Annotated in this window: 235 protein-coding genes, 1 tRNA gene, 1 pseudogene and 1 riboswitch (1 of these 238 running past the window's edge); of the genes and pseudogenes, 206 read left to right on the top strand and 31 right to left on the bottom strand. The window is 52.6% G+C overall.

Going from position 1 to position 230,686, the window contains the following annotated elements:
* The first annotated feature begins 135 nt into the window (after positions 1-135).
* The 26 genes from ACFO9Q_RS11700 to spo0A all read left to right on the top strand — a co-directional run bounded on the left by ACFO9Q_RS11700 (position 136) and on the right by spo0A (position 22,114).
* Positions 136-402, top strand: coding sequence for a YqhV family protein (locus tag ACFO9Q_RS11700; protein WP_379182062.1), 267 nt, complete (start codon positions 136-138; stop codon positions 400-402).
* A 165-nt stretch (positions 403-567) separates the two neighbouring features.
* Complete coding sequence (spoIIIAA, locus tag ACFO9Q_RS11705) at positions 568-1,605, top strand: stage III sporulation protein AA (protein ID WP_379182064.1); 1,038 nt, start codon at positions 568-570, stop codon at positions 1,603-1,605.
* Positions 1,602-2,120: a stage III sporulation protein SpoIIIAB gene (gene spoIIIAB / locus ACFO9Q_RS11710; RefSeq protein ID WP_379182066.1), complete on the top strand. Its 519-nt coding sequence runs from the start codon at positions 1,602-1,604 to the stop codon at positions 2,118-2,120. Before spoIIIAA ends, spoIIIAB begins: the two co-directional genes overlap by 4 nt.
* A 15-nt stretch (positions 2,121-2,135) precedes the next feature.
* Positions 2,136-2,339 (top strand): stage III sporulation protein AC, encoded by a 204-nt coding sequence (spoIIIAC, locus tag ACFO9Q_RS11715; protein WP_379182068.1) that lies wholly within the window; start codon positions 2,136-2,138, stop codon positions 2,337-2,339.
* Between the two features lie 55 nt (positions 2,340-2,394).
* Positions 2,395-2,799: a stage III sporulation protein AD gene (spoIIIAD, locus tag ACFO9Q_RS11720; RefSeq protein WP_379182070.1), complete on the top strand. Its 405-nt coding sequence runs from the start codon at positions 2,395-2,397 to the stop codon at positions 2,797-2,799.
* Positions 2,796-4,040: a stage III sporulation protein AE gene (gene spoIIIAE, locus ACFO9Q_RS11725; RefSeq protein ID WP_379182072.1), complete on the top strand. Its 1,245-nt coding sequence runs from the start codon at positions 2,796-2,798 to the stop codon at positions 4,038-4,040. The genes spoIIIAD and spoIIIAE overlap by 4 nt, the downstream gene beginning before the upstream one ends.
* A gap of 17 nt (positions 4,041-4,057) precedes the next feature.
* The gene (spoIIIAF, locus tag ACFO9Q_RS11730; RefSeq protein WP_379182074.1) at positions 4,058-4,774 is read left to right on the top strand and encodes a stage III sporulation protein AF; all 717 of its coding nucleotides are present in this window, start codon (positions 4,058-4,060) and stop codon (positions 4,772-4,774) included.
* A 26-nt stretch (positions 4,775-4,800) separates the two neighbouring features.
* Positions 4,801-5,427, top strand: a complete 627-nt coding sequence (locus ACFO9Q_RS11735; protein ID WP_379182076.1) for a stage III sporulation protein AG — start codon at positions 4,801-4,803, stop codon at positions 5,425-5,427.
* Between the two features lie 45 nt (positions 5,428-5,472).
* The gene (locus tag ACFO9Q_RS11740) at positions 5,473-6,162 is read left to right on the top strand and encodes a SpoIIIAH-like family protein (protein ID WP_379182078.1); all 690 of its coding nucleotides are present in this window, start codon (positions 5,473-5,475) and stop codon (positions 6,160-6,162) included.
* A gap of 240 nt (positions 6,163-6,402) precedes the next feature.
* Positions 6,403-6,900 carry an acetyl-CoA carboxylase biotin carboxyl carrier protein gene (gene accB / locus ACFO9Q_RS11745; protein ID WP_379182081.1) on the top strand — a complete coding sequence of 166 codons (498 nt, stop codon included), beginning with the start codon at positions 6,403-6,405 and terminating at the stop codon, positions 6,898-6,900.
* Between the two features lie 49 nt (positions 6,901-6,949).
* On the top strand, positions 6,950-8,323 hold the full coding sequence (gene accC / locus ACFO9Q_RS11750) for an acetyl-CoA carboxylase biotin carboxylase subunit (protein WP_379182084.1): 1,374 nt from the start codon (positions 6,950-6,952) through the stop codon (positions 8,321-8,323).
* A 146-nt stretch (positions 8,324-8,469) separates the two neighbouring features.
* Positions 8,470-8,877 carry an Asp23/Gls24 family envelope stress response protein gene (locus ACFO9Q_RS11755; RefSeq protein ID WP_379182087.1) on the top strand — a complete coding sequence of 136 codons (408 nt, stop codon included), beginning with the start codon at positions 8,470-8,472 and terminating at the stop codon, positions 8,875-8,877.
* A 104-nt stretch (positions 8,878-8,981) separates the two neighbouring features.
* Complete coding sequence (gene amaP, locus ACFO9Q_RS11760) at positions 8,982-9,542, top strand: alkaline shock response membrane anchor protein AmaP (protein ID WP_379182089.1); 561 nt, start codon at positions 8,982-8,984, stop codon at positions 9,540-9,542.
* A gap of 14 nt (positions 9,543-9,556) precedes the next feature.
* On the top strand, positions 9,557-9,787 hold the full coding sequence (locus tag ACFO9Q_RS11765; RefSeq protein ID WP_379182091.1) for a DUF2273 domain-containing protein: 231 nt from the start codon (positions 9,557-9,559) through the stop codon (positions 9,785-9,787).
* Positions 9,788-9,894: 107 nt separating this feature from the next.
* Positions 9,895-10,344: a transcription antitermination factor NusB gene (gene nusB / locus ACFO9Q_RS11770; protein WP_379182093.1), complete on the top strand. Its 450-nt coding sequence runs from the start codon at positions 9,895-9,897 to the stop codon at positions 10,342-10,344.
* A gap of 20 nt (positions 10,345-10,364) precedes the next feature.
* A complete protein-coding gene (gene folD, locus ACFO9Q_RS11775) occupies positions 10,365-11,225 on the top strand; it encodes a bifunctional methylenetetrahydrofolate dehydrogenase/methenyltetrahydrofolate cyclohydrolase FolD (RefSeq protein ID WP_379182095.1) in 861 nt (286 codons plus the stop codon).
* A gap of 9 nt (positions 11,226-11,234) precedes the next feature.
* Positions 11,235-12,605: an exodeoxyribonuclease VII large subunit gene (gene xseA, locus ACFO9Q_RS11780; RefSeq protein ID WP_379182098.1), complete on the top strand. Its 1,371-nt coding sequence runs from the start codon at positions 11,235-11,237 to the stop codon at positions 12,603-12,605.
* Positions 12,589-12,846 carry an exodeoxyribonuclease VII small subunit gene (xseB, locus tag ACFO9Q_RS11785; RefSeq protein WP_379182100.1) on the top strand — a complete coding sequence of 86 codons (258 nt, stop codon included), beginning with the start codon at positions 12,589-12,591 and terminating at the stop codon, positions 12,844-12,846. The genes xseA and xseB overlap by 17 nt, the downstream gene beginning before the upstream one ends.
* Before the next feature lie 2 nt (positions 12,847-12,848).
* Positions 12,849-13,766: a polyprenyl synthetase family protein gene (locus ACFO9Q_RS11790; RefSeq protein ID WP_379182102.1), complete on the top strand. Its 918-nt coding sequence runs from the start codon at positions 12,849-12,851 to the stop codon at positions 13,764-13,766.
* Positions 13,767-13,892: 126 nt separating this feature from the next.
* A complete protein-coding gene (dxs, locus tag ACFO9Q_RS11795) occupies positions 13,893-15,791 on the top strand; it encodes a 1-deoxy-D-xylulose-5-phosphate synthase (RefSeq protein ID WP_379182105.1) in 1,899 nt (632 codons plus the stop codon).
* 15 nt (positions 15,792-15,806) lie between these two features.
* Positions 15,807-16,643, top strand: coding sequence for a TlyA family RNA methyltransferase (locus tag ACFO9Q_RS11800; protein ID WP_379182107.1), 837 nt, complete (start codon positions 15,807-15,809; stop codon positions 16,641-16,643).
* A 188-nt stretch (positions 16,644-16,831) separates the two neighbouring features.
* Positions 16,832-17,284: a hypothetical protein gene (locus ACFO9Q_RS11805; RefSeq protein ID WP_379182109.1), complete on the top strand. Its 453-nt coding sequence runs from the start codon at positions 16,832-16,834 to the stop codon at positions 17,282-17,284.
* A gap of 17 nt (positions 17,285-17,301) precedes the next feature.
* The gene (gene ahrC, locus ACFO9Q_RS11810; RefSeq protein WP_379182111.1) at positions 17,302-17,754 is read left to right on the top strand and encodes a transcriptional regulator AhrC/ArgR; all 453 of its coding nucleotides are present in this window, start codon (positions 17,302-17,304) and stop codon (positions 17,752-17,754) included.
* Between the two features lie 71 nt (positions 17,755-17,825).
* A complete protein-coding gene (gene recN, locus ACFO9Q_RS11815) occupies positions 17,826-19,553 on the top strand; it encodes a DNA repair protein RecN (RefSeq protein ID WP_379182113.1) in 1,728 nt (575 codons plus the stop codon).
* 121 nt (positions 19,554-19,674) lie between these two features.
* Entirely contained in the window at positions 19,675-21,012 is a 1,338-nt protein-coding gene (gene spoIVB / locus ACFO9Q_RS11820; RefSeq protein WP_379182115.1) for a SpoIVB peptidase, read from the top strand.
* Positions 21,013-21,301: 289 nt separating this feature from the next.
* The gene (gene spo0A / locus ACFO9Q_RS11825; protein ID WP_379182117.1) at positions 21,302-22,114 is read left to right on the top strand and encodes a sporulation transcription factor Spo0A; all 813 of its coding nucleotides are present in this window, start codon (positions 21,302-21,304) and stop codon (positions 22,112-22,114) included.
* Between the two features lie 103 nt (positions 22,115-22,217).
* Here spo0A and ACFO9Q_RS11830 read toward each other — a convergent pair whose 3' ends face one another.
* Entirely contained in the window at positions 22,218-22,523 is a 306-nt protein-coding gene (locus ACFO9Q_RS11830) for a DUF2627 domain-containing protein (RefSeq protein WP_379182119.1), read from the bottom strand.
* A gap of 183 nt (positions 22,524-22,706) precedes the next feature.
* Between ACFO9Q_RS11830 and lpdA the strand changes: the two genes are divergently transcribed.
* The 5 genes from lpdA (at position 22,707) to lipB (ending at position 28,324) form a co-directional block, all read left to right on the top strand.
* On the top strand, positions 22,707-24,140 hold the full coding sequence (gene lpdA, locus ACFO9Q_RS11835; RefSeq protein WP_379182121.1) for a dihydrolipoyl dehydrogenase: 1,434 nt from the start codon (positions 22,707-22,709) through the stop codon (positions 24,138-24,140).
* A gap of 73 nt (positions 24,141-24,213) precedes the next feature.
* Positions 24,214-25,248 carry a thiamine pyrophosphate-dependent dehydrogenase E1 component subunit alpha gene (locus ACFO9Q_RS11840; protein WP_379182123.1) on the top strand — a complete coding sequence of 345 codons (1,035 nt, stop codon included), beginning with the start codon at positions 24,214-24,216 and terminating at the stop codon, positions 25,246-25,248.
* The gene (locus ACFO9Q_RS11845; RefSeq protein WP_379182126.1) at positions 25,248-26,231 is read left to right on the top strand and encodes an alpha-ketoacid dehydrogenase subunit beta; all 984 of its coding nucleotides are present in this window, start codon (positions 25,248-25,250) and stop codon (positions 26,229-26,231) included. Before ACFO9Q_RS11840 ends, ACFO9Q_RS11845 begins: the two co-directional genes overlap by 1 nt.
* Positions 26,232-26,242: 11 nt before the next feature.
* Positions 26,243-27,607, top strand: a complete 1,365-nt coding sequence (locus tag ACFO9Q_RS11850; protein ID WP_379182128.1) for a dihydrolipoamide acetyltransferase family protein — start codon at positions 26,243-26,245, stop codon at positions 27,605-27,607.
* Between the two features lie 18 nt (positions 27,608-27,625).
* On the top strand, positions 27,626-28,324 hold the full coding sequence (gene lipB / locus ACFO9Q_RS11855; RefSeq protein WP_379182130.1) for a lipoyl(octanoyl) transferase LipB: 699 nt from the start codon (positions 27,626-27,628) through the stop codon (positions 28,322-28,324).
* On the opposite strand, the gene prli42 is transcribed toward lipB, so the two are convergent.
* Positions 28,321-28,419: a stressosome-associated protein Prli42 gene (gene prli42, locus ACFO9Q_RS11860; protein ID WP_379182132.1), complete on the bottom strand. Its 99-nt coding sequence runs from the start codon at positions 28,417-28,419 to the stop codon at positions 28,321-28,323. The two genes, lipB and prli42, sit on opposite strands and share 4 nt — an antisense overlap.
* Before the next feature lie 75 nt (positions 28,420-28,494).
* Between prli42 and ACFO9Q_RS11865 the strand changes: the two genes are divergently transcribed.
* Positions 28,495-29,628, top strand: a complete 1,134-nt coding sequence (locus ACFO9Q_RS11865) for a M20/M25/M40 family metallo-hydrolase (protein WP_379182135.1) — start codon at positions 28,495-28,497, stop codon at positions 29,626-29,628.
* 92 nt (positions 29,629-29,720) lie between these two features.
* On the opposite strand, the gene mciZ is transcribed toward ACFO9Q_RS11865, so the two are convergent.
* A complete protein-coding gene (gene mciZ, locus ACFO9Q_RS11870; protein ID WP_379182137.1) occupies positions 29,721-29,867 on the bottom strand; it encodes a Z-ring formation inhibitor MciZ in 147 nt (48 codons plus the stop codon).
* A gap of 104 nt (positions 29,868-29,971) precedes the next feature.
* Between mciZ and ACFO9Q_RS11875 the strand changes: the two genes are divergently transcribed.
* From ACFO9Q_RS11875 to ACFO9Q_RS11885, 3 genes are all read left to right on the top strand, one after another.
* The gene (locus ACFO9Q_RS11875; protein WP_379182139.1) at positions 29,972-30,535 is read left to right on the top strand and encodes an NUDIX hydrolase; all 564 of its coding nucleotides are present in this window, start codon (positions 29,972-29,974) and stop codon (positions 30,533-30,535) included.
* 79 nt (positions 30,536-30,614) lie between these two features.
* Complete coding sequence (gene spoIIM, locus ACFO9Q_RS11880; RefSeq protein ID WP_379182141.1) at positions 30,615-31,274, top strand: stage II sporulation protein M; 660 nt, start codon at positions 30,615-30,617, stop codon at positions 31,272-31,274.
* A gap of 79 nt (positions 31,275-31,353) precedes the next feature.
* Positions 31,354-31,815, top strand: a complete 462-nt coding sequence (locus ACFO9Q_RS11885; RefSeq protein WP_379182143.1) for a Fur family transcriptional regulator — start codon at positions 31,354-31,356, stop codon at positions 31,813-31,815.
* 135 nt (positions 31,816-31,950) lie between these two features.
* Here ACFO9Q_RS11885 and ACFO9Q_RS11890 read toward each other — a convergent pair whose 3' ends face one another.
* A complete protein-coding gene (locus tag ACFO9Q_RS11890) occupies positions 31,951-33,084 on the bottom strand; it encodes a S8 family peptidase (RefSeq protein ID WP_379182146.1) in 1,134 nt (377 codons plus the stop codon).
* 171 nt (positions 33,085-33,255) lie between these two features.
* Between ACFO9Q_RS11890 and ald the strand changes: the two genes are divergently transcribed.
* From ald to ACFO9Q_RS11925, 7 genes are all read left to right on the top strand, one after another.
* Entirely contained in the window at positions 33,256-34,377 is a 1,122-nt protein-coding gene (gene ald, locus ACFO9Q_RS11895; RefSeq protein ID WP_379182148.1) for an alanine dehydrogenase, read from the top strand.
* Between the two features lie 74 nt (positions 34,378-34,451).
* Positions 34,452-34,685 carry a DUF4227 family protein gene (locus ACFO9Q_RS11900; RefSeq protein ID WP_379182150.1) on the top strand — a complete coding sequence of 78 codons (234 nt, stop codon included), beginning with the start codon at positions 34,452-34,454 and terminating at the stop codon, positions 34,683-34,685.
* 47 nt (positions 34,686-34,732) lie between these two features.
* Positions 34,733-35,626, top strand: coding sequence for a site-specific tyrosine recombinase XerD (xerD, locus tag ACFO9Q_RS11905; RefSeq protein ID WP_379182152.1), 894 nt, complete (start codon positions 34,733-34,735; stop codon positions 35,624-35,626).
* 35 nt (positions 35,627-35,661) lie between these two features.
* Entirely contained in the window at positions 35,662-36,840 is a 1,179-nt protein-coding gene (gene deoB / locus ACFO9Q_RS11910) for a phosphopentomutase (protein ID WP_379182154.1), read from the top strand.
* 69 nt (positions 36,841-36,909) lie between these two features.
* Positions 36,910-37,734 (top strand): purine-nucleoside phosphorylase, encoded by an 825-nt coding sequence (locus ACFO9Q_RS11915; RefSeq protein ID WP_379182156.1) that lies wholly within the window; start codon positions 36,910-36,912, stop codon positions 37,732-37,734.
* 110 nt (positions 37,735-37,844) lie between these two features.
* Positions 37,845-38,063, top strand: coding sequence for an aspartyl-phosphate phosphatase Spo0E family protein (locus tag ACFO9Q_RS11920; protein ID WP_379182159.1), 219 nt, complete (start codon positions 37,845-37,847; stop codon positions 38,061-38,063).
* Positions 38,038-39,366, top strand: coding sequence for a pyrimidine-nucleoside phosphorylase (locus ACFO9Q_RS11925; RefSeq protein WP_379182161.1), 1,329 nt, complete (start codon positions 38,038-38,040; stop codon positions 39,364-39,366). The genes ACFO9Q_RS11920 and ACFO9Q_RS11925 overlap by 26 nt, the downstream gene beginning before the upstream one ends.
* Before the next feature lie 81 nt (positions 39,367-39,447).
* Here ACFO9Q_RS11925 and ACFO9Q_RS11930 read toward each other — a convergent pair whose 3' ends face one another.
* Positions 39,448-40,518: an S-layer homology domain-containing protein gene (locus ACFO9Q_RS11930; RefSeq protein WP_379182163.1), complete on the bottom strand. Its 1,071-nt coding sequence runs from the start codon at positions 40,516-40,518 to the stop codon at positions 39,448-39,450.
* A 244-nt stretch (positions 40,519-40,762) separates the two neighbouring features.
* Here ACFO9Q_RS11930 and ACFO9Q_RS11935 point away from each other — a divergent pair, with 244 nt between their 5' ends.
* From ACFO9Q_RS11935 to ACFO9Q_RS12060, 26 genes are all read left to right on the top strand, one after another.
* A complete protein-coding gene (locus ACFO9Q_RS11935) occupies positions 40,763-41,971 on the top strand; it encodes a D-alanyl-D-alanine carboxypeptidase family protein (protein ID WP_379182165.1) in 1,209 nt (402 codons plus the stop codon).
* Between the two features lie 164 nt (positions 41,972-42,135).
* Entirely contained in the window at positions 42,136-42,489 is a 354-nt protein-coding gene (spoIIAA, locus tag ACFO9Q_RS11940; RefSeq protein WP_379182167.1) for an anti-sigma F factor antagonist, read from the top strand.
* Positions 42,486-42,932, top strand: coding sequence for an anti-sigma F factor (gene spoIIAB / locus ACFO9Q_RS11945; protein WP_379182169.1), 447 nt, complete (start codon positions 42,486-42,488; stop codon positions 42,930-42,932). The genes spoIIAA and spoIIAB overlap by 4 nt, the downstream gene beginning before the upstream one ends.
* A gap of 21 nt (positions 42,933-42,953) precedes the next feature.
* On the top strand, positions 42,954-43,709 hold the full coding sequence (sigF, locus tag ACFO9Q_RS11950) for an RNA polymerase sporulation sigma factor SigF (RefSeq protein WP_379182171.1): 756 nt from the start codon (positions 42,954-42,956) through the stop codon (positions 43,707-43,709).
* A gap of 119 nt (positions 43,710-43,828) precedes the next feature.
* Positions 43,829-44,464 (top strand): stage V sporulation protein AA, encoded by a 636-nt coding sequence (locus tag ACFO9Q_RS11955; RefSeq protein WP_379182174.1) that lies wholly within the window; start codon positions 43,829-43,831, stop codon positions 44,462-44,464.
* A 3-nt stretch (positions 44,465-44,467) separates the two neighbouring features.
* The gene (locus tag ACFO9Q_RS11960; RefSeq protein ID WP_379182176.1) at positions 44,468-44,896 is read left to right on the top strand and encodes a stage V sporulation protein AB; all 429 of its coding nucleotides are present in this window, start codon (positions 44,468-44,470) and stop codon (positions 44,894-44,896) included.
* A 47-nt stretch (positions 44,897-44,943) separates the two neighbouring features.
* Positions 44,944-46,590, top strand: coding sequence for a spore germination protein (locus ACFO9Q_RS11965; RefSeq protein ID WP_379182178.1), 1,647 nt, complete (start codon positions 44,944-44,946; stop codon positions 46,588-46,590).
* A 124-nt stretch (positions 46,591-46,714) separates the two neighbouring features.
* Positions 46,715-48,046, top strand: a complete 1,332-nt coding sequence (lysA, locus tag ACFO9Q_RS11970) for a diaminopimelate decarboxylase (protein WP_379182180.1) — start codon at positions 46,715-46,717, stop codon at positions 48,044-48,046.
* 53 nt (positions 48,047-48,099) lie between these two features.
* Positions 48,100-48,531 carry a peptidylprolyl isomerase gene (locus ACFO9Q_RS11975; protein WP_379182182.1) on the top strand — a complete coding sequence of 144 codons (432 nt, stop codon included), beginning with the start codon at positions 48,100-48,102 and terminating at the stop codon, positions 48,529-48,531.
* Between the two features lie 33 nt (positions 48,532-48,564).
* Positions 48,565-48,775, top strand: a riboswitch (FMN riboswitch).
* Between the two features lie 254 nt (positions 48,776-49,029).
* Positions 49,030-50,139, top strand: coding sequence for a bifunctional diaminohydroxyphosphoribosylaminopyrimidine deaminase/5-amino-6-(5-phosphoribosylamino)uracil reductase RibD (gene ribD / locus ACFO9Q_RS11980; RefSeq protein ID WP_379182184.1), 1,110 nt, complete (start codon positions 49,030-49,032; stop codon positions 50,137-50,139).
* Positions 50,140-50,192: 53 nt separating this feature from the next.
* Positions 50,193-50,861, top strand: coding sequence for a riboflavin synthase (gene ribE, locus ACFO9Q_RS11985; protein WP_379182186.1), 669 nt, complete (start codon positions 50,193-50,195; stop codon positions 50,859-50,861).
* A 31-nt stretch (positions 50,862-50,892) separates the two neighbouring features.
* Positions 50,893-52,122: a bifunctional 3,4-dihydroxy-2-butanone-4-phosphate synthase/GTP cyclohydrolase II gene (locus ACFO9Q_RS11990; RefSeq protein ID WP_379182188.1), complete on the top strand. Its 1,230-nt coding sequence runs from the start codon at positions 50,893-50,895 to the stop codon at positions 52,120-52,122.
* A gap of 50 nt (positions 52,123-52,172) precedes the next feature.
* On the top strand, positions 52,173-52,643 hold the full coding sequence (ribE, locus tag ACFO9Q_RS11995; protein ID WP_379182190.1) for a 6,7-dimethyl-8-ribityllumazine synthase: 471 nt from the start codon (positions 52,173-52,175) through the stop codon (positions 52,641-52,643).
* 36 nt (positions 52,644-52,679) lie between these two features.
* Complete coding sequence (locus ACFO9Q_RS12000) at positions 52,680-53,468, top strand: segregation and condensation protein A (RefSeq protein ID WP_379182192.1); 789 nt, start codon at positions 52,680-52,682, stop codon at positions 53,466-53,468.
* Positions 53,437-54,063: an SMC-Scp complex subunit ScpB gene (gene scpB / locus ACFO9Q_RS12005; protein WP_379182194.1), complete on the top strand. Its 627-nt coding sequence runs from the start codon at positions 53,437-53,439 to the stop codon at positions 54,061-54,063. The genes ACFO9Q_RS12000 and scpB overlap by 32 nt, the downstream gene beginning before the upstream one ends.
* Before the next feature lie 58 nt (positions 54,064-54,121).
* Positions 54,122-54,820, top strand: a complete 699-nt coding sequence (locus tag ACFO9Q_RS12010; protein ID WP_379182196.1) for a DUF2953 domain-containing protein — start codon at positions 54,122-54,124, stop codon at positions 54,818-54,820.
* A gap of 93 nt (positions 54,821-54,913) precedes the next feature.
* A complete protein-coding gene (gene ytfJ / locus ACFO9Q_RS12015) occupies positions 54,914-55,384 on the top strand; it encodes a GerW family sporulation protein (protein ID WP_379182199.1) in 471 nt (156 codons plus the stop codon).
* A 164-nt stretch (positions 55,385-55,548) separates the two neighbouring features.
* Positions 55,549-56,721, top strand: a complete 1,173-nt coding sequence (locus ACFO9Q_RS12020; protein ID WP_379182747.1) for a D-alanyl-D-alanine carboxypeptidase family protein — start codon at positions 55,549-55,551, stop codon at positions 56,719-56,721.
* 21 nt (positions 56,722-56,742) lie between these two features.
* The gene (locus tag ACFO9Q_RS12025; RefSeq protein WP_379182201.1) at positions 56,743-57,384 is read left to right on the top strand and encodes a nucleoside recognition domain-containing protein; all 642 of its coding nucleotides are present in this window, start codon (positions 56,743-56,745) and stop codon (positions 57,382-57,384) included.
* Positions 57,377-57,910, top strand: a complete 534-nt coding sequence (locus ACFO9Q_RS12030; protein WP_379182202.1) for a spore maturation protein — start codon at positions 57,377-57,379, stop codon at positions 57,908-57,910. The genes ACFO9Q_RS12025 and ACFO9Q_RS12030 overlap by 8 nt, the downstream gene beginning before the upstream one ends.
* A 56-nt stretch (positions 57,911-57,966) precedes the next feature.
* On the top strand, positions 57,967-58,710 hold the full coding sequence (locus tag ACFO9Q_RS12035; RefSeq protein WP_379182203.1) for a pseudouridine synthase: 744 nt from the start codon (positions 57,967-57,969) through the stop codon (positions 58,708-58,710).
* Between the two features lie 140 nt (positions 58,711-58,850).
* Complete coding sequence (locus ACFO9Q_RS12040; RefSeq protein WP_379182205.1) at positions 58,851-59,381, top strand: redoxin domain-containing protein; 531 nt, start codon at positions 58,851-58,853, stop codon at positions 59,379-59,381.
* Between the two features lie 29 nt (positions 59,382-59,410).
* Positions 59,411-61,069: a cytochrome c biogenesis protein ResB gene (gene resB, locus ACFO9Q_RS12045; protein ID WP_379182207.1), complete on the top strand. Its 1,659-nt coding sequence runs from the start codon at positions 59,411-59,413 to the stop codon at positions 61,067-61,069.
* Positions 61,066-62,325, top strand: coding sequence for a cytochrome c biogenesis protein CcsA (ccsA, locus tag ACFO9Q_RS12050; RefSeq protein ID WP_379182209.1), 1,260 nt, complete (start codon positions 61,066-61,068; stop codon positions 62,323-62,325). The genes resB and ccsA overlap by 4 nt, the downstream gene beginning before the upstream one ends.
* Before the next feature lie 32 nt (positions 62,326-62,357).
* Positions 62,358-63,074 carry a response regulator transcription factor gene (locus tag ACFO9Q_RS12055; protein ID WP_379182212.1) on the top strand — a complete coding sequence of 239 codons (717 nt, stop codon included), beginning with the start codon at positions 62,358-62,360 and terminating at the stop codon, positions 63,072-63,074.
* Between the two features lies 1 nt (position 63,075).
* A complete protein-coding gene (locus tag ACFO9Q_RS12060; protein ID WP_379182214.1) occupies positions 63,076-64,566 on the top strand; it encodes a HAMP domain-containing sensor histidine kinase in 1,491 nt (496 codons plus the stop codon).
* A 119-nt stretch (positions 64,567-64,685) separates the two neighbouring features.
* Here the strand turns inward: ACFO9Q_RS12060 and serA are convergent, their stop codons facing one another.
* Complete coding sequence (gene serA, locus ACFO9Q_RS12065; protein ID WP_379182216.1) at positions 64,686-66,278, bottom strand: phosphoglycerate dehydrogenase; 1,593 nt, start codon at positions 66,276-66,278, stop codon at positions 64,686-64,688.
* Between the two features lie 229 nt (positions 66,279-66,507).
* On the opposite strand from serA, the gene ACFO9Q_RS12070 reads away from it, so the two are divergent.
* Positions 66,508-66,834 carry a rhodanese-like domain-containing protein gene (locus tag ACFO9Q_RS12070; RefSeq protein ID WP_379182218.1) on the top strand — a complete coding sequence of 109 codons (327 nt, stop codon included), beginning with the start codon at positions 66,508-66,510 and terminating at the stop codon, positions 66,832-66,834.
* Positions 66,835-66,859: 25 nt separating this feature from the next.
* Here ACFO9Q_RS12070 and ACFO9Q_RS12075 read toward each other — a convergent pair whose 3' ends face one another.
* Complete coding sequence (locus ACFO9Q_RS12075; protein ID WP_379182220.1) at positions 66,860-67,774, bottom strand: hypothetical protein; 915 nt, start codon at positions 67,772-67,774, stop codon at positions 66,860-66,862.
* A 110-nt stretch (positions 67,775-67,884) separates the two neighbouring features.
* On the opposite strand from ACFO9Q_RS12075, the gene ACFO9Q_RS12080 reads away from it, so the two are divergent.
* The gene (locus ACFO9Q_RS12080; RefSeq protein ID WP_379182222.1) at positions 67,885-68,478 is read left to right on the top strand and encodes a CPBP family intramembrane glutamic endopeptidase; all 594 of its coding nucleotides are present in this window, start codon (positions 67,885-67,887) and stop codon (positions 68,476-68,478) included.
* The gene (locus ACFO9Q_RS12085) at positions 68,475-68,723 is read left to right on the top strand and encodes a hypothetical protein (RefSeq protein WP_379182224.1); all 249 of its coding nucleotides are present in this window, start codon (positions 68,475-68,477) and stop codon (positions 68,721-68,723) included. The genes ACFO9Q_RS12080 and ACFO9Q_RS12085 overlap by 4 nt, the downstream gene beginning before the upstream one ends.
* 19 nt (positions 68,724-68,742) lie before the next feature.
* Here ACFO9Q_RS12085 and ACFO9Q_RS12090 read toward each other — a convergent pair whose 3' ends face one another.
* Positions 68,743-69,594, bottom strand: coding sequence for a polysaccharide deacetylase family protein (locus ACFO9Q_RS12090; protein ID WP_379182226.1), 852 nt, complete (start codon positions 69,592-69,594; stop codon positions 68,743-68,745).
* Between the two features lie 172 nt (positions 69,595-69,766).
* On the opposite strand from ACFO9Q_RS12090, the gene ACFO9Q_RS12095 reads away from it, so the two are divergent.
* The 59 genes from ACFO9Q_RS12095 to ACFO9Q_RS12385 all read left to right on the top strand — a co-directional run bounded on the left by ACFO9Q_RS12095 (position 69,767) and on the right by ACFO9Q_RS12385 (position 115,776).
* Entirely contained in the window at positions 69,767-70,096 is a 330-nt protein-coding gene (locus ACFO9Q_RS12095) for a hypothetical protein (protein WP_379182228.1), read from the top strand.
* 215 nt (positions 70,097-70,311) lie between these two features.
* Entirely contained in the window at positions 70,312-70,926 is a 615-nt protein-coding gene (locus ACFO9Q_RS12100; protein WP_379182230.1) for a genetic competence negative regulator, read from the top strand.
* A 105-nt stretch (positions 70,927-71,031) separates the two neighbouring features.
* Entirely contained in the window at positions 71,032-71,730 is a 699-nt protein-coding gene (gene prsW, locus ACFO9Q_RS12105) for a glutamic-type intramembrane protease PrsW (RefSeq protein WP_379182232.1), read from the top strand.
* A gap of 70 nt (positions 71,731-71,800) precedes the next feature.
* Positions 71,801-71,962: a hypothetical protein gene (locus ACFO9Q_RS12110; protein WP_379182234.1), complete on the top strand. Its 162-nt coding sequence runs from the start codon at positions 71,801-71,803 to the stop codon at positions 71,960-71,962.
* 103 nt (positions 71,963-72,065) lie between these two features.
* Complete coding sequence (gene ypeB / locus ACFO9Q_RS12115; protein ID WP_379182236.1) at positions 72,066-73,424, top strand: germination protein YpeB; 1,359 nt, start codon at positions 72,066-72,068, stop codon at positions 73,422-73,424.
* A 63-nt stretch (positions 73,425-73,487) separates the two neighbouring features.
* The gene (locus ACFO9Q_RS12120; RefSeq protein WP_379182238.1) at positions 73,488-74,141 is read left to right on the top strand and encodes a flagellar brake protein; all 654 of its coding nucleotides are present in this window, start codon (positions 73,488-73,490) and stop codon (positions 74,139-74,141) included.
* A gap of 59 nt (positions 74,142-74,200) precedes the next feature.
* Entirely contained in the window at positions 74,201-74,428 is a 228-nt protein-coding gene (locus ACFO9Q_RS12125; protein ID WP_379182240.1) for a hypothetical protein, read from the top strand.
* A 103-nt stretch (positions 74,429-74,531) separates the two neighbouring features.
* Positions 74,532-75,227: a (d)CMP kinase gene (cmk, locus tag ACFO9Q_RS12130; RefSeq protein ID WP_379182749.1), complete on the top strand. Its 696-nt coding sequence runs from the start codon at positions 74,532-74,534 to the stop codon at positions 75,225-75,227.
* A gap of 3 nt (positions 75,228-75,230) precedes the next feature.
* Positions 75,231-75,809, top strand: a complete 579-nt coding sequence (locus ACFO9Q_RS12135) for a lysophospholipid acyltransferase family protein (RefSeq protein WP_379182242.1) — start codon at positions 75,231-75,233, stop codon at positions 75,807-75,809.
* 95 nt (positions 75,810-75,904) lie between these two features.
* Positions 75,905-77,158, top strand: coding sequence for a 30S ribosomal protein S1 (rpsA, locus tag ACFO9Q_RS12140; RefSeq protein WP_379182244.1), 1,254 nt, complete (start codon positions 75,905-75,907; stop codon positions 77,156-77,158).
* A 120-nt stretch (positions 77,159-77,278) separates the two neighbouring features.
* Positions 77,279-77,923: a hypothetical protein gene (locus ACFO9Q_RS12145; protein ID WP_379182246.1), complete on the top strand. Its 645-nt coding sequence runs from the start codon at positions 77,279-77,281 to the stop codon at positions 77,921-77,923.
* Positions 77,920-78,843, top strand: coding sequence for a YIEGIA family protein (locus ACFO9Q_RS12150; RefSeq protein ID WP_379182249.1), 924 nt, complete (start codon positions 77,920-77,922; stop codon positions 78,841-78,843). The genes ACFO9Q_RS12145 and ACFO9Q_RS12150 overlap by 4 nt, the downstream gene beginning before the upstream one ends.
* Complete coding sequence (locus ACFO9Q_RS12155; RefSeq protein ID WP_379182251.1) at positions 78,836-79,018, top strand: capping complex subunit for YIEGIA; 183 nt, start codon at positions 78,836-78,838, stop codon at positions 79,016-79,018. Before ACFO9Q_RS12150 ends, ACFO9Q_RS12155 begins: the two co-directional genes overlap by 8 nt.
* 67 nt (positions 79,019-79,085) lie before the next feature.
* Positions 79,086-80,408: a ribosome biogenesis GTPase Der gene (der, locus tag ACFO9Q_RS12160; RefSeq protein ID WP_379182253.1), complete on the top strand. Its 1,323-nt coding sequence runs from the start codon at positions 79,086-79,088 to the stop codon at positions 80,406-80,408.
* Positions 80,409-80,420: 12 nt separating this feature from the next.
* Positions 80,421-81,023 carry a glycerol-3-phosphate 1-O-acyltransferase PlsY gene (plsY, locus tag ACFO9Q_RS12165; RefSeq protein ID WP_379182256.1) on the top strand — a complete coding sequence of 201 codons (603 nt, stop codon included), beginning with the start codon at positions 80,421-80,423 and terminating at the stop codon, positions 81,021-81,023.
* 6 nt (positions 81,024-81,029) lie between these two features.
* Positions 81,030-82,088 (top strand): NAD(P)H-dependent glycerol-3-phosphate dehydrogenase, encoded by a 1,059-nt coding sequence (locus tag ACFO9Q_RS12170; protein ID WP_379182258.1) that lies wholly within the window; start codon positions 81,030-81,032, stop codon positions 82,086-82,088.
* A 57-nt stretch (positions 82,089-82,145) separates the two neighbouring features.
* Entirely contained in the window at positions 82,146-82,424 is a 279-nt protein-coding gene (locus tag ACFO9Q_RS12175) for a stage VI sporulation protein F (RefSeq protein ID WP_379182260.1), read from the top strand.
* A 137-nt stretch (positions 82,425-82,561) separates the two neighbouring features.
* The gene (locus ACFO9Q_RS12180; RefSeq protein WP_379182262.1) at positions 82,562-82,741 is read left to right on the top strand and encodes a DUF2768 family protein; all 180 of its coding nucleotides are present in this window, start codon (positions 82,562-82,564) and stop codon (positions 82,739-82,741) included.
* A 70-nt stretch (positions 82,742-82,811) separates the two neighbouring features.
* Positions 82,812-83,108 (top strand): 2Fe-2S iron-sulfur cluster-binding protein, encoded by a 297-nt coding sequence (locus ACFO9Q_RS12185; RefSeq protein ID WP_379182264.1) that lies wholly within the window; start codon positions 82,812-82,814, stop codon positions 83,106-83,108.
* A 17-nt stretch (positions 83,109-83,125) separates the two neighbouring features.
* Entirely contained in the window at positions 83,126-83,725 is a 600-nt protein-coding gene (locus ACFO9Q_RS12190) for a hypothetical protein (protein WP_379182266.1), read from the top strand.
* The gene (locus tag ACFO9Q_RS12195; protein ID WP_379182268.1) at positions 83,722-84,072 is read left to right on the top strand and encodes a 2Fe-2S iron-sulfur cluster-binding protein; all 351 of its coding nucleotides are present in this window, start codon (positions 83,722-83,724) and stop codon (positions 84,070-84,072) included. Before ACFO9Q_RS12190 ends, ACFO9Q_RS12195 begins: the two co-directional genes overlap by 4 nt.
* A gap of 51 nt (positions 84,073-84,123) precedes the next feature.
* A complete protein-coding gene (locus ACFO9Q_RS12200; protein WP_379182270.1) occupies positions 84,124-84,873 on the top strand; it encodes a hypothetical protein in 750 nt (249 codons plus the stop codon).
* A gap of 292 nt (positions 84,874-85,165) precedes the next feature.
* The gene (spoIVA, locus tag ACFO9Q_RS12205; protein WP_379182272.1) at positions 85,166-86,644 is read left to right on the top strand and encodes a stage IV sporulation protein A; all 1,479 of its coding nucleotides are present in this window, start codon (positions 85,166-85,168) and stop codon (positions 86,642-86,644) included.
* Positions 86,645-86,896: 252 nt separating this feature from the next.
* Complete coding sequence (locus tag ACFO9Q_RS12210; protein ID WP_379182274.1) at positions 86,897-87,172, top strand: HU family DNA-binding protein; 276 nt, start codon at positions 86,897-86,899, stop codon at positions 87,170-87,172.
* Positions 87,173-87,340: 168 nt separating this feature from the next.
* Positions 87,341-87,417: transfer RNA gene (locus tag ACFO9Q_RS12215), tRNA-Pro, on the top strand.
* Positions 87,418-87,522: 105 nt separating this feature from the next.
* Entirely contained in the window at positions 87,523-87,747 is a 225-nt protein-coding gene (mtrB, locus tag ACFO9Q_RS12220) for a trp RNA-binding attenuation protein MtrB (protein ID WP_379182276.1), read from the top strand.
* Positions 87,748-87,859: 112 nt separating this feature from the next.
* Positions 87,860-88,459 carry a hypothetical protein gene (locus ACFO9Q_RS12225; RefSeq protein ID WP_379182278.1) on the top strand — a complete coding sequence of 200 codons (600 nt, stop codon included), beginning with the start codon at positions 87,860-87,862 and terminating at the stop codon, positions 88,457-88,459.
* Between the two features lie 128 nt (positions 88,460-88,587).
* Positions 88,588-89,442: a heptaprenyl diphosphate synthase component 1 gene (locus tag ACFO9Q_RS12230; RefSeq protein ID WP_379182280.1), complete on the top strand. Its 855-nt coding sequence runs from the start codon at positions 88,588-88,590 to the stop codon at positions 89,440-89,442.
* Positions 89,443-89,460: 18 nt separating this feature from the next.
* Complete coding sequence (locus ACFO9Q_RS12235; protein WP_379182282.1) at positions 89,461-90,180, top strand: demethylmenaquinone methyltransferase; 720 nt, start codon at positions 89,461-89,463, stop codon at positions 90,178-90,180.
* A complete protein-coding gene (locus tag ACFO9Q_RS12240) occupies positions 90,180-91,055 on the top strand; it encodes a UbiA-like polyprenyltransferase (protein ID WP_379182284.1) in 876 nt (291 codons plus the stop codon). The genes ACFO9Q_RS12235 and ACFO9Q_RS12240 overlap by 1 nt, the downstream gene beginning before the upstream one ends.
* Positions 91,049-91,711 carry a UbiX family flavin prenyltransferase gene (locus ACFO9Q_RS12245; RefSeq protein ID WP_379182287.1) on the top strand — a complete coding sequence of 221 codons (663 nt, stop codon included), beginning with the start codon at positions 91,049-91,051 and terminating at the stop codon, positions 91,709-91,711. The genes ACFO9Q_RS12240 and ACFO9Q_RS12245 overlap by 7 nt, the downstream gene beginning before the upstream one ends.
* A complete protein-coding gene (locus tag ACFO9Q_RS12250) occupies positions 91,701-92,561 on the top strand; it encodes a menaquinone biosynthesis protein (protein ID WP_379182289.1) in 861 nt (286 codons plus the stop codon). The genes ACFO9Q_RS12245 and ACFO9Q_RS12250 overlap by 11 nt, the downstream gene beginning before the upstream one ends.
* Complete coding sequence (locus tag ACFO9Q_RS12255; RefSeq protein WP_379182291.1) at positions 92,558-93,532, top strand: polyprenyl synthetase family protein; 975 nt, start codon at positions 92,558-92,560, stop codon at positions 93,530-93,532. The genes ACFO9Q_RS12250 and ACFO9Q_RS12255 overlap by 4 nt, the downstream gene beginning before the upstream one ends.
* 32 nt (positions 93,533-93,564) lie before the next feature.
* Positions 93,565-94,008 carry a nucleoside-diphosphate kinase gene (gene ndk, locus ACFO9Q_RS12260; RefSeq protein ID WP_379182293.1) on the top strand — a complete coding sequence of 148 codons (444 nt, stop codon included), beginning with the start codon at positions 93,565-93,567 and terminating at the stop codon, positions 94,006-94,008.
* Positions 94,009-94,053: 45 nt separating this feature from the next.
* Positions 94,054-94,836 (top strand): CheR family methyltransferase, encoded by a 783-nt coding sequence (locus ACFO9Q_RS12265; protein WP_379182295.1) that lies wholly within the window; start codon positions 94,054-94,056, stop codon positions 94,834-94,836.
* 76 nt (positions 94,837-94,912) lie between these two features.
* Positions 94,913-95,098 (top strand): hypothetical protein, encoded by a 186-nt coding sequence (locus ACFO9Q_RS12270; RefSeq protein ID WP_379182297.1) that lies wholly within the window; start codon positions 94,913-94,915, stop codon positions 95,096-95,098.
* Between the two features lie 207 nt (positions 95,099-95,305).
* Positions 95,306-96,475: a chorismate synthase gene (gene aroC, locus ACFO9Q_RS12275; protein ID WP_379182300.1), complete on the top strand. Its 1,170-nt coding sequence runs from the start codon at positions 95,306-95,308 to the stop codon at positions 96,473-96,475.
* 1 nt (position 96,476) lies between these two features.
* Positions 96,477-97,571, top strand: a complete 1,095-nt coding sequence (gene aroB / locus ACFO9Q_RS12280) for a 3-dehydroquinate synthase (RefSeq protein ID WP_379182302.1) — start codon at positions 96,477-96,479, stop codon at positions 97,569-97,571.
* A 5-nt stretch (positions 97,572-97,576) separates the two neighbouring features.
* Positions 97,577-97,945 (top strand): chorismate mutase, encoded by a 369-nt coding sequence (gene aroH, locus ACFO9Q_RS12285; protein ID WP_379182304.1) that lies wholly within the window; start codon positions 97,577-97,579, stop codon positions 97,943-97,945.
* A 339-nt stretch (positions 97,946-98,284) separates the two neighbouring features.
* Positions 98,285-99,856 (top strand): anthranilate synthase component I, encoded by a 1,572-nt coding sequence (gene trpE, locus ACFO9Q_RS12290; protein WP_379182306.1) that lies wholly within the window; start codon positions 98,285-98,287, stop codon positions 99,854-99,856.
* Between the two features lie 5 nt (positions 99,857-99,861).
* Positions 99,862-100,914 (top strand): anthranilate phosphoribosyltransferase, encoded by a 1,053-nt coding sequence (gene trpD / locus ACFO9Q_RS12295; protein ID WP_379182751.1) that lies wholly within the window; start codon positions 99,862-99,864, stop codon positions 100,912-100,914.
* Positions 100,904-101,707, top strand: a complete 804-nt coding sequence (gene trpC / locus ACFO9Q_RS12300; protein WP_379182308.1) for an indole-3-glycerol phosphate synthase TrpC — start codon at positions 100,904-100,906, stop codon at positions 101,705-101,707. The genes trpD and trpC overlap by 11 nt, the downstream gene beginning before the upstream one ends.
* Positions 101,704-102,363, top strand: coding sequence for a phosphoribosylanthranilate isomerase (locus ACFO9Q_RS12305; protein ID WP_379182310.1), 660 nt, complete (start codon positions 101,704-101,706; stop codon positions 102,361-102,363). The genes trpC and ACFO9Q_RS12305 overlap by 4 nt, the downstream gene beginning before the upstream one ends.
* Positions 102,360-103,568, top strand: a complete 1,209-nt coding sequence (gene trpB, locus ACFO9Q_RS12310; protein ID WP_379182312.1) for a tryptophan synthase subunit beta — start codon at positions 102,360-102,362, stop codon at positions 103,566-103,568. The genes ACFO9Q_RS12305 and trpB overlap by 4 nt, the downstream gene beginning before the upstream one ends.
* On the top strand, positions 103,555-104,364 hold the full coding sequence (gene trpA / locus ACFO9Q_RS12315; protein WP_379182315.1) for a tryptophan synthase subunit alpha: 810 nt from the start codon (positions 103,555-103,557) through the stop codon (positions 104,362-104,364). The genes trpB and trpA overlap by 14 nt, the downstream gene beginning before the upstream one ends.
* A gap of 143 nt (positions 104,365-104,507) precedes the next feature.
* Positions 104,508-105,605 carry a histidinol-phosphate transaminase gene (gene hisC, locus ACFO9Q_RS12320; RefSeq protein ID WP_379182317.1) on the top strand — a complete coding sequence of 366 codons (1,098 nt, stop codon included), beginning with the start codon at positions 104,508-104,510 and terminating at the stop codon, positions 105,603-105,605.
* A gap of 3 nt (positions 105,606-105,608) precedes the next feature.
* Positions 105,609-106,700 (top strand): prephenate dehydrogenase, encoded by a 1,092-nt coding sequence (locus tag ACFO9Q_RS12325; RefSeq protein ID WP_379182319.1) that lies wholly within the window; start codon positions 105,609-105,611, stop codon positions 106,698-106,700.
* Positions 106,701-107,068: 368 nt separating this feature from the next.
* A complete protein-coding gene (locus ACFO9Q_RS12330; protein ID WP_379182321.1) occupies positions 107,069-107,662 on the top strand; it encodes an RNA polymerase sigma factor in 594 nt (197 codons plus the stop codon).
* Positions 107,662-108,267, top strand: a complete 606-nt coding sequence (locus tag ACFO9Q_RS12335; protein ID WP_379182323.1) for an anti-sigma factor family protein — start codon at positions 107,662-107,664, stop codon at positions 108,265-108,267. The genes ACFO9Q_RS12330 and ACFO9Q_RS12335 overlap by 1 nt, the downstream gene beginning before the upstream one ends.
* A 28-nt stretch (positions 108,268-108,295) precedes the next feature.
* Positions 108,296-108,976, top strand: a complete 681-nt coding sequence (locus tag ACFO9Q_RS12340) for a histidine phosphatase family protein (RefSeq protein WP_379182325.1) — start codon at positions 108,296-108,298, stop codon at positions 108,974-108,976.
* 189 nt (positions 108,977-109,165) lie between these two features.
* Positions 109,166-110,353, top strand: coding sequence for a hypothetical protein (locus ACFO9Q_RS12345; RefSeq protein ID WP_379182327.1), 1,188 nt, complete (start codon positions 109,166-109,168; stop codon positions 110,351-110,353).
* Between the two features lie 70 nt (positions 110,354-110,423).
* On the top strand, positions 110,424-110,930 hold the full coding sequence (locus ACFO9Q_RS12350; RefSeq protein WP_379182329.1) for a gamma carbonic anhydrase family protein: 507 nt from the start codon (positions 110,424-110,426) through the stop codon (positions 110,928-110,930).
* A gap of 23 nt (positions 110,931-110,953) precedes the next feature.
* Entirely contained in the window at positions 110,954-111,163 is a 210-nt protein-coding gene (locus ACFO9Q_RS12355) for an IDEAL domain-containing protein (RefSeq protein WP_379182331.1), read from the top strand.
* 178 nt (positions 111,164-111,341) lie between these two features.
* Positions 111,342-111,758 (top strand): DUF2487 family protein, encoded by a 417-nt coding sequence (locus ACFO9Q_RS12360; RefSeq protein ID WP_379182333.1) that lies wholly within the window; start codon positions 111,342-111,344, stop codon positions 111,756-111,758.
* A gap of 239 nt (positions 111,759-111,997) precedes the next feature.
* The gene (locus ACFO9Q_RS12365) at positions 111,998-112,531 is read left to right on the top strand and encodes a ubiquinol-cytochrome c reductase iron-sulfur subunit (RefSeq protein ID WP_379182335.1); all 534 of its coding nucleotides are present in this window, start codon (positions 111,998-112,000) and stop codon (positions 112,529-112,531) included.
* Between the two features lie 16 nt (positions 112,532-112,547).
* Complete coding sequence (gene qcrB / locus ACFO9Q_RS12370; RefSeq protein WP_379182338.1) at positions 112,548-113,219, top strand: menaquinol-cytochrome c reductase cytochrome b subunit; 672 nt, start codon at positions 112,548-112,550, stop codon at positions 113,217-113,219.
* 18 nt (positions 113,220-113,237) lie between these two features.
* On the top strand, positions 113,238-114,113 hold the full coding sequence (locus ACFO9Q_RS12375; protein ID WP_379182340.1) for a c-type cytochrome: 876 nt from the start codon (positions 113,238-113,240) through the stop codon (positions 114,111-114,113).
* A gap of 89 nt (positions 114,114-114,202) precedes the next feature.
* The gene (locus tag ACFO9Q_RS12380) at positions 114,203-114,856 is read left to right on the top strand and encodes a DUF1405 domain-containing protein (RefSeq protein ID WP_379182753.1); all 654 of its coding nucleotides are present in this window, start codon (positions 114,203-114,205) and stop codon (positions 114,854-114,856) included.
* A gap of 41 nt (positions 114,857-114,897) precedes the next feature.
* On the top strand, positions 114,898-115,776 hold the full coding sequence (locus ACFO9Q_RS12385) for a sporulation protein YpjB (RefSeq protein WP_379182342.1): 879 nt from the start codon (positions 114,898-114,900) through the stop codon (positions 115,774-115,776).
* A gap of 16 nt (positions 115,777-115,792) precedes the next feature.
* On the opposite strand, the gene ACFO9Q_RS12390 is transcribed toward ACFO9Q_RS12385, so the two are convergent.
* The gene (locus tag ACFO9Q_RS12390; protein ID WP_379182344.1) at positions 115,793-116,659 is read right to left on the bottom strand and encodes a YitT family protein; all 867 of its coding nucleotides are present in this window, start codon (positions 116,657-116,659) and stop codon (positions 115,793-115,795) included.
* A gap of 155 nt (positions 116,660-116,814) precedes the next feature.
* On the opposite strand from ACFO9Q_RS12390, the gene ACFO9Q_RS12395 reads away from it, so the two are divergent.
* From ACFO9Q_RS12395 to ACFO9Q_RS12495, 21 genes are all read left to right on the top strand, one after another.
* Positions 116,815-117,168 carry a nucleotide pyrophosphohydrolase gene (locus ACFO9Q_RS12395; protein ID WP_379182346.1) on the top strand — a complete coding sequence of 118 codons (354 nt, stop codon included), beginning with the start codon at positions 116,815-116,817 and terminating at the stop codon, positions 117,166-117,168.
* Between the two features lie 54 nt (positions 117,169-117,222).
* The gene (locus ACFO9Q_RS12400; protein WP_379182348.1) at positions 117,223-117,768 is read left to right on the top strand and encodes a tetratricopeptide repeat protein; all 546 of its coding nucleotides are present in this window, start codon (positions 117,223-117,225) and stop codon (positions 117,766-117,768) included.
* Between the two features lie 5 nt (positions 117,769-117,773).
* Complete coding sequence (gene dapB / locus ACFO9Q_RS12405) at positions 117,774-118,577, top strand: 4-hydroxy-tetrahydrodipicolinate reductase (protein ID WP_379182350.1); 804 nt, start codon at positions 117,774-117,776, stop codon at positions 118,575-118,577.
* Positions 118,578-118,621: 44 nt separating this feature from the next.
* Positions 118,622-119,038, top strand: coding sequence for a methylglyoxal synthase (locus tag ACFO9Q_RS12410; protein ID WP_379182352.1), 417 nt, complete (start codon positions 118,622-118,624; stop codon positions 119,036-119,038).
* Between the two features lie 11 nt (positions 119,039-119,049).
* Positions 119,050-119,754 carry a bacillithiol biosynthesis deacetylase BshB1 gene (gene bshB1 / locus ACFO9Q_RS12415; protein WP_379182755.1) on the top strand — a complete coding sequence of 235 codons (705 nt, stop codon included), beginning with the start codon at positions 119,050-119,052 and terminating at the stop codon, positions 119,752-119,754.
* A gap of 63 nt (positions 119,755-119,817) precedes the next feature.
* Positions 119,818-120,981, top strand: coding sequence for an N-acetyl-alpha-D-glucosaminyl L-malate synthase BshA (bshA, locus tag ACFO9Q_RS12420; RefSeq protein ID WP_379182354.1), 1,164 nt, complete (start codon positions 119,818-119,820; stop codon positions 120,979-120,981).
* Positions 120,974-122,344 (top strand): CCA tRNA nucleotidyltransferase, encoded by a 1,371-nt coding sequence (locus ACFO9Q_RS12425; protein WP_379182356.1) that lies wholly within the window; start codon positions 120,974-120,976, stop codon positions 122,342-122,344. The genes bshA and ACFO9Q_RS12425 overlap by 8 nt, the downstream gene beginning before the upstream one ends.
* Positions 122,345-122,356: 12 nt before the next feature.
* Positions 122,357-123,340 carry a biotin--[acetyl-CoA-carboxylase] ligase gene (locus ACFO9Q_RS12430; RefSeq protein ID WP_379182358.1) on the top strand — a complete coding sequence of 328 codons (984 nt, stop codon included), beginning with the start codon at positions 122,357-122,359 and terminating at the stop codon, positions 123,338-123,340.
* 315 nt (positions 123,341-123,655) lie between these two features.
* Complete coding sequence (panB, locus tag ACFO9Q_RS12435; protein ID WP_379182360.1) at positions 123,656-124,576, top strand: 3-methyl-2-oxobutanoate hydroxymethyltransferase; 921 nt, start codon at positions 123,656-123,658, stop codon at positions 124,574-124,576.
* Complete coding sequence (gene panC / locus ACFO9Q_RS12440; protein ID WP_379182362.1) at positions 124,551-125,459, top strand: pantoate--beta-alanine ligase; 909 nt, start codon at positions 124,551-124,553, stop codon at positions 125,457-125,459. The genes panB and panC overlap by 26 nt, the downstream gene beginning before the upstream one ends.
* Positions 125,452-125,835, top strand: a complete 384-nt coding sequence (gene panD, locus ACFO9Q_RS12445; protein WP_379182365.1) for an aspartate 1-decarboxylase — start codon at positions 125,452-125,454, stop codon at positions 125,833-125,835. Before panC ends, panD begins: the two co-directional genes overlap by 8 nt.
* 122 nt (positions 125,836-125,957) lie before the next feature.
* Positions 125,958-126,701: a hypothetical protein gene (locus ACFO9Q_RS12450; protein WP_379182367.1), complete on the top strand. Its 744-nt coding sequence runs from the start codon at positions 125,958-125,960 to the stop codon at positions 126,699-126,701.
* A 15-nt stretch (positions 126,702-126,716) separates the two neighbouring features.
* Complete coding sequence (dinG, locus tag ACFO9Q_RS12455; protein WP_379182369.1) at positions 126,717-129,566, top strand: ATP-dependent DNA helicase DinG; 2,850 nt, start codon at positions 126,717-126,719, stop codon at positions 129,564-129,566.
* A 12-nt stretch (positions 129,567-129,578) separates the two neighbouring features.
* On the top strand, positions 129,579-130,241 hold the full coding sequence (locus ACFO9Q_RS12460; protein WP_379182371.1) for a redox-sensing transcriptional repressor Rex: 663 nt from the start codon (positions 129,579-129,581) through the stop codon (positions 130,239-130,241).
* Complete coding sequence (locus ACFO9Q_RS12465) at positions 130,222-131,529, top strand: amidohydrolase (RefSeq protein WP_379182373.1); 1,308 nt, start codon at positions 130,222-130,224, stop codon at positions 131,527-131,529. Before ACFO9Q_RS12460 ends, ACFO9Q_RS12465 begins: the two co-directional genes overlap by 20 nt.
* On the top strand, positions 131,529-132,059 hold the full coding sequence (locus ACFO9Q_RS12470) for a DUF5590 domain-containing protein (protein ID WP_379182375.1): 531 nt from the start codon (positions 131,529-131,531) through the stop codon (positions 132,057-132,059). Before ACFO9Q_RS12465 ends, ACFO9Q_RS12470 begins: the two co-directional genes overlap by 1 nt.
* A gap of 115 nt (positions 132,060-132,174) precedes the next feature.
* Positions 132,175-132,717: a hypothetical protein gene (locus ACFO9Q_RS12475; RefSeq protein ID WP_379182377.1), complete on the top strand. Its 543-nt coding sequence runs from the start codon at positions 132,175-132,177 to the stop codon at positions 132,715-132,717.
* Positions 132,710-134,215, top strand: coding sequence for an AAA family ATPase (locus tag ACFO9Q_RS12480; protein WP_379182380.1), 1,506 nt, complete (start codon positions 132,710-132,712; stop codon positions 134,213-134,215). The genes ACFO9Q_RS12475 and ACFO9Q_RS12480 overlap by 8 nt, the downstream gene beginning before the upstream one ends.
* A gap of 162 nt (positions 134,216-134,377) precedes the next feature.
* Entirely contained in the window at positions 134,378-135,250 is an 873-nt protein-coding gene (locus tag ACFO9Q_RS12485) for a 3-hydroxyacyl-CoA dehydrogenase family protein (RefSeq protein WP_379182382.1), read from the top strand.
* On the top strand, positions 135,250-136,470 hold the full coding sequence (locus tag ACFO9Q_RS12490; protein WP_379182384.1) for an acetate/propionate family kinase: 1,221 nt from the start codon (positions 135,250-135,252) through the stop codon (positions 136,468-136,470). The genes ACFO9Q_RS12485 and ACFO9Q_RS12490 overlap by 1 nt, the downstream gene beginning before the upstream one ends.
* Before the next feature lie 82 nt (positions 136,471-136,552).
* Entirely contained in the window at positions 136,553-137,245 is a 693-nt protein-coding gene (locus ACFO9Q_RS12495; RefSeq protein ID WP_379182386.1) for a DnaD domain protein, read from the top strand.
* A 54-nt stretch (positions 137,246-137,299) separates the two neighbouring features.
* Here ACFO9Q_RS12495 and mtnB read toward each other — a convergent pair whose 3' ends face one another.
* The 8 genes from mtnB to ACFO9Q_RS12535 all read right to left on the bottom strand — a co-directional run bounded on the left by mtnB (position 137,300) and on the right by ACFO9Q_RS12535 (position 145,269).
* Positions 137,300-137,959 (bottom strand): methylthioribulose 1-phosphate dehydratase, encoded by a 660-nt coding sequence (mtnB, locus tag ACFO9Q_RS12500; RefSeq protein ID WP_379182388.1) that lies wholly within the window; start codon positions 137,957-137,959, stop codon positions 137,300-137,302.
* On the bottom strand, positions 137,959-138,675 hold the full coding sequence (locus ACFO9Q_RS12505) for a 2-hydroxy-3-keto-5-methylthiopentenyl-1-phosphate phosphatase (RefSeq protein WP_379182390.1): 717 nt from the start codon (positions 138,673-138,675) through the stop codon (positions 137,959-137,961). The genes mtnB and ACFO9Q_RS12505 overlap by 1 nt, the downstream gene beginning before the upstream one ends.
* Positions 138,672-139,901, bottom strand: a complete 1,230-nt coding sequence (locus ACFO9Q_RS12510; RefSeq protein WP_379182392.1) for a 2,3-diketo-5-methylthiopentyl-1-phosphate enolase — start codon at positions 139,899-139,901, stop codon at positions 138,672-138,674. The genes ACFO9Q_RS12505 and ACFO9Q_RS12510 overlap by 4 nt, the downstream gene beginning before the upstream one ends.
* A complete protein-coding gene (gene proC / locus ACFO9Q_RS12515) occupies positions 139,898-140,782 on the bottom strand; it encodes a pyrroline-5-carboxylate reductase (protein ID WP_379182394.1) in 885 nt (294 codons plus the stop codon). Before proC ends, ACFO9Q_RS12510 begins: the two co-directional genes overlap by 4 nt.
* Positions 140,783-140,803: 21 nt before the next feature.
* Positions 140,804-142,081: a glutamate-5-semialdehyde dehydrogenase gene (locus tag ACFO9Q_RS12520; protein WP_379182396.1), complete on the bottom strand. Its 1,278-nt coding sequence runs from the start codon at positions 142,079-142,081 to the stop codon at positions 140,804-140,806.
* Between the two features lie 34 nt (positions 142,082-142,115).
* The gene (gene proB / locus ACFO9Q_RS12525) at positions 142,116-143,219 is read right to left on the bottom strand and encodes a glutamate 5-kinase (RefSeq protein WP_379182757.1); all 1,104 of its coding nucleotides are present in this window, start codon (positions 143,217-143,219) and stop codon (positions 142,116-142,118) included.
* A gap of 266 nt (positions 143,220-143,485) precedes the next feature.
* Positions 143,486-144,724 (bottom strand): pyridoxal phosphate-dependent aminotransferase, encoded by a 1,239-nt coding sequence (locus tag ACFO9Q_RS12530; protein ID WP_379182398.1) that lies wholly within the window; start codon positions 144,722-144,724, stop codon positions 143,486-143,488.
* An 89-nt stretch (positions 144,725-144,813) separates the two neighbouring features.
* On the bottom strand, positions 144,814-145,269 hold the full coding sequence (locus tag ACFO9Q_RS12535; RefSeq protein WP_379182400.1) for a hypothetical protein: 456 nt from the start codon (positions 145,267-145,269) through the stop codon (positions 144,814-144,816).
* Positions 145,270-145,408: 139 nt separating this feature from the next.
* Here ACFO9Q_RS12535 and ACFO9Q_RS12540 point away from each other — a divergent pair, with 139 nt between their 5' ends.
* Positions 145,409-146,203, top strand: coding sequence for a carbon-nitrogen family hydrolase (locus ACFO9Q_RS12540; RefSeq protein ID WP_379182402.1), 795 nt, complete (start codon positions 145,409-145,411; stop codon positions 146,201-146,203).
* Here ACFO9Q_RS12540 and ACFO9Q_RS12545 read toward each other — a convergent pair.
* A complete protein-coding gene (locus tag ACFO9Q_RS12545; RefSeq protein ID WP_379182404.1) occupies positions 146,200-147,105 on the bottom strand; it encodes a LysR family transcriptional regulator in 906 nt (301 codons plus the stop codon). The two genes, ACFO9Q_RS12540 and ACFO9Q_RS12545, sit on opposite strands and share 4 nt — an antisense overlap.
* Before the next feature lie 139 nt (positions 147,106-147,244).
* On the opposite strand from ACFO9Q_RS12545, the gene leuC reads away from it, so the two are divergent.
* The 16 genes from leuC to gyrA all read left to right on the top strand — a co-directional run bounded on the left by leuC (position 147,245) and on the right by gyrA (position 172,033).
* A complete protein-coding gene (leuC, locus tag ACFO9Q_RS12550; RefSeq protein WP_379182406.1) occupies positions 147,245-148,663 on the top strand; it encodes a 3-isopropylmalate dehydratase large subunit in 1,419 nt (472 codons plus the stop codon).
* A gap of 28 nt (positions 148,664-148,691) precedes the next feature.
* Positions 148,692-149,291 carry a 3-isopropylmalate dehydratase small subunit gene (gene leuD / locus ACFO9Q_RS12555; protein WP_379182408.1) on the top strand — a complete coding sequence of 200 codons (600 nt, stop codon included), beginning with the start codon at positions 148,692-148,694 and terminating at the stop codon, positions 149,289-149,291.
* 228 nt (positions 149,292-149,519) lie between these two features.
* Positions 149,520-151,136, top strand: a complete 1,617-nt coding sequence (locus ACFO9Q_RS12560) for an N-acetylmuramoyl-L-alanine amidase (RefSeq protein ID WP_379182410.1) — start codon at positions 149,520-149,522, stop codon at positions 151,134-151,136.
* A gap of 18 nt (positions 151,137-151,154) precedes the next feature.
* Positions 151,155-151,685, top strand: coding sequence for a GerMN domain-containing protein (locus ACFO9Q_RS12565; protein WP_379182412.1), 531 nt, complete (start codon positions 151,155-151,157; stop codon positions 151,683-151,685).
* A 17-nt stretch (positions 151,686-151,702) separates the two neighbouring features.
* On the top strand, positions 151,703-154,408 hold the full coding sequence (locus tag ACFO9Q_RS12570) for an S-layer homology domain-containing protein (protein ID WP_379182414.1): 2,706 nt from the start codon (positions 151,703-151,705) through the stop codon (positions 154,406-154,408).
* A 127-nt stretch (positions 154,409-154,535) separates the two neighbouring features.
* Complete coding sequence (gene nth / locus ACFO9Q_RS12575; RefSeq protein WP_379182416.1) at positions 154,536-155,240, top strand: endonuclease III; 705 nt, start codon at positions 154,536-154,538, stop codon at positions 155,238-155,240.
* A 5-nt stretch (positions 155,241-155,245) separates the two neighbouring features.
* The gene (locus ACFO9Q_RS12580) at positions 155,246-155,518 is read left to right on the top strand and encodes an NAD/NADP transhydrogenase alpha subunit (RefSeq protein ID WP_379182418.1); all 273 of its coding nucleotides are present in this window, start codon (positions 155,246-155,248) and stop codon (positions 155,516-155,518) included.
* Positions 155,519-155,549: 31 nt separating this feature from the next.
* Positions 155,550-159,248: a dynamin family protein gene (locus ACFO9Q_RS12585; protein ID WP_379182420.1), complete on the top strand. Its 3,699-nt coding sequence runs from the start codon at positions 155,550-155,552 to the stop codon at positions 159,246-159,248.
* Between the two features lie 276 nt (positions 159,249-159,524).
* Positions 159,525-161,318, top strand: a complete 1,794-nt coding sequence (locus tag ACFO9Q_RS12590; protein WP_379182422.1) for an ABC transporter ATP-binding protein — start codon at positions 159,525-159,527, stop codon at positions 161,316-161,318.
* Positions 161,318-163,153 carry an ABC transporter ATP-binding protein gene (locus ACFO9Q_RS12595; RefSeq protein WP_379182425.1) on the top strand — a complete coding sequence of 612 codons (1,836 nt, stop codon included), beginning with the start codon at positions 161,318-161,320 and terminating at the stop codon, positions 163,151-163,153. The genes ACFO9Q_RS12590 and ACFO9Q_RS12595 overlap by 1 nt, the downstream gene beginning before the upstream one ends.
* A gap of 52 nt (positions 163,154-163,205) precedes the next feature.
* The gene (gene purT / locus ACFO9Q_RS12600) at positions 163,206-164,426 is read left to right on the top strand and encodes a formate-dependent phosphoribosylglycinamide formyltransferase (RefSeq protein WP_379182427.1); all 1,221 of its coding nucleotides are present in this window, start codon (positions 163,206-163,208) and stop codon (positions 164,424-164,426) included.
* A 213-nt stretch (positions 164,427-164,639) separates the two neighbouring features.
* Positions 164,640-165,467: a GDSL-type esterase/lipase family protein gene (locus ACFO9Q_RS12605; RefSeq protein WP_379182429.1), complete on the top strand. Its 828-nt coding sequence runs from the start codon at positions 164,640-164,642 to the stop codon at positions 165,465-165,467.
* Between the two features lie 31 nt (positions 165,468-165,498).
* The gene (locus tag ACFO9Q_RS12610; RefSeq protein ID WP_379182431.1) at positions 165,499-166,473 is read left to right on the top strand and encodes an ABC transporter ATP-binding protein; all 975 of its coding nucleotides are present in this window, start codon (positions 165,499-165,501) and stop codon (positions 166,471-166,473) included.
* Positions 166,466-167,452 (top strand): ABC transporter permease, encoded by a 987-nt coding sequence (locus ACFO9Q_RS12615; protein WP_379182433.1) that lies wholly within the window; start codon positions 166,466-166,468, stop codon positions 167,450-167,452. Before ACFO9Q_RS12610 ends, ACFO9Q_RS12615 begins: the two co-directional genes overlap by 8 nt.
* Before the next feature lie 144 nt (positions 167,453-167,596).
* On the top strand, positions 167,597-169,567 hold the full coding sequence (gene parE / locus ACFO9Q_RS12620) for a DNA topoisomerase IV subunit B (RefSeq protein ID WP_379182435.1): 1,971 nt from the start codon (positions 167,597-167,599) through the stop codon (positions 169,565-169,567).
* Positions 169,568-169,579: 12 nt separating this feature from the next.
* Positions 169,580-172,033, top strand: coding sequence for a DNA gyrase subunit A (gyrA, locus tag ACFO9Q_RS12625; RefSeq protein ID WP_379182759.1), 2,454 nt, complete (start codon positions 169,580-169,582; stop codon positions 172,031-172,033).
* On the opposite strand, the gene ACFO9Q_RS12630 is transcribed toward gyrA, so the two are convergent.
* A complete protein-coding gene (locus ACFO9Q_RS12630) occupies positions 172,024-172,194 on the bottom strand; it encodes a hypothetical protein (protein WP_379182437.1) in 171 nt (56 codons plus the stop codon). The two genes, gyrA and ACFO9Q_RS12630, sit on opposite strands and share 10 nt — an antisense overlap.
* A gap of 195 nt (positions 172,195-172,389) precedes the next feature.
* On the opposite strand from ACFO9Q_RS12630, the gene ACFO9Q_RS12635 reads away from it, so the two are divergent.
* Positions 172,390-172,797 (top strand): MarR family winged helix-turn-helix transcriptional regulator, encoded by a 408-nt coding sequence (locus ACFO9Q_RS12635; RefSeq protein WP_379182439.1) that lies wholly within the window; start codon positions 172,390-172,392, stop codon positions 172,795-172,797.
* A 4-nt stretch (positions 172,798-172,801) separates the two neighbouring features.
* On the opposite strand, the gene ACFO9Q_RS12640 is transcribed toward ACFO9Q_RS12635, so the two are convergent.
* The 3 genes from ACFO9Q_RS12640 to ACFO9Q_RS12650 are packed head-to-tail and all read right to left on the bottom strand — an operon-like array spanning position 172,802 to position 175,754.
* Positions 172,802-174,136 (bottom strand): CapA family protein, encoded by a 1,335-nt coding sequence (locus tag ACFO9Q_RS12640; protein WP_379182441.1) that lies wholly within the window; start codon positions 174,134-174,136, stop codon positions 172,802-172,804.
* Positions 174,133-174,888, bottom strand: a complete 756-nt coding sequence (locus ACFO9Q_RS12645; RefSeq protein WP_379182443.1) for an RluA family pseudouridine synthase — start codon at positions 174,886-174,888, stop codon at positions 174,133-174,135. The genes ACFO9Q_RS12640 and ACFO9Q_RS12645 overlap by 4 nt, the downstream gene beginning before the upstream one ends.
* The gene (locus ACFO9Q_RS12650) at positions 174,885-175,754 is read right to left on the bottom strand and encodes a class I SAM-dependent methyltransferase (protein ID WP_379182445.1); all 870 of its coding nucleotides are present in this window, start codon (positions 175,752-175,754) and stop codon (positions 174,885-174,887) included. Before ACFO9Q_RS12650 ends, ACFO9Q_RS12645 begins: the two co-directional genes overlap by 4 nt.
* A 108-nt stretch (positions 175,755-175,862) precedes the next feature.
* Between ACFO9Q_RS12650 and ACFO9Q_RS12655 the strand changes: the two genes are divergently transcribed.
* Entirely contained in the window at positions 175,863-176,507 is a 645-nt protein-coding gene (locus tag ACFO9Q_RS12655) for a phosphatase PAP2 family protein (RefSeq protein ID WP_379182447.1), read from the top strand.
* On the opposite strand, the gene ACFO9Q_RS12660 is transcribed toward ACFO9Q_RS12655, so the two are convergent.
* On the bottom strand, positions 176,504-176,845 hold the full coding sequence (locus ACFO9Q_RS12660) for a helix-turn-helix domain-containing protein (RefSeq protein ID WP_379182449.1): 342 nt from the start codon (positions 176,843-176,845) through the stop codon (positions 176,504-176,506). The two genes, ACFO9Q_RS12655 and ACFO9Q_RS12660, sit on opposite strands and share 4 nt — an antisense overlap.
* Before the next feature lie 321 nt (positions 176,846-177,166).
* Between ACFO9Q_RS12660 and araA the strand changes: the two genes are divergently transcribed.
* The 4 genes from araA to ACFO9Q_RS12680 all read left to right on the top strand — a co-directional run bounded on the left by araA (position 177,167) and on the right by ACFO9Q_RS12680 (position 180,899).
* The gene (araA, locus tag ACFO9Q_RS12665; RefSeq protein ID WP_379182451.1) at positions 177,167-178,657 is read left to right on the top strand and encodes an L-arabinose isomerase; all 1,491 of its coding nucleotides are present in this window, start codon (positions 177,167-177,169) and stop codon (positions 178,655-178,657) included.
* A gap of 132 nt (positions 178,658-178,789) precedes the next feature.
* On the top strand, positions 178,790-179,212 hold the full coding sequence (locus tag ACFO9Q_RS12670) for a VOC family protein (protein WP_379182453.1): 423 nt from the start codon (positions 178,790-178,792) through the stop codon (positions 179,210-179,212).
* 212 nt (positions 179,213-179,424) lie between these two features.
* On the top strand, positions 179,425-180,318 hold the full coding sequence (locus tag ACFO9Q_RS12675) for an AraC family transcriptional regulator (RefSeq protein WP_379182455.1): 894 nt from the start codon (positions 179,425-179,427) through the stop codon (positions 180,316-180,318).
* Positions 180,319-180,386: 68 nt separating this feature from the next.
* The gene (locus ACFO9Q_RS12680; RefSeq protein ID WP_379182457.1) at positions 180,387-180,899 is read left to right on the top strand and encodes a VOC family protein; all 513 of its coding nucleotides are present in this window, start codon (positions 180,387-180,389) and stop codon (positions 180,897-180,899) included.
* A 76-nt stretch (positions 180,900-180,975) separates the two neighbouring features.
* Here ACFO9Q_RS12680 and ACFO9Q_RS12685 read toward each other — a convergent pair whose 3' ends face one another.
* Positions 180,976-182,892, bottom strand: coding sequence for a glycosyl hydrolase family 18 protein (locus tag ACFO9Q_RS12685; protein ID WP_379182459.1), 1,917 nt, complete (start codon positions 182,890-182,892; stop codon positions 180,976-180,978).
* 171 nt (positions 182,893-183,063) lie between these two features.
* On the opposite strand from ACFO9Q_RS12685, the gene ACFO9Q_RS12690 reads away from it, so the two are divergent.
* The 4 genes from ACFO9Q_RS12690 to fabF are packed head-to-tail and all read left to right on the top strand — an operon-like array spanning position 183,064 to position 186,669.
* A complete protein-coding gene (locus ACFO9Q_RS12690) occupies positions 183,064-183,774 on the top strand; it encodes a methyltransferase domain-containing protein (protein WP_379182461.1) in 711 nt (236 codons plus the stop codon).
* A complete protein-coding gene (locus ACFO9Q_RS12695) occupies positions 183,761-184,966 on the top strand; it encodes an NAD(P)/FAD-dependent oxidoreductase (protein WP_379182463.1) in 1,206 nt (401 codons plus the stop codon). The genes ACFO9Q_RS12690 and ACFO9Q_RS12695 overlap by 14 nt, the downstream gene beginning before the upstream one ends.
* 4 nt (positions 184,967-184,970) lie before the next feature.
* Positions 184,971-185,444, top strand: coding sequence for an SRPBCC family protein (locus ACFO9Q_RS12700; protein WP_379182465.1), 474 nt, complete (start codon positions 184,971-184,973; stop codon positions 185,442-185,444).
* Positions 185,437-186,669, top strand: a complete 1,233-nt coding sequence (fabF, locus tag ACFO9Q_RS12705; protein WP_379182467.1) for a beta-ketoacyl-ACP synthase II — start codon at positions 185,437-185,439, stop codon at positions 186,667-186,669. Before ACFO9Q_RS12700 ends, fabF begins: the two co-directional genes overlap by 8 nt.
* A 185-nt stretch (positions 186,670-186,854) precedes the next feature.
* Here the strand turns inward: fabF and ACFO9Q_RS12710 are convergent, their stop codons facing one another.
* Positions 186,855-188,003 carry a DHHW family protein gene (locus ACFO9Q_RS12710; protein ID WP_379182469.1) on the bottom strand — a complete coding sequence of 383 codons (1,149 nt, stop codon included), beginning with the start codon at positions 188,001-188,003 and terminating at the stop codon, positions 186,855-186,857.
* A 32-nt stretch (positions 188,004-188,035) separates the two neighbouring features.
* Positions 188,036-189,427, bottom strand: a complete 1,392-nt coding sequence (locus ACFO9Q_RS12715) for an MBOAT family O-acyltransferase (protein WP_379182471.1) — start codon at positions 189,425-189,427, stop codon at positions 188,036-188,038.
* A 343-nt stretch (positions 189,428-189,770) separates the two neighbouring features.
* Here ACFO9Q_RS12715 and ACFO9Q_RS12720 point away from each other — a divergent pair, with 343 nt between their 5' ends.
* The 6 genes from ACFO9Q_RS12720 to ACFO9Q_RS12745 all read left to right on the top strand — a co-directional run bounded on the left by ACFO9Q_RS12720 (position 189,771) and on the right by ACFO9Q_RS12745 (position 202,677).
* Positions 189,771-192,665, top strand: coding sequence for a DUF4962 domain-containing protein (locus ACFO9Q_RS12720; protein ID WP_379182473.1), 2,895 nt, complete (start codon positions 189,771-189,773; stop codon positions 192,663-192,665).
* Between the two features lie 114 nt (positions 192,666-192,779).
* Positions 192,780-194,591, top strand: a complete 1,812-nt coding sequence (locus ACFO9Q_RS12725) for a sensor histidine kinase (RefSeq protein ID WP_379182476.1) — start codon at positions 192,780-192,782, stop codon at positions 194,589-194,591.
* Positions 194,588-195,676, top strand: coding sequence for a response regulator transcription factor (locus tag ACFO9Q_RS12730; protein WP_379182478.1), 1,089 nt, complete (start codon positions 194,588-194,590; stop codon positions 195,674-195,676). Before ACFO9Q_RS12725 ends, ACFO9Q_RS12730 begins: the two co-directional genes overlap by 4 nt.
* A 203-nt stretch (positions 195,677-195,879) precedes the next feature.
* Complete coding sequence (locus ACFO9Q_RS12735; RefSeq protein ID WP_379182480.1) at positions 195,880-201,300, top strand: DUF7594 domain-containing protein; 5,421 nt, start codon at positions 195,880-195,882, stop codon at positions 201,298-201,300.
* A 154-nt stretch (positions 201,301-201,454) separates the two neighbouring features.
* The gene (locus ACFO9Q_RS12740; protein WP_379182482.1) at positions 201,455-202,336 is read left to right on the top strand and encodes an alpha/beta hydrolase; all 882 of its coding nucleotides are present in this window, start codon (positions 201,455-201,457) and stop codon (positions 202,334-202,336) included.
* A gap of 92 nt (positions 202,337-202,428) precedes the next feature.
* On the top strand, positions 202,429-202,677 hold the full coding sequence (locus ACFO9Q_RS12745; protein ID WP_379182484.1) for a hypothetical protein: 249 nt from the start codon (positions 202,429-202,431) through the stop codon (positions 202,675-202,677).
* A gap of 222 nt (positions 202,678-202,899) precedes the next feature.
* Here the strand turns inward: ACFO9Q_RS12745 and ACFO9Q_RS12750 are convergent, their stop codons facing one another.
* Together ACFO9Q_RS12750 and ACFO9Q_RS12755 are read right to left on the bottom strand one after the other, a co-directional pair.
* Positions 202,900-203,181 (bottom strand): YxcD family protein, encoded by a 282-nt coding sequence (locus ACFO9Q_RS12750; protein WP_379182486.1) that lies wholly within the window; start codon positions 203,179-203,181, stop codon positions 202,900-202,902.
* Between the two features lie 2 nt (positions 203,182-203,183).
* Complete coding sequence (locus ACFO9Q_RS12755) at positions 203,184-203,597, bottom strand: hypothetical protein (RefSeq protein WP_379182488.1); 414 nt, start codon at positions 203,595-203,597, stop codon at positions 203,184-203,186.
* A gap of 193 nt (positions 203,598-203,790) precedes the next feature.
* Between ACFO9Q_RS12755 and ACFO9Q_RS12760 the strand changes: the two are divergent.
* A pseudogene (locus ACFO9Q_RS12760) lies at positions 203,791-203,856 on the top strand (DUF309 domain-containing protein); the annotation flags it as partial.
* A gap of 3 nt (positions 203,857-203,859) precedes the next feature.
* Positions 203,860-204,237 (top strand): hypothetical protein, encoded by a 378-nt coding sequence (locus ACFO9Q_RS12765; protein WP_379182491.1) that lies wholly within the window; start codon positions 203,860-203,862, stop codon positions 204,235-204,237.
* Between the two features lie 63 nt (positions 204,238-204,300).
* On the opposite strand, the gene ACFO9Q_RS12770 is transcribed toward ACFO9Q_RS12765, so the two are convergent.
* On the bottom strand, positions 204,301-204,885 hold the full coding sequence (locus ACFO9Q_RS12770; RefSeq protein ID WP_379182493.1) for a beta-class carbonic anhydrase: 585 nt from the start codon (positions 204,883-204,885) through the stop codon (positions 204,301-204,303).
* A 34-nt stretch (positions 204,886-204,919) separates the two neighbouring features.
* On the bottom strand, positions 204,920-205,243 hold the full coding sequence (locus ACFO9Q_RS12775; protein WP_379182495.1) for an iron-sulfur cluster biosynthesis family protein: 324 nt from the start codon (positions 205,241-205,243) through the stop codon (positions 204,920-204,922).
* A gap of 144 nt (positions 205,244-205,387) precedes the next feature.
* On the opposite strand from ACFO9Q_RS12775, the gene ACFO9Q_RS12780 reads away from it, so the two are divergent.
* The 20 genes from ACFO9Q_RS12780 to glnA all read left to right on the top strand — a co-directional run bounded on the left by ACFO9Q_RS12780 (position 205,388) and on the right by glnA (position 230,005).
* Positions 205,388-206,905, top strand: coding sequence for a carboxypeptidase M32 (locus ACFO9Q_RS12780; protein ID WP_379182497.1), 1,518 nt, complete (start codon positions 205,388-205,390; stop codon positions 206,903-206,905).
* A 166-nt stretch (positions 206,906-207,071) separates the two neighbouring features.
* Positions 207,072-208,076 carry an ABC transporter substrate-binding protein gene (locus ACFO9Q_RS12785; RefSeq protein WP_379182499.1) on the top strand — a complete coding sequence of 335 codons (1,005 nt, stop codon included), beginning with the start codon at positions 207,072-207,074 and terminating at the stop codon, positions 208,074-208,076.
* A 47-nt stretch (positions 208,077-208,123) separates the two neighbouring features.
* The gene (locus tag ACFO9Q_RS12790; protein WP_379182761.1) at positions 208,124-208,915 is read left to right on the top strand and encodes an ABC transporter ATP-binding protein; all 792 of its coding nucleotides are present in this window, start codon (positions 208,124-208,126) and stop codon (positions 208,913-208,915) included.
* Complete coding sequence (locus ACFO9Q_RS12795) at positions 208,912-209,778, top strand: ABC transporter permease (RefSeq protein WP_379182502.1); 867 nt, start codon at positions 208,912-208,914, stop codon at positions 209,776-209,778. Before ACFO9Q_RS12790 ends, ACFO9Q_RS12795 begins: the two co-directional genes overlap by 4 nt.
* Positions 209,779-209,828: 50 nt before the next feature.
* Positions 209,829-210,854 carry an aromatic acid exporter family protein gene (locus ACFO9Q_RS12800; protein WP_379182504.1) on the top strand — a complete coding sequence of 342 codons (1,026 nt, stop codon included), beginning with the start codon at positions 209,829-209,831 and terminating at the stop codon, positions 210,852-210,854.
* Positions 210,855-210,908: 54 nt separating this feature from the next.
* Positions 210,909-211,472, top strand: a complete 564-nt coding sequence (locus ACFO9Q_RS12805; protein ID WP_379182506.1) for an outer spore coat protein CotE — start codon at positions 210,909-210,911, stop codon at positions 211,470-211,472.
* Between the two features lie 250 nt (positions 211,473-211,722).
* Entirely contained in the window at positions 211,723-213,291 is a 1,569-nt protein-coding gene (locus ACFO9Q_RS12810; protein ID WP_379182508.1) for a putative amidoligase domain-containing protein, read from the top strand.
* 148 nt (positions 213,292-213,439) lie between these two features.
* Positions 213,440-216,118 carry a DNA mismatch repair protein MutS gene (gene mutS, locus ACFO9Q_RS12815; protein WP_379182510.1) on the top strand — a complete coding sequence of 893 codons (2,679 nt, stop codon included), beginning with the start codon at positions 213,440-213,442 and terminating at the stop codon, positions 216,116-216,118.
* A gap of 49 nt (positions 216,119-216,167) precedes the next feature.
* A complete protein-coding gene (mutL, locus tag ACFO9Q_RS12820; protein ID WP_379182512.1) occupies positions 216,168-218,246 on the top strand; it encodes a DNA mismatch repair endonuclease MutL in 2,079 nt (692 codons plus the stop codon).
* Complete coding sequence (locus ACFO9Q_RS12825; RefSeq protein WP_379182514.1) at positions 218,243-219,028, top strand: class I SAM-dependent methyltransferase; 786 nt, start codon at positions 218,243-218,245, stop codon at positions 219,026-219,028. The genes mutL and ACFO9Q_RS12825 overlap by 4 nt, the downstream gene beginning before the upstream one ends.
* Positions 219,015-220,028, top strand: coding sequence for a tRNA (adenosine(37)-N6)-dimethylallyltransferase MiaA (gene miaA, locus ACFO9Q_RS12830; RefSeq protein WP_379182516.1), 1,014 nt, complete (start codon positions 219,015-219,017; stop codon positions 220,026-220,028). The genes ACFO9Q_RS12825 and miaA overlap by 14 nt, the downstream gene beginning before the upstream one ends.
* A complete protein-coding gene (gene hfq, locus ACFO9Q_RS12835; protein ID WP_379182519.1) occupies positions 220,025-220,267 on the top strand; it encodes an RNA chaperone Hfq in 243 nt (80 codons plus the stop codon). The genes miaA and hfq overlap by 4 nt, the downstream gene beginning before the upstream one ends.
* A 137-nt stretch (positions 220,268-220,404) precedes the next feature.
* Positions 220,405-222,894, top strand: a complete 2,490-nt coding sequence (locus tag ACFO9Q_RS12840) for a PBP1A family penicillin-binding protein (protein WP_379182522.1) — start codon at positions 220,405-220,407, stop codon at positions 222,892-222,894.
* A gap of 268 nt (positions 222,895-223,162) precedes the next feature.
* Positions 223,163-223,720 carry a DUF402 domain-containing protein gene (locus ACFO9Q_RS12845; RefSeq protein WP_379182524.1) on the top strand — a complete coding sequence of 186 codons (558 nt, stop codon included), beginning with the start codon at positions 223,163-223,165 and terminating at the stop codon, positions 223,718-223,720.
* Complete coding sequence (locus ACFO9Q_RS12850) at positions 223,717-224,391, top strand: YdcF family protein (protein ID WP_379182526.1); 675 nt, start codon at positions 223,717-223,719, stop codon at positions 224,389-224,391. The genes ACFO9Q_RS12845 and ACFO9Q_RS12850 overlap by 4 nt, the downstream gene beginning before the upstream one ends.
* Before the next feature lie 146 nt (positions 224,392-224,537).
* Positions 224,538-225,518: an AAA family ATPase gene (locus ACFO9Q_RS12855; RefSeq protein ID WP_379182763.1), complete on the top strand. Its 981-nt coding sequence runs from the start codon at positions 224,538-224,540 to the stop codon at positions 225,516-225,518.
* A 25-nt stretch (positions 225,519-225,543) separates the two neighbouring features.
* A complete protein-coding gene (gene hflX / locus ACFO9Q_RS12860; protein WP_379182765.1) occupies positions 225,544-226,827 on the top strand; it encodes a GTPase HflX in 1,284 nt (427 codons plus the stop codon).
* 26 nt (positions 226,828-226,853) lie between these two features.
* The gene (locus ACFO9Q_RS12865; protein ID WP_379182528.1) at positions 226,854-228,131 is read left to right on the top strand and encodes an aminotransferase class I/II-fold pyridoxal phosphate-dependent enzyme; all 1,278 of its coding nucleotides are present in this window, start codon (positions 226,854-226,856) and stop codon (positions 228,129-228,131) included.
* Between the two features lie 80 nt (positions 228,132-228,211).
* A complete protein-coding gene (locus tag ACFO9Q_RS12870; protein WP_379182530.1) occupies positions 228,212-228,625 on the top strand; it encodes a MerR family transcriptional regulator in 414 nt (137 codons plus the stop codon).
* A 51-nt stretch (positions 228,626-228,676) separates the two neighbouring features.
* A complete protein-coding gene (gene glnA, locus ACFO9Q_RS12875; RefSeq protein WP_379182532.1) occupies positions 228,677-230,005 on the top strand; it encodes a type I glutamate--ammonia ligase in 1,329 nt (442 codons plus the stop codon).
* Positions 230,006-230,127: 122 nt separating this feature from the next.
* Here glnA and lexA read toward each other — a convergent pair whose 3' ends face one another.
* Positions 230,128-230,686: the 3' portion of a transcriptional repressor LexA gene (lexA, locus tag ACFO9Q_RS12880; protein ID WP_379182534.1), read on the bottom strand. Its footprint extends 62 nt past the window's final position; the window shows 559 of its 621 coding nt (coding positions 63-621); its start codon lies off the right edge, out of view; its stop codon occupies positions 230,128-230,130.

Consider the following 230,686-nt stretch of genomic DNA (forward strand, 5'->3'; position numbering starts at 1 on the left):
TCGCTTATGGTGAAGTAGAGAATCCTGCAAGCAATATATGCAAGCGAGCATAGGCATGTGCCCGGCATGAATAGCCACCTGTCCAGCATAGGCTAGTACTATGGCAAGCCACTCTAATCTGGAGGTGATCATAGCATGATTAACAAGGTCGTCATGAGCATGGCGTCACTGAGACTGATGTCCGGCACGATAGAGATCTGCGCTGCGCTCCTCATGCTGCGGCTTAATCAGATTGACAAGGCGCTCGTCGTCAACTCTTCCCTAGCACTTGTAGGCCCTCTCATTCTCATTGCAACGACTACCATCGGCTTAGTAGGGTTGTCTGATAAGCTGTCGCTCGACAAGTTCCTGTGGGTAGCAGCAGGGATAACCTTCCTCATGATTGGCATTCTTAAGAAGTAGAGTAGATGGAATCTCCCACTCTAGCAATTAATCGAATAAGAGAGACATATCTTCACTTGCGAGGCATATATATAGGGCATAGACCTAGTTGAAGCGGATGTCGCCGTCCTCTGGCGGCATTAGGAAGCTTGCAATGAGGACATACACCCAGGAGTTGATGAGCCTATGCTGACACGCGTGGCGCACTTGCTGCCGCTGGAACTGAAGGCGGTGCTCGAGCGGATGCCCGGCTCGGCGCAAGAACAGCTGGAGGAGATAAGAATACGTGAAGATCGACCGCTGGAGATAGGCTACGCAGGAATGTCCCGATTCACCGCAGCGGACGGCAGCTTGCGGCTGACGCCGGAAGGGGCTTATCGGCCCACATCTGATGTGTGCCGCAAGCTGCTCGAGAGAATGACGAACTATTCTCTCTATGCGATGGAGGAAGAGCTTCGCAGAGGGTACATCACCGTATCTGGGGGCCATCGAATCGGACTAGCCGGCCGTACCGTGCTGGATGCGGGCAGCGTCCGCGGTATCCGCGATATTGGCGCCTTCAACATTCGCATCGCAAGAGAGGTGGTTGGAGCAGCAAGCGGGCTTCTGCCCAAGCTGCTTGATCTGAAGCGCAGGACGGTGCAATCAGCTCTGATCCTGGCCCCTCCGCAGCAAGGCAAGACAACGTTAATTCGGGATGTTGCCAGAGCGGTGTCGAGCGGTCAATGGATTCATCCCGCCGCTGCCGGCTGGCAGGGCCGGAAGGTTGGCATCGTGGACGAGCGTTCGGAGATCGCGGCCTCGGTAAGAGGCATACCGACGTTCGATGTCGGTCCTCGCACCGATGTCATGGATGCTTGTCCCAAGGCGGAGGGGATGATGATGATGCTTCGTTCAATGTCGCCCGAGGTTATCATTGCTGATGAGATTGGGCGGCCAGAGGACGGGGAGGCTCTTCGAGAAGCAAGCCATGCCGGAGTTAGCGTCATAGCGACTGCGCATGCGTATGATCTTGCGGACGCGAAGGGGCGGCCGGTGCTTCGAAGGCTGCTCGAGGACGGGACCTTCCAAGTCATAGTGGAGCTGAGACGGACAGCCGAGGGTATCATTCATCGTGTCGTTCCGATCTCCTTGCTCGCAAGGCCCGCTCCCGGCGCTGCACGTGAGCCGACGTCCCTGACGGAGCGTACGATGATTGGCAGCATCCGAGGCGAATCCTCATGATGAAGCTGCTGGGAGCTGTCCTTGTCCTCTTCGCCGGCACGATGATCGGCTTCTACCAGGCCGCACGCTACGCTGCTCGCCCCAGACATCTTCGCCAGCTCATTCATGCGCTTCAGCGGCTCGAGACGGAGATCGGCTATGGCCGCACGCCTCTTCCTGAAGCGCTCAATCGAACGGCAGGGGTGCTTACAGAGCCGCTGCGAAGCCTCTTCTCTCAGGCGGCCTCAGGCATACAGGGTGAGGACGAGCTCACGTTCCAGCAGAGCTGGGGCCAGGCGATGAAGAGCGGATGGCCGGCTACAGCGATGCGTGAGCCTGAGCTGGCCGTGCTGCTGAGACTGGGGAGCTCCCTCGGCATCAGTGACAAGGATGATCAGCTGAAGCATATCCATCTGGCCGTCTTGCAGCTCGGAGCCGAGGAGGATGCAGCGCGGGATGATCAAGCACGGTATGAGAAGATGTGGAGAAGCTTAGGCGTATTGGCTGCCGTGCTTTTCGTTATTCTGATGGTCTAGTGAGGTGCCGCATACATGAACATGGACGTCAGCGCCATATTCCAGATTGCTGGAATCGGAATCATCATAGCGATGATTCACACGGTTCTTAAGCAGATGGGCAAGGAGGATATGGCGCACTGGGTCACATTGATAGGCTTCGTCGTCGTTCTCTTCATGGTTATTCGATTGCTGAACGAGCTGTTCCAGGAGATTAAGACAATCTTCTTATTCCAGTAACTACAATCCAAGCTGGCTGCCGCAGGCAGACGGGGCAAGCAGGCAGGTGTTAGCAATGGAGATCATTCAGGTCGTCGGGCTCGGTCTAATCGCAACCGTCCTTATCCTAGTCGTACGAGAGCAGAAGCCGATGTTCGCCTTCCTGCTTGCTGCCTTCACCGGTCTGTTCATCTTCCTCTTCCTAATCGGCAAGATCGAGACGGTTATCGCCGTGCTGCAGGAGCTCGCTGACCGCTCAGGCATCCCATCCATCTACTTGCAGACCATTCTGAAAATCATCGGAATCGCCTACATCGCAGAATTCGGCGCTCAGATCGTAAGAGATGCGGGGCAAGAGAGCATTGCCTCCAAAATTGAGTTCGCCGGCAAGGTGCTCATCCTAGTGCTGGCTGTGCCGATTCTAAGCGTAATCGTAGAGACGGTTATCGGTCTGCTGCCGACGGGAAGCGGTAGCGGATGAGGAGTGCAGGAAGATTGTGGCTTGCAGCTCTAACGATCCTGCTGCTGATCTTGCTTATGCCAGCTCCAGCAGCAGCCGCGTCAATTGCCGTGCTGGCTGCACCGGACGAGCAGTCTCTGTCCACGGCTGGGAATGGACAGCCCCCCGCACCTGGGGAAGTGGCCGTATCGCAGCTCGAAGGGGCTCAGACTGATGCAGTCGAGTCCTATTGGAGCCAGCTTAAGGAGCAGTACGGAGGTTTTTTTCCAGGGTCGGATATGCCAAGCTTCTTGGAGATGATTACACCCGGCGGTGAAGGGCTGAAGCTGCAGACGGTGCTCACCGGCATCCTTCACTACTTCTTGAAGGAAGTGATGTACAACGGCAAGCTGATGGTATCGATTGTCATGCTCACGGTGTTCAGCATGGTGCTGGAGACGCTTCAGAATGCGTTCGAGAGGAATGCCGTCTCTAAGGTAGCCTATTCGATTGCTTACATGGTTCTAGTCATCATTGCTGTCAACTCCTTCCACGTAGCCATTGGCTACGCACAGGATGCGATTACCTCCATGATTCAGTTCATGATGGCAATGGTTCCGCTGCTCCTGACGCTTCTGGCATCGATGGGCAATGTCGTGACCGTATCGGTTCTTCATCCTTTGATTATTTTCATGATCCATGCGGTTGGCACCCTAATCTATACGGTTGTGTTCCCGCTCTTGTTCTTCTCCGCTGTCCTGCATATCGTCAGCTCGCTGACGGATAAGTTCAAGGTGACTCAGCTTGCGAACCTGCTTCGCAATATCGCGGTGGGCACGATGGGTGTCATGCTGACGGTATTCCTGGGGGTCATCTCGGTGCAGGGGGCAACCGGTTCGGTCACCGACGGAGTCACTCTCCGAACGGCGAAGTTCGTAACCGGCAACTTCGTGCCGGTCGTCGGCCGAATGTTCTCGGACGCAGCTGACACGGTCATCTCAGCCTCACTGCTCGCGAAGAATGCAATCGGGCTCGCCGGGGTCATTATCCTCTTGTTCCTATGCGCCTTCCCAGCGGTCAAGATCTTAACGCTTGCCCTCATCTATAACGTTGCAGGAGCGATTATGCAGCCGCTGGGCGATTCGCCGATTGTCGACTGTCTGCGCACGATCGGGAAGACCATGATCTATGTATTCGCTGCTCTGGCTGCCGTCGGGCTCATGTTCTTCCTGGCCGTTACCATCATCTTAACCGCCGGCAATGCAGCCGTCATGATTCGGTAAGGAAGGGAGGAGGATTCATGCTTGGCTGGCTGAGCGAATGGCTGAGAGACATCATTGCCGTCATTCTGCTGGCAGTATTCGTTGAGCTGCTGCTGCCGAACAAGGCGATGCAGCGTTACGCCAGACTTGTAGTCGGCCTGTTCATCCTCCTGACGATCATGTCTCCGATTCTGCGGCTGCTCCAAGGCGATCTCGATACGAAGCTGCAGGAAGGGATAGAGCTGTGGGACAAGAACGAGGTGACTCGGGATATCAGGATGCCGAGCCTCGATGACATACAGAAGAGTGCGGAAGAGTTGAAGGGAAGACAGAGCAGAGCCGCTGCAGAGCTGACCGAGCAGAAGGTCGAGGGGGCTATGCTGCAGGAGCTGAATTCAAGGGCAGCTGGGCGGGTCAGTACGGTAGAGGTTGAGCTAGGCTGGGAAGAGCAGCAGGGAGGAACAGCCGCCTATATAGCTGCGGTAGTCGTTACGCTTGACGCCGAATCCGCTGCAGCTGCAGACACCTCTTCACAGGATGAAGTGAACGTAGAGCCTGTGGAGCCTGTAGAGCCTGTGTCCATTGATGAAGCTGTCTCCATGGATCAGGATGAGGGTGAACAGACACCCGCTGCACAGCCGGCATGGGCACCCGCTCAGGAAGAGCAAGCTCTCGAGATTAAGAGAGTGCTGATGGAAGGTTGGAGCGTGTCGCCTGGACGGGTACAAGTCAGGCAAGCGGCAGCACCGAGCTGAGGATATAAGGAGAGGGGGAAGTGTTCATGGCCAAGTGGCTGAAGGGTCTGGAGTCACTCGTCGGAGGCGGACCTGGCGGGCCGAAGCGAGTGAACACCTTAAGGCTGCTGCTCATCGTCGGGTGCATTGGCGCTGCGCTCATGGTCTTGAACTCCTTCCTGAACGTGAAGGAAGTGCTGCCGACGGACCAGCAAGCGAATCCCACTCCGCAGGATGAAGCGGCATGGGGCGGAGAGCCGGAAGTGAGCGACTTCGAAGCACTAGAGCATCCTATTGAGAGCAGGCTGAAGGGGATCCTTGAGAAAATCGCGGGGGTCGGAACGGTTGATGTACTTGTGACGATTGATTCAACAGAAGAGATTGTTCTCCTGGAAGGGATCAAAGAGACCAATTCCATTACAGATGAAGTGGATAAAAACGGGGGGAAGAGGTACATCACCTCTAAAACAAGAGAAGGCAATTTTGTCATCTACGAAGTGGCCGGCAACAAGCAGCCCTACATCACGAAGAAGATCAATCCCCGAATCCGTGGAATCTTAATTGTAGCGAACGGCGCTGAGAATGGAACGGTAAGGAAAATTATGATGGACGCGGTAGAGAAGGGCGTCAACGTGGGAGCGAGCCGTATCTCCATCGTCCCGCGAAAGCAGTAGCATCATTCACTAAGGCAACTTGCCTATTATGAGGAGGAATAAGAGATGAATACGAAGAGACAAACGATCTGGCTGGTATCTATGTTGAGCTTAATGGTCATTCTATCTGCCTATTATCTGTTCACTGAGGATGTGAACGCTCCGGACGTATTGACAGACGGTACCCAGACCGAGCAATCCGTTAAGGATGCCACTGAAGCAGCTGCCGACAAGGGGGAGGGCGGTCAGATCGTGGTCGACCGAGTCGAGACAGGCACAGAAGCCGACAAGGCTGCAGATGCCAAGCCCGATAAGCAGGAAGCGGCAGGGGACAAGACGACCGCCAAGTCGGATGAGGAAGTGCTGAAGCAGTACGAGGAATCGGGTATACTGACGACGAATGTGTTCGACGAGCTGCAATACAAGCGGGATCAGGCGAACTCGGAGCTGCAAGACAAGCTGATGGCAAGCATCGCGGATACGGGCAAGACACTGGACGAGGAATCGAATCCGGTCGTGAAGCAGCTGGAGCAGCTCGAGGAGAAGACGACGAAGATCACGAGCATTGAAGAAGAGCTTATTAAGCAGTTCGGCACCGCAGTCGTACAGGAGCTGGACAATGAGAGCTTCAAGGTTGTCGTTGAGAGTGAGAAGCTCGAGCCGAAGCAGGCGGCAGTCATCATTGACCTGGTCATGGAGACCCTTGATGTCGATGCGGGTCAAGTATCCGTGCAATATATCGCTCCCCAGAGTTAGTCCCATAGAGCCCTCGGCGACAGCTTCCGCTGCCGGACGAGGGCTCTTCTGTATGCATTGCGAAGATATCCGGTGAAAAAAATAGCTTCTTGCCTAAAGTAGGTTTGTGATATAATGTTCTACGTTATGTGGAAGAATGGGTCTAAAGGACCTGAACTGCCACGAGAGAACGGCGGCAGCCGTTCCTGCTTGAATCGGACTACAACATGCTTCCCAAGATGCTAAGGAGTGAAATTATTCATGTTCAAATTGAGCGAGATAAAAGAGTTAATCAAATTGGTTGACCAAACCTCCGTTCATGAGCTGGAGATTGAAAATGAAGGGGCGCGCCTGATGATCAGAAAACCAGGCAAGACGGAAGTGGTTACCGTACAAGCTGCCCCGCTTACGCATACATATTCACCGGCACCAGCACCTGCACCAGCTGCTCAATATGTGCCTGCAGCAGCCGATTCCTCTGCAGCGCCTGCGCCTTCCCGCAGTGCAGCAACAGACAATCTCCATCAGATTCTATCTCCAATGGTAGGCACATTCTACAGTTCTCCATCACCAGAGGCAGCAGCCTTCGTTCAGGTTGGAGACCGTGTGCATGAGAAGAGCGTCGTCTGTATTCTTGAAGCGATGAAGCTGATGAACGAGCTTGAAGCGGAAGTGCGCGGAGAGATTGTAGAAGTTCTGGTTGAGAATGGACAACTTATCGAGTTCGGCCAGCCGCTGTTCCTCGTCAAGCCGGAATAATTAGGGTCCTCAACTCGAGGAACCCGCTTGCTGAGAAAGGGGTCACAACGTGAAATTCCACAAATTATTAATTGCGAACAGAGGCGAGATTGCTGTCCGTATTATTCGTGCTTGCCGAGAGCTTGGCATCTCTACGGTTGCCGTATACTCTGAAGCAGACCGAGAGTCGTTGCATGTCCGTCTTGCAGACGAAGCCTATTGCATTGGTCCCATTGCTTCTAAGGACAGCTATCTCAACCTGACGAATATTATGAGTGTCGCTACGCTTACAGGCTGCGATGCCATTCATCCTGGCTACGGCTTCCTAGCGGAGAATGCAGACTTCGCCGAGATCTGCGAATCGTGCAACATCACCTTCGTAGGTCCGTCTCCTGAAGCTATCTCGAAGATGGGCGACAAGGCTGTAGCGAAGCAGACGATGAAGGATGCAGATGTACCGGTTATACCTGGATCCGACGGGCTTGTAGAGGATCTGGATGATGCGATTCGAGTCGCTAGACAGATTGGCTATCCCGTAATTATTAAGGCAACTGCCGGCGGCGGGGGCAAGGGAATTCGTATTGCTGAGGATGAGGCTGCTCTTATTCAGCAGATTACGAACGCTCAGCAGGAAGCTCAGAAGGCGTTCGGCAACTCCGGCGTCTATCTGGAGAAGTTCCTTACTGGGATGAAGCACGTAGAGATTCAGATTATGGCCGACAAGCATGGCAACGCTGTGCATCTGTTCGAGCGTGACTGCTCGGTTCAGCGGAGACGACAGAAGCTCGTCGAAGAAGCCCCGTGTCCTGTACTGAATCCAGGTGTTAGAGCCCGTATGGGCCAAGCTGCGGTAAGAGCTGCACTGGCCGTTCAATATTCCGGCGCAGGCACGCTCGAATTCCTCCTCGGTCCCGACGACAACTTCTACTTCATGGAGATGAATACTCGGATCCAGGTGGAGCATCCCGTTACTGAGATGATTACGAATGTCGATCTGATCAAGGAGATGATCTCGGTTGCTGAAGGCAATCCGCTCTCCTTCAAGCAAGAGGATCTGAAGGTGAACGGCTGGTCCATGGAATGCCGCATTAATGCGGAAGATCCTGATCGCAACTTCATGCCATCAGCAGGACATATTCCATTCTACTTGCCGCCAGGCGGAGCAGGCGTCAGGGTAGACAGCGCAGTCTATCCGGGCTACACGATCTCACCTCATTACGATTCTATGATTGCCAAGCTCATCGTATGGGGAGCTACCCGTGAGGAAGCGATAGCGCGTATGAAGCGCGCACTGTCAGAATTCGCGATTGAAGGCATTCGGACTACCATTCCATTCCATCTGAAGCTTCTCAATCACCCGAAGTTCATTGATGGCAGCTTCGACATCAAGTTCCTCGAAGAGTACGATGTGAACGACCCGCTAGCTGGTCCAATAACAGAGTAGATACAAGCATGAAGCAGATGCTCATGAAGATGACATCCGTTTGTCATAATTGGCTTCGAATGCTATAGTATAGAAATAAGATGCGGATCAAGGCTCGGTCTCGGAGACCGAGAACAGCGCAACTATTAAGGAGGTGTACGAAGAACATGAGTATTGTAGCTGCTGATTATGAGAAGACCGACATCGGCACCATACAGATTGCACCGGAAGTCATTGAGGTCATTGCAGGACTTGCTGCTGTCGAAGTGGACGGGGTAGCTGGAATGAGCGGAGGCTTCGCAGGTGGAATTGCGGAGATGCTCGGGCGCAAGAATCTGTCTAAGGGCGTTAAGGTCGAGGTTGGCCAGCGTGAAGCGGCAGTGGATGTGTCCATCATTATTGAATACGGCAACCGCATTCCTGAGATTGCTGCTGAGATTCAGCGCAACGTGAAGCGTTCCATTGAGATGATGACGGGTTTGCTTGTCGTTGAAGTGAATGTACATATTCATGACGTGCATTTCAAGGCAGCAGAGAAGCCTGAAGAGGAAGATCAGCTTCACCGTGTGAAGTAGACAGCCAACCGAATTTCATCCTTTATTGAACCCCCTCGTGAATGGGCATGCCGCTCGGCGCTTGGGGGTTTTTATTCGGCTCCAAGAGGAAGGAGGCAATACCTGTGATCAGAGTGGTGGACAAGCTCCTGTTGTTTTTCTATAGTATTCTAATCGGCATTGCCTCAGTAGTTGCGGTATCCATTGGATTCGCCTGGATTCCCCGGGGAGTTGCGGGAGATGCCCTTAAGCGGATCTACCAGAATGAATCGTATCAATTGACAGCGATTGTGCTCGGCATTGTGCTCTTCATAGTCAGCCTTCGCTTCCTGTTCGTCTCCCTTACACGAGGGTCAGCAGCATCACCTTCCATCGATCAGCGGACTGATTACGGAGATATTCGAATCTCGATGGAGACGGTTGAGAATCTGGCGCTTAAGGCAGCCTCGCGCCAGCGGGGCGTGAAGGATCTGCGGGCTAGGATTCGCGCTTCTGAAGCGGGACTTGACATCGTCATTCGTGCTGTTGTGGACGGGGAGAGCCCTATTCCGGCATTAACTGAAGATATCCAGCGTACCGTTAAGGAGCATGTAGAGGAGATTACGGGCATTCCTGTTGCTAATGTGGCCGTATTCGTTGCGAACATTATTCAAGCTGGACCAACGTACAAGAGTCGCGTGGAATAGAGGTGAACTTACCGATGTGGAGGGAGTTCTGGGCAAGCTATGGGAAGCGGGCTGCCGGCGCAGCAGCCGGGCTGTTTCTCGGCTTTGTATACTTGTTTGCCGGCTTTTGGGATATGCTGTTCGTTGGATTGCTCGTCTGGGTCGGCTATTGGGTTGGCAAGCAGAAGGAATTAGGAAGCGGAGCTATCTTGCCCTGGCATAGGCTGTGGGACTGGTTGATGGAGAGATTCCGCCCGTTTAGATGACCCTGTGGTTTCCTGCCGGATGTTGCCTGCTTGCGGGCTGGGCGGAGGCCATAGGTTTTTTTGCAACTGTAGGGAAGTATAGTCATGAGAATTATTAAGGAGGGCCCATGAAGCGAAGATTAGCAAGAGAGATGGCCATACAGAGCTTGTACCATATGGAGATGAATGAAGTCACTTCCGGTGAAGCTGTCGATATGTTAATGGAAGAAGTTAGAGCAGAGAATGAGATGGGGGCAGATCCGCAAGAGGTAGGCGAGACAGATGACTTCGCGCGTGAGCTGGTTAATGGAGTGGTGGAAGGCAAGCAGGCAATCGATGATACGCTGCAGCAGTTCTTGACCGGCTGGCAGGTTGATCGGTTATCTCGTGTCGATCGGCAGATTCTTAGGCTGGCTTGCTATGAGATGGTATTCCGCACTGACGTGCCGCCTAAGGCAGCCCTTAATGAAGCAATTGAACTCGCTAAGCACTTCGGCACAGACGAATCGGGGAAGTTCGTCAATGGGGTGCTGGGCAAGCTGATGCAAGGATTGGACAAGCTTAAGCCGATTACTTAACCTACAGGAGAGTGTGGACCGTGAGCACGCATATAATCGAGGGTAAGAAGATATCTGATCAAATTCGTGAAGAAATCCGTGAAGAAGCTGCAAGACTGAAGGAGCAAGGTATCGTTCCTGGGCTCGCTGTTGTGTTAGTCGGCGAAGACCCTGCCTCCAAGGTATATGTAGGCAGCAAGGAGAAGGCTTGTACTCAACTGGGCATGTACTCCGAAGTTCATCGGCTTGAAGAGACCGCTTCGGAAGAAGAACTGCTTGAGCTAATTGATAAGCTGAATAAGCAGTCGACGATTAACGGGATTCTTGTGCAGCTTCCTCTGCCTAAGCACATCAATGAGAAGGCAGTCATTGATGCGATTAGCGTAGACAAGGACGTTGACGGGTTCCACCCTGTAAGCACAGGCAATCTCGTAATTGGGGATGACAGCTTGCTCCCATGTACGCCCGCGGGTGTCATCGAGCTGATCAAGCGCAGCGGGGTTGATATTGCCGGCAAGCACGCGGTTGTCATCGGTCGCAGCAACATTGTTGGCAAGCCGGTTGCGATGCTCCTACTTAGAGAGAATGCAACAGTAACGATCTGCCATTCCAGGACGGCGAATATGAAGGAACTAGCTAAGCAAGCGGATATATTGGTGGTCGCAATCGGCAAGGCCAAGGCGATAGATTCCTCTTATGTGAAGCCGGGAGCTGTCGTTATTGATGTCGGAATTAACCGGCTGCCGGACGGCAAGCTTGCGGGCGATGTGGATTATGAGGACTGTCTGGACACGGCTGGCTACCTGACGCCAGTGCCTGGCGGAGTAGGGCCTATGACGATTACGATGCTAATGGGTAATACCATTACAGCTGCGAAGAGAGCCAATAAGAGCAAGGGGTGATGGCGATTCATGGCGACACAGCCTCGTATCTATTCCATTAAGGAGCTTAATCGCTATATTAGGATGAAGCTGGAGTCGGACTCCGTCGTCAGCGACGTCTGGCTAAGAGGAGAGATCTCCAACTTCACCCATCACTCCAGCGGACATATGTACTTCACGCTGAAGGATTCAGATAGCCGGCTGAAGTGCATTATGTTCGCAACCCATAATCAGAGATTGCCCTTTATCCCGCGTGAAGGCACGAAGGTGCTTGCCCGCGGGAACATTTCTGTATACGAGCGCGATGGGAATTATCAATTCTACGTCAATACGATGCAGCCAGATGGAATCGGCAGTCTCTATCTCGCTTACGAGCAGTTGAAGGCTAAGCTTGAAGCGGAAGGTCTGTTCTCTGAAGCGCGGAAGCGCGTGATTCCGAAGTTCCCTAAGGCGGTAGGAGTCATCACTTCACCGACGGGTGCGGCGGTTCGAGATATTATCATTACATTAGAGCGCAGGTATCCGTCTATTCCTATATACATATTCCCTGTACTCGTACAGGGCAAGCAAGCGGCACCAAGTATAGTCAAGGCAATACAAGCGATGAACCGATTCGGCGAGGCAGACGTATTAATCGTAGGCCGAGGCGGAGGCTCACTTGAGGAGCTATGGGCGTTCAACGAAGAATCGGTTGCGCGCGCGATAGCCTCATCAAGCATTCCGGTTATTAGCGCTGTAGGTCATGAGACTGACTTCACGATCGCAGACTTCGTATCGGATCTGAGAGCTCCGACCCCTACCGCAGCAGCAGAACTGGCTGTTCCCCATATTGCCGACTTGCTTCTGCACGTAGAGCGGCAGCGCAAGCGGCTGGATCAGTCGCTTCAGCTGTTGATTAAGGAACGCAGAGAGCGATTACTACGGGCAAGGCGTTCTCCGTTCTTCCTTCAACCGCGGCGATACTTACTTGAGCAAGCACAGCGTCTCGATCTGCTGAAGGAGAGGCTCCAGGAGCGAACCCTCCGGAATGCAGAGCGGCGTATTCTAAGGTTGAAGCGCATGCACTCGTCTCTCATAGCTCACCATCCAGGGGAGCAGGCGGCATATGCTTCCAAGAGGCTGAGCAGTGCGGCGAAGAGCTTGGAACAAGCGATGCAGAAGGCAGTCAAGGAGAGACGTCTGCAGCTTGTTGGAACGATACGAAGCCTCGACGCGCTTAGTCCACTTAAGGTGATGTCGCGGGGCTACAGCCTAGTCTATGATGAGCATGAGAAGCGCCTATTGAAGTCTGTAGCCGAGGTGCAGCCAGGAGACCTAATCAAGGTTAAGCTGGCAGATGGACAATTAGATTGCCATGTATGGTCGATGAGAGGAGATGGAGCGGATGGAGACCGTGAATAGCTTGGATGAGCTCAGCTTCGAGGAAGCGATGGAGAAGCTGGAGACTATTGTCAGCCGACTCGAGAATGGAGACGTTCCGCTGGAGACAGCAATCGAGTTGTTCCAAGAGGGAATGAAGCTGTCTAATCTGTGCGGAGGCAAGCTCGAGCTGGTGGAGCGCAAGATTGAGATGCTGATTGAATCAGATCAGGGCTTCCACAAAAAACCGTTTGCTCCGGCAAACGAAGACAAAGGGGAATAAGCTTGAACGCAGGCGAATCATCCATTCATTCTTATCTTACTATAAGCAAAGAACGCATCGAGGCTGCTCTGGCCCATGCTATTCCCGCAGACTGGCAAGTTCCCGCTCAGCTCCGCGAATCCATGCGTTATTCACTGGATGCCGGCGGGAAGCGGCTGCGGCCAATCCTCGTCTTGACTGCTGCTGAAGCCGTTCAAGGAGAAGCGATGGCCGCAGCCAGCGCGATGCCAGTCGCTTGTGCCATTGAATGCATTCATACGTACTCTCTTATTCATGACGACCTTCCAGCAATGGACGACGATGATTATCGCCGGGGCAAGCTGACTAATCACAAGGTATATGGCGAAGCGATGGCCATCCTGGCCGGTGACGCACTGTTGACACATGCCTTCTCCCTCATTCCGAGAGCAGCGCGAGCAGGCGGAGTAAGTGCTGAGATTGCGATCTCGATTGTCGAAGACTTGGCTCTATATGCCGGGGCAGCAGGGATGGTCGGTGGTCAGGCAGCCGACATGGAAGGCGAGCAGGGGAAGACGAAGATAGAAGAGCTGGAGTACATTCATCTTCACAAGACCTCTGACCTCGTCGTCTTCTCCGTGACAGCAGGAGCGAGAATCGGCGGAGCTACGGAGGCACAGCTGGAGCAGCTGGCGAGATTTGCCCGCAAGATCGGGCTTGCATTCCAGATCCAGGACGACATTCTCGACCTCACAGGCGATGAGACTAAGCTGGGCAAGAAGACGAACAGCGACGTGGAACAGAGCAAGGTAACGTATCCGTATCTCATTGGCCTCGAAGAGAGTCGGCAGCTTGTAGCCAAGTTAACGGAAGAAGCGAAGGAAGCTCTTAAGCTTGCTGATCTGAAGAGTCCCGAGCGGCTCCAGCAGATTGCCGATTATCTGGTAGGCAGAGATCATTAACGACATCATTCCTGCGGGTTAGCTGGTCAATCATTGGGAAATAAATATGGGATATGCTATAATGGGTAAAACCTTATACGTTCATTGGACAGCATTGAAGCTGTCGCCGAAAGCGAGGAAAGCAAATTGCTGCTCGATACTATTGACGGACCTCATAAATTAAAAGGGCTGACGATCCCGCAGCTAGAAGAGCTGGCCGGAGAGATCAGACAATTCTTAATTGAAAAGCTGTCCGTGACAGGCGGTCATCTAGCACCGAATCTAGGAGTGGTAGAGCTGACCCTTGTGCTTCATTACTTATATGACAGCCCTAAGGACAAATTCATCTTCGATGTCGGCCATCAATCCTATGTTCATAAGATTCTGACTGGGCGTATGAATCAGTTCGATACCCTTCGCAAGTACAAGGGACTGTGCGGCTTCATCAAGCGCTCGGAGAGTGAACATGATGTCTGGGAAGCTGGACATAGCAGCACCTCCCTGTCTGCTGCGATGGGTATGGCGCTCGCTCGCGATCTTAAGGGGGAATCCAATAAGGTCGTTGCCGTAATCGGCGATGGTGCACTGACCGGAGGGATGGCGCTCGAGGCGCTGAACCATATTGGCCATGAGAAGAAGAACTTGATCGTTATATTGAACGACAATGAGATGTCGATTGCTCCTAACGTAGGTGCCCTTCATCATTATCTGGGGAAGATACGATCCGACCGCCATTATCAGAAGGCGAAGGACGATCTGCAATATCTGCTTAACAAAATTCCGGCAATCGGCGGGAAACTAGCCAAGACGGCTGAGCGGTTCAAGGACAGCTTGAAGTATCTGCTCGTAAGCGGAATTCTGTTCGAGCAGTTCGGATTCACGTACTTCGGTCCGGTTGACGGTCATGATATCACACAGCTGCGTGATATTCTGGAGCAAGCAGGCTCAGTGCCAGGCCCAGTCCTCGTGCACGTCATTACAGTCAAGGGCAAGGGCTACTCCCCTGCGGAGGCGGATTCCTTCAAGTGGCACGGAATTACGCCTTACAAGATCGAATCTGGTCAAGTCGTGAAGGCCGTTGGCCCGCCAATGTACACGGAAGTGTTCGGTGATACGCTAATTGAACTGGCGGAGCAGGACAGCCGAATTGTGGCGATTACGCCCGCTATGCCAGGAGGCTCCGGCTTGCTGAAGTTCGCGGATAAGTTCCCTGGACGTATGATTGATGTTGGCATCGCGGAACAGCATGCCGCAACGATGTCAGCAGCCCTTGCCATGGAAGGACTTAAGCCGGTCTATGCGGTGTACTCCACCTTCCTCCAGCGCGCTTACGACCAGGTCGTGCATGATATATGCCGGCAGAATGCGAATGTCGTGTTCGCTATTGACCGCGCTGGCTTCGTTGGCCCAGACGGAGAGACGCATCAAGGTGTCTACGATATCTCCTACCTGAGACATATCCCGAATCTTGTGCTCATGATGCCTAAGGATGAGAATGAGATGCGGCGGATGATGAAGACCGCCATTGATTACAATGACGGACCGATAGCGATTCGATATCCGCGTATCAATGGTCTTGGTGTAGAGATGGACGAAGTGCTGAAGCCTATTCCTATCGGAACTTGGGAGACGGTGAGAGATGGTGACTCTGCCGTCATTGTTGCTATCGGGCCAATGCTTCAAGTAGCTGAAGAGGCTGCGGAGCTGTTGAAGAGAGATGGACAACAGGTTCGAATTATTAACGCGCGCTTCATCAAGCCTCTAGACGAGCAATTGCTCCTCTCATTAGCTGAAGAGGGTATTCAGATGCTGGTTCTCGAAGAGCATGCAGAGCAAGGGGGACTTGGCAGTGCCATCCTGGAATTCTATTCTCGCCATAACATCTACTCCATGGCGGTTAGAATTGTAGGTATTCCTGATCAGTTCATCGAGCACGGCTCGATTAAGGAGCAGCGTCAGGAAGTAGGGTTAACTGCTGAGCATGTAGCCTCCGAGCTGACTAATATGCTACCGCGCAGGCGGATGCGAGTAACCGGGCAGCCTTAGAGTGAAGGATATGATATGACTACAATACCTAGAGAACGAATAGATGTGCTCCTCGTGGAGCTTGGATACTTCGAGAGCAGGGAGAAGGCCAAGGCTGCTCTAATGGCCGGACTTGTGCTAGTCAATGAAGAGCCGGTAGACAAGAGCGGTATGAAGGTTCCTCGTGATGCTAAGATCAAGGTTAGAGGTGCGCTTCACCCCTATGTCAGCCGCGGAGGGCTTAAGCTGGAGAAGGCTGTCCGGACGTTCGGAATTGCAATGGATGGCAAGGTGATGCTAGATATTGGAGCATCTACAGGAGGATTCACCGATTGCGCGCTTCAGAATGGAGCATCCTACGTATATGCGATTGACGTCGGGTATAACCAGCTGGATTGGTCGCTCAGACAGCATGAACAGGTCCATGTGATGGAGCGTACGAACTTCCGATATATGCAGCCTTCGGACTTAACCGGCCCTCAGCCTACGTTCGCTTCCATCGATGTCTCCTTCATCTCCTTGAAGCTGATTCTTCCTACCCTGTCTACCCTTATCGGGAAGGATGCAGGAATTGTGGCACTCATTAAGCCGCAATTCGAGGCAGGTCGTGACAAGGTTGGCAAGTCGGGCGTAGTAAGAGACTCGGCAGTCCACCTGGAGGTGCTGGAGCGGATTCTTCAATTCGCTGCTGAAGCAGGCTATGAGCTTCAAGATGTTACCTTCTCGCCAATTACTGGCGGTGAAGGGAATATTGAATTCCTTGCTTACTGGCTGTGGAAGGACACCCCGAACACGTCTTACCCTGACTCATCATCCCTGCTTGAGTTGGTTAAGCAGGCCAGAGGTACCTTCTCGGTAGAGAAGGGCAAATAACAGCAAGCCGCCATCGGGTTACCGAAGGCGGTTTTTTATTTTTCTTTACACTGAGCCTTATAATTTGATACACTGAAACTAACCAAACACCCGTTCGCTTTTTGCTGCTCATTCATTGAGGCAGAGAGGAATTATGCTTCTACATCACGAACCGTTATAGAACAAGGATTCGGGATGGAGGAGAATCAATGTACGGTGATTGGGTTGTTATGTTAATAACGGGTGCCATTCTGCTCATATGGGGATATCGAGCGTTCTATCGATGGCTGCACACTCCAGTTGCTGTTCATCGCCTTAAGCTAGGCGAGGGAGCAGAGCTGCTGGCCGATGATGAGCACATCTCCTTGCTGGAGAAGGAAGGCTACGAGGTATTATCCGCTAAGCACCGCATTCCTGTTGCCATCACGGTTGACGGTGAAGCGTTAGCCAGCCGATTGTATATTGATTATATGGCTGAGAAGAATGGCAAGCTATATATAGTGAAGACCGCGAGGGACCGGATGCCGATGGACTGGACGGGCAGCGGAGTTAGAGACCGTCTGCTCGTCTATGCTCTGTTGCTGCCGGAATGCAAGGGAATTCTATTCGTAGATGCGAAGGAACGGTTGATCCGCGTCATTACATTCCAGATAACAGATTAACGAGCGGGAGGATTAGAATGAAGAGCTTGAGGCAGATGCGAATTCGAGAGATCATCGCACAGCAAGCGATTGAGACACAAGACGACCTTGTAGAAGCGTTGAGTAATGCAGGTCTGCAGGTTACGCAGGCTACCGTCTCACGTGATATGAAGGAGCTCCAGCTTATCAAGGTGCCGAACGGCGAAGGGAATTATAAGTATTCCTTACCAATAGATCAGGGCCGCTATAATCCCGTCTACAAGCTGAAGAGGGCGCTGTTGGATCACTTCATACATATTGACTTCACGGATAATCTGGTCGTATTGAAGTCACTTCCGGGTACGGCTAATACGATCTGTGCGCTTATTGACAACATGGAGTGGACAGAAGTCATGGGAACGATCTGCGGTGACGATACGATATTAATTATATGCAGAACGAAGGAACAGAGCGGTGAATTCGTACAGCGAATAATGGATCTGATGAGTTAGCTCATTCATGTGATTGAAGCGAGAGTAAGGTTCTATACCAATTATTCCATTGACTGGGAGGTTGCTTAGTCATGCTTAGAGAATTGTCCATTCGGAACTTAGCAGTTATTGAAGAAGTGAATGTGGAGTTTCACAACGGATTTCATGTGCTAACAGGAGAGACAGGAGCAGGTAAGTCAATCTTGATTGATGCCTTAAGCTTAGTCGCTGGGGGACGCGGGTCATCCGACATGGTGCGATATGGTTCGGACAAGGCAGAGATAGAGGCTATGTTCGACATTAAGCCGGAGCATCCGGTATGGGCCGTCCTTGAGAGATTGGGCGTACAAGCTTCAGGAGATGAGATGCTGGTCGTCAGACGTGAGCTGACCTCGCAAGGCAAGAGCTCATCCCGGGTCAATGGACATCTCGTTACGATGACGATGCTTAGAGAGATTGGTGAATGTCTGGTTAATATTCATGGTCAGCATGAGCATCAATCCCTACTTAAGTCAGAGCAGCATCTCGAATGGCTTGATCTGTTCGCTGGAGACGAACTGCTCGGAATCAAGAGCCAATATCGACAATCGTATAAGGCAATGCTGGGTGCTCGAACCGCTCGAATAGAGCTCGAGGAATCATCCAGGCAGCATGAGCAGATGCTTGATCTGTATCGATTCCAGATCGAGGAGATTACTGCTGCAAGCCTTAAGCCGGGCGAGGATGAATGGCTTGCTGAAGAGAAGAGCAAGCTAATGCATGCAGGTAAGCGACTGGATAGTATCTCGGAAGCTTATAACTTAATCTACGGCAACAAGGGTATAGAGACGCTGAATAAGGCAATTATTCGACTTACGGACATTGTGAGCTATGATCAAGCTGGACTAGCACCTATATTGGAACAACTTCAGTCTGCTTATTATCAAGCAGAAGACGCAGCCTTCCAGCTTCGAGATTACAGGGAAGGAATAGAGTCCGATCCAGAGCAGCTAGCTATGTTGGATGATCGTCTTAACCTCATTCATGGCCTGAAGCGCAAGTATGGAGAGACGATACCGGACATCTTACAGTATCTTGATAAGATTACGCTGGAGAGAGATAAGATTGAGAACAGGGAGGAGAATCTAGAGAAGCTTCTCGCTGAAGAGCTGAAGCTGACTTCTAGAGCGGAGAAGCTGGCACTCAAGCTATCTTCCCTCCGAATATCGGCTGCTAAGCGGCTATCTCATGCGATAGAGCAAGAGCTGTGGCAGCTGCAGATGGGGAGTACAAGGTTCCTAGTGCAGATGGATTCAGCTGCCGGGGATAAGCCCTCACAGGAGGGAGCAGCTGTTAGTGGATTGAAGCTCATGCCTTGTGGAATAGACGAAGCTGTATTCATGCTTAGTACGAATCCGGGTGAGCCGCTCAAGCCGCTCAGCAAGGTAGCCTCAGGCGGTGAGATGTCGCGTATCATGCTTGCTCTCAAGAGCATATTCGCTTCCATCGATCAGATACCGGTACTTGTATTCGATGAGGTGGATACAGGTGTTAGCGGCCGAGCGGCTCAAGCTATTGCGGAGAAGATGTCGCAGCTGTCCGCTTCATGTCAAGTGTTCTCCATTACTCATCTTCCGCAAGTGGCTTGTATGGCTGACCATCATTATGAGATTCGCAAGGGTGTATATAATGAGAGAACGTCGACGTCAGTAACAGAGCTAGTCATGGACACGCGCATTGAAGAATTGGCGAGAATGCTTGGCGGAGTGGAAGTTACGGAAAAAACTCGTCATCATGCTCAAGAAATGCTTGATTTAGCGTATCGCCAGAAGGGGGCGTAATGGAAGGGTTTCAGGGAATGTTTTTGCGGTCATAAAACCATCCGAGCGGGGTAACTTAAAGGTACGCCAATGGCGATAACCTTTTTCGTCAAGCGATGGAATGACAGGGAGCGTGAAATCATTGAACTCCAATCACAGGAAACGATGGTTTGGCCTAGTTCTCGTTTTCTTCGTTTGCATGATCGGGAGTTCTACCCCGTTTCAACAATTTGCCGCATTCCCGAATGAACTTCGTTTGTTCTCCGGCCAACTGAAACGTCTTGAATATGGGGTACCCGTACATGCAGAAGTAACGGTAGATCCTCGAATGCTGGGGCTTAACGGTACAAGCCATGAATCGCTCTCCGTGAATCTGAGCGATCCGCTCTCCATTGAGCCTAAGCACAGCGGACAGACGAACATGAAAGTGAAATTATTCGGTACCATTCCCTTCAAGACCGTTAAAGTTAATGTTGTTCCTGATCTTCGTGTCATTCCTGGCGGGCAGACGATTGGAGTAAGAGTACAGTCTGCAGGCATTCTTGTCGTTGGACATCATCAAGTGACGACTGGCAAGGGAGTAAAGGTGTCGCCAGGTGAGAACGCTGGTCTAAGACTCGGTGATCTCATTCTCAGCATTAACGGCAATCCTATTCATGAGGTTCGTAAGGTAGCCGAGCTTGTAGATCGTGCAGGCAACCAGAACGTTCCTCTGGTGCTCACTGTCAAGCGAGGCGGCAAGCTGCATCAGACGAACTTGACTCCCGCATACGATGCAGATGACCACGCTTGGCGATTGGGACTATTCATTCGCGATTCAGCTGCCGGCGTCGGTACTCTAACCTTCTACGCTCCTGATCAAGGTGTCTACGGGGCATTAGGACACGTCATAACCGACATGGACACCCAGACGCCGATAGAGGTTGGTGACGGACAGATTCTTCAGTCCACGGTAACCTCAATTAACAAGAGCAAAAGCGGGGAACCTGGAGACAAGCGGGCAATATTCGTTAAGGATTCCAGAATATTAGGCAGCATAGAGCGTAACACCCCGTTTGGCATTTTCGGCAGGATGGGAGAGCAGCCCGAACACAGCTTCAGCATGAAGCCGGTTCCTGTCGCCTTCGCCGAAGATATTAAGGAAGGTCCAGCTCAGATCCTTACTGTCGTTAACGGTCAGAAGGTGGAACGATTCAACATACAGATTGCGCATGTATCGAAGCAGTCCGTTCCAGCTACGAAGGGAATGGTCATCAAGATAACCGATAAGCGGCTGCTTGAGAAGACTGGCGGCATCGTACAAGGGATGTCTGGAAGCCCTATCATTCAGAATGGGAAGCTTGTAGGAGCGGTCACACATGTATTCGTCAATGACCCGTCCTCGGGTTATGGATGCTTCATTGAATGGATGCTGCAGGATGCAGGTGTACTTCTCAGATCCCCCAACCATGCTCGTCTTCATCAAGACGAAGCAGCTTAGATCACAACAGAAATATCCGTTGGAGGGCAAGGAAGCTCCAACGGATATTTCTGTTGTGACAGCTCATTATGTTATGCGCATTTGTCGAATGGTAACGAACGAGTGCAGTACTTGTAGCAAAATGTTAATTATAACGAAACACATAAAAAAAATAAAGCAATATAATTTTCGACAGAAGGAATTCTGTTGACCGTGTCGAAACCTTAAGACAAGACAACTAGGGGAAGGGAATCAAGACAACGCACGCTTCCACATAAGCGTTGAAAACCACTAAAGGGAGGACCAGACCTTGCATAAGATTGAAGTTTTGTTAGCGGACGACAACCGAGAATTCACTAACCTGTTATCGGAGTATATATCAGAGCAGAGCGATATGGTTGTCAGCGGGGTAGCCTACAACGGTGAGGATGTACTCCGTCACCTGGAGGATACAAGAAAGATTCCTGATATTCTAATTCTAGATATTATTATGCCGCATCTTGACGGACCAGGTGTGCTGGAACGGTTAAGAGAAATGAACCTTCCTACTATGCCGAAGATCATTATGCTGACCGCGTTCGGGCAAGAGAATATTACCCAAAAGGCGGTTCAGCTAGGAGCCTCCTACTACATTCTGAAGCCGTTCGATATGGATATACTGGCTAATCGGATTCGCCAGCTGGTCGGAACTTCATCTTACTCCTCGACTGCCACTTATTCAATGGGTTCATCATCACTGAAGTCCAACGTCGTTCCCATTGCCAAGGGCAAAAATCTCGACGCTAATATTACATCCATCATTCATGAGATCGGTGTTCCGGCACATATCAAAGGTTATCAGTACTTACGCGAAGCCATTACTATGGTGTATAACAATATTGAGATTCTGGGTGCTATCACGAAAACGCTGTACCCTGCCATTGCTGAGAAGTTCAAGACAACGCCTTCAAGGGTAGAAAGAGCGATCCGCCATGCCATTGAGGTAGCATGGACTCGCGGCAACATCGACAGCATCTCGCACCTGTTCGGATACACCATTAATATTAGCAAGTCGAAGCCAACGAACAGTGAGTTCATCGCGATGGTAGCAGATAAACTGCGGATTGAGCACAAGGTTAGCTAATTACAACCCCTTCACTTCTGTAAGCAGCGTCAAGCATGCACAAAAGAACCGTAACCATCTGCGACAAGCAGGAAAGGTTACGGTTCTTCTGATTCCGGCCCCATTAAGCTTTTGGCTTCGGGGGTCTAGGCCGCTTCTGACGGAACCTAGGCGCGACATAATTCCGCTTCCGATCTCGGAAAAAGGTCCAGCCGCCAATAAATCCAGCGCCCGCTGCGAACATTATAAATCCGAGCAGAAACGACAGCCATTCAAAGTTAGGCGTTACCGCATCGTTCCCGAATGATGAAAAATAATGAAAGAGGGAGTCCTTCATACGGAGAAAACCAAAACATGCGAGCAAGCCGGGAATAACGAGCATCATAACAGCAATGAGTCTTGCGGTGACTAACTTCATATCCAGTGCCATTCCTTCCGTTCAGCGTGAACATACAAACACCATTCATCATACCTTGAAACACCCGCAAGTGTCTATTCTCTATCCACCCTCGGATTCGACGACTGAATAAAAAACAGGTACAATAGGTAAGGCTTCATGGTTATTAGCCACTCTTGCAAGGTAAGGTGTTCGTAATAATGGAGGCGAAATTCGATGACAATAGAAGTAGATGTAGCCATACTAGGCGGGGGACCCGGCGGATATACGGCCGCAATTCGAGCAGCTCAGCTTGGCAAGCGGGTAGCAATTGTTGAGATGGACAAGCTCGGAGGAACCTGTCTGCACCGAGGCTGTATTCCTAGCAAATCTTTGCTTCGCAGTGCTGAGGTATACGCCTCGCTGCTTGAAGCTCATACATATGGCATAACGATTGCCGAGAATGCGGTAACCTTGGACTTCGAACGTGTGCAGTCCCGCAAGGAGCAGACGGTTGAGCAGCTGTACAAGGGTGTTCAATATCTGATGAAGAAGAATGGGATACAGATTATTCAGGGCAAGGGAAGAATTGTAGGACCATCCATCTTCTCACCGCGCAGCGGATCGCTTGCCGTTGAACTGCCTGACGGTGAGATGGAATCGGTCATCTCGCAGAACCTTATCATTGCGACAGGTTCGAGACCACGCTCACTGCCTGGGTTGACTCCGGACGGAGTTCATATCCTGACGAGTGATGAGGTGTTGCTGCTTGACAAGCTGCCTGAATCCATCCTAATCGTGGGCGGCGGTGTAATTGGGGTCGAGTGGGCCTCTATGCTGCAGGACTTCGGTGTTCAAGTCACTCTCGTTGAGGCCGGTTCAAGATTGCTGCCTGGTGAGGATACGGAAATCTCAGCAGAGATGACGCGTATACTACGAAGACGCGGTGTCCGGGTGTTGACAGGGGTCGGGCTGAAGATTGATGAACTCCGTATGGAAGATGGGGAAGTGCAGGTCGCAGCAGATACTCAGGACGGCGTTGTTCATCTGTCCGCGGAGAAGCTGCTCCTGTCAGTAGGCCGGCAGGCGAATGTAGAAGGATTAGGCCTCGAGAACACCGATATTCGGACAGCGAATGGGTTCATCCAAGTGAATGAGCACGGACAGACAGGCGAGCGTCATATCTACGCTATCGGAGATGTGATTGGCGGTGTTCAGTTGGCACACGCTGCTGCACATGAAGGAATCGCTGCGGCTGAGCATCTAAGCGGAATAATGGACAGCCATGCGCAGACTGCGCCGCATCTAATACCTAGATGCATCTACTCCCGTCCGGAAGTTGCATCTGTGGGATTGACTGAGGATGGGGCGCGGGCACAAGGCCATGACGTCAAGACAGGCAAGGTACCATTCCAGGCGATCGGCAAGGCAATCGTGCTCGGTGATACCGAAGGCTTCGTTAAGGTCATCGCGGATCGCAGGACGAATGATATATTAGGGGTGCATATGATTGGCCCGCATGCTACAGATCTGATCTCAGAAGCGTCGCTGGCTGCAGTGCTTGATGCTACACCATGGGAGGTTGGACAGATGATTCATCCGCACCCGACCCTCTCGGAGGCGCTAGGTGAGGCGATGCTTGCGGTGGATGGAAGAGCTATCGCTTTTTAGTACCGGAAGCGTTATAATCATACTATCAAGTCTTAGTACCAGGTTATAATATCTAATTAGGAGGGACACCCTCATGAACCAAGCTGGTTCCATACAACATCAGTTCCGGCACCATCAGCTCGGCCTAAGCGACGAGCAAGCAACCGACATGTATGCCACCATGATGATGTCACGCGCATTCGACGAACGGGTGCTGCTGCTTCAGCGTGCAGGCAAGGTGAACTTCCATGTATCCGGAATTGGACAGGAAGTGACCCAGGTAGCGGCTGCCTTCGCTCTCAACAGGGAAGAGGATTACTTCCTTCCCTATTACCGGGATTACGGCTTCGTGCTCGCGGTCGGCATGACGCTGCGTGATCTGATGCTGTCCGTGTTCGCGAAGGCGGAGGACCCTAACAGCGGCGGAAGGCAGATGCCGGGTCACTTCGGCAGCAAGCGGCTGCGTATTGTAACGGGCTCCAGCCCGGTTACGACTCAAGTGCCGCATGCCGTTGGGTTTGCCCTGGCGGCGAAGATGAAGAAGAAGAGCTTCGTATCGTTCGTGACGTTCGGCGAAGGCTCCTCGAACCAAGGCGACTTCCACGAAGGCTGTAACTTCGCCGGCGTGCATAAGCTTCCGGTTATTTTCATGTGTGAGAATAATCAATATGCCATCTCTGTCCCGCTGCACAAGCAAGTGGCAGGCAAGATATCGGACCGGGCGCTTGGCTACGGCTTCCCTGGGTTGCAGGTGGACGGGAATGATGCGCTGGAAGTGTTCCGCGTCGTGAAGGAAGCCCGTGAACGTGCGGTTCGCGGCGAAGGTCCTACACTGATTGAATCCATTACTTATCGAATCTCTCCACATACCACGTCAGATAATGATCTTGCCTATCGGACGAAGGAAGAAGTAGATGCGAACCGTTCGAAGGACGGCATACCGAAGTATCGCCAATACTTAATCGACTGCGGTCTGTGGGACGATGAGAAGGAAGCGGAGCTGCTGAAGAAGCTGCGTGTGATGGTGGATGAGGCAACGGAATATGGCGATAAGGCGCCGTTCCCTGCTCCGGAATCTATTCTGCTCCATGTGTACGGGGATGATGCGAAGCAAGGAGGCGTGAACTAATGCCGGTCATGGAATATATTGACGCGATTAGACTCGCAATGAAGGAAGAGATGCAGCGGGACGAGGATGTATTCGTACTCGGCGAGGATGTCGGAGTGAAGGGCGGTGTGTTCACGACGACGAAGGGGCTCTTGGAGCAGTTCGGTGAGATGCGTGCGATGGACACTCCTCTGGCAGAGTCTGCAATAGCGGGCGTTGCCATCGGTGCAGCGATGTATGGCATGAAGCCGATTGCGGAGATGCAGTACTCCGACTTCATGTTCCCGGCAACGAATCAGATCATCAGCGAAGCAGCGAAGATTCGCTACCGGTCGAACAATGACTGGACATGTCCCATCGTCATACGAGCTCCTATCGGAGGGGGGATATTCGGCGGTCTATACCACTCGCAATGCCCGGAGTCTGTCTTCTTCGGCACTCCTGGTCTGAAGATCGTAGCGCCTTATACGGCTTACGATGCGAAGGGGCTGCTCAAGGCAGCAGTAAGAGATGAGGATCCGGTCTTATTCTTCGAGAACAAAAAATGCTACAAGCTCATAACAGGAGATGTGCCTGATGAAGACTACACCGTCCCCATCGGCAAGGCGAACGTGCTGCGTGAAGGCGACGACATCACCGTCATCTCCTACAGCCTGCCCCTTCACTTCGTGGAGCAAGCGGCTGCAGATCTTGCAGAAGAAGGAATCTCTACGCACATACTTGATCTTAGAACGCTCCAACCGCTTGATAAGGAAGCGATCCTGGAATCGGTCCGCAAGACGGGCAAGGTGCTCATTATCCACGAGGATAACAAGACAGGGGGCGTAGGTGCGGAAGTATCGGCTATCATCGCGGAAGAGCTGCTCTATGAGCTGGATGCCCCGATAGCGAGACTATGCGGGCCTGATGTGCCGGCCATGCCGATTAATCCCCCCGGGGAGAAGTTCTTCATGCTTAACAAAGACAAAGTGAAAGAGGCCATGCGTAACTTAGCGCTGTATTAGGCCGATTGGAGATGAGAACGATGAAATCAGTGACGGAAATTGTGATGCCTCAGCTGGCGGAATCGCTTGTATCAGCGACAATAGATAAATGGCTCAAGCAGCCCGGCGATCGTATTGGTATGTACGAGCCGATCTGTGAGATCATTACCGATAAAGTAAATGCCGAGCTTCCTTCCACCGTAACGGGCACGTTAATTAAAATACTAGCAGAGAACGGTCAGACGGTTCCTGTAGGGGAGACCATCTGCTTAGTGGAGATTGAGTCGGCGGAAGCGTCACCGGTCTCAACTGCACAAGGCATTGCTCCTTCCAACAGCCCGGCGCCGGAATCTATCTCTAGCTCTGCTCATCCGCATAGACCGAGCACTGCAGCCTCTAGTGTTGATGGCGGAAGCATGAGAGTGCGGTATTCGCCTGCCGTTCAGCAGCTTGCTGCGGAGCATGGCCTGCGTCTAGAGGAGATTGCGGGGACAGGCCTCGGCGGAAGAGTGACGCGCAAGGACGTCCTTCAGTTCGTAGCCGCTGGCGCTGCTAAAACGGCAGCATCGATCAGACCATCCGCTGCTGCCAGCGACCAGCAGGATCCAAGGGATAAGGTTCGCTCGTCAGGGCTTCATCTGTCAGAGACGCCGCGAATTCCTACCATTGAGGTTGAAGGAGCCGTATCGCAGCAAGACCGCGGTGAGCACTTCATCGATGTCACCCCGATTCGTAATACGATTGCAACCCGCATGCGTCAGAGTGTATCGGAGATTCCACATGCATGGACGATGATTGAGGTGGATGTCACGAATCTGGTTCAGCTTCGGAACAAGGTGAAGGATGAATTCAAGAAGCGGGAAGGCATCAACCTGAGCTATCTGGCATTCGTGCTGAAGGCTGTCGTCAATGCCATTAAGGACTATCCGATTATGAACTCCGTCTGGGCGGTAGATAAGATTATCGTGAAGCGCGATATTAATCTCTCCCTGGCGGTAGGAACAGAGGACTCCGTGCAAGTGCCTGTTATTAAGAACGCCGATCAGAAAAATATCGCTGGTCTCGCGAAGGAAGTCGAAGCGCTGGCCCGCAAAACGAGGGATGGCAAGCTGACCCTGTCCGATATGCAGGGCGGCACGTTCACGGTGAACAATACAGGCTCATTCGGTTCCATCCTGTCCTATCCTATCATTAACTACCCGCAGGCTGCGATGCTGACGTTCGAATCCATCGTGAAGCGGCCGGTCGTCATTAATGACATGATAGCTGTTCGATCGATGGCGAATCTGTGCTTGTCACTGGACCATCGCATACTGGACGGTGTTATCTGCGGCAGATTCCTGCAGCGGGTGAAGGACAATCTGGAGAGCTTCGACCTAGATACCAAATTGTATTAAGAAGAGAGGGATCCATTCATGGCTCATCCGAACAATATGGCCCCGCTGGATACCCGTTATATCCCGATGATGGACTACCATGAAGCTTGGGAGCTTCAGAAGGCTATCGTGAAGGAGATTGATCAGGAGGAGCGGCAGGAAGCGCTCCTCCTTCTTCAGCATCCGCCAACGTATACGATAGGCTCGGACAAGCATCCCGAGCATCTGCTCCTTAGCGAAGATGAGCTTCGCGACAAGGGAATAAGCCTCTATCAGATTGATAGAGGCGGGGATATTACGTATCACGGGCCTGGTCAGCTGGTAGGCTACCCACTCCTGTATCTGGACTCAGTCGGTCTGGATCTGCACGGGTACCTGCGGAGTCTGGAGCAGGTAATAATTAATTGGTTAGGCACGCATGGCATAGAAGCAGGCAGAAAGTCCGAATATACAGGAGTATGGGTAGGCGACGAGAAGATCGCAGCCATCGGTGTCAAGTTCAACAAAGCCCGGAAGCGAAGGGGCTTCATAACGAGCCACGGGTTCGCTCTCAACATTAAGTCAGGAATTGCCGCGGAAGGCTTCAGCGGCATTATTCCTTGCGGCATTCAGAGCTATGGCGTCACCTCATTCGAGGATCTTACAGCGTCCCGGCTTACCGTACAAGAGGCGGCGGAGCAATTGCTTCCGCACTTCTCCCACGTATTCGAGCGAGATATGAAGCTCTCGCTCTCTTAGTAGAACAGCCAGCCAAGTGAAGCAACAAGAGTAGACAGGACTAGGGCAGCAATAATGATGATAGCGACAATTCGAATCGTTCGCGGGTTGTACATGGCAGCAATCTCGCCCCCTCTCTATAAGGTTGTCTGCTCTCTATTGTAACCAAGTTCAGGATCGGAGGAAAGACAATGGTACAGAAGGAACGATTAATTCAAGAATTCATGGAGCTTGTCCGTGTGGACAGCGAGACGAAGCATGAGCAGGAGATTAGCAAGGTGCTTCGTGCCAAGTTCGAAGCGCTCGGTCTGGAGGTGACGGAGGATAACGCGGCGGAGACCACGGGGCACGGCGCAGGCAATCTATTCGCCTGGCTGCCCGCAAGCGGCGTACCGAATGCGCCGATCATCTTCTTCACTTCCCATATGGACACCGTTACGCCTGGCCGAGGAATTAAGCCGCAGCTAGACTCTGACGGCTACATCCGCAGTGACGGGACGACGATTCTCGGAGCAGATGACAAGGCGGGTCTGGCTGCCATGCTGGAGAGCATTCGTCTGTTGAAGGAGCTTAACCTTCCCCATGGCGGAGTTCAGTTCGTCATTACCGTCGGGGAGGAATCCGGCCTGCACGGAGCCCGTCATCTCGATGCATCCAAGCTGCGAGCGAAGTTCGGTTATGCCATTGATTCCAACGGCTCCGTCGGGGATATCGCGGTCGCAGCGCCAACTCAAGCGAAGGTGACGATTAAGATGTATGGCCGTTCTGCTCATGCCGGCGTGAATCCGGAGGACGGCATCTCTGCCATTCAAGTAGCAGCCAAGGCGATTGCCCGTATGCCGCTGGGACGCATTGACGAAGAGACGACCGCTAACATTGGCCGCTTCGAAGGCGGGGGAGCGACGAATATCGTATGTGATTATGTGCAGCTCCAAGCGGAGGCAAGAAGCATCGTTCAAGACAAGCTGGACCGTCAAGTTCAGGCGATGAGAGACGCGGTAGAGAGCGCAGCGAAGGAATATGGCGCTCGCGGCGAGGTAGAATGCGAGGTGATCTATCCGGCGTATCAATATTCCGACGGCGATCCTGTCGTTGAGCTGGCTAAGTCTGCGATTACAGCGATTGGCCGCACGCCGCGGACGTTCCACTCGGGCGGCGGGAGCGATGCGAATATTTTCAACGGATTAGGGCTGCCAACGGTTAATCTGGCGGTCGGCTATGAGCATATCCATACAACGAAGGAGCAGATCAAGGCTGATGATCTGGTGAAGACGACTGAGCTCGTCACCCAGCTCATTAAGCAGGCTGCCGGACTGAACGCGTAACCATATCTACACAGGCCAAATACACCCTTAGCTTCATCCCAGAGGCTCGCTATCACTGGGAGAGGCTAGGGGTGTTCATGTTCATCATATCCTTAACGACGTGCGGCCCGCGGCGGGTCTAACAGTTCAACCAGCTTGGCTGAAGGCGCAGTAGGCAGTGTCAGCTTGCGAAGCTGGTAACGGATCTCCCAAGCCTTGCCGACTAGACGAAGTTGCTTCTCATCGATATATTGTTTCATGAGCGCTTCACCCTTTCTCATTCTGATATAATGATCCTATGCAGCACTAAGACAAGTTATGCAAGTTGACCATACTTAGAAGGTTCAGAAGGAGAGTAACGACTATGAATGAGCATCAACCGATGGAATCATGGGTAGAGGAAACGGTTAGCACAGAGAAAATTTTCCATGGAAAAGTAATTACCCTTCAGGTGGATACCGTGAAACTGCCGAATGGAGGCACCTCAACGCGAGAGATCGTCAAGCACCCAGGCGCTGCGGCGGTCATGGCGCTGGTGGACGGCAAGCTGCTCGTCGTAGAGCAATATCGTAAAGCGCTTGAGAAGTTCCAGATCGAGATTCCTGCAGGCAAGCTGGACGGAGCAGAGGATCCTATCCTGGCAGCAGCGCGTGAGCTCGAGGAGGAGACAGGTTATAAGGCTGACAAGCTGAAGCTGGTGAGCGCCTTCTTCACATCGCCTGGCTTCGCTGATGAGAAGCTCTACCTGTACTTCGCAGATCAGCTGACTCTCGGAGAGAAGAATCCAGATGAGGATGAATTCTTGGATGTTCAAGCGATTACCTATGAACAAGCTGAGGCTTATATCGAGGAAGGCAGAATCAGCGATGCGAAGACGATATTGGCGGTCTATGCATGGCAGCTCTATCGGTTAACCGGCAGCATCTAACGCCGCCTTGCGAGTGGCATAGACGTCTCCCCCCGCTCATATAATGGAGCAATCGGACAAGAGGGGGGTGGGACTTGCTATGCGATCATCATTGTCGCCCGTAACGATGAAGGACCAGTTAACGCTGTATGTATTCGTAGCGGTATTATTCGTCGTTGGGGTCGTATTCGGCGTGCTGATGGTGGAAGCCCTGACGCTTGAGCAGCAGCAGAATCTGTCTCAGGACGTCAGACAATATGTGCAGCTGCTGCAGGCGGGCAGCCTGCCAGATGAGGCTCAGTCCTTCTGGGATCGGTTCCTGTTCCACAGCAAGTGGATGCTGCTCCTCTGGCTGCTAGGCATCACCGTCGTAGGCGTACCGTTCGTCCTCGCCCTGGATTTCCTCAAGGGGGCGCTAGTGGGGTTCGCCATAGGAACGTTAATTAGCCAGCATGCCTGGAAGGGTGTGCTGTTCTCCTTAGTGTCCATAGCTCCGCCTAATCTAATTGCTATTCCGGCGCTCATGATGACCAGTGTAGCTGCTCTCACCTTCTCTATGTATGTAATCAAGAATAGACTGCTGCAGCGCAAGGGTACGCTTGGTCCGCAAGTGCTCACGTATACGTCTACAGCGCTGCTGATGCTGCTTCTGCTTGCTGGAGCGGCGCTTGTGGAAGCTTATCTGTCACCGATTATGATGAGCTGGGTGACCCCGCTGCTGGACGCTCCAGACCCGCTTGGTCAGGGCGGAAAGGTTTGACTTTATTCGGCAGTAACCCCTATAATGAAAGCAAACGTTACCGGATAACAGGCGGGAGACATGTGGCAGGGGGGAAATCATGGAAGCCCGGATTGAGAAGATCAAACAACAGTTGCAGTCGCAGGGCTACAAATTAACCCCGCAGCGAGAAGCGACCGTCCGCGTCTTGCTTGAGAATGAAGAGGATCACCTAAGCGCGGAAGACGTGTTCATGCTAGTGAAGGACAAGGCACCTGAGATTGGACTCGCAACGGTCTACCGAACGCTAGAGCTGTTAAGCGAGATGCATGTCGTCGAGAAGCTGAACTTCGGAGACGGAGTAGCGAGATACGACCTTAGAACGGACAGCAACAAGCATCATCATCATCATCTGATCTGTGTACAGTGCGGTACGATGGATGAGATTAAGGAAGACTGGCTGCTTCCTCTTGAGGAGCGGTTGGAGGCGGAGTTCGGCTTCACAGTGATCGACCACCGACTTGATTTTCAAGGGGTATGCCGGCGCTGCAATGAGAAGAATGAACGTGCTAACCAAGCTTAAGCGGCTGCCATAGTCCTCAAGCGGCGAACACAAGCTGCGGGAATACGAGAATAGACGACTTCGCTGCCCAGTAATCTGGACGGCGAGGTCGTTTTTATCTTGAATGACAGTTACTAGATAGTCGAACTGTGAATGCTAGTGATGTCGCTGCGGAATGCGCTGCAGCTGCAGCAGGCCTGCGCCTTGCGTACGAGCAGGGTATAGAGGCAGCTTGCTGGCCCAGCGCTTAAGCCGGCAGGAGACGGCAGCAGGTCGCAGCTTAGGATAGGCAGCTAGCAGCAAGGCGGCTCCTCCTGTCACATGCGGAGCAGCCATGCTCGTGCCGGACAGGATACGGTACCCTCCGCCTAGCCAAGTCGAGCGTATTCTATCCCCTGGAGCTGACAAGTCAAGGCCGGCGCCTCTTGAGCTGAAGCTCGCTATACGGTCATTCCGATTCGAAGCGGCAACGGCGATCGTCTGAGGGAACGCGGCCGGCTCATCGAGCTTCGCATGGCTGGGACCGCTGTTGCCCGCGGATGCGATGATGACGATGCCCCGGGAAGATGCCTTACGTATGACGTGCTGCAGGGCGGCACTGCTCGGCCCGCCATACAAGCCTAAGCTCATATTAATGACGTGCATGCGGCGGGAGATGCACCAATCAATCGCTTCAATGATGTCAGATAGATAGCCGCTCCCGCTGCTATCTAGCGCCTTGACGGCGTACAGGCTGGCGCGTGGCGCCGCCCCCCTCTGGGCGCAAGCATGGCCTCTGGCGGCAATGATACCAGCGACATGAGTGCCATGGCCGTTATCATCACGATAGGAGCTTCCTCCCATCGTGTTCGTTCCGCCCGCTACCTTGAGATTGGGATGCTTCGCAATGCCGGTATCGATAACGCCGATGCGAATGCCGCGGCCCTCCGTCACCTTCCATGCTGCTGGAGCACCGATCCTGCTTATGTTCCAAGGCAAGCTGTCAGCCAAGGGGAGTCTGGATGCTAAGGGTGCAGACGATGGGTGCAGACGGACTCTGGCATCATGAACAACCTGCTTCACTGCTGGATGCTTCTGGACTGCGTCCCAGCTCTCACGAGTATCCATATGACAGACGAGCATGCAGCAGCGAGGGATGGCCTTCACCGGCCGAATTCCTAAGCGGTTCAGATGGGACAAGCACTGGTTGTAGCTTCTCCTTGACCCCAGGATAATCATCTTGCGAACGGTATGTCCTGTCCCCTTGCCTCTCACGCATGGCCGAAGCACTCTCTCTAATGAATGAGTCATCCTATCCATCACCTCATGTTCATTATACGGAGGTATAGAGGGGGAGCATGGGCCGAGGTCCATACCCGCGCACATAATTTGCGAATAACGTGGTTACCGTACCCCTAGGGACTAACACTTGCACGAGCCGGGGCATACAACATAGCAAGGGACCTTAAGGAGGGTATCAGGATGATAATCGGTGTGCCGAAGGAACTGAAGATAAGTGAATATCGAGTAGCCTTAACCCCAGCAGGTGTGACAACTCTTAAGCTTGCCGGCCACGAGGTTCTCGTCCAGACAGGGGCAGGAGTCGGCAGCGGCTTCGCGGATTCTGACTATGCCAGTGAGGGAGCCTCGATGGTTGAGGACCCTTCGGAACTATGGAGCCGTTCCGAGATGATCATGAAGGTGAAGGAGCCTCTCCCGCAGGAATTCGACTACTTCCGGCCAGGTCTGCTGCTCTTCACTTACTTGCATCTGGCTGCTGCCCCGGACTTGACCAGAGCGCTCCTAGCTTCGGAGGTTACGGCAATTGCTTATGAGACCATACAGCTTCCAAGCGGCAGCCTGCCGCTCCTCACTCCTATGAGCGAGGTCGCAGGGCGCATGTCCGTGCAGGTCGGGGCTCAGTTCCTGGAAGCCTTCAACGGGGGCATGGGCATTCTGCTTGGCGGTGTTCCTGGTGTTGCGCCGGCAGAGGTTGTCATCATTGGGGGAGGCATCGTCGGGACGAATGCAGCCAAGATGGCCATTGGCATGGGAGCGAGTGTTACGATACTGGAGAGAAGCGCCGATCGAATGCGCGAGCTCGACGACCTGTTCGCCGGACGGGTGCGAACAATTATGTCCTCCCCATATGAAGTAGCTGCTGCGGTCCGCCGCGCGGATCTGCTCATTGGAGCGGTGCTCATTCCTGGTGCCAGAGCACCTCATATCGTGACGGAAGAGATGGTCCAGACGATGCGCCCCGGCTCCGTCATTGTGGACGTTGCTGTTGATCAAGGGGGCTCCATTGCAACGGTAGATCGTGCGACTACGCACAAGGATCCAATCTATATGAAGCATGGAGTGGTCCATTACGCTGTAGCGAACATACCTGGAGCGGTGCCGCGCACCTCAACGCTGGCTCTTACGAATGTTACGCTGCCCTACGCGGTTCAACTTGCGAACAGCGGCCTCAAGGCCATTCGCACCAGCGCTGCGCTGCAGAAGGGCGTCAATACGCACGCCGGGCATGTGACACATGAAGGGGTTGCCGCTGCGGTAAGCCTTCCATATAAGCGAATCCGAAGCGAGAATGAGCAAGAATAATAAGAAGCGGCTTCTCATAAGGTGTACGAACGGACGGACAACCGCTCGTTATCGTTGTGAGGAGGGAATGCCAGATGATATGGTCCATACGCAAGTGGGCGAACCGAATGTTGTTTGTCGTTATTTTCACCCTGCTGCTCCTTATCGTTACGGGAAGCTATGGCTGGCTGGCGGATGTGTTGTCCCCTGTCCATCCGTATCGAACCCCGCAGGGCGATGCGCTGAAGGTGTTCCAGAGTGATCCGAGAACGTATGAGGGCGGCAGCGTGTCGGACCGGCTCCGCTGGTTCTATTGGTATGGAGAGTGAACACGTGTCGGAAGCCATGTATGTCAAGATAAGAGAGGTACCCTTAGATGAGAGATTATATGGATTCGTTCATCCATTATCTGGCGGAGGAGAGGCAGCTCTCGCGCAGCACGATAGAGTCGTATGAGCGGGATCTGTCTTCCTTCCAGCAGTATATACAGTCACTGGGCGAGGCGCAGGTGAAGGAGATTCAGAAGCATCATCTGTCCCGCTACCTGCTTCTCCTCAAGGAGAAGGGACGCAAGGCATCGACGCTGTCCCGGCATATCGTATCGCTGCGAGCCTTCTTCCACTACTTAACCGTGCATGGACTCATTACGTCGAATCCAGCCCTACATATGGAAGCCCCCCGTCAGGAGAAGCGGCTCCCGAACATCATATCTATAGAAGAGGCGAAGCGTCTGCTGGAGTCGCCTGCGGGCCATACTCCTGCTTCACTGCGTGACCGCGCGATGCTAGAGCTGCTATATGCTACCGGAATACGAGTGTCGGAGCTAATCATGATGGATCTAAGCCAGCTACACCTCGAGCTTGGGTATATGACTTGTATTAGCAGCAGCGGCTCGAAGGAGCGTATCATTCCGATTGGCCGAATCGCCAAGGGCGCCGTTCAGCAGTATCTGCAGGAGGGACGAGCTGTGCTGGCTGCGAATGGAGATGAGCAGTGCGCCTTGTTCCTGAACCAGCTGGGATCGCGAATGACGAGACAGGGCTTCTGGAAAATCATCAAAAAATACGCTCATTCCGCCGGAATCGAGAGCGAAATTACTCCCCATACCCTCAGGCATTCATTCGCCTCTCATCTGCTCGAAAATGGGGCGGATATAAGGGCGGTACAGGAGCTGCTCGGTCATGCAGATCTATCTACTACGGAGCTCTACATGAAGGCAACCAAGGTTCGAATGACGGAGGCTTACAACGGAGCCCACCCTCGAGCTTAACAGATAGAGCTTGAGAGAAGAAAGGAGCAGCTAGTATGACATTCGATCGAATATGCGTAATCGTGCTCGACAGCGTCGGAATCGGCGAGCTGCCGGATGCGGCGGCCTATGGGGATGAGGGGGCACACACGCTAGGGCATATTATTGAGAAAGTGAGCGGGTTCAACCTGCCGCATCTTCGCCGGTGGGGAATCGACCGGATTGCGAAGCTTCATGGATGGAATCCTTCCGAGGAGAAGCCGGCCGCGTACTATGGCAAGATGGCAGAGGCTTCCACTGGCAAGGATACGATGACCGGCCACTGGGAGCTCATGGGGCTGAAGCTGACGGTGCCGTTCCAGACGTTCCCGGAAGGATTCCCAGATGAGCTGATCTCCGTCTTCGAGGAGCGGACTGGAAGGAAGGTCATTGGCAACAAGCCGGCTAGCGGAACAGACATTCTGGATGAGCTGGGACAAGAGCAGATGGAGACGGGAGCTTGGATCGTCTACACTTCCGCGGACAGTGTCTTCCAGATTGCTGCACATGAGGCTGTCATTCCGCTGGAGGAGCTGTACCGGGCTTGCGAGATTGCCCGCGAGCTCACGATGGAGGAGCGGTTCACGGTAGGCCGAGTCATTGCACGACCATACTTGGGAGAGCCGGGCGCCTTCAAGCGAACACCGAATCGCCATGATTATGCGGTGAAGCCTCCGCAGCCTACCGTGTTGAATGCCTTGCAGGATCAGGGATTGTCGGTCATCGCTGTGGGGAAGATTCATGATATCTTCGACGGGGAAGGCATTACGGAATCGGCTCCAACCAAGAGCAATGCGGATGGCATAGCACGCACGATGGAATATCTGGGGGAGTCTTGGAAGGGTCTCCTGTTCACGAACCTAGTCGACTTCGACTCCTTGTACGGCCATCGCCGCGATCCTGCCGGCTATGCGGCTGCCTTAGAGGAGTTCGATCAGGCGCTGCCTGCGCTTCAAGAGAAGCTTGGCGAGCGTGACCTGTTGGTCGTGACAGCTGACCATGGCAATGATCCGGTTCATCATGGAACAGATCATACGAGAGAGTACGTGCCGCTGCTGCTGTTCAGCCCTTCGTTCAAGGAAGGACACGCTCTTGCGGATCGGGCGACATTCTCCGATCTGGGAGCAACGATAGCCGATAACTTCGGAGCGGCTAAGCCGCCTAACGGGACTAGCTTGCTGAGTGAGCTGGTGTAAGCAGGACAAGAATGAGAAGGCAAGGATATTAAGGGTAGAAGCCCAATCATATGGAGGAGGAAGCCAATAATGAATCTGTTAACGGGTTCACATATTGAAGAAGCAGCACAGTATATTCGCAGCAAGTCCAGCTTGCAGCCAGAGGTTGGCCTGATTATGGGTTCAGGGCTCGGCATATTGGGAGATCATCTGGAGGAGACAGTGATTATCCCTTATCATGACATTCCGCACTTCCCCGTCTCTACGGTAGAAGGACATGCTGGCGAGCTCCTGCTAGGCAAGCTTGCTGGACGTCCGGTTCTGCTCATGCGCGGGCGATTCCACATGTATGAAGGATATGGACCTGAGCTGACGGCCTTCCCTGTCCGGGTGATGAAGGCGCTGGGAGCGACGCTGCTGCTCGTAACGAATGCAGCCGGCGGAGTGAATACCGACTTCGAGCCTGGCGATCTGATGCTCATCTCCGATCACATTAACTTCACCGGACGCAACCCGCTCATTGGACCGAATGATGATGAGCTGGGTGTTCGCTTCCCGGATATGTCGGAAGCATACAGCAAGCGCCTTAGAGCCATTGCGCGTGAAGTCGCAGCAGGTCAAGGCATTACGCTGCGCGAAGGCGTCTACGCAGGTCTCCTTGGTCCTACGTATGAGACACCGGCTGAGATTCGGATGCTTCGTGTACTCGGCTCGGATGCGGTAGGCATGTCTACTGTAGCAGAAGTCATTACAGCTAGACATGGCGGGATTGAGGTATTAGGCATCTCGTGCATCAGCAATATGGCTGCGGGTATTTTGGACCAGCCATTATCTCATGCTGAAGTTATGGAGACGACAGAACGTGTCAAGTCTCGCTTCCTGGGACTCGTGACTGGGCTCATTCCACGCCTTTAAGCTGACTTTGTAACACAATTGTAATATTTGAGCCGACTAATTGTGACAGCCTTTTTTTTACTCATCGTCGTATAATGTCCGTGACTAACGATAGATGGAGTGGAATGGCTATGGACAAGCAGTTCTATATGCAGATGGAATCCTTACGCGACAGGATGATAGAGAAGGCGTTAGACAAGCAGACCTTCTTGAATCGTGAAGTGCTGCTGCTCAGCCAGTCCTTGGATCTGTACATCGTCCGGGCTCAGGAGGAGCAGCGTCTCTCACGGCAAGCAGAAGATGACAGCGATGAGGAGGAACAGCATGAGAGTGGTAGATCTCATTCATAAGAAGAGAGACGGAGGAGAACTTAACGCCTCCGAGCTGCAGTATATAATGAACGGTTATAGCGGGGGTGACATTCCTGATTATCAGATGTCGGCTTTTGCTATGGCTGTTTTTTTTCGCGGAATGTCCCGGGTTGAGACTGCGAATCTGACGATCGCGATGGCGGAGTCCGGTGATACGGTTGATCTTAGCGCCATTCACGGCATTAAGGTGGACAAGCATAGCACAGGCGGAGTTGGTGACAAGACGACGCTCATTATTGGACCGCTCGTTGCAGCTGCAGGGGTGCCTGTTGCGAAGATGTCGGGCAGAGGGCTCGGACACACCGGCGGCACGATTGACAAGCTTGAATCCATCGAAGGCTTCCAGACGGAGTTGTCCCGCGAGAGGTTCATTGCACAGGTGAATGATATCGGACTCGCGGTAATCGGCCAGAGCGGTGACTTAGCGCCAGCGGATAAGAAGATGTATGCGCTTCGGGATGTGACAGCGACGGTGGAATCCATTCCTCTAATTGCGAGCTCCGTCATGAGTAAGAAGCTTGCAGCCGGCGCGGATGCGATCGTCCTCGATGTGAAGACGGGCAGCGGAGCGTTCATGAAGACGCTGGGTGATTCGGAGAAGCTTGCAGCAGCGATGGTGGAGATTGGTACGGAAGTAGGCCGCAATACGGCTGCTGTCATTAGCGATATGGATCAGCCCCTCGGCTATGGTATCGGGAATGCATTGGAAGTTCATGAGGCAATCATGACGCTTCAAGGGCAAGGGCCGGAGGACCTCACCGAGCTGTGCTTGACTCTTGGTGCGCATATGGTTGTCCTCGGGGGCAAGGTTGGCTCTGTCGATGAGGCCAGAGAGCTGCTGCGCGGCAAGCTTCACAATGGGGAAGCGCTGGGCAAGTTCAGAGCCTTCATCGAAGCGCAGGGGGGCGATGTTGCAGCGGTGGATGATCCATCCCGTCTCCCTCAAGCGCCGGAGCTCATCGAAGTGAAGTCAGATGGAGAAGGCTACGTAGCCGCCATACAAGCGGAGCAGCTAGGTCTCGCTGCCATGCTGCTGGGAGCGGGGAGAGCGACGAAGGAAGCTATTATCGATCATGCCGTGGGCATCACCCTTCGCAAAAAAGTCGGAGAGCCCGTTCAAGCCGGCGAGACGCTCGCGGTACTCCATGTCCGTGAGCAATCAGAAGCAATCCGGGCTGTGGCCGAGCAGGTGCGGGAGGCTTACTCCATCTCTGCAAGCAAGCCTGCAGTTAGACCGCTGCTGCTGTCCGTCGTCACCGCTGATGGGGTAAAGCGTTACTGAGATTGCAGCATCCTAATAAAAAAGGGGCAGCACGTGAAGTCACTTCGTGACTTACACGCGCTGCCCCTATCTGCTGCTCCACTACCACTTCGATTCAGTAGTGGTGTTGTAGATCTTCCAGCTGTTGTCCGGCATCAGCTTCAAGAAGAGCTCGCCTTCGAGCGGAACGTCATCATTCATGATCTCTTCGCCTTCTTCATCCACGACCACTTGATGGGATACCCCGCCCTCTGTCTTCACGACTGCGAAGCGATTCGTCTTGCTAACGACAGTGAAGGTTGGCTCAGTCACGACAGAGAAGTCTATTCGGCCGCCGTCCTCAATCATATACTCCATGAATTCGAGGTTGAGCAGGTTCAGTGCCAGCATATAGCCTGTAGATTGCTTCTTGTAGAGCGCGTCCAGCTCGCCATACTTCTTCGCCTCTAGCAGATTCGCTTCAGACTTCGAAGCCTCCTCCACTACAGCAAGCAGAGCCGCATCCTCAGGCAGCGCCGAGTCTTGCTTCGCAAGGGCACGCTGCAGCATCGTTACGGCTTCAACCCGCTTAGCTGGGCTGTTAGGCTGGAACTGTGTGGCCGTCTTGCCCTTGATAATCTCGGCCTGGCTCGCCTGCGAGATATATCCCGCTGCAAAATATCCGGCCGGCACATCGGTAAAGGCAGGGGCTGCGCTAGCCTCTTCGAACTTAACCGTAGCTTGGAACGCACGAACGACAATCGCTGCAATCTCGCCGCGCGTTACAAGCAGATTCGGACCGAAGGTTGTCTCGGTCTTACCATTGACAATACCAAGCGAGCTGGCAATGCTGACCGGCTCATAGAACCAGTCGGTCTGCTTCACATCGGTGAAGCTCTTGGCCGAAGCCTCTGCCTTCGTCAGTCCTAGAGCTCTCACTAGAATCGCTACGAACTCTGCACGCTTGACCGGTGCTTCGGGACGGAGTGTAACCGTTCCTTCCTCATCTATGTAACCTTGCAGCAGATCTGCATTGACGAACTGGTCAAGTGCTTCGAATCCCCAGCTGTCTTCAATATCCTCCGGATAGTAGCGAAGCATATCGTCGAATGCATCAGCCGAAGCAACTCCTGCATTCGCGATCATCATGACGGCAATAAGTGCCAATCCCATTGATTTGAATAATGATTTCAATGATGTAACCTTCCTTCTAGTAGTTTTTAGACTCAGAGAGATAGAATACCAAATTGTCCAACGTTTTTCTACCCTTAATTCTCCGCCATTTTCTCCCACATCTATAGCACAAATATAATTCGGCTGATTTGGAATATTTTTCATGAATGGAGCCCACACTAGAGATGAGAATATACCCGAATTGCGCTTCCTGCGACCACTCACGTGGAGCAAGGCGCATTCATCTTAGGAGGGGACCCCGCTAGTGAGAATCTATTCTGTGAAGCTTCTGCTTCTGCTCATTGCCTTAACCGTAGCTCTGCCGACCGCCGTATGGGCCGAAGCTGAGGAGAAGACTCCCGGAGGAGCAGCAGCTAAGCCATCTGCGCCGCCAGCAGCTGCCGACCTCGCGCCATCCGCTCGTTCTGCTATTCTAATGGATGCCGATAGCGGCACAATTATTTACGAGAAGAACAGCCATGACAAGCTGCCTCCGGCCAGCATTACGAAGATCATGACGATGATTCTCATCATGGAGGCGCTCGATGACGGGCGCATTAAGCTGACAGACAAGGTTCCGACCAGCGAATATGCGGCATCCATGGGCGGCTCCCAGATCTTCCTCGAGATTGGAGAGGAGATGACGGTAGATGAGATGGTGAAGGGGATCGCTCTGGCTTCCGGCAACGATGCATCGGTTGCGATGGCAGAGAAGATTGCCGGCACTGAAGCGGAGTTCGTCAAGATGATGAACGACAAGGCTGCTCAGCTTGGCCTTAAGAACACACATTTTGCCAACTGCAACGGGCTTCCTGCCTCGGATCACTACACGTCTGCCCATGACATTGCGGTCATGTCGAAGGAATTGCTGAAGCACCCGGAGATTACGAAGTATACGGGACTGTATCAGGACTATCTGCGCAAGTCGTCGGAGAAGCCGTTCTGGCTCGTGAATACGAATAAGCTCGTGCGCTTCTACACCGGTGCGGACGGTCTGAAGACTGGCTTCACGAATGAAGCGAAGTTCTGCTTGTCGGCAACGGCGAAGCGGGATGGATTGCGCCTTGTGGCCGTCGTCATGGGCGAGCCGAACACGAAGACGAGGAATGCGGAAGTGTCCAAGATGCTCGATTATTCCTTCGCACAGTATATGAATCACTCCATCTTCAAGGAGGGCGATTCGATGGGGACGCTTCAAGTGGAGAAGGGGTCCGTAGCCTCCTTACCGCTTCAAGCGAAGCATTCCTACAGCGTGCTGCTGAAGAAGGGGACGCCTACGAATGATATCCGATACGAGCTTAAGCTGAATGACAACTTGAAGGCACCGATTAAGATCGGCGATCAGGTAGGCAGAATTATCGTCTATCAAGGCAGTCAGGTATTGACGGAATTCCCGGTAGATGCCCCTCAGACGATAGAGAAGGCGGGCTTGTGGCGATTAATGAAGCGCTCCATGGGCAGTTTATTCTCTTAACTTACAGCCATCTATCCAGTGAACGGCGATAACCGTTAACGCTCCAGCTCCGCACTTTTTGTCAGCTTGTAGCGCCCTGCTTCTAGTTTTGTCGGCAGGCAGGAGAAGCGCTCCGCAGCGGAGAATTGCATCTCTAAGCTACCTTGAAGGAGTTGAAGGGAAGTATGAGTCTGGGAGTGGAGTTGGAGCATCACCGCAATGTGCTTATCGTCCGGCTTCGAGGTGAGCTCGACCATCATACGGCAGATGCTGTCCGGTTCAAGATGGAAGAGGCGATTATGCGTGGGAACAGCGATCATATTATTCTTAGCCTGAAGGAGCTCGAGTTCATGGACAGCTCCGGTCTGGGAGTTATTCTTGGCCGGTACAAGCAGGTTAAGAGCAGAGGCGGGAAGATGGTTGTCTGCGACGTTAACCCTAACGTACACCGTTTGTTCGAATTATCTGGATTGTTCAAAATTTTGCAGAAGCATGAGAATGAACGAACGGCCATATCGAGTCTGGAGGTGGTGTCATGAAAGGGACTAACGAGATGACGCTTTCCTTTAGCGCACGCTCGGAGAACGAAGCGTTCGCTCGCATAGCAGTTGCTGCCTTCGTCTCGCAGCTGGACCCCACGATGGACGAACTGAATGATCTGAAGACGGCGGTGTCCGAGGCAGTTACCAATGCCATCATCCATGGGTACAACAGCGATGATTCCCAAGAGGTAACGATTAAGGCTTCTATTGAAGGCGACACCGTATCCATTATTATAAGCGACCAAGGCTCTGGCATCGAAGATGTAGACCTCGCTCGTCAACCGTTGTTCACCTCTAAGCCGGAGATGGAGCGCTCTGGCATGGGATTTACCATTATGGAAAATTTCATGGATCGCTTCGACGTGTCCAGTGAGCCGGGCAGCGGTACAAGCGTCGCGATGATGAAGCGGATCGAATCGAAAAAAGCGCTCTACAACTAAGCGCATAGGGGTTGGGCCTTCATGAAAGTCGATTTGAACAAAGCGGCACAGCCGTATCTGGACGATGTGGAAGTGAAACGATTAATAGCGCTTAGCCAGTCCGGTGATACGCTGTCCCGAGATACGCTCGTACAGTGTAACATTCGGCTCGTATGGTCCGTCGTTCAACGGTTCATGAATCGCGGGTATGAGCCTGAGGATCTGTTCCAGATCGGTTGTATTGGACTGCTCAAGTCGGTAGACAAATTTGACCTCTCCTATGATGTCAAGTTCTCCACCTATGCAGTTCCAATGATCATTGGAGAGATTCAGCGGTTCCTTCGCGACGATGGGACTCTGAAGGTAAGTCGCTCGCTCAAGGAGACGGCGAACAAGGTTCGGAAGATGAAGGATGAGCTGTCGAAGACGCTTGGCCGGCTGCCCACCATTAAGGAAGTCGCGGAACGGCTGGGCATTACGCCTGAGGATGTTGTATTCGCGCAGGAAGCCAATAAGCCGCCCACCTCCATCCATGAGACCGTGTTCGAGAACGACGGGGATCCCATTACGTTAATGGACCAGATAGCGGATGAGTCCGGAGAGCGGTGGTTCGACAAGCTGGCGCTTGCGGAGGCTATTGAAGGCCTATCCGAGCGGGAGCGGCTTATCGTCTACCTGAGGTACTATCGAGACAAGACCCAATCCGAGGTCGCCGCCAGGCTCGGCATCTCCCAAGTGCAAGTGTCCCGTCTGGAGAAGAAGATTTTACAGTCCATCAAGGACCAGATCGCCCTGTAAGAAGGCGGTCTGGTCTTTTTTTTTATGCGCTCACCATGACTATCCTACGCTTCCTCGTCTCATACTAAGGAGGGAATAACAGCCATGAGCTTCTTATTGAGGAATAGGAATGATGCTGCATGCCTTCAACCCAACATAATGCCGTCTACTTGAGGCTTAAGAAGAGAATCTATATCAAGCCCGGCGAGAGCGTCCGCCTGCATCAAGCTGCCAGGCTGCTTGCAGACCCGGAGCAGGAGGCGCCGCTTCGGCAGCTGCTGCTGTACGAGCATCGGAAGGCAGACGGCAACCGCGTCGTGCTGGATCTGCTGCAGATCGTGAAGCGGATTCGCGAGGCCGTGCCAGAGCTTACCATCGAAGCTTACGGAGACCCGCAGGTGCTAGTCATGATAGCGGATGAGCCGGCTAAGCCAAGGATGGCTGTTCTCATCGCAGCTTGGCTCCTGCTTTTTTTTGGAGCGGGACTGGCCATTATGAACTTCCACACGGATGTTAGTATGAAGGAGGTCCATATGCGCATTGCGGAGCTGGTAACCGGCAAGAAGACGAGTCACCCGCTGTGGTTCCAGATTCCCTACTCTCTAGGCATTGGACTCGGCATGATGATCTTCTTCAACCACCTGTTCCGCCGCAAGTTCAATGAGGAGCCGAATCCGCTCGAGGTGGAGCTGTATATGTACCAAGAGAATGTGAATGCCTATGTCATAGCTGATGAGATGCGCAAGAAGTCGGATAACGGGGATGTCGGGGGGTAGTGTATGCTCGAAGGGCTGTCCAATCTATTCGTTGCTATGTTGGGTCTGGCGGGGGGGCTGGCTGTAGGAAGCGGGCTGGTTGCTCTCTTGGTTATCCTTGATCTGATTCCTAGGCTGGCTCAGCTCGCTTCAGCTTACCGGCATTCCATCTGGTTCGAGACAGCGATCATTGCAGGCGCCGTATATTGGACATTCGCTGACTTCCTGGATTGGCATATGGGCTTGCCCAAGGTCATCAGTCTAGGTGGCATTGGACTCATAGATGGCGCGTTCGTTGGCATGCTCGCAGCGGCCTTGACGGAAGTGATGAATGTGCTGCCGATACTGGCGAAGCGGCTTAACCTCTCGAAGTATATGGTAGGGCTGCTGATGGCTATGGTGCTTGGCAAGACGCTGGGCTCGCTGTATGACTGGCTAGTATTCCAGTGGTAGGCGGTAGTCCTGTGGAGGCAGCTAATTATAATATTGGAGGAGAGAGCATGACTGATCATCGTAGCGAGCTGACCGGAACAGAAGAGTCGGAAGCCGCATATCCTTATCCGCAGGCCGGGCAGAGTCAGGAAGAGCCCTCCACGAAGGGGGAGGAGGAGGGGAATGGGGCGAACGCAAGCGGGAAGTCCTCCGCTTCCTCGAATTCGAGCAAGCTTGACGAGCCTTCCAAGGAGGAGCATGTCATTCCGGATAAGCTGGATGACGTGCTGCTTAAGCTGGAGACAGACGTCGGCTATCATACGAGCTTCGACATTGTAGTACGCGAGATGACATTCGGGGATCGTCGGACCGCCTTGTTCTTCATGAACGGACTAGTTAAGGACACCGTCCTGACGGAGATCTTGAAGCGTCTCACCTACCTCCAGCCGGACAATGTATCCTCGCATGCGGTTCACGCCTTCTTGAATCTGTATGTCACCGCCGCTCAAGTGGAGAAGCAGGAGGATTGGAGCAAGCTGCTAACTGCTGTGCTGTCTGGAAGCACGGCTATGTTCATCGATGGCGAGTCAACCGCGCTCATCATGGATGCGAAGAACTTCCCCCAGCGCGGTCCCGAAGAGCCGAGTCTGGAGAAGGTGGTGCGCGGGAGCAGGGATGGCTTCGTCGAGACGCTCATGACGAATGTGTCGCTCGTGAGGAGACGTCTTCGAGATCCTAAGCTTCGCTACGAGATTGTACAGATCGGCGAGCGGACTCGCACAGACGTATGCATCGCGTATATTGACGACCTGGTGGACAAGGAATTGTTGAAGTCGGTGAAGGACAAGATTGCGATGATTAAGATTGACGGTCTGCCTATGGCCGACAAGCAGCTGGAGGAAGCGACTGTGAAGCGAGGCTGGAATCCCTTCCCGCTCGTACGATATTCTGAACGTCCGGATGTCGTAGCCACTCATCTGCTCGAAGGGGCCATCACCCTCTTCGTGGATACGTCGCCCAGTGTCATGACGATACCGACGACTTACTTCGACCTCGTGCAGCATGCGGAGGAGAACCGACAGACACCGTTCCTTGGCACCTATCTGCGCTGGGTCCGGTTCCTTGGCATATTCGCTTCCTTGTTCCTGCTGCCGCTCTGGCTGCTGTTCGTCATGCATCCTGAGCTGAAGCCTGTGGCGCTGGAGTTCCTCGGTCCATCTAAGACAGGCAAGCTGCCGCTGCTTGTCCAGTTCCTCTTGGCTGAGGTCGGGGTCGATCTGCTGCGAATGGCATCGGTCCATACGCCAACCTCCCTGGCCACCGCGATGTCGCTCGTCGCGGCCATACTCATTGGAGATATTGCTGTCCAGACGGGCATCTTCGTGAATGAAGTCATCCTGTATATGGCGGTAGCAGCCATCGGGATGTTCGCCACACCGAGCTACGAGCTAGGGCTGGCGAATCGGATTGTGAGGTATATCCTCTTAATCTCCGTAGCGGCGTTCTCTGTCCCGGGCTTCGTCATAGCCTCGACCGTCATGCTGCTCGTGCTGTGCAAGGAGAGATCCTTCAACCGGCCCTATATGTGGCCATTCATCCCGTTCGATGCACGAGCTCTCCTGAGCATCCTTATTCGGGTGCCGGTGCTGCAGAATCGCAAGCGTCCTAACCTGCTCAGACCGCAGCAGACAGATAAGATGCCATCGGATAACTAGGCTCAAATAATGCAAATGAAGAGACAAATTATCCATTTCTCCTCAGGATAGATTGCGATATACTGATGCTATTGGTGCAAATCGAATCTATCGGTACTTCCGATGAGAAAGCTGAGGGGAAACTATGTTTCTACACGGAACTAGCTCTATTAATGAACAAGGACACCTAACAATCGGCGGTTGTGACGTAACGAATCTAGCTCAGGAGTTCGGCACTCCCTTATATATTGTGGATGAGGCGCTCGTTCGCCAGCGTGCTGGGGAATACGTGAAGGCATTCCAAGCTTCCGGACTGAAGTTCCAGGTTGCTTATGCAAGCAAGGCATTCAGCGTCATGGCCATGTGTGTTATTGCCGAGCAGGAAGGGCTGTCGCTTGATGTCGTGTCCGATGGAGAGCTGTATACAGCTCTCCAAGCAGGCTTCCCGGCTGAGCGAATTCACTTCCACGGCAACAACAAGACGCCGGATGAGATTAATATGGCGCTGGACGCCAACATTGGCTGCTTCGTCGTAGATAACTTCGTTGAGCTTGATCTGCTGAATGCTCTGGCTGCTGCACAAGGCAAGAAGGTGAACATTCTGCTTCGCATTACACCAGGCGTTGAAGCTCATACTCATGACTATATCTCTACAGGCCAGCAGGATTCCAAGTTCGGGTTCGATCTAGGCAATGGTGCTGCGAAGCAAGCTATCGCGAAGGCGCTGACCTTGTCCAATCTGGAAGTGCTCGGCGTTCATTCGCATATCGGTTCCCAGATCTTCGAGGTCGAAGGCTTCCGCATGGCCGTTGACAAGGTGGCCGGCTTCGCTGTCGACATCCGCAGCGAGCTGGGCTTAACGTTCAAGGTCATTAACCTTGGAGGCGGCTTCGGTATCCGCTACGTCGAAGGAGATACTCCGCTGCCGATCTCGGAGTATGTAGGCGCCATTACGAATGCGATCATTACGAACTTCAAGGCGGCGGACTTCCCGCTTCCTGAGATCTGGGTCGAGCCGGGCCGCAGTATGGTGGGCGATGCCGGAACGACGCTCTACACCGTTGGAACGAATAAGAACATTCCAGGCGTGCGCAAGTATATCGCTGTCGATGGCGGCATGACGGACAACCCTCGCCCAGCGCTCTATCAATCGAGATATGAAGCATTGCTCGCGAACCGCGCGAACGATCCGGCGGAGGAGACCGTGTCCGTCGCAGGGAAGTGCTGTGAGAGCGGCGACATGCTGATCTGGGATCTGGAGCTGCCTAAGGCGGAGAGCGGCGATCTGCTTGCTGTATTCTGCACAGGTGCTTATAACTACGCTATGGCAAGCAACTATAACCGGATTCGCCGGCCAGCTGTTGTCTTCGTCAAGGACGGCTCGGCCGACCTGGCGGTGAAGCGTGAATCGCTCCATAACATCGTAGAGAATGATGTCATTCCTGCAAGGCTTGCCAAATCGGCACTTGCGAAATAAGGACGTTATTGGTAACGTAGTACTATTCGCATATAGAAAGGTAGTTGATTCGAATGTCCAAGCAAGCAAAAATTACACTAGCAAATGGCGGCGAAGTCCTTATCGACTTGTTCGACCAAGATGCTCCTAATACGGTAGCAAACTTCGAGAAGCTGGCGAACGAAGGCTTCTACAATGGTCTAGTCTTCCACCGCGTGATCCCAGGCTTCGTCGCGCAAGGCGGATGCCCTACAGGAACCGGTACCGGTGGTCCTGGTTATCAGATCGACTGCGAGATTAACCCGAACAAGCATGAGCGCGGATCCCTTGCCATGGCGCATGCCGGCCGCAACACCGGCGGAAGCCAGTTCTACATTGCTTACGCTCCACAGCCTCATCTTGACGGCGGCCATACCGTTTTCGGCAAAGTTGTGAAGGGTATGGAGTTCGTCGACGCGTTCAAAGGACGCGACAAGATGGAAAAGGTTGAAGTTGTAGAAGTTTAATGATAATATACTAACTATAGTATAGTAAGTGCGGTTTTCCTTCGGGGTCGGGTGCAATTCCCAACCGGCGGTGATCGAGGGCGGGCAGCCGCTTCCGGATAACCGGATGTACTGCTCTCCCTCGTCAGTCCGTGACCCGGGCCAGCTCTGCGTTATACTCCATGAGGAGCTAACGTCGAGCGGGAACGGTGGACCTGGTGCAATTCCGGGACCGACAGTATAGTCTGGATGGGAGAAGGAGACGCTTTGACATGGGTCATTCATTTTGCTTGTTTGTTTGTGCTTTATTTCACAAGTGCAGATGAATATAGCTTATTTGGTATACCTATTCCGTTCAGACGACTCGGTTGACCGTACCTGACGAACAGCTGGCGCTTCTCTGCGCTCATTCGTTGGTACGCGTCTCCTTAGTCATCTGTATGGCAGTCGAGCGACTCATAACATCCATCATCCCCCCGAATGGCGAGCACGCCGATTTGGGGGGTGTTTTTGTTCGATATGGATATTATTAATGATGAGTACTATATGAGCCTTGCCCTGGATCTGGCCGCTAAGGCGAAGGGGCAGACGAATATTAACCCAATCGTCGGTTGTGTCGTTGTGAAGGACGGAAGACTGATTGGAGTGGGCACGCATCTGAAGAGAGGCACCGGGCATGCAGAGGTACATGCACTGCAGATGGCTGCAGACGAAGCGGCTGGAGCCACCGTCTATGTCACGCTGGAGCCGTGCAGCCACTTCGGCATTACACCTCCATGCTGTGACCGAATTATCGCAGCGAAGGCTGCACGCGTCGTAGTTGCTGCTGTCGACCCTAACCCTCAGGTGGCTGGCCGGGGAATTGCGAAGCTGCGCGAAGCAGGCATTCAAGTGGATGTCGGCGTACTCGAGCAGCAATCGACTGTTATGAATGAAGTGTTCAACAAGTACATTACAACTCGCCTTCCGTTCATCACGCTGAAGACAGCAAGCACGCTTGACGGCAAGATCGCTGCCCATACCGGTGACAGCAAGTGGATTACTGGTCCAGTTGCGAGAGAGCAGGTACACACGCTGCGCCATCAGCATCAAGCGATCATGGTAGGGATCTCGACTGTGCTGGCCGATGATCCTCAGCTTAATACGAGAGCGGCCGTACCGGCGATTGATCCTATTCGCATTATCGTAGATTCCAAGCTGAGAATTCCGTTAGATGCAAGAGTCGTGAAGGATGGAGGAGCGAGGACGATCGTACTTGCCTCTGCAGCCGCTGATCTGCGTAAGAAGGAACAGCTGGAGGCTGCCGGGGTGGAAGTTCATCTGTGCGGTAATGAGGATAAGGTTGATCTGAAGCAAGCCATGACGCTGCTGGGACAGCTCGACATTGGGTCGATCCTGCTGGAAGGCGGAGGACGGCTTAACGGGGCGATGCTGGAGGCTGAGCTTGTCGACAAGATTGTCCTCTATATCGCTCCGAAGATTATTGGCGGCCCGGAAGCTCCAGGCACCTTCACATTCCGAGGGTTCGACCGGATGGCAGATGCGCTCGAGCTAAGGGATCTGCAGGTCGAGATGGCGGGCAGTGACATCTGTGTCACGGGCTATCCGATGTATACGAGCAACAAGTAGCATCGGAGAGCTAGGAAGGCACGCAGAGAAGGAAGAAGAGAGGTGAATAGCTTATGTTCACTGGACTAATAGAAGAGATTGGCATACTCCGGCGCGCTGTTAAGCGAGGGGAAGCGATGGTGCTGACCATCGAAGCCAGCCGAATCATGGAAGGAATCGCACTCGGGGACAGCATCGCCGTTAACGGGGTATGCTTGACCGTTACCAACTATGACTCCAAGTGGTTCACGGCTGATGTCATGCCGGAGACGTATCGCAAGTCCGATCTTCATCGACTGGCTTCAGGGCAGCGGGTTAATCTGGAGCGGGCGATGATGGCAGGCGGCAGATTCGGCGGTCATATCGTGCAAGGCCATATTGATGGGACGGGCAGCATCCTCTCTCGCAAGACGGATGCGAACGCCGTTGTATTCACGGTTGAGGTTAAGGATGAGGAGATGCTCCGCTTCGTCATCCCGAAGGGTTCCATTACGATTGACGGCATCTCCCTGACGGTGGTCGACACGAAGGCGGAGCAGCTGTCCGTATCCATCATCCCGCATACGCTCGCTCAGACTGCGCTTCAATACAAGCAGCCGGGTGACACGGTCAACCTGGAATGTGACGTGATCGGCAAGTATGTGGACCATCTCCTTCACTATACGAGAGCCTCGGATTCGAAGCCGCAGGCGAAGAGCAGTCCGCTGTCTGCAGCCTTCCTAACGGAGCATGGCTTCTTATAAGCGAATTACCGACTAGAGGGAGGGACAGAGCATGGAGCTTGATCCGCAATTCGATTCTATTGAATCAGCCATCGAGGATCTCATCCTGGGCAAGCCAATTATTGTTGTAGATGATGAAGACCGTGAGAATGAAGGGGATCTGATCGTACTGGCGGAGAAGTGTACACCAGAGGTCATCAACTTCATGATTACACAAGCTAGAGGGCTAGTCTGCGTACCTATTACCCCGGAGAGGGCTGCAGAGCTTGAGCTGCCTCCGATGGTTACGCACAATACGGACTATCACGGAACCGCATTTACGGTATCCGTTGACCATATCTCCACAACGACGGGCATCTCTGCCATGGAGCGGTCGATGACGGTGAAGGCATTAATTGATCCTTCCGTGAAGGCGGGCGATTTCCGGAAGCCCGGGCATATTTTCCCGCTCATTGCGAAGCCGGGCGGGGTACTCAGGAGAGCCGGCCATACGGAGGCGGCGATTGATCTTGCGCGGATGTGCGGCTCGCTGCCTGCTGGCGCCATCTGCGAGATTATTAAGGAAGACGGGACGATGGCGAGGCTTCCGGACTTGGTTATTTTCAAGGAGAAGCATGATCTGAAGCTCATTACGATTCAAGACTTGATTAAGTACCGGAATGAGAAGGATAAGCTGGTCAACCGTGCCGTGGATGTGAAGATGCCGACCGACTATGGCGTGTTCCGGGCCATTGCTTATACGAATGAACTGGATGACAAGGAGCATGTGGCGCTGGTGAAGGGGGAGATTGATCCCGCGGGGCCGACTCTCGTACGTGTCCATTCGGAATGCTTGACAGGGGACGTGTTCCACTCCCATCGCTGTGACTGCGGCCCTCAACTGGATGCGGCGCTCAGACAGATTGATGAAGCGGGGAGCGGCGTGCTGCTGTACATGCGCCAAGAGGGGCGGGGCATTGGGCTCATTAACAAGCTGAAGGCCTATGCGCTGCAGGAGCAGGGATTGGACACGGTTGACGCGAATATTAAGCTGGGCTTCGCTGCAGACCTTCGGGATTATGGCATCGGTGCACAGATTCTGAGAGACCTCGGAGTCCGCAAGATGCGGCTGCTGACGAACAATCCCCGCAAGATCGCCGGCCTCGAGGGCTATGGGCTTGAAGTCGTCGAGCGGGTCCCTATTCAGATGGACAGCAATGAGGACAATGACGGCTATCTTCGGACGAAGAAGCTGAAGCTCGGGCATCTGCTGAAGATGGATGAACCGGAATACAACTTATAGTCGATATTCATAATGAACCAACAATTAACGATAGAGAGGAATTACCCACAATGGCTAAGGTATATGAAGGCAAGTTAGTATCCGAAGGGTTAAAATATGGCGTCGTCGTCGGCCGCTTCAACGAGTTCATCTCCGGCAAGCTGCTCTCCGGCGCATTAGATGCATTCAATCGTCACGGTGCAGCAGAATCAGATGTAGAGGTAGCATGGGTGCCGGGCGCATTCGAGATTCCACTCATTGCGCAGAAGATGGCTGAGAGCGGGAAGTATGACGCTGTCATCACGCTCGGAGCTGTCATTCGCGGATCCACTCCACACTTCGATTATGTGTGCAATGAAGCAGCCAAGGGTGTAGCGGCTATCGCTCTGAAGACCGGGGTGCCTACAATCTTCGGCGTACTGACGGTTGACTCCATTGAGCAAGCGATTGAGCGCGCTGGCACGAAGGCTGGCAACAAAGGGTACGAAGCAGCAGCCTCTGCCATTGAGATGGCGAATCTGACCAGAGCCTTGCAAGGATAAGACAGATCGCCTGACGGCGGCAGGAGTTGACGATGCGTGACGATGCTATACAAGCTGGAATCTTGGGAAGGGCCGCTGGATCTGCTGCTGCATCTCATAGACAAGGCTGAGATTGATATTCATGAAGTATCCATCAGCGAGATTACGGACCAATACATGGAGTATCTGAACTCGATGCAGGAGCTGGAGCTTGAGGTGACGAGCGAATTCCTCGTCATGGCAGCTACTCTGCTCTCCATCAAGAGCAAGCAGCTGCTCCCTAAGCCTCCGATTATCGAAGATGATGAGTACTATGAGGAATGGCCGGATGATGGACTTGATCCGCGGGATGAGCTCATTCAGAAGCTGATTGAATATCGGAAGTACAAGCAGATTGCCGTGCAGCTGCGGGAGAAGGAGCTGGTGAGAAGTCTCGTATTCTCACGAGAGCCTGATGATCTGACTCCTTATATGACGAACGAGGAGCCTAAGAATCCGGTGGAGGGCCTGCATCTGTCCGATCTCATCGCCGCCTTCCAGAAGGCGCTTCGCAGAGCCGCGAGACGGAACTTCGTAGCGACGGTGCAGCGGGATGAGATCTCGGTGAAGGATCGTATCGTAGACATTGTGGAGGTGCTGAAGCAGTACGAGACGGTGCGATTCTCTAAGCTGATTCGGACAGGGATGGGCCGGCATGAGATCGTGGTCACCTTCCTGGCGATATTGGAGCTCATGAAGATGAAGCACATTCGCTGTTATCAGCATCAGCTGTTCGATGACATAGTGATCCAGTGGAGAGGAGAAGCAGCGGATCGTGGATTATCAGAGATTGAAGTCGATTATTGAAGGCTTGCTGTTCATGGCTGGTGATGAAGGGCTGAATCGCAGGCAGCTGGCGGACATCCTTGAGATTGATTCGGAGCTGGCTTCAGAGCTCGTCTACGACCTGCATCGCGATCTGAACCGTGAAGGGCGCGGCGTGCAGATTGCAGAGGTGGCAGGCTCTTACCGGCTGACGACTCACCCCGACCACGCCCCTTACTTCGAGAGAATGGCTGTTACACCAACCCGTTCAAGTCTATCGGCAGCAGCGCTTGAGACGCTCTCCATTGTTGCGTATCGCCAGCCGATTACCCGAGTGGAGATCGAGGAGATCCGCGGGGTGAAGAGTGACCGCGCGCTCTATTCCTTGGTGAACAAGGATCTCATCGAGGAGGTCGGGCGTGCAGAAGCGATTGGACGACCTATCTTATACGGTACAACGAAATCATTTTTAGATTACTTCGGATTAGCTTCCTTGGAAGCACTGCCTGAGCCGACGGCGGTTCAGATGGATGAAGCGCTGGAGGCGCAGACACAGCTGCTGTTCGAGAAGCTGGACGGGCGTCAGATGACGATGGACGAGCTCCCAGCGGAAGTAGAAGAGCCTCTCGAGGAATGAGATTCAGCCGCAAGGTCATACTATATTCAACCAGACATAGGAAATGGAGGAAGGCGAGATGTTCAGCTACCCTCACGGTTGGATAGGGATGACGGCGGCTGGTCTCTTTTTTTTGCTCATCTTCGCTCTCATCGCTGGATCGAAGGTGAACATTCGGAGTCATATTAAGCGAGACGGAAGCAACGACGATATCGTCATTCACGTGAATGCACTGTATGGAGCGGTCAAGAGAACGATTCATATTCCGCTCGTTCGATTCACCGGCCGTGCGGTTGAACTGAAGCAAGAGGTGAAGAACGGACTAGGGTCCGGCGTGACCGAGAAAAATGATGAGATTGATGCGAACAAGGTGGCGAATGCGCTGGAGAAGATGAAGCAGGTCGTCATCCTGACCCAGAATCTCACAGGTATTGCAAGACGAACGTTAGCGAAGGTGAGTCTGACTGAGTGGGAATGGAAGACCGCCGTCGGCTCAGGAGATGCGATGTGGACGGCTATGGCGACAGGGGCGGTCTGGTCGATGAAAACAACGCTAATCGGGCTGCTCTCGCAGCTGCTCAAGCTGAAGACCGAGCCGGCTGTTCAGGTCCAGCCTGACTACAACAAGTCCGGCTTCTCCACAGAATGGAGCTGCACCGCTAGCATCAGACTGGGCAGCGCTATGCTGGCCGGGCTGCAGTTCGTAGCCCGGATGAAGAAGAGCAAGCAGGATCTAGCCGCGTGGCGGAATGTGATGCGTGCGCAGGCGGGCTCGTGACTCCATGCAAGAAGGACGACCTGTTATACATAAATGACCCCTTGAGGGGGATGATAATAACTGATTTCGTCACGATCTGAAGGAGGAACGAAGATGAGCAACCATCCGATACAAGGCCTAATGCAGACCGCTATGGAAAATATTAAGGAAATGGTCGATGTTAACACGATAGTAGGCGATCCTGTGCAGACCCCGGACGGCAGCATAATCATGCCGATCTCCAAGGTAGGCTTCGGATTCGTAGCAGGCGGAAGTGATATTAAGTTCGACCCAAGTCACAAGGGAGGGTCAACTGATGCGCACCAGGCATCTGTCGCACTGCCGTTCGGCGGCGGCAGCGGCGGGGGTGTCTCCATTACCCCGATTGCCTTCCTTGTTGTTGGGACAGGCGGCGTGAAGATTGTACCGCTTGATAACCAGACCCATCTGTGGGAGCGTATGATTGACTCCGCTCCAAGTGTGTTCGAGAAGATTCAGACGATGGTGAAGTCGCCAGCAGGCAACCATGTTGAAGAGTCAGGCGTCGTGACTGGAACGGTGAACGTCAACGACTTGCTGGTCTAACCGCTACAGCCAGACTGCCCGCAAGGGCAGTTTTTGCTGTGTAAGCGTGCTGAGAGAATGCCTGAGGTTATGTCTATCTTAAGAGCAGCAAGCATAGGATGTACAAGCAGCAAGTGCAGCTGCTTCAATCTAGAGCACTCGTACGGGAAGGAAGGAAGCAGGACATGGCATGGTTATGTAGATCGCTCTCGCTGCTGCTGTCAACGGCTGTCGCGGGAAGCTTGTTCCTGAGCGGCTTGCCCAAGGCGGCCTATGGGGCTGTCCCGGCAGTGGGTACGCACGCACAGGCTTCAGCACTCATTGATGTGGAATCGGGACGGCTACTTCATAGCAGTCAAGGGGACAAGCAGCTTCGTATTGCTAGTCTCACTAAGATTATGACAGCAATCGTAGCGATTGAAGACGGTCAATTAACGGATGTGGTGACGACGAGCAAGCGAGCATATGCACGGGAAGGCTCGTCCATCTACCTGCAATTAGGGGAGAAGATGACGCTGCTTAATCTGCTCTATGGGCTGATGCTCCGTTCGGGCAATGATGCTGCAACGGCCATCGCGGAGCATGTTGGAGGCTCCGAGGAAGGCTTCGTCCAGCTGATGAATAATAAGGCGGAGCTGATCGGCCTTCGCCATACTCAGTTCCGCAACCCGCATGGGTTGGATGCAGAGGGGCATTATTCGTCCGCGAATGATCTGGCTCGACTAACAGCCTATGCGCTGCGCAATCCCATCTTCTCAGACATTGTCCGCACGAAGGTGAAGACTGCACCTAATCCGAATGATGAATGGGATTATATGTGGCATAACAAAAATAAAATGCTGTCTATGTACGAAGGAGCGGATGGGGTCAAGACGGGTTATACGAAGCTAGCCTTCCGCTGCTTGGTCAGTTCCGCAACCCGGAACGGCCAGCGGCTAGCTGCCGTCACGATTAATGATGGAGATGACTGGGCCGATCATCGGAAGCTGCTGGACTGGGGATTCCAGCACTATCCCCTTGTCTCCATCGCTGATAAGGGGCAAGCGATTGCCGCATATACACTTGCTGCAGGCAATTCGTTCCGCTACCCGTTAGCTGAGAGCGAGAAGGGGGAGCTGAAGTCCACCCTTATATTGGAAGAGGCCATGACGACTCGATACAAGCTGGGATACCGGGGTTCATTGGAGTGGTCAATTGGCGAGACTAGAATTGGTACTGTTCCTGTCTATGATGCAGGAAGCGTTCGCCTGCAGCTGCCAGAGAGAAGGCCGCTCACGTTAGCAGCCTTGCATCATTCTGACTCGCCAAGATTTTTTGCTGACTCATTGATGGATGCTATGAGGGCTCTGTTTCGGTAACCGGGGGAGGGGAACCTAGGGATGGTCAATTGGATCTGGTTGTTTTTTATCGTAGCAAGTGTCGTTACAGCAGCTATTACCGGTCGGATGGACGAAGTGACACAAGCCGCCTTCGAAGGGGCGAAGAGCGGTGTCACGGTCTCCTTCGGGCTGATTAGCATCCTCGTGTTCTGGCTCGGAATGATGCGGATCGGGGAGGATGCCGGCTTGCTGGACAAGCTGGCACGGGCGCTTGGGCCAGCTGTGCGTCTGCTGTTCCCCGATGTGCCTCGCGATCATCCCGCTATGGGCTACATAATGAGCAATATGAGCGCCAACCTGTTCGGTCTGGGCAATGCGGCTACGCCTATGGGGATTAAGGCTATGCAGGAGCTGCAGAAGCTTAACCCGGACCCAGCAACCGCTACACCTGCCATGTGCACCTTGCTTGCACTCAATACTTCAAGTATTACGATCGTTCCGACAACATTGATTGCGATTCGAATGAACTATGGGTCGGCGAATCCTGCTGAGATCGTGGGGACGACGATAGCGGCTACGATAGTGGCTACGGCAGCTGCTATTGCAGCCGATCGATGGTATCGCAGGCGAGTACCGCCTGCCGCTCCACCGATATCGCCTAAGCCCGCAGATTCAGCAGTAGGAGGGAACTCCTATGTATAACTTCATGACCGCCTTCTCTGCTTGGCTTATTCCTGCCATTATCGTATTTATTCCTCTCTACGCTGCATACCGCAGAGTTCCCGTCTATGAGACCTTCGTCGAAGGGGCGAAGGAAGGCTTCGGTACGGCCGTCTCCATCATCCCTCATCTCGTTGGCATGATGGTAGCCATCAGCATGTTCCGGGCCTCTGGGGCGATGGATATGATTACGGGGGCGTTCCGTCCGTTATTCGATTGGATGGGCATCCCCAGTGAAGTTCTGCCGCTCGGCCTTCTGCGCCCGCTTACGGGGGCAGGGTCCCTCGCTTATACGGCAGACTTAATTCAGACCTACGGCCCTGATTCCATGATCGGCCGCATCGCGTCTACCATTCAGGGAAGCACGGATACGACGCTGTATGTGCTCACTGTCTACTTCGGTGCTATCGGAATTAGGAAGACCCGATATGCGCTGAAGGTTGGGTTGTTTTCCGATATCGTGGGCTTTTTTGCAGCCATATTTGTATGTCTCCTTCTGTTTGCATAAGCTCCGGCTTGTGCTTTTGCCTTCATATCGGTATGATGGAGGATGAGGTGAAGGCATTGGAACGTCTACAGAAGATATTAGCGCAAGCAGGGGTTGCATCCCGTCGAAAATGCGAAGAAATGATATTGGCTGGTCTTGTTGAGGTCAATGAGGAGAAAGTGACAACGCTTGGGGTCAAGGCAGACCCGGCAGTTGATGTCATTACGGTGAACGGCAGAAGAATTCGTAGCGAGAACAAGCTGTATCTCATGCTGAATAAACCAAAAGGTGTCATCACAAGCGCAAGTGATCCGCAAGGGCGCAAAGTGGTGGCTGATTTTTTGCCTGGAATTAAGGAGCGGGTCTATCCGGTAGGTCGTCTGGATTACGACACAGAAGGGCTGCTGCTGCTGACCAATGATGGGGAATTCGCCAATCTGCTCACCCATCCGAGCCATCACGTTCCGAAGACGTATCATGCGACGGTCAAGGGCACGGTCCATGGAACAGCGCTTGAGAAGCTGCAGAGCGGGATCAAGCTGGAGGACGGGATGACTTCTCCTGCAGAAGTCGAATATCACGACATTAATCTGGACAAGAATGAGACAACGATCTCCATTACGATCTATGAGGGGCGTAACCGTCAAGTCCGGAGGATGTTCGAGGCGGTAGGGCATAAGGTTATCAAGCTGAAGCGAATCAAGTTCGGAGATATCGGCTTGCAGCAGCTTGGTCGAGGCAAGTTCCGCCACCTGCATCCGACAGAGGTACAGGAGCTGCTCGGCTCCGCTCGCAAGACACATAAAGTTCATAAAAAGTAAACGGCGGCAAAAGCTTTTGCCGCCCGATTTTCGTTATAATGAAGCTATTCCATCCCAGGCGGTACTATCAGCAAAAATAGCTGGCACTGTTAGTTAGTATGGATGGGATGCAACTTAAGGTACGGATGGTGATCTAGGTAGTGAAGTCATCACGCAAGCCTGTCCAAGTAATTATACTCCTCGCGGTGCTGCTCATCGGCGGATACGCCATAGGCACAACCTTATTCGCATCGGATGACAAGGGAGTGCCGAAGCCGGGCGGCATGCCGCCACAGTTCGCGCTTGAAGATCTGGCTGGTGACACCCATACCCTGGAGCAGTATAAGGGCAAGGCGGTTGTAGTTAATTTCTGGGGAACCTTCTGTCCCCCATGTGTGAAGGAAATGCCGGAATTCGAGCGCCAATATGCGAAGTGGCAGGATGAGGGCTTAGAGATTCTGGCAATTAATCTGAGTGAAGATGACTTAACTGTTCGTAACTTTGTTCGCGGATTCGACTTGCACTATCCGATTCTTCGTGATGTGAACCGGAAGACGGAGCGCAGCTATGCGCTAAGATCTTATCCAACTACCTTCTTCATTAAGCCGGACGGCACGATTATGGAGATTAAGGTTGGAGGCATGACGGAGAAGGAGATTGACGACCGCATCGGGCAGCTTCTTCAGTACTAGCTTAGAAGGTGTTAGGAGGAAGTACCGCGTTGTTCCAGAATACGAAGTGTGAATGCGGGCATCAGAACGCAGTAGGGACGGTCCTGTGCGAATACTGCGGGAAGCCGCTCGATGATCAGGAGCAGAGTCAGGATCTGCCTCTAGAGATGCGTTACGACGGCGCTGCCCGGCGCTCTCAGAAGAGCAACAAGAATGTAATAGACCGGATATGGAGCTTCTTCTCCTCGGTCAAGATTGCCGTGTATATGATTATATTAACGACGCTCGGCGCCTCGCTGGGTACGATCTATCCGCAAGAGAATTCATTCCTTAATATCGATCCGAGTGTATACTACGAGGAGACTTATGGCCTCTCTGGCAAGCTCTATTACTTGCTAGGACTATCGAATACATATGAATCCTGGTGGTTCATCGGATTGCTAGTCATGATTGGAACATCGCTAGTCATCTGTAGTCTCGACCGAGTGCTGCCGCTGTACCGAGCTCTTAACAAGCAGCAGATTCGGAAGCATCTGAGCTTCATCACGAGGCAGAAGACCGTCTATGTCGGTAAGCTGGAAGGCTCCGCTGACGATCGTGTTCAAGAGCTGGCTAAGCTGCTTCGCCAGAAGCGGTACAAGGTACACGTAGATGGAACAGCTCTGCTAGCTGAGAAGAATCGATTCAGTCGTTGGGGTCCATATATTAATCATATTGGCCTTATCATCTTCCTGCTCTCGATTCTCGCGAGAGGCATTCCGGGCTTCCAGATGGATACGTATATTACGGTGCCTGATGGAGATACCGTAGCGATTGAAGGCACGAATTACTTCGTGAAGAATGAGAAGTTCACGGTCGAATTCTACAGCGACGACGAGCTCCCGGACAAGCTGAAGGGCCAGTTCCGCGCGAAGAAGTATGAGACGAAGGCTGTCCTGTATGAATGCACCAGCAACTGCAATTCTCCATCGAAGGAGCCCGTGCTTAAGGAAGTCAAGAAGCATGATATCGTAGTGAACAGCCCGCTTAATTATGAAGGGTTAAAGCTGTATCAGTTCGACTACGATGACACGCCGAGATTGAATGCTGTAAGTCCGATCCTGAAGGACAAGAAGACTGGGGCAACCTATGGGCCATTCCACCTTCCGATGAAGAATGCGTCGCTCAACTATGAGCTCGGGCCTTACAAGCTGAAGCTTGCTGCGAATTATATGGAATTCGCTCTCGATGAGGAAGGCAAGCCAGTCACGCTATCCAGAGACCCGAAGGCACCAGCCTTCGTATTCATCCTGACAGGCCCGGGACTTCCAGCGGACGGTGAGCCGTATATGTACTTCCCGCTGCAGAAGGATAAGGACAAGTTCAGTCAGGACAAGATTAACGGTTCGCTCGCTGATCGATTCGACATTCAAGTGGAAGGGATGGAGAACGTCGACTTCTCCTCCTACAGCACGTTCCTGAATGTCAGAGTGGACCGGGTCATGAATTATATATGGATTGGTGCAGCCATCTCTATGATTGGTCTGCTCATGGGTGCTTATTGGCATCACCGGAGAATCTGGCTTAGAGTAGATGGAGACGAGCTGTCACTAGGTGCCCATACGAATAAGAACTGGTTCGGCATGCGGTCAGATGTCGCTTGGGCTCTGGGCAAGATCGGAATTGAAGTCGAGCCTAAGTCGCTTGATAACGGAGGGAACAACGCGTGAGTTTAGTTGATTTTAGCAGCGATGCCTTTATCGTCGCCTTTTTTCTATATTGCTTCGCCTTCGTATTCTATGTCATTGCATTCGCAGGACGTAATTGGAGCAACCGTGATCCTAAGCAGCACGAGAAGAAGTGGGGAAGAATAGCATTCGCAGTGTCTACCCTAGGTCTTGCTGCTCATCTCACCTTCTTCTTCACGAGATGGGCGGGAAGCGGTCAGATTCCTACGAGCAATATGTATGAATTCATGACCTTCCTAGGAATGGCCATTATGATTGCGTACACGATTGTGTATGGCATCTATCGCAAGCCTCTGCTTGGCATGTTCGCAACTCCGCTGACTATTATTATCGTTGCTTATGCATCCGTGTTCCCGCAAGAGGTGCAGCCGCTCATTCCTGCACTAGACTCTATCTGGCTGAAGGTGCATGTGACAACAGCAGCCTTGGGTGAAGCCTTCTTCGCCGTCGGATTCGCAGCTGGCCTCATGTATCTCCTGCGGGTCATTGACTTCAAGGGGACCTCGAAGCAGGAGCGGAAGGCACAATTCTGGTTGGAGTTCACCCTGTACACGATTGTCATCATTATCGGCTTCATCATTGCGGTATTCGGATTCCGGGCAGCAGGGTTCGAAGCAGAGTTCACGCAGGAGAAGTCAAGTATTAATGAGCAAGGAGCCGAGCAATCAAGTATTGAGAAGGTAGAGTATACGATGCCGGCCATTGTTAGACCTTACAACAGTATCAAGGTTCACAGTGACAGCTTCCTTGGCATGGAAGATTCGATCTTCGAAGCACCTTCGTGGATGAACGGCGTTAACGCAGGCCGGAAGCTGAATACGGTCATCTGGTCCGTCATCACAGGTTCGCTTCTCTACGGCTTGCTTCGCCTCGTCCTGCGCAAGCGGATTGGCGCATTCATTCAGCCAGCTATGGAAGGCATCGACCCTGATGATCTGGACGAGATCAGCTACCGAGCCATCGCGATCGGATTCCCGATCTTCACCTTAGGAGCTCTTATCTTCGCAATGATATGGGCTAATATGGCTTGGGGCCGATTCTGGGGCTGGGATCCGAAGGAAGTGTGGGCGCTTATCACCTGGCTCTACTACAGTGCTTATCTTCACTTCCGTCTCTCCCGCGGGTGGCAAGGGCTGCGTTCCTCCTGGCTGGCCGTTATCGGCTTCGTCATCGTCTTGTTCACCTTAATTGGTGTTAATCTTATTATTGCCGGCTTGCATTCGTATGCCGGAGTATAACCTAGCAGCGTAATCGGAGAGGAGCCTGATCCATGTCTGACTATATGAACCGCATCCTAGTTGTGGACGATGAAGAACGGATTCGCCGCTTGCTTAAGATGTACTTGGAGAAAGAAGGATATTCCATCGATGAAGCGGAGGACGGCGAATCCGCCCTTCGTCTTGCTACAGCTACTGATTATGCCTTGATTCTGCTTGATGTGATGCTGCCCGGAATGGACGGCATCGAAGTATGCGGCCGGCTGCGTCAGGTGAAGGCGACTCCTGTTATTATGCTGACGGCCAAGGGAGAAGAGATGAACCGGGTCCAAGGATTCGAGGTAGGGGCCGACGACTATGTCGTCAAGCCATTCTCTCCGCGTGAAGTCATCTACCGCGTGAAGGCGATTCTTCGCCGTTCCTCTGCAACGGCTTATCTAACCAAGGATGCCAACACGAGCAACAATATTGTGTTCCCGCATCTTGTCATTGAGCATGATGCGCATCGCGTCTCCGCTGGCGGCCAAGAAGTGTCGCTTACTCCGAAGGAGTACGAGCTGCTGCATTATTTAGCAGTGTCTCCCGATAAGGTTTTCTCCCGAGAGGAGCTGCTGAAGGATGTATGGAACTATGAGTTCTTCGGCGATCTTCGCACGGTGGACACGCATGTGAAGCGGCTGAGAGAGAAGCTTAACAAGGTATCCCCTGATGCAGCAGCTATGATTACGACGGTATGGGGAGTAGGCTACAAGCTGGAGGTTCCGAAGTAGGATGAAGCTGTGGCAATTCCTCGTAGACAAGCTGTGGCGCAGTGTCGTTGGCAAGCTGTGGGCAACGATTATGCTGCTCGTAGCGGTAGTGCTGCTGCTGCTCGGCTTCTCCTTCCTGCAGTACATTGATGTTAACTTCGGCAAGAGTTCGCATGAGATCAAGGTGTTGTTCTTCATCATCGCGATTATCGGCTTCCTGCTGTCCACCTTATTCGCATTCTTCCTGTCACGCAAGATCCAACAGCCGCTCCTGCAGCTGAAGGAAGCCGCGGATTCTATTGCTCAGGGCGACTATCGCTCCAGAGTTAGAATTCGCTCCTCCGATGAGATTGGCGATCTGGCCAATACCTTCAATCATATGACGGAGCAGCTCGACAAGCTCATCCGAGATCTCAATGATGAGAAGGATCATCTCTCGTCTATCCTTCGGAGTATGGGGGATGCGGTCATTACCTTCAATGCAGAAGGTCGAGTTATACTGGCCAACCCGCAAGGTCAGCTCCTTATTAATCAATGGTCGGGCTTCGAGCTGGTATGGAATGATGAAGATGGCGCAGATGAACAGACACCGTATGGGAGCGTTCCCGGACCGCTCAGAGATTCGTTCCAGAAGGTGATGAACCACGGCAAGGATCTGGCGGATAAGGTGCACGTTCACAATCATGTATGGTCCGTTGTGCTCGCGCCGCTCAAGTCGGGCGGCAAGTTAAGGGGAGCGGTAGCCGTCATGCGGAATGTGACGGAGGAGTTCAAGCTGGAGAAGCTGAGACGCGACTTCGTAGCGAATGTCTCGCATGAGATTAGGACGCCTCTATCGATGCTTCAGGGCTATAGCGAAGCGCTGCTTGATGACATTGCCGCCTCACCCGAGGAGAGAGATGAGCTCGTCCAGGTCATCTATGATGAATCATTGCGGATGAGCCGGCTAGTGACCGACTTGCTTGATATGGCAAGGATGGAAGCTGGCCATGTCGAGATGCATTATCAGCCCGTCGATGTATCCCTTATCATTAAGCGTGTCCATCGCAAGTTCCAAGTATATGCGAAGGAACGGGATGTGAAGCTGGACTATCAATTGCCTCCAGGGGAGCTTACTATGCAGGCAGCGGATGAGGATCGGTTAGAGCAGATACTGACGAATCTACTGGACAATGCGATTAGGCATACGCCAGCAGGCAAGTCCATTACGGTGTCAGCACAAGCTGCCGTCATGGCGGATAAGCGATATGTTCAGCTTCAGGTGAAGGACGAAGGGCAAGGCATACCGAGTGAGGACCTGCCCTTTATATTCGAGAGATTCTACAAGGCAGATAAGGCTCGCAAGAGAGGCACTTCAGGCGGAACGGGGCTGGGTCTTGCTATCGTACGCAATCTGATTGAGCTTCATCATGGGCATATTGATGTTCAGAGCATGATTGATCAAGGAACGACCTTCACGATGCTGCTGCCTGTCGAAGCTGCGCACAACCTGTCTAAGCGCTCAGAGTCTTGAGCGCTTTTTTTGTTGAATGAAGGGGGGAAATCTTGTTGGTCGTGAAACATTTACGTAAACATTAAAAAAAACCAACCCCTTAAGCATAAAGGGTTGGTTGTAAATGTAAAATTATACGATTAATACAAAGTGATTTCCTTAGCTGTGTTCAAATCTGACAACTGAACGAGCTTCTCCAGGATGTCAGATGGCGCGCCCTTATCAACGGTAAGCACCATAATGGCAGAACCGCCTACTAGCTGGCGTCCTACTTGCATAGTTGCGATATTGACATCGTTATTGCCTAGGAGGGTACCGACTCGTCCGATAATGCCTGGCTTATCATTGTGAGAGATTAAGAGCAGAATGCCCTCAGGAGTTACATCGACCGGGAACTTGTCAATCTGCACAATCCGCGGGCCGTAACCGGTCAGCAGTGTACCTGCAACGATGCGCTCTTCCTTCTTCGTGCGCAGGGTGACCGTAACCAGGTTAGTGAAGTCCTTGGACGTATGTGACTTGTTCACGACGATGTTAAGGCCGCGAACCTTAGCCAGATGCATCGAGTTCACGACATTCACTTGCTCAGCACCCAGGTGGTGAGATAACACGCCGCGGACGATATAACGGGTGAGAGGCTGAGTATCTACTTCAGCAAGCTCTCCCGAGTAGCCGACAATAATCTCTTCAACAGCTCCGTCTGTAATCTGTGCGATGAAGTTGCCGAGCTTCTCGCCAAGCCCGAAGTAAGGCTGGAGCTTGCTCTGCAGGTTCGCTGGGATTGGAGGCATATTCACAGCATTGCTGAACGGCTCGTTGCGCAGAATATGCAGCACCTGCTCTGATACATCAATAGCCACGTTCTCTTGGGCTTCAACCGTTGAAGCGCCTAGATGCGGAGTTACAATAATCTTAGGATGACCGAGGAACGGGTGATCTGCTGCAGGAGGCTCAACCTCGAACACATCGAATGCAGCGCCTGCTACAATTCCTTGGTCGATGGCTTCGACAAGCGCATATTCATCAATAATTCCGCCGCGTGCACAGTTCACGATGCGCATGCCTGGCTTCATGACTTCGAATTGCTTCTTGCCAATCATGTGGCGAGTCTCAGGTGTTAGCGGAGTATGCACGGTCATGAAGTCGGCGTGACGAACAATATCATCTACGCTCGATAGCTTGACGCCTAGCTTCTCAGCACGCTCCTCGGTGAGGAACGGGTCATAGCCCATAATCTCCATGCCGAAGGCCTTCGCACGCTTGGCAACCTCGCTGCCGATACGGCCCATACCCATTACGCCGAGCACCTTGTTGCGAAGCTCTACGCCCAGGAAGGACTTGCGGTCCCATTGTCCATTGACGGTCTTCATATACGCTTGTGGGATATGGCGGGCAACAGCCATCATCATCGCGAACGTATGCTCACAGGTTGTAATCGTGTTGCCATCCGGTGCGTTGATGACGATAATACCTCTCTGGGTTGCGGCTTCCAGATCTATATTGTCTACACCTACGCCAGCTCTTCCGACTACCTTAAGCTGCTTGCCTGCTTCCATAATTCGAGGGGTTACACGGGTCTGGCTGCGAACCAGCAGAGCATCATACTCACCAATAATTGCGATAAGCTCGTCCTCGCTGAGACCAGGCTTCTTGTCAACAGCAACGTCTGCTGCATCAACAAGCTGCTGAATTCCCAGATCACTAATAGGGTCGGACACTAACACTTTCAACATGTGCGGAAAGCCTCCTAGGAATATAGATAGGAAGAAAAAGACTCTCGCAGGCGCTACCGTTACCCAGCAGCGGTACGAGAGTTTTTGCCTTCATTATACACGTTTTGACCTTTATTATTTTAATGCAAGTGGCTGTCTAAATGCAATGCTCAAACTTGCTCAATTGTGAAATTTTCGTTATGATTCAAGCATAATAGGCGTTTTTATTCGGATTTCAGGGGGTAACATCATGAGTGAATGGCGGAATATCGAGGCAAATGAGCTGTTGGCGATGCTAAAAGACGAACAATTAAAACCTGCTCAGATCATAGATGTAAGAGAACTCTTCGAGTGGGAGTACTATCATATAGAAGGCTCAACACATATTCCGATGAATGAGCTTCCGGCTCGGCTATCCGAGCTTACGGACGAGCAGCCCTTGTATATCATATGTGCTCATGGTGTCCGTAGTGCTGCTGTATGCCGCTATCTCGAAGAACAAGGCTGCAGCCGCCTCCACAATGTTGCAGGTGGGATGGCAGCGGCAGCCTTCATTCAAGGTTTCCAATATGATTAGCAGATGGCATCATAAGACTAATGTGCTAAGACTTCTCTGAGAAGAAGAAAGGAAGCTGTGGGAGCAAATCCTTAGAGTAAAGCGCCCCTTTGCTGCTGGTGAAGTCACCGCTACGAATGGCTTCTGTGCTTATCAATAGATCAATAATGGCCTGAATCGTCTTAAGCTTCATCTGGGATGCATGGCCCGAAGCGATGAAGAGATCGATTCGGCTCGTGAGATCATGCGGGTAATAGGAAGTAAGCTTTTTCCTGCTCAGCAATTGATCAGCCATCAGCTTGTTTTTGACGACGAGCGGCAGCGACTTCCACTTCGATACTTCAATGACAGAGGTAGACTTGTAGGCTGAAGGGATGTTTTGATCAACCGCAGAGCTCCACTTCAGCATCGCAGAGTAGTAAGCTTGTTGTGCAGCCAGCGATTTCTGAACGGCATTTTGAATAGAAGGGCTCGTCTTTAACCTCTTCATCATTTCAGCAGAATCCAGATTAGATGAGGTGTCTGCTAAGGCGTTAAGTTCTTTTTTGAATAGCTTCAGGCTTTGCAGGTAATCGACTTGAGATTGGCCTAGCAGCGGAGCTTGCTGATTGTGAGCAGCTGCTTCCTTATATTGCTTCGCTGCAAGTGAGGCCAGTTGTTTCAGAATGGATTCCGAGTCTGCCGATTCTCCTTGCTCCATTTTGCGAGCAGCAGAGAACCATTCATTCTGAAATTCACGATACGGTAGAAATACGGTATGATAGAAGGAGACAAGATCCTGCTGCTGATAAGTTTCGGATTTACCGGTGCTCGCCTTCAGCTCTTTCATTTCCAGATACTTGGTTTCCGTTTTGTCAGAGCCGATCTTGACTCCGTAGAAGAAGGCTCCGACCGCGCAGACTAACATGAATAGGAAGCCTAAGCTGAATAATAATTCCGAACGTGATATGCGTTTTTCCATCGTGATCTCCCTTTTTATGTAGATATATAATTGTGAATGATGCTTCAATCCAATAGTATAGGTTAATCTGGGCAATAAAGGAATATGAACCTCATGACAGGCGGGAAATTATGAAAAAATTCGACATTCGCAACATTCGTATTCGTAAAGTATCCGTTGATGACATTGATGACCGCATGCTGCTCATTAATTTATACGTTACGCAGGGACTTACCTTGTTTATCGGTCTTATATGGATATTATTTCAGGGCAGAAATCCAATTCATTTATTTTCTTTGCCGAGTTCCGCTGAGTTCGCATGGTGGGGGATTGGTCTTGCTGCTGCTGTCATCGTAGTAGACCTGATTATATCGAGATGGGTACCTGAGGAAGCTTCTGATGATGGAGGCATTAATGAACGAATTTTCCGTACGAGGGCGGTTTGGCATATTGTGGTTTTGTCGTTTATTGTCGCCGTATGCGAAGAGTTCCTGTTCCGCGGGGTCATCCAGCATGCCTTCGGTCCTTATTGGACCAGCATTCTATTCGCTTCCATCCATGTTCGTTATCTTAAGCATTGGATTCCAACCGGATTAGTCTTCTCCATCAGCTATGGTCTAGGTTGGATCTATATGCAGACCGACACATTATGGGCGCCTATCGCTGCTCACTTCATCATTGATGTAGTCATGGGATTAATTATTCGATTGCGGAGGGACACATGAGCAGGGTTGAGAAATTCGGAGGAGCAAGAGGCAGAGAAGTCAGACAGAGTACGATTCCAAAGGAAGCGTCCGAACCTGCAGCTCAGATGGAGCAGGATAACGGCGAGGAGACGCTTCCGCCCAGAAGAGTCAAGCATTCTACCCAATTGAATCGGCTAACCAAATGGTATTATAACTTCCTGTTCATTGCATTCGTAAGCTTAGTAGCAGCATTATTCTGGTATGGCAAGAAGCTAGCTTCTTAACATTCTGCTCGGACTTATATTATGGCTGCTTAAGATCAATAGTCGCAGGGTCGATGAAGCCATATCCCGCCTTCTCCAGCTTGGTTAATAGGGTATCAAGCGCATCGGCCGTCCAGGCTAACTCATGCATGAGAATATTAGCACCGGGATGCAGTTGTTCCATGACATTAGCGATGACGACATCCGGCTTGTTCTTGGCAGCTGCATCCCAGTCTAACGATCCGTTTGACCAGGTCATGTAGAGCATGCCTTCATCAGCTGCAGCTGTCTTAACGGTATCGCTTCCTGAACCGAATGGAGGTCTGAAGAACTTGGGCGTTAGTCCGGCAATGGACTTCACTTGTACCTGTACGTCTTCGAGCTGCTTGCGCACGCTTGCTTCGCTCTCCTTCTTCAGATCAACATGATCCCAGGAATGGTTGCCAATCGTCTGTGCTCTATCTGCAATAAGCTCTAGCAGCTCAGGCTTCTGCTTCACTCGGTACCCATTCACGAAAAATATGGCCTTCGCCTGATGCTGATCCAAAATATCAAGTATGCGAGTAAGCACCTCCGTATCCTTAGGCCCGTCGTCGAACGTAAGCAGCACCATCTGATCGGGTGCGTCAGCCGTTACAGGCTCGAAGCGGTAGGAGCTGTTCATCTTATACTTAACCTTCGCTTCCTCGGCTTGCGCCGAGGTTGGAGTGGAGTCAGGCTGTGCAATAGTGCTGGCTGGAGACGGGGTGGCGGTGGGCTTGGTGGTCGTATCCGTCACGGTCACTTGTTCAGGAGATGGCTCCTTCAGACTATTAGATTCCGATGTTGAACAAGCAGATGTGAGGATGACCAGTGAGATTAAGGTTGATGCGACTAATTGACGTTGTGGCATGTGAGACAGACGCTCCTCTCGTATGATACCTGCTGCGGTACCTTCATTCTGTGCTATCATTGTATCATATATGCCATATCATCCATCCCTTCCTATAATTACAATCGCATGACTTGAGCTGCTCCAGGTCAGACTATAGCGTGAAGGCAGCATATGAAGGAGGGAATCGTATATGAAGCTAAGCGGATTTCTGTTAGGCGGAATCGTAGGAGCGGCGGCAATCGTTGCGGTCTCGCGTAAGCGTCCGGGCATGGTAGCTTGGGCGGGGCAAGCAGCATCCGAGCTGTACTCTGGCATAGTGAATAAATCGGTGAGGAAAATGATGACGGTGAAGACCGCATCCCACGTCGGTGCCATGACCCCAAAGTCTACAGGCGGTTCCGACGCGAAGTCTGGCGCAGGCTGGGGACACATTGAAGCGATTATTAACAGCGATCCCAAGCTGAAGCAGGAAGTTGGACAGATTGTAGCGGAATCGTCATCTCCAGCAAGTGCTCATTAATTAAGGAAGCCGTGCTTCATTTATATTGAATGACTGGTTGAGAATCGTGAGTTGCAGAGCGAACAGCGATGCGAACGAACGATTCTTTTTTTATGGCTGCGCGTAGTGCAATCTCCGGACAGACATGGTAACATAGTTACATAGCATGAACCCGTCACACAATGCTTATAATTTCATACGCTGTTACAACAGATGCTGCAGAGGAGGATCCTGTCATGAAGATCGAGCGGCTTAGTCAGGACAAGATTAGAATCTTTCTGACATTCGACGACCTGCTGGAACGTGGGATCCAGAAGGATGACATGTGGCGAGAAATACCGAAGGTACACGAGCTGTTCAGTGAGATGATGGATCAAGCCTACAGCGAGCTTGGCTTCGATGCCAGCGGCCCTCTGGCCGTGGAGGTATTCGCATTGCCGGCCCAAGGGATGGTCGTCATCGTAACGAGAGGCAAGATGAACGCAGGATTAGATGAGCGTTCTGCAGAGGATGAAGATGCAGACGAAGAGATATACGAGATGGAAGTTACGCTCGAGCAGAGCGATATCGTGATGTACTCCTTCCGAGATATTGAAGACGTCATCTCCGTCAGCAAGCAGCTGCGCTCTTCAGAGCTTACGGAAGATGGACGATTGTACGCTTATAACGGCAAGTGGATTCTTATGCTGGAACCGGCCTTGATTGATTCGGCTCGCACGAATGCGGTCATCGCCTTGCTTGCCGAATATGGAGAGGCGACATCCGTAACTTACGCCATGCTGGAAGAGTACGGTAAGGTGATCATTGCATCGGATGCTGTTAGAGAGATTTGCAATCATTTTACTTTGTAATCCCCGCATGAAGGATATAGAGCATCTGCAGATCGTTTCGGTCTGCACGATGCTCTTCTTTGTTGTATAATGGGTAGGACATTATTCGGGAAGCGAGGGGACGGCATGCTGCTGTTTTCGGTGTTGACGGCTGCGGTAGCGCCCGGCATCTCATTATTGATCTACTTATACTTGAAGGATCGTTACGATACAGAACCTATTCATATGGTAATCCGGCTGTTCCTGCTAGGCGTTCTGATCGTGGTGCCTACAATGGTCATAGGCAGGGGGATGGAGCTATGGTGGGGCGAGAGCCACTTCGTGCTGGCCTTCATCCAATCTGCAGGGGTAGAAGAATTCTTGAAGTGGTTCGTGTTGTACCATGTTATCTATAACCATACTGAATTCGATGAACCTTATGATGGAATCGTGTATGCGGCATCCATCTCTCTTGGCTTCGCAACACTCGAGAATGTGCTGTATGCGATATTCTCACCGGCTACGTTCGGCACGCTTCTCGTACGAGCGCTGCTGCCGGTATCCGGCCATGCGCTATTCGGAGTCATTATGGGCTATTACTTGGGCAAGGCCAGATTCGCTCCTGCGTCGCGTGCGCGCAGCTATCTGCTATTGTCGTTGATCATTCCAATGGCCTTGCATGGTTCGTACGATTGGATTATGCTCACGGCGAAGGCTCATTGGATCTATGTCATCATCATCCCGTTCATGCTGCTGCTCTGGATCTGGGGATTGCGAATGCTGCAGCGGGCCAATGCCAGATCTCCATTCCGTCTGCTGGTCAGAGAGGATGAAGTGAAGCTATAAGCTATAAGATTAGAATTCCGTTAGTCCGTCCATACTTATTGCTAATGAACAAGTAGTCAAGGAGGATCTAATGGAAGAGTCAAGGGTGAAGGTAACGATACGTTGCAACGTATGCGGGGAGAAGTTTGTCCTCCGAGGGCGTAGAGAGAAGGGCTCCATTGATACGGGCTTCAAGCAATGCATATGCAGCAACAGTCATGATTTGGACATTGAAGAGCATCATTTTATATAAGACTCCCTCCATACTTTCGTACGCTTTTCGGGTGAACTGAATAAAGCTCCTTTCTGCAAACCAAACTAACACCAGGTTTTGCACAAGAAAGGAGCTTTTGTCTATGTACCAACGTCTTAGCGCGGTTCTATTCCCCATTATGTCGCTGTTGTTCATTGGGTCCATCTATTGGGGGTATCAGGAGCATCAAGAGAAGAACTCCATTCTCATTAAGGCAGAGAATCAATATCAGCGTGCCTTCCACGACTTGTCTTATCATGTGGATCAGCTGCACCAGCAATTAGGCAATACGCTTGCAGTCAATTCTACTTCACAGGCCTACCATCGGAAGGGTCTTGTGAACGTATGGCGGCTGACAAGCGAGGCGCAGAATGAGATTAATCAGCTTCCGCTGACGCTGCTGCCATTCAATGAGACGGAAGACTTCCTGTCGCATATCGCCAACTTCGCATATAAGACAGCAGTAAGAGACTTGACTAAGGAACCTCTATCTCCAGATGAATTCAAGATGATGAAGACGCTGTACGCGAAGTCCGAGGAGATCGCGAGTGACTTGCAGAAGATGCAGACCGATGTGCTGCAGAACAATATGCGCTGGATGGACGTTGAGGTAGCGATTGCATCAGAGAAGTCGAGCGGTGACAATTCAGTCGTTGACGGCCTCAAGACAGTAGATAACAAGGTAAGCCAATATCCAGAGATTAATTGGGGACCATCTGTCAGCAGTATGTATGAGAAGCGGTCGGTCAAGATGCTTGGCGGCCAGATGGTGACAGCGCAGGATGTGCAGAAGAGAGCAGCAGACTTCCTTAAGGTGAATAGCAACAATATTAGGGTAGTAGAGAATGGGAAGGGAACGGAGTATGCCTCCTATTCTGCCCTTGTGAATGAGTCCAGCTCCGGCCGCAACATTCAGATGGACTTCACCCAGCGGGGAGGAGAGATGATCTGGTTCATCAACCCTCGTAATCTTGGTCAAGCGAAGATCTCGTTCAAGCAAGCCCAGCTGAATGCGGACCGCTTCCTTAATGAACACGGTTATAAGGGGATGAGAGCGGTAAGCTATGACCCTAACGGCGATTCGGGAACGTTCACTTATGTAGGAACGCAGAACGGTGTGCTGATCTACCCGGATAAGCTGTCGGTCAAGATAGCCTTGGATAACGGAGAACCGATTGGCCTTCAAGCTTCGGATTATGTGTACGAGCATCACAAGCGCAAGCTGCCAGAGACCATGATGACCAGCGCCGAGGCACGCAAAGCGTTGAATCCGGATATGCGCATTACGAGTGAGCAGAAAGCATTAATTAAGAGTGATATGGGTGAGGAGGTTGTCACCTACGAGTATACCGGTAAGGTGAACGGAGGCCTATATCGGATCTATATAAATGCTCAGACAGGCCTAGAGGAAGCTATCGAGCAGATGACAACAGACGACAAAAAGGCAGCATCCGACAAATAATGATATGGCTCCCCCAATATCGACCGTGCTATAATCACGGTATAGATGGAAGGGGGAGCCAATTTGTTGCCTAGAGTGAATCAAGCATTATTTTACCAAATCGCTTCCTCTGATGAGGAAGAAGCAAAGGCTGTCTACAAATCCCGCATAGCAGACGAGCTGGAGGACGGCTTGCTCATTGAATTTCCACTGCAAGAGAAAAGCGGACGCATGAAGCGCCTATATTTGGGCGATGAGTTGTCTGCTTACTTTATGTCGGAGGATGGAGTAAAGCACTTCTTCAATTCCCATGTGCTTGGATTCAAGGATGAAGTCATTAAGCTGGTTAAGATACATAAGCCCAGTCCGGATCAGATTACGAAGATTCAGCGGAGACAATTCCTGAGAGTGAGCGCTGAGCTTGAGATTGCTGTTAAAATGTCAGACCATCTAAGATTCATCGCAACTACAGATGATGTAGGCGGCGGAGGCATATCCTTGATCTGTGATGGAAAATGGCCAGTCACACCCGAAGCCGCACTGGACTGCTGGCTAGTAGTCCCCTATAAGAACGGAGCCATTGAGCATGTGTCCTTCAAAGCCGAGATCATTCGTGTAGCTGAGCTTGCTACGGGAAGGAAGCAAGTCATGATTAAGTTCCTTAAGATTACGGACGGAGAGAGGCAGAAAATCATCAGATACTGCTTCGAGAGGCAGCTGGAGTTCCGTAATCGATGAATAAGCTCAGAGGACTCTTGGGAGAATATCCTTATTCCATATTGGAAGGATAGGGATCCATGGCTAAGAGCGTCGCTAGCAAAAAAGAAACGAGAAAATTAACCCAGCTGAAAGCGCGAGACAAGCAAAGCTTCCTCCTGCTAAGTGATGAGGTAAGTCGAATACTGCGCCGCATCATACTCACGTTGCTTGTTGTGGCAGCCATGTCTCAGATGGCGCTGCAGAATGAACAGATTAGGTACTGGGTGACCAGTGTGGACAGGCTGGAAGGGACGAAGCTTCAGTAGCTGGACAACACCCGGCGTTTTGCATCTCTGTTTATAGTGTGGTATAATTTTCACGTTCGCAGGCAAAGCCTGCTTTTTTCTTGAGGGGGTTACACCGTTGGCAATGCAGCAAGACGGGGACCAAGACCGTATTAACATCGCTATCGATGGCCCTGCAGGCGCAGGGAAGAGTACGGTTGCTCGCATGGTCGCCGAACAACTCGGATACGTCTATATTGATACGGGTGCCATGTACCGCGCCGTAACGCTTAGCGTTATTCGCGAAGGCATTGATCCAAGCAATGAACGGCAGGTTGGCGAACTCGTAGATACGCTTGCGATTGGACTGATGCCGGGCAAGAATGGACAGACAGTATATGTTGGCGGGAACGATGTTACTGACTCCATACGATCACGCGAAGTTACGCTGAATGTCTCCGTTATTGCAGCCAATGAGAAGGTTAGAATCTCTCTAGCTGCGATGCAGAGGAAGCTGGCGGACGGGAAGGGTGTCGTCATGGACGGCAGAGATATCGGCACGCATGTACTGCCAGGCGCCGAACTTAAGATTTACTTAACCGCGTCTGTTGGAGAACGGGCGCTTCGCCGATATAAGGAAGTTGCCGACACGCAGCGAATATCGCTCGAACAGCTTGAGCAAGAGATTGCCGAGCGGGACCGAATGGATCAGCAGCGAGCGCATTCTCCGTTAATCTGTGCTAGTGATGCTGTTGTTGTAGACTCCACTTCAATGCCTATTGAGGAAGTAGTTGCAACAATTGTTCATTTAAGCCGAACCAAATTAGCGGAGGCGAAGTAAACTATGTTATATCGGTTTTGCCGATTCCTGCTTCGAGTCATGTACAGCGTGCTGTTCCGCTTGGAAGCAAGAGGTCGGGAACATATTCCTGCTGAAGGACCTGTCATTCTCTGCTCCAACCATATCAGCCTGCTAGATCCGCCTACCGTTGGTATTAAGTTGTCCCGCAAGGTGCAATATATGGCCAAGGCAGAGCTATTCAACATTCCCGTATTCGGTTCATTGATTCGCGGGCTTGGAGCATTCCCTGTGAAGCGTGGCGGAGTGAGCAAGGATGCCATTCGATCAGCCATTACGCTTCTCAAGGAAGGCGGAGTGATGGGCATATTCCCAGAGGGGACGCGCAACAGCTCCTCCGATGCGGGTAAGAAGGGCGCAGCCATGATTGCCATCCGCAGCAATGCCGTCATTATCCCTGTTGCTATCATCGGTCGATATAGGCCATTCTCGAAGATGTATATTTTATATGGCAAGCCCATAGATGTTACCGCATTAATTGACGATTCTTCGACGGATGCGCTAGACCGAGTAACTGAAGCAATCATGAGCCGAATCAGAGAGATGGTTGCTGCAGGCGCTTAACCTTTTTTTATTATTGTTTTAAATGCTGCTAGCGCTGCTTCATAAGCGTCGCAGGTTTAAATAAAGTTGTGGTACGAACTGAGGAGGAATATCAAATGTCAGAAGAAACTAAAGTTCAGGAGCAGGCAGCTCCCGAATTAACTCAAGATGCTATGGACAATTTCGTCTCTCTTAAAAAGGGCGATTCGGTTAAAGGTACGATCGTCAAAATCGAGGATAACCAAGCTTATGTAAGCCTTGGATATAAATATGACGGAGTCATTCCGATTCGTGAGCTATCCTCTATCCATCTTGACAATGCTTCGGATGCAGTAGAAGTTGGTCAAGAAGTGGAGCTTAAGGTCGTAAGCATCGACGATGAGAAGGAAAAGCTGGTTCTCTCCAAGCGTCTGATCGACAGCGAGCGCGCATGGGAAGAGCTTCAGAGCCGCTATGACAGCGGTGAAGTATTCGAAGTATCGGTTGCAGACGTCGTCAAGGGCGGTCTTGTTGCTGACGTTGGCGTTCGTGGCTTCATTCCGGCTTCGATGGTAGAGCGTCACTTCGTAGAAGACTTCAAGGACTACAAGGGCCGTACGCTGCGCGTTAAAATCAAAGAAATCGACCGTGAAAACAACAAGGTCATTCTGTCTCAAAAAGAAGTGCTTGATGCAGAATTCGAGCAAAACAAGCAAACGCTTATCGCTGCTCTGCAGCCTGGCCAAGAGCTTGACGGTACGGTTCAACGTCTAACTCCATTCGGCGCATTCGTTGATATCGGCGGTATCGATGGCCTTGTTCATGTATCCGAGCTATCCTGGCAGCATGTTGCTCATCCGAAGGATGTTGTAGCAGAAGGCCAAGCAGTGAAAGTAAAAGTACTTAAAGTTGATCCTGCAGCTGGCAAAATCTCCCTAAGCTTGAAGGCTGCACAGCCTGGTCCTTGGGATTCTGCAGCTGGTCAGTTCAACGTTGGCGACATCGTAACGGGCACTGTTCGCCGTCTGGTTACCTTCGGCGCATTCGTTGAGATTGCTCCAGGCGTAGAAGGTCTTGTGCATATCTCCCAGATTGCACATCGCCATATTGCTACTCCGCAAGAGGTCTTGCAAGAAGGCCAAGAAGTGCAAGCGAAGGTGCTTGACTTCAATGCTGCTGAGAAGCGTGTAAGCCTCAGCATCAAGGAGACAGAAGAAGCTCCTGAGCATGTGCCAAGCCCAAGCTCGGATCGCCCAGCTCGCGAGCGTTCATCCCGCGACCGTGCTCCTCGCCAAGAGGATCTGAACAACCCGAATGTTAGCTTGAACAGCTCAGGTATGAGCTTCACGCTTGCTGAGCGCTTCGGCGATAAGCTGAACAAGCTGAAGTAATCCTGCTGCAATAGCTGAATAATGATTCATTATATGTGAGCAAGGGGCTATTCCACGTCTAACGGACGAGGAATAGCCCCTTTTATAATGCGCATAATAGGGGAACAAGAGGTGATTGCTATGAATACTGGATATCTCTCCCTATGGATTCTTATCATTGCGGTAATATTAATCGTAACGGGCTGGAGAGAGCAAGTGGTTGGACATAGTAAGCTCTGGCTAGTAGCAGCTGCCGCTGGATTCAGCTTAATGCTCCAGCATGAGGTGGTAACCATCCAGAGCGGCCTGCATGGGATAATCAACATTCATCTCAGCATCATTGGTGTGCTTATTGTAGTTGCTGCAGCGGCTAGAGGGACTCGGCAGGCAGCTTCCTTGCTCCTGTGCGTGGTGAGCTCATTGCTCGTAGGCATCATATGGGGAAGTGTGAGAATCATGTACAGCTATGACCCCGTCCTCTATGTATTCCATCCGACTTGGGACGGACCTCTCATTGGAGGATTACTGACAGCAGCCTTCACGACGAAGGTGCCGAATCAAGCCGCAATCATCGGAGCGGGCGCTCTAGCCGCCGATGCTCTTGCAATCATCTGGCTTCCAGACGGTAATCCTTATACAATAGGCCATCTGAGCTGGTGGGATACCTGCATATTGGCCTATGCGACTGCAAGAGCGGCTTCGGCAGGAGGGCGACTTGTATCGATTGCTGCTGTGCGGCTGCGTACAAGCTTAACGAACAATCGAGGGGGACAATCACCTTCATGAATCAGCTGCTGCTTGAGAATCGAACGCTGCTGGGTGTGCTGTTAGGCATCCTTCTAGGTACAATAGCCAGATTGCTCATGCTTCGTACCGACTATCGTCAATATCCGACTTATCCTCATGGCAAGATCATCCACATCTCCCTTGGAGTCATTGCCGCAGCTCTTGGAGCCGTAGCGGTTCCTGCCTTGTTCAACAAGGATTATACGGCTATAACCTTCCTTACTCTAGCTGCACAACAATTCCGCGACGTTCGTAAGATGGAGAGAGAGACACTCACCAAGATCGACAGCCTTGAGCTCGTCGGACGAGGTTCGACATATATTGAGGGAATAGCGATGGTGTTCGAAGGGAGGAATTATCTAGTCATCATGGTAGCGCTGCTCACCAGTCTGTTCGCGATCTCCTTCAATTGGATATGGGGAATAGCAGCAGGAGCAGTCTCTCTCCTCATAGTAAGGGCACTTCGTTCCGGCAAGTCGGTGTCGCATATCGCGGAAGCCGTACATGCCCCCGTTAGGGTCGAAGGACCCAATCTATATGTCGGTGATATCTATATAATGAATGTTGGGCTTAAGAGCAATCAGCAGATTATAGCGGAGCGCGGGCTCGGTCTCATCCTGCAGCCGTACAACGCTAACGGTAAGGCAACCTTAAGCAATCTAGGCCAGAGGCAAGCGATCTTGTTCGATCTGTCAACGATTCTCGGCGTATATCGGGATGAGGGCGAGCCCTCCCTGATTCCAATGGCTAAGCTGGATATGAAGGATGGCCGCCTTGCCGTCTTCTTCCTCCCACAGGAGATTGATGCTGCGAAGGCGAGGGAGATTATTCACCGGGTACCTATCCTTGAATCAGCCGTTCGCATGCCTCTGAAGGCGTCGATTAATCAAGAGCCTAAGGAAGGTGAGACCCATGGCTAACATTGTGGCCGTAGTATCGATGCAGTCGAATCATGTACACGGCGGTCCGCCTATCTTCATCGTTGATGATGAGCAGCAGCTGCAGAACACGGCGTTCCTGCTCGAGAAGATATTAGATGCAAGCGCCCATGATATTCACAACGGCACCATTATCCTTGTCAATCATCATATATGAAAAGTTAGCCAAGTCCGTTCTTTTTTGCTATGATGGGTATCGTGAGTATTTTTGGAGGAGTGAAACTATGGCTAGACCCATTATTGCTATTGTTGGACGTCCGAACGTGGGGAAATCTACGATCTTCAACCGCGTCATCGGAGACCGTCTTGCAATTGTTGAAGATAAACCAGGTGTAACCCGAGACCGCATATACGGAGTCGGCGAATGGAACGGTAAAGCCTTCAGCATTATTGATACAGGCGGTATTGAAATAGACGGCGAGGACGAAATTCTGAAGTCTGTGCGTATGCAGGCTGAGCTTGCTGTGGAAGAAGCGGACGTTATTATTTTCATGGTGGATGCAAAGACTGGCCTTACCCATGCGGATGAGGAAGTATCTCAGATGCTGTTCCGCTCCAGGAAGCCGATTGTCGTAGCCGTGAACAAGGTAGATAATCAGAATCGAATGGACGAGGTGTACGAGTTCTACGGACTTGGCTTCGGTCAGCCAATCGCCATCTCGGGATCGCACGGAATTGGAATAGGTGATCTGCTTGATGCGGCTGTTGAGCTGCTTCCTGAGATTGAAGATGACGGCTATGATGAGGATGTTATACGAGTGGCTCTTATCGGACGCCCGAATGTAGGCAAGTCCTCGCTTGTTAACGCTCTTCTCGGTGAAGAACGAGTCATCGTCAGCAACGTTGCTGGAACGACCCGGGATGCCATCGATACGCCATTCGAGCGAGACGGACAGCGCTATGTCCTCATTGATACAGCTGGAATGCGCAAGCGCGGCAAGGTGTATGAGTCAACGGAGAAGTATAGCGTAATGCGTGCCCTGAAGGCAATCGAACGCGCAGATGTGGTGCTGACGCTCATTAACGGAGAGGAAGGCATCATTGAGCAGGACAAGCATATTGCAGGATTCGCTCATGAAGCAGGCAAGGCGGCTGTATTCGTCGTGAATAAGTGGGACGTGGTAGAGAAGGACGAGAAGACGATGCAGGAGTTCACGCAGAATATTCGCGATCACTTCCTGTTCATGACGTATGCGCCAATCGTATTCTTGTCTGCGCTGACGAAGTCGCGTCTACATAAGCTGCTTCCTGTCGTCAACCATGTGTCGGAACAGCATGCGATGCGCATTCAGACTCATCTTCTTAATGATGTCGTCTCCGATGCTGTTGCGGTGAACCCTCCTCCGACGGACAAGGGCAGACGTCTGCGTATTAACTACGTGACTCAAGTTGCGACGAAGCCTCCTACGATTGTTATATTTGCGAATGATCCGGATATGATGCACTTCTCGTATCAGCGGTATTTGGAGAATAAAATTAGAGCTGCATTTGACTTTGAAGGCACCCCTGTCCGATTGTTCACTCGTCGGAAGTCCGATGAAGATTAGGAGAGAGAGCACTTGCTGTATGCTATTGCTGCGGTAATCTTAAGTTATCTGTTAGGTTCAGTATCGTTCAGTATTATGGCAGCTAAGCTGGTGAAGGGCATTGACATTCGTCAGCATGGCAGCGGTAATGCCGGGGCAACCAATACACTAAGGGTGCTCGGCAAGGGTCCGGGCATCATCGTCTTCTTACTTGATATTGGCAAGGGTATAGCAGCCGTACTGCTTGGTGCAGCATTAAGCGGTCAATCCGATTGGGTTCCCGTTCTGTGTGGACTAGCCGCGATCGTGGGGCATAACTGGCCGATCTGGTATCGCTTCAAGGGAGGGAAGGGTGTTGCGACGACGGTAGGTGTCATGGCGACTCTGGCCTTCATCCCTGCATTAATTGCAGGTATAATTACAATTCTAGTTATCGCAATCACCCGATATGTGTCACTTGGATCGCTTGTATTCGCTGTCTTAACACCTATTATCCTTGTCATCATGGAAGCCTCATTACCTATTCTACTTGTCAGCCTTATCCTTGGAATCTTCTCCTTCATCCGTCATCGTACGAACATCGTGAAGCTGTGGCAGGGGCAAGAGAATAAGCTCGGGGCGAAGAAAGGGCAGTGACCCATCATGAATAACGAGATGAGCAAGTCGCGTCGCCGCGCAGCAGTATTAGTTGCGGGGAGCTGGGGAACCGCCTTGTCGGTAGTCCTGGCGAACAATAATTATGAGGTCAGCCTATGGACGCGAAGCGAGCAGCAGGCTGCGGATATTAACGAGAACGGTACGAACAACAAGTTCCTTCCAGGTGCCAAGCTGCCACAGTCGATCCGAGCAACGACTAACATGGAGGAGGCGCTGCGGGATGCAGAGCTGGTCCTGTTCGTGGCTCCGTCTTCAGCGATGCGCGCTGTAGCCGAGCAGGCTGCTCCATACCTGAGCAAGGATGCCCTAGTGGTTCATGCGACGAAGGGGTTCGAATCCGAGACGTACAAGCGTATGACGACCGTATTGTCAGAGGAACTTAGCAGAGCGGAGGGAGACCTCGTTGTCCTGTCAGGGCCAAGTCATGCTGAAGAGGTTGTCCACGGGCAGCCAACGACGGTCGTGGTCGCCTCTGCTTCTCAGCAAGCGGCAGAAGCAGCGCAGGATGCCTTCATGAATGGCACATTCCGGGTGTACACGAATCCGGACGTAGTCGGTGTGGAAGTGGCTGGAGCAATTAAGAATATCATTGCCCTTGGTGCTGGACTGTCTGACGGTCTAGGATTCGGGGACAATGCGAAGGCTGCGCTGCTCACACGGGGCCTCGCTGAGATTGGGCGGCTCGGCGCTGCGATGGGTGCTAGTCCCTCTACATTCGCAGGACTAGCAGGTGTAGGAGATCTGGTTGTAACGTGCACAAGCCAGCACAGCCGGAATTGGCGGGCAGGATCTATGCTCGCTGACGGAACTCCGCTGGAGGATGTTCTCACCCGTATGGGAATGGTTGTCGAAGGTGTCCGTACAACGAGAGCTGCCAATACCCTGGCTAAGGAATATGGCGTTGAGATGCCGATTACCGAGCAATTATACGAAGTGCTGTTCGCCGGCAAGACGCCTAAGGCTGCCGTTGAGGAGCTGATGGGCCGCTTGCGGACCAATGAGATGGAGCAGGCCGGAGAAGCCTGGGGCCTACACCAATCCTAGCCTAGCCTCATATGATGGATATGTAACATCGTCCATGCAGGCTGGAGGTGAGGAAATATGGGCAACAAGGATATTTCCAAGGATGTATTAAGCTCAATCAACAAGAAGACCGGTAAGAAGATATCCGAGAATGAGGTTAAGAAGCTGGCCAGCGGCGTTACCGCAGAGACGATGCAGAGTGAAGCTGAGCTGCGCAAGCTGATTAAGCAAGTCTCAACGATGGCTAAGGTGCCTGTCGCGGAATCGACGGTTAACGATATCGTGAAGGCTGTCAAGGCAAGCGGGATGAACATGAACAGTATGGAAACGTTAATGAAGATGATGATGAAGAAGTAAGGAAGCGGACAAAAGCACAGGCGACATTCGAACCGGGCGGCTTTTTCGCCCGTCGGATGGAAGCTTTGTGCTTTTGTCCTTTTGCATAGGGGATGCTATAATTATTGTACTATTGACACTGGGAGAAGATTAGAACGATGGATGCAATGACGAAGATGTGGGTATCACTGATTGGGATTGGCCTCATGGCGCTGGCTGCTGTCATTATTACACTCGCCAGATTGAAGACGAAGGGATTCCTCAAGTTAGTATTATCAACCGCAGCCTTCCTGCTGCTTGTCGTCGGATTCCTATGCGGACTTATATCCATTATATAGAACACGCTATAACACAGGTGAGAGCGGTACATAGAGCATACATTGCAAGGAGAGGCAGGCTTGTTGACAGATGATTGAATTAACGGGAAGAACGATACAGGCGGCGGTACCTTCGGAGTCAGGATTATCACTGCTGGACCATGCGCTTAAGCATAAGGTGGATTGGGCATTCTCATGCTCAAGGGGAACCTGTGCCAGATGCCGTTGTCTAGTCACTCAAGGGGCAGAGGCGCTGGGTGAGATTACAGATGAGGAATGGGACCGGATGGAGCCGGAGGAGTTCGATGCAGGCTATCGGCTGGGCTGCCAAGCGATTGTCAAGCATACAGACATTACGATTACAGCTAAGAATGCACCTTATTTCTGAAGAAGGAAGTGCCTGCAATGGATGAGAGACGGAGGATCCAGCGTGCGCTCGCAATCATAGCGAATGCAGCGAAGGACAGCGGTATTAGCTGGGTCGTTGGAGGCAGTGCAGGACTTCTGCTAAGAGGAATTCCGCTGCCAGAGATGCCTCGCGACTTGGATCTCTACGCTGACATAGGGGATGCGGATCTCCTTCATGAGCGGCTGCTTCCTTATGCAACGGATCAGCAGGCTGTCAGCGAGACGCCGATCTATCTCTCTAAGCTTAGTCATTATAGGATTGCAGGAATAGCGATAGAGCTGGTTGGGGGCTTCGTCATTACGGCTCGTAACTGCCGGTATGAAGTAGAGGTAAGGAATTGCTTGCTGCCAAGAGCAGCAGCCTGTGGCATGATTGAAGCCGAGGCAAGCCTTGTCCCCCTTGCTCATGAGCTGTGGTTCAATGTACTCCGTGAGCGGTATGACCGTGTAGCTGTTATTGCAGAGGCCATCCGAAGAGAGCCGCAAGCTCATCTGGACGCGCTGCATGAGCTGGAGCAACGCAACGAGTTCACGTCTGAGCTGATTGCCCAAGTGCACCATAGTCTCGGAATTCAGAGGGCGGTGAATCGTGTATGAATGAATCCATTACCTTCTGGCCGTCGGGCCGCAAGGTGTCTGTTCGGCCGGGTACGACCGTCCTGGATGCAGCAAGGCGTGCCGGCGTCCCGATTAAGACTAGATGCGACGGGAAGGCTGCTTGCTTCATGTGCAAGGTAACGGTAAGACCCGGCAGCCAGCTGTCGCCCATCGCTGACAATGAGCGTAGGAAGCTCTCAGGCTTGCATGAATCAGGCATTCGGCTATCCTGCCAGGCCAGGATCATCGGAGCAGCTGAAGTTGAAGTGCCTGTAGATCCGCTTCGCTCGGTCGTTGAACGGCAGCTGGCCAGGCAGCGTGCGGAGCAGGATGACAGCCTCTGGTAGAGAGAGGCAAGTATTACGATGAATATTGGAAGAGCAAGGGGGTAATTACCGATGATACCGCGTTGGAATCACGGTTCAGCAGGACGTGTCGGCTATCTTATCGTATTATGTATCCTATTAGCTGTAATATCAGGCTGTATGTACCCGGAGAATCAGATGAAGCAGAGCGGCGGTGCTCCCAAGGAAGCGGTACGAACGGTTCAAGCAGCGATTGACCAGTACCAGGCGGAGACGTCCTTGCTTCCGATAGAGAACAGCGCTTCGGATACTCCCCTCTATGAGAAGTTCAAGATTGACTTCGGCAAGCTGCAGCGAGCAGGGTATCTATCATCCATTCCTGGAGCTGCCTTCGAGAATGGCGGGAATTATTACTTCCTGTTAATTGATGAAGAGACGAAGCCGAGAGTTAAGCTGTTAGACCTCGTCACATTCCAGCAGATGAATGATCTTGCTTCCTGGATTAAGGAGTATCAGGCAGCGAACAACGACGGGCTCCCGCTTGGCGAGCAGGCATATCCCGGCTTCTACCGAGTAGATTATGCTAAGCTGAACAAGCAAGAGCAGAAGATTCGAAGCATCTACTCCGGTCAGACGCTGACTGCAATGATCGATGAGCAAGGGAATGTATACACGGATTATGGGCTTGATATTATGCGTGCGGTTGACAAGCTCGAAGATAAGGAGCTGGATCCAGCGCTTGATCTAAGAACTCTTCTAGTGGACCAATCGGAGTTCGTGCCTGTTAAGGCCCCTGTCTATCATTGGGTGAATAACGAACCGACCGCTGTTATCGCTAAGTAATGATGGAGATCCTCTTCAACCCTTATGGGGCGGAAGAGGATTTTTTGCGTGAACTGCCTCCTATTCGTCATAGAGTACTCTAGCGGATCATATATTTGAATCTTGTGAAGGGAAGGAATTCGGCCCGGGTACGCGAGGGAAAAAAAGATTTTCGTAGAAACATCGTCATAATCGGGACAGCCGCACATAAGCTAATACTAGTCCAAAAGCATGTACGAGTTGCGTCGCTGGCCTGCCCTGGTTGTCCGGTGGATGGCGGCGAACCGGAAAATCGATTGGGAGGGGATATTCAGTGGAGAAAGTGGACATTTTCAAGGACATAGCCGAGAGAACCGGCGGGGATATTTACCTCGGGGTAGTCGGGGCGGTCCGTACGGGTAAATCAACCTTTATCAAACGGTTCATGGAGACAGTCGTCCTCCCCAACATTACGAGCGAGAGCGACCGCGTCAGAGCAATTGACGAGCTTCCTCAGAGCGCCGCGGGCAAGACAATCATGACAACAGAGCCTAAGTTCGTACCGAACCAAGCGGTACAGCTGCGAGTGGCAGAAGGTCTAGATGTGAATATCAGACTGGTAGACTGCGTCGGTTATGCGGTCGAAGGTGCCAAGGGATATGAGGATGAGAATGGTCCTCGTATGATTACAACGCCTTGGTTCGATGATCCGATACCGTTCCAAGAGGCGGCGGAGATTGGGACCAGGAAGGTTATCCAAGAGCACTCTACTCTTGGGGTCGTCGTAACAACCGACGGCACGATTGCTGAGATTCCTCGTCAATCCTATGTGGAGTCGGAAGAGCGTGTCATTGGCGAGCTGAAGGAAGTAGGCAAGCCGTTCGTCCTTATTATTAACTCGACGAGACCAAGAAGCGAAGAGGCTCTGCAGCTGAGGAGCGAGCTTCAAGCGAAGTACGACATCCCAGTCATGACGCTCAGCGTGGCTACAATGGGCGAGGAAGATGTCATGTCCGTCCTGCGTGAAGTGCTCTATGAATTCCCGGTTCATGAAGTGAATGTCAATCTTCCGAGCTGGGTCATGGTACTGAACGAGCAGCACTGGCTGCGCAGCAACTATGAGAACTCGGTCCGCGATACCGTGAAGGACATTCGCAGATTGCGAGACGTTGACCGGGTCGTTGCCCAGTTCATGGAATATGACTTCATTGCAAGAGCAGGCCTCAGCGGCATGAATATGGGGCAAGGAGTAGCCGAGATTGACCTGTACGCACCAGATGAACTGTACGATCGCATTCTGATGGAAGTCGTCGGCGTAGAGATCAGGGGCAAGGATCATCTACTCCAGCTCATGCAGGAATTCTCACATGCCAAGCGGGAGTACGACCGGTTCGCAGGCGCCCTTGAGATGGTCAAGACGACGGGCTATGGCATTGCGGCACCTACACTGGCTGAGATGGCACTTGATGAGCCGGAGCTCATCCGTCACGGCTCACGCTTCGGTGTTAGACTGAAGGCTACAGCACCATCGATTCACATGATTCGAGTGGATGTTGAGTCCGAATTCGCTCCGATTATCGGCACAGAGAAGCAGAGTGAGGAGCTGGTCAGATACCTCATGCAAGACTTCGAGGCCGATCCAATCAAGATCTGGGAATCCGATATATTCGGCCGATCGCTGCACTCCCTCGTACGTGAAGGCATTCAAGGCAAGATCGCGATGATGCCGGACAATGCGCGCTACAAGCTGCAAGAGACATTAGGCAGAATTATTAACGAGGGATCAGGCGGGTTGATTGCCATCATCTTATAACTCACAAGTCAACAGATAAGAGCTGTTCTGCTAAGGCGGAATGGCTCTTCCTTGTGCTGTTTTGAGGGCATAATGAATGAATTTGTGAGGAATCCTATCATTTCATAACCAAATACTTGAAATTGCCTATTAGCTGTATTACTATAAATTTGTTCGTCTTCAAGGTATATTTTTGAAGTGTTCGGTGAATAAGAGGGATAAGATGCGTTAACAGCGTTAACTCTACAAACCCTTTGGGGGAGGTGAAACAAAATGAACAAAACAGACTTGATCAACAAAGTAGCTGAACTTAGCGATCTGTCCAAGAAGGATGCAACCAAAGCGGTGGATGCCGTGTTCGATGCAATCTCAGATGCTCTTCAGAGCGGAGATAAAGTCCAATTGGTAGGCTTCGGCAACTTCGAGGTTCGGGAGCGCCAGGCTCGTAAAGGGCGTAATCCTCAAACTGGTGAAGAGATCGATATCGCAGCTAGTAAAATGCCAGCTTTCAAACCGGGTAAGTCACTCAAAGATCTTGTATCCAATTAGTATACATATGCTGCACAAGCGGCATAGACCAACGCCTGGACACCTTGTGTCCGGGCGTTTTTTGTACGCCTAGTCACAAGCGCTTGTTAACCTTGCTGGCATCTGCTAGAGGATTGACATTCCATAGAAATTTCGATAGACTGAGCTTTGCAGTTATCCCGGGTAGGACGGACATTAGCGCAGCTTGGTAGCGCGCAGCCTTGGGGTGGATGAGGTCGTGGGTTCAAATCCCGCATGTCCGACCAGCCCAGGCTGCAAGAGGATGACAAGGCTCCTCGCGGAAGACCGTGGACTACCGAGGTTGGTTACAGGTTGGATACATAACCCATAAGTGTCTGGAGGCTAACAGCATGGATGATAAGCACCATGGTGATTATATTGTTGTCAAGGCGAAGGATCAAGGCGTGCAGGTTATCGGACTGACACGAGGGACGGATACGAAGTTCCATCATACCGAGAAGCTGGATAAGAATGAAGTGCTGATTGCACAATTCACCGACCATACTTCTGCAATTAAGATTCGCGGCAAGGCTATCGTCATGACGAAGTACGGAACGGTTGAGACGGACCAATAGCAACTCCCTGAAGAAAGCAGGCATAGCTTGCTTTCTTTGTTTGTACAATGGGGTATAAGGATTGTCTGGATTACCCAGCCAGCTCCTACCCTGTGTATGGAAGAGGTGCCGTATGTCAATCGCTAGAGGAATGGCAACAGCTCTAATGACGACCATGGCTGCCGTCCTGTTAATCTCCTTGCTCCCGCACGGGGAGTGGAAGAGTCCCGCGCAGCGGGAGGAAATATCCGTCTTCCGCAACATGCCATATAAGCGAATAGGAAATGATAATCTCGTAGATGCGATGGTAAGTCTGCAATTGTCTGAGCGTCTGACGAAGGTGGAGTGGAAGAGCGCGGTATTGTCTGTCGATGTTAGAGTAGACAGCGGAGCCAGTCAGCCTGAACGCTGGTTCGCCGATGTAGAGAAGCTTATTCGACTATCCTTCCTCCATATGGAGAATGTGAATCGGCTGCTTGTCCGATTCGTTGAATACAAGCCCAACGCGGGTGCGGGCAGTATGAATTCGCACACTGCGATGCGGCTGTTATTCGCTGCTGACATCCGCAAGTCCGATCAATGGCTGGCTGACTCCCTGGACGGGATGAAGGAAGCCGATCCCATACATAGCGAGCTGTGGAGGAAGCGGCTGCGCCTCAGCTTCACCTCGGCGTGGAACGAGCGCTTCGGCAAGGTAACGCCTTATACGGCAACCCCTTCGGATAGCAAGTAGGAGACAAGCCGGGATCAACTTCGGGAATGAGTGGAAGCTCGAAGTACGAGCGATAGGCGCTTGGTTAAAGTTGTGTTATAATAGCCTGTAGATTATTAGACGGATTGCTTTGTTCGGAGGCTTACCCCATGAGACCATACCGTATATCAGAATTAGCCAAAAAGTATGTAGAATATGACATGATTCAAGCGCATACGGAGCTGCCGACCTTCCCAGATTCACGGATTCGGCTGCTCTATGCTTTTTTAAGTCACAATCCGCCGTCTGAGCGCCATAGCGAGCTCTATTCACTGGTTACCTCGCTCGTTCAGATGGGAATGGATACGCATGATACAATTGATACCGACTTAGACAAGAGGCCAGAGAATGAGATGCGCTCCAGACAGCTGAAGGTGCTTGCGGGAGACTACTTCAGCAGCCGCTTCTACCAGCTGCTGTCCCAAGCGGGCCAGATGGATATGATCAGCCGAATCAGCGAAGCGGTATGTGAAGTGAATAGGCTGAAGGTGAACCTCTACATGAAGATGCAGCAGGTTAAGCTGACAGCCGAGGATTACTTGAGCCAGTCTGTACAGGTTCGAAGTGAGCTGTTCCAAGTATTCACATCTGTGCTTGAGGGCAAGCTCTCTCGAATATGGCCGGAGCTGCTAAGCGGACTTAGCCGCTGTGAGGTCGTGCTAGAGGAGCTTCAGCGCAGCGATTCGCCGGAGTCATTCCATGGCAGCTGGGCATATTGGCATATCTGGCAAGTGGGTACTGAGGATGAACGGCGTCAGCTCGAGCTCAGCTCACAAGAGCCTGCCGTTGTACGAAGACTTCTAGAGAAATATGAGATTAAGGGACAGCTTGCAGCTAAGCTTCGAAGCAGCGTTGAAGGGATTCTGTCTATCGGAGCCAAGCTTGATTCAGACAAGCTTCTTCATGAGCTCCGCGGCACTTGCGATCTCTTCCAGCGCAAGCTGGCTTCTGTTCCTGCTCTCTAACGTGGACGGAGTGATAAGGTGATTACGGATTCGAATTCCAAGGAGCATGTTCACGATGTATTCGAGAATATCGCTCCCAAGTATGACTTAATGAATGATCTTCTGAGCTTCCGCATGCACAAGCTATGGCGCGGCTTCACGATGAAGAAGATGAATGTACAGCCTGGACAGTCTGCCCTGGATCTGTGCTGCGGCACCTGTGACTGGACCATTGCGCTGGCACAGGCTTCCGGTACAGGGCAGGTTGTTGGATTAGACTTCAGCCAGAATATGCTTGACCATGGAGCACTTAAGGTGAGCAAGCATGGCCTCGGCACACAGATTACACTCGTGCAAGGCAATGCAATGAGCCTGCCGTTCGAGGATCATTCCTTCGACTACGTTACGATCGGCTTCGGACTTCGGAATGTACCCGATATCGAGCAAGTACTCTCTGAGATGAAGCGGGTCGTTAAGCCCGGAGGACAAGTAGTCTGTCTGGAGTTGTCCAAGCCTACCTGGCAGCCGTTCAAGTCTATCTATTATTTGTACTTCGAGCGCATTCTGCCCATGGTGGGCAAGCTGGTAGCCAAGAGCTTCCAAGAATACAAGTGGCTTCCTGATTCCTTGAAGGTGTTCCCTGGCCGCCTAGAGCTAGCTGAGCTGTTCCGCCGAACGGGTCTCGCGCAAGTGAAGGCTTATCCATTAACCGGAGGAATAGCTGCTCTGCACATAGGAACGAAGGAGACACAGAAGTAATGATTCGCAAAATTCGTATTTTCCTAGAAATGATTAAGTTCGAGCATACAATCTTCGCTCTCCCGTTCGCCTTCATGGGTTCCTTGCTCGGGGCAGTTGTCATGGAGAACAGGCTTCCGGAGTGGAGCGAGATTGGATGGGTTCTGCTCGCGATGTTCGGAGCGAGAAGCGCAGCGATGGGGCTCAATCGTCTCATTGACTGGAGAATTGACAAGGATAATCCCAGAACCTCCATGCGCGCTATCCCGGCAGGACTGCTGAAGGCGGCAGAGGTCATTGTCTTCATCGTAATCTCATTCATCCTGCTATTCGCCGCAACGCTGAACCTGGAGCCGATTACCATCAAGCTGATGCCGATTGCCGTCCTACTCCTTGTCCTGTATTCTTATACCAAGCGATTCACTTGGCTGTGCCACGTCGTATTAGGACTTACCATAGGTCTGTCCCCGCTAGGCGGATGGGTAGCAGTGACGGGTGAGTTCAATCTGGCTGCATGGCTGCTCTATATTACGATTGCACTATGGATAGCCGGCTTCGACATTATCTATGCTACTCAGGATTGTGAATATGATCGCAAGGAAGGGCTTCACTCCATTCCATCCCGCTTCGGTATTAATCGGGCACTCTGGATTGCTAGGAGCTTCCATCTGTTGACGGCTGTCGGGTTCCTAGCCCTATTCTGGATCACTGAACTAAGCTGGATGTACCTCATCGGTATTATTGGGGCAATCATAATTCTGTTCTATCAGCATTATCTCGTCACACCAAGTGACCTCTCCCGCGTACCGGTAGCCTTCTTCGGTATGAACGGCACATTAAGCGTGGTCGTCTTCCTGTTCACGATTACAGATCTGGTGGTGCTGCACCGATGGTAGAGGCTACAGAACAATTCGACCGTGCAGTAGACCATAACAGAGTTCGACTACGCCGATTCGTCGTAGGCATAACAGGTGCCAGCGGCTCCATCTATGGCGTTCGGCTGGTAGAGGAGCTGCTTCATGCGCAGTTCCATGTTCACTTGATTATTACGGAGGCGGGCTGGAGAGTTCTGAAGGAAGAGCTGGGGTGGTCGGCATCCAGCCGCCAGGCTGCGCTTCAGGCTCGGTTCGGCGAAGCATTGGAGCAGAATCGACTAACCGTTCACCCGAATGCCGACATCGGGGCAAGCATCGCAAGCGGTTCCTATCAAGTGGAAGGTATGGCGGTCATCCCGTGCTCAATGGGCACACTTGCCTCTATCGCTCACGGCATATCGGATGACCTCATGACTCGGGCAGCGGACGTTATGCTCAAGGAAGGGCGCAAGTTGCTTCTTGTCCCAAGAGAGACCCCGCTGCACGCCATTCATCTTGAGAATATGCTCCAACTAGCTAGGCTTGGCGTACGTATGATTCCGGCTATGCCGGCCTTCTATTACGGGCCGCAATCAATGGACGACATGATTAACTTCCTGGTTGGCAAGGTCATGGACAATATTCCTGTTGACCATCAATTGTACAGAAGATGGGGAGATGAGCCAGATGAGCAATAGGGGCTCAATTACCATCGGACGCATTGATTATGCTAACGCTTGGCCGATCTTCCAGAACCATGAATCCTTCATTGAACAAGCCTCTTACCGCACTCTGAAGTCTGTTCCCTCGGACCTGAATGCGGCGCTGCGAAGCGGCGAGCTCGACGTATCTGCCGTATCGTCATTCGCTTATGGTGAGCATAGCGAGGATTATGTGCTGCTTCCAGACTTATCAGTCTCTTCGAAGGGCAAGGTGCATTCCATCCTGCTCTTCCTGAAGAAGCCACTAAGTGAGGTGTTAAGCGGAACCATCGCTCTGACGAGCGCGTCAGCGACCTCTATCACCTTGTTGAAGATCATCATCAGCATGTATTATGGCGGGAATCCGGTCTATAAGCGAGCGGCTCCAGTGCTGGATGAGATGCTGGAATCCGCAGACGCTGCCCTGCTTATCGGGGACCCTGCTATACGTGCTTACTGGCAGAACAAGGGCTATGAAGTCATTGATCTCGGAGAGCTATGGCATAAGTGGACAGGACTAGGGATGACTTATGCGGTGGTTGCGGTTCGCCGTGACGCTGCTCTAGCCGAGCCAGCAGCCATTGCGGATGTCCACCAGTCCCTCCTTGCGGCGAAGAGCTACAATCTTCAGCATCCGGAGCTGCTCGCAGCTAAGGCCTGTGCAGAGATTGGCGGCAGCCCAAGCTATTGGAACACTTATTTCAACGATTTGAAGTACAGCTTTGACACATCTCAACAGGAAGGGCTAGCCCTTTACTTCCGATATGCGAAGCAGCTTGGCTTATTAGAGCGGGATGTGCATATGACATTTCTAGAAGACCAATCTGCCCTACAGGTGAATGAATGAAACTACTGGACTTGTATGCCAAAATGAAAGGCGATCTAAACCAGATCGAGCAAGAGCTGGAGAAGAGCGTGACGACTGACCATGCGCTCTTATCGGCTACCTCACTGCATCTATTGAAGGCCGGCGGCAAAAGAATTCGTCCGGTATTCGTGCTGCTGTCAGGGAAGTTCGGGGAGTATCGCCTTGACGTCATGAAACAAATAGCTGTTCCGCTGGAGCTTATCCATATGGCCTCGCTCGTACACGATGACGTGATCGATGATGCTGAGACCAGACGTGGACAATTAACCGTGAAGTCGAAGTGGGACAATCGCATTGCCATGTATACAGGGGACTTCATCTATGGCAAGGCCTTGTCCATTGCTGCACAGCTTCACAATCCGCTCATTCACAAATATTTGTCCAAAGCCATGGTTCAAATGTGCATTGGTGAAATGGAGCAGATTCGAGACTTCTTCAACACGGAGCAATCCGTTCGGAATTACTTGCTTCGTATTCGGAGGAAGACCGCACTGCTCATCGCGATCTCCTGCCAGCTTGGCGCCTTGGCAGCAGAGACGGATGTCACGACAGCGAATCGGCTCTACCGGTTCGGCTACAACGTAGGCATGGCCTTCCAGATTCGGGATGATCTGCTCGATCTGCTTGGTACGGAGAAGCAGATTGGCAAGCCTCCAGGATCGGATATGCGGCAAGGCAATATTACGCTTCCTGTCATACTTGCGCTGCAGGAACCCGAGATCAAGCAGCCGCTCCTTCAGGAGATTACCCGGATTCATCATGCGGAGGGACTGGCGGATACGAGCCGGGCTATCTCGCTCATACGCGGCAGCGGAGGAATCGACAAGGCAGATGCTCTAGCGAATCAATATATAGCGAAGGCGCTTCATGCCCTCTCCGGGCTGCCGAACTTGCCAGCCAAGAAGAACCTGATGGACATTGCACATTTTGTGAACAAGAGAAGCTATTAATCCTGTTACATTGGTGAAAGGGTGGATGACGGATGGAGAGAACGTTCCTAATGATTAAGCCGGATGGGGTTCAGCGCGGATTGATAGGAGAGATTGTGGCCCGCTTCGAGAAGAAGGGACTGCAGCTGGCAGCGGCGAAGTTCATGATGGTTAGCCCTGAGCTGGCTAAGACCCACTATGGAGAGCATGAGGGCAAAGCATTCTACGAGCCGCTCCTTACCTTCATAACATCCGGACCCGTATTCGCCATGGTCTGGCAAGGGGACAACGTAATCGCCCTCACCCGAGCACTCATCGGCAAGACGAATGCGGTCGAGGCGGCGCCCGGCACCATTCGCTCGGATCTGGCTGTACATACGAACTTCAACTTGATTCACGGATCGGATTCCATAGAGAATGCCGAGAGAGAGATCGGTATCTTCTTCTCATCGGATGAGCTAATAGACTACGATCATACCATACAGAGATGGATCTAAAATCATTCATCTAGATCTGCAGCTCATACAAGCGAGGGGAATCACTTGTCAGAGGATCATGATTTTACCGCATTCATCCATCATATTAAGAGCAAGACGAACATTGACTTGTCCCAGTACAAGGAAGGGCAGATGAAGCGTCGGCTGACCACTCTCCGGCAGAAGCATGGCTATGACACGTTCCAGCTGTATTGGTCGGCTATGGACAAGGACCGGGCACTGTTCGAGGAATTCCTGGATCGTATGACGATTAACGTATCCGAATTCTGGCGCAATCCTAACCGCTGGGATGTGCTTCATACGAAGTTTCTGCCCGAGATGCTGCAGGGAGGCGGACGTCTTCGAATATGGAGCGCTGCATGCTCAACAGGTGAAGAGCCGTATACGCTCGCTATGATACTCTCTGAGCTGGGGGCGGTGGACCGCTGCTCGATTCAAGCTACCGATCTGGATGCGGCTGTGCTGAAGAAGGCCTCCGAAGGAGTGTATATGGATCGCTCGATTCGAGATGTTCCGGATTCCTACGTCGATCGTTATTTTGCGAAGCATGGGGATCACTACGTCGTGAAGGACAGCCTTAAGCGCTCGATCTCCTTCAAGCAGCAAAATATGCTGCATGATGAGTTCACAGGCGGACCATTCGACCTGATTGTCTGCCGTAACGTGATGATATACTTCACCGAGGATGCCAAGCATCTGCTGTATCATAAGTTCGCTGGGGCGCTGAAGCCTGGTGGACTGCTGTTCGTTGGCAGCACAGAGCAGATCTTCTCCCCGGCTCAATATGGCTTCGAATCGGCAGATACGTTCTTCTATCGAAGAGTGTAGCAATTGGCGAGGACGTATATCCTACTCTATGTTCTCCTATACTAGGAATAGTGAATCTTAGTCAGGAGGTCAGAGGATGGATAAGCGCCAAGTCATTACCGCCTACAGGCGAGGATTCGTCTCCCTGCACGAGTGTGCTCAGATACTCGGCGTTGATCTTAATCAATTGTCAAGGCTGATGGAAGAGCCGCAGTCAGCCAGGGAACACTCGCAGTCCGCTAAGGAACATCCGCACAAGGATAGGCAATCGGTTAACAGCTAGATGAACAGCTATCTCATGGTTCCGTTTCAGAACCAGGGACAGCTGTTTTTTTTATGGCCATCAGATGATGGAGATGACCAATTACGCTCGCGCTTCAACGCTTTAGTCCGATGTAATCTCATTCTTGTCAAACTACCATGGCTGTACTATAATGAGCAAAGATGTTTCGGCCAGTGCAGGCTGGACCGCATGAAGGAGGAGCTTGGTTTGAGTTTACGGTATTTGACAGCGGGCGAGACACACGGTCCACAATTAACAGCCATCATTGAGGGACTGCCAAGCAATCTGACGATTGACTTCGAGGAGCTGAACTTCCAGCTTCATCGCCGTCAGAAGGGACATGGCCGCGGCCGACGGATGCAGATCGAGAAGGATACGGCACAGGTCGTCGGCGGAGTTCGCCACGGACGTACAACAGGAGCTCCCGTAGCATTAATCGTTGCCAATAACGATTGGAAGCATTGGACTAGCGTCATGAATATCGAGCCGATTGAAGGCTCGGATGAAGATAAGCGCCGCGTACATAGACCACGTCCAGGACATGCAGACCTGAACGGCGGATTGAAGTATGACTTGAAGGATCTGCGCAACGTGCTTGAGCGATCCAGTGCGAGGGAGACGGCTGCACGGGTAGCTGTTGGCGGAATTGCTCGTCAGCTGCTTGCTGAGTTCGGCATTAAGGTTGCCGGACAGGTCATTCGAATCGGTGAAGTAGAGGCTCCAGCTAATCAGCTGTCCGTCGATGAGCTGATTCAGCAGACCGAAGAATCACCTGTACGTGTAGTTGACAAGGCAACAGAAGAGAAGATGATGGCCTACATTGATCAGATCAAGGCTGAGGGCGATTCCATCGGCGGAGTCGTTGAATGTATCGTTGAGGGCGTACCTATCGGACTAGGGAGCCATGTGCAATATGACAGGAAGCTTGATGCGAGAATTGCCGGCGCAGTTGTATCCATCAACGCGTTCAAGGGCTGTGAGATCGGCATCGGCTTCGAAGCAGGCCAGCTTCGCGGCTCACAAGTGCATGATGAGATTATGTACAGTGAGGAGCGCGGATACTATCGGGCTTCGAATCGACTGGGCGGCTTCGAAGGCGGAATGACGAATGGAGAGCAGATCGTCGTCCGCGGCGTCATGAAGCCCATCCCTACGTTGTACAAGCCGCTTCGCAGTGTAGACATTGACACGAAGGAGCCATTCACTGCCCAAGTCGAGCGTTCCGACAGCTGCGCGGTTCCAGCGGCGAGCGTCGTCATGGAGCATGTCGTAGCCTGGGAAGTGGCGAAGGCCTTCCTCGAGAAGTTCGGCGGAGATTCCATTGAGGAGATTCGTGCGAACCTGAACAGCTATCTGGAACAAGTAGGACGGTACTAGGATGCGGGAGCTTAAGGTCGACCTAGGTGATCGCTCTTATCCCATATATATTGGCGAAGGTCTCCTCGCGGAGGCCTCCCTCTACTTCGACAAGCATAGCATCAGCAAGAAGTCCCCAGTCTTAATCATTAGCGATGCGACGGTGGCTGGGACGTATCTGCTTCCGCTCCAGCAGCAGCTTGAATCAGCTGGCTACCGGGTCGCCACCGCTGTGGTGCCTGCAGGAGAGAGCTCCAAGTCGCTGCAGCAGCTCCAAGAGCTTGTGACCGTTGCCCTAGAGGCAGGGCTTGATCGCAAGTCAACGATTGTTGCCCTCGGCGGAGGAGTCGTTGGCGATCTGGCAGGCTTCGCTGCCGCTGCTTATATGCGCGGCATCCGCTTCGTCCAGATCCCGACGACGATACTCGCGCATGATAGCAGCGTCGGGGGCAAGGTTGCGGTCAATCACCCACTCGCGAAGAACATTATTGGAGCGTTCCATCAGCCCGAGTTGGTGCTCTACGATCTGAATACGCTTCAGACGCTGCCGCCTCGCGAAGTTCGTGCTGGGCTTGCGGAAGTGGTGAAGCACGGATTAATATGGGATGAGACTTTCGTACAGTGGTGCGTTGCACACGCAGAGAAGCTCTTATCCCTGGAGCCAGAGGCGTTAGGTTATGCACTCTACAATGGCTGCAGCGTCAAGGCTGAAGTAGTCTCCAGAGATGAGAAGGAGAATGATCTGCGAGCCATCCTGAATCTTGGACATACGATTGGCCATGCCATTGAGGCGGTAGCCGGGTACAACGAGATTCTCCACGGAGAAGCGATTGCAATCGGCATGATTGGTTCTGCAAGGCTTGGTGTTCAATTAGGAGCACCACAGGAAGTGTACACGGTCACGAAGCAAGTACTGGAGGCCTGTGGCCTTCCGACAAGGCTGCCAGCCCATTATGATGTTGATGCGATCATGGAAGCGATGATGCACGACAAGAAGTTCCAGGAAGGCTCGATGGTATTCGTCGTTCCAACGGCCATTGGCACCGTTCAGATTCGCAGCGATGTGCAAGCATCGATGGTGAGAGATATAGTAGAGCAGCTGAAGAGGGAGGACTAGACTTCATGAGCGTTAGAGGAGTTCGCGGAGCGATAACAGTAGATGTCAATGAAGAACAGCCGATTCTAAGCGCAACGATAGATCTGTTGAATGAGATTGTTACCGATAATGGCATCACGCCAGAGGATATCTGCAGCGTGTTCATCACGGTAACCGGAGACTTGGATTCTACCTTCCCTGCCAGAGCGATCAGGAAGATGGGCGGCTGGGAGCTTGTGCCCTTAATGTGCTCCGTTGAGATTCCAGTGAAGGGCAGTCTGGAGAAGTGCATTCGTCTCATGGTGCATGTGAATACCGATAAGAGCCAGGCAGAGATTAAGCACGTCTATCTAGGCGGGGCGCAGGCTCTTCGGCCCGATCTAAGCAAAGCATAAGTTGACGGTCAGCAGCTGGATGTTGTATATTGGAACGTAAGTGATGAGATGAGATGAGCAGGTTAGACAGAGTTTAGATGAGCTGAGTAGAGCTGAGTGGAGCAGACCGTAGCAGGTGAAGCGGAGAATGAGTCGAGCAGAGAATAGAAGGAAGCAGCATCAGGTGAACCTTATTTTAGGGGTAACACTTTATATGCCTATTTTCTTGTATGTGCTCTTACAATCTTCGTTAACTCGTTTCAACGGGTTCTCCAACCCTTACTTTCGTCATCATCTATAACGATGCTCCTGCCCTCGGCAGGAGCTTTTTTGATTAGAATAAGATGGGGGAATAAGCAGATGACGAATGAATTGCAGATGATTAAGCGGCTGGCTGGCACTTATAACTTAATTCCAATTGTACGGAGAATGATGGCGGATACCGAGACGCCGATCCGGTTGTTTCAGCATTTTGCGAAGGAGAAGCATGCGTTCCTGCTCGAGAGTGTCGAGGGCGGCGTGAAGTGGGCTCGTTACTCATTCATCGGAACGGATCCATTCATGATGCTATACGGCAAGAACGGAGAGATGGTGCTCGAGCGCGGCGGGGAGAAGCAGATTCTGCGTGAGGAGCCGATTGAGCTGCTGAAGGCGCATCTTCGCTCCTTCCGAAGTCCGTCTGTACCAGACCTCCCGCCGTTCACCGGCGGAGCGATCGGATTCTTCGGCTATGATCTGCTGCAGTATTATGAGAAGCTTCCACCGCACCGGATTGATGATCTGCAGATGAATGACTTGCAATTCATGTTCTGCGACCAAGTAATCGTATTCGACCACTTCAAGCAGGAGCTTCAGATTATTGGCAACGTCCATCTGCCGGAGCTTGCGACGGAACAGAGTATAGAGCAAGCTTACGATCAAGCGGTGAGCAAGATCGAAGCAACGATACAGCGGCTGCAGCAGCCCGTTACCATACCAGTGAATGCTGGCGGCATGCTGCCCGAGGAGACGGAGCTTGGTGAGGTCGAATCGAATCTGACGAAGGAACAGTTCATCTCGAACGTGGAGCAGGCGAAGGAATATATTCGAGCAGGCGATATATTCCAAGTTGTGCTGTCCCAGCGCTTCTCCATTGAGACGGATGTTGATCCGCTTCATGTCTATAGAGTTCTTCGTACCATGAATCCTTCTCCATACATGTATTATCTGAAGATGGGAGAGGAGATTATCGTCGGCACCTCTCCTGAAGCATTGGTTAAGGTCAATGGGGACCGTGTTGAGACGAGGCCGATAGCCGGTACGAGACCGAGAGGCCGCACGACAGAGGAGGACCAGAGGCTTGAGCGTGAGCTGCTGGCGGATGAGAAGGAGCGGGCAGAGCATCTGATGCTCGTCGATCTCGGGCGTAATGATATCGGGCGTGTCTCCGAATTCGGCACCGTCAAGTGCGATTCCTATATGGAGGTTGAGCGCTATTCCCACGTGATGCATATCGTCTCCAACGTATCTGGCAAGCTGCACAAGGACAAGGACTTCTTCGACGCCTTCATCTCCTGCCTGCCCGCCGGTACCGTGTCCGGGGCGCCTAAGCTAAGAGCGATGGGCATTATTGCAGAGCTGGAGAATGAAGCACGCGGAGCGTATGCGGGAGCGATTGGTTATCTGGGGTTCGGCGGTTCGATGGATACGTGTATTACGATACGGACGATTATTTTCAAAGGTGGCAAAGCCTACGTGCAAGCAGGAGCGGGAATTGTATGGGACTCCGTGCCGGAGAGTGAATATACCGAGACCGTCAACAAAGCGATGGGCATGCTGAAGGCCGTTCGCCGGGCGGAAGCGATCTTCGATACGAGCCGTACGCGTACCGATAAGTTCCATGACATTAATATGGATTATTACGTCTTGGCCGGAGAAGGTGTGTCCGAATGAGCCTAATGTCCAATCAGACAGCTCCCTTCACTATTCCAGGAGCGATTGGCAAGCTGATATCCGGAACAAGCTTGACCCGTGAAGAGTCCCGTGCGGCTATGCAGGTCATTATGAGCGGAGAGGCAACGTCTGCTCAGATTGCCGGCATCATGATTGCCCTTCGGATGAAGGGTGAGACGAGAGACGAGATTACCGGCTTCGCCGAAGTGATGAGATCCTACTCTAGTCATGTGAAGACGGAGCAGGAAGGTCTGCTGGACACTTGCGGCACCGGCGGCTCCGGTATTCATAAGTTCAACATCTCAACCGCGTCGGCTATCATTGCTGCCGCTGCAGGTATTCGTGTCGCGAAGCATGGCAATCGTGCCATGTCAGGCAAGACGGGAAGCGCAGATGTGCTTGAAGCGCTGGGCGTCACCATCACGCTTACTCCAGAGCAGGCGGCTGCATGCCTGAACGACATTGGCATCTGCTTCATGTTCGCTCAGCTGTATCATCCTTCGCTGCGCCATGCGTCTGCTCCTCGGAAGGAGCTGGGAGTCCGCACGATCTTCAATATGCTTGGACCGCTGACGAATCCTGCTGGAGCGGATCGCCAGCTGCTAGGCCTATATGACCGTGATCGGACCGAGACGGTAGCGGAGGTGCTCGGCGAGCTCGGACTGAAGCGGGCGATGGTCGTCAGCAGCTACGATGGCCTGGATGAGATCAGCATCTCATCCCCGACGCAGATCTCCGAACTGCTTCATGGCGAGGTTCGAACGTATACGATTACCCCGGAAGAGCTGGGCTTAACGACGAGGCCTATCAGTGAGGTGTTAGGCGGCGAGCCGGCGGTTAATGCAGCAATCATTCGCCGCGTATTCAGCGGGGAGGAGACAGGCGCCTATCGGGACATCGTCCTCGCGAATGCCGGCGCCTGCATCTACATTGGCGGATCGGCGGAATCGCTCCAGCATGGCGTTCAGGTGGCTGCACAAGTCATCGACTCCGGCAGTGCGGAGCAGAAGCTTCAGCAGCTTATTCATACGACAGGAGAGTTGACTCATGTTTCTTGACAAGATCGTAGCGACCAAGCGAGAAGAAGTCGCATCACTAGCCACCAGCTTCAACCTATCTCGAATTGAGAGAGACATCTCGAATCTGCCTCCATGTCTAGGCTTCGAGCGTGCCTTAGGCGAAGGTCAGCGCAAGCGCCGTTCGATGGGATTAATTGCAGAGGTGAAGAAGGCGTCTCCTTCGAAGGGATTGATCCGTACGGACTTCCACCCGGCTGAGCTGGGGGCTGCATATGAGGGGGCAGGGGCGGATTGTCTATCCGTGCTGACTGACCGCGACTACTTCCAAGGGTCCAATGCGTATCTGATGGCCGTTCGTGAACGAGTGAACCTTCCGCTGCTGCGCAAGGACTTCACCATCGATTACCGCCAAGTGTATGAGGCACGCACGATTGGGGCGGATGCGATCCTGCTCATCGCTGCGATCTTGAAGCGGACAGAGCTGTCGGAATTATTCGATATCGCGAAGTCTATTGGCCTGGATGTACTCGTTGAAGTGCATGACCGGCGGGAGCTGGAGACGGTGCTGGAGCTGGATAAGGCGAAGCTGATCGGAATTAACAACCGCGATCTGAAGTCGTTCGTCACGAATCTAGCGACGACGGAAGAGCTGATTGGCTATATTCCTGAGGGTGTGACGGTCATTAGCGAGAGCGGCATTGCAAGTACGGAGGATGTTGCTTACCTGCGCGAAGCCGGAGCGCATGGTCTGCTCATCGGCGAGCACTTCATGCGTCATGCTGATGTAGCTGAGTCGGTTGAGGCGCTGCTCGGCTCGGTAGACGGGAGATGACAAGCCGACCAAGGGTGAAAATCTGCGGGCTGAGGGATGCTGCGACGATTCAAGCGATGGAGGGACTTCCGTTCCATGAGCTGGGATTCGTCTTCGCGCCAAGCAAGCGGCAGGTGACAGCGGAACAGGCGGCGGTGCTGATTGAGACTGCTGGCAGGATGAAGACAGCGGAAGGTGCCGCACCGGTAACGGTTGGTGTATTCGTGAACACGACGCTGGAGGAGCTTCGAGACGTGCTAGCAACTGCGCCTCTGGATGTCGTTCAGCTGCATGGGGAAGAGAGTCCTGAGCTGTCGCGTTCTATACGCGAGGGGCTTGGCGTGAAGGTGTGGAAGGCGTTCCCTGCGCTGGCTACAGCTGAAGGATCTAAGCGTCTGGCTGCGTATGCAGGTGCTGTAGATGCGGTGTTAGTGGATACGGCCGGCGGCGGAACGGGACAGACCTTCGATTGGAAGCAAGTAGCCGCATATGAGCAAGCAGCAGCTGCGATTGGAGTTCCTCTCTATATAGCCGGCGGATTGCATCCGGGTAATGTTGGGGAGCTGCTAAGCGATGCCAGTCCGGCAGGAATCGATGTGTCCAGCGGAGTTGAGAAGGACGGCGTGAAGGATATAAGCAAGATTACTATGTTCTTAAGGAAGGTGTTGGAAGCATGAACCAAGTACCAGATGGGAACGGAAGGTTCGGCAAGTTCGGCGGCCGCTACGTACCCGAGACGTTAATGAACGCTCTGCTTGAGCTAGAGGAAGCTTATGCCCACTACTCGAAGGATCCCCAGTTCCAGGAAGAAGTCCGCTACCTGCTTCATAAGTACTCTGGACGTCCAACCTCCCTCTATTATGCGGAGCGTCTCAGCGAGCATCTCGGCGGAGCGAAGATCTACTTGAAGCGCGAGGACTTGAACCATACGGGCGCTCACAAGATTAATAATACAATTGGACAGGGCTTACTCGCCAAGCGCATGGGCAAGACGAAGATTATTGCCGAGACCGGCGCCGGCCAGCACGGGGTTGCTTCCGCAACGATTGCTGCACTGCTAGGACTCGAATGCAAGGTGTTCATGGGGGAAGAGGATACGAAGCGCCAGCAGCTTAACGTCTTCCGGATGAATCTGCTGGGAGCAGAGGTCGTACCGGTCACCTCCGGGACGAAGACGCTTAAGGATGCGTGTAATGAGACACTGCGCTATTGGGTCAGCCATGTTGAGGATACTTACTATATTCTTGGTTCGGTAACCGGCCCTCATCCATATCCGATGATTGTACGTGACTTCCAGCGGATTATTGGGGATGAGGCGCGCGAACAGATTCTGAAGGCGGAGAACCGCCTGCCAGACTACGTCGTAGCCGCAGTAGGAGGCGGAAGCAATGCGATGGGCATCTTCTACCCATTCGTGGAGGATGCATCCGTTAAGTTCGTCGGCGTTGAAGCCGCCGGCCGCGGGGTGGATACCGATGAGCATGCCGCTACGATGACGAAGGGGCGGCATGGGGTTTTTCAAGGGTCGCTTAGCTATGTGCTCCAGGATGACTATGGGCAAGTACAGCCGGCGCATTCCATCTCGGCTGGTCTTGATTACCCGGGGATTGGACCGGAGCATGCCTACCTGAAGGATACGGGCAGAGCCGAGTACTTCCCGATTACAGATGCGGAAGCGCTTGAAGCGCTCCAGCTGCTCTCCCGCAAGGAAGGCATTATTCCCGCGCTGGAGTCGGCCCATGCGATCGCACAGACGATGAAGCTCGCTCCAACGCTGGATAAGGACAAGGTCATTGTCGTGAGTCTCTCCGGCCGCGGGGATAAGGATGTTGAAGCGATTATGGGCTATCTGGGAGGAGGTGCGGGACGTGAATCACATTGATGCTGTATTCGCGAAGCTGAGAGAGGAAGGACGTACTGCCCTCATTCCATTCCTGACGGTCGGGGATCCGGATGTCGCAACGACGGTAGCGATTATTCAGAAGCTGGAAGAAGCCGGCGCGGATATGATTGAGCTTGGTGTTCCTTACTCCGATCCGCTAGCTGACGGTCCCGTCATTCAGCGAGCTTCGGAGAGAGCGCTCAGCGGACGTCCAATCTCTATCGTAGACTGTATCGAAGTGGCCTCGCAGGCGAGAGAAGCGGGGGTGAAGCTGCCATTCATCCTATTCTCCTATTACAACCCTGCCTTGCAGCTAGGTCTGGACCGATTCTTCGAGCTGGTGAAGGGCAATGAGATCAGCGGACTTATTATCCCGGATCTTCCAATCGAGGAGGACGGGGAAGTGCGGGAGATGGCGGAAGCGGCAGACATCCACCTCATCCCGCTCGTTGCTCCAACATCAGCTGAGCGGGTTACCCGAATTGCGAAGAAGGCGCGAGGGTTCGTCTACTGCGTATCCTCGCTCGGAGTAACGGGTGTGCGTGCGGACTTCCATACGGGCATTGATGAGTTCCTGAGGGCAGTTCGCCAAGCGACAGATGTGCCGATTGCTGTCGGCTTCGGCATCTCCACCCGTGAGCAGGTGGAGCGATTCGCCAAGCTGAGTGACGGCGTTATTGTAGGCAGTGCTATCGTTAGACAGATTGAAGAAGCGCTGCCTCTGCTTGCTGACCCTGCTTCAAGAGAAGCGGGACTGCAGCAGATTGGCGACTATGTCGCTAGTCTGAGAGTGTAGAACCACGCGGAATAGAGCCTCTGACGTACGCGTCGGGGGCTTCTGCATGCACGGCTAGCCGATTGAATTAGTCTTGGAAAGAACGCTTAGATGTGAGACAATGATTCCACTATAGGAAAAGAATACAAGAGGTGATCCTACGAATGCAGCCCAAAAGCAATATTATTCATCTTCCCGTCTATCAGCCAGGCAAACCGATAGAGGATGTGAAGCGAGAGCTTGGCTTGGAAGAAGTCATTAAGCTTGCCTCGAATGAGAACCCGTTCGGGTGCTCTCCGCTGGCGAAGGAAGCGATAGTGCAGGAGATCAGCAACGTTAGTCTGTATCCCGACGGTGCGAGTGTCGAGCTGGCGGCAGCACTGGCGAAGCAGCTGGATGTTCAGCCCAATCAGCTCATCTTCGGAGCAGGCTCCGATGAGGTCATTCTGCTGCTAGCCCGCGCCTTCCTCGTTGCTGGCGACGAGACGATCATGGCAGATGAGACGTTCCCTATCTATCGGCATAATGCGGAGGTCGAGAACGCCCGCGTCATCGAAGTTCCGCTGAAGGACGGCAAGCATGATCTGCCAGCGATGCTGGCGAAGGTAACCGATCGCACGAAGCTGATCTGGATCTGCAACCCGAACAATCCGACAGGCACCATCGTGACTGCTGCGGAAGTGGATGCATTCATGAGCCAGCTGCCTACTCATGTGCTTGCCGTATTGGACGAGGCATATTGCGAGTATATTGATGATCCGGAATTCCCGAATGGAATTGAGCTGCTGAAGAAGCACCATAACCTCATCCTGCTGCGCACCTTCTCCAAAATATACGGACTCGCCTCCCTGCGCATCGGGTACGGAATCAGTCATCCTGATATTATTCATTATATTAATCAGGTTCGAGAACCGTTCAATACGTCTCGCTTCGCGCAAGCGGCAGCCAAGGCCTCGCTTGCAGATGCCGACTTCATCCGCTATTGCAGACAACAGAACGCGGATGGAATCGCCTATCTGTACAAGGAGTTCGATCGTCTCGGGCTCTCCTACTTCCCAGCCTATGGCAACTTCGTCATGTTCGATGTGAAGCGCCCATCAGGCGAGATCTTCGATGCGCTGCTGCGCAGAGGCATTATCTCACGTGCTAGATGGACCTATTATCCAACACATATCCGCATTACAGTAGGCAGCAAGGAGCAGAATGAGAAGTTCATTCATGCACTGGAGCAAGCTCTGCAAGAAGCGGCGGTGCACGGATAACGTATGACGACTATCGCGATATTCGGAGTTGGACTGATCGGAGGGTCGCTGGCCCTCTGCTTCAAGGGGAAGCCCGGAATTACGGTCATCGGGCACTCCGTGCGTCCATCCTCCGCAGCCAAGTACATCCAGAGAGGCGTCGTGGATCAAGCGACGACGTCTATGCAAGAGGCAGCTGAACAGGCTGACTATATCTTCCTATGCGTTCCGGTCGGCAATCTGGAAGAGTATGTGGCAGAGTTAAGCCGCATCCAGTTGAAGCCCGGATGCATTATTACCGACGTCGGCAGCACGAAGGCTTCGGTAGCTGAAGCCGCTCGCAGGCTGCAGTTGAACGGGGCAGTGTTCATCGGAGGTCATCCGATGGCCGGCTCTGAACGATCTGGGGTAGAGGCGGCTTCCTCCCATCTATTCGAGAATGCTTATTATGTCCTTACGCCGGATGAGACCACCCCAGCGGAGGCCATGGACAAGCTGAGGACGCTGCTTCACTACACGAAGGCGCATATTGTCACCGTAGGGGCGAAGCAGCATGATGATATTGTTGGAGCAATCAGCCATCTGCCGCATATCATTGCCGTAGCTCTCGTCAACCAGATTCGGGGCTATAGCGAGCAGGATGGACTATACGAGTCTCTTGCGGCAGGCGGCTTCCGCGATATTACGCGTATCGCCTCCAGCGACCCGGTCGTCTGGAGAGACATCCTCGTTAATAATCGAAGCGTGCTGCTCTCACTGCTCAAGGACTGGAACGAAGAGACGTCACGGTTCGTGCGCATGCTGGAGAGTTCAGATGGAGAGGCCATCGAAGAGGCGTTCCGTATGTCCGGCGAGTTCCGCAGCCGGATGCCTGAGAGGCGCAAGGGGATGATTCATTCGACTTATGACTGCTATGTGGATATCCCTGATGAGCCGGGCATTATAGGCCGTATTACGACGGAGCTGGGCAATCACCATATCTCTCTGAGCAATATCCAGATTAGCGAGAGCAGGGAAGATATCCCCGGCGTGCTGCGCCTATCCTTCCGCAGCCAAGATGATCTGGACGGAGCGATGGGGCTGCTTAGCAAGTTAAGCTACGACGTACACTTGTAAGCATTCCATTCGACCGCGGGCAGCTGAACGTGCAGCAGCAGCTCGCGGTCGAAATTTTTTTATAAAAAAATGAAAGCGCTTATTGACAAGTTGGAAGCGTATCCATATAATAAAGGTACAGTATGGTTTCTCTCCACTCCTATCCAAATCATTCGCACTTTGTGCGGGCCACCAATAGGTGGTCTTTTTTTTTGTCTATTTTCAGGAGACGGGACGAGAGCACTATGTTACAATACAAAAGACAACTTCACATGTAAATATATGGTTAACGAAACAAATTGGACATATGACCGCAACTTTTCTCTTCCGATTCGGTACAATAGGTATCGGATAGGGAAGAAATCCGCAGGTGAGGAGGTTCGCCTGTCATGACCGATTCCCAGTTAATTCGTGAGATTAAGGACGGCAATGTACAGCTCTATTCGGAACTGATGCGGCGCTACCAACGCAAGATCCTTGCCTTCATCTATCATATGCTGAAGAGCGCGAAGCTCGAGCTCATGGCAGAAGACCTGTGCTCTGAGACCTTCTACAAAGCCTATCGAAGTCTGCATTCGTTCCGCGAGGTGGATGCATCCTTCTCAACCTGGTTATATACGATTGCCCGCAACACCGTCCTAAGTGAGCTCCGCAAGGGGAAGTCAGGTCACGTGTCGCTTGATGAGATTGGGGTAGAACCCATCTCTCGTCCAGATACCGTACCCGAGCAGCATGTCCTGCGTAATGAACGAATGGCTATGGTCAGGGAAGCGATTAACAATCTGCCTGAGAAGCAGCGTTCCGCCCTTATTCTTAGAGAGTATGACCAGCTGGACTATCAGGAGATTGCGGGAATATTGGGACAGACGGTCAGCTCCGTGAAGTCTCTGCTCTTCCGTGCCCGAGCGAGCGTGAAGTCGCAGCTGGAGCCTTACTTCGGACAATCACCGATAATGGAAGAATACGAAGGGATGAAGTTGTGATGAATTGCAATGAGGCGCAGGACTTATTCGCTGAGTACTGGGATCTAACCCCCGGTCACAGCCGACGTGAGGCGGTCGATTCGCATCTGCAGCATTGCAGCGACTGCCTGAGCCAATTCAAGCTGTGGGAAGAGAGTGAAGAGCTCATCCGGCGGCTCTCTATGAATGATGAACTGATAGGACCTATAGATCATGTGAATCGGGAAGTCATGGATCGGATCTATGCTGAGGATTCCTGGCTGCTGCCCGTGAACCATAAGAGCTACCAATTCTCTCGGCACTTCCGCCGCAATCTTGCTATTGTTATTGCAAGCTGCTTGGCCATGTTCGCGTGCGGCCTCTTCTTCTTCCTATTCGGCGCTGATCAGTCGGCTACCGAGGAGCAGATGGCTACTCTGACTGGCCTTATGGACACGGCTAACGCTTCAGGAGATGGAGCCTTCATCCAGGCAGAGTTCTCCACTGAAGTCCCTGTTGCAAGCATCAGTGATCCCTTCGTGCTTCAAGTAGTGCCGACTTACCCTGGCTACTGGGTGGCCTTATCTCTGCTAGGCGTCATTATGACCTTACTCATACTGAACTGGCTCTCACGGACAAGGAACTAGATGAAGACCCACATATTCAGCAGACCTGTTGAGGAATCAACAGGGTATTCGTGCGGCACGGGCTGTATGGCCAGCATGGATATTAGATATTAGAATTGGAAGACGAATGGAGTGGATGCAGATGATTATAGGTCTCGTGCGACATGGACAGACCGAGTGGAATGCCCTTGGCCGCATTCAGGGCCAGACGGATATACCGCTTAATGAACAAGGCATGAAGCAAGCAGAGGCGCTGGCTGAGCGCTTGCTCAAGGACGGGCAGCAGCAATGGGATGCCGTCGTGTCCAGTGACTTGCAGCGTGCCTATAAGACCGCGGAGATCATTGCGGACAAGCTGGGCATCCCCTTGCTGCCCCCGGATGTCCGGCTTCGTGAGCGATACTTCGGTGAGATTGAAGGTACGACTGAAGCGGAGCGCCTTGAGAGATGGGGAGCGAACTGGCATACCGATGAAGGAGTGGGCAGAGAGACCGATGAGGCTGTACGGGAACGAGGAGGAGACTTCTTACTTCAGTTGCCCTATGGTCCCGCAGACAGGGTACTGGTCGTTACCCACGGGAGCTTCTTGGCACAGCTAATGGCCCATATGTGTGCTCACTTGGATAACCAGCATATCGGCAATATGTCCTATTCCATTATGGAATACAAGGATGAAGTGTGGACGCCGCTGCTTCACAATTGTACGAGACATTTGCCTAAGATAGTCTGAGAATCTAGATTGAACAGGGAACCTATCCTGTTCAATCTTTTTTTTTCGTACAAGAGTAGGAATCCTGGTTCAAGGTGGTTTGAAATGAGAGGAAATGTCCCATAATGGTATTAACTTAAGGCTTGCATAGACAACATTGCTAGAAGTAGAAGGCAGCGCTTGCTGGAATGATGACAGGAGGGGGCAGAGATGAACTTAGCCGACATGCTGGGATTCGCGGATACACAGCAGCTTAGCCGAATTGCAGATGTCTATCAATGTGAATGCAACAGGCATTCGAAGAACGAGCTGATTCAATCCATTCTCGGTGCGGTCAGCCGAAGAGAGGTGTTCGATGCGCAGATCTCCGCCATGCCCATTGAAGACCTACGGTTCCTCAGCTCCTTGCTGTTCGAGTCTAGAAGCTCCTTCAGCCTGGAAGAGTTAATTGCGAGGGTGCAGCAGAGCAAGTTCCCAGAGCCTCCGCAGGATGACAGCCCCTCGGCGGCGGGGAAGATGAGACGGTCTAAGTCAAGCAAGACGAGCAGGAAGAGCAAGGAAGTGAAGGAAGTGTCTCCGAGAGACGTCGTCATTCGCTTCAAGCATCAAGGCTGGCTGTTCAACGGCTTCAGCGGAGCGAATCGGTATCTATTCCAGGTTCCTATGGATCTGAAGGCAAGATTGCTGGATACGATGAAGCGCCGCTTCCAATCTGCCTTAACGTACACTGATGAGCCTCATGTGTATCGGGATGAACAGGGCATCATGGTCGATGACATCAGGCAGCTGCTTCATTATATACACCATAATGAAGTGCAGTTGACGGCGGAAGGCTCGATGTACAAGCGGTTCATACAGGCTATTCTAGATCGGCTAGGGGTGAAGGAAGAGCTTCCTGGTCGAGGGGAATGGCGGTTCGGATATGGCCGCCACTTCAATATGTATCCGAATCGAATGTCCTTGCTGTATGACTACTGTTACTATGCCAAGTACATTCAAGAGACCGAATCGAACCTGACACTAACTCCTAAGGGAGAAGAGAGGCTGCTTCATCAGAGTCTCACAGAGATGGAACAGCTGTATCGGTTCTGGCTAAGAATGTACAAGGCCCCGATCCCATCCTTATTGTCTCTGGCTCATTGGATCAACAGCATGGCATCAGAGTGGGTAACGGTCGACTCCGTACAAGCCGTGCTAAGCCCCTACATCAAGCCCTTCTACTACGACAGCTCAGAAGCAATCTTCCAGCAGAGGGTCATGGGGATGATGCTTCATCTTGGCTTACTCCGAATAGGAGAGCATGAGACTTATGGACCTGTCATGCGAATGACGATAGCAGGCAAGGCGATCATGGCCGGTGTCAGCTTGGATGAGAAGGATCCGATCGTGCTGCATTGACAATGGCGAATGTGATTGGTAGAATCTCCCCACCTAGTAGGATAGAACACAATTAGAGAGGGGAAATGATATGCTAATCCCGTATGGAGGCATTGTGCCAGTCTTACACCAGTCTGTCTATGTTGCAGAAGGAGTTAAGCTCATCGGAGAGGTCTCCATTCAAGCAGACAGCACGATTTGGTTCAACAGCGTGCTTAGAGGAGACCTTGCTCCTATTCGTATCGGCTCAAGCTGTAATATTCAAGATGGCTGTATCGGACATGTGAATACGAATCAGCCGCTCCTCCTTGAGGATGAAGTGTCGGTCGGGCACGGGGCAATCATCCATGGGTGCCGCATAGGCAAGGGCACATTAATTGGAATGGGGGCCATCGTACTTAACGGCGCCGACATTGGTGAATATGCTTTAGTAGGAGCCGGTTCTATTGTAACGGAAAATCTAACCATTCCACCCTATACTCTTTCTCTCGGAGCACCCGCCAAAGTCGTAAGAGAATTAACCGATGACGATCTGCAGCGTATGAGAAGGACGATGGAAAGCTACGTGGCCAAAGGAAAAGAATATAGGATCTCTTAAACGCCGGTTTGGAGGTGCATCCTATGGACAAAATGAAAGTAACGTACGAGGCAATGCTGGGCTTGACGGCCGAAATGGTATTGGATGAGGCGGTGCTGAAGTTCCGCACAGATAAGATCTATCATGCAATTGACAGAGCGCTTGCCGCTGGTGACGAGGATTCATTCCATCGGCTAGCTTCAGAGCTGAATGTCATCAAGTCTGACGGATTATATCGGACATCAAGCTCTTAGACAGGAATGAGCGATAAGCTTCCCGGATGGTAGATTGGCTGCTGAAGTTAGCCGGTCTCGCAAGAAGGGAAGTTTTTTTGGCTTTTTCACATATACGAGGGCAATAGATTGGCAAATTCACTGGAAGCGGGTAACATAGATAAGGATGTCTGACCTGAAGAAACGGCGGTGCTAAGAGATGAAGTTCAGTGATATACCAAGCAGCAAATGGGAACAATTAAAGCCATATCTGGATACTTGCTTGCTGCCAATTACCGGATTGACTGGCGGAGAGCCTCCCTATGAAGCTACCCATGCGCTTGAGCAGCTTAGAGACCTGATGGACTTGATTGAGATTCCGTTCAAGGGAAGGGTTGTTACTTATCCTGCCTGCCATTATGTCGACGCGGGAGGCGGAACGGACATGCTGGACAAGCTGTGCACAGCTATCCGAACGATCGGATTCCGACACATCATTGTAGTCACCGTGAGCAGTGAGCTTAGCCCGCATTCCGGTGCTGACTTATGGATCAGCCCTGGCGAGGACGGTCTTCTACCTGAAGCGGGAAGTGTGTCGAATGCTGTACAAGCGTTGTGGAATGGTTTAGGGGCGTAGGGTACACCCTCTCCCTTGCATAAAGAATGGAGGTTTGGGGGAGAACAAATTCCATACAAGGTCAATTGTGACAAAATGTTAACAAATTGAGGATCGTTAATTTTATCCGCATTCAAAACACCGGCCAGATTCTTGACGCTCCTAAGCACCTAAGCTATTATAGGTATGTCCTAGTTCGTCATGCGTTTTGCCGATGGGCAAGACGCGAGAAACGGTTGGCAAAGGGGGTAGAACAGAAGATGAGTAACAACGAACATCAAGAAACCGCGCACCGACCGGTTCAGCGTAGAGAGATGTCTAGGCGTCAATTTTTGTCGTATACGCTCGGTGGCACCACTGCATTTATGATGGGCGGAGCAGTGCTGCCAATGGTCCGGTTCGCCGTGGATCCGTTGCTAGAGAAGAAGGCAGACGGTACATGGGTGAAGGTTGTAGAAGAGAGCAAGATTACCGCAGAGCCTCAGGAATTCACATTCCAGATTCATCAGGTCGATGGCTGGTATGTGAGTGATCCTAAGCTGACTGCATGGATCTCCAAGGATGCGAATGGCGAGATATTCGCTCTATCTCCAGTGTGTAAGCACTTAGGCTGCACGATTGGCTGGAATGTGAAGGGACAGAATGAGTATGATTGCCCATGCCATGATGCCCGCTACACCAAGGATGGGAAGAACCTGACGGTTGCTCCGAATCCGCTGGATGAATATGAAGTGAAGAAGCAAGACGGCTTCGTCTACTTAGGTCCAATCAAGCCGAATACACGAGTCAAATAAGGAGGGCGTACTTCAGATGTTTAAAAATGTATACAACTGGATTGACGAACGTCTTGATATTACGCCATTGTGGAGGGACGTTGCTGACCATGAAGTACCGGAGCACGTTAACCCTGCTCACCACTTCTCCGCATTCGTATATTGCTTCGGCGGACTGACGTTCTTCATTACCGTAATCCAGATTCTGTCCGGTATGTTCTTAACGATGTATTACGTTCCGGATATTATTAATGCCTATGCCAGTGTTGACTACTTGAACCATAAGGTCGCGTTCGGCGGCATTGTTCGCGGTATGCATCACTTCGGCGCCAGTCTAGTTATAGTTATGATGTTCCTACATACGCTTCGCGTATTTTTCACAGGCTCATACAAGGCCCCGCGCGAGATGAACTGGGTGGTCGGCATGCTGATCTTCTTCATTATGCTGGGACTCGGCTTCACAGGATACCTGCTTCCGTGGGATAACAAGGCTTACTACGCAACTAAGGTCGGTGTTCAGATTGCCGAATCCGTTCCGGTGCTTGGTCCATATATCGCGAAGTTCCTGTATGGAGGAGATATCGTAGGTGCGCAGACGCTGACACGCTTCTTCGCTATCCACGTATTCTTCTTGCCAGGCGCACTTCTTGCGATGCTGGCCGCGCATTTCATCATGATTCGGAAGCAAGGTATTTCGGGACCACTTTAAGCGAAGGGAGGCTAACTAATGGCACACGGTCACAAATCGAACGAGAAAGTCGTTTTCGTCGGAGACTCCCGCGTCAAGAAAGGCGCAGGACAGCAAGTTCCTCCAGACTATACGGCCTTTCCCGGCAAATCGGAAGCCTTCATCCCTAACTTCCTGCTCAAGGAGTGGATGGTCGGCTGCGTGGTCTTGGTCGGATTCTTAGTCTGGACGATTGCAGAACCTGCACCGCTCGGCTATCCAGCGGACCCGACGAATGCGTCATTCATTCCGATGCCGGACTGGTACTTCTTGTTCCTGTATCAATTCCTTAAATATCCGTACGTATCTCAAGATTACATTATATTAGGTACCCTTGGCGTTCCTGGAGTATTGTTCGGCGGCTTGCTGCTGGCACCATTCCTGGACACAGGCAAGGAGAGACGGTTCTACCGCCGTCCAATCGCATCCTCACTCATGTTCCTCTCGCTCATTGCTTGTATCTATCTGACTGTCATCTCATGGCATCACTATGAGGAGCAGCTTAAGATTACGAACACGATTCCTGAGCATCACGAGCGGGAACATAAGGCAGAGGAAGCGGCTGCGAAGGGCGAAGAGCCGCCTAGCGCGGCGAAGCCTGAAGCGGCTGCAGTTCCAATCGTTGAGAAGAACGATCCTGCCTATGCGGTAATGGAGCAAGCTAAGTGTCTGACCTGTCATGCTGTCGATATGCAAGGCGGCGGCAATATCCCTGCACTTACAGGTGTAGGCGATCGATTAGAGAAGGATCAATTAGTAGAAGTCATTACGAACGGCAGAGGCAACGGAATGCCTGCCTTCGCAGACCAGCTGTCTGCTGAAGAGATCGATCAAGTAGCTACTTGGTTGTCCAAGCAGAAGGCTCCGGCGGAATAGCTTATTGTCACAATGGATTGCCACAAAAAACCTGATCGTATTCATACGGTCAGGTTTTTTTGACATCATACGGTTAGGAGAGATGCATGTTGCAATTATCATGGTTATGGAGCCGCACCCTGCTGCTAAGCAGGAGAATGCTCTGGCTGCTCTTCTTCGTGAACGCAGCGGGTACTATCTACGGCTATATCTGGTACGGCAATCAATTGGAATATACGATGAACCATCATCCGCTCTGGCAGCTAGTGTTCGTGCCAGACAGTCCGACGGCCAGCCTGTTCTTCACGCTGTCGCTGCTCTATCTGTTATTCCCGCCTCGTCAGCCGTCAGCCCTTGGGTTAGCCTTCCGTTCCTTGCTGGAAGCACTAGCTGTCGTCACCTCCGTGAAGTACGGAATATGGGCAGTAGCTATGATTATCGGGGGTGCCATGCAGGGGGATACGATGGTCTGGCAGGATTATATGCTCATCGTATCCCATCTAGCAATGGCACTGGAGGTGCTGCTGTACATTCGATTCATGAAGATCGGACCAATAGCGGTTACGATGGCTGGCGTCTGGCTGCTTCTTAACGACATCGTCGACTATCGGTTCGGCGTGTTCCCTTGGCTCCCAGAGGAGCTAATGGATGACCTGACAGAGGTACAGACGTTCACGATTGGACTGTCCCTATTCAGCCTATTCTGTGCCAGGGCTGCTCTAATCCTGGTTAAGCGCTCAGGCCGCGGCCAACAACAAGTATAATGCCGAACATCCCCTCATAGTATGTCTATGGGGGGATGTCCATGAAGTTACGTTCATTGCTTATTATAGTCTCGGGTCTAACGATGATGCTCCTATGGATGACACTAGTCTACTCGATGCCGCTGGCTTCATTCGGAATGGATAAGTGGGTGGCTGCTATAGCTCCAAGGGACAAGCTGTTCCATATCAATGACACGGCGAATGCATTATATCAAGCGGCGGCTAACAATAACCGTCAAGAGGGCTACAAGCAGGTCCAACGCTTGATTCAGCAGTTGGAGGAGGGAAGCATTCCGTCCTCCCAGCAAGAGGCGGGGTGGACAAGCCTATATGAACAAGCCACGGACGTTAAGCGTGTGCTGGAGAGGGGCAAGCCTGCCGACGATTGGCTGACGGCATCCGCGAGCCTTCACCTAGGCGCAGACTCCCTTGTTCGTCCGCAGCATTCGCTGTGGCTGCAATATGAGAAGGTGCTCCAAGAGGATCTATCACGAGCCAAGCAAGCGTGGAGGCGGCAGAGCCCTGACAGGGCAGAGGCTGCGCGGGGGGCTATGGACGTGCTTCATGACCACTTGAGCAGGCTGGAAGCGGCAGCCTTGCTCCAGCGTCCTCAGGATCGGCTCAGTGAAGTGAGCAACCAGATACTATACGTGAACCGCTTGTTGGAAGCTCATAGGGAAGGAATCCGTGAGAATAAGGATTGGACAGATGGAGCCTTCATCGCATTGGAAGCTTCCATTGAAGGCTTGTTCGATAGTCCAGGGAAGATAGAGGAGCCGGCATCGGCCGTTCCCGTCCCAGGTACTCCTGCAAGCGGAGTGACAATCATCGGACTTGTCATCATCGCTGCCCTTACTTATACAGTCTGGGCCAAGTACCGGGGCAGGCCTTATGGAATCAAGCCCATCGACATCGAGTAATTGACAATGTGTCAGCCTACTCCTCCTTGAAGCCTTCGCCTAATACATCATGAACTTCGGTAATAATAATGAATGCACGGGGATCCTCACTGCGAATGATGGACTTCAGCCGTCTGACTTCATGGCGCTGAACGACGCAGTAGACGATCTCCTTCTGCTGTCCGGAGAATGCGCCCTTCGCAGGCATGAGGGTGACTCCGCGATCCATCTCAAGCGTGACACGCTGAGCAATCTTCTCGCTATGATCCGTTATGATGGAGAAGGCCTTAGCCGCATAAGCGCCATCCTGAATGAAGTCAATCAGCTTCGATGCGATGAATACCGTAACCAGCGTATACAATACCTGCTCCTTCGATATGTACAATAGGGAGATACCTATAATGACTGCATCGAGCGCCAGTATAATCTGTCCCATGCTCATACCTCTCCACTTGGATAGGATTCGAGCAATGATGTCAACCCCGCCAGTCGTACCGCCGAACCGGAAGACGATACCTAGTCCTGCTCCAAGCGTAACTCCGGCATATAGGGCAGCCAATATATAATCCGTATCGGTCTTGAAGGGCACAATCCAGCCTAATTCGATGAAGTTCTCCATGAGACCTAGGAAGAGTGATAAGGAGATGATACCTATTAGCGTGTAGATCATCTGACCTCTTCCAAGCGCCTTCAGGCCGAGGAAGAATAAGGGGATATTCAGTACGAGCGTCGTAATGGACAGTCTCCAGCCAGCCGCATAGTTCAGCAGCACGCCGATGCCGGTGACGCCGCCCTCCATTAATCCATTCGGAATGACGAAGTATTGAAGTCCGAAGGCGTAGATTGCCGTACCAAGCAAGATAGGCAATATGATTCTTAGTTGTTGAATAATTAGGCGCAGCATGTCATGAGATCCTCCTACGATATAATTAACGGGTACAGCATGTAGTATGGCTTGCCAGCCGCATATTGTTACGGCGAGGTTGAATATTGTTTTCACCCCGGCTTTGCAGTAACATATGAAGAGATAACATCTTAGGGAGAGAAAGGGATCGCTTAATGCCGGAATTGCCACAGAACGAGAAATCACTAGCCGACATTCAACGGGAAGTTGATCAGTACATCTCACAGTTCAAGGAAGGCTACTTCAGCCCGCTTGCCATGCTGGCAAGAATGAGCGAAGAAGTAGGAGAGCTTGCGCGTGAAGTGAACCATTCCTACGGCGAGAAGCCGAAGAAGTCTACTGAAGCGGATAATTCCATCGAGATGGAGCTTGGGGACATCTTATTTATTTTATCATGTTTTGCTAATTCATTAGGCATTAATTTGACCGAGGCGCATGACAAAGTGATGAATAAGTTCAACACGAGGGATGCGGATCGTTGGACTCGTAAAAATAACGACGAACGCTAGTTCACCTCTATACATATGCTGTACCATCAACCTGTGTACAAGGAGGGTGGGCGGATGAACGGAGAAGACTGCCTGAAGAAGGCATACGAATTCATTCTTAACAGCGATTTCGAGGGAGCCATACTATGGTTCGAACAGGCTATAGCAGCTGATCCGTCTAAAGCACATTATCATTACCGCGCTTCCATCTCGTGTGCGCGCAGCGGCAAGTGGGCGAAGGCTGAGCAGTATGCCGTGCAGGCGCTGCAGCTTGATCCTGAACATGGAGAGTACGTCTATCATCTCCAGACCGTGAAGGCTAAGCTGCTGCAAGGAGAAGCGGAGCTGCTGCTCGCGAAGCAGCCTCCTATGCTGCTTGAAGCCATAGAGATGCTTAAGGAATCAACCGAGCTGGACCCCCTTAACTTAGAGGCCTACTATATGCTGGGAGTTGCGTGCTTCACCATTGGACAATTAGATGAAGCAGCAGCTTATGCTCGCGAAGCGATTCGGCTTGATCCTGGTCATACTGCCGCTAGACGATTGTTCGCGGATGTGAATCGGCGGCGTCGAGCGAGCAGATACCGCAAGATTAGAAGACAACGCAGAAGGAATAGGTGATCGTCATGGAAGAGACAATTAGAGTAGCGGTAATCGGAGCAGGCGGGAGAATGGGACGAGAGGTCGTTCGCATGGTCATGGAGGATGAAGCCTTGAAGCTTGTTGCGGCCGTTAGTCCTTCGGCTGCCGGAGTGGATGCCGGCTTGCTTGCGGGCAAGCCGAATGCCGGCGTCATCGTATCTGCCACGCTTGAGCAAGCACTGAATGGAGCACAAGCGGATGTGTTAGTTGACTTCACGGTCCCCGCCGCTGCGTATTCCAATACGAGAACGTCCATAGAATATGGGGTTCGTCCCATTATCGGTACAACCGGATTCACACCGGAGCAGATTGTAGAGCTGGACAAGCTGTGCCAGGATAGAGGAATCGGCGGACTGATCGCTCCTAACTTCTCGATTGGTGCGATACTGATGATGAAGTTCGCTGCCGAAGCTTCCAAGTATATGCCGCATGTCGAGATTATTGAATATCATGGCGACCAGAAGCTGGATGCACCTTCCGGCACATCCATCAAGACGGCCGAGCTGATTGCGCAGGCTCGCGAAGAGCTCCGCCAAGGCAATCCGAATGAAGAAGAGACGATCGAAGGCGCTCGCGGCGCTTATTATAACGGCTTCCGCATACATAGTGTCAGGCTGCCAGGCGTATTCGCCCAGCAGGAAGTCGTATTCGGCGGTTATGGACAGACGCTTAAGCTTCGCCACGATTCCTATGACCGGGCAGGATATATGCCGGGTGTGAACGTTGCCGTTAAGAAGGTTATGAACTATACCGGATTAATCTACGGCTTCGAACACATCATGGATTAATTCGAGCTACTTGTACAGCGCAGCAAGAGAGGGGATAACTAGATATGAATATTGCATTCATCGCGCATGATCGCAAAAAAGAAGAAATGGTTAACTTCGTTATCGCCTACGAGAAAGTGTTCGTGCCTCATCAATTATATTCTACTGGAACGACGGGCAGTCGAATTATGGATCAGACAGAGCTTCGCATCCATCGCTTCATGTCCGGCCCGCTTGGCGGAGATCAGCAGATTGGAGCGATGGTCGCTCAGAACGAGATGGATCTCATCATCTTCCTTCGGGATCCTCTCATGGCTCAGCCGCATGAGCCGGATATTATAGCGCTTCTTCGCTTATGCGATGTGCAAGGCATACCGGTAGCGACGAACGTGGCTACCGCAGAGCTGCTCGTCAAAGCGCTCGAGCGGGGAGACTTCGCTTGGCGCGAGCTCGTACACAAGTATAAGCCGGGTGAGGTGTAATGAGCATGAGCATGACTGCAAGTGAACCGCTCGATATTCTCGTATTCGGCGCCCATCCGGACGATGCAGAGATCGGTATGGGCGGGACGATTGCGAAGCATGTGAAGGCAGGCTATCGAGTAGGCATATGTGATCTGACTAGAGCAGAGATGTCCTCTAACGGCACCGTGGAGCTAAGGCAGCTTGAAGCAGCTGAGGCCTCCTCGGTGCTTGGTCTATCCGCTCGCTCCTGTCTAGGGCTGCCTGATCGAGGCTTAACGGGAGAGTCTTCTCAGCTGGAAGCTGTTGTATCGGAGATTCGGCGGCATCGTCCGAGGCTTGTCTTCGCTCCGTATTGGGTGGACCGTCATCCGGATCATATCGCTTGCAGCAAGCTAGTGGAGGAAGCAGTGTTCAACAGCAAGCTGCGCAAGTACCTGCCGGAGCTCCCGCCCGTTCAAGTTGAGCAGCTTATCTATTATTACATTAATGATATCGATCAAGTATCGCTGCTCATAGACATTACTGAGCATCAGGAGACGAAGAGGCATGCCCTGCTTGCCTATCGTTCCCAATTCGAGCCTGGAAGCCCAGGGGAAGACCGGGTGGTCACTCCGCTTAATCAGGGATACATCGAACGCGTGGAGGCGCGGGATTCGCTGCTCGGACAAGGCCGCGGCTATTCATTTGCCGAAGGCTTTGCGATTAAGCGTCCGCATGCCTTACAATACTTTTAACAACTATCGTTATGACATTGAATATACTGAAGCAGTATAGGCGAACGCCCAGGGGGGAGCAGCGTGACTAGGAAATTGAAGATCGGCATTACTTGTTATCCAACCTTAGGCGGTTCTGGAGTTGTGGCAACAGAGCTTGGCAAGCTGCTGGCCGAGCGGGGTCACGAGATCCATTTTATTACCCACAGCATTCCGTTCCGGCTTGGACATTTTAATAAAAATATTTTTTTCCACGAGGTGGAAATTAACGACTATTATGTGTTCCGTTATCCGCCTTATGACTTATCACTAGCGAGCAAGATGGCTCAAGTGGCCAAGATGCAGGAGCTGGACCTGCTTCATGTTCATTATGCTGTACCTCATGCTGTCTGTGCCTATCTGGCGAAGCAGATGATCGGTGACGGCTTCAAGACGGTGACGACGCTTCATGGCACTGATATTACTGTGCTGGCGCAGGACGAGTCGCTCAAGGATCTCATTCGGCTGGCCATCAATCAGAGCGATGCGGTAACGACCGTGTCGAACGACCTGATGCGCGAGACGCGCGAGCTGCTTGATATTACGAAGCCGATTGACTTGACCTATAACTTCGTTGACAAGAGAGTCTATTACCCGCGTGACGCTGCATCGCTGCGAGCGGACTTCGTCCAGCCTCACGAGAAGGTGCTCATGCATATATCCAACTTCCGCCCGGTCAAGCGAGTGTCGGACGTCGTTGAAGTATTCGCGAAGGTGCAGGAGCGTGTTCCCTCCAAGCTGCTGCTTGTCGGCGAAGGTCCTGAGCTGTCTAAGATCCAATGGAAGATTCGTCAGATGGGGCTCGAGGATCGGGTGCACTTCCTTGGCAAGCAAGAGGATGTCGCACAGGTCATCTCTGTCGCTGATCTGCTGCTGCTGCCTTCGGAGAAGGAGAGCTTCGGCCTAGTCGCCCTGGAAGCAATGGCTTGCGGCGTACCGACGATTGGATCGACCGCTGGCGGTATTCCAGAGCTTGTCACACATGGCGAGACCGGATTCCTGGCCCCGATTGGGGACGTGGAGGCGATGGCTGGATTCGCGGTCAGGCTGCTGAAGGATGCTAAGCTGTACGATCAATTCAAGCGTGCTTGTATATTCCGCGCCAGACATGAATTCTGCGATGGACGAATTACCGCGCAGTATGAACAGATCTACTATCGGGTACTCGGGATAGAAGCGGAACTGGAAGAGCCCGTATGCAGTGAATGAGGTGAAGGGTATGCAGGAATGGCCTAAGCCGATGCAGGAGGCGCTCCCTATATTGGAGCGCCTCCTTGCGCATGGCTATGAAGCCGTGTTCGTAGGGGGCTGCGTCAGAGATGCTCTGCTCGGGAGAGAGCTCTCCGATGTGGATATTGCGGTGTCCGCAAGGCCGGAGCAAGTCATGGAGCTGTTCGAGCGGACTATTCCGACCGGGCTGCAGCATGGTACGGTAACGGTGCTGTGGGAGAAGCGCGTCTATGAACTGACGACTTATCGAACCGAATCTCAGTATGAGGGTCATCGCAGGCCTGAGGAAGTTATCTTCGTCTCGGAGCTTCAGCAGGACCTGCTTCGCAGAGACTTCACGATGAACGCGATAGCCTTGTCTGCGGATGGGCAGCTAATTGATCCATATGGCGGACAAGCAGACCTAGGCAGCAAGGTATTGCGCTGTGTGGGGGATCCGGATGCCAGACTGCAGGAGGATGCGCTCCGGATGCTTCGAGCTGTAAGATTCGCTGCGGAATTCTCCATGTCCTTCACCGATTCAACTTGGCAGGCGCTGCTCAGACACCGAGCCCTGCTTAGATACATGGCAATGGAGCGGGTGAGGGCGGAGCTTCACAAGATGATTGTGGGTTCAATGCCAACGGCAGCCGTTACCCTGCTGGCCAGCAGTGAATTGCTGAGCCATACGAAGGAAGAGCTTCCGTCCCTGCAAGACAGCACGAGGCTGAAGGCATTCCTAGCTGCCCATCCGGCAGCATTGGAGCAGCTATCTGAACCCATCGAGAGATGGAGCTGCCTATTCATTGGTGCAGGAGCTAGTCCATCCGAAGCAGAAGGTACGCTTCACGCACTCCGATTCGCTAGTAAGGATATGAAGCAGATTACGGCAATCATTCGCATTCATGCTGCAATGTCTGAAGGTGGAGGATTGTCTGGCGATTCGTCTGACATGACGTCTGGCGTGACGTCTGAAGAGACGTCTGAAGAGACGTCTGGAGAGCAATGGGCGGATGCTATCATTCAGTTCGGTCGCAAGGCAGCCTATAGCTGGCTTCAAGTTGAACGTGTGCTAATGAGCAGCAAGCCTGATCACAGCGCCGCCGCTCCTATGCGCTTGCATGCTTCATTGGACAAGCTGAGCGAAGTGCTAGAGCAGATGCCCGTATCGACGATGAAGGAACTGAGGGTGAGCGGCCGGCAGCTGGCGGCGCGATTGGATCGTGAAGCAGGCAAGTGGACCGGAGAGTGGCTGCAGCGGCTGCTGAAGGCCGCGGCCCTTCAGCAGGTTGCCAACGAGACAGAAGCCTTGCTGCATCAGGCCGAGCTCTGGCAGGGGCAAGACACAGAGCGCTTGGAATAGGAGGGTCACAACATGGCGAATGATCAATTGTTAAGCTTATTCGATAAGGTGAATGGTGCGTACTTATCTGGTGAAGAGATTAGCAGGCAGCTCGGCGTATCACGTACAGCGGTATGGAAGCAGATTCGCAAGCTGGAAGCTCAGGGATATAAGTTCGAAGCCTCCCGCAGATTAGGCTACAAGCTGCTGGACATTCCCGATCAGCTGTCCTTGACGGAGCTAGCGAGCTCCCTCATGACGAAGAGCTTCGGACAGACCATTAAGCTCTATGACACCATCGATTCGACTCAGAACAAGGCCCAGCAATTGGCTGAACAGGGTGCGGCTGAAGGAACGCTCGTACTGGCTGAACAGCAGCTCAGCGGCCGCGGTCGTATGGGCAGGGAGTGGATATCTCCGAGCGGCAAGGGAATATGGATGAGCATGGTACTTAGACCAATTGTACCGATTCATTATGCCCCGCAGTTAACCCTGATGACGGCGGTTGCGTTATGCCGTACGTTGAAGAGGCATATCTCCAAGGAGATTACGATTAAGTGGCCGAATGATCTGCTAATTGATGGGAAAAAAATTAGTGGTATCCTGTTAGAGTCTGCCGCAGAGGATGAGCGATTGCGATATGTTACCGCTGGAATTGGCATCAGCGTCAATCTGGAAGCTGCTGATTATCCTCCTCAGCTGCTCGATAAGGTGACTTCCCTTCGAATTGCAGAAGGACGCAAGCTGGATCGCATGAGCATCATCACGGACTTCCTGCTGGAGTGGGAGCAGCTCTATACGCTGCATCAGGATCAGGGCTTCTCCGTCATTGCCGCCCTATGGGAAGCCTTATCTTCGACCCTCAATACGCCTGCAAGATTAATTACACCGCAGGGCACCATAGAAGGGATCCCTATCGGGCTTGCAGCGAGCGGAGCCTTAATTGTCGAGCAGGCGAACGGCCATCGCGCAGAAGTGTTCTCAGCAGAGATGGGAGAGCCTCTTCCGTCCTCATAAGCCAGGTCACGGCCTTCGTTTACGTACCTCCATTTGTTTGTTATACTGGTAGGGAGTCAGGCGGTATCCGAATGCGTTCGGAGCTGCACTTGACCGTTGCTGCGAAGGCCGGCATACCGATTAAGCTGGCTAAGGACATGAATGACAGGCAAGATGGATGGCAATGCACCACTCTGCTCTGAGCCGTAGGGACCGAGACAGAAGGAAGCAGGCAATCGCAAGTAACGTTTCCTTTTTGGTTTGGGGACCTTTTGAGCGGCTGCTCTAAGGTTTTTTTTGTGCTTAATCCTATACCCACCAGAAGGGGATGACGGTATGAATCAACGAATAACGATTACGAAGCTGCGCAGAATGAAGGAAGAGCATCAGCCGATCTCGATGATTACGGCATATGATTATCCGTCAGCGAAGCTCGCAGAGGAAGCGGGAATTGATGTCTTGCTCGTAGGCGACTCGCTGGGCAATGTGGTGCTCGGCTATGATACGACAGTCCCTGTCACACTTGATGACATTATCTATCATACTAAGGCGGTAAGAAGAGGAGCAGAGCATACCTTCATCGTGGCGGATATGCCGTTCATGACCTACGGAATTGGCAGGGAATCGACGCTGAAGAATGCGGCTCGCATTATGCAAGAAGGCGGAGCGCAGGCGGTGAAGCTGGAAGGCGGCATCGACATGGTGGAGGATGTGTCTGCTCTTGTGCGAGCAGGAATACCAGTGATGGGGCATATTGGCCTTACTCCACAGTCGGTCCATCAGCTCGGGGGCTATAAGGTTCAGGGCAAGCTTGAACAGGAAGCCGAGCAGTTGATGAAGGATGCGAAGGCATTAGAGGAAGCAGGCGCATTCAGTATCGTCCTGGAGCTGGTTACTGAGCCGCTCGCTCGCGCCATTAGTGCTGAGCTGTCCATTCCAACCATCGGAATAGGGGCAGGCAGAGGCTGCGACGGTCAAGTGCTGGTGTATCATGACATTCTTCAATATTCCTCACCTTATATCAACAAGAGATTCGTTAAGACCTATGCAGACATCGGATCTGCCATTCGTACGGCGATTGGCTCCTATGTAGCAGATGTCAAGGGGGGCGTCTTCCCGGAAGAGAAGCACAGCTTCCCTATGGCAAGCGAGAAGTTGAATCAATTGTATGGCGGCAGCGCAGATCAACAGGTGCCGGCTCATACTGAGCAGCGAGAGGAGCCTAAGCCGCGTGATCCTGTGTCGAACCCTAACTGAATTAAGTGAACAGCTTACCAAGCTTAAGCATAACTGCTCCAATCGATCCAACGGATCCAATGGATCCGTCGGCTTCGTTCCAACGATGGGGTACCTCCATGAAGGTCACGCCAGTCTGCTAAGGCGGTCACGTGCTGAGAATGATATAAGTGTACTCAGCATCTTCGTCAACCCGCTGCAATTCGGTCCGAATGAAGATCTGGACCGCTATCCGCGGGATGAGAAGCGGGACCTCGCGCTTGCAGAGGAGTGCCAGGTAGATCTCGTCTTCCTTCCGTCCACGGAAGAGATGTATCCGAAGAAGCCGCTGACACGCGTACTTGTCAGCGGTCTAACAAGCAAGCTGTGCGGTGCTTCAAGGCCAGGGCACTTCGATGGAGTGGGAATGGTCGTCGGGAAGCTGTTCCATCTCATTGGACCGACAAGAGCCTACTTCGGAATGAAGGATGCCCAGCAGGTTGCAGTCATTCAGCAGATGGTCGACGATCTCAACTATCCGGTAGAGATCGTCCCTTGTCCGATTGTTCGTGAGCCGGACGGGCTTGCGCTTAGCTCAAGGAATGTGTACTTATCCGCAGAGGAACGTGCGGAGGCCGTCGTGCTGTCACAGACCTTGCAGGCTGCTGCTCAGTGGATTCAAGAAGACGGGATGACGGCAGAGGCCCTGCTCGAACGAGTCAGACAGCAGATTAGCAATGCCCATCATGCCGACATTGATTATGCAGAGCTGTACACCTATCCTTCCCTCGAAGAGGTGCCAGCTGCTGCTCCAATCTTATTGCAGAGCGATAAGCTAATACTGGCTCTGGCTGTTAAGTTCGGAAGCACACGGCTAATTGACAATCGATTATTGTATCCGAATGAGGTGATTAACCATGCTTAGAACGATGATGAAGTCGAAGCTACACCGAGCCACGGTGACGGAAGCGAACCTGAACTATGTCGGGAGCATCACAATTGATGAAGATCTGATGGAGGCAGCCGATCTGCTTGAGAATGAGAAGGTTCAGATCGTCAATAACAACAACGGCGCCAGATTCGAGACCTATGTCATTACTGGTGCTCGGGGTTCAGGCGTCATCTGCCTGAACGGCGCAGCAGCAAGGATGGTACAGCCTGGAGATCAAGTCATTATTATCTCCTATGCGGTCATGAATAACGAAGAGGCGAAGTCATACGAGCCTGTCGTTGTTATTCTGAATGAGCAGAACCGCCCGGTGCAGAAGCTGTCTCAGGAGATTCATGCAGCCATTCTGTAAGGTACTGAGCAGATTGTCATTCCTCCCTTATGGAACGACTGGGACGGAGTATATTAAGCCCCCCAGAGACAAAGAATGAGCAGTAACAACCCTCAATTCTTTGGTGAAGGCGGGATGCAGCAATGTTCCAGCACATGTTTGCCACTATGAACGACATGCTTCAGCACATTATCCAACATTATCCGTCGGCAACACCTGCGCAGAGAGAACAGTTCGAGGAACAGCTTGCGATGCTTAAGAAGGTAAGTGATTCCCTCATCGAGCAATGGCTGCAGCTGGAAGAGAAGTTCGCCATATTCAGGAATGAGCAAGAGGAAGCACCGCAGCAGTCTGTTGCTGCAGCGCTGGAGGAATCCGTATACGGGGCAGTTGGTGCCAGCCCAGCTCCCAAGGTCATATCCTCACCTAACAACAATAACAATACCAGTTACTCAGCGACAGACGGGGATGTGCCATTTGATACGAAGCGTGATCTTACACGCGGTCAAGGTTATTATCATCTGTTCATGTTCCAGCATGCCAGAGAGGATTTCCTCTCGGCTGTCACTCGAACGCCGGAGAACAATCTTGCACGGCTTTTTCTAGCCATGACGCACATGCATCTTCAGGAATGGAGTGAAGCGCAGCGCCACTTCCAACTGCTCATTGCACTCACAGAGCATCCGAAGTGGCAGGCGCTTGGACTCAATGCCTTAGGCTGTATTCAAGCCGTTCACCTGAATATGGAACAAGCAGAGCAGTTTTTTTTGAAAGCCCATCAAGCTTACCCTGCCTTCGCAGATCCCTTGTCTAATCTCAAGTGCTGCAAGGAAACTCCCGGAGAGCTGGCTCTATACTTCGGAAGCACGGAGCTAAGCTGTCTGTGAGAGGAATTAGATACGATGAAATTTGCAGTTCTGGACTTAGAGACGACGGGCCATACCGCCGCTGACTGCATGATACAAGTTGGTCTGGTGGTCATGAATGAGGAGCTTCAGGTGGAACGCACCTACTCCTCTTTTGTTCGTCCGGATAAGCTTATCCCCCCCTTCATTACACAGCTCACTGGTATAGATGACAGCATGGTTGCGGATGCCCCTACGTTGGATGAGGTGCTAGTCGAGCTAATTCCACTATTGGATGATGCCGTACTGGTCGCACATAATGTAGGCTTCGACGCTGGCTTCCTGAATCAAGCATTAGATCAATGCGGATATCATGCGTTCGCTGGACGCAGATTAGATACGATTGAGCTGCTTAGAATATTATATCCAACCATTACTTCCTATCAGCTTGGTGCTGTCTCCGAGCAATTCGGAGTTGCCCATGATCAGCATCATCGGGCGGACAGCGATGCTATGGCGACTGCCTTAATCTTCGCAGAGAGCGTCCGCAAGCTTCAAGAGCTGCCGCTGCTGACGCTGCAGCGAATCGCTATGCTGCTGGATGCCGGCTCCGATCTAGCTTGGTTCGTACAGGAGCAGCTGCTTCAGGTTGAGAGCCAGACTACGATTGATATGAATGCTTACCACTACTTCAACCAGTTCGCGCTCAAGGCTGGCGAATGGATGGATGAAGAGCCTTCCCTGCCTAGCGGAACCCCTTCACCAATAGAGTCGATGTCCTTCCAGCAATACTTGGAGGCGGTGACGAACAACTTCAAGGAGTTGTTCCCCACTTACGAAGAGAGGGAAGCACAATCGACGATGTTCCAAGAGGTGTTCGAATCGCTCGAGGCGGAACGTCACTTGTTAATTGAAGCGGGTACCGGAACAGGCAAGTCGCTAGGTTACCTGATTCCTTCACTGTACTATGGAATTCAACAGCAGAAGAAGGTAGTGGTCAGCACTCATACGATTAATCTGCAAGAGCAGCTCAGAGGAAGGGATCTGCCGCTGCTTCGATCGGTTCTGCCGTTCTCATTCCGAGCCTCTATCTTCAAGGGTAGAGGCAATTATCTCTGTCTGCGCAAGTTCGAGAGCAAGATCAACACCAGAGACATGAGCAGTCCGATGGAAGATACGCTCACCGCAGCTCAGATGGTCGTCTGGCTCGGAGAGACGGAGACGGGAGATCAAGAGGAGCTGAACTTCGGCAACAAGGGTGCAGACTTCTGGTCTACGGTAGCCAGCGATGCGGACTCCTGTCTCAACCGTTCCTGTCCTTGGTTCAAGCGCTGTTATTATCATCGAGCGAAGCATGAAGCGAACATCGCAGATGTCTGTATAACGAACCATTCCATGCTGTTCACTGATATTCGGGCAGATCATCGGCTGCTTCCTGCTTATGAACATCTAATTATAGACGAAGCCCATCATATGGAAGAGGTCGCAGGCAAGCATCTCGGCATGCAATTATCTTATTATTCCTTAAGCAGCACGATGACTCGTATGTACAAGGACTCACGCGCGGGCGTACTGTCTGCACTGCGCTTCAAGCTGCAAGATGAAGACGATGATCACCAAGCCTCATGGCTCGAGACGATTGATACCGTAGTTCCTATCCTTGGTGAGATTAAGGAACATTGGGATAAGCTGTTCGAGTTCCTGTACAGCTTCGCAGGAACCTCGGTTGAGGGCGGCACAGAGGGTGCAGCTCAGGCCGTATGCAGACTCAAGAAGGACCAACTGCCGAGCGGGTTCGAGTATGCGGTTACGGCAGAGGAGAATCTTCATGGAGACTTATCCAGAATCATTCGTATGCTGGACAAGATCTGTACAGATATTAAGGATCGGGTAGAGACGAATACCGTTCAGGGTCTCATCACGGACCTGAATGGTGCTGTACGGGATATGTCCCGCATTCGCGATGATGTGCGCAGCTTCATGAAGATGGATCAAGCTGCCGCTGTCTACTGGATTGAAGCGAATACGACCTACCGGCATCGGTCTGTTCACATCTATGCGGTTCCGGTCGATGTCAGCAGCCAGCTTCAGCAATACTTCTTCGATCAGAAGGACAGTATCATTATGACCTCGGCTACCCTATCGGTGCAGAAGTCATTCCAGTATGCATGCGAACAGCTGGGTCTGACCGGCATGGAGGAATCAGGGAGATTGAAGACGGTACAGCTGCCATCTCCGTTCAACTACAGAGAACAGGCGCTCGTCATGATCCCTCGTGACTTCCCGCAGCTGAAGGGCGCACATGTGGATGCTAAGTATGTTGAGCGACTAGTGGCCTCACTGGCTGAAGCAGCTGCGGAGACGAAGGGAAGAATGCTCGTGCTCTTCACTTCTTACCGCATGCTGCGGCAAGTATATGACCCGCTTAAGGAAGCGCTGGCGGCTGCTGATATAGGCGTGCTTGGCCAAGGAATTGACAGCAGCAATCGGACGAAGCTGACGAGACGCTTCACCCAGCAGCCGCAGTCGGTGCTGCTCGGCACGAGCTCCTTCTGGGAAGGGGTAGACCTTCCAGGTGATGTGCTTACCTGCCTGGCTATCGTCAGGCTTCCATTCCAGCCGCCTAACCATCCGTTAGCGGAAGCGAAGGCAGAGCTGCTGCAGCTGCAGAAGCAGAATCCGTTCATGAAGCTGTCGATCCCCCAAGCGGTAATTCGCTTCAAGCAAGGCTTCGGGCGATTGGTGCGAACGACCTCTGACCGAGGCATTGTGCTTATCTATGATACAAGGGTCATCGATACGTATTACGGGAAGCACTTTCTATATTCCCTGCCTGGACCGAAGATTGAGCATATGCATCTGGATCAGATGGTGCCTCGTATGAGAGAATGGTTGAAGCAGGAATAGGAGGGCAAGCGGATGAAGCAAGTGAAGATATCAGAAGCCGTCGTCAGAAGGCTGCCCATCTATCTGCAAGTTCTAGGCGAGCTAAGCAAGCGTGAGGTGCAGACGGTGTCCTCTCAGGAGCTCGGAATCAAGCTGGATCTCAATCCCGCACAGATCCGCAAGGACTTAGCTTACTTCGGCGACTTCGGCCGGAAGGGCATAGGGTATGACGTCAGCTACTTGATTGAGAAAATACGACAGATCCTGAAGCTGGATCAGCAATTGAATGTCGGTCTAGTCGGTGCCGGCAACTTGGGACACGCCTTGTGCAATTACAACACCTATTCCAAGGACAACATGAAAATAACGGCCGTATTCGATGCTCATCCGAGCAAGGTCGGTACGAAGATTAATTCCATGACGGTACTGTCTATGGACAATCTGGTTGAGACGGTGAAGGAGCATAACATCCGCATCGGTATTATTACAGTACCGGCAGCGGAAGCTCAGAACGTTGCGAATAAGTTCGTGGAAGCAGGAGTCGAGGGCATACTGAACTTCGCTCCTGCCATTCTTCGAGTGCCCGACGAAGTGCGGGTTCATCATGCTGATTTTACGAAGGAATTGTTAAGCCTGGCCTATTATCTAGAACGCGAACGGGAGAGGGAACGGTCTAATGAGTCAATTGTGGATTGAGAACGGAACCTTCATCACGATGGATGAAGACGTGCCGGTGTTAACCGGACATATGGTCATCACGGATGACAAGATTACATATATCGGCGAGGCAGCTCCTGCCCCGGTACAGCTCCAGCAGGATGTCACACGGCTAGATGGGACTAAGCTCGCCTTCCTGCCTGGTCTGATTAATACGCATGGCCACGCAGCGATGACACTGCTAAGAGGCTACTCCGACGATCAGAATCTTCAAGTGTGGCTCGAAGAGAAGATGTGGCCGATGGAAGGCAAGTATGTCGATCACGACACGCGAAGCGGCACCTCGCTCGCTATTGTGGAGATGCTGAAGAGCGGTACGACGGCGTTCGTGGATATGTATGATCGGATGGATGAAGTGGCGCAGATGGTAGACAGCTCTGGCATGCGCGGCGTGCTGACTCGCGGAGTCATCGGGCTCTGTCCCGAAGAGGTGCAGCAAGCGAAGCTGAAGGAAGCCATTGCCTTCGCACGCGATTGGAACGGCAAGGGAGACGGGCGAATTACGACGATGATCTCGCCTCATGCCCCGTACACTTGCCCGCCGGATTATATAGAGAAGTTCGTTCAGGCAGCACATGAATATAATCTGCCGATGCATACACATATGTCGGAATCCATCGCAGAGGTGGAGCAGAACGTGAGAGATTACGGCTGTCGCCCGGTGGAGCACTTGGACAGACTTGGCGTATTCACACGTCCGGCCTTGGTCGCTCACGCGGTGCACCTCACTGAGGGTGAGATCGAGCTGCTGGCTGCCCGCGGAGTAGCGGTATCGCATAATCCGATCTCCAACCTGAAGCTGGCAAGCGGCATAGCCAGAGTTCCAGACCTGCTCAGAGCCGGAGTGACGGTAGCCCTAGGCACGGACAGCGCAGCGAGCAACAATAATCTGAATCTGTTCGAGGAGATTCGAATGGCCGCTCTTCTTCACAAGGGAATCTCAGGAGACCCAACAGCAATTCCGGCTATTGAGGCGCTTCGAATGGGGACGGTATATGGGGCGAGAGCGATCTGGCAGGAGCAGGCACTAGGCCAGCTGAAGGTCGGCATGAAGGCTGACTTCATCGCCATCGACACGGAGAAGCCTCATTATTATCCGAAGACCGATATCATCTCCCATCTGGTCTATTCCGGTTCAGGGCAAGATGTGAAGCATGTATGGGTAGATGGCAAGCAGCTGGTTAAGAATGGACAGTGCACGACACTCGATGAGGAGAAGATTCGTTACGAAGCACAGGCTTCCTTCGAACGACTGTTGAAGAGCTGATGCGGGCCGTTCGGAGAAAACGTCCTCCATTCCTCACCGCTAAGCGAATAGGCTGGCTATCCGGGCTTGTGGTTGCAGGCGTTCTCCTTGCTCTCTTCTTCCTGTTCAGATCCGCTCAAGCTCCAGATTGGGAGCAGCAGGAGCAGGCTGAGAAGGCTGCTGCAGAAGCCGCTCAGCTAACCAAGGTAACGAGTGCGTACAAGCATATCTGGGATGGGGTCGTCTGGACGATTGAAGGGGAGACCGCGGAGGGCGTGAAGCTGATTGTATGGGTGCCCGAAGAAGGGGAGCCTCAGTGGCTGCAAGCCTCTCAGGTTATTCCGAAGAGTCAGGTTCGAAGGAGTCTGCTTCAGTCGAAGCCAGATGCAGAGATTATTCGAATTGAGCTCGGTCTGCTGAACGGAGAGAAGATCTGGGAGATCTATTATTCCCGGCAAGAGGACATGACGAAGCATTATTATGACTTCTATAGAGTGACAGACGGCTCTTATATAACGACCTACAAGCTGACCGGCAGGTTCGGCACATAACCGTAACACTTTCCTGTTTTTACACCCCCTTCATGATTCCATATATGATATACTCTCTTATATCGAAGTTGATAGACGATAGTATACATGAATGGATATAAGGGGGTTATTCCACATGATGACGAAGCTACGGATTATGCCTATTCTTATCTCTGCCGCAGCCGCGGCTCTTGTCTTGTTCGGCGGTTGGCTGATCTATCATCAGGTGGCGGTGAAGGCGCCTCTCGAAGGCGTTGTCAACAAGCTTCCGGGCGTCGTATCCTCGGAACAGCCGCAATTCAAGCCTGACCTCGTTACGGTAAGCCTGCTCTTGGATGATAATGCGAACTTGCATGATATATATAGCCGGATTATGAAGGAAGGCAGCGGCTCCATTGGGGACCGTGAGCTGCAGCTTGATATTAAGAACAAGCCGGATCAGCGCTTGGAGAAGATGTGGTCTTCCATTCTGTTCGAGGTTGCTGAAGCGATGGAGACTCAGACGTATTCCAATATCCCTGCTGCCATGTCTCAGCTCATGAAGGACCACCCTGATGTGCAGGCGACTACAGATATGGATGATAGCAATGTGTATATCACTATGAAGAGCCAAGGTGCAGCGAAGTATGTCGTATTGCCGCGCACTCCAGCACGAATGGAGGCTTGGTCTAATGCTTAAGTATTACCGAGAGATAGCGATTGGGGTTGTTCCCGTCCTCTTGCTGTTCCTGCTGCTTCGAGGGGTGAACATCGTTCCCTTCATACTCATCTCCCTCTTCGCAGCTGCCTTCCTGTATACAGCGAAGGGCGGCAGAGGCAATCTGACTGCTGCTGCAGGCAAGCGTTCCCGCAGAGCTAATCTTCCCGCACCGCTCTCCTTCGAGCAGATTGGCGGTCAAGAGCGAGCGAAGCAAGAGCTGATTGAGTCGCTCGACTTCCTTGTGAAGCAGGAGGAGATTGCGAAGCTGGGCATTCGGCCGATGAAGGGGATACTGCTTACCGGACCTCCGGGCACAGGGAAGACGCTGCTGGCTAAGGCAGCAGCGCACTATACGGATTCCGTCTATATGGCGGCATCCGGCAGTGAGTTCGTTGAGATGTATGTCGGCGTTGGCGCAGGCCGCGTCCGCGACCTGTTCAAGGACGCGAGGCAGAAGGCTGAGAAGGAAGGCAAGAGCAGCGCGGTCATCTTCATTGATGAGATTGACGTCATTGGCGGTAAGCGTGACGGCGGCCAGCATCGAGAGTATGATCAGACGCTGAACCAGCTGCTCACCGAGATGGACGGCATTCATACATCCGAGTCTCCTCGCATCCTGCTCATGGCGGCGACGAACCGTAAGGAGATGCTCGACAGCGCCCTTACCCGCCCAGGCAGATTCGACCGCCATATTGGGGTGGATCTGCCGGACAAGAAGGGTCGTCACCATATCCTAGCCATCCATGCGAAGAACAAGCCGCTGGCTGAGGGTATTAACCTGGAGAAGATTGCAGAGGAATCATTCGGCTTCTCCGGTGCACAGCTCGAGAGTGTCATGAACGAAGCGGCTATCTATGCGATGAGAGAACAGAGCGCTGCTATTCAGCAGTCCCATCTGTCTATGGCCATCGACAAGGTCATGATGGGGGAGAAGACGGACCGTGAATCGACGAAGGAAGAGCGGGAGCGGGTAGCTCTACATGAGCTCGGCCATGCGATAACGGCAGAGCTTGTTAATCCGGGCAGTGTATCTCAGGTTGCACTATCTCCTAGAGGTCAAGCGCTTGGCTATGTTCGTCACAATCCTCAGGAGGACCGGTATCTGTATACTCGGGAATTCCTGAACAATCAGATTATGGTTGCGCTGGGCGGAGCTGCAGCTGAAGAGCTGTTCTACGGTGACCGCAGCACAGGCTCCCGCGGTGACTTCGATACCGCAATGAGCATCGTTCGCACAATGGTGGAGAGCGGATTAACGGAGCTAGGTATTATTGATAATCATATGATGACGCCAGACAGCTGGGCGAAGGTGAACAAGAGCATTCTGGATGAGCTGATGCTCCGTACGAAGGGGCTCCTTCAAGCACAGCGTGACGTGTTCCTGCGGTCATTGGATATATTGGTGAAGGAAGAGACGCTCAGCGGTGAGCAGTTCCGCAAGCTGATCTCAGAGGCTGGATCGCTCCAGAGTGTCTAATAACGTTTTCATTTTAACAATTTTAAGGCGGACCATGCGTCCGCCTTCTATTTTTGTCTGAATTAGTTATAATAAGAAGGCATAGATAGATTAGAGAGAATGGTTCTCATTCACGCATCGATGACGATGCAGTTGGAAGCAGGCACCTAGGAGGAAACTGAAGTGACAGTAAGGAATGTAGGAGTTATCGGAGTTGGCACGATGGGACAAGGGATAGCTGAGATGCTGGCATCCAAGGGTCTCGACGTATACTTAATTGAGCTCTCAACCGAGAAGCTGAGTTCAGGCAAGCAGATGATTGAACAGAGCCTCGACAAGCAGATTGAGAAGTGGGCACTAACCGGAGCGGAGAAGAAGCTCATTCTGAGCCGTATTCATATGACGGAGGATTATGCGGATCTTGCGCGCTGTGAGATGGTGATTGAGACCATCACGGAGGATTTAGAAAGCAAAAAAATGGTTTTCCGTAAAATGGACGAAATCTGCTCACCGCATGCGATTCTAGTCTCCAATACATCGACTTTAAGCTTAACTGAGCTGGCATCGGTAACGATGCTGCCTGAGAGGGTGATTGGTGCCCATTTCATATATCCCGTATCCAAGATTGACCTGGTTGAGATCGTTCGCGGTCTTAAAACGTCGGAGGATACATTCAACCGGACGAAGCACTTCGTTGAAGAGGTGATTCAGAAGAAGGGAGTCATGGTGTTCGAGTCACCTGGCTTCGTAACAACACGGCTCATCTGCTTGTTCATTAATGAGGCTCTTCATGTCCTAGAAGAAGGGGTCGCCTCCGCGGAAGATATCGACAGCGCGATGAGAATCGGCTATTCCTTCCAGCATGGTCCATTCGAGATGGCGGACCGCTTCGGGCTTGATTCGGTGCTTGCTGCGCTGGACCGGATGTTCCGTGAGTATGGCGAGCTGAAGTATCGGCCATCCATTGTTCTGAAGAAGATGGTGCGGGCTGGACATCTCGGCGTGAAGTCGGGCATCGGATTTTTCAAATATGACAAGGATGGAGACCGGGTGTAATGAAAGTACTAGTCATGAATGCTGGCAGCTCTTCGCTGAAGTACCAGCTCTACGATATGAAGGACGAGTCGGTGCTCGCAAGCGGGCGCGTGGAGCGTATCGGGATGGACTCATCCATCGTCACGCATGAACCGGCTGATAAGGCTGAGGTTCGCGATGTGAGCGAGATACTGGATCATGTAACGGCTGTTAAGCGCGTCATTGACATGCTGCTTCATCCGGAACACGGCATTCTCAGCGACATCTCCCAGATCGAGGCGGTCGGTCACCGAGTGGTGCACGGAGGCGAAGTGTTCAAGTCGTCGGTGCTCGTCACAACGGAGGTGAAGCAGGAGATTAAGCGCTTGTTCGATCTTGCGCCGCTCCACAATCCTGCACATATGATGGGAATCTCTGCAGTCGAGGCGAATATGCCCAATGTTCCGCAGGCAGTCGTCTTCGATACAGCCTTCCACCAGACGATGCCGGAAGCTTCGTACTTGTATCCAATTCCTAAGGTGCTCTACAGGCGTCACAAGATTCGCCGCTATGGCTTCCATGGCACTTCCCATTCCTATGTGAGTGCGCAGGCTGCAGCGCTGCTGGAACAGCCTCTAGCCTCTCTGAAGATGATCACTGCGCATATCGGCAATGGCGCTAGCTGCACGGCTATCTTGGATGGCAAGTCCTTCGATACGAGTATGGGAATGACTCCTCTGGAAGGTCTAATGATGGGTACTCGAAGCGGGGATCTCGATCCTGCGATCGTTCCATTCGTCATGAACAAGGAGGACTTGACGCTGAATGAAGTGAACTCCATGCTGAACAAGCATAGCGGGATGCTCGCGGTATCCGGCCTTAGCAGTGATATGCGGGAGATTACCGAAGCGATGGCGGAGGGGGATAAGAACGCTCGGCTTGCCTTCGATATGTACACGTACCGACTTCGCAAGTACATTGGCGCCTATGCTGCGGGGATGAATGGTGTGGACGTGCTCGTCTTCACCGCCGGCGTCGGCGAGAATTCCGTCGTGCTGCGTCAAGCGGTGTGTGAAGGGCTAACCTTCCTCGGCATTGAGCTGGATGCCGCCAAGAATGCGGAGAGAAGCAAGGAAGCCCGATATATCTCTACCGAGGCGTCGCGTGTGAAGGTACTGGTTGTGCCGACGAATGAAGAGCTGCTGATCGCTCGGGATACGTATGAGCTGGCCATGGCTGCAGGGACAGAGCAACACTCATAACCATAGCATGCAGCATTCGCGTATATAGGAACAATTAAGCACATAGGCATACAGGCGATATAGGGCAGGGGGAACCATACCGTTGAAGAATGATATGTGGAAGGCGTACGCCAGAGGCATGGCGTCCGTTATGAACGATGGCGGTGTCTACGTTCCAGCACTTCTGCTGCGCTCCTATCGACAGTTAGGAATGTCAGATTCTGAAGCGATGCTGCTGCTGCAGCTGATGGAATTCCGCGATGCGGGCGGGCAAGAATTCCCGACCCCAGATGAACTCGCAGAGCGCCTCGGCACGACAACCAGAGCCGTGGAAGGGATGCTCAGCCGTCTGATGAAGGATCAGCTGCTGACGATTGACGAACAGTTGGACCCGCGGACGGGCATCCAATCCGAACGGTACAACTGGAGCGGCTGGCTGCTGCAAGCATCGGAATGGAATGCAGGACAGATTAAGGAGACGGCCAGCAAGGCCGAGAAGACTACACCCATTAAGCGTTCATCGGCAGCGGAGTCGGCGAATCTGTTCTCTGTCTTCGAGCAGGAATTCGGTCGTCTGCTGTCCCCGATGGAATGTGAGACGATTAGCGGGTGGATCGACCAAGATCGCTATGCGGAGGAGATTATTCGGTTCGCCTTGAAGGAAGCGGTATTCGCAGGCAAGCTGAGCTTCCGCTATATTGACCGCATATTGATCGAGTGGAGTCGCAATCGAGTGACGAACGAAGACGAAGCACGTGCTCATTCGCACAAGTTTCGTGGAGGAGGAAGAAGCTAAGCCGCAGCGGCTTAGCTTCTTTTTTTTATATCAGCACATACAGGCTTCTAATCCTTATACCTTCCCTTGCTTCAGCAGCTCCAAGCGGTACACGTATTCGAAGATGAATTCGAACGCCTCCACATGACGCTTCGCCTCGAAGGCATTCGCCCCCCAGGCATAGATGCCGTGCTTGCGAAGCAGGATGCCAGGGATGCGCTGATCCGCCAGGAGCCGTTCGGTCACCTCAGGCACGATGCGAGGGATATCGGCGAAGTTGGATACAATCGGGATATCGATCTGAGCTTCTTCATCCCAGATGTTGAATCCCTTGATCAGCTCAACACCGTCTACAGGCACTGCGCGGCGGTCCCAATAGTACTCGGAGATGACATTGTTGAAGATCGTATGCACGTGGAAAATAGCGCCAGCCCCGGTCTGCCGGTATATCTCGCAATGAATAAGCGTCTCGGCCGATGGCCTGAGCTTCGTCGCCTCACAAGGCACCCCGTCTTGATCAACGAATAGATAATCTTCAGGGGTATGGACGGTCTTATCCTTGCCGCTGGCTGTAATCGCGAATTGGAACTGATCTGGGCTGAACTCTCCTGTGCGAACGGACAGGTTGCCGCTCGTGCCAGGGAACCACCCCCGACTTGCGAACAGCTCCTTCACCTCACGCAGCTCGGCTAACGCACGCTGCTTCTCTTCAAGCGGGATGCTGCTATAAGTCATTATGCCCACGACTCCTCTCTCTTCAGCTTGCGCAGATGATGAATCACATCATGGAAGGTGTCGAATGCCGTATGAGCGAGGCCGAGCTCATCGCACTTCACCGATAGATGGGAGCGGGAGAAGACGAGATCTGCAATCTTCGCCCCTTCGAAGTCGGTCACGCTGTCACCGATAATCATGCGCTCATATTGCTCGGGATTGAATCTCCTCATAATCGTAGGCTTGCACATGCCGCAATGGTTGGTGCAATGCTCATCGCAAGGATTAGGCCATTCGATCGTGATCCGCTCCCCTTCGAAGCTGCTCCCATTGCAGAATATATGATCGGCTGCAATGCCGAAGGGCTCCAGGACGGGATAGACGAAGAAGTCGATGCCGCCGCTCGTGACGTAGAAGTCAATGTCTTGCTGCTTGCAATATTCCAGCAGCTCAGCGAATCCGTCTCGCAGCTGAACTTGATTCAGCGCATAGGAGATGACTTCATCCTTCATGGAAGACGGAAGGAGGCGGAACAGCTGTCCGACACCATCTTGAATCGACATGGTCTGATTAATGATAGCCTCAACAATAGGTTCCCAGCCATCAGGATTGAAGTGCTTGATAATGGCGATAATGTTGTCATTCACTGTAATCGTACCGTCGAAGTCGCAGAAGATGACCCCTCGCTTGCTCGGCTGCAGCGGGCTCTGATGCTGATTGTCTAGCTGTAATGTCATTCTCTGATCCCCCAAGCTTGTATAGCCGCTCGAAGCGGTTCGTATCCTTGTTGCTCCGCTGCTTGCGCCAGCGGAATGCCTTGCATGGTTGCCTCAATGGCTTGACGGAATGCTTGTCCGCCTGCTGCGGTCCCCATCGGATGACCATGGATGCCTCCACCAGCATTCACGACGACATCCGTTCCGAAGTCGCGCAGGATGAGCGGTACCAGACCGGGGTGAATGCCTGCGGACGGAACAGGGAAGGAGGTCTTAAGCTGGCCTGCCGGCTCGAGCAAGGCTTGGCGGACGGCCAGATTCTCTTCCTTCGGCATGACCACCGAGCCGTACGGTGACGGGAACAGAACGAGGTCCGCGCCAGCCAGCCGCATAAGCTTGCCCAGCAAGAGGGAAGCGCTCAGACCGTAATGAGGGGAAGGGTACATGCTTCCCGCCATAGCTGGATGAGCTGCAATGGGGATCGGAATCGACGGGTCCTTGCTTAGCTCATGAAGAACGTCATAACCGTAAGACAGCACGTTGAACAGCAGCGCGTTCGCTCCTGCCGCAACAGCCTTGCGGGCATTCACCGCGAGTTGAGAGGTTGGTCCCGTCAAGTTGACGGCGTACAGCAGCTTCTGTCCCGTCTCTACTTCGGCCTTCCGTGCCGCTTCCATGCACACTTCCACTCGGCGCTCTAACGGAGTCAACGGATTCTCGAACAGAATCTCGTCATCCTTGATGAGATCCACACCGCCGAGCGCTTGCTTGTAGAATTGATCCTGAAGTCCAGCTAGGTCATGTCCGATGACGGACTTGAAGATGCTCATGAGCAGCGGACGCTCCTCCACACCCAGCAGTCTGCGAACGCCGCTTAGACCGAACTTCGGTCCTGGGAAGGCTGACAGGAACTCCTCGGATACATCCAGATCAAGCAGCTTAATCCGGCCGTCCATCGACAGCTTGCCGAATACGGTCACTAATAGGGCCGGGATATCTCTAGAGAAGTTAATGTCGGGATAGGCAATTCGAATATCCGCATACCGCTGACCGAGTTCGCCGTCAGCAGGCTCATGGACCTGAACGGAGAGCACCTTGCCCAGATGCCTCTCCATCTCCGCCTTGCGGGCTTCGGGCAGCTCCGTCCAGCTTCCAACCGTTAGGCCAACGGCAATGGACTGCGCCTTCTTGTGGAAGTCTGCCTGATCATCGAACGCACGATACGTGGCTATGCATACTGAACTCATGACTTCAATGTACTCCTCTCAATCGAAGCTCCCATCTCAGCAGAACGCTCAGCGGATCGAATGGCAGCTTGCACGATAGCATCAGTGAATTGGTACCGATCCATCACCTCGATAGCTGCCTGTGTCGCACCTCCTGGGGAGGTTACCTTGCGGCGCAGCTCAGCAGGCTCTTCACCGGTCAAGCGGACCATCTCGGCCGCTCCAAGCACCGTCTGAACGATGAGCTGCTGTGCCGCTTCCGCCGGCATGCCCATCTGTACTGAGGCCTTCATCATCGCCTCCATGAAGTAGTACACATAGGCAGGACCGCTTCCAGATACACCGGTTACCGCTTCTTGCAAGTTCTCTTCAATCGTTGCAGTAATGCCCACGGACTGGAAGATGGCTTCAGCCAGTGCCCGCTGGTGATCGGTTACCGCACTCGAGTAGGAGATTCCCGTAGCTCCGAGTCCGATACTGCTGGACGTGTTAGGCATCGTACGGACGATGGAGACAGAGCTGCCCAGCATACGCTCAAGCGTTGAGATGGAGAGACCCGCGATGAGGGAGACAATCAGTTGCTTGTCTCGGATGAGACCGCGGATTGCATCGAGAGCAGCGTCCGCGTCCTTCGGCTTCATCGCAAGGAACAGAATATCCGACTCAGCGATCGCGCGATTCTTCTCCGCATCGACTAATGTCGTGTGAACGCCATAGCGAGTGCTAAGCTCCGTGAGACGTTCAGCATTCGATCGGTTCAGCATGGAGATGCGGTCCGGGCTTGTTATTCGCTGCTCAATTAGACCACTTACAAGAGCTTCGGCCATAGAGCCTGCGCCGTAGAAGCACAGCTTGCTGTCACCGAGGGTGGCTCCTGGTTCTATGCCATTTCTAATTATCATCTCGTTCAACCCTCCATACGCTTATCCGCGGACTTGACCGCTTCCGTATATTCGATATTTGGTAGAAGTGAGGGCAGGTAGACCCATCGGTCCCCGCGCATGCAGCTTCTGTGTGCTAATGCCAATCTCTGCGCCGAAGCCGAATTCGAATCCGTCTGTGAAGCGGGTAGAGGCATTATGGTAGACCGCGGCCGCATCCACTTCCTGAAGGAATCTGTGGGCATGGTCTTCGCTTGCTGTAACGATGCACTCTGAATGCTTCGTACCGTACTTGTCGATATGGGCGAGCGCTTCATCCAAGGAATAGACAACGCGGATATTCACAATATAATCATTGTATTCTGTGGCATAGTCTTCATCCGAGGCAGCATGTACTTGAGCCGTCCGTGCAGCTTCACTGCCACCGAGACTGAGCCGCTTCACCGTCTGCTCGCAGCCTCGTATCTCTACGCCTGCCTCCTGAAGCCGCTGAGCGACCTCTATAAGATGGCGATCTGCGAACGATTCATGGAGCAGCAGCGTCTCCATGGAATTGCAGACCGAAGGCCGCTGAACCTTAGCGTTGTAGGCGATGTCAGACAGCATGGTTGCATCAGCACTGGCGTCTGCATACGTGTGGCAGATTCCTGCTCCTGTCTCGATGACAGGTACGGTTGCATGCTCAACGACCGTGCGGATGAGAGAAGCGCCCCCTCGAGGAATGACGACATCGAGCAGCCCGTTAAGCTTCAGCATCTCATTCACAGAGGCACGGTCTCCGTCTTCAATCAGTTGAATCGCATCCGGGGGGACAGCTGTGCCGGCTAGGGCAGCTTGGAGTACGGCTATCAGCCTGCGGTTCGAATCAATCGCTGCCGATCCGCCGCGAAGGACGACCGTATTGCCCGTCTTCAGGCACAGTCCTGCCGCATCTACGGTAACATTAGGTCTAGCTTCATAGATCATGCCTACGACGCCAAGAGGCACGCGAACCTTCTGAACCCTTAGTCCGTTCGGGCGCTCGAATTCCTCCAGCAGATCGCCGACTGGATCTGGCAGCTCAGCAACTTGACGCAGTCCCTCGGCCATCCCTGCTAACCGTTCCTCCGTCAGCGCCAGACGGTCAAGCAGGGAAGGGGAGGTGCCGCCGTCCTTGCCTCTCTGCAGATCGAGCTTATTCGCTTCCAGGATAGAGGCTTGCTCGGTCATCAGCGCATCTGCCATCGTCCTCAGCGCAGCATTCTTCTGCTCCTTCGTCAAGCGGTTCATGACCACCGCGGCGCGCTTCGCAAGCGCCGCCTTCGTTCGTACTTCACTCATCAGCTCTCCATCTCCTCTCCCATGATTCCATCCTTCACGAATGGAGTGATATCCATTCATCTCGGTGAATAACTTCGATTCGGTTCACTTCAACTCTCCGACGTACTTCATCCGTACTCAGCCCAGCGACAGCCTGCACCTGCCACGCTTCATAATTGACTACTCCGCGGCCAAGCGTCTCACCTGCATCATTGACAACGACAACGACATCCCCTGGATGGAAGTCTCCCTCCGTCTGCCTGATGCCTGCCGGCAGCAGACTCTTGCCGCGAACGAGCAGGGCGTCCTGCGCTCCTTCGTCGATCGTAATCTTCCCCTGCGGCATAGAGTGGAAGCCAAGCCATTGCTTCTTCATCGGGAGAGAGTGGAGGTTCGTATCGAAGTAGGTTCCCTTGCCTTGGTTGCTTACAGCAAGCTGCAGATCGCCTGGCTCCTGCACGCGTCCGATGAACGTATGTACGCCGCCTCGCATGGCCATTCTCGCTGCTTCAATCTTCGAGCGCATGCCTCCCGTTCCGACGGATGAACCAGCACCGCCAGCAAGCTTCATGATGTTCTCCGAGATCTGATCTACGCGTTCGATTCGGACTGCATCAGGATTGTGCCTGGGGTCGCCGGTGTACAACCCGTCGATATCTGTAATAATAACTAGGCGATGAGCCTTCACCATATTCGCGACGAGTGCAGACAGATTATCATTGTCGCCGAACTTCAGCTCATCCGTCGCTACCGTGTCATTCTCATTAATGATGGGGATAGCTCGAAGTCTTAATAATTCCTCAATGGTCATGAGTGCATTCTGCATCCTTCTTCGATTCGAGAAGTCTGCTCTTGTCAGCAGAATCTGAGCCACACCTATTCCGTAGCTCGAGAAGGCCTCCTGATAGCATTGCATGAGCAGCGCTTGACCTACCGCCGCTGCCGCTTGCTTCTCATGCACGAGCTTAGGCCTAGTCGTGTATCCGATCTTCTTGAATCCGGCCGCGACCGCGCCTGAGGTGACAAGCAGCAGCGGGTGACCCGCCTTGTGCAGTGCGGCCAGCTCTCCTGCGAAGAAGGCTATACGCTCTCTCGTCAGTCCGCCTTCATCCGAAGTGAGTGAGGAGCTTCCTATCTTCACAACCATACATTCCGGCATGGGCATCACAACAACCCCTCTCGTATACAAATAGAAAAGACTCCCGTCCTATAGAAAAGGACGAAAGTCTGGGCTTCCGCGGTACCACCTTCGTTGACGACCCGTCTTAAGTGGGGTCATCCTGCTTAGGGCCTCATAACAGGAGGCGCTGTCCGGTTCATCACCGGCCGTTCGGGGGCTGGGTTCAGCAAGGGCTCAAGGTAAATTCTCACAGCCTCGGAATCTACTCTCTGGTCTTGAGCTTCACAGGCTTACTATTCCCGTCATCACGTTGTATGTTCAGTTCCACTTAGCATATCACGAACGAGAGGGGCTGTAAACAAACCAAGCTTGCCTATACGGCGAACCGCCTCTTGGAGTCTAGCCTCGCTCGTTAATAGTCCGAGCCTGACATAACCTTCTCCGTGGGTGCCGAAGCCAGCGCCAGGAGCAACGACAACGTCGGCTTCCGCAAGGACAAGATCAGCGAACTGCTCCGAGGTGTATCCTTCCGGTACAGGCAGCCAGCAGAAGAAGGAGCCGCCGGGCCTTGCCGCCTTCCATCCAATCTCATCAAGCGCTTGGAACAGAGCTTCGCGCCTGCGCTCGTATAGCTCATTCAGCTCTCTAACACAATCCTGAGGACCATTCAGCGCTTCTGCAGCCGCTTCCTGAATTCCACCGAACAGGCTGCAGTAATAATGGTCCTGAATCAGGTTAATCATCGCGATGATCTGGGGATTGCCGATCGCGAAGCCTACTCGCCACCCAGCCATATTATAGGACTTGGACAAGGTGTAGAATTCAAGACCGACTTCTTTCGCTCCAGGAGTCTGCAGGAAGCTCACCGGACGCTGCCCTCCATAGCCGATGCCGCCATAGGCGAAGTCACTCGCGACGACAATACCGTGCTCCTTGGCGAACTCAACTGTACGCTCATAGAACTCACTGCTTGCTACAGCGCCCGTCGGATTGTTCGGATAATTAATGAACATCAGCTTAGCCTGCTCCGCAATGGCGGGATCAATGGCCTTGTAATCAGGCAGGAAGCCATTGTGTCGGAGCAGCGGCATGAAGGACATGCGGCCGCCGGCCAGCGACACGCCGGACCAGTAGTCTGGATATCCCGGATCGGGAACTAAGCAATAGTCTCCCGGATTCAGCAGACATTGCGAGATCTCAATTAATCCAGTCTTGCCGCCGAATAGAATCGCCACCTCTGCAGCAGGATCCACGTCGACGCCATAGTCTTCCAGATATCGCTTAGCTACGGCTTCCTTAAGGAAGGGATAGCCGCTGAACGGCGGATACCTATGATAGAGCGGATTAGCCGCTGCTTCTTGAAGCTTCGCAACAATATGGGGAGGGGTCGGCTGATCCGGATTGCCTTGTCCCAGATTGATGACATCTCTGCCCTTGGCGGCTTGCGCATTCGCCTTCGCAACGAGCTTCGCGAAGAACTGGGCGGGCAAGCCCTGCATACGCTCTGCAGATTCAATAACCTTACTTCCAATCTGTGCTCTCATTCGTACTCACTCTCCACGGCTTATAGGGCATAACAAGCATAATAGGATTAATGTAGCATGTCCTCTATAAGCTGTCGAGTAGCCCCTGCTTAGGAAGCGGGAATTCCAACCTTCTTGAGGAAGGGGGCGATGTCTGCATTGAAGAGTAGCAGATTAGGACGGCGCTGCGCATCGAAGATGAGCAGCAGAGGCGGCTTGTCCTGGCAATAGAAGAGGAAGATCTCATCAGCAGTGAGAGCAGTCGCTTGAACGCTTAGGTTAACGGGCTGCTTGAGCGGTACTCGGTATACATAGGAACAGCTATCGTCGGTCTGCAGCTGAGGGGCTAATCCTGTTACAGATTCAAGCCAGCTCTGCGCCTGCGATTGGAACTCATCATCATTCGGAATCGTCTTAACGACTCTTCCGGCTGCGACATCGAACACTTGCACAGGCTTGTCAGGCTGCTCCGGAGCGGCAGCGGCAGAGGAATGTGGCTGCGTGAAGCCGATGCTTAAGCTAAGGCAGAGGAGCAGTGCAGCGCCGAACCTCATTAGAGTTGTCATCTTGGGTAATCTCCTTCATCATACGTAGTAGGAAGTTCTTCACTTATCGTTCCCATCTTGACATCGAACCATGAGGCGGTATCATTAGGGAAAAAAGTAAGCCTGAACGACCGATCGGCTAATAAAGGGAGGAATGAATATGAGTCAGAGGCTCAAGCTGGCCCTGTTGCAAATGAATATAGAGGCAGGCAGCCCCGACATCAACTATAACAAGCTGGATCGAATGCTGCATGAAGCAATGAACGTAGAAGGGAAGCCGGATGTACTGGTATTCCCTGAGATGTGGAATACAGGCTACGCGTTAGATGAGATTGAATGGCTGTCCGATGAGGAGGGTAAGCGGACCAAGGCCATGATTAGCAGCTTCGCCCGCCAGCACGGCGTCCATATTATTGCCGGATCTATTGCGGAGAAGAGAGAGGCCGGAGTATACAATACGATCTACAGCTTCAATCGGGCTGGAGAGCTCATCGATGATTATTCGAAGATTCATCTGTTCCGGCTGATGGAGGAGGAGAAGCATCTGCTGGCTGGAGACAAGCTGGGTCATACTACGATCGACTCTACCTCTGCTGGGATGATGATCTGCTATGACATCCGGTTCCCGGAGCTGTCACGCAAGATTGCGCTTGGCGGTGCCAAGCTGCTGTTCGTCCCTGCGGAATGGCCGAATCCGCGGCTTCATCATTGGAGAACGCTGCTAACGGCGCGTGCCATTGAGAACCAGATGTACGTGGTAGCCTGCAACCGGATGGGGATTAGTGGTACGACGAGCTTCTTCGGCCATTCGATGGTCATTGACCCTTGGGGCGAGGTCGTGGCAGAGGCAGGAGAGGAAGAGACCATTCTCTACGCCGAGATCGATCTGTCTGAGGTAGACGCCGTTCGCGCGAAGATTCCGGTGTTCGAGGACCGCAGACCTTCCCTCTATTAATCTAATCGTCCGCGATAATCGTTCACTGTCTGGTTCAGGGTTGTGATGAAAGCTTCCGCGGCCTTCGATAAATATCGGCCCTTGCGTGAGGCAATAATGAGCGTTCTTGTCGGCTTCGATGAGAGAGGAAGGTAGACCGGCGTAAATTCATTGCCCTTCATTCTAGTGAGCATCTGCGGAACAAGAGCAATTCCCATCCCCCCTGCAACCAGAGATTGCACCGTCTCAATATTGCTGCTCTCGAACACGATACGGGGAGTGAAGCCGGCTTTCTCACACAGGTCGACCGTAATCTGCCGGAAGCCTTGCCCTTTTTTCAATCCGATGAATGGTTCGCTCTGCAGCTCTTCAAGGGCTACCGCATCTTGGCGTGAGGCGAGCGGATGGCTCGGATGAACGGCTAAGCAGATCTCCTCTTCAAGGAGAGGGTTCCATGTCAAAGTGTCGTCCTCGAGCGGCAGGGTTAGCAGGCTTAGGTCGGTTCCGCCGCTGGCCGTTAGCTGCTCTAGTCGAGAAGAGGTGTCCTCCACTAGCACAATCTCAATCTGAGGGTATCGCTCACCGAACACAGGCAGCACAAGAGGAAGAATGTGAGAACCGGTAATAGGAAGCGTGCCGACGACGAGGCGCCCGCGGCGCATCTGGGCCATATCGTCCATCTCCTGCTTGAGCTGCTCGATCGTATCGAGGATCGTCTGAGCCTTGTCAACGAAGACGGTGCCGGCTTGCGTCAGTTCTACAGAGTTGGTTGTCCTCCTGAAGAGCAGGACACCAAGCTCTTGCTCCAGCTTGGACAGCTGCTGGCTTAAGGAAGGCTGGGCGATATGGAGCTTCTCCGCGGCACGTGAGAAGTTATGTTCCTTAGCAATCTGAATGACATAGAGGAGCTGTCTTAGTTCCATAATTAGCAACATCCTTATCTTATAGTTAGCACCTATAGCGGTTATAGATATTATATCTTGGATCAATGAAGAAAGAAATGCTAAGCTAGATTCATCAAATAACAAAGAGCGAGTTATTGAACTGATGGGGTGAATTCTAATGACAACCAAACAAACGATGTTCGAAAAGATCTGGAACAATCACGTCATTCATCAAGAAGAAGGCAAGCCAAGCATCATCTATATTGACCTTCAGCTGGTGCATGAAGTAACTTCTCCGCAAGCGTTCGAAGGGCTGCGTCTGTCAGGCCGCAAGGTGCGTCGTCCGGACCTTACGTTCGCAACGATGGATCACAACGTACCGACGAAGGACCGCTTCAACATTACGGATCCGATCTCGAAGCAGCAGATTGATACGCTGACGCAGAACTGCAAGGACTTCGGCGTTACCTTATTCGATCTAGATAGCATCGACCAAGGGGTCGTGCACGTCATGGGCCCTGAGCTAGGCCTAACGCATCCGGGCAAGACGATCGTATGCGGCGACAGCCACACATCTACGCATGGCGCATTCGGCGCACTCGCGTTCGGCATCGGAACAAGTGAAGTGGAGCATGTCATGGCTACTCAATGCTTGCAGCAGTCGAAGCCGAAGACGATGGAAGTTCGCTTCGTAGGCAAGCGCAAGCCAGGCGTAACTGCGAAGGACTTGATTCTAGGCGTTATCGCCAAGTACGGCACAGACTTCGCCACCGGCTATGTCATTGAGTATACAGGCGAAGCGATCTCATCCTTAACGATGGAAGAGCGGATGACCGTCTGCAACATGTCGATCGAAGGCGGCGCTCGCGCGGGCCTGATCGCTCCAGACGAGACGACCTTCCAATACTTGCAGGGCCGCCAGTACGCGCCAGACAACTATGCAGAAGCGGTAGAAGCCTGGAAGCAGCTGACGACTGATGAAGGTGCCGTCTACGACACCGTAGTTGACTTCGATGTAGATTCGCTGATTCCGCAAGTGACCTGGGGAACTTCGCCTGGGATGGGAACCGACATCACGTCCTCCGTTCCGAATCCACAGGATCTGCCGACTGAGAATGAACGCAAGGCTGCCGAGAAGGCACTTGAATATATGGATCTGAAGCCGGGTACTCCGATGAGCGAGATTCCGATTGATTATGTATTCATCGGCTCCTGTACGAATGGCCGGATTGAAGATCTTCGCGCTGCGGCTGAAGTAGCGAAGGGGCATAAGGTGAGCGATCGCGTGACCGCCATCGTCGTTCCAGGCTCAGGCCGCGTCAAGATTCAAGCTGAGCAAGAGGGTCTGGATAAGATCTTCACCGAAGCAGGCTTCGAATGGCGTGACGCTGGCTGCTCGATGTGTCTGGCGATGAATCCAGACGTGCTGAAGCCAGGCGAGCGCTGTGCTTCTACATCGAACCGGAACTTCGAGGGACGTCAAGGCCGCGGAGGACGTACACATCTGGTGTCTCCTGCCATGGCGGTTGCTGCAGCGGTTAAGGGACATTTCTACGATGTGCGCGACTGGGAATTCAAGACAGAAGTGCTCAACTAATTGAACGTGTGAGAGGGGTATTACCGATATGGAAGCATTCAGACAACTTACGGGCATCGTTGCCCCGGTAGACCGCGTCAATGTTGACACGGATGCCATTATTCCTAAGCAATTCCTGAAGCGCATCGAGCGCAGCGGCTTCGGCCAGTTCCTCTTCTTCGAATGGAGATTCGACGAGAGCGGCAACGTGAACCCGGAGTTCGAGCCGAACAAGCCGCGTTACGAAGGTGCCTCTGTGTTGATCTCACGCGCTAACTTCGGCTGCGGCTCCTCCCGTGAGCATGCGCCGTGGGCGATTCTGGATTACGGCTACAAGGTCATCATCGCTCCGTCTTATGCGGATATCTTCTACAACAACTGCTTCAAGAACGGCATTCTGCCTATCAAGCTAAGCGAAGAGCAAGTGGAAGAGCTGTTCCAGCGTACGGCTAAGCATGAAGGCTACAAGCTGAATGTTGATCTGGAGAACAATCGCCTTACCGATGAGTACGGTCTAGAGATCGTGTTCAGCATTGATGAGCATCGCCGTCAATTCCTGCTTCAAGGTCTGGACGATATCGGTCTGACGCTGCAGCACGAAGATAAGATTACGGCTTACGAACAGAATCGTCCGGCATACATGGGCTAGTTGAGCTAGCAATTACTAGAGTAGAGTTATCTATTGGTGAATCCGCCAATGAGGTAGCTCTACTTTTTTTGAAGCGTGGAAGTTTGTAAATAGACGTTGGCTTAATTGTTCATTCCTTTTTCCATCTTTACGCAACTTTTTGCGACAGATTGCGTCTATATTCTCGTCTAGTTAAGTCGAATGAGCTCTCATTCGGGTGACGGGCAATATCAGTCATCGAGGTGGAGAATGAAGAAGCTAGTAGCAATACTATTAATGATGTCGGTTTTATTTACTATCTGCACAACGGTTGGACAAGCTGCTGCCCCTAAGGCACCGGTCGTTCCGAAGCTGTACTTGAACGGCAAGCTGCTGCAAGGCAAGATTAACCCCCAGATTGTGAACAGCTACACACTGGTGCCAGCCCGAACGGTTACCGAGGGACTAGGCATGGATGTGAAGTGGCTGAATGACACGAGACAAGTGCGTATACATAACGAAGCTGACGAAGTGCTTCTTACCATTGACAATAAGTCAGCGCGGGTGAATGGCAAGACGATTGCCATGGATGCACCGGCTATTATTATGAAGGGCAATACGATGGTGCCGATCTCCTTCCTCGGCAAGCATCTAGGTATGGAGGTGTATTGGGACGGTCCTACGAAGTCCGTACACATCTACCAGAGCCATACAGGGGCATCCCCAACACCGAAGCCAAGCACATCACCAACACCGAAGCCGTCGGGGACACCTATCCCTACAGCAACTCCTAAGCCAACGTCAACACCAGCGTCAACTCCTCCGTCAGCTACGCCGACGCCTGTAGGTACACCGAAGCCAGCTACACCGACGCCTTCACCGACTGTCAGTCCGACGAGCACTCCGGCCGAGCAGCCGACTGGAACGATTAACTCGATCTACTATGATGGCACAGCAGAGGTAACGTTGACCTATGATGGACAAGTTACGGTAGGGAAGCCTGTTGAACTCGATAATCCGAAGCGGATTGTATTCGATCTGACCGGGGCTGCATTCAGCTCCAACTTCACGCCAGGCTTCACGAGCTTGAACGCTCAGGTGGGCGAGATAGCCGTCAGCAACCATCCGGCGTTAAGCAAGATCAGATTCTCGTATTATAGCAAGTCTCCGTCTGTCGTAAGACTCGTTCTGGATCTGTCTACAACGACTGATTACGTAGTTACGCAGCGTGATGGTGAGTTGTCCATAGGCGTTGATTATCCTTCGGAAGGTGAAGTGACGCCAAGCCCGGCGCCTACAGCAACGCCGACGGCATCACCAACCCCTACACCGATTCCATCTGTCCCGCCAGGCGTATACAAGGTTGTCATTGACGCCGGGCATGGCGGAACTGACCCTGGTGCGAAGTCTGTCAATGGCCGATGGGAGAAGGAATTCAATCTCGCTGTGACCCTTAAGGTTAAGGCGTTATTGGACAAGGAGACGAAGATCAAGCCGCTCCTGACCCGTTCTAATGACACGTTCATTGAACTAGCTAATCGTGTCAAGTTCGCAGAGACGAACAAGGCGAACTTGTTCATCTCTATTCATGCGAACAGCTATAATCCGGACATCAATGGAACCGAGACTTACTATAACCGGGCGAACAGCAAGGCCTTCGCTACAGTCATGCATAAGCATCTGCTGAAGGGGACAGGGCTACGCGACCGTTCCGTGAGGCAAGCAGCCTTCAAGGTCATCAAGGAGACGACGATGCCTGCCATCCTGCTGGAAGCGGGTTATCTATCGAACAAGACAGATGCAGCTGCACTGTTCAATCCTGCAACCCAGGATCGCATAGCTTCAGAGATTGTGGCAGGCATTAAGGAATATTTGAAATTATCCTAGAGGGCGGGGTACTCATTCATGAAGATGGCCAGACTCGGGGCGCTGCTCATTCTTACCGTTATGCTCGTATGGACAGCTGGCTGCAGCCGTTCAGGCGACGAAGATAACCCTGCAGGGCAGGCATCATCCTCACCTTCACCACAGCCTGCAACCGTGACACAGGAGATTAGTATCTACTATCCCGATGCTGAAGGAATGGGAGTGGTAGAGCAGAAGAGATCGATTACCTACTCTGCCGAACAAGATAAGTTGGAGAAGGTACTGGCAGCCCTGCAGGAGGACGGGGAAGACAATCTCGTCTCACTGTGGAAGCAGATTGAGTTCAAGCAGATTACTTGGTCAGGAGGAGACGGTAAGCTCACTGTCGATCTTCATATTCCTGACGAAGCGAGGCTAGGAGGTCCAGGCGAAGATCTAGCCCTGCAGACCATTCAGAGGACGGTATTCCAGCTTCAAGAGGTGAAGGCTTTGGACTTATTGGTTGATGGTCAAGCCGTAGACAGCTTAATGGGCCATATGGAGCTTCAGCATCCCATTCACAAATCCTAATAGGGGGAAGTACAGGAATGAACTTATACACATCGAAGTCGAAGTGGGCAGCATCTGCCCTTGCCTTATCCTTACTAACAGCAGGTATTGCTCCAAGTGCGACGCTGGCTGCAGCTCTGCAGCCTGCTACATCCTTCACGGATGTTAAGGCAGGGTTCTGGGCGGAGAAGCATATTGCTAAGCTTGCCTATCAAGGGATACTTACCGGCTATGATAATGGACAATTCCTGCCGCAGCGGAGCGTCTCTCAGCAGGAAGCCGTTCTAATTGCTCTCCGATTCGCGGGACTGGATGATGAGGTGAAGCAGAGCGAAGCGATTGTTTTCCCGAAGGACTTCGTCGTTGGCACCTTCTACAAGTCGTACATAATGCTTGCATTCGACAAGGGCCTGCTGGATCGATCGGAAGAGTTCGCACTGGCTCAGAAGGACAAGGGCAACGAGTGGGGCTCGAAGCCCGCTTCCCGAGAGTGGGTGACGAAGCTGATGGTGAAGGCGATTGGGGAAGAGGATCTCGCGCTGGATCTGCAGAATGAAGCGTCTGCCTTCACGGACAGAGACAAGATTGACAAGGAATACTTGGGTTATATTAATGCTGCGTCGCAGCTTGGCTTAATTAAGGGCGTCACGGTCGACCAATTCGATCCGAAGGCGAATGTGAATCGAGCCAGTCTAGCCACACTATTCAGCCGCTCGCAGGCGCTGTATCCGGTGCAGTATGAAGGTGAGATTGACGGTGTCCTGACGGCAGTAGGTGAAGATGGCATTATCGTATATGCAGGCGGGGAAGAGCGCTCATATGAGCTGACGGATCGTACAGCAGTCTATAGATATAACTCGGAGCAACCCGTGCAGCTGGAAGATCTTGAGCTGTATCACGATGTGACGGTCATCGGCCAGGCCGGGCAAGCCTTGTATATTGAATTAATGGGCGACGAGCCCCATGTGAAGAAGATTACGGGCACGATCGACCGTATCATTCCTAGCAGCAAGATCATTAAGCTGTGGAATGAAGAAGAGAACAATACTGTGGATATTGCCTACGATGACCAACTGATTGTGAAGGATAGTGCGGGCAAGGAGCTTGAATTCAGTGATCTAACTAGAGACAGCGAAGTCGTAGTGACGCAGGATACGTTCCGCAAGTCGCCGCTTGCTCTATCTATTACCGTACAATCTTCCCCGATTAACAAGAGTGATGAAGGCACGATAGAGTCAATCAATGTACTTGCAGGCACAATTAAGGTGAAGGACAGCTCTGACGGTACGTCTTCGGAGCTGACTGTACCAACTGGTGTCATCGTTACTTGGCAAGGAGAGGTGCTCTCGGGACTTGCTGATCTGCGCGTTGGAGATCGAATCTCATATGAGGTGAAGAACAACTCCGTCACTCGCATTAACGTACTCCAGACAAGCGAGAAGACCGTTCAAGGCCAGTTCTATTCGACCGATGGCAAGATCATCTCTTATCAGAATGGCACGAAGCTGGAGACGAAGTTCCTCGCCTTCTCGGTTGACGTGAAGATCGACGGGTTCAGCGGGGCCACTATTAATGACCTGATTAGGGAGACTGATCAGATTCAGCTGACGCTTGATGCGAATGATAAGGTGACGAAGATTGAGGTGCTTAATCGCAAGGTTGAGACGCTTGTTGGGGCGCAGGTACAGAATTTTGACCCTGTGACTAATCTGCTAACAGTTGTTGATTCTACTGGCACTAGTCCTGAATCCTTCTATCTCGATGCTAAAACTAAAGTAGATTACAACGGAACTTCTATGACATTGGAAGCGGTCAAAGGGTTATTGGTAAAAAACGGGAAAATTACAGTTGGATTCACAGGAAAAAAAGTCGTCCTGCTGCAATTCGTATTCAAGTACTCCGGATCGCTGCTGTCGCTCAATACAACGAACAATATTATTACGCTACAGCTTGATGGAAGCTCTGTGATATCCTTGCCTTATAACTCACCGCTTGGCGTGGAGGCAGCAGGACAAGCCTCGTCAACACTGAATGATCTGCGGGCAGGGGATAAGCTAACGGTGCTGCTGAACAGTACGCAGGACAAGGTTGCAGCTATTCAAGTCCACCGTACGCTGCAGTATCAAGTAGCTTCGATTGATCTCGTTGCCAAGAAGCTGAAGCTCACTGGAAGTGATGGCTCAGTCGTCGAAGCAGCAGCATCTTCACTGGACATCCTAGATGAGAATGGCGTTAAGCTGCCTTACACCGAGCTTGCTCCTGGCACAACAGTCAATGTGGGCTTCATCGGCAAGTTGCCTGTCTCCTTGCGCAGCGTGGCCGTATCCTATGGCATTGTACAGTCGGTCAGCAGCAACTCAGTCGCCATTACAGACTATTCGGGAACAACGACAACCGTTGCTCTCGGTGCAGGATTCCAGATCATTAAGAATGGGACGACTAGTTCATCGTCAGCTGCGCTGAAGGCGGGTGACAGGGTGGAGCTTCGTCGCAATGAGAAGGATGCGGTTGTCATCGCAGTTAACTCAGGGCTTACGAAGAAGTTCTGGAAGTATGATGCCGCTGCCGGTCAAGTGCTGGTGAGACGATTGCTGACAGAGACGGACTATAAGTACAATGTAGATGCTAGCACACAGATAACGCTTGAGGGCGGTACTACGGGATCGCTTAGTGATCTGAAGGACGGCGATGCCATCATCCTCTACGTGTACAAGAATAAGGTTACAGAGATCAGAAAACAGTAAATTGTTAGACTTATGTGTCCAAACTGCCCTTTTGGGCAGTTTTTTTATAGGAAAGCGTTTAGATTAGTTGCGAAGTGTGTCAAATTTCGCTACACTTTGAACGATAGTGTTCAAGGGAGAGAGGACGATGACCGGTAAGCAGAAGATGCGTTATATTCTGGACGTGATGGCTGAGATGTTCCCAGATGCGCATTGCGAGCTGCACCACAGCAATCCGTTCGAATTGACGATTGCCGTGCTGCTGTCAGCGCAGTGCACGGATGAGACCGTGAATAAGGTAACACAGACTCTGTTCCAGAAGTATAAGCGGCCGGAAGATTATCTTGCGGTTCCTGTGGAGGAGCTGGAGCAGGATATTCGCCGAATCGGACTGTTCCGCAGCAAGGCGTCCAACATCCAGAAGCTCTGCCGAATTCTGATTGATAAGTATGACGGAGAAGTGCCTGAAGAGCACGCTCAACTAACTGAGCTGCCTGGAGTGGGCCGTAAGACAGCGAATGTGGTTGTATCGAATGCATTCGGAGTGCCGGCAATAGCCGTTGATACTCATGTGGACCGCGTATCCAAGCGATTAGGAGCGGCTAAGGCGGATGATTCCGTGCTGGAAGTGGAGAAGAAGCTGATGAAGCTAGTGCCCCGAGAGGAATGGACGCTAACTCATCACCGACTTATTTTTTTCGGACGGTATCATTGCAAGGCTCAGAACCCGCAATGCCCGGTATGTCCGCTGCTTGAGCATTGCAAGGAAGGCAAGCGGAGAATGAAGCCGGCTTCGACTGTGGCAGCTAAGGCTAAGAAGGTTAAGCAACCAAATATAGCGAGTAAAGGATGATTACTGTGAAATGTATTTCCGTGTATACGAATAACTTTGAGGTGTTCTCTGACATTTATGAGCAAGTACTGAGCTCTCCGCCAGAGGAGAACGAAGAAGTTGTCATCGAAGGCATGACAGTCAGCGGGTCAGGGGACGTGCCTGATCAATATATTGAACGTATGAGACAGAAGCTTGAAGTGGTTGTCATGAAGGATAAGGAGCGCAACATTACGATTCTTCAGCACGGCAACGTATTCGAGATCTGTCTGCCTGAAGAAGAAGACGCTGCGCTGTAACAAGCAAGGCTGGGATGTGGGGATGGAGAGAATGGACATACAAGCAGGTGTTCTAGACCAGGCTGCTGAAGAGCTTACTGAAGCTCTTCGTACAGCTGGCGATAGCAAGGCAGCATCACAACTCATAGACTTACGCAATAAGCTGACCGATGGTCGGCTTATTGCTGCATTCTGCGGACATTTCTCCGCTGGCAAGTCGACGCTGATCAACCGGCTGTGCGGCGCGAAGCTGCTGCCCTCATCGCCGATTCCAACGAGTGCGAATGTTGTATCGATTCGCGGAGGAAGTCCGCCTCACGCTAGCATTATGACGGTCCGGGACGGGGAGCAGGTGACGATAGAGGCTCCGATTGACAAGCTGGATGATTATTGCGTAGACGGGGAGCAGTTCCAATCTGTCTCGATTATCTATCCGTCTGAGCTGCTGGGCGACCATACGGTGCTGCTCGATACTCCGGGAATTGATTCCACTGACGATGCTCACCGAATGGCAACCGAGTCGGCCCTTCACCTTGCCGATGTCGTGTTCTATGTGATGGATTATAACCATGTTCAATCCGAGATTAACTTCACCTTCGCCAAGCAGCTGAAGGACTGGGGCAAGCCATTATACTTCATCGTGAATCAGATTGATAAGCATCGGGAGCAGGAGCTTAGCTTCGCTGCATACCGGCGCAGCGTGGAGGAGGCATTCGCAGCCTGGCATCTGGAGCCGGCTGGAATCCTCTATCTGTCCATGCGGGAGCCTGCACATCCTCATCAAGAGCTCGACAAGCTGCAGTCGGTGATGAAGGAGCTGGCCGCCATTCGAGGGGGGCTGTCGGCATATAGTGTTGACGCGTCACTACGGCATGTCGTTCAATTGCATATTCGGCTTCAAGAGGAGATAAGTGAGCCTGAGCGGGCAAGGCTGCTGAATGAAGCGGGAGGAGAGGAGCGGGCAGCCGAGGTTCAGTCGGAGATCGATCGTTATGATGCTGAGCTGGCGGTGCTCGCTGACGCGCCGCATCTCCTTCGCAAGGAGCTTCGCGAAGAGATTGAATCGCTGCTTGCTAACGCGAATATTACTCCAGCACCGATGCGAGACCTCGCCCAGTCGTTCCTGGAGAGCCGCAAGCCGGGATTCAAGACCGGCCTCTTCTTCGCGGGAGCGAAGACGGCTGCTGAGCAGGAACGCCGATTAGAGGCGTTCCGCTCCGAGTTCGAGAGCCGAGTGACTGCGGCGATCGACTGGCATGTGAAGGATGTGCTGCGGCTGGCTGCACATCGTCTGGGATTCGCGAGCGAGGAGCTGGAGCGACGCTTCGCGGAGGAGCTGTCGTGGAAGCCGGAGCCGTCATGGCTCGTGGAACGGGTGAAGGCAGGAGCCGTCATCGGCAATGAATATACAATGACGTACAGCCGCGATCTCGCCGCGGATGTGAAGGGGATCTACCGGAAGCGAGCGCTCGAGCTGATCGACGCGCTTAGCGGGCACTTGGCGGCGGCAAGCACGGCAGCCGCTGATGGGGTGCGTGCGCAGCTCGCCGCGCTAGGCGCGCAAGCGGGGGCGCTGGCGGAGCTGGCTGCGCAGCGCCAGCGGGCCGAGGCGCATGCCGCGGAGCTGACCGCGGCATTGCCGCCGCGCACCGCGCGGCCGGCGCTGCCTGCACCGGCAGCACACTCTGCTGGTAACAGCACTGATACAATCGAAGCAGCTGTAGCTGGTCAACCAGCAGCTTCGCAGCCAACCGGCGTCGCCAGCTCAAGCGGGGAACGCCGCGGGGCTTCGCTTACCGCGGCAGCGCGCACAGCGCCCGCAGGCGGAGCCGCGCGTGCGCTGCAGCAAGGCGCCGCAGAGCGCCTGCTGCGCGCGGCGGAGCTGCTCGCGCCGCATGCGCCGCTTGGCGCCGCAGTGCGCGCGATGCGCGAGAAGGCCGGCCGGCTGCAGCACAGCCGGTTCACCATCGCGCTGTTCGGCGCGTTCAGCGCGGGCAAGAGCTCGCTCGCCAATGCGCTTATCGGCGAGCCGGTCCTGCCGGTATCGCCGAATCCGACGACGGCGGCGATCAACCGATTGATGCCGCCTTCGGCTGACCGGCCCCATGGCACGGCCCGTATTGCGATGAAGACGCGGGCAGCGATGCTTAGCGATCTTCGGTACTCCTTGGCGCTGCTAGGGGAAGAGCTTCCCGGAGACGCTGAGGATATAAGTGCAGCGGCTGAAGCCTCCATCCTGCAAGCGATCGACCGGCTGTCGCCGAGCGCGATCCATGCAGGCGGACGGCCGCATTACAGCTTCCTGCGCGCAGCCCGAACCGGCTGGGCAGCCCACGCCGCCCAGCTGGGGCAAGAGCTCCAAGTAGGTCAGGATGACTATGAACGCTTCGTAGCTGAAGAGGCGAGATCCTGCTTCGTCAGCGAGATCGAGCTCTATTATGATTGTCCGCTCACGGCACAAGGAATTGTGCTTGTTGATACACCAGGTGCAGATTCCGTCAACGCCCGTCATACCGGGGTGGCCTTCAATTACATTAAGAATGCCGACGCTGTGCTGTTCGTTACGTATTACAATCACGCCTTCTCCCAAGCGGATCGCCAGTTCCTGATGCAGCTTGGGCGCGTCAAGGATCAATTCGAGCTCGACAAGATGTTCTTCCTCGTCAATGCGGCGGATCTCGCAGCGGATCAGGAGGAGTTGGCAGGCGTATTGAAGCACGTGGAGACGAATCTGCTGCAGCATGGTATCCGCAAGCCGCGATTGTTCCCAGTCTCGAGCTTGCAGGGGCTTGACGCGAAGCTGGCCAACGATAGCAACAGTCTCCGGCTCTCTGGAATTGACGTCTTCGAGCAATCCTTCCTGTCCTTCATACAGAGCGATCTGGGCAAGCTGGCTATCGATGCAGCTGAGCAAGACTTGGAGCGTGCGAGAGCGGTCGTCGCGCAGTGGATTGCCTCTGCAGCAGGAGACGCCGAGACGAGGATGGATCAGCGTGACCAATTAACGAAGGCAGCTGCCTCCATTCAGCACAAGATTGATCAGCTCGCACAGGAGCCTCCTCCTGAACAGCTTCATCAGGAGCTGCAGGAGCTGCTCTTCTATGTCATTCAGCGGCTGCAGCTGCGATTCGGTGAGTTCTACAATCTCGCCTTCAATCCTTCCGTGCTGCAGGATGACGGGCGCGATCTTCGCCGGATGCTCTGGACGGCATGGCTGGAGCTTCAGCGCATCGTGCAGACGGAGCTGTCTCAGGAGCTGCTGGCAACCTCCCTGCGAATGGAGAAGAATCTAATCGCGTTAGCTCGTCAGACCACTCAGACTACGGCTCAGTACATGGAGCAGGAGCTGGAAGGGTATCAGGCAGCGCCGATCCCAATGAATTCGCTGCCCACACCGGACGAAGCGGAGCAGTGGCAATCGGCTCAAGTGGAGCCCAAGTGGCTGTGGAGCCGGTTCCGTTCTCCACGCCAATTTTTCGAAGGGGATGGCAAGGCGCAGCTAAGGCAGGATCTGGAAGCGCTGCTGGCTCCGTCCTTCCAGGCTTGGATGGCGGAGAGAACGGCTGAGTGGCAGAGGCTGTATGATTCCCATTGGGAATCGGTTATGGAAGCATGTGCTCTTGCTCTTCGGCAGGATGCAGAGGCCTACAAGCAAGGCAAGCTCGCTTCACTTGCCGACGGTGCGGATCTTCAATCGCTGCGTGAGCTGCAGGAGCGGTTGACCCATCTCACAGCGGTAACAGTTTCGTAGAATCTATATTATTTATCGCTGATTGCTTGGCGCGGAATTCAACTTCCGCGCCAAGCTTTTTTTATTTTTTGTGTGCATGGATGCAAAAATGGCGTAATACACTCATTTTGATGATGATTTGGCATTATTCGGGAGCATACCCCCCAATCTTTTTTTCAGGGGATGGAACAGGCGCACTCAGTCTGAAATACGGAAATTTCCAGTGTTTGCAGGGATGAATCGATGCTGATAATATGCACTCATGCTTACAAAATAGTAACGGGGAGATGGATGTACTTGGACGTTTTTAGGCAATTAAAAAGATTCTATTGGGGCGAGCGAAAGCTGCTATTCGCTTCGATAGTCTGCCTGATGTTCGCTACGGCGCTCGGACTCGTATATCCGAACATGCTGAGAATTCTAATTGATGATGTCATTAAGCTGAAGAAGTTCGAGGAGGTGCCAGCGCTGGCACTGACAGTAGTCAGCGTCATCATCCTGAAGGCTGGCATGCAGTTCCTGCATGGATTCTTCGGGGGAAGGCTGGGTAACCGAGTCGCTTACGGGATGCGCAATGCCATGTATGATAAGCTGCAATCCTTGTCCTTCCAGTATTATGACAAGGCGAAGACCGGCGATCTCATGTCCCGCTTGACAGCGGACCTGGAGGCAATCCGCCAATTCATCGGCTTCGGCTTCGCGCAATTGCTGAATGTTGTGATGATGATCGGCTTCGGGGGAGCGATGATGCTGTCCATCCATTGGCAGCTGACGCTCATAACAATGATTACCATTCCATTCCTTGGGTACACAGCGATTAAGTTCGAGCGCAATATTCATCCGGCCTTCCGCGAGATGAGGCAGGCGATGAGCAATCTGACAACGGCTGTCCAGGAGAATATTACAGGTGTCCGTACCGTCAAGTCATTTGCCCGAGAGCCGCATGAGGTAACGAAGTTCTCGGTCCGCAGCGAAGCGTATCAAGCGAATCAGATTAATGCGGCATCGATATGGGCAAGATTTTTTCCCATCATGGAATTGCTCGCCAACCTTAGTGCCGTTATCCTGCTCGTAGCAGGAGGGGTGCTCGTCATTAATGGTTCACTCAGCCTTGGCCAATTGGTTGCCTTCTTCTCCTTAACTTGGTATATTATCGGACCGATGTGGGGCATTGGCTTCCATATTAACAACTATACGCAATCGAAGGCATCCGGCGAGCGGGTGTTAGGCCTCTTGAACGAATACGTCCATGTGCGGAATACGGAGCATGCCATTGAGCTTCAAGCAGATGGAGTGAAGGGGCATGTCCGATTCGAGGGAGTAACCTTCCATTACCCGGACCAAGCGCCTGCTCTTACTGACATTACACTGGACGCACCTGCAGGATCGGTCATTGGCCTGCTTGGTGCGACGGGATCCGGGAAGTCGACGATGATCCAACTGTTGATGCGTGCCTACAATGTGAAGCACGGGACCATTACACTTGATGGAATCGATATTCAGAATATGGATGTAGGAAGTCTGAGGAGACAGATTGCGCCGGTGTTCCAGGAGACGTTCCTCTTCTCCGCTTCCATTCGCGACAATATTGCGTACGGAGTTCGGTCTGTCTCCCAGGATGCGATTGAACGGGCCGCGAAGCTGGCGAAGGCCCATGACTTCATCATGGAGCTGCCGCTTGGCTACGACACGATAGTCGGGGAGCGCGGGATGGGACTGTCCGGAGGGCAGAAGCAGCGTATAGCGATAGCAAGAGCGCTGATCAAGAATCCGCGAATTCTCATCCTTGATGATGCGACCAGCGCGGTCGATATGGAGACGGAGCATGAGATTCAAGCCGGCTTCAAGGAGCTGATGGCGGGCCGTACCACCTTCATTATTGCCCACCGCATCTCCTCCCTTCGCCACGCCGATGAGATTATCGTGCTAGACAAGGGGCATATCGTCCAGCGCGGTTCCCATGAACAGCTCGTTGCAAGGCCTGGCCCATACCGTGAGACGTACCTGATTCAGTATGCCGATGGGCCTCAGACGAATACGAATACGGATACGGATACAGCCGGTGCGGTGATGAAAAGGAGCACAGTCTAATGAGCAAGCACAATATGGCGGCAGAGAAGCCGAATACCAAGCGGGAGCGATTCGTCTATCAAGACGATGAGACGATTGAGAAGCCGTTCAACTGGGGACAGGTCAGAAGGCTGTTCACTTACATGAAGCCTTATTCGAAGCAGCTGTGGCCGGTCATCCTCATGATGGTGCTTGGAACTGTGACACGGCTTGCGATTCCTGCACTCATTATATTAGCAATTGATCAAGCAATTGAACCAGAGAGCGGTCCAGCCAGTCTGACGAAGCTGTATACGTATGCAGGTATTATGGTTGCCTTATATGTCATCCAATGGGCAGCGAACAACTATCGAATTCGCCATACGAATGTGATTGGCCAGAAGGTCATCTACGACCTTAGGCAGCATCTGTTCCAGCATATTCAGAAGCTGAGCTTCCGATTCTATGACAAGCGGCCGGCGGGCTCCGTATTAGTTAGAGTAACGAATGACGTGAATGCCCTGCAGGATCTGTTCACCAACGGGGTAGTCAATCTGCTCATGGATTGCATTCAGCTCGTCGGGATCGTCGTTATCTTGTTGGCATGGAACTTCAAGCTTGGTCTAGCGATTATGATTACCGTACCGCTCATGTTCCTCGTGTCGACGGCGCTGCGCAAGCGGATACGCTTCGCCTGGCAGGATGTGCGCATGAAGCAATCCCGAATTAACGCGCATCTGAATGAGAGTATTCAAGGGATGAAGGTGACGCAGTCATATGTGCAGGAGAAGGACAATATGGCCTTCTTCGACCATATGAACACCGTCAACATCAAGTCCTGGAATAAGGCATCCGCACTGAATCAACTGTTCGGACCGGTCATTGAAGTAACGGCGGCCATCGGCACGTTCATTCTGTTCTGGTACGGCGCGCATCTTATTCAAGCGAATGAGATTACGGTTGGTCTGCTAGTAGGATTCGCTAACTACATCGGCAACTTCTGGGACCCGATTAATCGGCTCGGCCAGATGTATTCCCAGCTGCTCATCGCCATGGCTTCCTCGGAGCGCATCTTCGAGTTCATCGATGAGGAGCCAACGGTCGGAGAGCTGCCTGGGGCGAAGAAGCTGGATGCGATACGAGGAGATGTGACCTTCGACAGCATCGTGTTCGAATACGAAGCTGGACGTCCCGCGCTGAAGGGAATCTCGCTAGACGTGAAGGCGGGTCAGTCGATAGCGCTAGTCGGTCATACCGGCTCTGGTAAGAGTACGATTATTAATCTGCTATGCCGCTTCTATGATCCTGTGCAGGGAAGAGTGCTCATTGATGGACAGGACATCCGCGAGGTATCCATTGACAGCCTGCGATCTCAAGTGGGCATCGTGCTGCAGGATACGTTCATCTTCTCCGGGTCAATCCGTGACAACATTCGTTACGGAAGGCTGGATGCATCGGATGCAGACATTGTAATGGCTGCGAAGGCGGTACATGCTCATGAATTCATCATGGATCTGCCGGACGGCTATGATACTCAGGTCGAGGAGCGGGGGAACGTCCTGTCTATGGGACAGCGTCAGCTGCTGTCCTTCGCAAGAGCGCTGCTTGCTGATCCGCAGATTCTCATACTTGATGAAGCGACGGCAAGTATCGATACGGAGACGGAGCTTAAGATTCAAGAAGCGCTCAAGATCTTGCTGGCCGGCCGGACTTCGTTCATGATCGCTCACCGGCTGTCTACCATTCGGCATGCCGATACGATCGTCGTGCTCGATCATGGCGTCATCGTTGAACAAGGCAATCATGAGCAATTGATTAAGCATGGCGGCGTATACAATGGACTTATTGAAGCGCAATATCGATATTTATCGGCTTAGTGCTCCTGGAAGTCGACAATAGTTCTTGATTTTTGACAATAGAACCTCCACAATGAAGGAAACTAACGTCATTGGAGGTTCTATTGCCGTGAAGAATGGTTCACCCTTATCCCCTTCGGCCCGTAGAATGCTGCTCCTAGGTTCAGGAGAGCTCGGGAAGGAAGTTGTACTTGAGGCACAGCGTCTTGGTGTGGAGACGATTGCCGTAGACCGTTATGCGAATGCTCCAGCCATGCATGTGGCTCATCGTTCTCATGTCATTGATATGCTGGATGGACAAGCTCTGCGAGCTATTATCGAGCAAGAGAAGCCGGACTACATCGTGCCCGAGATTGAAGCGATTGCTACGGATACGCTCATTGAGCTCGAGGAAGAGGGCTATCGCGTCGTTCCGACTGCTCGAGCAGCCAGGCTGACGATGGATCGGGAGGGCATTCGGCGGCTTGCTGCCGAGACGCTGGGTCTGCCGACTGCGCCTTATCGGTTCGCGGATACGCTGGAGGAGCTGAAGGCGGCTGTCGAGGAGCTCGGTACACCCTGTGTCATTAAGCCGATCATGAGCTCCTCCGGCAAGGGACAGAGTGTATGCCGCTCCGAAGCAGAGATTGAAGCTTGCTGGGAATACGCCATGGAAGGCGGCCGCGCGAAGAAGCAGCGCATCATTGTCGAAGGGTTCGTCACATTCGAATCCGAGATTACACTGCTTACGGTTCGCTCCGTATCCGGCACGTCGTATTGCGCCCCAATCGGCCATGTGCAGAAGGACGGGGACTACATCGAATCCTGGCAGCCTCACGGCCTCACAGATGCCGAGCGGGAGCAAGCTGAATCGATCGCTCATCTCATTACAGAATCGCTTGGCGGCTACGGCATCTATGGTGTCGAGCTGTTCCTGACGAAGGATGGGGTGCTGTTCAGTGAAGTATCGCCTCGTCCGCATGACACGGGCATGGTCACGATGGTGACGCAGGATCTATCTGAATTCGCGCTTCATGTGCGGGCCATTCTAGGCTATCCAATTCCGACGATTCGATTGCTGACCCCGGGTGCGTCCCATACACTGAAGGCTGACCGCGAGCATCACCACTATTCCATTAGCGGAGTGGAGCAGGCATTGTCCTATCCGAACACGCAGGTTAGGCTGTTCGGCAAGCCAGAGACGAAGCAGGGCCGCCGTATGGCCGTCGCGCTAAGCTCAGCTATTGATGTGGACACCGCACGTGATACGGCTAGACAAGCAGCAGAATCCCTTCGCATCGAGTATAACGATTAATTCCCGTTTCATTTATTTCTTATGCAAGAGCTGTCTCCCGGTCGTAGACCAAGTGAGACAGCTTTTTGTGTTGTGTTCTTTCTTGCATGCTGTGACAGCAATCGTCATGAATTTGCAATCTTTGGCTAGAAGCATTATTTTAAGAGAATAAAGCAACCGGCAATTCGTTAACACTGAGTTAACATAGCGTTGAGGATAGAAAGGATGACAACTATGATGAATCGCTCATGCCGCCAATGGCGTTCCATCTTCCTCGTATCATTAGCTGCAACTCTGCTGCTGCTGGTCGGATTCGGCTACGCCGTTCAAGATATTGTCAATCCGAAGCTGCCCCCAGCTGCGCCCGCCGGTCCTCAAGCCGCGATAGAGAGACAGCCGGGGCTGAAGGATGCGAATGAGATCCGAATCACTGCGCTGGGCGATTCCCTGACGAAGGGGACAGGCGACTCGACCGGAACGGGATATGTCAAGGCAGTAGTCAGCGGGTTGAAGGAAGGTCTGCCGCCTGGCAAGACCGTCTCCCTCATTAATAATCTGGCAATCAACGGACTTCGAGCCGATCAGCTGTCGAAGAGGCTGGCCTCCGACCGGGGCTTCCGCTATGCGCTGCAGCAATCCAATCTCATTCTGCTGACGATTGGCGGCAATGATCTGTTCCAATATGCCCAGGGGGCGAGGAGAACTCCTGTCCCGGGACAGCTGGATTCAGAGTCGCTGTCCAAGCAGCTTCCTGAAGGACTTGCGAGACTGAAGCTCGTATTCAAGGAACTGAATGCCATTAATCCGATGGCGAAGATCGTCTATGTCGGCCTGTACAATCCGTTCTATGATGTGCCCCAGCTCCGCTCCAGCAGCAAGCAGGTTCAAGCGTGGAATGAGGGGGCTTATGCGCTTATGGAACCCTATCCGAATATGATGATGGTGCCGACGTTCGACTTGTTTGAAGGACGAATTGCGGATTATTTGTCGTCGGACCATTTTCACCCGAATCATGAGGGGTACAAGCAGATTGCGAGCCGCATCGTGCAGTCGGTCAGATAAGCGCTGAGCAGAGAGAAGGAGGGTATTGCGGATGACGCGAGATAGCATCGGCAGGGCAGAGACGATCTTGTCCGTTCAAGGCGTTCAGAAGAAGATTCGCGGGAAGCGAATTATTCATGACGTTAGCTTCACCGTTCAAGAGGGAGAGATCTTCGGCTTCCTCGGACCGAATGGCTCTGGCAAGACGACGACCATCCGCATGCTGGTCGATCTGATTAAGCCTACAGCAGGAGAGATTAAGATCTGCGGCTACAACGTACAGCGCAGTCCTGAAGAGGCGCTTAAGTATGTGGGATCGATCGTCGAGAACCCCGAGGTCTACTCTTATATGACGGGTTGGGAGAATCTCGAACACTTCGCCCGCATGCAGCAGGGTATTGATGATGAGCGCATTCGTGAGGTAAGCCGCATCGTCAGGCTGGAGGAGCGTATTCATGACAAGGTTAAGACCTACTCACTCGGGATGCGCCAGCGTCTCGGTATTGCACAAGCGCTGCTCGGCCGGCCGAAGCTGCTCATCCTTGATGAGCCGACGAACGGACTGGATCCTAAGGGAATCAAGGAGCTTCGCGAATTCGTCCGCATGCTGGCGGATCAAGGGATGAGCTTGTTCATCTCGTCTCATCTGCTTAGCGAGATTCAATTAATGTGCGATCGTGTGGCGATTATTAGCTCGGGGAGGGTGCTGGCTGTCGGGGCAGTAGACGAGCTTGTGCAGCAAGCCGGAACCTATACGCTATGGCAGCTGGATAATGAGGACGCTGGACGAGCAGTGCTGGATAGACAGCCAGGCCTTCAATTCATCGCCGAAGGGGACCATCGAATTGATGAAGCGGTACTGAGCAGCCTGCAGAATCCGATTGTAACGACGGTACCGGAGGAACGAATTCCTCCTATTGTCGAGCAACTAGTCCGTGCAGGAATCGGCGTACATGCGGTGCAGCGTGTAGCGCCCACATTAGAGGAGCTGTTCCTAACGATGACTGAGGGTGATCATTATGACTAACCTGCTGCCGCTCATTCAGAATGAGACGCTGAAGATATGGAAGAAGAAGCGGTTCTACGTGGTCGTACTCATCCTGCTGATCCTGATTCCGATCTTCACCTATGCGGAGCTTAAGGTTGCGCAGAATAATGCCGATAAGTTCAAGGATTGGCGCAATCAGGTGCTGCAGCAGATTACCGATATGCAGAATACGCTGTCGAGCGACCGCATTCCCGAGGAGTGGAAGCGATATCAGCGGATTACGGTGCAGCAGCTTCAATATTACCTCGACAAGGATGTCAATCCGAATTCGCCGAATGGGGTTACCTTCACCAGGAACTTCCTGGACAATTCGGTGACGCTGTTCATCCCGCTGCTCGTGCTGGCCATTGGCTCCGATCTCGTATCAGGGGAACGGACGAACGGAACCATTAAGATGCTGTTAACCAGACCCGTCCGCCGTTGGAAAATCCTATTCAGCAAGCTCGCCGCCCTGACGCTGTACGTCTCGCTAACGATCGTCACGACAGCCGCATTATGCTATATCATATCCGGCCTCTTCTTCGGGTATGAAGGCTGGACGATGCCGATCTTCACAGGCTTCGCGCTGAATGGCTCGGAAGTGGATGCCCGGTATGTCCATGCTGTCGCTCAGTGGCGGTACCTGCTCATGCAAGGGGGATTAATCTGGTTCTCGGCGATGACAGTCGCTATTCTCTCCATCCTGGTGTCCGTTCTTATTCGCAGCACGGCAGCGAGTATGGTCACGATGATGGCTGCCGTCATTGCAGGGACGATCTTGTCCAATATGTCATCGTCCTGGGAGAGCGCTAAGTACATCTTCGCGGTCAATTTGCAGTTGACGAGTTATTTGGAAGGCTCGCCGCCGCCGATTGAGGGGATGACGCTCGTCTTTTCCCTTGCTGTGCTTGGGATCTGGTCGGCTCTTGCGCTAGTTGTATCGTTCCTCGTCTGGACGAAACAGGATATCTTGAATTAAAATAGCTTGAAGATGTCGAGAATTGGCTTATAATAGGCAAGCATAGAAGAACGGAAAAGACGGCTTGGGCAACGCCCTGCAGTCATGTTATAGTAGGTAAACTGAATGATAGAGAAATGTTGGGACAGATAGGGGAGCGTAATCATGACAGAGCAATGGGATGGATTACCCAGTACAGCTGCCATCGATCGGAATTATGAGGCAGATGATATCCAGATTCTTGAAGGCCTTACCGCTGTACGCAAGCGGCCAGGCATGTACATAGGCAGTACTAGCTCCTCCGGACTTCATCACCTGGTCTGGGAGATTGTTGATAATGCGGTAGATGAGCATCTGGCGAAGTTCTGCTCGGCGATTGATGTCATCGTGCATTCGAACGGCTCCATTACGGTGAAGGACAACGGACGCGGCATTCCTACCGGCATGCATAAGACCGGTATTCCTACACCGCAGGTCGTCTTCACCATCCTTCATGCCGGCGGCAAGTTCGGCGGAGCGGGATACAAGAAGTCAGGAGGTCTCCACGGGGTAGGTGCGTCCGTAACGAACGCCTTGTCCGAGTGGCTGGAGGTTGAGATCTCCCGTGACGGCAAGATTCATAAGCAGAGATTCGAATATTGGGTGGACGATCGGGGAGTTGAGCATGTAGGAGAGCCCTCGACTGGACTTGAAGTCATTGGCAATACGAACCGGACCGGCACGAAGGTTACCTTCAAGCCGGATGCCCGTGTGTTCCAGAGCGGTACTTCGGTCAGCTATGATACGCTGGCGGAACGGCTGCAGGAGATTGCCTTCCTGAACTCCGGTCTTAAGGTGACGATCAAGGACGATCGAAGCGGCAAGGGGGACGTGTTCCACTACGAAGGCGGAGCTCGTCAATTCGTCCAGTTCCTGAACGAAGACAAGACCGTGCTTCATGAGGTCATTCACTTCCACGGAGAGCGAGATGAGATTGAGGTCGAGGTTGCGCTTCAGTATAACGACGGATATACCGAGACGATTGCTTCGTTCGTGAACTCGATTCCAACACGGGGCGGAGGAACGCACGAGACAGGCTTCAAGACCGCCTATACTCGCGTGATGAATGATTATGCCCGCAAGGCCGCTCTGCTCAGGGAGAAGGATAAGAATCTCGAGGGTAACGATCTGCGGGAAGGCATGATGGCTGTCATTAACATTAAGATGTCCGAAGTGGAATTCGTCGGTCAGACGAAGGACCAGCTCGGCAGCTCCTCTGCGCGAAGCGCGGTCGATGCCGTCGTCACGGACAAGATGCAGGTATTCCTCGAGGAGAATCCGCAGGTTGCTCAGATGCTGCTGAAGAAGGCGGTTCAAGCGTCCAGGGCACGGGAAGCTGCGCGTAAGGCAAGGGAAGAGATTCGCTCCGGGAAGAAGAAGAGTGAGAGCTCTAATCTGAACGGCAAGCTGACTCCAGCGCAGTCCAAGGATGTCACTCGTACCGAGCTGTTCATCGTGGAAGGGGACTCCGCGGGCGGATCTGCGAAGCAGGGACGGGACTCGAAGGTTCAAGCGATTCTGCCGCTGAAGGGCAAGCCGATGAATCCGGAGAAGGCGAAGCTGGTTGATATATTGAAGAACGATGAATACAAGGCAATTATTGCGGCCATTGGCGCAGGGGTAGGACCGGAGTTCGACTCAGAGGAGTGCAATTATAATAAGATCGTAATTATGACTGATGCCGATACGGATGGCGCGCACATCCAAGTGCTGCTGCTCACCTTCTTCTACCGATATATGAAGCCGTTAATCGATGCGGGCAAGGTGTACATCGCACAGCCGCCTCTATATAAGATCTCCAAGAAGTCCGGGAAGCTGGAGACGGTTCGCTATGCGTGGACGGATGAACAGCTGAACAATTACTTGAAGGAGTTCGGCAAGAGCTTCGAGCTGCAGCGATATAAGGGACTCGGAGAGATGAATCCTGAGCAGCTGTGGGAGACGACGATGAACCCTGAGACACGCACCTTCCTCCAAGTGCAGATTGAGGATGCGGCGAAGGCAGAGCGGCGAGTGTCGACGCTCATGGGTGATAAGGTTGATCCTCGCAAGCGCTGGATTATTGAGAACGTAGACTTCACCGAATATGAAGAATAGGAAGGAGCGGACATAAGTATGCTGGAACAATTCCTGCCGGCGTTTTTGGAAGAGGTCGTCGGCGACCGATTCGGACGCTATTCCAAGTATATTATTCAGGACCGGGCGATTCCGGATGTAAGAGATGGCCTTAAGCCGGTACAGCGGCGTATCCTGTACGCCATGTTCGACGCAGGCAATACGCCGGACAAGATGTATCGGAAGTCGGCCAAGACGGTCGGCGATGTGATGGGCAATTACCATCCCCACGGGGACTCTTCGATCTATGAAGGGATGGTGCGGATGGCGCAGCCTTGGAAGATGGGACATATGCTCGTGGACGGGCATGGCAACTGGGGCTCCATCGATGATGATCCTGCTGCAGCCATGCGTTACACCGAGGCTCGGTTATCACCGATTGCTATGGAATTATTGCGGGATATCGATAAGCGGACGGTACTGTTCAAGGATAACTTCGACAATTCAACGAAGGAGCCGGTCGTCCTTCCTTCCAGATATCCTAATCTGCTCGTGAATGGGGTCAGCGGCATCTCCTCTGGCTTCGCGACCGAGATTCCGCCGCATAATCTGCGCGAGGTCATTGATGCTTGCATAGAGACGATGCTGAATCCGGATATCTCACTAGAGGAGCTCATGATGATCGTGAAGGGTCCGGACTTCCCGACCGGCGGCTTAATTATGGGCGGCGAAGGCATTCAGGATGCGTACACAACCGGCAAGGGCCGAATCTATATCCGTTCCAAGACCGCAATCGAGGACATGCGTGGCGGGCGCCAGCAGATCGTCATTACCGAGATTCCCTATCAAGTCGTGAAGTCTCGACTCGTTACCGCGATGGAGAATATCCGTCTGGAGAAAAAAGTCGAGGGCATCGCAGAGGTCCGTGATGAGAGCGGACGGAACGGTCTGCGAATCGTCGTAGAGCTGAAGAAGGACGCCGATGCGAGCGGTATACTTGCTTACCTGCTGAAGAAGACCGATCTTCAAGTGACGTATAACTCCAACATGGTAGCCATCGTGAACAAAACGCCGCAGCAGCTGGGGCTCAAAGCGATCTTGACAGCCTATATCGCCCATCAGAAGGAAGTAGTGACTCACCGGACCCGGTATGATCTGGAGAAGGCTGAGGACCGCGCCCATGTCGTAGAGGGCCTTGTTAAGGCGCTTAATATCCTCGACGAAGTCATCGCAGCCATTAAGGCTTCGAAGAATCGCGCGGATGCGCAAGCGAATCTCGTAGCGAAGTTCGGCTTCACGGAGCGTCAAGCGGATGCGATTCTGACGTTGCAGCTGTACCGGTTGACTAACCTTGAGATTACGTCACTGGAGAAGGAACTGAAGGAAGCGATGAAGCGGATCGCTTATCTGAAGTCGATTCTTGACAGCGATAAGAAGCTGATTGGTGTCATTAAGGAAGAGCTGCTTGAGATTCGAGAGAAGTTCGGCATCGATCGCAGATCCTCTATTCAGAGCGAGGTTGAAGAGCTTAAGGTCAATCTGGAGGTTATGGTAACGGCAGAGGATGTGCTCGTGACGCTTAGCCATGACGGCTATATTAAGCGGACAAGCATGCTCTCCTACACACGCTCGGGCGGAGAGCTACAGAACGCCGGAGTGAAGGAAGGCGATATCATCCAGAGCTTGTTCGAAGTGAACACGATTGAGAATCTGCTGCTGTTCACCCGCAAGGGGCACTATTACATGCTCCCTGTTCATCAGATACCTGAGTTCAAGTGGAAGGATACAGGGACAGCGGTCGTCAATGTAGTGCCGATTCCGAAGGATGACAGCATTGTCAGCATCATTCCGGTCAAGGACTTCAGCGAGCAGGGCGTCTCCCTATTGTTCGCAACGAAGCGAGGGCAAGTGAAGCGTACCGAGCTTAAGGATTATATGACGACGCGTTCAACCGCGATTGCTGCCATTAAGGTAGCAGACGGTGATGAAGTTATCCGAGTCATGGTATCCAGAGGGCAGGGTGACCTGCTGCTCGTTACGAAGCAAGGCTTGAGCATTCGGTTCCACGAGGGTGACATTAACCCGATGGGCCGTGTAGCGGCAGGTGTGCGAGGCATTCAGTTGAAGGAAGATGATGAGCTGATCGCTTCACTACTCGTCGAAGGAGACGAGGGGGAGATACTCGTTGTATCCGAGCTTGGGTACGCGAAGCGGACGCTGCTTCTCGATTATGCCCTGCAAGGGCGCGGCGGCAAGGGTATGCAGACGTTCGAGATTAAGGAAGGCAAGCGAGTGAGGTCCAATGGCACCTATCTGGTAGCTGCACTGTATTGCAGAGAGGAACAGGAGGTAATTGCCATTACCGCAGCGGGCTCTAAGCTCGAAGCGCTGACGGACAAGGCTCCGATTGAAGAGCGCAAGTCCATTGGCCGAGCCATCCTTCCTGTAGAGAAGAATGATTCTATCGCAACGATACTTACCCGCCCTAATGCACCTGCTCAATCATAAGGCTTATTAGGGGGATCCAGCCGCTCCATGAGCTGAACCATCATTTCAAGCATGACCCACAAGGGCACCGGCTCATCCAAGCGGTCCAGCCATTGTGGGTCTTTTATCATTCCCATTGCTTTTACTTTTTGAAGGATTGCCGTTTTATACTCTATGTTCATCCTCCACACCCTCCTTCAGACATAACCAGCGTACCGGGCTAGCGCCTATAGCTCAGTGTATGTCTAAAGCTGTCATAATGTTCAGGATTGTAGCGATTAATGACTGTAATTATTAATTGGGTTAACCTTTTATTCGACATTATCGGATGGTATAATTAGGAACAGGATCATATAGAGGCAGAAAGTTGGTGCGACATGGTGTCCGAAGAATTTACTCGAATATGGACGAAGCTGACTAGAGAGTGGAAGGTGAATCTGGAGGATGCGCTTGCGCCTCTAACAGAGGGACAGCTTAATGTACTGGAGCTCATGCTGCAGCATGAGCAGATGAAGCCGTCTGACCTGCTGCAGTACTTGTCTACCACCCCTGCAGCCATTACCACCCTGCTCGATCGAATGGAGCGCAATGAACTAATTGTACGTACAAGAGATGATCAGGATCGCCGTATTGTATGGATCTCGGTCTCAGAGAAGGGAATATCAGAGGCCCAGCGCGGTCTGGAGATTCGCTCTCAGATGATTGGAGAAGCGCTGGACCGGATATCCTCACATAATCAACAGCTGTTAGTCTACTTACTAGGGAAGGTTGCCAACCATGCTTAATCGCTTAAGGCGCTGAAGCAGGTGCGGTTGCTCCTGATGACATGGATTGGATACGGGTCGTAAGCTTGCTTAGCATAGCTTCAAGTGCAGGGTACTCTGACTTGGACAAGAGAGGGTCCGGTTCGGATGCCTTCAGTATATCTGGCAGCGGAAGGACGCGATACCGATAATAGGCGTCCGGCTTGTAACGATGGGTATAGGTAGGAATAGGCTCAATAGCGGTTAACTGGATCGTGCCGTCGTGCAGCTGCTTCCGTACCTTCACCTTGTAGATCACCCCGTATTCCTTCGTTAGACCTCGTTGGTTAGAGATGAAGTTGCCCATTGAATAGATAATGAGCGCTTGGCGTGACCGGCCTTGTTCATCCACCATATCAACGACCTCATATGGCTGAATGACATGCGGGTGAGAGCCTGCAATAATATCAGCCCCCGCAGCGGCGAGCTTCCTGGCGAGCCGCTTCTGCTCCTCATTCGGCGCGGTCTCATATTCCTTGCCGAAGTGCAAGGCGACCGTTACGAAGTCTGCTCCTGCCCCGCGGAGCTTCCTGATGTCCTGTATAATCTTGTTCTCGTCTATAAGGTTGACGATATAAGGCTTGTCCTTAGGAATAGGAATTCCGTTCGTTCCATACGTGTAGGCAAGCATGCCCATTACAATTCCATTCTTCTCTACCAGTACGAGCTCTGCTGCATCTGCGGCAGAGGCCGCAGTGCCTGTAACCGTGAACTGATGCTGCTTAAGCGTCTTCAGCGTGTTCAGAGCACCGCTCACTCCTTGATCCAGGGCGTGGTTATTCGCTGTCGTCACGATCGTGAAGCCAGCCTGCTTCATCGCATCCGCAAGCTCGATCGGTGCATTGAAGAGGGGATACCCCTTGAAGCCGCGATCGTTGCCCGCGATAGGGGTCTCCAGATTCGCGAGCACCCAATCCCCGGAGCTTAAGATAGACTTGACCTCGGAGAAGAAGGAATCGAATACGTATCGCTTCTTCTTCGCGTCATAGGCGCCGGGCACCTGCGGGGAATGCATCATCAAGTCTCCTACTGCAATCCAGTCTGCTTCCGCGTACTGGGGTGCAGGGGTCGGGGAAGGTGACGGACTAGCTTCAGGTGTAGAGCTCGCTAGAGGGGACGTGGGCATCGTCTCTCCGGTGTTCAAGGCTCCGTTCGGAACGTGGCGCGGTCCTTCACCTGCTTGTTCTGAAGGGGAGCTGAATCGCTGAAGCCACTGAGGAGCACTTCCTTGTCCGGCAACGATGACGGCCAGGCCGGCCAGCCCGAGCAGCAACAGGATGAAGTTGAGCCTTCGTCTGGTTCGATGCACTCGCTTCTTCATATCAGACCGCCCTCTGACTCACCTTGGAACAGCTGCCAGGCAGACTCGAGATGATGAGACTCCCACCAAGCCCAAGGGGGCGAACCGCTTGGCGCTGAGTGGAACTGTACCCATTCCTTCGTGGTTGGATGTGCGGCACCGACCAAGGTGGACCACAACGCAATATCCGTGATACCAGCTGACTTCGGTGCCCCGTACTTCAAGTCCGCTACGAGAGGGCAGCCGATCTTCGCCATCTGCGCTCGAATCTGATGAGAGCGGCCGGTATGAAGCTTCACGGCAACCAATGTGAAGCCGGCGTGATGGGCAATGACGCGATAGTCAAGAATCGCTTCCTTGGCATCCGCAGCCGGGGAGTCATAGACGGTGACCACATTGCGCTTAGCATCCTTGGACAAGTAATGCTTCAGACGTCCTTCCCGTGCCTTGGGTGTGCCGTGTACGACGGCTATATAGCTCTTGTCGAAGCGGCGGCTGCGAACGGACTCTGACAGTCTGGAGGCGGCCTTCGACGTCTTGGCGAACATCATCGCGCCGCCGACTGGCCGGTCTAACCGATGAACAAGCCCGAGGAATACATTCCCGGGCTTGTTGTGGCGAAGCTTCAGATCTTCCTTGAGCAGAGTAAGCATATCTGGATCGCCCGTCTCGTCTTCCTGTGAAGGAATGCCTGGCGGCTTGACGACGACGAGCAGATGATTATCCTCGTACAAGACCGGAATTGAAGGCTTCGCTTCCTTGCTGTAGCTCATTCCTCTGACTCCCAGCGCCCTAATATGCCGCAAGGGAGGTTGAGTCCCGAAGCGCTGATGGGCAACCCGATCTCTCCGCAATGGATGGACCCGCCATACTTGCTCTTCATCGTCAAGTGAAGCAGATTGTGCAGGACGGAATGAGAGATTCCAGTCGTATAGGAATTGACCAATATGAACAGAGGCTGATCAGATAGAATCGTCCGGCAAGTCTCCAGGAACGGATAGAGGTTGTCCTCCAGCTTCCAAGTCTCCCCATTAGGTCCTCGGCCATAGGAAGGAGGATCCATAATGATGGCATCATACTGCTTCCCTCGACGTTGTTCGCGCTGAACGAACTTGAACACATCATCGGTGATGAACCTTACCGGCTTGTCCGACAGTCCCGACAGCTGTACGTTCTCCTTCGCCCATTGGACCATCCCCTTCGCCGCGTCAACGTGGCATACTTCTGCACCGGCAGCTGCAGCAGCCACTGTAGCGCCGCCAGAGTATGCGAACAGATTGAGTACGCGAATCGGTCTTCCTGCGGAACGAATCTTGTCCATCATCCAGCTCCAATTGACCGCTTGCTCAGGGAATAATCCGGTATGCTTGAAGTTCGTCGGCTTAATATGGAAGGCTAGCTTCCCATAGTTAATCGTCCAGCGTTCAGGCAGCTCGGAGTTGAATTGCCACTGGCCTCCGCCAGAGGAGCTGCGGTGGTAGTGGCCGTCCGCTTGCTTCCACTTGGCTGTTTCTTTGGTCAATGGCCATATAATTTGCGGATCTGGACGCCTAAGGATATAGCTGCCCCATCGTTCCAGCTTTTCTCCGCCGCCGGTGTCAAGCAGCTCGTAGTCTATCCATTGGTCAGCTATGTACATTATAATAATCCTTCCTCTATGTGGGTTGTGTAATATAATGAAGTCCTATTATTATAGCGAAGCGGGGTAGCTGAATCAATGAGCACCGGCTGAAGGGGAGATTAGAGAGTGAGCATTCAGAAGAATATCGGGTATGGAACGGCTATTGCAAGTGGAATCGTATTCCTTGCTATCTTGTTCATGCTTCCGGATGAGGGAGGAACGGCACTGGATCAATATGTAGCAGCGAAGGCAGAGGAGATGAGGGGAGAGGGGGCGACTGCATGGTGGGAACCGCTTACCATGCTTGGTTCTTCAGCAGCCCTTATCGCAGTTACGATCTTGCTCAGCCTTGTGATCGGCTGGTTGACCGGTCCAAGGTACGTGTGGCCTATTCCAATTAGTATGGCGATTGCCTATGCTCTGAATTCAGGAATCAAGCTAATCGTCGATCGGCCAAGACCAGATGGAGCTTGGGGGATAAGCGTAAGTGGAGCCAGCTTCCCAAGCGGGAATGCCATGCTTGCTATGGTGCTATACGGCTTATGCGCAATCTGGATCGTAGAAGGTCTTGGGCTCAGTCGGACCGCCAAGTGGACGGTTAGAGTGATGGCTGCCATAATCATAGCAGCTATGGGACTGAGCCGCCTCTACTTCAGCGTTCATTATGCAACGGATATCATAGCAGGATATGCGGCAGGCGGTGTTGTGGTCGGTGCTGCCCTTGCAGCGGCTCCGCTAAGCAAGCTTCGGAAGAGGCGAGGGCCGTCTTAAGAGGTCTCGCCGTATTCTGCTGCCTTAATCATGCCTATTAATCGATCTAGTGATTCCTTGCGCTTCTCCTGATCCATATCATCTAACAGACGTATCACTTCACGGGTCTCTGCGGTCACTTCACCCAGAGGCCTTAAGCTGTCCCCTCCGCCGATAATATAGTCAAGCGAGACTTCAAAAAATCCCGCCAGCTTAATCACCGTCTCATACACCGGCTGTCTATTATTAATCTCATAATGACTGTAGGCCGATCTTGTAATGCCGACGGTTCGCGCGACTTCCTCTTGCGACAAATTTCTACTGAGACGCAGCTCTTTCAATCGTTCTCCCATCGTCATAGCCCATTACTCCCAACGTCATACTAACCATAGCTAGTACATACGATTTTTGTGAACCACTACTACTAGTATTTAATTTATGATACAAATTGTATCACTGTCAAGTAAATATAACAATTTTGTAGCAGAATAGGCGCTTTCCGCAATAATGAAATAGGTTGACGGGACTATTTCTGACGAAGTAATATAAGGTTAGTTCAACTTGTATGTACAAGTTAACGAATTCTAAGGGATTGATCAGCAATCCTGTTCGTACAAGTTAATCTTCATTCGTTAATCATCTTGCATGATCCATTCATGAATCTGGGAGGAATAATCATTATGTTACCCTTGAAGTCTTACGTATTCTGGTTCGTAACCGGCAGTCAACATCTATATGGCGCTGAGGCCATTGAAGAGGTAGCTCAGCATTCCCGTACAATCGTTCAAGCTCTGAATGAGGATACTCGATTTGCTTATAAGTTCCTGTTCAAGCCGGTGGCTACTACTCCGGAGGATATCTACCGGTTATGCCTCGAGGCGAAGGCAGATGAGGAATGTGCGGGTATTGTAACGTGGATGCACACCTTCTCTCCTGCGAAAATGTGGATCCACGGCCTCTCCGAGCTGCGGAAGCCGCTCCTTCATCTGCACAGCCAGTTCAATCGAGATATCCCTTGGGATTCGATCGATATGGACTTTATGAATTTGAATCAATCGGCGCATGGCGACCGGGAGTTCGGACATATTTTCAGCAGGCTGGGGCTTGAACGCAAGGTCGTTACCGGTCACTGGGAGGATAACGTGACTCGCGGCCGTATGGCCAGCTGGATGAGCTCGGCTGTCGCTTACAATGAAGGGCGCCATCTTAAGGTTGCTCGCTTCGGTGACAATATGCGTCAGGTGTCTGTTACGGAAGGAGATAAGGTTGAGGCTCAGATTAAGCTTGGCTGGTCCATTAACGGGTATGGAATCGGAGATCTCGTTCAGCGGATGAATGATGTGACGGAGTCTGAACTGAAGCAGCTGCTGGAAGAGTATCAGGACCGTTATGAGATTGCTTCCGAATTGAGGGGGAGCAGCGCGGCATGGGGATCCATTACGGAGCAAGCGCGTATTGAGCTTGGACTTAAGGCATTCCTGCAGGAGGGAGGCTTCTCGGCCTTCACGACGACGTTCGAGGATCTGCACGGGATGAATCAGCTGCCTGGACTAGCTGTGCAGCGGCTGATGGAGCAAGGATACGGCTTCGGAGGCGAAGGGGATTGGAAGACGGCTGCGTTGACACGTCTGATGAAGCTTATTGCAGGTAATGAGGGCACCAGCTTCATGGAAGATTACACATACCATCTTGAGCCGGGCAATGAGCTTATACTTGGTGCGCATATGCTGGAGATCTGTCCGACCATTGCTGATCACAAGCCGCGTATCGAAGTACATCCGCTTGGTATTGGAGGCAAGGCCGATCCTGCACGGATGGTCTTCGACGGCCGCGCTGGCAAGGCTGTGAATGCATCGTTAATCGATCTAGGCAACCGGTTCCGACTCATCATCAACCAAGTTGATGCTGTGAAGCCGCAGCATGCGATGCCTAAGCTTCCTGTAGCGCGTGTCCTATGGAAGCCAGAGCCTTCGCTGCGTGATTCTGCGGAAGCTTGGATCTATGCAGGCGGAGCGCATCATACCGTATTCTCTTATGTGGTCACAACCGATCAGCTGCTGGATTGGGCGGCTATGGTCGGCATCGAAGCGGTTGTCATCGACAAGGATACGACAATACGCGGCTTCAGGAACGAGCTGCGCTGGAACGACCTCAGCTATCGTCTGCGCTAACATGCGCTCGTGCAAGATTGTTGGCTTGACCATTCCTTAAGCTGTTATGATAAGTTAGCGTGTTATAATAGGCTAGGATAATCGTCCAACTGATGGACAAGCCAGCCTATTCTAACAAGGAGTGATTGGAAAATGTCTGTTGATGTTTATTTGAACTTTGCTGGTAATTGCAGAGATGCGGTGGAGTACTACGCGGAGGTATTCAGTCTGCCTGCTCCTAAGATTATGACGTTCGGCGAGACGCCGCAGCACCCAGACTATCCATTGCCCGAGGAAGCGAAGAACATGGTGATGCATTCACGCCTCAGCATTAGCGGAAGCAATGTGATGTTCTCCGACGTGTTCCCCGGCATGCCCTTCACGGTAGGCAATAACATTAGCCTGTCACTTGTGTGCGACAGCAAGGAAGAGATTCAGTCGGCCTTCCATAAGCTGAAGGAGGGCGGCACGGTTCAGATGGAGCTGCAGGAGACGTTCTGGAGCAGCTATTACGGAAGTCTAACCGATAAGTTCGGGATCAATTGGCAGTTCAATCTTGGCATAGGCGAGTGGTAAGGCTATAGAATTGAATAACCCGGAGGCGTTCAGCGCTCCCGGGTTTTTTTGTTGTCATTTATTATTGTTGTACAGTATAGAGGACAAAAGTTCGGCAGCCAAGCTCGCTGCTGGACCAGAAAATATGGACCCTTCCAAAGTGGTGCAGCCAATATCGGGCACAACCACTACACATAGATTACACTGTAATTGTCAAGGAGAGGAGGACAGGAATGAATGTACTGGAGTCGATGAACAGAGCACTCGCTTATATTGAGGATAACCTCATGCAGGAGATTGATTACAAGGAAGCCGCCAAGCTGGCCCTGTGCTCAGATTATCATTATAAGCGTATGTTTTCTTTTCTTGCCGGGATGAGCCTGTCGGAATATATACGACGCAGACGCCTTACTCTAGCGGCATTCGAGCTGCAGAGCAGCAAGGCCAGAATCATAGACATCGCCTTAGCTTATGGCTATCAGTCTCCTGACGCCTTCACGAAGGCTTTTCAGGCCTATCATGGGGTGACGCCGTCGGAGTCGCGCAGTATGGGGCAATCGCTTAAGTCGCAGCCCCGGGTATCGTTTCAACTAACAGTCAGAGGAGGAACAGAAATGAATTATAGGATTGAGGAGAAGGAAGCTTTTCGAATTGTTGGTCGAATGAAGAGAGTGCCTATCGTATTCCATGGGGTGAATCCTGATATTGCCGCGATGTGGCAGAGTCTTGATGTAGAGACGATCACTCACCTTAAAAGCCTGTCAAACATCAATCCTTCCGGTATAATTAGTGCTTCTACAAACTTCTCGGAGGGACGGATGGAGGAGAAGGGGCACCTGGATCATTATATCGGTGCTGCGACCACGGAGGCTTGCCCGGAGCACTTCGACCAGCTCGAAGTTGCTGCCTTGACATGGGCCGTATTCGAAGCGGTTGGACCGTTCCCCTCTACCTTGCAGAATATATGGGGGAGAATCTATTCGGAATGGTTCCCATCCTCATCGTACGAGCTGGTTGAGGGGCCGGAAATGTTATGGAATGAGAGCAAGGATACGACTTCACCAACCTATAAGAGCGAGATCTGGATTCCAGTTAGGAAGATTCAGCAGGATGGAATTCAGGAATGATTTTCCAACCTGATTGTGTTAAATTGAAATGGGGCTTGTAAAAAAGCAGGTTGGAGGAGGAGTTCGTGTTGGCGGGTAAGGTGCAAAGGCAGAAAATTACCCCATTTCTATGGTTCCATTCAGAGGCGGAGGAAGCAGCTAACTTCTATACGGAGATTTTCCCAAATTCATCTATCGTTCAAGTGACCCGTTATGGGAAGGAGCGGCATCCGATTGAAGGAATAGCAGAAGGCAGTGTCATGACCATCACCTTCCAACTGGATGGTCAAGAATTCACTGTACTGAATGGCGGTCCGCAATTCACGCTGAGCGAAGCGTTCTCCCTAGTAGTTACTTGCGATTCGCAAGAGGAGATCGACTATTACTGGGAGAAGCTGTCCGAAGGCGGAGATGAGAAGGCGCAAGTGTGCGGCTGGCTGAAGGATAAGTTCGGTGTATCGTGGCAGGTCGTTCCGACGACGCTGTTCGAGCTTCTGCGGGACGATGACACGGACAAGGCTAATCGAGTGGCAAGAGCGATGCTGCAGATGACCAAGATGGATATACGCAAGCTGATTGAGGCTTATGAAGGAATAGAGTGAGGAAAAAAAACGAACCCCCGGCTAACTCGAGATGAGCGGTGCTGGGGGTTCGTCTGTCTAGCTGAATAGAGCTCTCTTATTTCATACGAAGCATCATGGTCCACAGATCGCCGTTCTCATAGCCGAGACGCCATGCAGCGACGCCTGCGAGGTCGTATTGCTTCGCGATATTGATCCTTGCCTTGACCGTCTCGGGAGTCTCAGCCCAGAAGAGATAAGTGAAGCCATTCTCGGTATAGGTATACTTGTACTGACCGTGTACAGAGTCATATACGCCGGATGCGCCTTTATCCGTAATGAGCTTCGGTACTTCCTTCATGTAGATGGCGCGGTTGCCAACCAGCTTCCCTGCCCCGTCAAGCTTCCACTCACGGACATAGAACGGGATGCCTAGCATGAGCTTGCTCCTCGGTATGCCGTAGGACAGGAATTGCTTCACACCTTCCTCTGTCCAGCTGAGTCCAGCGACCGGTCCAGGGGAGGTGCTGCCGCTCCAATATTGATCATACGCCATTATCATAATGGTATCTACTACTCCAGCAAGGGCAGCGTGATCATAGGCCGTCTGATGGTTCCAGCTAAGGCTGCCCCGCGGCAGGTCAATCGTCAGCTTCAGGCCCTTCGCATGAGAGGCCTTAGCAAGAGCCGTTACGAATGCTGTATACTTCGCTCGATCCGCGCCGGCAACTTCCTCGAAGTCCAGGTTAATCCCCATAGCGCCTAGAGAAGCCACTCTGCCAACGATAGCTGCAATAAAGTTCTGTTGAGCCTTAGCGTTCGCTAGGAAAGCCGTCGTCATCTTCCGATCGAACTTGTTGTGTACCAGCGGCATAAGCCCGATCCCCTTCTCCTTCATCAGAGCGGCCAGCTCCTCATCTGACTGATCGATGAGCGTTCCGTCGGCAGCGCCAAGCTCGAACCACGTCGGTGAATCGATGTTAAGGCCTTGTGTGTTCGCAATGTGCGCGAGCACAGTTGTTGTGCTGGACGTTCCATTCCATCCGAGATAAGTGAGCTTCTTCGCATTATTCCACAGCGAGCGATTATCCGGTGTACGGATATACACATTCGAGTAGTACTTAGCGAAGGCGATAGCTCCGCCAATCGTGTGGAAGGACTTCACCTTCTTGTCCCCTTGGTAAGCGGTCAGATAAGGGATGTTGGTCCACATGACGAGTCCATCACGAATGACCTCTGCGTTCGAATAATACTTCGCGAACTGCAGCGCGGCGTCAAGTGAGATGAAGGACTTCACAAGCTTCCCGCTCTGCAGCATGGTATAGGACGGAACATTGGAATGAACGATCTTGCCCGTTGCCGTATTCGTCACTTCGCTTCCACCAACCATGGCAGATGCTGCAATGGCGTCCGCCAAGTATCCATAGGTCTTCGAGTTCGGAGCAGCCTCTCCGTCCACGGTGATCTGGTAGACCTTCGAACCAGCACGAAGCTTCGCTTCAGCAGCAGCCGTTACATTAACCCAGACCCACTTATTCGTGGTCAGATCGATAATATGAGCATTGCCCCACTTGGCCGCCTCTCGCTTAGCCTCCGCTAAGGTAAGGAACCCCCACTTCGAGGACGTGCTGTCCCCTTGATACAGCTGGAACTTGGCATAGGACTGATACACCCATCCTGGCTGCTCCAGATTACGAATATGTACATTCTTCAGCGTCTTCGCCTTGGCGAGCGCTTCTTCATACGTACGGAATTCCAGACTAGTGCTGGACTTGCCGTATTGATACAGCTTGAACTTCGGGAAGTTGTCCCATACCCAAGCTCGCCCGGCAATCTTCTCTACATGCGTGTACGTGAAGTACTTCGCATAGGCGACCGCTTGCTGCTGAGTGGCGAATTCCTTCAGCGCCTGGTCATTCTGATAGACTCGGTAGTTTGTCGTCTGAGATACAGCCGCTGCCGAGAAGGCAAGGGAGCTGAATAAGCTCTGCACGGCAAGCAGGAAGGCTAGTCCAGCGGTCATCTTCCATTTCATACTTTCCTATCACTCTCCTCTATGAATCTAGTATAAGAGACGCAGAGTAGTGTGGGAAGTTGCGGCAGATGAGACTTTTCTCACGAATGTGGATAAAAAATAAGGAAAACAATAACAATATAAGAAATCGTTAGAGAAGACACTGCTGAACACATGAGGAGGAAGAACCAGATGGAGCGACTGATGGCCAAGGAGTGGCTGGATGAAGAGGAGGCGGTGGAGCCTGCCGAGCTCGAGAGAAGCTTAGGCGAGGTGTGGAACGTGAATCGCTACTTGGGCGGTAATCCTGCGCTGTTCACTCATCTGCGCCGCATGCTGCTCGAGCTTCATCATAGCGGCCGGACTTCCCGTATTCGGATGCTTGATGTAGCGACTGGGCTTGCCGATATCCCCCTGGCTGTTCACAAATGGTGCCATGCCCGCCGTATCAAGGTTGAGATTGTCGGTGCAGATCTGCATCCTCGAATCGTAGAGCTTGCTTCCCGGAGGACGAAGGGAGTAGAGGGGGTCAGCATCGTACAGGCGGATGGGACTTGCTTGCCCTATGGGGAGGACAGCTTCGACATCGTCTTCAGCAATCTTGCTCTGCATCATATGACCGATGAGGAGGCCGTTCTCATGCTCGCCGAGATTAACCGCGTCGCACGATCAGGCTGGGTCGTCACGGATCTGGAGCGTCATCCGCTTGCCTACCGTGCCGCTCAGCTGCTCGCTAGGTTCGTATGGAGAAGCCCTGTAACGAAGCATGACGGACCAATGTCTGTCCTTCGTTCATTCACCGCTGCCGAAGCACGCTTGCTTGCTAAGGAGGTGGGCGGCGAGGTGAAGGTTCACCGGCACTTTCCCTACAGGCTGGCCCTAGTTCACCGTGCTCGTGCCTGATGTCATCATCGCAGGAGCAGGACCCGCCGGAAGCACGCTGGCCTGGCTGCTTGCCAGACAAGGCGTTCGAGTACGTATTCTCGATGCAGCGACCTTCCCCCGGCGCAAGCCTTGCGGGGAAGCATTGAACCCGGGAGCGGTTGCAGCGCTGAACCGGCTTGGCTTGTCCTTGGCTCGCTCCCCGCTGCTGCCGCTGGAGCACTACAGCCTGCTGTGCGGGTGGAGAATGGTATCAGGCAGCCAAGAAGTAGAGGCCTCGTACCCTAGTGGGATGTATGGCGTTGGCTGCAAGCGAGAGCTGCTGGATCAATGGCTGCTTGAGGAAGCGTTAAGTGCGGGGGCTGAACTCCAGCAGGGAATGCTTGCTGAAGGGGTCTTCATGGAGCACGGCAGGATCCAAGGTGTTCATGGACGGATGACTGCAAGCGAGAAGGCCTTCAAGTACGAAGCTCCATTCATCGTCGGGGCCGATGGTCTGAGGTCCAATATCGCACGCACCTCGGGACTCAGGAAGGCTGGCAGGAGACGGAAGGCGGCGTTCAGTGCCCGCGTAGAAGGACTGCCGGCCATCGGACAGGCTGTCGAGCTGTTCCTGGCTCCTGACCTCGTCCTTGGAATGGCCCCCGTCGGTGGTGGCGCTTCGAATCTGACGATGGTCGTCCAGCCGGCAGCGGCGGGCCTAGCTGCGCGGGATAAGGAAGCGGCCATACGTGCGGCTAGCGAGCGTTGGCCAGGTCTCGCGAGCAGGCTGAGGGATGCTGTGCTGGAAGGTGATGTGCTGGCAAGCGGGCCATTCGACAGGCCGACCACTTCGTTAGTCAGAGATGGATTGCTGCTTATCGGAGACGCTGCCGGCTACTATGACCCGCTCACCGGTCAGGGCATCTACCGGGCATTAAGAGGGGCTGAGCTTGGAGCTGAAGCGCTTGTCGATGCGTTGGAACAGAACTCCAGCAGTCCGCTCCTCCATTATGAGAGAAGGTGCAGGCAGGAGTTCGCCGGACCAGCCCTTCTGCAGCGGCTTATTAGCTGGGGGATCGAGCACCCCCCGGTATGGCAGGCTGTGATGAGCACGCTGGTTCGTACGCCTCGAGCAGCAGCAGCCTTGGCTGGTTACATTGGGGATTGCAGAACACCGGGCGAAGCTCGTTCAGACTGGATGAGCAAGCAGATTCCAACAAGGATAAGGTGATGGCATGTATACATGGAACGAAGCGGTATTTCATACGAAGCAGGAGGAAGCTTTTCGCTTGGCGAGTGAGGTCGACCGTTGGCCGGAGCTGCTTCCCCACTACCGCTCAGTGAAGTTTCTTGAAGGGGACAGCGCGAAGGGCGGCATTGTGGAGATGGCGGCGGTGAGACCTTTTGGCAGGGGGCTGAAGTGGCCGGTATGGTGGATGAGTGAGATGGAGATCGACGCCGCAGAGTCGGTTGTCCGATACCGTCATATTCGCGGGGTGACCAAGGGGATGGATGTGGAATGGAATCTGACGAATCTTGGAGATGAGATTATTGTGACGATCGTGCATAAGTGGAATCGACCGGCTATCGGGGTGAGAGCGGCGGCAGATCTCATCGGGAATGTATTCGTCCATCACATCGCGGACCGGACGTTAGCCGGACTTAAGAGGGCAGCAGACAAGAGAGCAGAGGTGGTTCAGTATGGCTGAGCGTAGAGCGGTAATTACCGGAATTGGTTGTGTCACCCCGATTGGGGTTGGAGCAGGACAGATGTGGGAGGGGGTCGTGCGCGGAGAGAGCGCCGTGCGGCCGATCGACCGATTCGTACCAGAGGGGCTCAGGAGCCGAATTGCAGCACAAGTAGCTGACTTCAACCCCTTGGATTATATGGACAAAAGACGTGCACACCGCATGGACCGCTATTCGCAATTCGCAGTCGCTGCAGGCACATTGGCGCTGAGGGATGCGGGCATCAGAGCGGAGGATCCGGAGCGGGAGCGGGCCGGCATCTTCATGGGCAGTGCGCTTGGCGGCATCTCCTATGCGGAGGAGCAGTGCGGTCAGTTCTATAGCGGCGGTTATCGAAGCGTATCGCCGACACTGGGCTTCTCTGTCTTCGGGGGGGCGTCCTCCTGCAACCTCGCGATGGAGTTCGGCTTCACCGGGCCGAACGAGACGAATGCGATGTCCTGCGCATCGGGAGCCGTGGCCATCGGACGCGCTATGCAGGCGATCAAGCGCGGCGAAGCTGACGTGATGCTCGCAGGCGGAGCGGAGGCTCCGCTGTCGCCGCTCTCCTTCGGCGCGTTCGATATGCTTCGCGCCATGTCTACCCGCAACGAGATGCCCGAGAGCGCGAGCCGGCCGTTCGACCGCAGCCGGGACGGCTTCGTCATGGGGGAAGGGGCCTCCATCCTCGTCATCGAGGAAGAGTCCCATGCCCGTGCACGCGGCGCGCGCATCTATGCTGAGCTGGTCGGCTTCGGACTTACGAATGACGCCTACCACATGAGTGCTCCGCTGCCATGCGGAACGCAAGCGGCGAGAGCCGTGAGGCTGGCGCTTAGCAGCGCCGACATGTCACCGGACGAGGTCAGCTACATTAATGCGCACGGCTCGTCGACAACCTTGAATGACGTGACGGAGTCCAAGGTTATACGTCAAGTGTTCGGCGACCGGCCTGTAGCGGTTAGCGGGACGAAGGGACTGTACGGCCATCCGCTAGGCGCTTCAGGTGCTATTGAGGCGGCCATCACCTCGCTCGCGATGCATCATGAATGGATTCCGCCTACGACGAATCTGAAGGAAGTGGATCCTGAAGCTCAGATTGACCTCGTGGCGGGCCAAGCTCGCGAGGTGCGAGTGGAAGCAGCCGTCTCCAACTCTTATGGGTTCGGCGGCGTAAATGCTGCGATTGTCATTCGGAGGTATTAGGTAAGGGAGAGTTCCCCCAGCAGATCGAGCAGTACCTGTTGGGGGATTTTTTAAGTGGAGCTGAGGAGCCACGGACCGTGCAGGTTGAGCTGCAGTGCTGAAATTCAGCACTAGAGCGGTCGCGGCCGCTAGGGTGAGCCTCAACGATGAGTCTAGCCAAGCACATGCTCGAGCTCTGCATTGTCTCATCTCCCCAGCTTCAACACTTCCTGATTCGTTACGAACGTGGACGTATTGAACAGCAGCAGCACATCCTCGATTTCATTCTCCATCAAGTAGACCCCAATGTTCCCGTTGTAATAACGGATGTCGATGACGTGAAGCTCCGGTACGTGAAGCGACAGGAAGGGGAGCATGCTGTGAGCGTACGAGTCCTTAATGACGAGCAGCTTCTGCCGATCCACATGCTCAGGCTTCAGCTTCAACTTAAACGTCATAAGAGCGTGCACGCCCCCTTGAAAATATCCATACTTATCCTTCTTCGTCAGATAACTGGAATCATACAAGCTATTCCGCGTCTTATCGGTATCCGCAATGTACAGCTCGCTGCTGACCGGCTCCTTCGGTTGATAAATCTCGATCGTATCCGGTGTGAGACCGCTGAATTGGCTGCGTGTATGGTAGCTGCCAAGGAATGACCTTGTCACCGTCTCCACTTCAAAGTCTGATTCCGGCTTCGGCTGCCAGCCCATCTGGCGAGCATATGCCGCATAGGCCAAGTATGCCCCATAGGTCGTCCAATGATGGTCGGTCCGATAATAGAGCGGTCGGTCTTCCTTCAAATAGGGCTTCAGCAGCTCATAGCCATTCAAGAATGTTAGGCTTCCGGCTACCTGCTGCTGGACGTAACGAATCACCTCGTTCTGCGGATACGCAGAAGCAAGCAAGGGCAGTCGTTCGGGATACAGGCCTATCGAATTGGGAGCCAAGAGGAAGGTCATCTTAGCCTTACCATGACCCTTAACAAACGACCCAATTGCCTCCGCATATTGCTTAAGCAGCAGATAGTCCGGCTGACCGAACTTCTCAAGCAGCATGCCGTCTTGCCCCTTGTAGATTCCGTTGTTCTCCTGCTGCAGCCTAAGCTGCTCTGTCATCGACTTGAGCGATACCCAGCTGTCCCGGAAGGGGAAGTGGTCGGTCACGAAGTTCTCCGATTGCTCGGCGAACGCCTTAGACCATAGATTGTCCCACGTAAGCTCGGGACTACGCTCTAAGCTGCGATTCTCCAGCTCTGAGAAGCTCAGCTTGGGCAGCAGAAGGAAGAGAAGCGATAAGCCCCCAAGTAGACCAAGGAAGCCGAATACGTATAGCCGATCTGTTGTTCTGGACATGCGTGCAGGCTCCTATCATGTGGTTAGTGTTCTTAGAATCTGAAGTATAGAAAAGGATTGAAGCTCGCATCTACCAAATAAGCGATGGATAGCAGCAGAAGCACTGCATGCCAGGCTGGTCTGCTATAAGCGGCGAACCGAAGCCTCACCACGAAGTAATACTTAAGAGGCAAGGAAGCGACAACAAGCACAGCAAGAAGAATCGCATTCGTATAGAGTAAATACCCTGTACCAGAATCCACCCAAGCTTGTCCGTTCATTCCCATCATTGCAGCGAGATAACGGCCCACAGCCGGCAGCTCGTCGAAGGCGAAGAGCACCCACCCGATTAGAATAAGCAGGATGGCATATATATGACCCACCCAGCTCGGCAGCTTGCTTAGCAGCCTCAGCCCCGCCCACTTCTCGAACACGAGAATAACTCCGAAGTACAGCCCCCACAGCAGGAAGTTCCAGCTCGCGCCATGCCAGAATCCGGTGAGCAGCCAGACGACCATAATGTTGCGCAGCTGAATCCAAGCACCTCGCCGATTGCCGCCAAGCGGAATATAGACATAATCGCGGAACCAGCTGCTGAGTGAGATATGCCAGCGCCGCCAGAAGTCTGTAATGCTTCGTGCCGCGTATGGCTTATTGAAGTTCTCACTGAAGCGGAAGCCGAACATGAGACCAAGTCCAATCGCCATGTCAGAGTAGCCGCTGAAGTCGAAGTAGATCTGGAAGGCGAAGGCGATGATGCCAAGCCAAGCGGTCAATATAGGCAACGTATCGGCACTTGTGCTCGAGATTCCATCCCACAGCAGACCAATATTGTTCGCCAGGATCACTTTCTTCGCAAGGCCGATCGTGAATCTTCTTACACCTTCCGCGAACATGGGCATATCCACCGTCCGGTGGCGCAGCTGCTCCGCAATTGTTGAATATTGCACGATAGGGCCGGCTACGAGCTGAGGGAAGAGGGCGACGAACGTACCGAAGTCAAGCCAGCTGCGCTGTGCCTTCACCTTCCCTCTATAGACATCAATAATATAAGACATGGACTGGAACGTGTAGAACGAGATTCCGATCGGCAGCGGCAGTTCAGTTGGCGGAATATCGGTACCAAGCAGGCTGTTCACATTCGTAATGAGGAAGTCCCCATATTTGAAAAAAGACAATAACCCCAAGTTCACAATAACCGACAGTACCACGATGAATTTCCTGCGTGCTTGGCTGTCCGAAGGGCGATCCAGCAGTAGGCCGAAGCTGTAGTCGGTTACGGTCGACAACAGCATGATGGCGATATAGACCGGTTCGCCCCATGCATAGAAGAACAAGCTTGCTGCAAATAAAATCAGGTTTTTCAGCCGCCAAGGGGAGCTGTAGTACAGCAGCAGGACGGTAGGCAGGAACAGGAATAGGAAGAACAGGCTGCTGAATACCATCGCTAGTTAAGACTTGACGAAGCAGGCGTTCCAGCTTGTCTCAAGCTCTCCGGCTGAAGCTCCATCATTGCGGGCAGTCCCACAATAGCTTCGTAATGATGTGCGGAGTTGTTTTTTTTCATGTGGTGACCTCTCCTGAAGTGAAGTAGTTGTATAACGCACAGCTTATAACGAATCAAGCTGCGTAATTGTTGCATAGGATTCCTGCCATATTGTTACATCGATGAATGACAGTGACTTTGCCTAGTAAAATCGTGATTCTGCCTAGTATAGCTCTAGTAACTATTGGCTTATGATGAGCATATAGCGTGAATGTATGCGCTAACATGTGGAAGGGGAATCCATGATGAATGTGGTGCGTTCTGTCTCTGCACTCTTGGTCTTCACAACAGTGGCCTTAGCGGCAGCTTATCCGGCTGCAGAAGCGGAAGCTTATACGGTCAACCAGACGACCTTGACTTCCTACAACAATGTGCATCCCAGAATGTATATTAATGATGCGAAGGTGAATAATCTCCGTACGACGATTCAGGCAGGAGGGACACATGCTAGTCTATGGGGCAGCTTCCAGGACAACATGAATCAGTTGTTAACGAAGACACCGCCTCCTGTCAATTATAGTGACGGCTCGGATTCAGAGGAATGGCAGCGGCCGAATGGAACGAATATGTCTAATCTAGCAATGGCGTATCTGCTCACCCAGAATCGGACCCTCTCCGTAACGAGATGGTTAGAAGCCGAAGATGGAGAACTTGCTTCACCTATGCAAGCTTACAGTGAAGCAGGGGCAGCTGGAGGGAAGTACGTCATGGTCCCATCGAACGGTACGACGCTATCAGCACCAAGTCCACTCGATCCCCCGCATGCCAATTACAGCTTAACGCTGCCGGGCAATACTAATTATCACATCTGGGCCCGGGTTCAGTTGCCGGATACTGGTGCACATTCCTTCTATATGGCATTCGACAGCGGGAATTATGAATATATGGGAGGACCTGAGGCGGCAGGGTGGCAGTGGGTTAAGATTAAGAGCAATGTCAAGCTTGTGGAAGGCGAGCATCAATTGAAGATTCGGTATAGGCAGAGCAGAGTTAAGATAGACAAGCTTATGTTCACAACGGATGCTGCCTATTCCCCGTCTGGTCTTGGGACAGAGCAGCATTGGTTACAGGCGGAAGATGGAGTACTCGCAAGTCCTATGCAGATCTACACAGATGATGTCGTCGCAACGAAGGGCAAATACATTAGTGTGAAGTCTGCTTCGAACTGGGCGCCTACACCAGTGGACAATGCTGCACCAGATGCGAGGTATCAATTCAATGCCACCGGAGGAGTCAATTATAGTGTGTGGGCTAGAGTGAAGGCCCCGAGTGATGATGCAGACTCCTTCTACTACAACATGGATGGAGGCAGCTATGCCACGTCGTACCCTGCTTATGGAACCGAATGGATCTGGCATAAGGTTATGACCGTTAATAACCTCGTAAGCGGAAGTCATACGATTAACCTTAAGTACAGGAATACGAACCTGAAGCTGGATTCGATTCTCATAACTAGCGATACGTCAGCAGGTGCTCCTTCGGATCCTAACAAGTACTTAATGGCTGGTCTTAGCTGGGCAACTGCTTCCTTGAACTATCCTACCTGGGGCAACGGGACGACGAATACGAATAATGACTTGGCTGCTGCCCATCAGCTGCTTGGACTAGGCTTATTCTATGACTGGCTGTTCCACCATCTTACGGATACGACGAAGAATAGCATTCGGGATAGGTTGATTGAACGAGGGGCAATCATGAATGATAGCGCATTAGCTATTAATGGCCAGGATGGCTGGTGGAGAGAAGATTATATGGGTAATCATCTATGGGTAAATATGACTGGACTAGCAGGAGCAGCGGCAGCCATATACGATGAACATAGTCCAGCGATTGGATGGTTGAACACCGCAACGTCCAAGTATACGTCCGTTATGAACAACTTAAGTGATGATGGTGCAAGTCACGAGGGGGTCGGCTATTGGCAGTATGGTATGGGCTATGTCACTATGTACATGGAGCTTGCCAAGAAGCTGCTTGGGGCCAATTTATATGGCGAGACATGGATGACTAAGACATCGGATTATGCCTTGTACAATATGCTGCCTCGCAATAGCTGGACTATAGCTAATAGTCATTTTCAATTTGCTGATTCGCCTAGGTCCAATTGGTATGGTCCTGGATTTATCCTGAGGACGCTAGCCAATCAATACAATGATGGAACAGCCCAATGGCTGGCTCAAGAACTGCTGGATTCCGGCATTGACGACGGGGATTTCCAGTGGCTAAGCTTGGTGAACTATAATGCTGGCGTAAGTCCTGTCTCTCCAGCAAATGCAGGGAAGTCTACCTTGAAGCACTTTGGTGATATGGGACTAGTGTACGCCCGGTCTGGATGGAGCGGAGACGAGGCGGTTATTGGCTTCAAGTCTGGGCCTTATATGGGGCATGAGAACTTGGATAACGTGGAATATGATATGGGAGGAGCACATGTTCATCCTGATGTCAATCATTTCTCCTTGTTCGGTAACGGCGAATGGTTGATTAACGATGATGGCTATGCTTATAAGTACACGAGCAATCACAATACACTGCTCATTGATGGTCTTGGTCAGATGGGAGATGGGGGAGCATGGTTCTCAGGCTGGGAGTATAGAGTGAAGAATGCAAGACCGGCAATTCGCAAAGCCTATACATCTGCAGACTTCGACCATATCATAGGGGAAGGTGCACCCGCTTACACTGCTGGCCGCAATGTGAGCAAGTATACAAGGCACTTAATCTTCATGAAGCCAGATGTGCTCATTGTGGTAGATGATATTGCTCTGAGTGCATCCCATCAGATGGAGCTCAGATTCTTCCCAGAGAAGCAGAGCTACTCGCAATCAGGCAATAGTTACCTGATGCAAGGATCAAGCGCCAAGCTTGCAGTAACGCCTCTCACTATGTCAGGAGTAACCGCTTCTGCGGGAAGTGTAAGCCGCTTCGACAATACGAACACAGCTAAGCCCTCGCTTGCTGTTCGCCTGCAGAAGACGGGCACAATGTGGAGAAATGCGACAGCCTTAACATGGTCTGCGGCAGGAGGTACTCCAAAGACAGTCAATTATACAGATCTTGGGGGAGGGGTCTGGCGATTCACAGCTGGAACCAAGACCATTGAACTTAACTTATCTACGGAATCAGCTGTCTTAAAATAAGTCCTATCAGACAAACTGTAAGCCTCACTCCAATAGGAAGTGGGGCTTTCGTTCATTTTCGTATGCTGTGAATCAAGGTATAATGATAGTGAACATCTTGACAAGGGAGAGAACATGATGCTGCAAGTCATAAGAAGCTCGTTGCAATGGAAGCTTATTATTCTTATAACAACCGTCATTGCAACGGTTATTACTTCGATAGGAACCTTCAGTTATTTGCAGAGCTCCCAAGCGATTGAAGCAGATGTATCTCGATTCAGCAATCAAATTATTAAACAATCCAACTTTAATCTAGCAAGGTACATAAGTGATGATATTCAGTTCTTCCAGACTATTGCCGAGAGTGATGAATTTAGGCATTGGTCAAGCTTGCCGGCTGGAGATCGATTCAACCTGACGAATGCGATGCTTCAGATTGAATCCCGGTTTATTACCCCCTATATCACCTATCATCCCGAGGTGCTCTCCATTGCGTTGGTTAATCGGAATGGCAATGAGAATATTTTTCGGAATAATAACCTTAATGATGTACTGCTTCAGACAGGCTATACTTTTCATCATGATTCTTGGATTCAATCCAATCATGCGGAAGGGGGCCGCGTACAGCAGGTTGAGCTTAGATCGGATTATGTTGACCCGTTCAATCAGAAGCGAATACTGCCTGTTCTGACCTACAAGCAACAATTTCAGATGAATGGGCACACCGTCTATTTGTTTATGGATATCTCCTTGCTTCATATTCAGAGCATCTTAGATGAGATTAAGCTTGGTGAGAACGGTTACACTCTGATCGCCGATCTGGAAGGAACGATCGTGTCCGCCCCGGACATGACACAAGTGAATCAGCAGCTCCCAAGTAGGTTGATTGAGCAGCTGCGAGGCCATTCGGAAGGTTCATTCTATCATTCCGACGCTAGTCAGATGATTGTGTATCAGACCATTCCAGGGTCCCAGTGGCAAGTCATATCCTTTGTTCCTTATTATGATCTGGCTAGAAGTATTAGCAGCATTCTTAATTGGACGATTCTGATGACAATTATTGGCCTTATGGTTTCGACCTTTTTTGTATACCTCATCGCTAGGTCCATTACGAAGCGCTTGAAGGAGCTCAGACGAACGATCCGGATGGCTAGAATAGGGCGTTTTGATATTCGAACGGAGGTGAGAGGGACTGATGAAGTAGGAGAGCTGGGCGAAGCGTATAACCATCTGTTAGAACGAATCGAGAGCTCGATTGTGCAGCTTACCGAAGTTCGAGTCGTTCAGCAGCGTGCTATCCTGTCCGCGCTGCAGGCTCAGATCAACTCCCATTTTCTATACAATGCGCTCGAATCAATTAATTCCATGGCCTATCTAGCTGGGCAGCAGAGCATTCAGTCCATGACAATCGCTCTATCCAAGATGCTCAGATATACTTCGAACTATCAGGATACACTCGTTACTCTAGAGGAAGAAGTGAATCATCTGAAGGACTATATCCATATTATGGAGAGTATGTACGGAGAGGATATTGTCAGCCATGTGGAACTTGATCCATCCTTAGCACGGGCAGCTTGCCTGAAGGCAGTGCTGCAGCCCTTCGTTGAGAACAGCATTAAGCATAACTATGAGGTCAACGCGGAGCCATTAGAGATACGTATAACAGCTCAGCGAACAACAGACAATTACATTCGAATTATGATTGTTGATCTTGGTACAGGGATGCAGCAAGAGAAGCTGGAGCAGGTTCAACAAGCACTGAAGCAGCCAAGGACGGAAGTGGAGTTCATGAAGCTTGCCAGAGTAGGTCTGCTGAATGTGCATTACCGATTAACTGCCTTCTATCAGGATGCTGAATCTGGAGTGTCCATTGCTTCGTCTCCTGGAGGGGGAACTGAGGTCATCATCACCTTCCCATATCGTAATAAGAAAGAGGCGGAATTATGATACGTGTCCTAGTTGTAGATGACGTTCACCTCATTCGAAGAAGATTATCGGTTGCAGTCGAAGCCTTCAATGATACGACAGTCGTCTCTGGGACGGCTGCTAATGGTGAACAGGCGTTGGAATGGCTTAGTCATTCCTTCGCAGATCTGTGCATCACGGATATTCGAATGCCCATCATGGATGGATTACAGCTCATTAATCAGATTAACGAGCAATACCCGTGGATGATGTGTATGGTCGTCTCTAGCTATGATGACTTCGAATATGCCAAGAAGAGTATACAGTTGAACGCGCTTGATTACATAACGAAGCCTATTGAGGACGCTATACTGACTCAGTCACTGCAGAAGGCGACGGATAAGATTAAGGAGATTCGCGAGAGGGATGCAGCCAGGCTGCTGATTAAGAGACTTCCTCATCACCGTACACTTATGGAGAAGTGGCTCAATCATGTGCGTGAGCTTAGGCTGGAGACCTTCCCGCTGCTTATTGTCGAGACACTGGAGCTGCTGGAGCTGTGGGTGGAGGATAATTATTACCTATTGGGTCCGTTAGCTAATCTCTGGCTGCAGACAGCCATTGAAGAGCTCACGAATGAACGGTTCCAATTGCAGTGGGATGAGGGAAAGGATGTTGGTCTAGGTGGCAAGTGTCTTCCGTATGAGACCATCCGCAGCTACTTCCGACTATGTGCAGTCAGACGGCTTGAAGAAGGAGCATATCGGCTGGTTGAGGTCATGCGGGGGACTAGGGACCAGCAGGCAACAAGAACGGTCAAGATGATGAAGCAGTATATCTCGGAGCATTGCGGAGAGCCTATTAATCTTCAAGAGCTTGCTGAATTAGTATCCATGAGCAAGACGTATATGAGTACGTTGTTCAAGCAAGAGATGGAGATGACAGTAGGCAATTATATCGTGGCAGAGCGTATGAAGCTTGCTAGGAACAAGCTGCTTGAGACCTCGGATAAGGTGTATGAGATTGCTAATCAAGTCGGCTACGAGGATGTCAATTATTTCTCTCAACAGTTTAAGAAGCATTTTGGACTTAGTCCGCTAGATTATAGGAAGAGAATGAATTCTTAATGAGATACAGTTATATTGTCTAGCATAATCGCAAGATTGTCTCGTAGCAGGCAGCAGGAATACCCGTATAATTACAAATGTGGACGTGGACGAGGGGAGGAACGATTGGTTCTCACCCTTTTCCCAACTTTAATAAGGAGGAACATGACGTTCAAGAGAGCACACGATTATCGTAAGCGCATACTTAATTGGGAGGTAAGTGGATGATTATTGTCAAGTTGAGAAGTACGATAAGTAAAGTAGTCGCAGCTTCCATGTTCATGACATTGCTGGCTGGCTTGCTGCCTGTGTCTGGAGAAGTGAGTGCGGCAGTGGTGGCAAGCGTGCTGCCTGAAGCAGACGCTTATGTCTCTAGTAAAGATGGGGAGAGAGATACCACTTACAATGGAGCAACCTCACCACACCAGATTGTGGTAAGAGAAGATAATACCGCGCTCACGAACTCTAGGAGGGGCTATATGCGGTTCGGATTATCTTCAGTCCCAGCAGACACGAACGGTGTATCGGTCAAATTAAAATTGTTCGCAGAGTCTTCCACGGTTAGCTCCACGATATCCGCCTATGCTGTTCAGACCGATACATGGGACGAGACCACGCTAACGTGGAATACAAGACCGGATAATGGGGCCTATGGCGACAAGGTTGCCGAGTTCGTAATGGCACCAGAGCAAGGCTACTATGAAGCGGATATTACATCTTATGTACTTGCACAGAAAGCGAACAACAAAAAAGCAAATATAGTGCTTATGAATTCACTGGCAGCGCCACAACGAAATCTCAAATCGAAGGAGAGATATGTAGGGCAGCAGCCATTCCTAGTTATTGACAAAACGGTTGTAGTACCTCCATTAACACCGACAGGCATTCAAGTGAGCAACTATGAAAAAACAGTAAAGCTAACGTTCAATGAATCCATTGTCGATCACTCCGGAGGGAACTTAAAAAGCGCCTTGTCCATATCTAGTAATAATGGGACAAGCTATCGCGCTCTGACGCCATGGGACTCTGTAAGCATCAGTGGGAAAGATCTGACGATTAATCTTCAGAACCCTTTACTTGGCGTAGACAACAAAATAAAAATTGCAGGCCAAACACTGAAGGATACGAATGGAAATATTCAAGCGAATGAAATCATAACAGCTGCTTTTGCTGCAGGTCCGATTCCTGATCCGGCTTTAGCACCTAAGAAGCCTGCTAATGATTTTGCCGCGAATGCGGCTAATATTAATCAATCACTGCTTCAATCATATGCTGACGTTCATCCCAAGATCTTCATGGACGAAGACAGAATGAACGAGCTTAGAGATGCTATTAAGCCAGGGGGGTCTCATAATCCAATCTGGAATCGATTCGCCCTGCAAGAAGCGAATGAACTGCTCAAGACTCCTCCAGCTGTCAACTTCAGCGATGGGGATGAAGCCGAATTATGGCAGAAATTCGTTGCCTATACGACTCAAAATCTTGCTACAGCAGCTGTCCTCACGCAGAAGCAATCGGTCTCGGATACGAGATGGCTCGAGGCGGAGGATGCATCTCTTACGGCAAATACTACAATAGCGGGTGATGATGCCGCTTCAGGTGCGAAGTATGTGGACACAGGCAAGCTAGACATCACACAGCTGCCAAATCCCGCAGAGAAAGCAGATGTAGAGTACAAGGTTACTCTTCCAACTACGCAAGCCTATAAAGTCTGGGCTAGAGTAGCAACAGACTCTGCCAATCCTGTCCTTCATCTAGCCGCAGATATTGAAGACTATAAGCAAGCACCTCCAATCACAGCAGGCGGATGGAAGTGGGTTGAAGCAGCGTCATTCTCCTCCCTGTCTGGCGGAGAGCATACGCTTAAGGTCATGACGAATACGAAGCTGGACAAGCTCGTTATTACTTCAGATCTAGCTTGGACTCCGTCTGGAATCGGTACGGAGCAGCATTGGAAGGAAGTGGAGGAGGCCGCGATAGCCTCACCTGCAGCAGTCCACTCTGATGATACAACAGCATCCCGTGCGAGATATGCTTCCGTGAAGACAGGAGCAGATGCTAATACTCTCCCGGCTGCTGGAGCGGCAGGGGACATCACTTACACCTTCAATACAAATGATGGCAGCTATGACGTATGGGTTAGAGTCAAAACCGAGAATGTAAGCAAAAACGGATTCTACTACAGCGTCGATGGCGGTGAGTATGCAGCAGCAGCGCCAACGATTAATCAACCGCAAGAATGGCAGTGGGTAAAGATTACTTCTCTGGCTGGCCTAGCTAAGGGTGAACATACACTCAAGATTAAATATAAGCACTTGAAGGTGAAGTTCGATACGATTCTAGTTACATCAGATCCTGGAGCGTCGGCACCTGAGGATCCTAACAAGTACTTGATGGCGACTCTACAGTGGGCTAAAGCGTCTGTCAACTACATCACTTGGGGCAAAAGTCAAGACCCAACCAATAGACAATGGAACCTGAACCGTGACCTTGCACCAGCACATCAGCTGGAATCACTGGGCGTCGTCTATGACTGGCTGTATGACGATCTCAGTGCAACGGATAAGAAGCTCATCCTCGACAAGCTCATCTATATGGGCGAGTACATGTATAATGCTCTAGCAGCTGAAGAACAGCAGTACGCATGGTTCATGTATGGGTACTTGAACAATCATCTGTGGTTAACGGTAGGCGGACTGGAGATAGCCGGAGCAGCAATCTATGGAGATTATCCGGAAGCGAAGAAATGGTTTACTCTAGCCGTAGACAAGCTGGATAATATTCTGGGCTATCTCTCCGATGATGGAAGCAGTCAAGAGGGCCCAGGGTATTGGAATTACGGGACGAATGGACTGCTGAAATACATGGAAGTGTCGAAGAAGCTGCTAGGTATTGATTACTTCGAATACGATGCAGTGAAGAACACCTTCGACTACCGTCTCTATAACCAGCTCCCGATCAATGCGAGCACGAGCTTCAACTTCTTGATTGATACAGGAGATACGTTCAGAGACAACTTCGGTCAGACCAACTCCTCATTAGTTAGGAATCTGGCAAGATTGTACCAAGATGGAACTGCACAATGGCTGTCGAATCAGATAACAGCTAAGGGTATTGATGCGAGAACGACGCTCGACTTCGGAGACATCATCTTCTACGATGAGAATCTGCAGCCTGTAGATCCGGCAACAGCTAACAAGCCAACGTTCAAGCTGTTCGAGGACTTAGGTCTTGTATTCTCTAGAAGTGATTGGTCTGGCGATGAGTCCATGGTAAGCTTCAAGTCAGGACCTTATGTCGGCAAGAAGTCACTGGAGCTCAACCCAGGAAGCACGGCCGGTTATGGCAACGGCGGACATGTTCACCCCGATCAGAATAACTTCACCATCTTCGGCAACGGAGAATGGCTCATTCGAGATGATGGCTATGCCTATAAGTACACAAGCAACCATAACACGCTGCTCATCAATAACCTTGGTCAGCTAGGTGATCAGAATGCGAATGGAGATTTGGGCAACGGATCCGCATGGGGAGGCGGGGATACTCAGCAGATGCTAGCCCAAGGCAGTGCTCCAACCATTGATCAGCATACCACAACACCTGAGCTGGATTATGTAGTAGGAGATGCTGCTTCACAGTATCATGAGAATAAGGGGCTGACCAAGTACAAGCGGCACATGATTTACTTGAAGCCTGATGTTCTCATTGTGCTTGACGATATTGCGCTCACTGCTCCGCAGAATCTTGAACTGCGATTCTTCCCGGAACAGAACAGCTATATTAAGACCGGTTCCAAGTACTTGACGGTGGGGAAAACTTCAAAGATGGAATTCACACCGTTAACCCCTGACAATGCGGTTGTGAAAGCGGAAAATGTGAATTATTACAACCGTGAAAATGTTGCTTCTCAGAAGCTAGCTTATCGTGTACAAAAAACGACTGACAATTGGCAAAATGTATCTGCCTTTGCGTGGTCCGACAAAGCAGGCACACCAAAACAAGTCAGCCTAACTAGTCATACGGGTTCTATATATACCTTTGAAGTCGAAGGGAAAAAGATTACCGTTGATATTAACACTCTAAATGCGGATGTGTCAGATGTTACGGTAAGTGAACGTGTGAAAGGGTCAGATGCTACGATCGCAGGGATTTACTCTAATAATGTGCTCATAAATACATTTACGAAGGATCAGCTTGACTACGAGTTTACAACAAAAACCTCAGTCCCGCCTAAGCTGGATATCATACCTTCTGACAGCTACGCTGAGGTTAACGTCACAGCTCCAAGCAAATTGCCGGGTGAGTTCATCATTCAGGTGACCTCAGAAGATGGAAGTGACAGCAAAACGTACAGACTGAAATACAATCTAATTCCGAATACCGGTGTCGGTAATGTTCATGTCGACGTCGCTGAAGGGTCCGAATACTCGGGAGCATCAGCAGCAGGAGGATTAGTAGATCCAGCTACCGGGGATTATACAACGCTGGACAAAATCTTATCCACTTACTGGGCTCTCCTTCCGGATGGATCATGGATCCAGTATGATTTTGGAACCTTGAAGACGATTAATCAAGTGCTGATTGCGTTCGGGAGCGGGGATAAGAGAACAGCGAACTTTGACATTATGGTATCTACTGACAAGACGAATTGGGAGAAAGTATACACAGGCACTAGCAGTGGCTTAACGCTGGAACCGCAGACGTTCAGCTTCCAAGCGGTGGATGCCAGATATGTGCGAGTAGTTGGTCACGGCAATTGGATTAGCGGATGGAACAGCTTCACGGAGATTGGTGTCATAGGTGAGGATCCGACGCCAACGCCGACACCGAGTGCGACACCAACACCGACACCGAGTGCGACACCAACGCCGACACCGAGTGCGACACCAACGCCGACACCGAGTGCGACACCAACACCGACGCCGAGTGCGACACCAACGCCGACACCGAGTGCGACACCAACACCGACGCCGAGTGCGACACCAACACCGACGCCGAGTGCGACGCCAACGCCGACGCCGAGTGCGACGCCAGCACCTGGTACAGTAGAGTTGTCTGCTATCTTGGATGGAGGGGTTGCGAAGGCAAGTATTACGGCGGGTAGACTGAGTGAGGCTAATGCGGAGGCTCCTCTGGACGATGAGGGAGTTAAGGTAGTTACTCTTAAGGTGGATTCTATTACGGATGCAACGCAATATGTAATTGATCTTCCTAGAGCATGGTTCCAGACATCTACTAATAATGATAAGCAGCCCGAACACAAAATATCTATTCAAACCGAGATTGGTACGGTGACGGTCGCTGACAATATGTTCAAAGCCAATGAAATAGAGGGGAGTTCTACGATAAGTCTGTCGATCGGCGAAGTAGATAGAGCTGCATTAAGCCATGAACTGAAGAAGAAGGTTGGAGACCGGCCTGTCATTGGGCTGCATGTTCTAGTGGATGGACAATTCTATCGTTGGAAAAACAATCATGCACCTGCCCAGATTAGCATTCCTTATGTTCCAACAGCAGAGGAACTAAGCGATCCTGAACATATCGTGATCTGGTATGTGGATGGAGCTGGCAAGCTGCAAAAAGTACCATCAGGTGTTTATGATCCAGCAAGCGGAACAGTTAACTTCACAGTGACACATTTTTAATGGAATAACAAAAACCTTACACGCATATAAGCCGGTGCTTTACCCTTGTGGGGGTATAGCGCTGGCTTTTTTTTGAACATGTTGATGCTTAAGTTAAGGGTGGGATATAATGGAACAATAATGTGGAGATTGGGAAATGGGGGGGTGTAATAGATTGAGTAATAGAGGCATGGCATTGTTAATGATCTTCCTGATTAGTGCACTAGCGGCTTGTTCCAGTACATACGAGGAATCCACTCTGCAAGAGGTTCAGTCCATTCATCATCTTGAGATAGACAGCAAGGTGTTAGGACGTAAGATGAACGTTAATGTGTATGTACCGCAAGGATATTCGAAGGACTCGAATATGGCTATATTGTACGTCCTTCATCCGAAGAATGGGGATGAGAACAGTATCCTCACTGGACAATTAGATATGGGAAGACGTGCGGATAAGTTAATCGAGCAAGGGGAGATTGATCCCATTATTATTGTGGCCCCTGAGCTTCACAATAGCTATGGTGTCAATTCAGCGGATACTCCTGGGAAGAAGAATGAATATGACATGGGACGTTATGAGGATTATTTCATACAAGAGATGCTGCCTGAGGTCGAGTCACAGTTCGCTAACTCTGCTATTGCGAAGGAACAGCGTTACATAGGAGGGCTCTCTATGGGCGGTTATGCGGCCTTGCACTATGCGTTCAAGTATGATGGACTGTTCAGCAAGGTGGGCGGACATAGCGCTGCGGTGTGGAGGGAAGTGCCCGACTACTTGAGCTGGCTGTACAAGGACAAGACCAATCAGGTAGAGAATGATCCCGTTCTGCTAGTTAGCAAGGGGATCGGGGATGATGCGATGAGGATCTACCTCGACCATGGAGCGAAGGAATATAAGTCTATTGCGGATGGCAATCGAGCGTTGATGGAGAAGTTGGACGAGCACAAGGTGACCTACGTATTCAAGCTCAATCCTGGAGGGCACAACAAAAAATATTGGGCATCTCAGATGGATAATTACTTGAAGTTCTACGCTGGAACCAGTGAGGAGAACTAGAAAAGTTGGGTCGCAGCAGCGATGCATGAGCTTGCTGTAAGCTGCAGGATGCCTGTGTAGCCCGTACCTCTAAATGGTTGAGATAGGTTGTTTTGAGTGAAATAGAGGTAAAAAGTACCTCTAAATGGCTGGGTTGGGTGGTTTTGAGTAAAATAGAGGTAAAAATTACCTCTAAATGGCTGGGTTGGGTGGTTTTGAGTGAAATAGAGGTAAAAAGTACCTCTAAATGGCTGGGTTGGGTGGTTTTGAGTGAAATAGAGGTAAAAAGTACCTCTAAATGGTTGGGGTGGGTGGTTTTGAGTGAAATAGAGGTAAAAAGTACCTCTAAATGGTTGAGATAGGTGGTTTTGAGTGAAATAGAGGTAAAAAGTACCTCTAAATGCTTGGGGAGAGGGAAGTGGGAAGTGGGAAGGGGTACCAAGTTCATAACAGTGGAAGAAACCAGGGAAGCAGTAGAATAGTTCATGATAGAGAATTCATATTTACCTATGAAAAGGCCAGCGCGAGAGCGCTGGCCTAATGTGATCGTTGAGTCAGGTGTGGCACCTGATTACGAAGAACAGCTAGTCACGAATATCCGCATAAATCTCTTCATCGTCCGCGTCCAGCGTAATGTTGGAGCGGAACACCCGGCGGTTGTATTCCCTGAACATATACTGTTCAATCGCCTCGAGCAGATTCGATTCAATCAAGTGTTGAGAACGGCCTTGTACCCAGATCTCAGCGGTGAAGCCGTATTGTTCTTCCCACGCGAGCTGAACTTCCACGTCCGTGGGCTTAACGCCTCTGCGATCTGCGATGTGCAGACAGACTGCATTAATAATCTCGTCCGTGTATATTCTCATCCTTAGTAAGGTCTCCGGTGGTCTGGTGTCTGACGCTTATTACGGAAGTAAGTGAATACCGCGCGAATGACTGCAATCAGAGCGAAGATGGCAAGCAAGTTAATCAGGAAGCCCATCATATTCGCGAAGAAGCCTGTGCCGAACATGGAGCCGAACAATAGACCAGCTAGTCCGCCAATCATCATGCCCTTCAAGAAGCTTCCGCCGCTGAAGAATCCAGGCTTTTTAGTTGTGCTGCCAGAAGTCTTGCTCGGGTTCGACTGGCTCACATTATCTGTAGATTTCTTAGGCGTCTGCGTGTAACTCTGCTTCGGTGACTTGATTCCGCCGCCCCGAGGCTTAGCATCCGCGTAGCCGGATAGGCCGAATGCGAAGAATACGGTGAGCGCCATCATGACCAATAACCCTTTTTTCATCAATGTAATTCCCTCCTGAATGTTGTAGTGCAGTTATTGCTATCATACACATTTACGGCTAAGATTAACGGAGGTTTCAATAATTTTATTGGTAAGCATTGGCTAAGGAGGAGGAGCACTCATCTATCCTGGAAGTTATATAGAGTACCTGGTAGAATTCCACGCGACAAGAGATTACTTCGAATGCCATGAGCTGCTCGAGGAGTATTGGAAGGAGCACCCCGGCGATCCGCTCGCGCAGACCTGGGTGGGACTTATTCAAGTGGCTGTCGGACAATATCATGAGAGAAGGGGCAACCTTCCAGGCGCTGTGAAAATGTACCGTCAAGCACTGCTCCGCCTCACCGGACACCAGATGGATGCGCTGGGCGTAGACGGCTCTCAGCTCATCGCTGACCTGCAATTAAGAGAACAAGCTGCAGCTGCTTCGGAACCAGCAGCCTATCAGGATATTACCTTCATCATAACAGATGAGAAGCTCATGAAAGCTTGTCAGCTGCGCTGTGAGGAGAAGGGACTGCAATGGGGGCTGATCAGTGATCATGCGCCGGAAGAAGTCACTCACCGCCATCTGCATCGGGATCGCAGCGGGGTTGTCGCGGCGAGAGCGGCAGCGGCGGATGCGAGGCGCAAGACCTAATGACTGCAAAAAAAAGGGAACTGCCTTCACACGAGGCTGTCCCCTTTTTTGTCACCAAAAACCTTATTGCTTCTGAAGCTCGCGCAGCGCCTCATATCCGTCCGTAACTAGATCAAGCTCACCTGTATTCGGGTGAATGATTAGACCGTGCACGGGAGTGTTCGGCGGAAGCAGTGGATGGTTGCGAACGATATGGACACTATTCTCGACACTGGATCTTACGTTGTCGAAGCCAACAAGCCAGTTCATGAGATTAAGGCCGGAGTTCTTAAGCGTCTTAATCGTACCTTCCGATATGCCGCGCTCCGTCATATGACCTACCACAGTCTCAGGATTAATGCCCGTCATACCGCATTGATGATGGCCGATAATGAATACTTCCTCTGCCTTCAGCTCATAGAGAGCAATCAGGACGCTTCGCATAATATTGCCGAACGGCTGCGTGATGATGGCACCTGCATTTTTAATAATTTTCGCATCCCCATTGCGGAGATTAAGCGCTTTTGGCAGCATTTCCGTTAGACGAGTGTCCATACAGGTGACGATGACCATTTTTTTGTCAGGGAAGCCTGTCGTTAAGTATTGTTCATAATCCTTGTCGTCTACGAACTTCCGATTGTGCTCCATTACGTCATGCAGATTGCTCATCTCTCATCTCTCCTTCAAAGTATCTGACTAGAAATTATATCATCAACAGCCGAAGATTCGTCGTATAGATCTGGCTGTCGCTTCGCAAGGAATACGTGTGGCTCGAAGGGTTGTAATCCACCTTAAGCTTCGGCTCATAGTAGACTTCATGGCGGGGCTCGTACCAGAACGGGAAGGGGTCGCCCTCGGCTTGCTTGTCATCTACCGTGGATTCCTCTATGAGCTGCAGGGCTGGAACCCCGCTCACTACACAGCCGCAGCCTTCCGTGTCGTGGAGCAGCTTAAGCTGCTTCGTGCCATCGGCAAGGTGAGGGGTAAGGGCAGCAACGGCCCCCGGGGTGAAGGTAATATGCATCATCGGTCTCCTCTCAGGCTCTCAGGCGCTCTAGGCATCGAGTATGAATTAAGTTAGAATTGATTATACGTAACGTTACATACTAGGGTCAAGTTAAGAGAAGTTGAATTCACCTACCATATGAGGTACAGAGAGGCGGAGCTTCCCATGGGAACGAACCATACCACTAACACGCTGCAATCCTTCCTAGATGTCAATCGGCAGATTAAGAGCTATGAAGAAGCCTTAGGCGTTCTATACTGGGATCTGCGCACTGGCGCACCCCGCAAGGGAATGGATACGAGATCCGAGGTGATCGGTGTCCTGTCCGGCGAGATGTTCAAGCTGTCGACCTCCCCGCAGCTGGGAGATCTGCTAAGTGAGCTGGAGCAGCCTGAGGTACTGAGCGGATTGTCCGAGATTCACAGTAAGCTGGTTACGGAGACGCGCAAGGATTATGACCGCAGTGTCAAGATTCCGCCGAAGCTCTACCAGGAATATGTCGTCATCTCCTCGCAATCAGAGTCCAAGTGGGAGGAAGCGAAGGCGCAGAACGATTACGCTGGCTTCCAGCCTTATCTGGAGAAGGTCATCTCCTACACGAATCAATTCATCGATCTATGGGGAGCGAAGGCTACGCGCTATGACACGCTGCTCGATCAGTACGAGCCTGGGATGACTACGGCTGAGCTGGACCGTGTATTCGGCGGACTGCGTGAGCAGCTCGTTCCGCTCGCAGCTGCTATCGCAGCTTCCCCTCATCAGCCTGACACATCCTTCCTGCGTCAGAGCTATGACAAGGGCGCACAGAAGCAATTCTCCCTCTTCATCCTGAAGCAGCTTGGCTTCAACTTCGACGCGGGCCGGCTTGACGAGAGCGTGCATCCATTCGCAACTGGGCTCTCCCCAGGCGATGTTCGCATCACAACCCGCTACCTCGAGGATGACGTAACGAGCGCGCTGTTCGGCACCATTCACGAATGCGGCCACGGCATGTACGAGCAGAACATTATGGGAGAGCTCATCGGGACGACCTTGTGTCAAGGGACGTCCATGGGTATTCATGAGTCACAGTCCCGCTTCTGGGAGAATGTCATCGGACGAAGCCGTCCGTTCTGGGAACGCTACTACGGCGACCTGCAGAAGCACTTCCCAGGCCAGCTCAATGTATCTGTTGATGAGTTCTACCGAGGCAACAATGTCGTGCAGCCGTCTCTCATTCGAATAGAAGCGGATGAGCTGACTTACAATCTGCACATTATTATTCGCTATGAGATGGAGAAGCTCATCTTCAATGAAGGGGCTAAGGCTTCAGACCTGCCGGCTCTCTGGAACGACAAGTACAAGGAATATCTCGGGATCACTCCGTCGACGGACGCAGAGGGTGTGCTGCAGGACGTACACTGGTCGGGAGGCGCGTTCGGATACTTCCCATCCTATTCCTTGGGCAACATGTATGCGGCACAGATGGCCGACACGATGGAGCGCGAGCTGCCGAATATGTGGGGAAGCGTCGCGGATGGCCAGCTGCTGCCGCTTAGAGATTGGCTGGCGGAGCGCATCTACAAGTATGGCAAGCTGAGAACGCCGTCGGAGCTGATTCAGTCCGTAACGGGCAAGCCGCTGGATCCGCAGCATCTCGTGACGTACCTGGAGCGCAAGTACAAGGATATTTACAAGCTGTAGCCGAGCGCTTCAGCGCAATGAAGACTTCTACCCTCTGCATAGGCGGAGGGCGGGAGTCTTCTTTTTTTTTTTTTTGCAACGTGGAAGCGATCGCTTATTCACCGCCGCCAAATTCCGTGCATAGGCTATGGTACATAATCTGGGTAGTAGGCGGAGGGATTGCAGGATGAGGAAGAGAGGAATAACAGTGCTGCTGTTGGCAGTGGTGCTCGTTGCGACAGCCATGCTAGCAGGCTGCGGTAAGGAGAGCGGAGGGGACAAGGTCAAGATTCGAGTAGGGGAAGTGACCCGCTCGGTGTTCTATGCACCAGAGTACGTGGCGGTGGCGAAGGGCTTCTTCGAGGAAGAAGGACTGGATGTGGAGCTGCAGACTACGTTCGGCGGTGACAAGACGATGACGGCTCTGCTGTCTAACGGAATAGATATCGCACTCGTAGGGTCTGAGACTTCTATCTATGTGTATCAACAGGGTGCGGAGGATCCCGTCATCAACTTCGCGCAGTTAACGCAGACCGACGGGACGTTCCTCGTCTCACGGGAGCCGGTAGAGAAGTTCGATTGGAATACACTTAAGGGCTCGACCTTCCTAGGTCAGCGCAAGGGCGGCATGCCTCAGATGGCAGGAGAGTTCACGCTTCGCAAGTTCGGTATCGATCCGCAGAAGGATCTGAAGCTGATTCAGAATGTAGAGTTCGCTAACATTCCGGCGGCATTCGCTTCGGGAACGGGCGATTACGTCCAGCTGTTCGAGCCGCAAGCCTCCATCTTCGAGAAGGAAGGCAAGGGCCACGTCGTCGCTTCGTTCGGTGCGGAGAGCGGTCATCTGCCTTATACCGTGTTCATGGCGAAGGAGAGCTATATCAAGAAGAACAAGAAGGTTGTGCAGTCCTTCACGAACGCTCTGCAGAAGGCCCAGCAATGGGTGGAGGAGCATGATGCGAAGACGATCGGCGAGGTCGTGCTGCCGTTCTTCAAGGACGCAGATCCTGCCATTATTATCTCTGCTATAGAGCGATACAAGGAGCAAGGCTCGTACGCGACGGATGCGATTATTGACGAAGAGGAATGGAATAATCTGCTTGATGTGATGACAACGGCGGGGGAACTGAAGAAGAAGACAGAGCATAGTGTGCTCGTGAATAATACGTTCGCGGAGAAGGCAGCGAAGTAGATGGCCTCGCAGGCTGGGAAGGAGCAATCAGCTTGACTATAGACAATATGCTGGAGCTGGCAGACGTCTCGCATGTATACGTGAACAGCGGAGGGGCCTCCCTAGCGGTGGAGAAGCTGAACCTCACCGTCCAGCGCGGCGAATTCATCTCGCTCGTAGGCCCCAGCGGCTGCGGCAAGACAACAATCCTCAGCTTGCTGGCCGGCCTGCTAAGACCGACGCAGGGAGAAGTGCTGCTCGCCGGCGAGACGGTACGAGGACCCTCTCCGAAGCTTGGCTATATGCTGCAACAGGATTATCTGTTCCCTTGGCGGACCATTCGGGACAATGCGGCGCTTGGCCTTGAGATTCATGGTATCCGAACGCCTGAGAAGCTTGCTTATGTGGATGAACTGCTGACTGAGCTTGGTCTGCCTGGAGCAGGCAGCAAGTATCCCCATGAGCTGTCAGGCGGAATGAGGCAGCGTGTCGCTCTCGCCCGAACGCTGGCGACAGAGCCGGAGGTACTGCTGCTCGATGAGCCATTCTCCGCTCTGGATCTGCACATTAAGCTGCTGCTGGAGGACTTGGTCGAGGAGACGCTGAATCGGCTCGGCAAGACAGCTGTCCTCGTCACCCACGATCTAGCTGAAGCCGCGGCGATGAGCGACCGGGTCATTATCCTTGGGCGCAATCCCGGCCGCATCCAGTGCGAGGTACGGATACCGGATGCCATCAGGGAGCTTGCGCCGATGCAGGCAAGGAAGCATCCAGCCTTCCAGGAAGTGTTCGAGCAGCTGTGGGCGGAGCTGGATACGGAGGAAGAGGAAGCCGGAGTGGCGGAGGTGGAGGAGTCATGAGCCAGTATGATGAAGATGAGGATAAGCTGCAGCTGTCCGGTATTCGGGAGGATCGCACAGCTTGGCTGTCGCAGCTGCACCGGCAATTCCTGAGCAGAGAGAGGAAGATTAGCTCTGCTGTTCGAGCTACACAGCTGACGCTGCTGCTGTTGTTCGTCACGCTCTGGGAAGCTGCCGGCCGATTGCTATGGATAGACCCGCTGCTGTTCAGCTACCCTTCTAAGCTGCTAACCCAGCTCGCTTCCTCGTTCGGCGACGGCTCGCTCTGGCCTCATCTGGGCATGACGGTGGCGGAGACGGCTGCAGGATTCCTGCTGGGGACCTTGCTTGGCACGGCGCTTGCCGCGCTGCTCTGGTGGTTCCCATTCCTGTCCAGAGTATTCGACCCCTATCTCGTAGTGCTGAATAGTATGCCGAAGGTTGCTCTAGGACCGATATTCATCGTCGCTCTGGGACCAGGCTTCCTCTCCATCGTTGCGGTCACGCTGTCGGTTACCGTCATTATTACGACGCTTAACATATACAATCAGTATCGGGAGATTGAGGCAGGGTATGTGAAGGTCGTTCAGCTGTTCGGAGCTTCAAGGGCGCAGCTGTTCCGGCTCGTCATTCTGCCAGCCTCCTTCCCGGTCATGATCTCTACGCTTAAGGTGAATGTGGGACTCGCATGGGTTGGAGTTATAGTCGGAGAATTCCTGGTCGCTAAGCTCGGACTCGGTTATCTCATCATATACGGCTTCCAGGTGTTCAACTTCACGCTCGTGCTGTCGAGCCTGCTCGTCATTGCAGCGGTAGCGACTGTCATGTATCAATTGGTGGCGCTGCTGGAGCGCAAGTTGACGGCGGGGTGGCGGGAGCGGTAGGATGAGGGTACATTTTCGTATATCCTGCTGAACGAACGAGGTAATCATTGATGGGCATTCGCGTCATTAAGACGGCAATTGCAGCGCTGGCTGCGATCTATACGGCAACTTTACTAGGCATTCCGCACCCGCTTGGCGCAGGAATTCTAGCGATACTCGGAGTCGAAGTGACACGGATGAAGGGGCTGAAGAGCGCTTTTGTCCGGTTTATCGCTTCGGTTCTGGGCCTTTTTTGCGCTTCTCTGATCTTCACCGTGTTCGGCTTCCATATATGGGCCGTCTCGCTCTTCATCCTAGTCACCTTCCCGGTGCTTGCCCGCTTCCAGCTGAAGGACGGCATCGTGACGAGCGCAGTTATCGTCTTCCATATCTTCGATCGCGGAGAGGTGACGGTAGACTTGATAAGGAATGAGATTCTACTATTGCTGTGCGGCCTAGGTTGGGCGACGGTCATCAACCTGATCTATATGCCGAAGGATGAAGAGAGGCTTATCGAGATAAGAGCCCAGATCGAGAGATGCTTTGGGGCGATGTTCACCGAGATGGCGAAGACGCTCAGGAACCCTGAACATGTATGGGCGGGGGAGGAGATTCTTGAGGCATACAGCGCGATTGAGGAAGGGGAACTCCGCTCCGTCATGAGCAGAGAGAACAAGATATGGGGGCAGCAGGAGCAGTATTGGACGACGTACTTCGAGATGCGCAGGGGGCAGCTGGAGTCGGTGCAGCACATGCTGGAGGAGCTGGCGTTCGTCTTCGAGAAGCTGAAGCAGGGTGAGCTGCTCGCAGGTCTGCTCGATCAGCTGGCGAAGGATGTGAAGTCCGACGTGTATGAAGGTTCAGTGGAAGCGATGCTGGAGGAGCTGACGGTGAATTATCGGGCGATGCCTCTGCCTACGACAAGAGAAGAGTTCGAGGTGCGCGCAGCTCTGCTGACGCTCAGCCATGAGCTCGAGAGATACTTACGAACGGCCAAGCGGCTTAAAAAAAAGAAAAGTCATCTCGCCAAGCAATCGGACATAGACTCTAGAGGGAGTAAATTCGTTGCGGCGCGGGAAAAGAAACAGTCACCCTAGACGAATGTCCTGCATACACTTTAAGTGAATGATTGTATGGAGGAGGTTAAATCGATGACTATTGCAGATAAACAGCTTCAGTGCAGAGAAATAATAACAAAAGCTGTCTGCGGCAAAGGTCGTAAGTTTGCTACAGTAACCCATACCGTGACGCCGCCTCACCATCCGACCAGTATACTGGGCGCATGGATTATCAACCATCAGTATGAAGCGGTCCGTTCGGGCGACGGTATTGAGGTTATTGGTACTTATGACATCAACATCTGGTATTCGTACAACAAGAATTCACAGACCGATGTAGCGAAGGAAACGGTATCCTATGTCGAGAATGTACCACTCTCGTATGTAGACCCGAAGCACAGAGCTTCCACCGAGGAAGTGTCTGCGGATTCCATTCAAGAGCCTAACTGCATCGAGGCGAACATCTCGACCAGCGGCTCCAGCGTGGTCATTCGGGTAGAGCGTGAGTTCGGAGTAGAGATGATCGCTGAGACGAAGGTATGCGTAGCGGTATGCCCAGGCGGTTGTGATGATCTCGACGGCAAGGACATCGAATACGGTCTCGGCGACGGGGATTACGAGGATCTCGATCCGGATCTTCTCGACGACGAGCTGTAGGGCCGGTTGCTTAGGCAGGAGAGTCGGATCAGCCGTTAGGGCGGCGGGTCCGGCACGCCTGTGCAGGAAGGCAAGCTGCGTCGGCTGATTGCTATTCAGGCAAGCAGCTGACGCACCTAGCAGTGAAGTTGCTGTATGTAGGTATGTTATGCCGCTTCTGCGGCGGATTCGAGGGCGCAAGCCCTCTTTTTTTCTTTTATTTTTGGACCATTGGCTGGTGAATCCATCGTGATCCTCAGGGGGGCTGGAGTTGGCGATCGTATGGATATGGCGGGGCATAGGCTTGCGGGATAGGCATGCGCAGCACATTCAACGGCCTGCTGGATGTGAGGAGCTTGACGGCGAAGCCAGCCTAGCTCTGGTTGGGGCTGAAGATGCGGTGTTGGTGCTGGGGAGCGGCTGGCCGGGCTGTGGGCTCCTCCCGCCCTCTGTATGGGTACTGAACAATGAAGCTGACTCGTACAGGATGAGGCGTGATGGCGGAGGGGCGGCTCTGAGACGCAGAGCGGGTACTGCAATGCAGGCGGAGTCTGCAGGCTGGGGAGGCATGAAGAGCGGAGTGGGGGGAGTGGAGGATCCGGAAGTTCGTATGCGGCTCAGGGAGGCTGGACTTACGGTGGTGGATTCATCCATTGGGCGTCTATATCTTGTTCAGCTCTTCCATCTAGAGGTCATTATGCTTCAGCGGATTAATGATAGGGGACAGCCTCTAGGCAGGTCTCTGCTGCAGGTGCAGAACGGGGCAGAAGCTGAGTATAGAAGGGAGGGATTCGGTAAGTCGTCCACTCAGGGCACCCGTCCAGAGTGGGATAAGGATCCCTTGCTTCGACGTGTCGTTCGCACGGCGCTACGCGCGGCCTACGCGCTTCAGCTCGACCTCGCGGAGGTCGAGGTCGTACTTGGTGACGAGGGCCAGACCGCGGTGCGCGGGGCTTGGCCGCTCTCTGATGCGCCGGAGCTTCGTCCGGCGCTGGGCAGGTTCGCCGCCTGGTACACGGCGGCGAGGGGTGGGGCGGGAGCGGGTTCGGGCCAATTGCTCATTGGCGCGGACCCGGAGTTCGTGCTGGTGCGAGCGGACGGGCGGATTGCCTCGGCCGCGAGGTACTTGCATGGAGGTGCCTGGGATGGGGCAGGCACCGATGCCCTTGTCGTCGGCGGGCGGGTGCTCCGCCCCGTCGCCGAGCTGCGGCCCGAGCCGGCGGCGAACCCCGCCGCGCTAGCCGCGAATGTGCGGCGGCTGCTGGCGATCGCCGCCGCCCGCATCAGCGAGCCCGGGCTGCGCTGGGCCGCTGGAGCGATGCCCGTGCCGGGGCTGCCGCTCGGCGGGCACATCCACCTCAGCGGGGTGCCGCTGTCCAGCAGGCTGCTTCGCCTGCTGGACAGCTATGCGGCGTTCCCGCTGGCCATGGTTGAGGACCCCGCCGGCCGCGGCCGTCGTCCCCGATACGGAGCGCTCGGGGACTTCCGCCTGCAAGGGCATGGCGGGTTCGAATACCGGACGCTGCCGAGCTGGCTTGTCTCCCCGGCAGCGGCCAAGGCCGCCTTCGCACTCGCTATGCTATGCGCACGCGAGGCGTGGAACCTATCCTACATCCCTGCTCTGGAGGAGCGGTATGTAACCGCTTATTACACCGGCGATCGCGATGCTCTCGCCGAGACATTACCCGCTATCGCTGCTTCGCTAGCTGCTACCGCTTCTTACCCAGACTATGCGGCGTACATAGAGCCGCTGCTTGAAGCTGCTGCACGCGGTGTGACGTGGAATGAACGGACCGACTTCCGCCCGAAGTGGCGTATAGGGGGCAGTTCAATTATTTAATGAGATTATTAATTAATGGAGTTAATAATCCCCGTCGAGCTGCAATTCCCCTATTCCCCGCCGCCCCCCTTCTGCGATTGCTGCCATAGGATGGCGACAGCCGTCTTGGCTTGCTATAATAAGTAGTACTGATTGATTGCAGGAGGTAATGGCTATCTATACCCCAATGATTCAACAATATCTATCCATTAAGGCGGATGCGCAGGATGCGTTCCTATTCTTCCGTCTGGGAGACTTCTATGAGATGTTTTTCGACGATGCCGTGCTGGCCTCTCGAGAGCTTGAGATTACGTTAACCGGGCGAGAGGGAGGCGGGGAGCAGCGCATACCGATGTGCGGCATCCCATACCACTCCGCTGAGAATTACATAGCCCGGCTTATTGATAAAGGCTACAAAGTTGCCATCTGCGAGCAAGTTGAAGATCCTTCGGCGGCTAAGGGTGTCGTTCGGCGAGAGATTGTCCGTGTCGTCACCCCCGGCACCGTCATGGAGACGAAGTCGCTGACAGACAAGGTGAACAACTTCATCGTAGGCGTGGCTGCTTCCGGCAGCATGTATGGCTTGTCGGCATGCGATCTGTCCACGGGAGAGCTGTATGTCACTTCACTGCCAGGAAGTCTCGACACGCTGCTGGACGAGATGAATATCTACAATCCGCCGGAGATTGTCGGAGATGCCGAGCTGCTGGAGCAGCTTCAGGCCGCTGCGAGCTGGTCGAGGCCAATCCTGCTTACTCCTCGTGATCCGATGGACCCGGACAAGCTGCACGAGCAATACGGTGCGGAGCAGCTCAGCCCGTTATCCGAACCGAGACTGCGAGCAGTCAGCGTTCTCACCGGGTACCTCGATGCTACCCAGAAGCGCTCGCTCGGACATGTGACGACCATTCGTGCCTATGAACCGAATCAATTCATGATTCTTGATCATTATACAAGGCGCAATCTAGAGCTGACCGAGACCGTACGCGACCGTTCCAAAAAAGGCTCACTCCTCTGGCTGCTCGACCGCACCCAGACGTCGATGGGAGCCAGGCTGCTGCGCCGATGGATCGACAAGCCGCTGCTCAGCAAGTCTGCCATTGAAGCGCGCCAGGAAGCGCTGGATTACCTGTACCGCAACCTGATCTTGAGAGAAGACCTGAAGTCCGAACTGAACCAGATCTACGATCTGGAGCGGCTCGTCGGACGGGTGGCCTTCGGAAGTGCGAACGGACGTGATCTTAACGCGCTGCGAAGCTCCCTGCACCACGTTCCACAGCTCGTCACCCTATGCAAGCAATCCCAATCAACGACACTTGGCCAGCTGGTTGATAATCTCGACGACTGCAGCGACTTAGCGCAGCTCATCGATACGGTTATCGTGGACGAGCCCCCGGTGTCCATACGCGAAGGCGGCCTGATCAAGCTTGGCTATGATGCCTACCTGGATCAGCTCAAGGAAGCCAGCACGAACGGCAAGAAGTGGCTGGCTGACCTGGAGCGCCAAGAGCGTGAAGCGACAGGCATTCGGACTCTGAAGATCGGATACAACAAGGTGTTCGGTTATTATCTGGAAGTATCCAAGGCGAACATCGCGATGCTGCCGGAGGGCCGTTATGAGCGCAAGCAGACGCTGGCGAATGCAGAGAGATATGTCACGCCTGAGCTGAAGGAGAAGGAGCGCCTCATCCTCGAAGCAGAGGAGAAGATGGTCGATCTCGAATACCAGAAGTTCATAGAGCTGCGTGATCACATTGCCCTTCACCTTCACCGGCTGCAGAAGCTGGCGGAAGTTATTGCGGAGCTGGATGTGTATCAATCTCTCGCTGTCGTGAGCGCAGAACGGCGATTCGTCCGTCCGCAGATGACGGAGTACTATGACCTGCAGGTCGAAGAGGGAAGGCATCCTGTCGTGGAGGCCATGATGGAGGGTACCCCGTTCATCTCCAATGCGACCAAGCTGACACAGAGCGAGGCGTCGATGCTTCTCATCACAGGACCGAATATGGCTGGCAAAAGCACCTACATGCGCCAAGTCGCCCTCATCTGCATCATGGCGCAGATCGGCTGCTTCGTTCCGGCGAGGTCGGCGACGGTACCGCTTATTGATCGGATTTTCACCCGAATTGGGGCGGCGGATGATCTCATAGGCGGGCAGTCCACCTTCATGGTCGAGATGAAGGACATTCAGACGATGACGGACAAGGCCACGAGGAATAGTCTCGTTATCATTGATGAGCTGGGACGGGGCACTTCCACAGGGGAAGGAATGGCCATTGCGCAATCGGTCATTGAGTATGTTCATCATCATATCGGCTGCAAAGCGCTCGTCTCCACGCACTTCCACGAGCTCGCGCATCTGGAGGACTCGCTTCCTTCGCTTGCTAACGGTTGTATGGCTGTTCAGGAGGCTGGTGACAACGTGACCTTCCTGCGTAAGCTCATTCCCGGGGCAGCCAGTACCAGTTACGGCGTATACTGTGCTCGTCTGGCCGGCTTGCCGGATACGATTATTACCCGCGCGTATGAGCTGCTTGAAGAGATTGATACTGAGCCAGCCAAGTCCAGCACACCATCCGAACCACAGCTTGCCTTCAAGGAGACGGCTGCGGCAGCCGTGCGTGAGCAGGAGCCGCAGCTGGAGTGGCAGCCTGCCACAACGTCATCTGACATCGTGCAGCTGTCGATCTTCGACGAGCCCGCTCTTCAGCCTGAGCCGTTGAAGCGCAAGGCTAGCCCTAAGGCGGAGCAGCTCGCAGAGCAGCTTAGGAAGCTTGATGTCATGAATATGACGCCTATGCAGGCTATGCAGTGGTTGAATGAGAAGAAGCAGCTGCTGAACGAATAGATGAATTACGTTGTTTTTTTACTACGATAACGAAGGGGGTGGATGAAGGATGGGCCGAATTCGAGTGCTCGATGAGCAATTAGCGAACCAGATTGCGGCTGGAGAAGTCGTGGAGCGACCTTCCTCTGTCATTAAGGAGCTGGTCGAGAACGCGGTTGATGCAGGCAGCACGACGATTGATATCGCCATCGAAGAGGGCGGACTCACTTCCATTCGGGTCGTCGATAATGGCTCAGGCATTGACGCCGAGGAAATCGAGACAGCATTCCATCGCCATGCGACGAGCAAGATCTCCTCGAACCAGGACTTGTTCCGAATAGCGAGCCTGGGATTCCGCGGCGAAGCGCTGCCGAGTATAGCCGCTGTCGCGCGTGTTGAATGTATCTCCTCTACAGAGACCGGAGGGCTTGGCCACCGCATCCTGATTGAGGGAGGGAGCAAGTCGGCAGATGAGCCCTATAATGCGATGCAGGGTACAGATATCTCAGTACGCGACTTGTTCTATAATACGCCAGCCCGACTGAAGTATATGAAGTCGATTCAGACGGAGCTTGGCCATATCTCAGACTATGTGAACCGGATTGCACTTGCGCACCCGGGCATCGCCTTCACGCTGAAGCACAACGGAAGCACGCTGCTGCGAACGCTGGGCACAGGTGATCGGCTGCAGGTGATCGCGGCGGTGTACGGCTCCAATACAGCTAAGGCGATGCTGCCGATTGAGTCTGAGGATGCAGACTATGACTTGCGAGGATACATCTCCAAGCCAGAGCTGACGAGAGCGAATCGGAATGGCATTACCGTCGTTGTGAACGGCCGATATATTCGCAGCCATGCGATTAACCAAGCCGTCCTTCAAGCGTATCATACGCTGCTGCCGATTAACCGATTCCCGCTCATCGTGCTGGAATTCGGCATGCACCCGAGCCTGCTTGACGTGAACGTGCATCCCTCCAAGATGGAGGTCCGCTTCAGCAAGGAGACGGAGCTCCGGGAATTCGTGGAGGATGCGGTTCGCAAGGTGCTCGGCAGACAGCGGCATATTCCGGGACCTGATGCCGGTAAGACAAGAGACACGGCTGTGTTCGTCCAAGAGCGAATCTCCTTCCACCGGCCAGAGGCGGAGTTCAGTCCGCTAGGTGCGACGAAGGATTCAGCAAGACACGAGCAGACACGAAGCAACCCTGCTGATAACTCTGACTACAAGATGAATACAGCTTGGAAGGGGGCAGGGGGAGATCGCCGTACAAGCTCGCCTTACGCTCCTCCGCTGCCGCAGCAGAGGGATAACATTCCTCCGGATGCGACGGAACGGTTGTACTCTCCGCCTAAGCCCTCTTCAGAGAGTGCAGTGCGTGAGCTCAGAGCACCATGGGAAGAGGCAGCTCCTGCTGCTGAGAAGCTGCGGCTAGAGAAGCTGTCGGAGAACCTGCTGCCAGAGAAGATGCTGTCAGAGAACCTGTTGTCGGAGACGCTTCTGCCAGAGAGCGAACAGCCGAGAGAATCCGCTCCTCTTGAAGCACCGGAATCAGCGCATGCATCGTTCCCGGAGCTGTCCTGGATTGGGCAGATGCATGGCACCTATATCATTGCTCAGAGCGAAGAAGGGCTGTATCTCATTGATCAGCATGCGGCTCATGAGCGAATTAACTATGAATATTACTTGCGCAAGTTCGGCAATCCGGAATCGGCCAGCCAGCCGCTGCTCGTGCCGCTGACGCTGGAGTTCACTTCTGGCGAAGCCTCGCTGCTTCGTGACAAGCTCCATCTGCTGGAAGACGCAGGCCTTGAGCTGGAGCCATTCGGGGCGCAGACCTTCCTCGTACGGTCGCATCCGGAGTGGCTTCCCGCAGGCGAAGAGCAAGCCGTCATCGAGGAGATGGCGGATTGGATACTGACGGAGCGCAAGGCGATCGATATCGGGAAGCTTCGCGAGAAGGCTGCTATCATGTGCTCCTGCAAGGCATCCATTAAGGCCAATGACCGTATGTCCAGAGAGGAAGGCGAAGTGCTTCTGAACAGGCTTGCCCAGTGCCAGCAGCCTTACACCTGCCCGCACGGCCGGCCGATCGTTGTTCATCTGACGACCTATCAGCTGGAGAAGATGTTCAAGAGGGTGATGTCTTGATTATTACAACCTCGAACAAGCCTTCCCTCCATGCCGTGAATCAGGCGACCAGGCTAGCTGAGGAGCTTCCGGCCCGTTATATGAATCGCCGTAATCTATCGCTGAAGCAGCTGCTCGGCCGTGCGCAGACGAAGCAGATGTTCGTCGTTACGGAGCAGGAGCTGAGATATTATGAAGAGAATGCGGAGAGCCCGATGTTTTTTCACCCGAGCATGGCCTATGTCAGGGTGAAGCGGCTGCGCAGGGGTGACGCTGATCCGATGATTGAGCTGTCTGGTTGTTCACCAGGAGATTCGGTCATTGATTGCACCGCGGGGCTGGGCTCAGATGCGCTTGTGTTCTCCTATGCGGCAGGACCAAGCGGGCAGGTGACGGCCATTGAGAGCGAGCAGGTGGTGTTCACCCTCGTCAGGGAGGGTCTGCAGCAGTACCAGACGGATCTTGAGGATGTGAATGAGGCGATGCGGCGCATCACGATGCGCTGTGAGCATCACGAGTCCTACTTGAGGAGCTTGCCTGACAAGAGTGTGGATATCGTCTACTTCGATCCGATGTTCCGCGAGCCCATCCAACAGTCCAGCTCGATCGAGCCGCTGAGAGCGATGGCCAATCACAGACCGCTTGATCCTTCCTCGGTAGAGCAAGCCATGCGGGTCGCACGCAAGAGTATTCTATTGAAGGAACATCGAGACAGCGGCGAGTTCCAGCGTCTTGGCTTCGAGCGAAGGCATGTGAACACGTCGAAAATAGCCTATGGAGTGATCAAGCTTGACCACGCTTAATGATAGTACCAAGAGCAGGAAGCAGCCGCTGCTCGTCCTGATCGGACCAACAGCGGTAGGGAAAACAAGAACAAGTCTCGACATTGCGAAGGCATGCGGGGCTGAGATTATATCCGGAGATTCGATGCAGGTGTATCGCGGGATGGATATAGGTACGGCAAAGCTTCCACTTGAGGAGAGGGAGGGGATCCCTCATCATCTGATTGATATATGCGAGCCGGAGGAGCCATATTCCGCTGCTGACTTCCAAGCGGGATGTACCCGCTTGATAGCAGAGATCAGCGCGCGCGGTAAGCTTCCCTTCATCGTCGGAGGAACCGGCCTCTATGTGGAATCGGTCTGCTATGGTTATGAGTTCGCTGAGAGCGGGTCGGATGAAGCGTTCCGCGCGGAGCAGCAGCTGTATGCTGAGCAGCATGGCGCCGAGGCGCTGCATGCGAGACTTGCCTTGATTGACCCGGACTCCGCGGCTAGACTTCATCCGAATGACTCTCGCCGCATTATTCGCGCTCTGGAGATCTTCCACCTGACCGGACAGACCCATTCCTCCCAGCTTGCAGGGCAGAAGAAGGAATCGCCTTATGAGCTGTGTATCATCGGTCTGACGATGGATAGAGCCGTGTTGTATGACCGCATTAATCAGCGTGTTGACCTCATGATGGAGCAAGGGCTGGTAGAAGAGGTAGAGCAGCTCATAGAGCGTGACGTTCCAATGTCTGCAGTCGCTATGCAGGGATTAGGCTACAAGGAGATTGCTGGTTATCTAAGAGGAGACTACACGCTGGAGGCGGCTGTAGAGCTGCTGAAGCGCGATACGAGGCGTTTTGCCAAGCGGCAGCTGTCCTGGTTCCGACATATGAAGGATATCCATTGGATCCATGCAACGGAAAATTTTCACAACCATTCGGAACCCATCTATGATATAATGGCAGGAAAGTTTGGGGTCCATCTTGAATATCAATCTAATCACTCTATTGAAGACGGGGGTAACGTCCAATGAACAAATCCATTAATATTCAAGATACTTTCTTGAACCAATTGCGCAAAGACAGTATTCCGGTCACCGTTTATTTGACGAATGGCTTCCAGATTCGCGGTGTCATACGGGCGTTCGATAACTTTACGATCGTCATTGACAGCGAGGGCCGGCAACAGATGGTATACAAGCATGCGATCTCCACGTTCACCCCGCAGCGGAATGTCTCGCTTATGCAGCAGGACAATAGCGCCGAATCTTAGAAATGAAACTTTATTCGCTCACATCTCGTTTAACTAGATAGCGGTAAGCAAGAACAACCCGCTTTAACCTGTGGGTTGTTCTTTGCATTCCGGGGTAAAGATAGGAGTAGAGATATAACTAGGAGGGGAGCCGTACGATGGCTGATCGACCACGCAACAACAAAACAACTGCTCGAAACAAGAAAAAGGTCACGCCGCGCAAGCTGTTTTTTGGCTTGTTCTTCACCGCAGCGATTGCGATTGTATGTGGAATTGTAGGATATCTGTTAATTATTCTGAATGGCGAACGAATCCTGACCGAGAACAAGGATAAGTTGTTCATGGGTGAAGCTTCAATCATCTATGATGTGAATAAAAAAGAAATAGCCAAGCTGTCCCAGGCAGACCAGAAGCGGGAGATTGCAGACTTCGCCGAGCTTCCGAAGCAGCTGCAGAACGCCTTCGTCGCTGTCGAGGATCAGCGCTTCTACGGACACAAGGGAATTGACTTCTTCTCTATCGGCCGCGCCGTAGTGAAGGACGTCATTGCCAGAAGCGCCGTTGAAGGCGGAAGTACGATTACCCAGCAGCTCGCGAAGAATATGTTCTTGTCGGCTGATAAGACATTCTTCCGTAAGGCAACTGAAGCCTCAATTGCTACGGCATTAGAGAACAACTTTACGAAGGACGAGATTCTGACGATGTACCTCAACCGAATCTTCTTCGGCAGTTCTGGGTACGGCATTAAGGGAGCATCCAAGTATTACTTCAACAAGGAACCGAAGGATCTGGAATTATGGCAAATGGCTACGTTGGCCGGGATGCCTAAGGCCCCGAATCGATATAGTCCAATTGCGAATCCGGAGGAGTCCATGGCTCGTCGAGCCATCGTACTGCAGCTCATGTATGATCAGAAGTATATTACAGAAGCAGAGATGATTGAGGCGAAGGCGGTTCAATATGTCGCCCCGCCTAATCGTGGGAATGACAATGGGAAGTCGCAGCAGTTCACCGCCTTCATTGATTACGCCGTTGAAGAAGCGGTTCGTGTAACGAAGAAGACGGAGGAAGAGCTGCGTGTTGGCGGTTATCATATCTATACGACGCTTAATCCGCGGGCTCAGACCGCAGTGGAAGCTGCGTTCGCAGATGATGATAACTTCGAGAATAGTCCCGATGACACTCAGGTTCAAGGGGCCATGATTATTATGGATCATCGTGATGGCACGATTCAGGCAATGCAAGGCGGCCGAGATTATGTCGCTAAGGGGCTGAATCGTGTAGAAGTACCGCGTCAGCCAGGATCAGCCTTCAAGCCGATCGTATCCTACGGCCCTGCGCTCGAGACGGGAGACTACTTCCCATGGACGACACTGAAGAATGATAAGAAGTGCTTCGGCAGCGACTATTGTCCGAAGGATTCCAGAGGAACAACACCGATCTCCATGCAGCAAGCGGTCAAGGAATCCCGCAACCTGCCAACAGTATGGCTGTTGAACGAGATAGGCGTGAAGACGGGCATTAATTTTGCCAACAAGCTGGGCTTCAATCTTGGCAGTGAGGACCGCAATCTAGCGATCGCGCTGGGCGGGCTGAATCAGGGGGTAACACCGCTGCAGATGGCTGGTGCGTACAGCACCTTCGCGAATAACGGCAGAACCGTTGATGCGCATGCGATCATTCGCATTCAGGACAAGGACAATAAGCCGATGTATGAATATGAAGCGCCGGCTGGCAAGCAAGTGATGAAGAAGGAGACGGCCTGGTACACGACGGAGATGCTTCAGGGCGTTGTACAGAAGGGCGGTACAGGTACATCTGCTCGAATTAGCCGCCCGGTAGCCGGCAAGACGGGCACAACACAGCACGGTATACCTGGCTTCAACTCCAGTGCGAATCGTGATGCTTGGTTCGTCGGTTATACACCGGAATGGACGGCCGCTGTCTGGATGGGTTATGACAAGACTGATCGCCAGCATGTGCTGAAGAAGGGCAGTGTGCAGTCCGCAGAGATGTTCGCTAAGGTCATGAGTGCTGCCATGAAGGGTGTTCCTGAATCCAGCTTCAAGAAGCCGTCTGGCGTGAAGGAGAACAAGGCACCTGATGGCGTGGCTGGCTTGAATGCGGAATTTATTCCTGAGGAGATGAAGGTCAAGCTCACATGGGATGCTAAGCAGGATTCGAATGTAACATATCGTGTGTTCCGCAAGGAGACAGGTGCTGCTGACTTTGTTCCATTCGTTGATGGCTTAGCGGGGAATACGGTTGATGACATGAGTATCTTCCCAGGCGTGTCCTATGAATATTATGTAACGGCCTATGATTCGGTTAGTAAGCTGGAGAGCAAGCCTTCGAATCGGGTAACAATCGCGGTGCCTGAGGCGGAGATAGAGGTACCGGAAGTTCCAATGGAGCCTGAACCGACTGATCCGAATGGGGAAGTTAGTCCTTCCCCTGATGGAGGAGATCCGGGTAACGGTGACGGGAACGGCGGGAACGGGAACGGGAACGGGAACGGTGAAGAGCCCGAACAGCCAGGTGATGGCGGTGAAGTAAGTCCCTCGCCTACACCTACCCCGTCGCCAAGTGAAGACGACGAGCCTGCCGTGGAGGAGTCACCGCCGGAAGATACGAACCTCACGAACTAGATGCATGGCGATTGGTGGAGGGCGCCGAGTCACAACGGTCATTGCGATCTCGCCGCCGCCCCTACCCTGATGAGTGAACAGCGCCGCCCTATCGGGCGGCGTTTTTGCATGTAGACAATCCCCTGCTTGGTTTATTTTGCAAGGCGGGTGGAGATGGACGTTAAGATATGGTAAGCTTTTTACATCGAATGTTAGTGGTGGGCCCGAGAGGAGCATACGCATGTCAGCATGCGCGCTTTTCCTACTTTAATGGAAAGGTACGTTCCGTATGAAGCGAAAATTTTCCGATAGAGCCAATTGGCGGCGTATATTGCGCAAGAGCTATACGTGCCTCTCGCTCGATGGCGATGAATTCAAAGGCTTAGTTACGTTCTACCGGATTCACGAGCTTAGAGAGCCGCTGTGGAAGGAATACAACGGCAAGCGTCTATGTCTCGCGGACCGCGGATATTTATGGATGCAGCATTTTCCCCGAGGGGAGCACTTCGTCGTCACGACGATGTTCGATGACAAGGGACGTGTCGTTCAGTGGTATATTGATGTGTGCAAGACGCAAGGATTGACGGAGCAGCAGGTGCCTTGGTTCGACGATCTGTATCTGGACGTCGTCGTACTTCCTAGCGGAGAAGTATTCCTGCTGGATGAAGATGAGCTTGAGGATGCGGTTCGTCAAGGCGATCTGAGCCAGCGCGATGCTGCGATGGCCCGCAAGACGGCTGGAAGGCTGCTGTCCTCCATTCGCAATGGACGCTTCCGCTACTTCACACTCAGTCTGAAGCACCGGAAGTCGCTTGCCCAGCGAACCGGGGAGTTAAGTGAATCATGAGGGCAGCGGTGAATAAGGGGAGCAGAGCGCGCAGACGCCGAGGGGCGGCAGGCCCGTGGCTGCTCCTTCGTCGCATTGCGGCTTGGTGTGTCGTTGCTGGTGTGATGTGGTGTGGATACTTATTGTGGTTAATTAATAACTATGATTACAGCAAGGATGTCCCTGCAGCGGATGCTGGTATCGTGCTTGGAGCCTCGCTATGGGATGACCAGCCAAGCCCTGCCTTACGTGAGAGGCTGGAATTCGCATACAGCTTGTACGAGCAAGGCAAGGTGCCGCTCCTCATCCTTACTGGGGGGCTGGACGGCAATGGCTCCAAGCTGACTGAGGCTGAAGGGATGAAGAAGTACCTGGTAGAGCGCGGGGTTCCAGCGGACAAGCTGATCTTAGAGAACTACGCGAGAAGCACGTATGAGAATCTGAAGCTGAGCCAAGTCCTTGTTCAGGAGCGAGAGCTTAGCAGCTTGCTCATCGTGACGCATGATTATCACGCCTCTCGTGCTTCCGATATTGCCGAGTACCTCGGATATGACCAGTTCGTCATGGCTGCATTCCCGTCTGAAGTGCTGCCACCGCTTAAGAATGAAGCACGGGAAGTACTCGCTTACACGAAGTGGAAGGTAGACAGGCTGCTGCTTCCGCTTGGCTTCCGTTCGCCTGATCCGCTCTAAATCTGTTAATATGACCGCCTTCGCTAGAATAAGCTTGTAGTGCAGCATTCCAACGGATGAGCTCAGTGCCTGACATGTGCGGGTATACAGCTCTCCTAATTGGACTGCCAGCTTGCGGCAGTGCGAAGGATGGGGGAATCGAGCAGATGAATGGACACGACAGTTCAGGTACGACTAACGCTACAAGACCGTCCCGCCAGATTAATGTAGTGCTGCGCAGTCAAGAGGCTTATGGAACAGCTTCCACTGCTCAGCCGCTTGAGAGCGATCCGCTGCCTAGCGTGAAGCCGCTGCCTTCCAGCGACCATTATGCAGAGATTCAGAAGGAGCTCGAGCCAATGGTTGGCATGGAGAATGTCAAGGCGCTCGTCTATGAGATATACGCCTTGCTCTATATTAGCCGTATGCGGTCAGAGGCCGGGTTGTTCGGCGGTTCGCATGTGTATCATATGATCTTCAAGGGCAATCCGGGAACAGGCAAGACGACCATTGCGAGAATCGTAGCGAAGCTGTTCCAGAAGATGGGCGTGCTCTCCAAGGGACACTTAATCGAGGTGGAGCGTGCAGATCTCGTAGGGGAATATATCGGACACACTGCGCAGAAGACAAGGGATCTCGTACGCAAGGCACTAGGCGGGGTACTGTTCGTCGATGAAGCGTACAGCTTGGCTAGAGGCGGGGAGAAGGACTTCGGCAAGGAAGCCATTGATACGCTCGTGAAGGCGATGGAGGACAATCGGAACGGGTTCGTCCTCATCTTGGCGGGTTATCCTGCAGAGATCGATGACTTCCTCCAGACGAATCCGGGCTTACCTTCTCGTTTTCCGATCCAGATCGACTTTCCCGACTATACGGTCGACCAGCTTATCCAGATTTCGGAGCTCATGGCGAAGGATCGCGACTATATTTTGCAGCCTCAGACCATATTTAAGTTAAGGCAGCATCTGATGCTTGAGAAGGTAGCGACGATGTTCTCCTTCAGCAATGCGAGATATGTTCGCAATACGATAGAGAAGGCTATCCGGCATCAGGCGGTGCGGCTGCTTGGTCAATACGCGAGCGGCGTTCCAGGCAAGCAGGAGCTCATGTCGATACGGCCGGAAGACTTGAAGTGGGATGGGAAATAACGACAGCAGGAAGTAGGAATGGATGATGAGTGACAAGACTTATGATACGAATGCTTCACCGCAGGAGAAGGCGATACTCGTCAGCCTCGTCACGTCTTCGGTCAAGCGCGGGAGCGCTGACCCTGAGCTGTCACTTGGTGAACTTGTGGCGCTTGCAGAGACAGCAGGGGTAGAGGTGCTGACAACGATTACTCAGAACAAGGAATCTGCTGATTCGAAGTGGTTCATTGGGAAGGGCAAGGTGGAGGAGTTGAAGGCGGTCGCGGATGAGATGGGAGCAACGACTGCTATCTTCGACCAGGAGCTCTCTGGCGCACAGGTAAGGAATCTGGGAGAGACACTCGATCTGAAGATCATCGACAGAACGCAGCTTATCTTGGACATCTTCGCTCAGAGAGCCAACACACGCGAGGGGATTATCCAGGTGGAGCTGGCGCAGCTAAGCTACTTGCTCCCGCGGCTGTCCGGACAAGGCAAGAATCTGTCTCGCTTAGGGGGCGGTATCGGTACGAGAGGGCCCGGGGAGAGCAAGCTGGAGACTGATCGCCGTCACATCCGTGACCGGATATCCGATCTGAAGGGCGTGCTTGAAGAGGTCGTTCGCCATCGTAAGCTGCATCGGGAGCGCAGGCGCAAGGCAGGCGTTACTCAAGTTGCATTAGTCGGCTATACGAATGCAGGCAAGTCGACGCTGCTGCGTGAGCTGACCGAAGCGGATGTGTATGTGGAGAATCAATTGTTCGCGACACTAGACCCAACCTCCAGGACGCTGGAGCTGCCGAATGGCCGTGAAGTTATTCTAACCGACACGGTAGGGTTCATTCAGAATCTGCCCCATGATCTCGTTGCAGCCTTCCGTGCTACGCTTGAAGAAGTGAATGAAGCGGACTTGGTGCTGCATGTCGTTGACAGCTCGTCGCCCATGCGCGATGAGCAGATCTCGGTTGTCGGTCAGATCATGGATGAGCTTGGGGCTTCAGGCAAGCCTTCCATTACGGTCTATAACAAAAAAGATCGATGTGAAGACGCCTCAGGACTGCTGCGCTCCAGCGGAGGAGATTCGCTGCTCATTAGCGCCTACGATAGACAAGATCTGGAGCAGCTGCTTCTACTCATTCAAGACAAGCTTACAGGAGATACGAAGACGTTCGCGCTGCCTGCTGAGCGCGGCGATCTCATCGCCCTTGCCTACCGCAGCGGAGAGGTGCTCTCACAGGAAGTGGATGGAGAGCTGCTCCGTCTGACTGTACAGCTAAGCAAGCAGGACTACGAAGTGAATGGCAGACGCTTAGAGGAATATGTAGACTAACTCGAACAAGGAGAGGCAATTGACGTATGCAGCACGAGCAAGGGAATATACAAGATCATGTGGATCAGAGGTTGGAACGATTAACAGAAGAAGCAGAGAAGCTGGCTTCGGACAAGTTTCGCGAGATGGACCGAATAGCGGAGAAGAATCAGTGGAAAGTTATTCGTGCTTTTCAAAAACATAAGGTAAGCGACTTCCACTTCACAGGATCGACCGGATACGGCTATAATGACCGGGGCAGGGAAGTGCTCGATCTTGTATATGCGGACATCTTCCGCGCTGAAGCGGCTCTAGTTCGCCCGCACTTCGTCTCAGGGACGCACACGATTGGATGCGCCCTGTTCGGAGTGCTTCGACCTGGGGATGAGTTGCTGTATGTGACGGGCAAGCCATACGATACGCTTCATAAGGTCATCGGCAAGCCAGGGGATGGGACAGGCTCGCTTCAGGACTGGGGAGTCACTTACCGTGAGGTGCCTCTAACGGAGGACGGATCGCTCGATTGGGATGAGATAGCCGGAGCAATTCATGAGAAGACGAAGGTTATTGGTATACAGCGATCGCGGGGTTATGCTTGGCGTGCCTCATTCACTGTAGATCAGATTGGTGAGATGGTTCGCCGCCTGAAGCAGTTGAAGCCAGATGTCGTGGTGTTCGTAGACAATTGCTATGGAGAGTTCACAGAGCTTCAGGAACCGACAGAGGTTGGAGTTGACTTGATGGCGGGGTCGCTCATTAAGAATCCTGGCGGAGGCTTAGCTTCCACAGGAGGATACATCGTGGGCAGGGAAGCACTCGTGGAGGCTGCGGCCTATCGACTGACAGCTCCAGGCATTGGCGGGGAAGTCGGGGCAATGCTGGGAACGCTTCGTTCCATCTATCAAGGACTCTTCCTAGCGCCTCATCTGGTTGGACAAGCCGTGAAGGGCAGTATATTCGCTGCTGCCTTGTTCGAACAATTAGAGTTCGAGACGCATCCTAAGTGGGGGGACAGCAGGACGGATCTTATCCAAGCGGTGCGATTCGGCAGTGCTGAGCAGCTCATCACCTTCGTTCAAGGCATTCAGCAAGCGTCAGCTGTAGATTCTCACGTCGTACCGGAGCCATGGGACATGCCGGGCTACGAGAATCCTGTCATCATGGCGGCAGGTACGTTCATTCAAGGAGGCAGTCTGGAGCTGTCTGCGGATGCACCTATACGTGAGCCGTATATTGCATATATGCAGGGTGGACTGACCTATGCACACGCGAAGCTCGGCGTACTTACTTCCTTAACGAGGTTAATGGAACGCGGATTATTGTGACCAAACCTTACACAACTTGACACGTATTTGGTAGGGCGTTAATATAGACGTATAACTAGGTATGTGGAAGGTTGTGCGACATGGGTGACGAGATACGCAGAAATATGGCGCTATTTCCAATCGGGATCGTAATGAAGCTGACGGACTTAACCGCCCGCCAGATTCGATACTACGAGCAGCATGAATTAATCGTACCTGCTCGAACAGCGGGTAATCAACGGCTCTTCTCCTTCAATGATGTAGAGCGACTATTAGAGATCAAGGCCTTAATTGAGAAGGGCGTTAATATCGCCGGCATCAAGCAGGTTATGAACCCAGTCTCCAAGGAATCTGAGGAAGCGACGATTCTAAGCGAACAGTCTGAGGTGAAGCGACGCGAGCTCTCAGATCAGCAGCTGCATCGCTTGCTGAAGCAGCAATTACTGGATAAGCGCCCTGGCGGTAAGGCTTCACTGATACAGGGTCAGCTGTCCAGGTTCCTTCACAAGCGTTAACACTAGATTCAACAGCTCGTAATCGCGATATTAGGATAAGGAGATGAATACATGAGCTACACAAAAGAAGACATTACCCGTATTGCGGAGGAGCAGAATGTACGCTTCATCCGCCTTCAATTCACTGACTTACTAGGTACAATCAAGAACGTAGAGATTCCTGTTAGCCAGCTTCAGAAGGCTCTCGACAATAAGATGATGTTCGATGGCTCTTCCATTGAAGGTTATGTTCGTATCGAAGAATCTGACATGTACTTATACCCAGATCTGGATACTTGGGTCGTATTCCCATGGGTTGCCCAAGACCGCGTAGCTCGCCTAATCTGTGACATCTACATGCCAGACGGCACGCCGTTCGCTGGAGATCCTCGCGGTATTCTGAAGCGTGCGCTGAAGGAAGCGGAAGAGATGGGTTACACCGCGATGAATGTTGGACCTGAACCGGAGTTTTTCCTGTTCAAGACCGACGAGCGTGGAGAGCCTACGACTGAGCTGAACGATCAAGGCGGTTACTTCGATCTAGCTCCAGTTGACATGGGTGAGAATTGCCGTCGTGAGATCGTGATTACACTTGAGGAGATGGGCTTCGAGATTGAAGCTTCTCACCACGAAGTAGCTCCTGGACAGCATGAGATCGACTTCAAGTATGCGGATGCCATTCGCGCTGCGGATCAGATTCAGACCTTCAAGCTGGTCGTGAAGACGATTGCCAGACAGCATGGACTGCATGCGACATTCATGCCTAAGCCTCTGTTCGGAGTGAACGGTTCAGGTATGCACTGTCACCAGTCGCTGTTCCAGGGCAGCACGAATTCCTTCTATGATGAGAAGGACAAGCTGGGCCTGAGTGCAACCGCACGTTACTACATGGCCGGTATTCTGCGTCATGCGCGTGCGATGGCAGCCATCACGAATCCGACAATCAACTCTTACAAGCGGCTCGTCCCGGGCTATGAAGCTCCTTGCTATGTAGCTTGGTCCGCAAGCAATCGTTCACCGATGATTCGTATTCCAGCTTCCCGCGGTCTCAGCACACGTGTCGAGGTTCGTAACCCGGATCCGGCAGCTAACCCGTATCTTGCTCTTGCTGTCATGTTGAAGGCAGGTCTGGACGGCATTCAGAACAAGCTTCAGCTGCCTGCTCCAACAGACCGTAACATCTACATCATGACGGAAGAGGAGCGCATTGACTCCGGTATCCCGAGCTTGCCGCTTGACCTGAAGGAAGCACTCGACGAGCTGCTCCGCAGTGAAGTAATCTGCGACGCATTGGGCGACCACGCGCTTGCTCACTTCTATGAGCTGAAGGAGATCGAGTGGGATATGTACCGCACCCAGGTTCACCAATGGGAACGCGATCAGTATCTGACTCTGTACTAGAACATGTTGAACAGCCTTACCAAGGTTTCCGGACCTTGGTAAGGCTGTTTTTTGTGCAATGTGCTAAAAGTGAAACGAAGGGGCAGCGATATAAATCGCTGCCCCTTCGTTATGTACTTCAATTAGTGAATGTCTCTGAATAGGCCGATGACCTTGCCTAGGATGGTCACATTATTGAGCCGGATAGGCTCCATTGTGGCATTCTCGGGTTGAAGGCGGATATGATCACGTTCCTTGTAGAAGGTCTTGACCGTTGCTTCGTCTTCCTCAGTCATAGCAACAACGATATCGCCGTTGTTGGCAGTCTGCTGCTGTCTCACAATGACATAGTCCCCATTGTGAATACCGGCTTCAATCATACTCTCACCGATAACGCTAAGGATGAAGACGTCGTTGTCACCAACGAAGTGAGAAGGAAGCGGGAAATACTCTTCAATGTTCTCAGTAGCAGTAATCGGAACGCCGGCCGTTACCTTACCTACAATTGGTACCTTCGCCACAGATAATGAGATAATGGCATCTACGCCTTCTTGGTCAAGAATCTCAATAGCACGAGGCTTGGTTGGGTCGCGACGTATTAAGCCCTTCTTCTCTAGACGGTCTAAATGGCCGTGTACGGTTGAGCTGGACGCTAAGCCGACTGCTTCACCAATCTCTCGGACAGAGGGGGGATAACCCTTG

The organism is Paenibacillus sp. GCM10023252 (genome assembly GCF_042653305.1).
Taxonomy (GTDB): domain Bacteria; phylum Bacillota; class Bacilli; order Paenibacillales; family Paenibacillaceae; genus Pristimantibacillus.

Bases quoted from the DNA above. Each gene is read 5' to 3' on its own strand.
- ribD (WP_379182184.1), top strand. From the start codon at position 49,030: ATGGATATTATTAATGATGAGTACTATATGAGCCTTGCCCTGGATCTG.
- ACFO9Q_RS11740 (WP_379182078.1), top strand. From the start codon at position 5,473: ATGAATACGAAGAGACAAACGATCTGGCTGGTATCTATGTTGAGCTTA.
- spoIIAA (WP_379182167.1), top strand. From the start codon at position 42,136: ATGAGTCTGGGAGTGGAGTTGGAGCATCACCGCAATGTGCTTATCGTC.
- fabF (WP_379182467.1), top strand. From the start codon at position 185,437: ATGGCTGAGCGTAGAGCGGTAATTACCGGAATTGGTTGTGTCACCCCG.
- hflX (WP_379182765.1), top strand. From the start codon at position 225,544: ATGAGTGACAAGACTTATGATACGAATGCTTCACCGCAGGAGAAGGCG.
- ACFO9Q_RS12755 (WP_379182488.1), bottom strand. From the start codon at position 203,597: ATGAAAAAAGGGTTATTGGTCATGATGGCGCTCACCGTATTCTTCGCA.
- ACFO9Q_RS12730 (WP_379182478.1), top strand. From the start codon at position 194,588: ATGATACGTGTCCTAGTTGTAGATGACGTTCACCTCATTCGAAGAAGA.
- ACFO9Q_RS12180 (WP_379182262.1), top strand. From the start codon at position 82,562: ATGGATGCAATGACGAAGATGTGGGTATCACTGATTGGGATTGGCCTC.
- ACFO9Q_RS12125 (WP_379182240.1), top strand. From the start codon at position 74,201: ATGGCTAAGAGCGTCGCTAGCAAAAAAGAAACGAGAAAATTAACCCAG.
- ACFO9Q_RS12200 (WP_379182270.1), top strand. From the start codon at position 84,124: ATGATACCGCGTTGGAATCACGGTTCAGCAGGACGTGTCGGCTATCTT.
- ACFO9Q_RS12010 (WP_379182196.1), top strand. From the start codon at position 54,122: ATGTTCAGCTACCCTCACGGTTGGATAGGGATGACGGCGGCTGGTCTC.
- sigF (WP_379182171.1), top strand. From the start codon at position 42,954: ATGAAAGTCGATTTGAACAAAGCGGCACAGCCGTATCTGGACGATGTG.
- mciZ (WP_379182137.1), bottom strand. From the start codon at position 29,867: ATGAAACAATATATCGATGAGAAGCAACTTCGTCTAGTCGGCAAGGCT.
- ACFO9Q_RS12840 (WP_379182522.1), top strand. From the start codon at position 220,405: ATGGCTGATCGACCACGCAACAACAAAACAACTGCTCGAAACAAGAAA.
- ACFO9Q_RS12150 (WP_379182249.1), top strand. From the start codon at position 77,920: ATGAATCAGCTGCTGCTTGAGAATCGAACGCTGCTGGGTGTGCTGTTA.
- hfq (WP_379182519.1), top strand. From the start codon at position 220,025: ATGAACAAATCCATTAATATTCAAGATACTTTCTTGAACCAATTGCGC.
- ACFO9Q_RS12690 (WP_379182461.1), top strand. From the start codon at position 183,064: ATGGAGCGACTGATGGCCAAGGAGTGGCTGGATGAAGAGGAGGCGGTG.
- ACFO9Q_RS12585 (WP_379182420.1), top strand. From the start codon at position 155,550: ATGGACATACAAGCAGGTGTTCTAGACCAGGCTGCTGAAGAGCTTACT.
- ald (WP_379182148.1), top strand. From the start codon at position 33,256: ATGATAATCGGTGTGCCGAAGGAACTGAAGATAAGTGAATATCGAGTA.
- hisC (WP_379182317.1), top strand. From the start codon at position 104,508: ATGCAGCCCAAAAGCAATATTATTCATCTTCCCGTCTATCAGCCAGGC.
- ACFO9Q_RS12775 (WP_379182495.1), bottom strand. From the start codon at position 205,243: ATGATGCATATTACCTTCACCCCGGGGGCCGTTGCTGCCCTTACCCCT.
- spoIIIAD (WP_379182070.1), top strand. From the start codon at position 2,395: ATGGAGATCATTCAGGTCGTCGGGCTCGGTCTAATCGCAACCGTCCTT.
- ACFO9Q_RS11845 (WP_379182126.1), top strand. From the start codon at position 25,248: ATGCCGGTCATGGAATATATTGACGCGATTAGACTCGCAATGAAGGAA.
- ACFO9Q_RS12240 (WP_379182284.1), top strand. From the start codon at position 90,180: ATGATTCGCAAAATTCGTATTTTCCTAGAAATGATTAAGTTCGAGCAT.
- ACFO9Q_RS12360 (WP_379182333.1), top strand. From the start codon at position 111,342: ATGAAGTTCAGTGATATACCAAGCAGCAAATGGGAACAATTAAAGCCA.
- ACFO9Q_RS12855 (WP_379182763.1), top strand. From the start codon at position 224,538: ATGAATGGACACGACAGTTCAGGTACGACTAACGCTACAAGACCGTCC.
- serA (WP_379182216.1), bottom strand. From the start codon at position 66,278: ATGTTGAAAGTGTTAGTGTCCGACCCTATTAGTGATCTGGGAATTCAG.
- ACFO9Q_RS12190 (WP_379182266.1), top strand. From the start codon at position 83,126: ATGGATGAGAGACGGAGGATCCAGCGTGCGCTCGCAATCATAGCGAAT.
- ACFO9Q_RS12090 (WP_379182226.1), bottom strand. From the start codon at position 69,594: ATGCCACAACGTCAATTAGTCGCATCAACCTTAATCTCACTGGTCATC.
- ACFO9Q_RS11890 (WP_379182146.1), bottom strand. From the start codon at position 33,084: ATGACTCATTCATTAGAGAGAGTGCTTCGGCCATGCGTGAGAGGCAAG.
- leuD (WP_379182408.1), top strand. From the start codon at position 148,692: ATGGAAGCATTCAGACAACTTACGGGCATCGTTGCCCCGGTAGACCGC.
- ACFO9Q_RS12535 (WP_379182400.1), bottom strand. From the start codon at position 145,269: ATGACAACTCTAATGAGGTTCGGCGCTGCACTGCTCCTCTGCCTTAGC.
- ACFO9Q_RS12865 (WP_379182528.1), top strand. From the start codon at position 226,854: ATGCAGCACGAGCAAGGGAATATACAAGATCATGTGGATCAGAGGTTG.
- spoIIAB (WP_379182169.1), top strand. From the start codon at position 42,486: ATGAAAGGGACTAACGAGATGACGCTTTCCTTTAGCGCACGCTCGGAG.
- ACFO9Q_RS12345 (WP_379182327.1), top strand. From the start codon at position 109,166: ATGAACTTAGCCGACATGCTGGGATTCGCGGATACACAGCAGCTTAGC.
- ACFO9Q_RS12155 (WP_379182251.1), top strand. From the start codon at position 78,836: ATGGCTAACATTGTGGCCGTAGTATCGATGCAGTCGAATCATGTACAC.
- proB (WP_379182757.1), bottom strand. From the start codon at position 143,219: ATGCCGGAATGTATGGTTGTGAAGATAGGAAGCTCCTCACTCACTTCG.
- rpsA (WP_379182244.1), top strand. From the start codon at position 75,905: ATGTCAGAAGAAACTAAAGTTCAGGAGCAGGCAGCTCCCGAATTAACT.
- ACFO9Q_RS11840 (WP_379182123.1), top strand. From the start codon at position 24,214: ATGAACCAAGCTGGTTCCATACAACATCAGTTCCGGCACCATCAGCTC.
- ACFO9Q_RS12510 (WP_379182392.1), bottom strand. From the start codon at position 139,901: ATGAGTTCAGTATGCATAGCCACGTATCGTGCGTTCGATGATCAGGCA.
- purT (WP_379182427.1), top strand. From the start codon at position 163,206: ATGAAGGAAACTAACGTCATTGGAGGTTCTATTGCCGTGAAGAATGGT.
- mutL (WP_379182512.1), top strand. From the start codon at position 216,168: ATGGGCCGAATTCGAGTGCTCGATGAGCAATTAGCGAACCAGATTGCG.
- mtrB (WP_379182276.1), top strand. From the start codon at position 87,523: ATGGATGATAAGCACCATGGTGATTATATTGTTGTCAAGGCGAAGGAT.
- ACFO9Q_RS11765 (WP_379182091.1), top strand. From the start codon at position 9,557: ATGTGGAGGGAGTTCTGGGCAAGCTATGGGAAGCGGGCTGCCGGCGCA.
- lpdA (WP_379182121.1), top strand. From the start codon at position 22,707: ATGACAATAGAAGTAGATGTAGCCATACTAGGCGGGGGACCCGGCGGA.
- ACFO9Q_RS11735 (WP_379182076.1), top strand. From the start codon at position 4,801: ATGGCCAAGTGGCTGAAGGGTCTGGAGTCACTCGTCGGAGGCGGACCT.
- ACFO9Q_RS12100 (WP_379182230.1), top strand. From the start codon at position 70,312: ATGAAGATCGAGCGGCTTAGTCAGGACAAGATTAGAATCTTTCTGACA.
- ACFO9Q_RS12790 (WP_379182761.1), top strand. From the start codon at position 208,124: ATGCTGGAGCTGGCAGACGTCTCGCATGTATACGTGAACAGCGGAGGG.
- ACFO9Q_RS12075 (WP_379182220.1), bottom strand. From the start codon at position 67,774: ATGGAAAAACGCATATCACGTTCGGAATTATTATTCAGCTTAGGCTTC.
- accB (WP_379182081.1), top strand. From the start codon at position 6,403: ATGTTCAAATTGAGCGAGATAAAAGAGTTAATCAAATTGGTTGACCAA.
- ACFO9Q_RS12630 (WP_379182437.1), bottom strand. From the start codon at position 172,194: ATGAACATAGAGTATAAAACGGCAATCCTTCAAAAAGTAAAAGCAATG.
- ACFO9Q_RS11800 (WP_379182107.1), top strand. From the start codon at position 15,807: ATGACTACAATACCTAGAGAACGAATAGATGTGCTCCTCGTGGAGCTT.
- ACFO9Q_RS12330 (WP_379182321.1), top strand. From the start codon at position 107,069: ATGACCGATTCCCAGTTAATTCGTGAGATTAAGGACGGCAATGTACAG.
- ACFO9Q_RS12250 (WP_379182289.1), top strand. From the start codon at position 91,701: ATGAGCAATAGGGGCTCAATTACCATCGGACGCATTGATTATGCTAAC.
- ACFO9Q_RS12725 (WP_379182476.1), top strand. From the start codon at position 192,780: ATGATGCTGCAAGTCATAAGAAGCTCGTTGCAATGGAAGCTTATTATT.
- ACFO9Q_RS12135 (WP_379182242.1), top strand. From the start codon at position 75,231: ATGTTATATCGGTTTTGCCGATTCCTGCTTCGAGTCATGTACAGCGTG.
- spoIIIAA (WP_379182064.1), top strand. From the start codon at position 568: ATGCTGACACGCGTGGCGCACTTGCTGCCGCTGGAACTGAAGGCGGTG.
- dapB (WP_379182350.1), top strand. From the start codon at position 117,774: ATGGAAGAGACAATTAGAGTAGCGGTAATCGGAGCAGGCGGGAGAATG.
- bshB1 (WP_379182755.1), top strand. From the start codon at position 119,050: ATGACTGCAAGTGAACCGCTCGATATTCTCGTATTCGGCGCCCATCCG.
- ACFO9Q_RS11885 (WP_379182143.1), top strand. From the start codon at position 31,354: ATGGAAGCCCGGATTGAGAAGATCAAACAACAGTTGCAGTCGCAGGGC.
- ACFO9Q_RS12430 (WP_379182358.1), top strand. From the start codon at position 122,357: ATGGCGAATGATCAATTGTTAAGCTTATTCGATAAGGTGAATGGTGCG.
- mutS (WP_379182510.1), top strand. From the start codon at position 213,440: ATGGCTATCTATACCCCAATGATTCAACAATATCTATCCATTAAGGCG.
- ACFO9Q_RS11865 (WP_379182135.1), top strand. From the start codon at position 28,495: ATGGTACAGAAGGAACGATTAATTCAAGAATTCATGGAGCTTGTCCGT.
- ACFO9Q_RS12185 (WP_379182264.1), top strand. From the start codon at position 82,812: ATGATTGAATTAACGGGAAGAACGATACAGGCGGCGGTACCTTCGGAG.
- ACFO9Q_RS12270 (WP_379182297.1), top strand. From the start codon at position 94,913: ATGGATAAGCGCCAAGTCATTACCGCCTACAGGCGAGGATTCGTCTCC.
- ACFO9Q_RS12490 (WP_379182384.1), top strand. From the start codon at position 135,250: ATGAAAGTACTAGTCATGAATGCTGGCAGCTCTTCGCTGAAGTACCAG.
- recN (WP_379182113.1), top strand. From the start codon at position 17,826: ATGCTTAGAGAATTGTCCATTCGGAACTTAGCAGTTATTGAAGAAGTG.
- ACFO9Q_RS12395 (WP_379182346.1), top strand. From the start codon at position 116,815: ATGCCGGAATTGCCACAGAACGAGAAATCACTAGCCGACATTCAACGG.
- ACFO9Q_RS11925 (WP_379182161.1), top strand. From the start codon at position 38,038: ATGAGAGTGGTAGATCTCATTCATAAGAAGAGAGACGGAGGAGAACTT.
- spoIIIAF (WP_379182074.1), top strand. From the start codon at position 4,058: ATGCTTGGCTGGCTGAGCGAATGGCTGAGAGACATCATTGCCGTCATT.
- ACFO9Q_RS12145 (WP_379182246.1), top strand. From the start codon at position 77,279: ATGAATACTGGATATCTCTCCCTATGGATTCTTATCATTGCGGTAATA.
- trpB (WP_379182312.1), top strand. From the start codon at position 102,360: ATGAACCAAGTACCAGATGGGAACGGAAGGTTCGGCAAGTTCGGCGGC.
- ACFO9Q_RS11805 (WP_379182109.1), top strand. From the start codon at position 16,832: ATGTACGGTGATTGGGTTGTTATGTTAATAACGGGTGCCATTCTGCTC.
- nusB (WP_379182093.1), top strand. From the start codon at position 9,895: ATGAAGCGAAGATTAGCAAGAGAGATGGCCATACAGAGCTTGTACCAT.
- spoIIM (WP_379182141.1), top strand. From the start codon at position 30,615: ATGCGATCATCATTGTCGCCCGTAACGATGAAGGACCAGTTAACGCTG.
- ACFO9Q_RS11975 (WP_379182182.1), top strand. From the start codon at position 48,100: ATGTCCAAGCAAGCAAAAATTACACTAGCAAATGGCGGCGAAGTCCTT.
- ytfJ (WP_379182199.1), top strand. From the start codon at position 54,914: ATGAGCAACCATCCGATACAAGGCCTAATGCAGACCGCTATGGAAAAT.
- ACFO9Q_RS11850 (WP_379182128.1), top strand. From the start codon at position 26,243: ATGAGAACGATGAAATCAGTGACGGAAATTGTGATGCCTCAGCTGGCG.
- ACFO9Q_RS12375 (WP_379182340.1), top strand. From the start codon at position 113,238: ATGGCACACGGTCACAAATCGAACGAGAAAGTCGTTTTCGTCGGAGAC.
- ACFO9Q_RS11755 (WP_379182087.1), top strand. From the start codon at position 8,470: ATGAGTATTGTAGCTGCTGATTATGAGAAGACCGACATCGGCACCATA.
- aroB (WP_379182302.1), top strand. From the start codon at position 96,477: ATGCGGGAGCTTAAGGTCGACCTAGGTGATCGCTCTTATCCCATATAT.
- ACFO9Q_RS12560 (WP_379182410.1), top strand. From the start codon at position 149,520: ATGAAGAAGCTAGTAGCAATACTATTAATGATGTCGGTTTTATTTACT.
- ACFO9Q_RS12325 (WP_379182319.1), top strand. From the start codon at position 105,609: ATGACGACTATCGCGATATTCGGAGTTGGACTGATCGGAGGGTCGCTG.
- ACFO9Q_RS12610 (WP_379182431.1), top strand. From the start codon at position 165,499: ATGACGCGAGATAGCATCGGCAGGGCAGAGACGATCTTGTCCGTTCAA.
- ACFO9Q_RS12410 (WP_379182352.1), top strand. From the start codon at position 118,622: ATGAATATTGCATTCATCGCGCATGATCGCAAAAAAGAAGAAATGGTT.
- ACFO9Q_RS12025 (WP_379182201.1), top strand. From the start codon at position 56,743: ATGGTCAATTGGATCTGGTTGTTTTTTATCGTAGCAAGTGTCGTTACA.
- ACFO9Q_RS12565 (WP_379182412.1), top strand. From the start codon at position 151,155: ATGAAGATGGCCAGACTCGGGGCGCTGCTCATTCTTACCGTTATGCTC.
- dinG (WP_379182369.1), top strand. From the start codon at position 126,717: ATGAAATTTGCAGTTCTGGACTTAGAGACGACGGGCCATACCGCCGCT.
- ACFO9Q_RS12710 (WP_379182469.1), bottom strand. From the start codon at position 188,003: ATGTCCAGAACAACAGATCGGCTATACGTATTCGGCTTCCTTGGTCTA.
- ACFO9Q_RS12230 (WP_379182280.1), top strand. From the start codon at position 88,588: ATGAGACCATACCGTATATCAGAATTAGCCAAAAAGTATGTAGAATAT.
- ACFO9Q_RS12055 (WP_379182212.1), top strand. From the start codon at position 62,358: ATGTCTGACTATATGAACCGCATCCTAGTTGTGGACGATGAAGAACGG.
- ACFO9Q_RS12470 (WP_379182375.1), top strand. From the start codon at position 131,529: ATGCGGGCCGTTCGGAGAAAACGTCCTCCATTCCTCACCGCTAAGCGA.
- xseB (WP_379182100.1), top strand. From the start codon at position 12,589: ATGGAGACCGTGAATAGCTTGGATGAGCTCAGCTTCGAGGAAGCGATG.
- ACFO9Q_RS12870 (WP_379182530.1), top strand. From the start codon at position 228,212: ATGGGTGACGAGATACGCAGAAATATGGCGCTATTTCCAATCGGGATC.
- ACFO9Q_RS12460 (WP_379182371.1), top strand. From the start codon at position 129,579: ATGAAGCAAGTGAAGATATCAGAAGCCGTCGTCAGAAGGCTGCCCATC.
- leuC (WP_379182406.1), top strand. From the start codon at position 147,245: ATGACAACCAAACAAACGATGTTCGAAAAGATCTGGAACAATCACGTC.
- ACFO9Q_RS12605 (WP_379182429.1), top strand. From the start codon at position 164,640: ATGATGAATCGCTCATGCCGCCAATGGCGTTCCATCTTCCTCGTATCA.
- ypeB (WP_379182236.1), top strand. From the start codon at position 72,066: ATGTACCAACGTCTTAGCGCGGTTCTATTCCCCATTATGTCGCTGTTG.
- trpC (WP_379182308.1), top strand. From the start codon at position 100,904: ATGTTTCTTGACAAGATCGTAGCGACCAAGCGAGAAGAAGTCGCATCA.
- ACFO9Q_RS11700 (WP_379182062.1), top strand. From the start codon at position 136: ATGATTAACAAGGTCGTCATGAGCATGGCGTCACTGAGACTGATGTCC.
- deoB (WP_379182154.1), top strand. From the start codon at position 35,662: ATGACATTCGATCGAATATGCGTAATCGTGCTCGACAGCGTCGGAATC.
- ACFO9Q_RS12700 (WP_379182465.1), top strand. From the start codon at position 184,971: ATGTATACATGGAACGAAGCGGTATTTCATACGAAGCAGGAGGAAGCT.
- ACFO9Q_RS12595 (WP_379182425.1), top strand. From the start codon at position 161,318: ATGAGCAAGCACAATATGGCGGCAGAGAAGCCGAATACCAAGCGGGAG.
- ribE (WP_379182186.1), top strand. From the start codon at position 50,193: ATGTTCACTGGACTAATAGAAGAGATTGGCATACTCCGGCGCGCTGTT.
- ACFO9Q_RS12195 (WP_379182268.1), top strand. From the start codon at position 83,722: ATGAATGAATCCATTACCTTCTGGCCGTCGGGCCGCAAGGTGTCTGTT.
- proC (WP_379182394.1), bottom strand. From the start codon at position 140,782: ATGATAATTAGAAATGGCATAGAACCAGGAGCCACCCTCGGTGACAGC.
- ACFO9Q_RS11830 (WP_379182119.1), bottom strand. From the start codon at position 22,523: ATGGCACTGGATATGAAGTTAGTCACCGCAAGACTCATTGCTGTTATG.
- ACFO9Q_RS12850 (WP_379182526.1), top strand. From the start codon at position 223,717: ATGAGGGCAGCGGTGAATAAGGGGAGCAGAGCGCGCAGACGCCGAGGG.
- ACFO9Q_RS12170 (WP_379182258.1), top strand. From the start codon at position 81,030: ATGAATAACGAGATGAGCAAGTCGCGTCGCCGCGCAGCAGTATTAGTT.
- ACFO9Q_RS12175 (WP_379182260.1), top strand. From the start codon at position 82,146: ATGGGCAACAAGGATATTTCCAAGGATGTATTAAGCTCAATCAACAAG.
- spoIIIAE (WP_379182072.1), top strand. From the start codon at position 2,796: ATGAGGAGTGCAGGAAGATTGTGGCTTGCAGCTCTAACGATCCTGCTG.
- ACFO9Q_RS12660 (WP_379182449.1), bottom strand. From the start codon at position 176,845: ATGACGATGGGAGAACGATTGAAAGAGCTGCGTCTCAGTAGAAATTTG.
- ACFO9Q_RS12080 (WP_379182222.1), top strand. From the start codon at position 67,885: ATGAAAAAATTCGACATTCGCAACATTCGTATTCGTAAAGTATCCGTT.
- ACFO9Q_RS12805 (WP_379182506.1), top strand. From the start codon at position 210,909: ATGACTATTGCAGATAAACAGCTTCAGTGCAGAGAAATAATAACAAAA.
- araA (WP_379182451.1), top strand. From the start codon at position 177,167: ATGTTACCCTTGAAGTCTTACGTATTCTGGTTCGTAACCGGCAGTCAA.
- ribE (WP_379182190.1), top strand. From the start codon at position 52,173: ATGGCTAAGGTATATGAAGGCAAGTTAGTATCCGAAGGGTTAAAATAT.
- ACFO9Q_RS12505 (WP_379182390.1), bottom strand. From the start codon at position 138,675: ATGACATTACAGCTAGACAATCAGCATCAGAGCCCGCTGCAGCCGAGC.
- ACFO9Q_RS12245 (WP_379182287.1), top strand. From the start codon at position 91,049: ATGGTAGAGGCTACAGAACAATTCGACCGTGCAGTAGACCATAACAGA.
- panB (WP_379182360.1), top strand. From the start codon at position 123,656: ATGAATCAACGAATAACGATTACGAAGCTGCGCAGAATGAAGGAAGAG.
- ACFO9Q_RS12795 (WP_379182502.1), top strand. From the start codon at position 208,912: ATGAGCCAGTATGATGAAGATGAGGATAAGCTGCAGCTGTCCGGTATT.
- ACFO9Q_RS12390 (WP_379182344.1), bottom strand. From the start codon at position 116,659: ATGCTGCGCCTAATTATTCAACAACTAAGAATCATATTGCCTATCTTG.
- ACFO9Q_RS12475 (WP_379182377.1), top strand. From the start codon at position 132,175: ATGATGACGAAGCTACGGATTATGCCTATTCTTATCTCTGCCGCAGCC.
- ACFO9Q_RS12480 (WP_379182380.1), top strand. From the start codon at position 132,710: ATGCTTAAGTATTACCGAGAGATAGCGATTGGGGTTGTTCCCGTCCTC.
- ACFO9Q_RS12225 (WP_379182278.1), top strand. From the start codon at position 87,860: ATGTCAATCGCTAGAGGAATGGCAACAGCTCTAATGACGACCATGGCT.
- ACFO9Q_RS12210 (WP_379182274.1), top strand. From the start codon at position 86,897: ATGAACAAAACAGACTTGATCAACAAAGTAGCTGAACTTAGCGATCTG.
- parE (WP_379182435.1), top strand. From the start codon at position 167,597: ATGACAGAGCAATGGGATGGATTACCCAGTACAGCTGCCATCGATCGG.
- ACFO9Q_RS12030 (WP_379182202.1), top strand. From the start codon at position 57,377: ATGTATAACTTCATGACCGCCTTCTCTGCTTGGCTTATTCCTGCCATT.
- ACFO9Q_RS11915 (WP_379182156.1), top strand. From the start codon at position 36,910: ATGAATCTGTTAACGGGTTCACATATTGAAGAAGCAGCACAGTATATT.
- aroH (WP_379182304.1), top strand. From the start codon at position 97,577: ATGAGCGTTAGAGGAGTTCGCGGAGCGATAACAGTAGATGTCAATGAA.
- ACFO9Q_RS12720 (WP_379182473.1), top strand. From the start codon at position 189,771: ATGATGAATGTGGTGCGTTCTGTCTCTGCACTCTTGGTCTTCACAACA.
- panD (WP_379182365.1), top strand. From the start codon at position 125,452: ATGCTTAGAACGATGATGAAGTCGAAGCTACACCGAGCCACGGTGACG.
- ACFO9Q_RS12785 (WP_379182499.1), top strand. From the start codon at position 207,072: ATGAGGAAGAGAGGAATAACAGTGCTGCTGTTGGCAGTGGTGCTCGTT.
- ACFO9Q_RS12845 (WP_379182524.1), top strand. From the start codon at position 223,163: ATGAAGCGAAAATTTTCCGATAGAGCCAATTGGCGGCGTATATTGCGC.
- lysA (WP_379182180.1), top strand. From the start codon at position 46,715: ATGTTTCTACACGGAACTAGCTCTATTAATGAACAAGGACACCTAACA.
- qcrB (WP_379182338.1), top strand. From the start codon at position 112,548: ATGTTTAAAAATGTATACAACTGGATTGACGAACGTCTTGATATTACG.
- ndk (WP_379182293.1), top strand. From the start codon at position 93,565: ATGGAGAGAACGTTCCTAATGATTAAGCCGGATGGGGTTCAGCGCGGA.
- ACFO9Q_RS11875 (WP_379182139.1), top strand. From the start codon at position 29,972: ATGAATGAGCATCAACCGATGGAATCATGGGTAGAGGAAACGGTTAGC.
- ACFO9Q_RS12450 (WP_379182367.1), top strand. From the start codon at position 125,958: ATGTTCCAGCACATGTTTGCCACTATGAACGACATGCTTCAGCACATT.
- trpE (WP_379182306.1), top strand. From the start codon at position 98,285: ATGACGAATGAATTGCAGATGATTAAGCGGCTGGCTGGCACTTATAAC.
- ACFO9Q_RS12640 (WP_379182441.1), bottom strand. From the start codon at position 174,136: ATGAAGAAGCGAGTGCATCGAACCAGACGAAGGCTCAACTTCATCCTG.
- ACFO9Q_RS12110 (WP_379182234.1), top strand. From the start codon at position 71,801: ATGGAAGAGTCAAGGGTGAAGGTAACGATACGTTGCAACGTATGCGGG.
- ACFO9Q_RS12400 (WP_379182348.1), top strand. From the start codon at position 117,223: ATGAACGGAGAAGACTGCCTGAAGAAGGCATACGAATTCATTCTTAAC.
- ACFO9Q_RS12530 (WP_379182398.1), bottom strand. From the start codon at position 144,724: ATGAGAGCACAGATTGGAAGTAAGGTTATTGAATCTGCAGAGCGTATG.
- ACFO9Q_RS12570 (WP_379182414.1), top strand. From the start codon at position 151,703: ATGAACTTATACACATCGAAGTCGAAGTGGGCAGCATCTGCCCTTGCC.
- ACFO9Q_RS12355 (WP_379182331.1), top strand. From the start codon at position 110,954: ATGGACAAAATGAAAGTAACGTACGAGGCAATGCTGGGCTTGACGGCC.
- spoIIIAC (WP_379182068.1), top strand. From the start codon at position 2,136: ATGAACATGGACGTCAGCGCCATATTCCAGATTGCTGGAATCGGAATC.
- ACFO9Q_RS12350 (WP_379182329.1), top strand. From the start codon at position 110,424: ATGCTAATCCCGTATGGAGGCATTGTGCCAGTCTTACACCAGTCTGTC.
- ACFO9Q_RS12095 (WP_379182228.1), top strand. From the start codon at position 69,767: ATGAAGCTAAGCGGATTTCTGTTAGGCGGAATCGTAGGAGCGGCGGCA.
- ACFO9Q_RS12060 (WP_379182214.1), top strand. From the start codon at position 63,076: ATGAAGCTGTGGCAATTCCTCGTAGACAAGCTGTGGCGCAGTGTCGTT.
- ACFO9Q_RS11960 (WP_379182176.1), top strand. From the start codon at position 44,468: ATGCTCGAAGGGCTGTCCAATCTATTCGTTGCTATGTTGGGTCTGGCG.
- ACFO9Q_RS12255 (WP_379182291.1), top strand. From the start codon at position 92,558: ATGAAACTACTGGACTTGTATGCCAAAATGAAAGGCGATCTAAACCAG.
- xerD (WP_379182152.1), top strand. From the start codon at position 34,733: ATGAGAGATTATATGGATTCGTTCATCCATTATCTGGCGGAGGAGAGG.
- ACFO9Q_RS12635 (WP_379182439.1), top strand. From the start codon at position 172,390: ATGGTGTCCGAAGAATTTACTCGAATATGGACGAAGCTGACTAGAGAG.
- ACFO9Q_RS11955 (WP_379182174.1), top strand. From the start codon at position 43,829: ATGCCTTCAACCCAACATAATGCCGTCTACTTGAGGCTTAAGAAGAGA.
- prli42 (WP_379182132.1), bottom strand. From the start codon at position 28,419: ATGTACAACCCGCGAACGATTCGAATTGTCGCTATCATCATTATTGCT.
- ACFO9Q_RS12715 (WP_379182471.1), bottom strand. From the start codon at position 189,427: ATGGTATTCAGCAGCCTGTTCTTCCTATTCCTGTTCCTGCCTACCGTC.
- ACFO9Q_RS12645 (WP_379182443.1), bottom strand. From the start codon at position 174,888: ATGAGCTACAGCAAGGAAGCGAAGCCTTCAATTCCGGTCTTGTACGAG.
- ACFO9Q_RS12735 (WP_379182480.1), top strand. From the start codon at position 195,880: ATGATTATTGTCAAGTTGAGAAGTACGATAAGTAAAGTAGTCGCAGCT.
- ACFO9Q_RS12650 (WP_379182445.1), bottom strand. From the start codon at position 175,754: ATGTACATAGCTGACCAATGGATAGACTACGAGCTGCTTGACACCGGC.
- ACFO9Q_RS12615 (WP_379182433.1), top strand. From the start codon at position 166,466: ATGACTAACCTGCTGCCGCTCATTCAGAATGAGACGCTGAAGATATGG.
- ACFO9Q_RS12365 (WP_379182335.1), top strand. From the start codon at position 111,998: ATGAGTAACAACGAACATCAAGAAACCGCGCACCGACCGGTTCAGCGT.
- ACFO9Q_RS12800 (WP_379182504.1), top strand. From the start codon at position 209,829: ATGGGCATTCGCGTCATTAAGACGGCAATTGCAGCGCTGGCTGCGATC.
- trpD (WP_379182751.1), top strand. From the start codon at position 99,862: ATGTCCAATCAGACAGCTCCCTTCACTATTCCAGGAGCGATTGGCAAG.
- spoIIIAB (WP_379182066.1), top strand. From the start codon at position 1,602: ATGATGAAGCTGCTGGGAGCTGTCCTTGTCCTCTTCGCCGGCACGATG.
- ACFO9Q_RS11965 (WP_379182178.1), top strand. From the start codon at position 44,944: ATGACTGATCATCGTAGCGAGCTGACCGGAACAGAAGAGTCGGAAGCC.
- ACFO9Q_RS12305 (WP_379182310.1), top strand. From the start codon at position 101,704: ATGACAAGCCGACCAAGGGTGAAAATCTGCGGGCTGAGGGATGCTGCG.
- ACFO9Q_RS12465 (WP_379182373.1), top strand. From the start codon at position 130,222: ATGAGTCAATTGTGGATTGAGAACGGAACCTTCATCACGATGGATGAA.
- ACFO9Q_RS11900 (WP_379182150.1), top strand. From the start codon at position 34,452: ATGATATGGTCCATACGCAAGTGGGCGAACCGAATGTTGTTTGTCGTT.
- ACFO9Q_RS12545 (WP_379182404.1), bottom strand. From the start codon at position 147,105: ATGGAACTAAGACAGCTCCTCTATGTCATTCAGATTGCTAAGGAACAT.
- ACFO9Q_RS12780 (WP_379182497.1), top strand. From the start codon at position 205,388: ATGGGAACGAACCATACCACTAACACGCTGCAATCCTTCCTAGATGTC.
- glnA (WP_379182532.1), top strand. From the start codon at position 228,677: ATGAGCTACACAAAAGAAGACATTACCCGTATTGCGGAGGAGCAGAAT.
- ahrC (WP_379182111.1), top strand. From the start codon at position 17,302: ATGAAGAGCTTGAGGCAGATGCGAATTCGAGAGATCATCGCACAGCAA.
- ACFO9Q_RS12685 (WP_379182459.1), bottom strand. From the start codon at position 182,892: ATGAAATGGAAGATGACCGCTGGACTAGCCTTCCTGCTTGCCGTGCAG.
- lipB (WP_379182130.1), top strand. From the start codon at position 27,626: ATGGCTCATCCGAACAATATGGCCCCGCTGGATACCCGTTATATCCCG.
- ACFO9Q_RS12385 (WP_379182342.1), top strand. From the start codon at position 114,898: ATGAAGTTACGTTCATTGCTTATTATAGTCTCGGGTCTAACGATGATG.
- ACFO9Q_RS11920 (WP_379182159.1), top strand. From the start codon at position 37,845: ATGGACAAGCAGTTCTATATGCAGATGGAATCCTTACGCGACAGGATG.
- ACFO9Q_RS12750 (WP_379182486.1), bottom strand. From the start codon at position 203,181: ATGAGAATATACACGGACGAGATTATTAATGCAGTCTGTCTGCACATC.
- nth (WP_379182416.1), top strand. From the start codon at position 154,536: ATGACCGGTAAGCAGAAGATGCGTTATATTCTGGACGTGATGGCTGAG.
- ACFO9Q_RS12520 (WP_379182396.1), bottom strand. From the start codon at position 142,081: ATGAGTGAAGTACGAACGAAGGCGGCGCTTGCGAAGCGCGCCGCGGTG.
- ACFO9Q_RS12670 (WP_379182453.1), top strand. From the start codon at position 178,790: ATGTCTGTTGATGTTTATTTGAACTTTGCTGGTAATTGCAGAGATGCG.
- ACFO9Q_RS12070 (WP_379182218.1), top strand. From the start codon at position 66,508: ATGAGTGAATGGCGGAATATCGAGGCAAATGAGCTGTTGGCGATGCTA.
- cmk (WP_379182749.1), top strand. From the start codon at position 74,532: ATGCAGCAAGACGGGGACCAAGACCGTATTAACATCGCTATCGATGGC.
- prsW (WP_379182232.1), top strand. From the start codon at position 71,032: ATGCTGCTGTTTTCGGTGTTGACGGCTGCGGTAGCGCCCGGCATCTCA.
- mtnB (WP_379182388.1), bottom strand. From the start codon at position 137,959: ATGACTTATAGCAGCATCCCGCTTGAAGAGAAGCAGCGTGCGTTAGCC.
- der (WP_379182253.1), top strand. From the start codon at position 79,086: ATGGCTAGACCCATTATTGCTATTGTTGGACGTCCGAACGTGGGGAAA.
- ACFO9Q_RS12540 (WP_379182402.1), top strand. From the start codon at position 145,409: ATGAGTCAGAGGCTCAAGCTGGCCCTGTTGCAAATGAATATAGAGGCA.
- ACFO9Q_RS12020 (WP_379182747.1), top strand. From the start codon at position 55,549: ATGGCATGGTTATGTAGATCGCTCTCGCTGCTGCTGTCAACGGCTGTC.
- ACFO9Q_RS12675 (WP_379182455.1), top strand. From the start codon at position 179,425: ATGAATGTACTGGAGTCGATGAACAGAGCACTCGCTTATATTGAGGAT.
- ACFO9Q_RS12085 (WP_379182224.1), top strand. From the start codon at position 68,475: ATGAGCAGGGTTGAGAAATTCGGAGGAGCAAGAGGCAGAGAAGTCAGA.
- ACFO9Q_RS12770 (WP_379182493.1), bottom strand. From the start codon at position 204,885: ATGAGCAATCTGCATGACGTAATGGAGCACAATCGGAAGTTCGTAGAC.
- ACFO9Q_RS11990 (WP_379182188.1), top strand. From the start codon at position 50,893: ATGGAGCTTGATCCGCAATTCGATTCTATTGAATCAGCCATCGAGGAT.
- ACFO9Q_RS12335 (WP_379182323.1), top strand. From the start codon at position 107,662: ATGAATTGCAATGAGGCGCAGGACTTATTCGCTGAGTACTGGGATCTA.
- xseA (WP_379182098.1), top strand. From the start codon at position 11,235: ATGGCGACACAGCCTCGTATCTATTCCATTAAGGAGCTTAATCGCTAT.